The 230,686-nt window shown below is 44.8% G+C and carries 216 protein-coding genes (2 of these 216 only partly in view); 184 read left to right on the forward strand and 32 right to left on the reverse strand.

Annotated elements, in window-relative coordinates; all coding sequences use genetic code 11:
• The 3 genes from F0220_RS11710 to F0220_RS11720 form a co-directional block, all read left to right on the forward strand.
• Positions 1–289: the end of a hypothetical protein gene (locus tag F0220_RS11710; protein ID WP_105598233.1), read on the forward strand. 422 nt of this gene lie to the left of the window's left edge; 289 of the gene's 711 nt are visible here — the last part of the coding sequence; its start codon lies beyond the left edge, outside the window; its stop codon occupies positions 287–289.
• A gap of 99 nt (positions 290–388) precedes the next feature.
• A complete protein-coding gene (locus F0220_RS11715) occupies positions 389–934 on the forward strand; it encodes a hypothetical protein (protein ID WP_053061520.1) in 546 nt (181 codons plus the stop codon).
• Entirely contained in the window at positions 931–1,557 is a 627-nt protein-coding gene (locus F0220_RS11720; RefSeq protein ID WP_091017212.1) for a YdcF family protein, read from the forward strand. The genes F0220_RS11715 and F0220_RS11720 overlap by 4 nt, the downstream gene beginning before the upstream one ends.
• A gap of 185 nt (positions 1,558–1,742) precedes the next feature.
• Here the strand turns inward: F0220_RS11720 and F0220_RS11725 are convergent, their stop codons facing one another.
• Entirely contained in the window at positions 1,743–3,833 is a 2,091-nt protein-coding gene (locus F0220_RS11725; protein WP_149846523.1) for an ABC transporter ATP-binding protein, read from the reverse strand.
• A gap of 12 nt (positions 3,834–3,845) precedes the next feature.
• A complete protein-coding gene (locus tag F0220_RS11730) occupies positions 3,846–5,591 on the reverse strand; it encodes an ABC transporter ATP-binding protein (protein ID WP_105598235.1) in 1,746 nt (581 codons plus the stop codon).
• 486 nt (positions 5,592–6,077) lie between these two features.
• On the opposite strand from F0220_RS11730, the gene F0220_RS11735 reads away from it, so the two are divergent.
• Together F0220_RS11735 and F0220_RS11740 are read left to right on the forward strand one after the other, a co-directional pair.
• Positions 6,078–6,374 carry a HesB/YadR/YfhF family protein gene (locus tag F0220_RS11735; protein WP_036609218.1) on the forward strand — a complete coding sequence of 99 codons (297 nt, stop codon included), beginning with the start codon at positions 6,078–6,080 and terminating at the stop codon, positions 6,372–6,374.
• 76 nt (positions 6,375–6,450) lie between these two features.
• The gene (locus F0220_RS11740; RefSeq protein ID WP_105598236.1) at positions 6,451–6,900 is read left to right on the forward strand and encodes an NUDIX domain-containing protein; all 450 of its coding nucleotides are present in this window, start codon (positions 6,451–6,453) and stop codon (positions 6,898–6,900) included.
• Positions 6,901–6,998: 98 nt separating this feature from the next.
• Here the strand turns inward: F0220_RS11740 and F0220_RS11745 are convergent, their stop codons facing one another.
• The 3 genes from F0220_RS11745 to F0220_RS11755 form a co-directional block, all read right to left on the reverse strand.
• The gene (locus F0220_RS11745; protein ID WP_036609214.1) at positions 6,999–7,511 is read right to left on the reverse strand and encodes a hypothetical protein; all 513 of its coding nucleotides are present in this window, start codon (positions 7,509–7,511) and stop codon (positions 6,999–7,001) included.
• 192 nt (positions 7,512–7,703) lie between these two features.
• Positions 7,704–8,147, reverse strand: a complete 444-nt coding sequence (locus tag F0220_RS11750) for a DUF441 domain-containing protein (protein WP_036609212.1) — start codon at positions 8,145–8,147, stop codon at positions 7,704–7,706.
• 5 nt (positions 8,148–8,152) lie between these two features.
• A complete protein-coding gene (locus tag F0220_RS11755) occupies positions 8,153–9,151 on the reverse strand; it encodes a YpdA family putative bacillithiol disulfide reductase (RefSeq protein WP_076249782.1) in 999 nt (332 codons plus the stop codon).
• A 178-nt stretch (positions 9,152–9,329) separates the two neighbouring features.
• Here F0220_RS11755 and F0220_RS11760 point away from each other — a divergent pair, with 178 nt between their 5' ends.
• The 6 genes from F0220_RS11760 to F0220_RS32470 all read left to right on the forward strand — a co-directional run bounded on the left by F0220_RS11760 (position 9,330) and on the right by F0220_RS32470 (position 14,828).
• Positions 9,330–9,923, forward strand: a complete 594-nt coding sequence (locus tag F0220_RS11760; protein WP_076249781.1) for a DUF2087 domain-containing protein — start codon at positions 9,330–9,332, stop codon at positions 9,921–9,923.
• 447 nt (positions 9,924–10,370) lie between these two features.
• Positions 10,371–11,480 (forward strand): ribosome small subunit-dependent GTPase A, encoded by a 1,110-nt coding sequence (gene rsgA / locus F0220_RS11765; RefSeq protein ID WP_105598461.1) that lies wholly within the window; start codon positions 10,371–10,373, stop codon positions 11,478–11,480.
• 56 nt (positions 11,481–11,536) lie between these two features.
• Complete coding sequence (locus F0220_RS11770) at positions 11,537–11,875, forward strand: L,D-transpeptidase (RefSeq protein WP_091017202.1); 339 nt, start codon at positions 11,537–11,539, stop codon at positions 11,873–11,875.
• A 371-nt stretch (positions 11,876–12,246) separates the two neighbouring features.
• Positions 12,247–12,786: a GNAT family N-acetyltransferase gene (locus F0220_RS11775; protein ID WP_091017200.1), complete on the forward strand. Its 540-nt coding sequence runs from the start codon at positions 12,247–12,249 to the stop codon at positions 12,784–12,786.
• A gap of 169 nt (positions 12,787–12,955) precedes the next feature.
• Entirely contained in the window at positions 12,956–14,431 is a 1,476-nt protein-coding gene (locus F0220_RS11780) for an aldehyde dehydrogenase family protein (RefSeq protein ID WP_105598237.1), read from the forward strand.
• Between the two features lie 244 nt (positions 14,432–14,675).
• Entirely contained in the window at positions 14,676–14,828 is a 153-nt protein-coding gene (locus F0220_RS32470; protein WP_164783094.1) for a hypothetical protein, read from the forward strand.
• A gap of 122 nt (positions 14,829–14,950) precedes the next feature.
• Here the strand turns inward: F0220_RS32470 and F0220_RS32865 are convergent, their stop codons facing one another.
• Complete coding sequence (locus F0220_RS32865) at positions 14,951–15,190, reverse strand: hypothetical protein (protein ID WP_074094612.1); 240 nt, start codon at positions 15,188–15,190, stop codon at positions 14,951–14,953.
• A gap of 422 nt (positions 15,191–15,612) precedes the next feature.
• On the opposite strand from F0220_RS32865, the gene F0220_RS11790 reads away from it, so the two are divergent.
• The 11 genes from F0220_RS11790 to F0220_RS11840 all read left to right on the forward strand — a co-directional run bounded on the left by F0220_RS11790 (position 15,613) and on the right by F0220_RS11840 (position 30,853).
• Positions 15,613–15,933: a hypothetical protein gene (locus tag F0220_RS11790; protein WP_074094613.1), complete on the forward strand. Its 321-nt coding sequence runs from the start codon at positions 15,613–15,615 to the stop codon at positions 15,931–15,933.
• A 54-nt stretch (positions 15,934–15,987) separates the two neighbouring features.
• Complete coding sequence (essC, locus tag F0220_RS11795; RefSeq protein ID WP_091017197.1) at positions 15,988–19,992, forward strand: type VII secretion protein EssC; 4,005 nt, start codon at positions 15,988–15,990, stop codon at positions 19,990–19,992.
• A gap of 16 nt (positions 19,993–20,008) precedes the next feature.
• A complete protein-coding gene (locus F0220_RS11800; protein ID WP_091017195.1) occupies positions 20,009–20,839 on the forward strand; it encodes a hypothetical protein in 831 nt (276 codons plus the stop codon).
• A 6-nt stretch (positions 20,840–20,845) separates the two neighbouring features.
• Positions 20,846–21,394 carry a WXG100 family type VII secretion target gene (locus tag F0220_RS11805; protein ID WP_017689072.1) on the forward strand — a complete coding sequence of 183 codons (549 nt, stop codon included), beginning with the start codon at positions 20,846–20,848 and terminating at the stop codon, positions 21,392–21,394.
• 186 nt (positions 21,395–21,580) lie between these two features.
• Positions 21,581–21,856, forward strand: coding sequence for a WXG100 family type VII secretion target (locus F0220_RS11810; protein WP_017689071.1), 276 nt, complete (start codon positions 21,581–21,583; stop codon positions 21,854–21,856).
• 158 nt (positions 21,857–22,014) lie between these two features.
• Positions 22,015–24,090, forward strand: coding sequence for a protein kinase family protein (locus F0220_RS11815; RefSeq protein ID WP_105598238.1), 2,076 nt, complete (start codon positions 22,015–22,017; stop codon positions 24,088–24,090).
• A gap of 32 nt (positions 24,091–24,122) precedes the next feature.
• On the forward strand, positions 24,123–24,875 hold the full coding sequence (locus F0220_RS11820) for a vWA domain-containing protein (RefSeq protein WP_017689069.1): 753 nt from the start codon (positions 24,123–24,125) through the stop codon (positions 24,873–24,875).
• Positions 24,876–24,885: 10 nt separating this feature from the next.
• A complete protein-coding gene (locus tag F0220_RS11825) occupies positions 24,886–25,728 on the forward strand; it encodes a protein phosphatase 2C domain-containing protein (RefSeq protein WP_091017192.1) in 843 nt (280 codons plus the stop codon).
• Positions 25,729–25,913: 185 nt separating this feature from the next.
• Positions 25,914–26,720, forward strand: a complete 807-nt coding sequence (locus tag F0220_RS11830) for an SDR family oxidoreductase (RefSeq protein WP_091017190.1) — start codon at positions 25,914–25,916, stop codon at positions 26,718–26,720.
• A 153-nt stretch (positions 26,721–26,873) separates the two neighbouring features.
• Positions 26,874–29,393 carry an ATP-dependent helicase HrpB gene (hrpB, locus tag F0220_RS11835; protein WP_149846524.1) on the forward strand — a complete coding sequence of 840 codons (2,520 nt, stop codon included), beginning with the start codon at positions 26,874–26,876 and terminating at the stop codon, positions 29,391–29,393.
• Positions 29,394–30,247: 854 nt separating this feature from the next.
• Positions 30,248–30,853, forward strand: a complete 606-nt coding sequence (locus tag F0220_RS11840; RefSeq protein ID WP_017689064.1) for a general stress protein — start codon at positions 30,248–30,250, stop codon at positions 30,851–30,853.
• 177 nt (positions 30,854–31,030) lie between these two features.
• Here F0220_RS11840 and F0220_RS11845 read toward each other — a convergent pair whose 3' ends face one another.
• Positions 31,031–31,423, reverse strand: a complete 393-nt coding sequence (locus F0220_RS11845; protein WP_223199913.1) for a YidH family protein — start codon at positions 31,421–31,423, stop codon at positions 31,031–31,033.
• Positions 31,424–31,495: 72 nt separating this feature from the next.
• Here F0220_RS11845 and F0220_RS11850 point away from each other — a divergent pair, with 72 nt between their 5' ends.
• The 7 genes from F0220_RS11850 (at position 31,496) to F0220_RS11880 (ending at position 37,786) form a co-directional block, all read left to right on the forward strand.
• Positions 31,496–32,644 carry an acyltransferase gene (locus tag F0220_RS11850; protein ID WP_105598240.1) on the forward strand — a complete coding sequence of 383 codons (1,149 nt, stop codon included), beginning with the start codon at positions 31,496–31,498 and terminating at the stop codon, positions 32,642–32,644.
• A gap of 388 nt (positions 32,645–33,032) precedes the next feature.
• Complete coding sequence (locus F0220_RS11855) at positions 33,033–33,407, forward strand: replication termination protein (RefSeq protein ID WP_036609188.1); 375 nt, start codon at positions 33,033–33,035, stop codon at positions 33,405–33,407.
• A gap of 2 nt (positions 33,408–33,409) precedes the next feature.
• Positions 33,410–34,417, forward strand: coding sequence for a Gfo/Idh/MocA family protein (locus tag F0220_RS11860; RefSeq protein ID WP_076318555.1), 1,008 nt, complete (start codon positions 33,410–33,412; stop codon positions 34,415–34,417).
• Positions 34,418–34,680: 263 nt separating this feature from the next.
• Positions 34,681–35,121: a ribonuclease gene (locus F0220_RS11865; protein WP_105598243.1), complete on the forward strand. Its 441-nt coding sequence runs from the start codon at positions 34,681–34,683 to the stop codon at positions 35,119–35,121.
• A gap of 14 nt (positions 35,122–35,135) precedes the next feature.
• Complete coding sequence (locus F0220_RS11870) at positions 35,136–35,411, forward strand: barstar family protein (RefSeq protein ID WP_149846525.1); 276 nt, start codon at positions 35,136–35,138, stop codon at positions 35,409–35,411.
• Between the two features lie 257 nt (positions 35,412–35,668).
• Positions 35,669–36,958, forward strand: coding sequence for an MFS transporter (locus tag F0220_RS11875; RefSeq protein WP_149846526.1), 1,290 nt, complete (start codon positions 35,669–35,671; stop codon positions 36,956–36,958).
• Positions 36,959–37,093: 135 nt separating this feature from the next.
• Entirely contained in the window at positions 37,094–37,786 is a 693-nt protein-coding gene (locus tag F0220_RS11880) for an ArsR/SmtB family transcription factor (RefSeq protein WP_091017179.1), read from the forward strand.
• A 192-nt stretch (positions 37,787–37,978) separates the two neighbouring features.
• Here the strand turns inward: F0220_RS11880 and F0220_RS11885 are convergent, their stop codons facing one another.
• Positions 37,979–38,545, reverse strand: coding sequence for a TraR/DksA C4-type zinc finger protein (locus tag F0220_RS11885; protein WP_149846527.1), 567 nt, complete (start codon positions 38,543–38,545; stop codon positions 37,979–37,981).
• 199 nt (positions 38,546–38,744) lie between these two features.
• Here F0220_RS11885 and F0220_RS11890 point away from each other — a divergent pair, with 199 nt between their 5' ends.
• The 20 genes from F0220_RS11890 (at position 38,745) to F0220_RS11985 (ending at position 54,248) form a co-directional block, all read left to right on the forward strand.
• Positions 38,745–39,122 (forward strand): DivIVA domain-containing protein, encoded by a 378-nt coding sequence (locus F0220_RS11890; RefSeq protein WP_017689054.1) that lies wholly within the window; start codon positions 38,745–38,747, stop codon positions 39,120–39,122.
• Positions 39,123–39,164: 42 nt separating this feature from the next.
• Complete coding sequence (locus F0220_RS11895) at positions 39,165–39,599, forward strand: Rrf2 family transcriptional regulator (protein ID WP_149846528.1); 435 nt, start codon at positions 39,165–39,167, stop codon at positions 39,597–39,599.
• A gap of 34 nt (positions 39,600–39,633) precedes the next feature.
• Positions 39,634–40,131 carry a metallophosphoesterase family protein gene (locus tag F0220_RS11900; protein WP_149846529.1) on the forward strand — a complete coding sequence of 166 codons (498 nt, stop codon included), beginning with the start codon at positions 39,634–39,636 and terminating at the stop codon, positions 40,129–40,131.
• 255 nt (positions 40,132–40,386) lie between these two features.
• Positions 40,387–41,301: a sugar phosphate isomerase/epimerase family protein gene (locus F0220_RS11905; protein ID WP_149846910.1), complete on the forward strand. Its 915-nt coding sequence runs from the start codon at positions 40,387–40,389 to the stop codon at positions 41,299–41,301.
• Positions 41,298–42,470, forward strand: coding sequence for a Gfo/Idh/MocA family protein (locus F0220_RS11910; protein ID WP_149846530.1), 1,173 nt, complete (start codon positions 41,298–41,300; stop codon positions 42,468–42,470). The genes F0220_RS11905 and F0220_RS11910 overlap by 4 nt, the downstream gene beginning before the upstream one ends.
• A 62-nt stretch (positions 42,471–42,532) precedes the next feature.
• Complete coding sequence (locus tag F0220_RS11915) at positions 42,533–43,630, forward strand: Gfo/Idh/MocA family protein (protein WP_149846531.1); 1,098 nt, start codon at positions 42,533–42,535, stop codon at positions 43,628–43,630.
• Between the two features lie 295 nt (positions 43,631–43,925).
• The gene (locus tag F0220_RS11920; RefSeq protein ID WP_105598251.1) at positions 43,926–44,429 is read left to right on the forward strand and encodes an NUDIX domain-containing protein; all 504 of its coding nucleotides are present in this window, start codon (positions 43,926–43,928) and stop codon (positions 44,427–44,429) included.
• Between the two features lie 301 nt (positions 44,430–44,730).
• Entirely contained in the window at positions 44,731–45,234 is a 504-nt protein-coding gene (locus tag F0220_RS11925; protein ID WP_149846532.1) for a hypothetical protein, read from the forward strand.
• A gap of 4 nt (positions 45,235–45,238) precedes the next feature.
• Positions 45,239–45,688, forward strand: coding sequence for a hypothetical protein (locus tag F0220_RS11930; RefSeq protein ID WP_149846533.1), 450 nt, complete (start codon positions 45,239–45,241; stop codon positions 45,686–45,688).
• A 241-nt stretch (positions 45,689–45,929) separates the two neighbouring features.
• Positions 45,930–46,757, forward strand: coding sequence for a DUF6602 domain-containing protein (locus tag F0220_RS11935; protein WP_149846534.1), 828 nt, complete (start codon positions 45,930–45,932; stop codon positions 46,755–46,757).
• 359 nt (positions 46,758–47,116) lie between these two features.
• Entirely contained in the window at positions 47,117–47,557 is a 441-nt protein-coding gene (locus tag F0220_RS11940) for a hypothetical protein (protein ID WP_149846535.1), read from the forward strand.
• Between the two features lie 557 nt (positions 47,558–48,114).
• On the forward strand, positions 48,115–48,318 hold the full coding sequence (locus tag F0220_RS11945; RefSeq protein ID WP_105598464.1) for a helix-turn-helix domain-containing protein: 204 nt from the start codon (positions 48,115–48,117) through the stop codon (positions 48,316–48,318).
• Positions 48,319–48,505: 187 nt separating this feature from the next.
• Positions 48,506–49,225 carry a ferritin-like domain-containing protein gene (locus F0220_RS11950; RefSeq protein WP_149846536.1) on the forward strand — a complete coding sequence of 240 codons (720 nt, stop codon included), beginning with the start codon at positions 48,506–48,508 and terminating at the stop codon, positions 49,223–49,225.
• 237 nt (positions 49,226–49,462) lie between these two features.
• Positions 49,463–50,107: an HAD hydrolase-like protein gene (locus tag F0220_RS11955; protein WP_149846537.1), complete on the forward strand. Its 645-nt coding sequence runs from the start codon at positions 49,463–49,465 to the stop codon at positions 50,105–50,107.
• Positions 50,108–50,309: 202 nt separating this feature from the next.
• Positions 50,310–50,714: a DUF4259 domain-containing protein gene (locus F0220_RS11960; protein WP_105598256.1), complete on the forward strand. Its 405-nt coding sequence runs from the start codon at positions 50,310–50,312 to the stop codon at positions 50,712–50,714.
• Positions 50,715–50,932: 218 nt separating this feature from the next.
• Complete coding sequence (locus F0220_RS11965) at positions 50,933–51,559, forward strand: Type 1 glutamine amidotransferase-like domain-containing protein (protein WP_149846538.1); 627 nt, start codon at positions 50,933–50,935, stop codon at positions 51,557–51,559.
• Between the two features lie 57 nt (positions 51,560–51,616).
• The gene (locus F0220_RS11970; protein WP_149846539.1) at positions 51,617–52,384 is read left to right on the forward strand and encodes a nucleotidyltransferase; all 768 of its coding nucleotides are present in this window, start codon (positions 51,617–51,619) and stop codon (positions 52,382–52,384) included.
• A gap of 195 nt (positions 52,385–52,579) precedes the next feature.
• Positions 52,580–53,212 carry a hypothetical protein gene (locus F0220_RS11975; protein ID WP_091017144.1) on the forward strand — a complete coding sequence of 211 codons (633 nt, stop codon included), beginning with the start codon at positions 52,580–52,582 and terminating at the stop codon, positions 53,210–53,212.
• Positions 53,213–53,324: 112 nt separating this feature from the next.
• Entirely contained in the window at positions 53,325–53,726 is a 402-nt protein-coding gene (locus tag F0220_RS11980; RefSeq protein ID WP_091017143.1) for a GNAT family N-acetyltransferase, read from the forward strand.
• Between the two features lie 120 nt (positions 53,727–53,846).
• Complete coding sequence (locus F0220_RS11985) at positions 53,847–54,248, forward strand: NUDIX hydrolase (RefSeq protein WP_105598261.1); 402 nt, start codon at positions 53,847–53,849, stop codon at positions 54,246–54,248.
• Between the two features lie 522 nt (positions 54,249–54,770).
• On the opposite strand, the gene F0220_RS11990 is transcribed toward F0220_RS11985, so the two are convergent.
• Positions 54,771–55,847, reverse strand: a complete 1,077-nt coding sequence (locus tag F0220_RS11990; protein ID WP_149846540.1) for an AraC family transcriptional regulator — start codon at positions 55,845–55,847, stop codon at positions 54,771–54,773.
• Positions 55,848–56,306: 459 nt separating this feature from the next.
• Here F0220_RS11990 and F0220_RS11995 point away from each other — a divergent pair, with 459 nt between their 5' ends.
• From F0220_RS11995 to F0220_RS12045, 11 genes are all read left to right on the forward strand, one after another.
• Positions 56,307–57,716, forward strand: coding sequence for an MFS transporter (locus tag F0220_RS11995; RefSeq protein WP_105598262.1), 1,410 nt, complete (start codon positions 56,307–56,309; stop codon positions 57,714–57,716).
• 46 nt (positions 57,717–57,762) lie between these two features.
• Entirely contained in the window at positions 57,763–60,228 is a 2,466-nt protein-coding gene (locus F0220_RS12000; protein WP_149846541.1) for a glycoside hydrolase family 2 TIM barrel-domain containing protein, read from the forward strand.
• Between the two features lie 47 nt (positions 60,229–60,275).
• The gene (locus F0220_RS12005; RefSeq protein ID WP_223199916.1) at positions 60,276–61,112 is read left to right on the forward strand and encodes a GDSL-type esterase/lipase family protein; all 837 of its coding nucleotides are present in this window, start codon (positions 60,276–60,278) and stop codon (positions 61,110–61,112) included.
• A 51-nt stretch (positions 61,113–61,163) separates the two neighbouring features.
• Complete coding sequence (locus tag F0220_RS12010; RefSeq protein ID WP_149846542.1) at positions 61,164–62,684, forward strand: sialate O-acetylesterase; 1,521 nt, start codon at positions 61,164–61,166, stop codon at positions 62,682–62,684.
• Between the two features lie 67 nt (positions 62,685–62,751).
• Complete coding sequence (locus tag F0220_RS12015) at positions 62,752–64,173, forward strand: family 43 glycosylhydrolase (protein ID WP_091017132.1); 1,422 nt, start codon at positions 62,752–62,754, stop codon at positions 64,171–64,173.
• A 20-nt stretch (positions 64,174–64,193) separates the two neighbouring features.
• Positions 64,194–66,782: an alpha-L-rhamnosidase gene (locus F0220_RS12020; protein WP_149846543.1), complete on the forward strand. Its 2,589-nt coding sequence runs from the start codon at positions 64,194–64,196 to the stop codon at positions 66,780–66,782.
• Between the two features lie 274 nt (positions 66,783–67,056).
• Complete coding sequence (locus F0220_RS12025) at positions 67,057–68,658, forward strand: sensor histidine kinase (protein WP_223199917.1); 1,602 nt, start codon at positions 67,057–67,059, stop codon at positions 68,656–68,658.
• Positions 68,651–70,216 (forward strand): response regulator, encoded by a 1,566-nt coding sequence (locus F0220_RS12030; protein ID WP_149846545.1) that lies wholly within the window; start codon positions 68,651–68,653, stop codon positions 70,214–70,216. Before F0220_RS12025 ends, F0220_RS12030 begins: the two co-directional genes overlap by 8 nt.
• A gap of 131 nt (positions 70,217–70,347) precedes the next feature.
• Positions 70,348–71,310, forward strand: coding sequence for an ABC transporter permease (locus F0220_RS12035; RefSeq protein ID WP_223199981.1), 963 nt, complete (start codon positions 70,348–70,350; stop codon positions 71,308–71,310).
• A gap of 10 nt (positions 71,311–71,320) precedes the next feature.
• Positions 71,321–72,214 (forward strand): carbohydrate ABC transporter permease, encoded by an 894-nt coding sequence (locus F0220_RS12040; protein WP_223199982.1) that lies wholly within the window; start codon positions 71,321–71,323, stop codon positions 72,212–72,214.
• Positions 72,215–72,340: 126 nt separating this feature from the next.
• Positions 72,341–73,864, forward strand: a complete 1,524-nt coding sequence (locus tag F0220_RS12045) for an ABC transporter substrate-binding protein (protein ID WP_223199918.1) — start codon at positions 72,341–72,343, stop codon at positions 73,862–73,864.
• Positions 73,865–74,170: 306 nt separating this feature from the next.
• Here the strand turns inward: F0220_RS12045 and F0220_RS12050 are convergent, their stop codons facing one another.
• Entirely contained in the window at positions 74,171–74,773 is a 603-nt protein-coding gene (locus F0220_RS12050; protein ID WP_179198552.1) for a TetR/AcrR family transcriptional regulator, read from the reverse strand.
• A 287-nt stretch (positions 74,774–75,060) separates the two neighbouring features.
• Here F0220_RS12050 and F0220_RS12055 point away from each other — a divergent pair, with 287 nt between their 5' ends.
• The 12 genes from F0220_RS12055 to F0220_RS12105 all read left to right on the forward strand — a co-directional run bounded on the left by F0220_RS12055 (position 75,061) and on the right by F0220_RS12105 (position 83,977).
• Positions 75,061–76,281 (forward strand): cytochrome P450 family protein, encoded by a 1,221-nt coding sequence (locus F0220_RS12055; protein ID WP_181155345.1) that lies wholly within the window; start codon positions 75,061–75,063, stop codon positions 76,279–76,281.
• 396 nt (positions 76,282–76,677) lie between these two features.
• Entirely contained in the window at positions 76,678–77,454 is a 777-nt protein-coding gene (locus tag F0220_RS12060; protein WP_091017741.1) for an SDR family NAD(P)-dependent oxidoreductase, read from the forward strand.
• Positions 77,455–77,702: 248 nt separating this feature from the next.
• Positions 77,703–78,290 (forward strand): helicase, encoded by a 588-nt coding sequence (locus F0220_RS12065; RefSeq protein ID WP_105598271.1) that lies wholly within the window; start codon positions 77,703–77,705, stop codon positions 78,288–78,290.
• A gap of 6 nt (positions 78,291–78,296) precedes the next feature.
• On the forward strand, positions 78,297–78,953 hold the full coding sequence (locus F0220_RS12070) for a hypothetical protein (RefSeq protein ID WP_105598272.1): 657 nt from the start codon (positions 78,297–78,299) through the stop codon (positions 78,951–78,953).
• Positions 78,954–78,983: 30 nt separating this feature from the next.
• Positions 78,984–79,466, forward strand: coding sequence for a DinB family protein (locus tag F0220_RS12075; protein WP_105598273.1), 483 nt, complete (start codon positions 78,984–78,986; stop codon positions 79,464–79,466).
• Between the two features lie 54 nt (positions 79,467–79,520).
• Complete coding sequence (locus F0220_RS12080) at positions 79,521–80,039, forward strand: phosphotransferase-like protein (protein WP_105598274.1); 519 nt, start codon at positions 79,521–79,523, stop codon at positions 80,037–80,039.
• Between the two features lie 79 nt (positions 80,040–80,118).
• Positions 80,119–80,247: a DUF6886 family protein gene (locus F0220_RS33405; RefSeq protein ID WP_374954379.1), complete on the forward strand. Its 129-nt coding sequence runs from the start codon at positions 80,119–80,121 to the stop codon at positions 80,245–80,247.
• A 167-nt stretch (positions 80,248–80,414) separates the two neighbouring features.
• Positions 80,415–80,873 (forward strand): DUF5662 family protein, encoded by a 459-nt coding sequence (locus tag F0220_RS12085; RefSeq protein WP_219845134.1) that lies wholly within the window; start codon positions 80,415–80,417, stop codon positions 80,871–80,873.
• A gap of 203 nt (positions 80,874–81,076) precedes the next feature.
• Positions 81,077–81,811 carry an AAC(3) family N-acetyltransferase gene (locus tag F0220_RS12090; RefSeq protein WP_181155346.1) on the forward strand — a complete coding sequence of 245 codons (735 nt, stop codon included), beginning with the start codon at positions 81,077–81,079 and terminating at the stop codon, positions 81,809–81,811.
• A gap of 35 nt (positions 81,812–81,846) precedes the next feature.
• Complete coding sequence (locus F0220_RS12095; RefSeq protein ID WP_181155347.1) at positions 81,847–82,326, forward strand: DinB family protein; 480 nt, start codon at positions 81,847–81,849, stop codon at positions 82,324–82,326.
• 85 nt (positions 82,327–82,411) lie between these two features.
• The gene (locus F0220_RS12100; RefSeq protein WP_105598277.1) at positions 82,412–83,347 is read left to right on the forward strand and encodes an acetamidase/formamidase family protein; all 936 of its coding nucleotides are present in this window, start codon (positions 82,412–82,414) and stop codon (positions 83,345–83,347) included.
• Between the two features lie 48 nt (positions 83,348–83,395).
• Positions 83,396–83,977 carry an HAD-IA family hydrolase gene (locus tag F0220_RS12105; RefSeq protein ID WP_181155348.1) on the forward strand — a complete coding sequence of 194 codons (582 nt, stop codon included), beginning with the start codon at positions 83,396–83,398 and terminating at the stop codon, positions 83,975–83,977.
• Positions 83,978–83,990: 13 nt separating this feature from the next.
• Here the strand turns inward: F0220_RS12105 and F0220_RS12110 are convergent, their stop codons facing one another.
• Positions 83,991–84,440: a DUF1569 domain-containing protein gene (locus F0220_RS12110; RefSeq protein WP_105598468.1), complete on the reverse strand. Its 450-nt coding sequence runs from the start codon at positions 84,438–84,440 to the stop codon at positions 83,991–83,993.
• 157 nt (positions 84,441–84,597) lie between these two features.
• Here F0220_RS12110 and F0220_RS12115 point away from each other — a divergent pair, with 157 nt between their 5' ends.
• From F0220_RS12115 to F0220_RS12140, 6 genes are all read left to right on the forward strand, one after another.
• Complete coding sequence (locus tag F0220_RS12115; RefSeq protein ID WP_181155349.1) at positions 84,598–85,374, forward strand: class I SAM-dependent methyltransferase; 777 nt, start codon at positions 84,598–84,600, stop codon at positions 85,372–85,374.
• Between the two features lie 44 nt (positions 85,375–85,418).
• Complete coding sequence (locus F0220_RS12120) at positions 85,419–86,243, forward strand: methyltransferase domain-containing protein (RefSeq protein WP_105598280.1); 825 nt, start codon at positions 85,419–85,421, stop codon at positions 86,241–86,243.
• Positions 86,244–86,333: 90 nt separating this feature from the next.
• Positions 86,334–87,266: a hypothetical protein gene (locus F0220_RS12125; protein ID WP_105598281.1), complete on the forward strand. Its 933-nt coding sequence runs from the start codon at positions 86,334–86,336 to the stop codon at positions 87,264–87,266.
• A 186-nt stretch (positions 87,267–87,452) separates the two neighbouring features.
• The gene (locus tag F0220_RS12130) at positions 87,453–87,899 is read left to right on the forward strand and encodes a GNAT family N-acetyltransferase (RefSeq protein ID WP_105598282.1); all 447 of its coding nucleotides are present in this window, start codon (positions 87,453–87,455) and stop codon (positions 87,897–87,899) included.
• 45 nt (positions 87,900–87,944) lie between these two features.
• Positions 87,945–88,265 (forward strand): hypothetical protein, encoded by a 321-nt coding sequence (locus F0220_RS12135; RefSeq protein ID WP_105598283.1) that lies wholly within the window; start codon positions 87,945–87,947, stop codon positions 88,263–88,265.
• Between the two features lie 37 nt (positions 88,266–88,302).
• The gene (locus F0220_RS12140) at positions 88,303–88,827 is read left to right on the forward strand and encodes a GNAT family N-acetyltransferase (RefSeq protein ID WP_105598284.1); all 525 of its coding nucleotides are present in this window, start codon (positions 88,303–88,305) and stop codon (positions 88,825–88,827) included.
• 453 nt (positions 88,828–89,280) lie between these two features.
• Here F0220_RS12140 and F0220_RS12145 read toward each other — a convergent pair whose 3' ends face one another.
• Genes F0220_RS12145 through F0220_RS12155 form a run of 3 tightly spaced genes read right to left on the reverse strand, consistent with a single transcriptional unit; the run spans position 89,281 to position 93,645 of the window.
• Positions 89,281–90,246 carry a sugar ABC transporter substrate-binding protein gene (locus F0220_RS12145; RefSeq protein WP_105598286.1) on the reverse strand — a complete coding sequence of 322 codons (966 nt, stop codon included), beginning with the start codon at positions 90,244–90,246 and terminating at the stop codon, positions 89,281–89,283.
• On the reverse strand, positions 90,239–91,828 hold the full coding sequence (locus F0220_RS12150; RefSeq protein ID WP_223199983.1) for a response regulator: 1,590 nt from the start codon (positions 91,826–91,828) through the stop codon (positions 90,239–90,241). The genes F0220_RS12145 and F0220_RS12150 overlap by 8 nt, the downstream gene beginning before the upstream one ends.
• A gap of 5 nt (positions 91,829–91,833) precedes the next feature.
• On the reverse strand, positions 91,834–93,645 hold the full coding sequence (locus F0220_RS12155; protein ID WP_105598288.1) for a cache domain-containing sensor histidine kinase: 1,812 nt from the start codon (positions 93,643–93,645) through the stop codon (positions 91,834–91,836).
• 244 nt (positions 93,646–93,889) lie between these two features.
• Here F0220_RS12155 and F0220_RS12160 point away from each other — a divergent pair, with 244 nt between their 5' ends.
• The 9 genes from F0220_RS12160 (at position 93,890) to F0220_RS12200 (ending at position 102,740) form a co-directional block, all read left to right on the forward strand.
• Positions 93,890–94,912, forward strand: a complete 1,023-nt coding sequence (locus tag F0220_RS12160) for an ABC transporter substrate-binding protein (RefSeq protein ID WP_105598289.1) — start codon at positions 93,890–93,892, stop codon at positions 94,910–94,912.
• An 85-nt stretch (positions 94,913–94,997) separates the two neighbouring features.
• The gene (locus F0220_RS12165) at positions 94,998–96,509 is read left to right on the forward strand and encodes a sugar ABC transporter ATP-binding protein (protein WP_105598290.1); all 1,512 of its coding nucleotides are present in this window, start codon (positions 94,998–95,000) and stop codon (positions 96,507–96,509) included.
• Positions 96,510–96,513: 4 nt separating this feature from the next.
• Complete coding sequence (locus tag F0220_RS12170; RefSeq protein WP_083657362.1) at positions 96,514–97,557, forward strand: ABC transporter permease; 1,044 nt, start codon at positions 96,514–96,516, stop codon at positions 97,555–97,557.
• Positions 97,547–98,521 carry a galactofuranose ABC transporter, permease protein YjfF gene (yjfF, locus tag F0220_RS12175; RefSeq protein WP_105598291.1) on the forward strand — a complete coding sequence of 325 codons (975 nt, stop codon included), beginning with the start codon at positions 97,547–97,549 and terminating at the stop codon, positions 98,519–98,521. The genes F0220_RS12170 and yjfF overlap by 11 nt, the downstream gene beginning before the upstream one ends.
• 108 nt (positions 98,522–98,629) lie before the next feature.
• On the forward strand, positions 98,630–99,685 hold the full coding sequence (locus F0220_RS12180; protein WP_105598292.1) for an ABC transporter substrate-binding protein: 1,056 nt from the start codon (positions 98,630–98,632) through the stop codon (positions 99,683–99,685).
• A 221-nt stretch (positions 99,686–99,906) separates the two neighbouring features.
• Complete coding sequence (locus tag F0220_RS12185; protein ID WP_105598293.1) at positions 99,907–100,971, forward strand: polysaccharide deacetylase family protein; 1,065 nt, start codon at positions 99,907–99,909, stop codon at positions 100,969–100,971.
• Between the two features lie 199 nt (positions 100,972–101,170).
• Positions 101,171–101,722 carry an AAA family ATPase gene (locus F0220_RS12190; protein WP_223199919.1) on the forward strand — a complete coding sequence of 184 codons (552 nt, stop codon included), beginning with the start codon at positions 101,171–101,173 and terminating at the stop codon, positions 101,720–101,722.
• Positions 101,712–102,197, forward strand: coding sequence for a GNAT family N-acetyltransferase (locus F0220_RS12195; RefSeq protein WP_223199984.1), 486 nt, complete (start codon positions 101,712–101,714; stop codon positions 102,195–102,197). Before F0220_RS12190 ends, F0220_RS12195 begins: the two co-directional genes overlap by 11 nt.
• A gap of 12 nt (positions 102,198–102,209) precedes the next feature.
• Positions 102,210–102,740, forward strand: coding sequence for an AAA family ATPase (locus F0220_RS12200; protein WP_149846546.1), 531 nt, complete (start codon positions 102,210–102,212; stop codon positions 102,738–102,740).
• Positions 102,741–102,832: 92 nt separating this feature from the next.
• On the opposite strand, the gene F0220_RS12205 is transcribed toward F0220_RS12200, so the two are convergent.
• Complete coding sequence (locus tag F0220_RS12205; protein WP_105598297.1) at positions 102,833–103,420, reverse strand: SMI1/KNR4 family protein; 588 nt, start codon at positions 103,418–103,420, stop codon at positions 102,833–102,835.
• A 447-nt stretch (positions 103,421–103,867) separates the two neighbouring features.
• Between F0220_RS12205 and F0220_RS12210 the strand changes: the two genes are divergently transcribed.
• From F0220_RS12210 to F0220_RS12310, 21 genes are all read left to right on the forward strand, one after another.
• Positions 103,868–104,746, forward strand: a complete 879-nt coding sequence (locus tag F0220_RS12210) for a methyltransferase domain-containing protein (protein WP_105598298.1) — start codon at positions 103,868–103,870, stop codon at positions 104,744–104,746.
• Positions 104,747–104,783: 37 nt separating this feature from the next.
• Positions 104,784–105,161: an NIPSNAP family protein gene (locus F0220_RS12215; RefSeq protein WP_091017067.1), complete on the forward strand. Its 378-nt coding sequence runs from the start codon at positions 104,784–104,786 to the stop codon at positions 105,159–105,161.
• Positions 105,162–105,165: 4 nt separating this feature from the next.
• Complete coding sequence (locus F0220_RS12220) at positions 105,166–105,666, forward strand: GNAT family N-acetyltransferase (protein ID WP_223199920.1); 501 nt, start codon at positions 105,166–105,168, stop codon at positions 105,664–105,666.
• Positions 105,667–105,668: 2 nt separating this feature from the next.
• Positions 105,669–106,211: a GNAT family N-acetyltransferase gene (locus F0220_RS12225; RefSeq protein ID WP_105598299.1), complete on the forward strand. Its 543-nt coding sequence runs from the start codon at positions 105,669–105,671 to the stop codon at positions 106,209–106,211.
• Positions 106,208–106,777, forward strand: a complete 570-nt coding sequence (locus F0220_RS12230) for a P-loop NTPase family protein (RefSeq protein WP_105598300.1) — start codon at positions 106,208–106,210, stop codon at positions 106,775–106,777. The genes F0220_RS12225 and F0220_RS12230 overlap by 4 nt, the downstream gene beginning before the upstream one ends.
• Positions 106,771–107,232 (forward strand): GNAT family N-acetyltransferase, encoded by a 462-nt coding sequence (locus F0220_RS12235; RefSeq protein WP_223199921.1) that lies wholly within the window; start codon positions 106,771–106,773, stop codon positions 107,230–107,232. Before F0220_RS12230 ends, F0220_RS12235 begins: the two co-directional genes overlap by 7 nt.
• Positions 107,233–107,387: 155 nt before the next feature.
• Entirely contained in the window at positions 107,388–107,855 is a 468-nt protein-coding gene (locus F0220_RS12240) for an NUDIX domain-containing protein (protein ID WP_105598302.1), read from the forward strand.
• Between the two features lie 379 nt (positions 107,856–108,234).
• Positions 108,235–108,750, forward strand: coding sequence for a GNAT family N-acetyltransferase (locus F0220_RS12245; RefSeq protein WP_317451998.1), 516 nt, complete (start codon positions 108,235–108,237; stop codon positions 108,748–108,750).
• On the forward strand, positions 108,747–109,382 hold the full coding sequence (locus F0220_RS12250; protein WP_149846547.1) for a hypothetical protein: 636 nt from the start codon (positions 108,747–108,749) through the stop codon (positions 109,380–109,382). The genes F0220_RS12245 and F0220_RS12250 overlap by 4 nt, the downstream gene beginning before the upstream one ends.
• Before the next feature lie 50 nt (positions 109,383–109,432).
• The gene (locus F0220_RS12255; protein WP_149846548.1) at positions 109,433–110,461 is read left to right on the forward strand and encodes an alpha/beta fold hydrolase; all 1,029 of its coding nucleotides are present in this window, start codon (positions 109,433–109,435) and stop codon (positions 110,459–110,461) included.
• A 26-nt stretch (positions 110,462–110,487) separates the two neighbouring features.
• Positions 110,488–110,904, forward strand: coding sequence for a hypothetical protein (locus F0220_RS12260; protein ID WP_149846549.1), 417 nt, complete (start codon positions 110,488–110,490; stop codon positions 110,902–110,904).
• A 206-nt stretch (positions 110,905–111,110) separates the two neighbouring features.
• A complete protein-coding gene (locus F0220_RS12265) occupies positions 111,111–112,298 on the forward strand; it encodes a glycoside hydrolase family 5 protein (RefSeq protein WP_149846550.1) in 1,188 nt (395 codons plus the stop codon).
• A gap of 204 nt (positions 112,299–112,502) precedes the next feature.
• The gene (locus F0220_RS12270; protein ID WP_149846551.1) at positions 112,503–113,042 is read left to right on the forward strand and encodes a GNAT family N-acetyltransferase; all 540 of its coding nucleotides are present in this window, start codon (positions 112,503–112,505) and stop codon (positions 113,040–113,042) included.
• Between the two features lie 163 nt (positions 113,043–113,205).
• Positions 113,206–113,481: a hypothetical protein gene (locus F0220_RS12275; RefSeq protein ID WP_149846552.1), complete on the forward strand. Its 276-nt coding sequence runs from the start codon at positions 113,206–113,208 to the stop codon at positions 113,479–113,481.
• 11 nt (positions 113,482–113,492) lie between these two features.
• Entirely contained in the window at positions 113,493–114,293 is an 801-nt protein-coding gene (locus tag F0220_RS12280) for a phosphotransferase (protein WP_317451999.1), read from the forward strand.
• A gap of 235 nt (positions 114,294–114,528) precedes the next feature.
• A complete protein-coding gene (locus F0220_RS12285) occupies positions 114,529–115,410 on the forward strand; it encodes an AraC family transcriptional regulator (RefSeq protein WP_036609061.1) in 882 nt (293 codons plus the stop codon).
• Positions 115,411–115,432: 22 nt separating this feature from the next.
• Positions 115,433–116,704: an ABC transporter substrate-binding protein gene (locus F0220_RS12290; protein ID WP_149846554.1), complete on the forward strand. Its 1,272-nt coding sequence runs from the start codon at positions 115,433–115,435 to the stop codon at positions 116,702–116,704.
• 91 nt (positions 116,705–116,795) lie between these two features.
• A complete protein-coding gene (locus tag F0220_RS12295) occupies positions 116,796–117,701 on the forward strand; it encodes a carbohydrate ABC transporter permease (RefSeq protein ID WP_149846555.1) in 906 nt (301 codons plus the stop codon).
• Positions 117,702–117,706: 5 nt separating this feature from the next.
• Positions 117,707–118,525 (forward strand): carbohydrate ABC transporter permease, encoded by an 819-nt coding sequence (locus F0220_RS12300; RefSeq protein WP_373419856.1) that lies wholly within the window; start codon positions 117,707–117,709, stop codon positions 118,523–118,525.
• A gap of 29 nt (positions 118,526–118,554) precedes the next feature.
• Positions 118,555–121,080, forward strand: coding sequence for a hypothetical protein (locus tag F0220_RS12305; protein ID WP_223199922.1), 2,526 nt, complete (start codon positions 118,555–118,557; stop codon positions 121,078–121,080).
• Positions 121,081–121,121: 41 nt separating this feature from the next.
• A complete protein-coding gene (locus F0220_RS12310; RefSeq protein ID WP_105598310.1) occupies positions 121,122–122,192 on the forward strand; it encodes a beta-galactosidase BglB in 1,071 nt (356 codons plus the stop codon).
• A gap of 52 nt (positions 122,193–122,244) precedes the next feature.
• On the opposite strand, the gene F0220_RS12315 is transcribed toward F0220_RS12310, so the two are convergent.
• Positions 122,245–124,494 (reverse strand): FAD-dependent oxidoreductase, encoded by a 2,250-nt coding sequence (locus tag F0220_RS12315; RefSeq protein WP_149846557.1) that lies wholly within the window; start codon positions 124,492–124,494, stop codon positions 122,245–122,247.
• A 152-nt stretch (positions 124,495–124,646) separates the two neighbouring features.
• Between F0220_RS12315 and F0220_RS12320 the strand changes: the two genes are divergently transcribed.
• The 12 genes from F0220_RS12320 (at position 124,647) to F0220_RS12375 (ending at position 137,551) form a co-directional block, all read left to right on the forward strand.
• Positions 124,647–125,414, forward strand: coding sequence for a helix-turn-helix domain-containing protein (locus F0220_RS12320; protein WP_188310543.1), 768 nt, complete (start codon positions 124,647–124,649; stop codon positions 125,412–125,414).
• 202 nt (positions 125,415–125,616) lie between these two features.
• The gene (locus F0220_RS12325; protein ID WP_149846559.1) at positions 125,617–127,437 is read left to right on the forward strand and encodes a cache domain-containing sensor histidine kinase; all 1,821 of its coding nucleotides are present in this window, start codon (positions 125,617–125,619) and stop codon (positions 127,435–127,437) included.
• A 23-nt stretch (positions 127,438–127,460) separates the two neighbouring features.
• On the forward strand, positions 127,461–128,312 hold the full coding sequence (locus F0220_RS12330; RefSeq protein ID WP_149846560.1) for a response regulator transcription factor: 852 nt from the start codon (positions 127,461–127,463) through the stop codon (positions 128,310–128,312).
• Positions 128,313–128,481: 169 nt separating this feature from the next.
• Positions 128,482–129,798 (forward strand): ABC transporter substrate-binding protein, encoded by a 1,317-nt coding sequence (locus tag F0220_RS12335; protein ID WP_091017027.1) that lies wholly within the window; start codon positions 128,482–128,484, stop codon positions 129,796–129,798.
• 209 nt (positions 129,799–130,007) lie between these two features.
• Positions 130,008–130,889, forward strand: a complete 882-nt coding sequence (locus F0220_RS12340) for a carbohydrate ABC transporter permease (protein WP_105598315.1) — start codon at positions 130,008–130,010, stop codon at positions 130,887–130,889.
• Between the two features lie 17 nt (positions 130,890–130,906).
• On the forward strand, positions 130,907–131,803 hold the full coding sequence (locus F0220_RS12345) for a carbohydrate ABC transporter permease (protein WP_223199923.1): 897 nt from the start codon (positions 130,907–130,909) through the stop codon (positions 131,801–131,803).
• Between the two features lie 187 nt (positions 131,804–131,990).
• A complete protein-coding gene (locus tag F0220_RS12350; RefSeq protein WP_091017021.1) occupies positions 131,991–132,539 on the forward strand; it encodes a glutathione peroxidase in 549 nt (182 codons plus the stop codon).
• A 65-nt stretch (positions 132,540–132,604) separates the two neighbouring features.
• Positions 132,605–133,468: an AraC family transcriptional regulator gene (locus F0220_RS12355; protein ID WP_223199924.1), complete on the forward strand. Its 864-nt coding sequence runs from the start codon at positions 132,605–132,607 to the stop codon at positions 133,466–133,468.
• Positions 133,469–133,605: 137 nt separating this feature from the next.
• Positions 133,606–133,860 (forward strand): hypothetical protein, encoded by a 255-nt coding sequence (locus F0220_RS12360; RefSeq protein WP_091017016.1) that lies wholly within the window; start codon positions 133,606–133,608, stop codon positions 133,858–133,860.
• A 146-nt stretch (positions 133,861–134,006) separates the two neighbouring features.
• A complete protein-coding gene (locus F0220_RS12365) occupies positions 134,007–134,606 on the forward strand; it encodes a nitroreductase family protein (protein WP_036670536.1) in 600 nt (199 codons plus the stop codon).
• Positions 134,607–134,820: 214 nt separating this feature from the next.
• Entirely contained in the window at positions 134,821–136,452 is a 1,632-nt protein-coding gene (locus F0220_RS12370; RefSeq protein ID WP_223199925.1) for an S-layer homology domain-containing protein, read from the forward strand.
• Between the two features lie 181 nt (positions 136,453–136,633).
• Positions 136,634–137,551 (forward strand): NAD(P)/FAD-dependent oxidoreductase, encoded by a 918-nt coding sequence (locus F0220_RS12375; RefSeq protein ID WP_105598316.1) that lies wholly within the window; start codon positions 136,634–136,636, stop codon positions 137,549–137,551.
• A 121-nt stretch (positions 137,552–137,672) separates the two neighbouring features.
• On the opposite strand, the gene F0220_RS12380 is transcribed toward F0220_RS12375, so the two are convergent.
• The gene (locus F0220_RS12380; protein ID WP_091017011.1) at positions 137,673–137,882 is read right to left on the reverse strand and encodes a hypothetical protein; all 210 of its coding nucleotides are present in this window, start codon (positions 137,880–137,882) and stop codon (positions 137,673–137,675) included.
• Between the two features lie 247 nt (positions 137,883–138,129).
• Here F0220_RS12380 and F0220_RS12385 point away from each other — a divergent pair, with 247 nt between their 5' ends.
• The 5 genes from F0220_RS12385 to F0220_RS12405 all read left to right on the forward strand — a co-directional run bounded on the left by F0220_RS12385 (position 138,130) and on the right by F0220_RS12405 (position 141,274).
• The gene (locus tag F0220_RS12385; protein WP_091017009.1) at positions 138,130–138,483 is read left to right on the forward strand and encodes a DUF3243 domain-containing protein; all 354 of its coding nucleotides are present in this window, start codon (positions 138,130–138,132) and stop codon (positions 138,481–138,483) included.
• Positions 138,484–138,776: 293 nt separating this feature from the next.
• Complete coding sequence (locus F0220_RS12390) at positions 138,777–139,343, forward strand: hypothetical protein (protein WP_036609022.1); 567 nt, start codon at positions 138,777–138,779, stop codon at positions 139,341–139,343.
• 157 nt (positions 139,344–139,500) lie between these two features.
• The gene (gene cyoE / locus F0220_RS12395; RefSeq protein ID WP_047842615.1) at positions 139,501–140,358 is read left to right on the forward strand and encodes a heme o synthase; all 858 of its coding nucleotides are present in this window, start codon (positions 139,501–139,503) and stop codon (positions 140,356–140,358) included.
• A gap of 196 nt (positions 140,359–140,554) precedes the next feature.
• Positions 140,555–141,037, forward strand: coding sequence for a tetratricopeptide repeat protein (locus F0220_RS12400; RefSeq protein WP_105598317.1), 483 nt, complete (start codon positions 140,555–140,557; stop codon positions 141,035–141,037).
• Positions 141,038–141,067: 30 nt separating this feature from the next.
• A complete protein-coding gene (locus F0220_RS12405; protein WP_091017005.1) occupies positions 141,068–141,274 on the forward strand; it encodes a hypothetical protein in 207 nt (68 codons plus the stop codon).
• Between the two features lie 37 nt (positions 141,275–141,311).
• Here the strand turns inward: F0220_RS12405 and F0220_RS12410 are convergent, their stop codons facing one another.
• Positions 141,312–142,220 (reverse strand): LysR family transcriptional regulator, encoded by a 909-nt coding sequence (locus F0220_RS12410; protein ID WP_411157705.1) that lies wholly within the window; start codon positions 142,218–142,220, stop codon positions 141,312–141,314.
• A gap of 132 nt (positions 142,221–142,352) precedes the next feature.
• On the opposite strand from F0220_RS12410, the gene F0220_RS12415 reads away from it, so the two are divergent.
• From F0220_RS12415 to F0220_RS12460, 10 genes are all read left to right on the forward strand, one after another.
• Positions 142,353–143,300 (forward strand): DMT family transporter, encoded by a 948-nt coding sequence (locus tag F0220_RS12415; RefSeq protein WP_091017003.1) that lies wholly within the window; start codon positions 142,353–142,355, stop codon positions 143,298–143,300.
• A gap of 189 nt (positions 143,301–143,489) precedes the next feature.
• Positions 143,490–144,521, forward strand: coding sequence for a LacI family DNA-binding transcriptional regulator (locus F0220_RS12420; protein WP_105598318.1), 1,032 nt, complete (start codon positions 143,490–143,492; stop codon positions 144,519–144,521).
• 247 nt (positions 144,522–144,768) lie between these two features.
• A complete protein-coding gene (locus F0220_RS12425) occupies positions 144,769–147,318 on the forward strand; it encodes a beta-mannosidase (protein ID WP_105598319.1) in 2,550 nt (849 codons plus the stop codon).
• Between the two features lie 166 nt (positions 147,319–147,484).
• Entirely contained in the window at positions 147,485–147,946 is a 462-nt protein-coding gene (locus tag F0220_RS12430; protein WP_105598320.1) for a stalk domain-containing protein, read from the forward strand.
• Positions 147,947–148,023: 77 nt separating this feature from the next.
• Positions 148,024–148,728 (forward strand): response regulator transcription factor, encoded by a 705-nt coding sequence (locus F0220_RS12435; RefSeq protein WP_105598321.1) that lies wholly within the window; start codon positions 148,024–148,026, stop codon positions 148,726–148,728.
• Positions 148,725–149,765, forward strand: a complete 1,041-nt coding sequence (locus F0220_RS12440) for a sensor histidine kinase (RefSeq protein ID WP_105598322.1) — start codon at positions 148,725–148,727, stop codon at positions 149,763–149,765. Before F0220_RS12435 ends, F0220_RS12440 begins: the two co-directional genes overlap by 4 nt.
• A gap of 34 nt (positions 149,766–149,799) precedes the next feature.
• Positions 149,800–150,525, forward strand: coding sequence for a cytochrome c biogenesis CcdA family protein (locus tag F0220_RS12445; protein ID WP_223199926.1), 726 nt, complete (start codon positions 149,800–149,802; stop codon positions 150,523–150,525).
• Positions 150,526–150,543: 18 nt separating this feature from the next.
• Positions 150,544–151,125 (forward strand): redoxin family protein, encoded by a 582-nt coding sequence (locus F0220_RS12450; protein ID WP_105598324.1) that lies wholly within the window; start codon positions 150,544–150,546, stop codon positions 151,123–151,125.
• Between the two features lie 16 nt (positions 151,126–151,141).
• Positions 151,142–152,230, forward strand: a complete 1,089-nt coding sequence (gene msrB, locus F0220_RS12455; protein ID WP_105598325.1) for a peptide-methionine (R)-S-oxide reductase MsrB — start codon at positions 151,142–151,144, stop codon at positions 152,228–152,230.
• Positions 152,231–152,465: 235 nt separating this feature from the next.
• Positions 152,466–154,376 carry an AraC family transcriptional regulator gene (locus F0220_RS12460; RefSeq protein WP_105598326.1) on the forward strand — a complete coding sequence of 637 codons (1,911 nt, stop codon included), beginning with the start codon at positions 152,466–152,468 and terminating at the stop codon, positions 154,374–154,376.
• A 134-nt stretch (positions 154,377–154,510) separates the two neighbouring features.
• Here F0220_RS12460 and F0220_RS12465 read toward each other — a convergent pair whose 3' ends face one another.
• A complete protein-coding gene (locus F0220_RS12465; protein WP_105598327.1) occupies positions 154,511–155,182 on the reverse strand; it encodes a hypothetical protein in 672 nt (223 codons plus the stop codon).
• Positions 155,183–155,226: 44 nt separating this feature from the next.
• The gene (locus tag F0220_RS12470) at positions 155,227–155,748 is read right to left on the reverse strand and encodes a zinc metalloprotease (protein WP_105598328.1); all 522 of its coding nucleotides are present in this window, start codon (positions 155,746–155,748) and stop codon (positions 155,227–155,229) included.
• Between the two features lie 228 nt (positions 155,749–155,976).
• Here F0220_RS12470 and F0220_RS12475 point away from each other — a divergent pair, with 228 nt between their 5' ends.
• The 5 genes from F0220_RS12475 to F0220_RS12495 all read left to right on the forward strand — a co-directional run bounded on the left by F0220_RS12475 (position 155,977) and on the right by F0220_RS12495 (position 160,025).
• Positions 155,977–156,654 carry an SOS response-associated peptidase gene (locus F0220_RS12475; protein ID WP_105598329.1) on the forward strand — a complete coding sequence of 226 codons (678 nt, stop codon included), beginning with the start codon at positions 155,977–155,979 and terminating at the stop codon, positions 156,652–156,654.
• Positions 156,655–156,861: 207 nt separating this feature from the next.
• On the forward strand, positions 156,862–157,992 hold the full coding sequence (locus F0220_RS12480) for an NADH-dependent flavin oxidoreductase (protein WP_105598330.1): 1,131 nt from the start codon (positions 156,862–156,864) through the stop codon (positions 157,990–157,992).
• Positions 157,993–158,129: 137 nt separating this feature from the next.
• Positions 158,130–158,897 (forward strand): DeoR/GlpR family DNA-binding transcription regulator, encoded by a 768-nt coding sequence (locus F0220_RS12485; RefSeq protein ID WP_105598331.1) that lies wholly within the window; start codon positions 158,130–158,132, stop codon positions 158,895–158,897.
• A 20-nt stretch (positions 158,898–158,917) separates the two neighbouring features.
• Positions 158,918–159,376 (forward strand): OsmC family protein, encoded by a 459-nt coding sequence (locus tag F0220_RS12490; protein ID WP_149846561.1) that lies wholly within the window; start codon positions 158,918–158,920, stop codon positions 159,374–159,376.
• 58 nt (positions 159,377–159,434) lie between these two features.
• Positions 159,435–160,025 (forward strand): DUF2062 domain-containing protein, encoded by a 591-nt coding sequence (locus F0220_RS12495; protein WP_036670565.1) that lies wholly within the window; start codon positions 159,435–159,437, stop codon positions 160,023–160,025.
• On the opposite strand, the gene F0220_RS12500 is transcribed toward F0220_RS12495, so the two are convergent.
• The gene (locus F0220_RS12500; RefSeq protein WP_105598333.1) at positions 160,003–160,932 is read right to left on the reverse strand and encodes an AEC family transporter; all 930 of its coding nucleotides are present in this window, start codon (positions 160,930–160,932) and stop codon (positions 160,003–160,005) included. The two genes, F0220_RS12495 and F0220_RS12500, sit on opposite strands and share 23 nt — an antisense overlap.
• Before the next feature lie 214 nt (positions 160,933–161,146).
• On the opposite strand from F0220_RS12500, the gene F0220_RS12505 reads away from it, so the two are divergent.
• From F0220_RS12505 to F0220_RS12565, 13 genes are all read left to right on the forward strand, one after another.
• Complete coding sequence (locus F0220_RS12505) at positions 161,147–162,229, forward strand: lactonase family protein (protein WP_105598334.1); 1,083 nt, start codon at positions 161,147–161,149, stop codon at positions 162,227–162,229.
• A gap of 385 nt (positions 162,230–162,614) precedes the next feature.
• Positions 162,615–163,247 carry a 3-hexulose-6-phosphate synthase gene (gene hxlA / locus F0220_RS12510; protein WP_105598335.1) on the forward strand — a complete coding sequence of 211 codons (633 nt, stop codon included), beginning with the start codon at positions 162,615–162,617 and terminating at the stop codon, positions 163,245–163,247.
• A gap of 4 nt (positions 163,248–163,251) precedes the next feature.
• The gene (gene hxlB / locus F0220_RS12515) at positions 163,252–163,815 is read left to right on the forward strand and encodes a 6-phospho-3-hexuloisomerase (RefSeq protein ID WP_105598336.1); all 564 of its coding nucleotides are present in this window, start codon (positions 163,252–163,254) and stop codon (positions 163,813–163,815) included.
• A gap of 267 nt (positions 163,816–164,082) precedes the next feature.
• The gene (locus tag F0220_RS12520; protein WP_062833989.1) at positions 164,083–164,442 is read left to right on the forward strand and encodes a winged helix-turn-helix transcriptional regulator; all 360 of its coding nucleotides are present in this window, start codon (positions 164,083–164,085) and stop codon (positions 164,440–164,442) included.
• 500 nt (positions 164,443–164,942) lie between these two features.
• On the forward strand, positions 164,943–166,745 hold the full coding sequence (pepF, locus tag F0220_RS12525) for an oligoendopeptidase F (protein WP_105598337.1): 1,803 nt from the start codon (positions 164,943–164,945) through the stop codon (positions 166,743–166,745).
• Between the two features lie 136 nt (positions 166,746–166,881).
• Positions 166,882–167,370: a DUF2500 domain-containing protein gene (locus F0220_RS12530; protein ID WP_223199927.1), complete on the forward strand. Its 489-nt coding sequence runs from the start codon at positions 166,882–166,884 to the stop codon at positions 167,368–167,370.
• A gap of 235 nt (positions 167,371–167,605) precedes the next feature.
• A complete protein-coding gene (locus tag F0220_RS12535; RefSeq protein WP_105598338.1) occupies positions 167,606–169,099 on the forward strand; it encodes a rhamnulokinase in 1,494 nt (497 codons plus the stop codon).
• 1 nt (position 169,100) lies between these two features.
• Positions 169,101–169,862: a DeoR/GlpR family DNA-binding transcription regulator gene (locus F0220_RS12540; protein WP_105598339.1), complete on the forward strand. Its 762-nt coding sequence runs from the start codon at positions 169,101–169,103 to the stop codon at positions 169,860–169,862.
• Positions 169,863–170,105: 243 nt separating this feature from the next.
• Complete coding sequence (locus F0220_RS12545) at positions 170,106–170,834, forward strand: (Fe-S)-binding protein (protein ID WP_017688927.1); 729 nt, start codon at positions 170,106–170,108, stop codon at positions 170,832–170,834.
• A complete protein-coding gene (locus F0220_RS12550) occupies positions 170,831–172,351 on the forward strand; it encodes a LutB/LldF family L-lactate oxidation iron-sulfur protein (protein ID WP_091016968.1) in 1,521 nt (506 codons plus the stop codon). The genes F0220_RS12545 and F0220_RS12550 overlap by 4 nt, the downstream gene beginning before the upstream one ends.
• Positions 172,341–173,066 carry a LutC/YkgG family protein gene (locus F0220_RS12555; protein ID WP_105598340.1) on the forward strand — a complete coding sequence of 242 codons (726 nt, stop codon included), beginning with the start codon at positions 172,341–172,343 and terminating at the stop codon, positions 173,064–173,066. Before F0220_RS12550 ends, F0220_RS12555 begins: the two co-directional genes overlap by 11 nt.
• Before the next feature lie 217 nt (positions 173,067–173,283).
• The gene (locus F0220_RS12560; protein WP_105598341.1) at positions 173,284–173,838 is read left to right on the forward strand and encodes a glutathione peroxidase; all 555 of its coding nucleotides are present in this window, start codon (positions 173,284–173,286) and stop codon (positions 173,836–173,838) included.
• A 299-nt stretch (positions 173,839–174,137) separates the two neighbouring features.
• On the forward strand, positions 174,138–177,311 hold the full coding sequence (locus tag F0220_RS12565) for a bifunctional cytochrome P450/NADPH--P450 reductase (RefSeq protein WP_091016963.1): 3,174 nt from the start codon (positions 174,138–174,140) through the stop codon (positions 177,309–177,311).
• A gap of 199 nt (positions 177,312–177,510) precedes the next feature.
• On the opposite strand, the gene F0220_RS12570 is transcribed toward F0220_RS12565, so the two are convergent.
• On the reverse strand, positions 177,511–177,933 hold the full coding sequence (locus F0220_RS12570; protein ID WP_091016962.1) for a hypothetical protein: 423 nt from the start codon (positions 177,931–177,933) through the stop codon (positions 177,511–177,513).
• A 124-nt stretch (positions 177,934–178,057) separates the two neighbouring features.
• Between F0220_RS12570 and F0220_RS12575 the strand changes: the two genes are divergently transcribed.
• Positions 178,058–178,402, forward strand: a complete 345-nt coding sequence (locus F0220_RS12575) for a hypothetical protein (protein ID WP_105598342.1) — start codon at positions 178,058–178,060, stop codon at positions 178,400–178,402.
• A gap of 171 nt (positions 178,403–178,573) precedes the next feature.
• Here the strand turns inward: F0220_RS12575 and F0220_RS12580 are convergent, their stop codons facing one another.
• From F0220_RS12580 to F0220_RS12610, 7 genes are all read right to left on the reverse strand, one after another.
• Positions 178,574–180,229, reverse strand: coding sequence for an MGH1-like glycoside hydrolase domain-containing protein (locus tag F0220_RS12580; RefSeq protein ID WP_105598343.1), 1,656 nt, complete (start codon positions 180,227–180,229; stop codon positions 178,574–178,576).
• A 23-nt stretch (positions 180,230–180,252) separates the two neighbouring features.
• Positions 180,253–181,581, reverse strand: coding sequence for an ABC transporter substrate-binding protein (locus F0220_RS12585; RefSeq protein ID WP_105598344.1), 1,329 nt, complete (start codon positions 181,579–181,581; stop codon positions 180,253–180,255).
• Between the two features lie 39 nt (positions 181,582–181,620).
• Entirely contained in the window at positions 181,621–182,460 is an 840-nt protein-coding gene (locus F0220_RS12590) for a carbohydrate ABC transporter permease (RefSeq protein WP_091017729.1), read from the reverse strand.
• Positions 182,461–182,465: 5 nt separating this feature from the next.
• Complete coding sequence (locus tag F0220_RS12595; protein ID WP_105598345.1) at positions 182,466–183,380, reverse strand: carbohydrate ABC transporter permease; 915 nt, start codon at positions 183,378–183,380, stop codon at positions 182,466–182,468.
• A 116-nt stretch (positions 183,381–183,496) separates the two neighbouring features.
• Complete coding sequence (locus tag F0220_RS12600) at positions 183,497–185,053, reverse strand: response regulator transcription factor (protein WP_105598346.1); 1,557 nt, start codon at positions 185,051–185,053, stop codon at positions 183,497–183,499.
• Positions 185,028–186,845, reverse strand: a complete 1,818-nt coding sequence (locus tag F0220_RS12605; RefSeq protein WP_105598347.1) for a sensor histidine kinase — start codon at positions 186,843–186,845, stop codon at positions 185,028–185,030. The genes F0220_RS12600 and F0220_RS12605 overlap by 26 nt, the downstream gene beginning before the upstream one ends.
• Positions 186,846–186,964: 119 nt before the next feature.
• Positions 186,965–188,254: a Gfo/Idh/MocA family oxidoreductase gene (locus F0220_RS12610; RefSeq protein ID WP_105598348.1), complete on the reverse strand. Its 1,290-nt coding sequence runs from the start codon at positions 188,252–188,254 to the stop codon at positions 186,965–186,967.
• Between the two features lie 127 nt (positions 188,255–188,381).
• Here F0220_RS12610 and F0220_RS12615 point away from each other — a divergent pair, with 127 nt between their 5' ends.
• The 17 genes from F0220_RS12615 to infC all read left to right on the forward strand — a co-directional run bounded on the left by F0220_RS12615 (position 188,382) and on the right by infC (position 206,881).
• Positions 188,382–189,284 carry an AraC family transcriptional regulator gene (locus F0220_RS12615; protein ID WP_105598349.1) on the forward strand — a complete coding sequence of 301 codons (903 nt, stop codon included), beginning with the start codon at positions 188,382–188,384 and terminating at the stop codon, positions 189,282–189,284.
• On the forward strand, positions 189,281–189,727 hold the full coding sequence (locus tag F0220_RS12620; RefSeq protein WP_091016945.1) for a RidA family protein: 447 nt from the start codon (positions 189,281–189,283) through the stop codon (positions 189,725–189,727). Before F0220_RS12615 ends, F0220_RS12620 begins: the two co-directional genes overlap by 4 nt.
• A 6-nt stretch (positions 189,728–189,733) precedes the next feature.
• Positions 189,734–190,324 (forward strand): GNAT family N-acetyltransferase, encoded by a 591-nt coding sequence (locus tag F0220_RS12625; RefSeq protein WP_105598350.1) that lies wholly within the window; start codon positions 189,734–189,736, stop codon positions 190,322–190,324.
• 116 nt (positions 190,325–190,440) lie between these two features.
• On the forward strand, positions 190,441–190,671 hold the full coding sequence (locus F0220_RS12630; protein WP_105598351.1) for a phosphotransferase: 231 nt from the start codon (positions 190,441–190,443) through the stop codon (positions 190,669–190,671).
• Between the two features lie 46 nt (positions 190,672–190,717).
• Positions 190,718–192,940 (forward strand): class I SAM-dependent methyltransferase, encoded by a 2,223-nt coding sequence (locus F0220_RS12635; RefSeq protein ID WP_105598352.1) that lies wholly within the window; start codon positions 190,718–190,720, stop codon positions 192,938–192,940.
• Entirely contained in the window at positions 192,937–193,515 is a 579-nt protein-coding gene (locus F0220_RS12640) for a histidine phosphatase family protein (RefSeq protein ID WP_223199928.1), read from the forward strand. The genes F0220_RS12635 and F0220_RS12640 overlap by 4 nt, the downstream gene beginning before the upstream one ends.
• Positions 193,516–193,573: 58 nt before the next feature.
• Entirely contained in the window at positions 193,574–194,194 is a 621-nt protein-coding gene (locus tag F0220_RS12645; RefSeq protein ID WP_181155353.1) for a 3'-5' exonuclease, read from the forward strand.
• 64 nt (positions 194,195–194,258) lie between these two features.
• Entirely contained in the window at positions 194,259–194,633 is a 375-nt protein-coding gene (locus F0220_RS12650) for a hypothetical protein (RefSeq protein WP_105598354.1), read from the forward strand.
• Positions 194,634–194,812: 179 nt separating this feature from the next.
• Complete coding sequence (locus tag F0220_RS12655) at positions 194,813–195,817, forward strand: ABC transporter substrate-binding protein (protein ID WP_105598355.1); 1,005 nt, start codon at positions 194,813–194,815, stop codon at positions 195,815–195,817.
• Between the two features lie 294 nt (positions 195,818–196,111).
• Complete coding sequence (locus tag F0220_RS12660; protein ID WP_223199929.1) at positions 196,112–197,590, forward strand: AraC family transcriptional regulator; 1,479 nt, start codon at positions 196,112–196,114, stop codon at positions 197,588–197,590.
• A gap of 131 nt (positions 197,591–197,721) precedes the next feature.
• The gene (locus tag F0220_RS12665) at positions 197,722–198,039 is read left to right on the forward strand and encodes a hypothetical protein (protein WP_091016934.1); all 318 of its coding nucleotides are present in this window, start codon (positions 197,722–197,724) and stop codon (positions 198,037–198,039) included.
• A gap of 294 nt (positions 198,040–198,333) precedes the next feature.
• Positions 198,334–200,706: a putative PEP-binding protein gene (locus F0220_RS12670; protein ID WP_181155355.1), complete on the forward strand. Its 2,373-nt coding sequence runs from the start codon at positions 198,334–198,336 to the stop codon at positions 200,704–200,706.
• Between the two features lie 115 nt (positions 200,707–200,821).
• Positions 200,822–202,759 carry an LTA synthase family protein gene (locus tag F0220_RS12675; RefSeq protein ID WP_105598357.1) on the forward strand — a complete coding sequence of 646 codons (1,938 nt, stop codon included), beginning with the start codon at positions 200,822–200,824 and terminating at the stop codon, positions 202,757–202,759.
• A gap of 234 nt (positions 202,760–202,993) precedes the next feature.
• Positions 202,994–204,001, forward strand: a complete 1,008-nt coding sequence (locus F0220_RS12680) for an LLM class flavin-dependent oxidoreductase (RefSeq protein WP_036670607.1) — start codon at positions 202,994–202,996, stop codon at positions 203,999–204,001.
• Positions 204,002–204,100: 99 nt separating this feature from the next.
• Positions 204,101–204,853, forward strand: a complete 753-nt coding sequence (locus F0220_RS12685; protein WP_091016927.1) for a metallophosphoesterase family protein — start codon at positions 204,101–204,103, stop codon at positions 204,851–204,853.
• 483 nt (positions 204,854–205,336) lie between these two features.
• Positions 205,337–206,269, forward strand: a complete 933-nt coding sequence (locus tag F0220_RS12690; RefSeq protein ID WP_091016924.1) for a manganese-dependent inorganic pyrophosphatase — start codon at positions 205,337–205,339, stop codon at positions 206,267–206,269.
• A gap of 120 nt (positions 206,270–206,389) precedes the next feature.
• Positions 206,390–206,881, forward strand: coding sequence for a translation initiation factor IF-3 (gene infC / locus F0220_RS12695; protein ID WP_105598360.1), 492 nt, complete (start codon positions 206,390–206,392; stop codon positions 206,879–206,881).
• Between the two features lie 185 nt (positions 206,882–207,066).
• Here infC and F0220_RS12700 read toward each other — a convergent pair whose 3' ends face one another.
• Entirely contained in the window at positions 207,067–207,891 is an 825-nt protein-coding gene (locus F0220_RS12700) for a protein-glutamine gamma-glutamyltransferase (protein WP_105598361.1), read from the reverse strand.
• Between the two features lie 272 nt (positions 207,892–208,163).
• Between F0220_RS12700 and F0220_RS12705 the strand changes: the two genes are divergently transcribed.
• On the forward strand, positions 208,164–210,911 hold the full coding sequence (locus tag F0220_RS12705) for a PAS domain-containing hybrid sensor histidine kinase/response regulator (protein WP_181155356.1): 2,748 nt from the start codon (positions 208,164–208,166) through the stop codon (positions 210,909–210,911).
• A gap of 49 nt (positions 210,912–210,960) precedes the next feature.
• On the opposite strand, the gene F0220_RS12710 is transcribed toward F0220_RS12705, so the two are convergent.
• Complete coding sequence (locus tag F0220_RS12710) at positions 210,961–211,173, reverse strand: cation:proton antiporter regulatory subunit (RefSeq protein WP_017688899.1); 213 nt, start codon at positions 211,171–211,173, stop codon at positions 210,961–210,963.
• A 118-nt stretch (positions 211,174–211,291) separates the two neighbouring features.
• Positions 211,292–212,047, reverse strand: a complete 756-nt coding sequence (locus tag F0220_RS12715) for a DUF3153 domain-containing protein (RefSeq protein WP_181155358.1) — start codon at positions 212,045–212,047, stop codon at positions 211,292–211,294.
• 606 nt (positions 212,048–212,653) lie between these two features.
• Here F0220_RS12715 and F0220_RS12720 point away from each other — a divergent pair.
• From F0220_RS12720 to treP, 12 genes are all read left to right on the forward strand, one after another.
• Entirely contained in the window at positions 212,654–214,348 is a 1,695-nt protein-coding gene (locus F0220_RS12720; RefSeq protein ID WP_076217123.1) for a M3 family oligoendopeptidase, read from the forward strand.
• A gap of 250 nt (positions 214,349–214,598) precedes the next feature.
• Positions 214,599–215,750, forward strand: a complete 1,152-nt coding sequence (locus tag F0220_RS12725; protein ID WP_105598364.1) for an iron-containing alcohol dehydrogenase — start codon at positions 214,599–214,601, stop codon at positions 215,748–215,750.
• Positions 215,751–216,316: 566 nt separating this feature from the next.
• Positions 216,317–217,486, forward strand: a complete 1,170-nt coding sequence (locus F0220_RS12730) for a glucose-1-phosphate adenylyltransferase (protein WP_091016914.1) — start codon at positions 216,317–216,319, stop codon at positions 217,484–217,486.
• Between the two features lie 26 nt (positions 217,487–217,512).
• On the forward strand, positions 217,513–218,616 hold the full coding sequence (gene glgD / locus F0220_RS12735; RefSeq protein WP_074094772.1) for a glucose-1-phosphate adenylyltransferase subunit GlgD: 1,104 nt from the start codon (positions 217,513–217,515) through the stop codon (positions 218,614–218,616).
• A 358-nt stretch (positions 218,617–218,974) separates the two neighbouring features.
• Positions 218,975–221,407, forward strand: a complete 2,433-nt coding sequence (locus F0220_RS12740) for a glycogen/starch/alpha-glucan phosphorylase (protein ID WP_105598365.1) — start codon at positions 218,975–218,977, stop codon at positions 221,405–221,407.
• A 264-nt stretch (positions 221,408–221,671) separates the two neighbouring features.
• Positions 221,672–222,541 carry an effector binding domain-containing protein gene (locus F0220_RS12745; RefSeq protein WP_091016912.1) on the forward strand — a complete coding sequence of 290 codons (870 nt, stop codon included), beginning with the start codon at positions 221,672–221,674 and terminating at the stop codon, positions 222,539–222,541.
• 41 nt (positions 222,542–222,582) lie between these two features.
• Positions 222,583–223,041 carry a VanZ family protein gene (locus tag F0220_RS12750; protein WP_105598366.1) on the forward strand — a complete coding sequence of 153 codons (459 nt, stop codon included), beginning with the start codon at positions 222,583–222,585 and terminating at the stop codon, positions 223,039–223,041.
• Between the two features lie 309 nt (positions 223,042–223,350).
• Entirely contained in the window at positions 223,351–225,063 is a 1,713-nt protein-coding gene (locus F0220_RS12755) for a glycoside hydrolase family 13 protein (RefSeq protein WP_374954381.1), read from the forward strand.
• Positions 225,064–225,161: 98 nt separating this feature from the next.
• Positions 225,162–225,854 carry a metal-dependent hydrolase gene (locus F0220_RS12760; protein ID WP_105598368.1) on the forward strand — a complete coding sequence of 231 codons (693 nt, stop codon included), beginning with the start codon at positions 225,162–225,164 and terminating at the stop codon, positions 225,852–225,854.
• A gap of 238 nt (positions 225,855–226,092) precedes the next feature.
• Positions 226,093–227,448, forward strand: a complete 1,356-nt coding sequence (dctA, locus tag F0220_RS12765; protein ID WP_105598369.1) for a C4-dicarboxylate transporter DctA — start codon at positions 226,093–226,095, stop codon at positions 227,446–227,448.
• Between the two features lie 374 nt (positions 227,449–227,822).
• Entirely contained in the window at positions 227,823–229,544 is a 1,722-nt protein-coding gene (gene treC / locus F0220_RS12770) for an alpha,alpha-phosphotrehalase (RefSeq protein ID WP_091016903.1), read from the forward strand.
• 28 nt (positions 229,545–229,572) lie between these two features.
• Positions 229,573–230,686 carry the 5' portion of a PTS system trehalose-specific EIIBC component gene (treP, locus tag F0220_RS12775; protein WP_149846562.1) on the forward strand. 905 nt of this gene lie beyond the right edge of the window, so the window shows 1,114 of its 2,019 coding nt (coding positions 1–1,114); it begins with the start codon at positions 229,573–229,575; the stop codon falls past the right edge of the window.

Here is a 230,686-nt window from a genome sequence, read left to right on the forward strand (position 1 = left end):
ATTCTTTCAAAAATCGTACATTCCCTTGCTTAGTCGCAGTATGCCTGCCCTCATTATTGTATTATTACTATCGTTTATCCAAGGTTCCTTAAGCGAACGTTTGCCTGAATCGTTAGAATGGATCGGCCGTATTCTTCCACCAGCCTTTTATCTGGTTCGTGAGATGATGTTATTTGATGAATCCAAGATGAACTCTTTTGTTTCGGTTACGCTGTGGACTGTGATCTATGCATTAGCGTTACTAATCATCCATGTGTGGCTGTCCGGGAGAAGAGATCTGCGGGGTTAGAAGACGCGCTTCCCGATAACTTGAATGTTGCTCTTGGTTTGGTTAGGATAGAGGGACATGGAATGGATAACATCGTACGGTTGAAGGAGGCGCTCGCATATGCAAAATACAGATATCCAGAATGGTGACATGCTGGACAGCGAACACTCCAGGGAATTGTTTGCCTATTACGGATTGGCCGTGTACTACGGGCAGGCGCTTGAACAGCAGCTGGTCAATCTGATTTTATTAATGAAAATGTCTCAGGGCAAGGCTGTGTCTGAAGAAGACCTGGAAGATCTGTACGAACGAAAGATGAGCAGTTCACTGGGGCAGCTCATTCACGAAGTACGTCATCATTTTACATTCTCTGAGGAAGAGACTCGCCAGTTGAATGAATTATGGCAGCAACGTAACCGTATCGTACATCACTACTTCAAGGAACGAATTCACGAGACATTCAGTCCGGAAGGACGCTCACGCATGATTAAGGAATTGGAGGATTTCAAAGACCGTGCACAGGAGTTGGAGATACGTCTTCAGCAGTATACGGGTGCATGGATTGCAGAGCTTGGTCTGGATGCCGAATCCGCAGCAGCTCTGCAAACGCTGGAGCGGATGCATACCGAGAGTATGCAAGCGAGGGCTTTGGAAGAGGATGAATGACAAGCAAACGGATAACCAAACGCTGGATATTAATGACGGTTCTGGCTGTAGTATTCGTTGGAATCCTGTGGACTGTGGTTACGGCAGTACGTATATCAGTATACACGGATGAGGATTCACCCAGGATATCGGATGCAGCGATCATTCTGGGCGCAGCCGTGGTGGGGGATAACCCTTCACCTGTATTTCGCGAACGTATTGAACACGGGATTGAATTATACCGTCAGGGTACAGTTCGTAATCTGCTTTTCACAGGCGGGTCAGGTGATGCTGGAGAACATACGGAAGCTGAAGTGGGTCAGAAGTATGCCATTGCACATGGAGTAGATCCTGCGGATATTCGCATAGAGACCAAATCCAGAATTACCGAGGAGAATCTTCTCAATTCAATTCCAATTGGTGAACAGGCCGGTTATCAAACCTATACGATTGTGAGTGATCCGCTGCATATGAAACGGGCCATGAAGCTGGCTGCCGGGCTGGGTATGGATGCCGTACCATCTCCGACACGAACAACGGCTTATCGAACCTGGCGCAGCAAGTTTCCTTTTCTCGCAAGGGAGACTGTGATGTACATGGGATATACGATCAAGGGATGGATAGACAATCCGCAGCAGCCATGAGGTTGCACGCGGATTGTTTTTTTGTCTGGACGAAATAAACAGTAACCGAACATACCTCCAGATGAAAATACAAAAAAACCGATCTACACCGCAAACCCTAAGGTAGCTGTGTAGATCGATTTTTGTTTTGCTGTCGAGTACATCATTTTTGGTTGATTACTTAAAGAGCTATCTGTTTTACACTGTTATGCATTGCCTCCGGCAAAGGAGGCTGATGTTCGAACAGTCTCGCCTGAGGGATTCTCAAGCGTTGCGACCGCTGCTGCTTGCGCACCTTGCTGAAGCTGATACATCTTATAATAGCGGCCTTTAAGCTCCATCAGTTCATCATGTGCACCCTGCTCAACGATGCGCCCGCGATGCAGAACCAAAATCTGATCTGCTGAACGAATAGTGGAGAGACGGTGAGCAATGATGAAGGTGGTACGTCCTTTTTTGAGGACTTCAAGTGCATTCTGAATGAGTGCTTCCGTTTCCGTATCAATATTGGCAGTCGCTTCATCCAGAATGAGGATGGCCGGATCAAATGCGAGTGCACGAGCGAAGGAGATTAACTGACGCTGACCAGCGGACAATGTGCTTCCTTTTTCAATGACAGGTTCGTCAAAGCCTTGAGGCAAATGAGCCAGTATACGTTCGGCTCCTACATCACGCAGGGCCTGTTCAATTCGTTCACGGGAGATCTTCTCATCGCCAAGACTGACGTTGGAAGCAATGGTGCCTGTGAACAGATACGGGTCCTGCAATACAATCCCCATATGCTCGCGAATCCACTGTTTAGGCAGATCTTTGACGTTCTGACCGTCAATCGTGATCTTGCCTTTTTGCGGATCATAGAACCGGAATAGCAGGTTGATGATTGAGCTTTTACCCGAACCGGTGTGGCCGACCAGAGCGACTGTCTGACCTTGGGATGCTTTGAACGAGATATTGTTAAGCACGTAATCTTTTTTATAGGCAAAGGATACATCATCGAAGACAACATTCCCTTTGTATCTTGGCATGGAGCCATCCGTTACAGCTTCTCCCTTTTCATCCATCAGCTCAAAGACACGCCCAGCAGATACGAGGGAGGAGTCCAGGTTGGCGAGTTGATTCACCATACCGGTGATTGGCTGGAACAAGCGACCCAGAACATCAACGAAGGCATACAGAACACCCAGAGAGATAATACTTGTGCCATCCAGCACACTGGAACCGAAGTACCACAGGACCACCGCAAAGGCGATATTTCGCAATACGTTAACCAGGTTGTGTGAGGTGAAGGCATTCAGGTTGAGCATTTTGTTCTGGTGTTTCATATAGTCATCATTCAGATCTTCGAATTCCTGTTTGGTTTGTTTCTGATGGCGGAATACGCGGATAATGGACATCCCCTGAATGGACTCGTTAATGATTGCATTGATCTCACTCAGTCGGGATCGAATGATCGTGTTGTAACGAGTGGCGAATTTGCGATAGAGCACAATCCATGTAATGAGCATCGGCACAACGAATAATGAGATTAGACCCAGGCGAACATCAAGCAGGAAGAGTGCGACATACACACCTGTAATCGTGATGATTCCTGAGAAAAAGTTCGAAAGAACGGCAACGAACAGATCCTTGACGGCTTCTGTATCGTTTGTGACCCGAGATACAACTTTACCTGCGGGCAGGTTATCAAAAAAGTGCACCGGCAGTCGCTGAATATGGGCATACACATCGTTACGCAGTCTTTGAATAACCTTGTTGGCCGAGGATTGCAGCCAGAAAGTTTTACCAAACTCCATAATGACCGAGATCACGAGGAAGATCATGTAATACACAATTAATTGATAGATGCTGGGCATCTCCGGTTTGTAAAAAGCAAACAGTTCACCAGCGGACAGGGGGGTTGCCGCATATTGGCCTGTTACCTCACCTGCGCGTGTAACCGTGAGGGTTCCATCCGTATATGTGCGGTCCCCGTCAGGTGCATTGACCGGTTCGTTTACAAAATAAAAACTTCTGCCGGCTTGTAATACCCGCACTTCGGAACCTTTATTTTCATCCGGTTCGAACAAACCTTCGCGTTTGTAATTCTTACCGTTGTAAACTGCGGCTTCATCTGAAGCTGTCGTCTCATAGAAAGGCTGCTCAATCGCGAGCAAGTGATTGTCAATCATGGATTTGGCGATGAATGGCCCGGCAAGCTCGGCCGCAACACCAATAGTAAGCATAATTAATGCAGCGATAAATGTTCCTTTGGCTTTCAAGGCGTAATCAAGCAGCCTTTTGCCTGTATTAGACTTCAATGAATTGACCTCCTACGTGGACAGATTGGACTCGACCTGTTGCCGTTCATACTGTTCACGGTACCAGCCGTTCATGGCTAACAATTCCTGGTGAGTGCCTTCTTCCGTAATTTTCCCGTGCTCCAGTACGATGATTCGGTCAGCATGTTCAATAGCAGACAGGCGATGAGTCGAGATCAGCGTGGTTTTGCTCGAGCGTTTGTTGCGTATATTTTCAATAATTTTGGCTTCAGTACGTGCATCGACCGCAGATAAGGCATCATCAAGGATCAGGATATCAGGATTAGCAATAAAGGCACGCGCCAGCGAAACCCGCTGTTTCTGTCCGCCGGACAGAGAGATTCCTTTTTCACCAACGAGTGTATCCAGTCCATCGGACAAGGTTCCCAGATCCCCGTCAAAAGCGGCGGTACGAATGGCTTCCATGATGACTTCATCACTGGCCCCAGGTTTACCAAATTGAATGTTTTGACGAACTGATTTGGAGAACAGAACTTGTTCCTGTGGTACGTACCCGATCCAGCTGTGCAAGTCATCTTTGGCGATATCCTGAATCGGATGACCCGAGATGCTTAATGTGCCCGAACCGGCAGGGTATTCATGAAGCAGTTGTTTGAGCAAAGTAGACTTACCGCTACCCGTACGACCCACAACACCCAATGTTTGACCCCGTCGTAGCGAAAAGCTGATATGACTGAGATTGTCGACAGTTGAACTTGGGTAACGGAATGTAACATCCTGCATCGCAATTTCTTCCGGATTCGTAACGTGGGCAGGTTGCTCCACATCTTGTACGGCAGGTTCTACCGATAAAGTCTCGTTGACCCGATCAAGCGAAGCGCTACCACGTTGCATCAGGTTAATTAATTCGCCGATGGCAAACATGGGCCAGATCATCATCCCCAGGTACATGTTAAACGATACGAGATCCCCCAGGGTAATTTCATTATGAAATACAAGATATATGCCGTAGGCAAGTGCAATCACATAACTGAGTCCAACGAAGAGCCGGATGGTGGGTTCGAATAGGGCATCCATTCTGGCAACAGCCAGGTTTTTGCGATACACATCTTCGGTCACGTCGGCGAACCGTTTCTCGTCCAGACGTTCCTGCACATAAGCACGTACGACACGAATCCCGGCGATGGATTCCAGCACCTGGTCGTTCATATCTCCGAATGCATCCTGTGCCAGGGTGTAACGTTGATGTACAGCTTTACCATAGATCATCATGGCAATGGCGATAAAAGGTAATGGCAGGATTGCCGCCAAGGTCAGTTTCCAACTGACCAGGAAACCCATGGCGAACAATACAGTGGCCAGAAAGGCTGTAGAGTCTGTTAAGGTCAGCATGCCGAAGCCTGCTGTAGTAGCAATGGAACGAAGATCATTGGTGGCCCGAGCCATCAAATCTCCTGTTCTGTTTTTCTCAAAAAAGGGAGGAGTCATCCGTAACAAGTGGTCCATAAAGCGTGAACGAAGCAGCCGCTCCACCAGATTGGCACCACCAAACAGTTTGTGCATCCAAACGTATGTAACCAGATAGATAATGATGACCGTTCCCAGAATAAGCAAGATATAACGCGTAAGTGAGGTGCCGGTAATGGAACCGCGCACAATCTCGTCGATGGCATTACCAAGAAGACGAGGAGGCAGCAGTTCTGCAATGCCCACCAGAATAAGCAAGATGACACCGGTTAGGTATCGTTTGCGTTCCAGCCGGAAGAACCAGGCCAGGTTTTTAAGTACAGAGAACAAGTGTTATCCCTTCCTTTCGATGTCTGAGAAATGCAGATTCCGTTCATGTATGCCGAAATGTACCCACAAAAAAAGACATACCGCACGCAAGCGGTATGTCTTCATATAATCATACGGCAGCATGGCTCAGAGAACAGAGCCGTCACCATATATAAGTTCGATTGTGAGTATACATCACAGAGGTTCTAATGAAAGAACGCCTTGTCATGCCGACTTATGAACGGAATAATGATTTCGGGTGTGCTCCGGTATTTAGTTGTGTGCTGAATTGACCAATCATATGTTTGTTAAACACCGTAATCACCCTTTCTTTTTTTGGAAATAAATACAATGTAGACCTCGTATGTTTGCATCTTAACACCGGTTTTTACAATCTGTCAAACATTTTTCACAATTTATTTTGTCTTTATGTGGTCACTCGGGTTTGTATTCAAGTCCCTGTAGAGATATGATGGAACATATATATACAGAAGGAGCTGACACCAAATGAGTACCATACATGTATCCGATCAAGCTGCTCGCTGGTACAAGGAAGAACTGAATTTGAACGAGGGAGACAGCATTCGATTTTTTGCCCGTTATAGCTCTGGCGGAGGTCTTCACCCTGGATTTTCGCTAGGCATTGCTGTGGAGAAACCAAGACATCCTGCGGATCAAACCGAAGTATCGGGGATTCAATTCTTTATGGAAGATCACGATTATTGGTATCTGAAAGGGCACCAACTGCATGTGGATATCGTTGATGAAGGTCAGGATATCGAATATCGTTACACGGAAGTCTAAACTTTGAAGTATTCTGCTAAGCAATAGATGGATTACAGGTCGCCACCGGCTTCCGAGTAGGAGGAGGGGATAAGCAGTGAATCTGCCAGCACGAGATTTGGCCCAGTATATCGCGAAACGCTCTCATATTGTTGTAAAGGCGGCTGTGTGGGCTGAGAACGAACAAGGTGAATTACTGCTGATTCAGCATGCTGAACACGGTCACTGGCGGTTGCCAGCAGGTGAGATGCGCCCGGGTGAGGCTATTGAAGATGCTGCACATCGGGAGTTATGGGAAGAGACAGGTTGGACTGCTGATACCATGACACTGGAAGGCCTCTATTCGGGGCCAGACCTTCGGTATCTGCATTCAAGCGGAGATGAAGAGTATTATGTCATTGCTCTGTTCCGGACAGTGATCATTCAGGATGACCTTGTGGAGTCGCGTGTAAATAGTGATGCAGGTCTGAAGTTTTTTGCGCTGGAGTCGTTACCACCTCTGAATCAGATTAGCCGAATCCTGTTAGCGCGGGATATTGCAGAATAAAATAAGTGTTGACGCAAAAAAATGACCTTGGCATGCACGATACAGTGGATGCCAAGGTCATTTTTTAAAAAATCCGATTCAGGTGCTCAGAGTATGAATTACACCTGATCCAGTGGTTCATCATCCATCGCAAAATCAAAATCATCAATATCAAATACCTGCACAGGTGATTCAGACTCAATAATACGTGCAATCAGTTCAACCTGATCGGTGAGAATCGGGATACTCAGACGCTGAGATGTCAGCAACAGTTCTGTCTCAATGGGATCGAAATACTCCCCGTACTGTGCCGTATCTATTGCGTTGATAATGGCAATGGATACTTGGTCACCAAATAAAATGGAGGGGCTTTTGGCCCATGGAACAAGTAACGCACGCTCTATTTTTTTCTTATTCAGCGGTTCCTCGAAATAAGAAATCATTTCATTGATTTTGGATTTCACATGCTGATCATCTGCCGGGTTATCCATCATGGGATCAGGACTGGTCTGGAATTCATATAGCTCAAGGATGGTGGTATAAGGAACAATATATTCAACAGGCGCGGGCGGCGCTAGCAATTGACCGTAAATGGCCACCATCACGGCTTCTGTAATAAACTGACGTGACATGGTTCCTTAATCCTCCTGCGCCATTAATAGTTGCAAAGTGAATCTATATTTCATGCAACAGCATAACCACAATGTGGATTATTCTGTTGTAGACTCGTGTACACAATTTGCATGAATAGAAGTATATCACACAACGGTGGGAAATACAGCCAATCTGCATAGCATGTCAGGTTACAACTATCACAACTTGAATCAGGATTTGCCCAGTAGCAATGATAAAATTCCCGCCGCAATCAATGGACCCACAGGTACACCCTTGAATAGGGCAACCCCAAGTACCGTTCCGATTAACAGCCCTGCAACGACAGTTGGCTGTGTACCCATCAACGTAGCGCCACGTCCTCCGAGATATGCCACCAGTAATCCTACGCCAATGGCGAGTAGTGATTTCCAGTGCAGGAAAGACTCACCGATCGTCTGCAGACTCATCTTGCCACTGGCAAGAGGTGCCATCACGCCAATGGTCAGAATGATAATGCCCAGTGTAAGTCCGTATTTTTCAAGCCATGGAAATGCCTGATTCAGGTTCAGGACTCGTAGCAACAACAGAAATACCATCGCTACGGTCACAGGTGTGTTGCTGCTGATAATCCCGAGAGCCGCAAATACGAGCAACAGCAGGGAAGTCATATCCATTGTTTTCATTTCCCTTCAGTCTGTCCACGTTGTTTGCTAACGATATGTTCCGCAATGTAACGTCCATGCCAGCGCCCGGATTCAATAAAGACTTCATTGGCATTACGCCCCGAAGCGATGACTCCGCCCACATATACACCAGGTACGCTGCTTTCCATCGTTTGTGCATCATATAGAGGTTTATCCATATCATCAGACATCTCCACACCTACCGACGTGAGTAGTTGACGATCTGGACGGAAACCGGTCATGGCCAGTACGAAGTCATTATCCAGTTCCCGAGTGGAACCATCCGTGTGTATCAGACGAATCGAATCATCGAGTATTTCATTCACGCGTGATTCCAGGTGGAGTGTGATATGACCTTTTGTCACCATGCTCTCGAATAGCGGGCGTACCCATGGTTTAATATGCTGGGACAGACCACTGCCGCGATAAACCATATCAATATGTGCTCCGACCCGAACCAGTTCCATGGCCGCATCCACGGCTGAGTTGCTTCCGCCAATAATGGCGACACGTGTACGGGTATAAGGGTGGGCTTCCCTGAAGTAGTGGGTTACCTTATCTTTATCTTCTCCAGGGATGCCCAGATAGTTAGGATGGTCAAAATAACCGGTAGCTACAACTACATTGCGTCCAACATGTACGATGGCTTCCCCGCGGCGATTGAGCGTATGTACCTCAAACGTACCATCATCCTTGCGTTTAATTTCACGGGCTTCCTCATAGTTATGAACACGCAGACCAAAATGTTCGGCTACCCTGCGATAATAGGCAAGTGCTTCATAACGAAACGGTTTATCATTAGGTGTGCTGAACGGAACGTTTCCGATCTCAAGCAGCGGGGCTGTGCTGAAAAACTGCATATGGGTTGGATACAGATAAATAGATTGAACGATATTGTATTTCTCAACGATCACAGCGGACAGTCCCAGCCGCTCACATTCAATGGCAGCAGACAGACCGCATGGGCCTCCGCCGATAATAATGACATCTTCCATGTTCTTAATCCTCCTTATTTCAAGCAATATAATCCTACCGTAAATAACGAGCCAATGCCAGTTCAAGCGTGGAGTTTAATTAGACAAGCTTACTTGAAACCAAAGGAGTTGACGTGTTGAGAAGAAAAGACTAATATCAAATTAGATGTATATCTAATTGAAAGCGAGATGAACGATGATGCAGCTGGAGAAAATTGTGGCTTATCATAAAGCGTTGGCTGACCCGACCCGGCTTCGCATGCTGCTGTTATTGGCACAGGGTGAACTGCACGGACAGGCACTTGCCGAGCGGCTGAATCTGTCACAGCCAACCGTGACACATCATGCATCCAAGCTGAGAGAGGCGGCGCTGATTAAGGAACGACGGGAGAAAAATACAGTGTATTTCACACTCAATCCTTCGTTTATCCGCGAGAATGCACAGGCTTCGGTTGATTTTATCTTTAATCGAGAGGAGGTTGCGGATATGAGTGATGTGAATGAAACATTGAAAGCGTCGGTCATGAGAAATTTTTTCTCCAAAGATGGGCGACTGCGTCAGATTCCGGCTCAATACAAGAAAAAACTGATTGTACTTGGTCATCTGGTCGAGCAGCTTGAATTTGGTCGGAAGTATACGGAGAAAGAAATCAATACATTTATAAAGCAATACCATGAAGACTTTGCAACGATTCGGCGAGAATTTATTATGCATCAGTTCATGTATCGGGAAGAGGAGATCTATGAATTGAATCCGAAGGAAATGTGGACACGCTGGGATCAGGTCAAATAGAGTAGCGTTTGGTAAAAAAAATTGGGCTTGACAACTGTAAAGCTCAGTGTGTAACATAATGGATAATTCTACAAGGGAGGCGATTGTTTATGACAAACTTAAATGCAGTATACGTTAATTTGAATATGAACAGCGTCTCCGGAACGGATCAAAGCATATAATTTTGCGTTAGTTGGATAGCAGTATCCATTATAACGTGAAGTATGTCATGCTCAGATGAAGCCACGGGTGACGCACCCGTGGCTTTTTTGTTTGCCAATAAAAGGGTGTTCCTGAATGGTTTATATCGGAGGGTTAAGTATTCTATCCGGTAGATCTGCAAGAAGGGATGATCTCTGATTCGGTTAACTACTTATTGCCACGGGTGTATTTCTACTCGTGGTTTTTTGTTTTGATCTGAACCGGAGATGATTGTTCAATCGGCTTGAACGAAGTAAACAACTTATTTTGGGAGGAATTTTTATTTTAGATAACCATATTGAGAAGTACGGCTGGTCAGCAAAGTGGCAGGAACTGTGGCAAGAGACAGGGATGGAAGAGCAGGAGAAAAAGCCAGCCAGAATTATCGCAGACCATGGACATCTGCAACGTCTGATTACAGAAGAGGGCGAATGCTGGGGAAGAATTTCGGGCCGAATGCGTCATGATAGTCTGGAGAGCAGCTTGGTACCAGCGGTTGGAGATTGGGTGGCGATTACAGGCCAGGCAGGTGAAGAAGCAATTATTCACAATCTGGTGCCACGTCGGAGCAGGGTATCGAGACAGGCGGCAGGTCCGGTGACCAAGGAACAATTAATCGCCGCAAACGTAGATACACTGTTGATCGTGGCTGCACTTAATCATGATTTCAACCTTAGACGACTCGAAAGATACGTGATGATGGCTTGGAATGGTGGCGTAAGGCCAGTCATTGTCTTGAGCAAAAGTGATCTGGGCAACAATGTGGAAGAACAGATCCGAAGTGTAGAAGGGATTGCTCCAGGCGTTGAAGTGCTTGCAATATCTGCAGTGGAGGGTCAAGGCAAATCCTTATTGGAACGATATTTGCAGCCAGGGCTGACTGTTGCGCTGACAGGATCTTCTGGCAGTGGCAAGTCTACGCTGGTGAACTGGATGATGGGTGAGGATGTGCAGCTTACACAATCCGTCCGCGAGGGAGACAGCCGTGGGAGACATACGACAACACACAGGGAGATGTTTGTACTACCCCAGGGAGCCGTATTGATCGATACTCCAGGAATGCGTGAGCTTAATCTCTGGGATGAGGGCAATGATGGGCTGTCGCATGCGTTTGGAGAAATTGAAGAACTTGCGGCCACGTGCAGATTTCTGGATTGCAGCCATACACAGGAAGCTGGATGTGCAGTGAAAGAGGCCATACAGAATGGTTCATTGGATGAAAAAAGATTGAATAATTATCTGAAAATGCAGAAGGAATTGCAATATCAGCAACGCAAGGAAGAAGTGGCATCCAGAAGGCGTACCGCCTCCAGCAAACCGGCCAATAGTCGTAAACCCAAGCACTCCCGTAGTGTGAAAGAGTGGGAGGAAGCCTGAAATCAGGCGGGCATCATCCGGTATCTTGCATAAGATAGGTCAGGAGGGATGTCATTATGCCAGATTACAGGATTATTGTAGATCTGTCTGACCACATGTTATATCTTCTGGATGGCAATCAGGTGATTAAGGGCTATCCCGTGGGCACCGGCAAGATGCTCACACAGACTCCAAACGGGGAGTTCACTATTATTAACAAACAATCCAATCCGGGTGGGCCATTTGGCGTGTTGTGGATGGGGCTGTCTGCTCCCCATTATGGGATACACGGAACCAATGAGCCTTGGTCTATTGGCAAATCCGTCTCCCATGGTTGTATACGCATGTACAACTCGGATGTACTGGATTTGTCTTCCAAGGTATCTGTAGGCACGAGAGTAACGATCCGGCCCTAGGGCCGGATTTTACTTCATGAAAGGTAGTTCAAAAAGTCCGCTTTTGATTACGAATCATGCCTAGCGGCGTGATCAGCATCGAATATGAAATTCAGCCGAAATAAGCGGGAGGCTTACGAAGTATGTTTCCGAAGGAAACATTTTGGTTGCTCACGTAGTTTTCCCTACGCTCCGCTACTCCATTTCTAGCTTCATTCCATCTTCGTGGTACTTAAAACCAGACTTTTTGAACACGTATTATAAGGTTAAGATAGCCAGTTACCAAATAAGTTTTACAGCCAGGACTAAAGTGGGTTAATTTGGAATTAAAGAAAGAAGAACATATAATATGGTAAAGCTGCGGCGGTTACGAGAGAAAGTGAGTGATAGCGATGCTGATCAGGCGGGCGCGTGAAGGGGATGCGCAAGGAATAGCCCATGTACATACAGAGAGTTGGAAAACAACGTATCGGGGAATTGTGCCTGACGATTTTTTGGATCATTTGACTACAGAATCAAGATTGTCTCAGTGGGAGAAGACTATTCGTTCTGGCGAAAAGGATCAGATCCTGGTGGTAGCTGAACAGGATCATGGGAACATTGTCGGATTTGCTTGTGGGGGTAAGGAGCGTAAAGGCAAATTACCTTATGATGGAGAGTTGTACGCTATATATTTGCTTAAGGAAGTGCAACAAACGGGGATAGGTCAGCAACTGGCGACACATGTCGTTCATCATCTGCAGACCCACAATATGAAACGTTTGATCATATGGGCTTTGGAGCGAAATTCAGCTTGTCGCTTCTATGAAAAGATGGGAGGCACTCCAGTCCAAACACAGTCCCTCCGCATTGGTGGTCAAGATCTGATCGAAGTTGGCTACGGATGGGAAGACTTAAGCCTCTTTGGAGAGAAGAGCCTGCCCGACTGTTGAAAGACTTTCAGATGGCGAGAGAATAGTGTGGGTTGTGTTGTTTCCTTAAACTTTAAAAATGGAATAGCTAATTCAGGTCTTCACGTTTGCGTAATTCTGAACAAGGTTAATGATGTATTACACCGTTGTGCAGGTGTGACATTTAATCTTGATCAGGGGGCGTATTCACATGACTTTAATGGACACTGAACATACAACATGGACGAAACAATATATTAATGGCAGCTGGGTAGATGGCTCCGGTGAGAAAACAATGGAGAATATCAATCCTTATTCGGGAGAAGTTATTGCTACATGGCGCTCTTCCAATAAGAAAGACATAGATAAGGCTTATGAGTCAGCTCAGAAAAATTCGATTGAATGGGCGAAGTCATTACCTGCTGCGAAAGAAGAGGTATTGCGTAAAGTTTCATCCCTGATGACGGAGCGGAAAGAGGAGATCATTCAACTGTTGATCACGGAATCCGGGAGTACCCGTATCAAATCGGAGGCGGAGTTTGCAGCGGCTAAACGCATTGTGGACGAAGCAGCATCTTTTCCTTATCGCATGAAGGGTGAGATCATCCCGTCCAATACCCCTGGCAAAGAGAACCGTGTGGTTCGTGAGCCGAAGGGAGTGATTGGTGTTATCGGGCCATGGAACTTCCCTTTGCATCTATGCCTGCGATCTGTAGCTCCAGCAATTGCTCTTGGTAATGGTGTGGTGATTAAACCAGCATCGGATACTCCGATTACGGCAGGGTGGCTTATTGCCGATTTGTTTGAACAGGCTGGTCTGCCTGAGGGCGTGCTGAATGTCGTTGCGGGAAGTGGCAGCGAGATTGGAGATTACTTTGTCGCTCATCCGGTTCCCAAAGTAATTTCATTCACGGGTTCCACAGAAGTTGGACAAGGGATCGGTAAACTGGCGGGTGAACATTTAAAAGAAACGGCACTGGAACTAGGCGGCAACAACGCCATGGTTGTGCTGGAAGATGCGGACATTGAACGTGCTGCCGAAGCGGCGGTCTTTGGTAAGTTTCTGCATCAGGGACAGATCTGCATGGCTCTGAATCGTATCATTGTGCATACCGATATTTACGACCAATTCGTCGAATCATTTGTTGCCAAAACGAAGAATGTCCAGGCAGGTGATCCAGCGGATGCCAAAACACTCGTGGGTCCTCTCATTCGGGAAAAAGAGGTAGAACGATTGCTGGAGCTTGTGAACAAAACCAAGGCTGAAGGCGCACAGTTAATGCTCGGGGGGACCAGTCAAGGCAGCGTGCTGTCTCCTACTGTACTTGCCGATGTTAAACCTGAACAGGATATCGTGCAGCAGGAATTATTTGGCCCAGTAGCAGTGATCATGAAGGCTCATGATGAGCAGGAAGCTGTACGTTTGGCGAATGATACTCCTTATGGACTTAGTGGTTCCGTATTCACCAAAGATCTGAATCGAGGATATCAGGTTGCCCAGCGCATTGAATCGGGTATGGTGCATGTAAATGATCAGTCTGTGAACGATGAAGCGCATGTGATGTTTGGCGGTGAAAAAGCTTCAGGGATTGGACGTTTCGGTGGGGATTGGGCCATTGAAAAGTTTACACGTACTCGTTGGATCAGCATTCAGCACCAATATCGGGAATATCCGGGAGTGAAATAAGTCGAAAAAGAGTGAACCAGCAGGAGCATTTATGAATGATTAGAGTGGGTTACAAAAAAACGACAAATCATGCGAAAGTCCGTCTCCAGCTTGGTGGGACGGGCTTTTTGCACAATTTTACACCTCAGCAAAATACGGCTTAATATAAGAGTGGAAAAGCTGTTTGGGGCTGACGCTATCTGGTTATTTATGGATACACGGAAGAATCGATCCGTAAATCCAATGGCAAAGGGGCTTTAAATTCATGTCCATTGACCGCTTTATTCTGAGGAAACTGAATACCTGTCAGGAAGAACATACACGTGCCAATTTGGTTCGGCTGTTTGTCATTCGTATTCGTAAAGCCGAGATTGCGGAAGAACATGATGCCGCCTATGTCCTGAGCAAACTGCACTGAGTGATGGCTGACAATAATTGCGATCCGATGTTAACGTGTATACAACTCAAAAAAGGAAGCTTGTCTATAACGACAGCTTCCTTTTTCATGTCTTGTAAAAAATGTGTCTTGGTTGACTCCTTTTAATATAAGGATAAAGCAAGGGAGTCGTTTTCACTTCGACTGTGGAGAATGGCTTCTCCATTAACAATCTCAATACTAATTAAAGAATGCAGACATTTTTGAATGGCGCGTTTACCGTTGCTAATTTTATGCTCAAGAGCACTGCTAAGCAATCTTAATGTCTTCTGCATAGGTTGTTTGTTTTCTTGATTAAAATATACAGGGATTGATTTGTTTTGAAAGGTTATTAGGGTTCTCACTTGAAATCACCTCACGGTTGTTATTTCATACAGCTAATATTAAATTCCAATGCTTAAAATTACCTTAAAATCAGCTTATGAAAACATAAAGGTGGGTAATGTTTGAAAAGTGTTCACAATTCAATTGTGAGCGAAGGAATAAAAGTCCTGAAAAACGTAACTTAATTACCATTTAAATGGAACTAAAAACGATAGTTTTCGTATCCTCGCAATATTTAATTGCATAACTGCCACGAAAGTTCTGAGTCGAATGTACGATATTTTAATATATACGTGGGTCATATGTAACAAAATTACAGGTGGTACATTGCAAACAGGGGGTTTATGTAAGAAAATAGGGTTGATATAACGATTCATTCTCTTTTTTTTGATTTAATCTGACATTAGGACAATTTACATATGAGACCATGGGAGGGATTCGGATGATTCTAACCGTGTATTCCGGCCGCGAGGAAGGAGAATGGTTCGACATCGATGTTCCGGACGAATGTACCATTGAACATTTGAAGACATTACTCGGCGTTCGCATTTTTGGACAGGCACCGGGAGACGGCATTCAGTACATCCTTGAAGCCAAGTTTCCGGAAGGTTTGTGGTTCTCTCCGCAGAACGCACAGCAATTAATGGAAACAGGGCTGCGACAAGGCAGTTGCGTACGTGTCCAGCGGGCTTTTTCAACGACTTCGGAAGAAGCGCCTGTATATGGAAGACGTTCATTGTTTCAACAGGACAGCAACGAATAGGGCTTTTGAACGTATACATTCATTATTGAACGAACTAAAGGAGGTCTTCTCTTCGTGAATGTGTTATATCAGCGTTCTCCAAGAATGACACCGGTTCTCAAGGAAGAGAGACTCGAAATACTCAGGCCTCCAACAGAACCGAGCAAACCCACGTTTTCCATGATATCCATTATTGTGCCGATCATGATGACTATGGTCAGCATTGGTTTCTACGTATATATCAATATGACCGGCAAAATGGGCAACAGCAATTATATGATGTTTCAGATGATGACGGTCATGATGATGCTTACTTCTTACACCATTCCATTCTTCGTGTATCTGAGCAACAAGAAATCATATCGCAAAAAATTGGAAGAACGAAAAACAATGTATCTTGCCCAACTGGACAAACACCGGGAAGAACTGAAAGAAGCTCAGGCGGAGCAAGTGAAGAGCCTGTACGAAATTCACGGTGATCCGGGTGTATGTCTTCAAGTGGTGAAGAACCGGAACAGTTCCTTGTGGGAGCGTTCACCAGAGGATGATGATTTCCTTCAGGTGCGCATTGGAACGGGAGAGATTCCATTCCGCATCAAACTTCAGGTTCCGCGGATTGATGGTTACGAGAAGGATGAGCTGATTGAAGCTGCCCATGAACTTGCGGCTGAATTCCAGACGGTACCGGATGCTTCCATTACATTACCTTTGTTCCAATCGAAGGTTATGGGACTGGTCGGCGATCGGGAGGAAGTACTTGCTTCCCTGCGAGTCATCATCTCACAACTGACGGTACGCCATTCCCCGGATGAACTGAAGCTTGCTGCATTCTATGAAGAAAAGGACAGCAAGGAATGGGACTGGCTTCGCTGGATGCCCCATATCTGGGATGAAGACCAAGGACAACGCTATATGGCCGACAGGCACAGCGGTGCGCATCAATTGGCGGACAGCTTGTTTTCCGTGTTGAACCGGCGTCGTAACAATAAGGAAGACCGCTACAAGAAAAGTGTACAAACGCCATGTTACGTTGTGATTCTCTCCGATACGCAATTGATTGAAGAAGAACCGTTACTTCCGCTGCTGTTGGAGTCGGCTCATGACATTGATGTATGCACCATCATACTGGCTAATCGCAAGGAGTCTCTACCGATGCATTGTCAGTTGATTATGGATGCCTCCAAAGGCAAAGGGGTGTATATCAAAAAAACGGAAGATGCGGATGTTATACAACAAATGTACAAGCCTGATGTGATTTCGAAGGAGATGGCAGAGGCGCTTTCCCGTTATATGTCACCGATCCGCTTAAAGCGTTCATCTGCTTCAGATATCCCGCAAGTGCTTCCGTTATTCGATATGCTGAGCACATCACGTGTGGAAGATCTGGATGTGGTGTCCAGGTGGGGACAGACGAGATATCCTGACACGCTGCCCGTACCGATGGGTGTACGAGCTGGCGGTAAAAAAATTGCGATAAACTTGCATGACAAAATTGAACGTCAGGGTCATGGTCCCCATGGTCTGATTGCAGGTACAACCGGTTCAGGTAAAAGTGAAGTCATCCAGTCCATCGTTGCTTCACTCGCTGCTGAATTCCATCCACATGATCTGGCATTCATGCTGATTGACTATAAAGGTGGCGGTATGTCCAATACATTTGTTGATCTGCCTCATGTGGTAGGGACAATCACCAATCTGGATGGAAATCTGATCGAGCGGGCAAATATCTCACTTCGTGCCGAACTGGTCAGAAGGCAAAAAATATTAAATGATGCGGGAAACCTCCAGCATATTGATGAATATTACAAGATTCTGCGTTCCAGACATGAACAGCCACTGCCACATCTGGTCATTATCATTGACGAGTTTGCTCAATTGAAGCGGGACCAGCCGGAGTTTATGGATGAATTGATCAGTATCGCGGCCATTGGCCGGACACTTGGGGTTCATCTAATTCTGGCAACCCAAAAGCCAGCTGGTGTTGTGGACGATAAAATATGGAGTAATTCCCGTTTTAGGATCTGTCTTCGCGTACAGAGTGAGGGAGACAGCAGGGACATGATCAAGATTCCAAATGCTGCCTGGATTACAAAGCCTGGTCGCGGATATTTCCAGGTTGGTAGTGATGAAGTGTTTGAAGAAATGCAATTCGCCTGGAGTGGTGCACCTTATAACCAGCAGGAGGATTCAACAACAGTATTGCCTGTTATGGAAGTGCGCCTGAACGGTAAGCGGGAGCCTCTGTTAACTGGAGAGCGCAGAGCCGTTCTCAAAGGTGAAGATGTTCCGAAACAGCTTCAGGTATTTATTGATTATGTTGCGCAATCTGCAGCTGATGCGGGTATCCGTCGTTTGCCAGGACCATGGTTGCCACCTTTACCAGAGACACTGGAATGGGAAGGTCTTCAGGACTGGCAGGAAGAAGAAAATCGGGATCTGCTGCTTGATGGCGGGGCGAGTGGTCTGAAACCACTGGTTGGTTTGCTGGATGATCTCCCTAATCAGCGCCAACAACCGCTCGCATTGCCTGTGGATCAAGGACATCTGGTCGTGTACGGCATGCCAGGACTGGGCAAAACAACATTTGTTCAGACCTTGCTTATGTCTTTGGCCCGTTCCCATAGAACTGAACCTTGGCATGGTTACATTATCGACATGGGCCGCATGATGAAGGACTTTGCAGCACTACCTCAGATTGGTGGCGTGATGATGGCGGAAGAAGAAGACCGGATCAAACGGTTATTCCGCTATATTCTCAAGCTGTCAGCACAACGCAAAGATATCATCTCGGAGGCGGGGGTTAAAACGATTTCGGCCTACCGCCGGACAGCTCACGCGGCTGTTCCGCAGGTTGTGGTCGTTATCGATGGTTATCTTTCATTCCGCAATGCCTATCCGGAAGAGAATGAACTTCTGGAGACGATCCTGCGTGAAGGCGGAAGTCTGGGTATCACCTTTGTGCTCACCGCCAATCGGGTAACAGATGTATTTGAAAAATTCAGAAGTAATATTCCCAATGCGGTTTCATTTGAGTTATCCGATCCAAGCGATTATTATTATGCCGTGGGAAGACCTTCCAAGGCGCCAAGCCAACTTCCGCCAGGAAGAGGTCTGGTCAAAGGGCAAGTGCCTCCGTTAATGTTCCAGGCGGCATTACCATCTTCAGGGGCAGATGAGGGCAAGCGTTCATCTGAACTGCGCCGTACGATTGCTGAGATTCGCCAAGGCTGGACAGGGGAAGAAGCGCCGCAGATTGCTCCACTTCCGGAAGAGATCAAACTCAAGGATCTACTCATTCGGACAGGATCATATGGTCAGGCGTGGGATACATCGTCTATAACTGTCCCTGTGGGACTGCTTACGGATGATCTGGAACCATTCGAGCTTAATCTGCGTGAAGGTCCGCATTTCATGGTAACGAGTCCGATGGAAGGCGGCAAAACGACATTTTTATTGACATGGATGTTATCACTGGCTTATCATGCTTCTCCGGAAGATGTGCAAATATACACAGTAGATATGCGTTATGGCTCAGGTGGGCTGGGGGAAATCAGCAGTTTGCCCCATGTCCGTGGACATGTATCGCGAGAAGAACAGCTTGCACCTGTCATTCAACAGTTGTACGATGAAGTTCTGAAAAGAGGCGAGATTTCCGGTGGACCGGAACTTGTGCTCGTCATCGATGATGCGGACACCTTGTCCAAGCAGCTAAACGATTTTAATGTAAAAGATCAATTGGGAGCGATTGTTCGTCAAGGAAGGGATCGCGGTGTACATGTGATTCTGTCCGGGGTTCCGGCAGACTTCCCGACCTTCGGTTCTGACTGGGTAACGGATGTGAAGGCTTCCCAGAGCGGAATGCTGTTCGGGACTTTAGACCCTAACGATCTCTCGTTCTTCCGTATACCTTATTCCGAATCTGGAGGTAGTTCAGGTGGGCTGAAGGTACTGCCTCCGGGTCAAGGTTATTATGTAAAACGTAAATATTCCAGGGTTAAAGGTGCAGTTCCATGTGATGACAGCTGGAAAATGACCGATTGGATTTCTGAAATTCGTGACCGATGGCATGTTGTAGTTTGAGGGGAGGTGGCTCATAATGTTGACGGTTCATGATTCTAAGCAAAAGGTAGTCACGTTGCAAACAAAGGAACTTTTTTTCCTGGCTGGTATTCTCGGTTCAGACCGACTGCTTGGTGTAGAAGATCCGTTTCGCGGCTATATGGCTGAGGATATCGCGAGGGAGTGGGAGCGTGTCAAAACCTCCCTTCTTGACAAAGGATATCTGATTCGGGATCAGGATACCGATGAGCTGATCATGACACCGACCGTTTTCTCCAGGGTAGCCATTGCCGGATTGTCCGACAGAGCTTGTTGGATTCGCTACACGATCAACGGCAAGTCGTATGAGAGTTATATACATTGCACGGATGAGCGGGTCGTTGAAGTTTCCCGTGTTGACGACGTACCGGACTCGTTCCGGCTCAGCGATCTGGGAAGTGTTCGTGAAGCCATCGATGTTCTGATAGAGCGGATGAAATGGAGCGGCCATTCTCCTGCGGAGAAACCGGCCCTAATGTGCTCCAAGAAAAAATTTTATGATGTCATGAATGAGCTCGAAAACAGCGGAGTACAGACCGTAGCAGCGGAACTCGAACAGGAGACAAGTGATCCTGAGGGCTCACTTGCACTGGCACGCTGTCTGGTGGGTAAGGAGTCAGACGGGGAGCTCAGGTTGCTTGTATGGAATGAAGACGGGTGGAAGTCGCAGTCGGCAGCCTTTGCTGCAAGTGCGGTATCCAACTGGTTGTTCCGGATGAGCACTGCGGCTTCAGATGATTGGCTTGTTGCAGCACTAACGACTAGAGAACAGTTTCACGAGATGCTGCTGGACTGGCTTAAACAGCCTGCAGGGGAAGAGGAAAGGTGATGGTAAATGCGCATTCGTGTGGAACCGGATGTGCTTCGGGCACTGAGCAAGCAGATTCAGTATGCAGCGGAGCAAATACAGCAAAAGATGACAGTGTTGGATCAGGCGATTCATTCGCTGGAGTGGGAGGTTGAATCCCGCGCAGCGGTGATGAATGAATGGAATCACAGTAAACGACTGGGCGAGGATGCGCTGCGTCGATTAATGGACTTAAGCGTACAGCTGGGACGCAAAGCGTTGTTATTCCAGCAGGCAGACATGGAGTATCGTTCCGTGCTGAGTCATGTGAACACAGCCTATGGTAATGCGGTCAATATGCTGAATGTTCTTCAGAACAATCGTACAGGAGAAATCATGCCTGCACATTCTGCAACTGTAGCTGTAGTATCCGATCCCCTTTCCGCAATGGCGGCCGTATATCGTGTACAGGATGCCGCTCCGCCTGATGGCTCCCCGGCTACACTGGTGCAGGCTATGCAGCCTGAGCCTGTAGCATGGAGATTCACAGATCCTTCCTTTCGGGGAAGAAGAGGGACCGAGCCTGTGGTTTCCTGAACAGGGTGAATGAAAGTAACAGCAGAAAGTGAATCTTTTTTTGTAAATAGGCTGTTAGGAGAAGTTTCAAATGCTAAAAATGGGGTAAATAGGATTAGGTCCTTCGGCTTTTGTCCGATCGATCCTGGTATAGTACAATTTGAACAAGTAAAAAATTAATTGCACAAACCAAGGAGGAATTTACAAATGGCAGGACGTATTTTAGTTACCCCAGAGCAGCTTGATCAGGTTTCCAACCAATTTAAACAAAGCGGTGAGCAAAGTCAGCAAATCGTATCTACATTGACTCAATCCATCACAAGCATGGAAGGACAATGGGAAGGTATGACAAAGCAACGCTTCTTCCAAGAGTTCCAAGAAGCTAGCAAACAAATGCAATCATTCGTTCAAACGCTGAACAGCATCAGCGCTGAACTTACAGCTATTGCTAACAAATTCCGTACAGCTGACCAAGCTCGTTAATCTGCTTTACATAGATCAGGCCGATGTGAAGTCTGATTTCGTCCTGAATTATAGGTGGATAGCAAGCTGAAGATGTACAACTACAGCAAAAACCGGGCGTTGTCACAACACCCGGTTTTTGCTGCAACTATGACACTAGGACAGAGAGAGGGATAAGCATGTCTTTTCAACCAAATCCCGGGGATGAAGTGGTGATTAACGACATTGCCTATACGATTGGGCAACATCCGGCAGCGCCGGGTCTGGCTTATGCCCAAGCCGGAAGGCAGGGGATTGTTTATCAGTTAATACCCCGTAATGGTTCCGTTCATGGGGCCAAAGCACTAAAAGTCTTTTTTCCTAAATTCCGTATTCCGGCTATGGTATATCAGTCTGAGCATATGGAGTCTTATAGTGAACTGCCAGGTTTGCAGGTATGCAAGCGTGATGTGCTCACTCCGGAAAGAAACGGAGCGCTCATTGGAAAACATCCCGATCTGTTATATGCGGTGTTGATGCCATGGGTGCAAGGTCAGACCTGGTTCGATGTGATCAGTGATCAGAGACAGTTGACGGCTGAAGAGAGCTTGAAGCTGGCCAGAGCACTTGCTGGAACAGGTTCGGCTATGGAACAACGTGGACTGGCTCATTGCGATATGTCCGCTCCCAATGTAATGATTCCGTTTTTTTCCGAAGTGGAGAACCTGGGGAAGACGTCTGCGGTAGAACTTGTGGATGTCGAGCAGATGTACGGTTCCAAGATGGATCGTCCGGATGCCCTGCTTGCCGGGTCACCCGGTTATGCAGCCCATCGAACAGTGCACAGCGGTTTGTGGAGTTCATATGCTGACCGATTTGCAGGAGCTGTTATCATTGCTGAAATGTTAAGCTGGTCAGACCCTGTGATTGTAGAGAAGGCGTGGGGCGAAAGTTATTTTGACCAGCATGAAATGCAAACAGTGAGTGAACGGTATTATGCGATGCGGGAGTCCCTTGAGAAGCGTTGGGGTTCCAAACTGTCAGATCTGTTCATTCGAGCTTGGGAAAGTCACGATTTGAGCAGCTGTCCGACGTTTGGTGAGTGGTATGTTGCATTGGCTGCGGTAAACGTGGATCAGGCCAATGCGGCGGTTGCTGCGACATCGGAAGAAGCAGCTACCAATTCGTCCGAAGCTGATGTGAATCTGAAAAAGAGCTCAAAACCAGTAAATGAACCGGTGAATACGCAAGACGGGAACCGTCCCCAAACGCCGCACTCTCCAGATCAGGAAGCGGTTGTGAATCGTCTGTTCCTGCAAGCAAGAGCCCTGGAGGATGAAGATAAACCGGCTGCAGCACTGGAAGTGTACCGCTCTCTTTATCATTTTATTCCTCATAACAGCGCGATGCAGATGGAAGTCGAGGCTGCAATCAAGGAACTGGATGCCAAGCTTAATCCAAAAGAAGACACAGACAAGCCCGTACCTGTGCCATTCTACAGATCCAAAAAGTTCATGATTTCCTCCGCTGTGCTTATTGTATTGCTGGCAGGTGGCGTGCCAACGGTCAAAATACTCGCCGATCAGGCAGAGGTAAAACAGAAAGAACAGCTGGAAGCCACACGACTGGCAGATATCAAAGCTGCGGAAGAGGCGGAAGCAGCAAAGGCAGCTGCGCTCAAACAGCAGGAAGAACAAGAGAAACAAAAGGCCGCAGATGCTGCAAAACTGGACGCAGAGGAAAAGAAAAAGCTCGCTGAAGCCAAGCAGAAGGCAGCTGATGCAAAGAAAAAAGAAGAAGAACGTAAGGCGTTACAGGCCAAATACGACAAACAGGCGAAATATGAGGCCTTTCTGGTGAAGCAGGAGCAGCAGAAGAAAGAAGCTGCTAAGAGAGCACAGCAGGAGAAGTACGATAAACAGGCAAAATATGAAGCTTATCTGGTCTGGAAAAAAGAGAATGATGCCAAGCTTGCAAAACAGGAAGCGGAGCGTAAAGCGGCAGCTGAAGTTAAACGTCAACAGGAGATTGCTCAGAAAGCAGCTCTGAAGAAAAAACGTGCCCAGAATGTGGTCACGCTGATTGCTCATTACAATAAGACGTATAACGCGCAAAAAGGCAGAAAAATTGAAAATGCGGAAGCGTATGCCCGTGATTTCAAAAATCTTTACAATACCGATGCTTCCTATTTCAAAGGTGTCGGCAAAGTGGCCGCTCGAATGAGCGCCATTAACAAATTCCTGAGCAACACTAATTATACGTTGCCCAACTTATAAATAACGTGAACGATGGAGGTGACCCACCCTAGATGAACTACACGATTCAAGCATCACAGCGTACACCTGCACTTATTATATATTTAATTGATATTAGCGCCTCCATGAACATGGTTCTGGAAAATCGTCGACGGATTGACGTCGTCTATGATGCCCTATCTCTCGCGATCCGCCAAATGGTATTTCGCTCTACCAAGGGAAATCGTCTGACACCTCGCTATCGTATAGCCATATTGGCTTACAGCGATGATGTATATGACTTGTTGAACGGAATCAAAGGGATTGACGAGATCGCTGCAGTTGGTTCTTTGCCTGACCTGACTCCGAGACGCTTTTCCGATTCTGCGAAGGCTTTTCTACAGGCGGAAAAGATTCTACAGGCCGAAATTCCGAATATGCAGGATTGTCCTGCGCCACTTGTATGCCACATGACCGATGGGGTAGCCACAGGTGAAGATCCCGAACCTATTGCAAAAAGAATTATGGGTATGAGTGTACCAGACGGCAATGTACTGGTGGAAAATATTTTTATATCCGATCATCTGCTGGAAGGTCCAATTGCTGAACCCAGAAGATGGAAGGGAATCTCTTCGGAAACGAATCTACAGGATGAGCATGGAGAGAAGCTGCGGAATATGTCATCCGTCCTGCCCGAAAGTTATCGGGAAATGCTTGTTGAAGCTGATTATTTGCTTGCACCCGGTGCACTCATGATGCTGCCAGGTACCTGTGCAGAATTGGTATCAATCGGGTTCCAGATGTCCGCTGCTACGCCTGTTAGATAGGAGGGGAATCATGAGAGCGATGCGTTTGGCAACATTGTCTGCTGGAGATAAGGGGGGCCATGCCGAGCAACGGCATGGCAACTTTCGCTATGTTAGTGTACAGACGGGAGAACAGCCACTAACCCGCTATCAGGGTACATTTAAGTGCAGATATGGTTATGGCAGAGCGGCTGAGACGGTACATCAGGGAGATACCGGACAGGACTTTGCTGCGGTACGTATGAAAGGAAATATCTGCAATTTTGTATTGTGTGATGGGGTAGGCATGAGTTACCTGGGCGATTTTGCAGCGCGTTTTCTGGGGAATGCTTTGCTGGATTGGTTGGAAACGACGCAACACCCGACAGAAGAGGGCGTGGAGCGTCTTCTCCATGATCTAACCCTTCCTGCATCTCAGCAGTTGGAGAAATTACAGCCACTGGAAAGTTCCCCTTTGTTGCTGCGTGAAGTGTTGATGGAAAAGCGAAGTCGGGGCAGTCAGGCCATGTATGTGTGTGGACGGATCGAGCTTACGGGAGGTGGCCGCAAAAGCCGTGTATGGTTAGCGTGGCAAGGAGATTCCCGTATTCGCCTTTGGCGTAATGGTCAGGAACAGTCTGAATTATTTCAGACTCACTGCAAGACAAATGAGCGTTGGTCTACACTTGAAGGGCCTGTTGGTGGTAAGCCGCACATCTGCGAGATGAAAGGGTCGGCAGGAGATTCACTGCGACTCCAGTTATATACGGATGGACTGAACGACCTGGATGCCATTCAAGCCTATGTCCCGGATGAACACATTCAGGTACTGCTGGATGCTACACATACCGGCGGACTTGAAGATGATGCCGCTTTCATTGAGCTGGAATGGTGAGTGCGGGATATCAAGTTGTGGATCGATCCTGCTGAAGCTGTGACAGCGGCGAAGATCAACTGTGAAAAAACTTGTTGATGTTGATTTAAAAGACACTCTTTTTGGGTAATCTTGTGAAGAATTGGCTAATGAAAGCTTGAATGTACATTCTTACATAATTGCTAATCAAAGGAGTGGAATGGATAATGACACAACATAACGGTAAGTCACGGTTCCAAGGCAAGGTTGCGATTATTACCGGAGCAGGCTCCGGGATTGGGAAAGCCACTGCGGTCAAGCTGGCTAAAGAGGGTGCACATGTTGCATTGTTTGATCTGGTGAATGATCGGATCTCGGAAACGGAAGCAGAGATTAATGCGCTGCACCCCGGTGCGGCAAGAGCATTTGATGTAGACATTTCTGACCCGGCACGTGTGGAAAAGGCTGTACTGGAAACCGTTGAGTTATTCGGTGGTTTGGATATCGTTTTTGCCAATGCGGGCATTAACGGAGTATCGGCACCCATTGAGGAAATTCAGGTTGAAGATTGGCAACAGATTATTACAACCAACCTGAATGGTACATTTTTCACCGTAAAATATGCTTTGCCTCACGTTAAGAAACGGGGTGGCGGCAGCATTATCATTACAAGTTCGATTAACGGCAATCAACGCTTCTCAAGCTTTGGCATGTCGGCGTACAGCACGTCCAAGGCAGGACAGGTTGCTTTTGCCAAGATGGCTGCGCTTGAACTGGCGAAGTTCAAGATACGTGTGAACGTAATCTGCCCAGGAGCGATTGCGACAAATATCGATCAAAGTACGGTCAAAACGGATGATCTGCAACAGATCATTATTCCGATGGAGTTCCCGGAAGGACAGCAACCACTTGCGGACGGGCCGGGTCAGCCGGAACATGTTGCCGATCTGGTAAGTTTCCTCGCATCGTCCGAATCCAGACATATTACGGGAGCAGAGATCGTCATTGATGGTGCCGAATCATTGCTCAGCTAAGTGAGCATTCTGGATAAATTTCATTTTTACTAAGGCGTGTCTTAGGGTGTGTCTGCGATAGTCGTTCCTCTGGAACGGCTTTTTTTGTTATAATGCTAACATTCGAATAGAGATACTGAAGAGCAGTATGGTACATTCATTAGGAGCGATCATATGCATATAGAGTTACCGATACAAGAGGTTATTCCTGAGTTAAGACAGTTATTTCGGGATCAAGATACAGGTGTGTTAATTGCAGAGCCAGGAGCGGGAAAAACGACTGTTGTACCGCTGGCTTTGCTGGAGGAGCCGTGGGTTGCGGGACGGAAAATCATTATGCTGGAACCTCGAAGGCTGGCTGCGCGTTCGGCTGCATCGAGACTGGCGGCTACACTAGGGGAAAAGGCGGGTCAGACTGTAGGATATCGTGTACGCATGGATACCCGGGTGAGTCAGGCGACGCGTATTGAAGTTGTGACGGAAGGCGTATTGACCCGAATGTTGCAGCAGGATCAGGGACTTGAAGACACGGCGATGATTATATTCGATGAATTCCATGAGCGTCACTTACATGGGGATTTGGGTTTGGCTCTGGCATTGGAATCCCGAGCGATGTTACGTCCAGACTTGAAATTGCTGGTGATGTCGGCGACCCTCGATTCTGTTCCCGTCTGTGCATTGCTTGGCGAAGGTACAAAATCAATTCACTGTCCCGGGCGAACGTTTCCGGTGGAAACACGATATGTATCGAGACCAACAGCCATGCCACTGGAACAATTCACGGCTCAGACGGTGCACAGGGCATTAGCCGAACAGGAGGGGGACGTGCTTGTTTTCCTTCCTGGCGCAAAAGAGATACATCGTACAGAACGGGAGTTATGGAATGGTTCTCTTCCCGAACATGTGAAAGTTCATTCCCTGTATGGCAGTATGCCCGTGGAACAACAGGATGAGGCCATACGCCCGGCAGCTGAGGGCTCGCGCAAGGTGGTCTTGTCCACCTCCATTGCGGAATCCAGTCTCACACTCGCTGGAGTTAAGATTGTGGTGGATGCAGGGCTAAGTCGTGCATCGGCATTTTCGCCGCGCACGGGCATGAGCCGGCTTGTAACCCTGCCGGTGTCCAAGGCGTCAGCCGATCAACGGCGGGGTCGTGCAGGGCGAATTGCCCCGGGGGTGTGTTACCGGCTATGGAGCGAGGAGGTTCATGGGGGGCTGCCTGAGGCAGCTCGCCCGGAGATCACCTCCGCGGATCTTGCGCCGCTGGCGTTGGAGCTTGCCGTCTGGGGTGTCCAGTCCCCAGCAGAGCTGCAATGGCTGGACACCCCGCCTGACGCCGCCTACGGCCAGGCACAGGCGTTGCTGCGCCAGCTGGGCGGCCTGGACGACGCAGGCCGCATCACGCCCTTCGGGCGGCGGATGAACACGCTTGGCGTGCATCCGCGACTGGCCAGCATGCTGCTCCGCGCGGCGGAGCTTGGGCTGGCCAGCTACGCCAGCATGCTGGCGGCACTGCTGCAGGAGCCTGCCGGCCTCCGCAGCAGTGGCAGTGCGAGCGCGGGCACGGACCTCCGCCCGCGCGTAGAGGCGCTGCTGACCGCGGACAGCAGCGGTATGCCGCAAGCGGCAGCGGCTGTCGCAGACGGCGGGGCCGTGCGGCGCATGCTCCAGGAGAGCCGCCAGCTGCGCTCGGCGCTCGGCCCGGCGGCCGATCCGGTAAGGCCGGATGAGGACAGCTGCGGATTGCTGCTGTCCTTCGCCTATCCGGACCGGATCGGGCAACGCCGGGAGGACGGCCGCTATCTGCTGAGCAGCGGCCGCGGCGTACGGCTCGCAGCGACAGAATCGCTGAGCCGTTCAGCGTATCTGGTCGCAGCCGAGGCAGACGACCAGGGCGCAGATGCGCGCATCCTGCTGGCTGCGCCGTTGCAGGAGCAGACATTGTTACAGGCAGGTCAGTACTTGCTTCACAATGAAGTGCAAGTGGCCTGGGATTCCAACACTCGCAGCGTGCGAGCACATAAGAGACTTCGTATTGGAGCCCTTGTGATGAAAGAGAGCAGTATTGCACAGCCACCTGAAGATCAGGTGTTGGAAGCACTATTAACCGGAATTCGAATGGAAGGGCTGGATTGTCTGCCCTGGACAAAAACATCCAGACAACTTGCGGACAGGCTGCGGTTCCTGCATCTCCATGCACCTGAGTGGCCCGACCTGATCGAAGATGATCTGACCGAAGAGTTGGCAGAACATCTTACCCCTTATCTGACAGGCATGCGTTCGGCAGCCGACCTGAAGAGATTGTCGATGCAAGATGTATTACTGGGTGGCCTGAGCTGGACGCAACGACAACAACTGGACGATGAAGCTCCGACGCATATACAGGTGCCCAGTGGTTCGCGTATTCCCGTGGACTACAGTCGTCCAGAGGACCCGGCGCTGGCGGTAAGATTACAGGAGATGTTTGGACAACAGGAGACACCGCGTATAGCGGGTGGGCGAGTCCCGTTGACAATCCACCTATTATCACCGGCTCAGCGACCTGTACAGGTCACACGTGACTTGGCGAATTTCTGGCGAGAGACGTATTTTGACGTCAAAAAAGACCTGAAAGGTCGTTATCCGAAGCACTACTGGCCGGATAATCCACTTGAAGCGGTCGCCACAAATCGGGCCAAACCAAGGGGGAAATGAATGAATGATTTCGTTTTTTCAGATATCAACGATTGGGTTCCCAAAGGGCGCTCTTCATCAGGCTCAGACTCTCCTGAACAACCTTAAGTTTTGTAGCTGACCGAATCATTCTCTGACTTAAAGAATCATCCTCTAACCAGGACGTGTCTCAAAACTCACTAACATGCAACTTTTACTGCCTTTTCGACCCATGTTAGTCACTTTGCCTTTTCGCTCCATGCTGCGTTACTTTCTCCTTGACGTGCTCCGGCACGCCTACCAAAAACATCCGGCATGGAACGAGAATCCAGCAAAATCTGCTTCTATTGAGGTTGAAGTCGCGCCCCAGAGCGTGTCCTCAACCTGCCGAAAGCCGGAGTGTAACTGAACGTGCCGGGGGCTGAACATGGATCAGAATCATGGAGCGGAGCGCTAACGAACTTGTGACGTCTTATTCAGCGACTTAAAAGCGCCCGCAGTAATCTAAGGAATCTGAAACACGCTATATTTGAATAACCAGCCGTTTAAAACGGGTTTTTCAGGTGATTTTGGTTAATAACGTGTCTCATGTTCCTTACAAACTAAAATGAGGACCCGAAGGCTAAATAAGACGTCCTCGGTTCCTTAGAAAATCGCCAGGATCAGGCAACTTGTAATTCAAGATGTTTTGGACGCCCACGTCCTTCAACGTAGAGCATGCCTGACAACGTATTACATGCCTGAGTTGAACGCATACTCTGATGAGGATTAAAAAGGAGTGAACCTCAGCGTTTTTTTACTATCAGCACATACGATATTGACTTGCAAGCGTTTGAAAGAAACGAAGGCGGGTAATAACATAACGAACCACTCAATCAGATGAGGAGGGATTCATTATGCAAAAGAAAATCGTAGGTGTGTTTAATACAGAACGTGAAGCATCGCAGGCTATCGAGGGTCTGAAGGCACAAGGATTCACTTCAGACGAAATCTCCGTTGTTACACAAGATCGGGATGAACTGAAGGCAATTCGGGAAGAGACAGGTACCAAAGCCCCTGAAGGCGTGGCTGCAGGTGCAGCAACAGGTGGTGTACTTGGTGGCGTAGCTGGTCTGCTCGCAGGTATCGGTGCACTGGCTATACCCGGTATAGGACCGATTCTGGCCGCTGGCCCCATTGCAGCAGCATTTACCGGTGCAGCTGTAGGTGCGGGAGCTGGTGGACTGGTGGGTGGACTGGTAGGTCTTGGTATTCCTGAAGAGGACGCTAAACAGTATGAGGAGTATGTACAGAATGGTAAAATCCTGCTGCTCGTAGATTCTACGGATCGGGACTCCGATGTGTACGATGTATTCAGTGGCAACAGCCAGCTTAACCGGGACAGAGCCGAAGCAGCTCATCGCGGAGATGTGCCAGCCGAACGTCCGGATCTGGATATGGAAGAACGCAGATTGGAAGCACAAAACAAGGCAGCGCGATTCGGTAACAATACATTCCTGTAATCTTGCCGCAAATATAATCGATATGAAATAAAACCCAATGACTTAATATCTGTAAAATGGAATGACATATATGATCCACCAGATGGTCATTAGCCGGTTTCCTTAAGGGAAGCCGGCTTTTGTCCCTGTGTTGCATATGGGTGGGTGTCAATAATGTCGGATGGTGTTTTTACCCAGTCAAGCAGGGAATAACAATACATATAACAGTACAGCTAAAGCGAGTCCAATCACCAGTAGCATCCATGTGAGAAACCGAATTAAACCGGTCGATGCCTGAAACGTCTGTTCATTGATTTGTGTACGCTTCCGATGATAGGCTGTTGCCGAATACACAATGATGGATATGCCGCCAATCAGAGAAGTGATACCCGTAATAATCGCCGCAATATGTGCAAGTTGATCATACGCCGACGAATTGAAGCCAAATCCGGCAGCAAGAAAGCCGATGCCCGCCATGGCAATACCGGTGCTTACCCAAGCCAGAAAAGTTCGCTCGTTAGCCAGATGTTGTTGGACATACTTGGAATCGGTAGTGGTTAGGTCTTTGTCTGTTAACGAAATGTGAATCAACCCCGTTCATTAGATATACGGCTTCATTGTACGTTGTTTTTATTGCAAAACCAAGAAAAGGAGTCTGAATGTATGCCTCGCAAAGAACGAATTACAGAAATAGAGAGTTTAAGGGGAATCGCCTTTGCCGCAGTGGTTCTCCAGCATTCCATCGCACATTTCTCTCTGGTCCCGGAAACGAGACTGGAGGATGGGGTGTTACTGGCCATACTGCTGATGCTCTCCAAATTTGCAGTTCCTTTATTCATATTCATAACAGGTATGGTGCTGTTTTATAACACGGGAGACAAGCTGCATTACGGCAAGTTTATGAGAAAAAGAGTAACCGACGTGATCGTGCCTTACCTGATCTGGTCACTTATTTATTTTACACTTGCACCGCGGGGTTGGACCGGATTTGGATGGAATGACATCCCAGACCTGGGTCTGAAGTTGCTTACGGGCAAAACGACTTCACACTTTTGGTACATCATTATGTTGATTCAGTTTTATCTGTTATTTCCGCTCTTTTTGCGAGCCATTCGTTATGTATATAACCGATATGAGGCCAAGGGGCGCTTGATCGCATTACTGATTTCTGGTGTGGTGTATCTTGTACTTGCGGATCAATTAAGAAACATCGCCAAGGTCATGGAATGGCTGAATATCCCGGTGCTGAGAGATGCTTTTACAACGTATGCAGATCGGAATTTCCTCTATTTCTTTATTTATTTTGTGCTTGGTGCCGCAGCGGGGTTATCCGTGCAGCACTGGAATGAATGGATTCATCGATTACGCTGGATATACTGGACAGTGTTTATTGTTCTGGGTCTGCGGTTTACATATCTATTAATGCTGGAGTTTCAGAAGCCGGAAGGAATCAAAATTACGTTTTACACAGTCAGCTTGATCCGCCCTGATATGGCACTCTTTCTGATCGCTTCCATTATGGTCATGTACCAGTTGGCCGGAAAACTTCATAACCTCAGGGCTACACGATTGCTGGGATGGATTGGTGGTGTATCGTATGGCGGTTATCTGATGCATATGTTGATGCTGCGGTATAGCTACATTCCGGATGAGTTGTTCTATGTTGCTATGGGCTTGAACCCTGTCGTTCGAATGACCATCACCTGGTTGCTCGCTCTTACATTATCCTGTGTAGTGACATGGCTTATCTCGCGTGTAAGCTGGGGCAAATGGATTGTGGGAACCGTACCGAAGTCTGTTCGCGATAAATGAATCCATCAACATATGAAAAATTCACAACAGAATCACAGCTTTACAGGATCGTACAGGGTCTATGCCGATATTGGAATTCAGGATTCAGCTATGCAGGAAACAGCATTCAGGACTACAGATGTAACAGCCTTTATAATTCGATCGAACGACTCGCTGGGTTCCTGAAATAAAACAAACTTTCCAATACTATTTAAAATTTCATTACATGAAAAATTCACAACAGAAAACCTTTTTCCGTGCTTCCCCCAGCTTAACGCGTATTCACACGATTTCTTTCTCACCTTCTTTAAAGATGGATAAAAGGCAGACCAAGCGGAGAAAGATGGCAGAACCCGAACATAAGTTTTATAATACTAGATATATAGGTTCTGACAGGAGGGGAATGAACGTGGCTTTTATGATTGCACAGCGGGCATTTATCAAGCTGTATCTGATTACGATGGTTGAACAGCACAGGGGGTATGGTTACGAAATGCTGGAGGCGATGAAGCAGGAATTCAAAGACTACGGTTATGTACCACCCCAGAGCGAGGTATATCGGGCACTGCATGAATTGGTCCAGCAAGGTGTTTTTTATCGCACGAAGAAGCTGAAGGGCAATGATCCGAAGGTCGATTTTCAGGAAATCGTTTTATATCATTTCACGGATGATGGTGCGGAGAAAGCTGAGTTATACAAGAAACAGGTCAAAACGGATCTGGATCGTTGTCTCGGCATGTTACACAAGGCAGAAGAGGACAATTACGGTACGAAAGGAAGATGAGCATGAACAGACAGTTACAGTGGGGAGTACTCGGTACGTCAACCATTGCCAAGAATGCAGTCATTCCGGCGATCCAGCAGTCTGAACGTGGTGAGGTGTTGGCGATTGCCAGCCGTAGCAAGGAAAAAGCGGAAACCCTTGCCGAAGAACTGGGCATTGCCAGATCATATGGCAGTTATGAAGAGCTCATCGCTGATCCGGACATTGAAGCCGTCTATATTCCTTTGCCTAACCATATGCACAAAGAATGGACCATCAAAGCGGCACAGGCTGGCAAACATGTGTTGTGTGAGAAACCAGCTGCCCTGAATGCTGATGAATCGGCAGAAATGATTGAGGTATGTCATCAGCATGGCGTTCTTTTTGCAGAAGCGATTATGTATCGATATCATCCCAAGCACAGACGTGTGCAAGAGATTATAGCTAGTGGAGAGATTGGCATTGTCAGAGCCATCCATGGTAACTTTACCTGTAATACCGCTGATGACAAGGAAAATGTAAGGTTCAAAAGAGAGATGGGCGGCGGATCATTATTTGATCTTGGCGTGTATCCGATCTCGGCAGCCCGGATGTATCTGGGACAGGAACCGGAAGCGGTGACAGTTCACGCTCTATTCTCGGACGAGCATGATGGCGTGGATATGATGGCGTCGGGACTGGTAGAATTTCCGAATTCGGTTGCTTTAACTTTTGACTGTGGCATGTGGGCTTCAGGTCGAGCGGAGATGGAGATTCTCGGGACGGAAGGGCGGATTGAACTGCCAAAAGTGTTTGGCTGGGAAAACAGCGATATTCCACCTCAGATTATTGTACACACGGATTCGGTCAGCCGTGAGGAGCGTGTATCGGTGTCGAATTCCTATGTCCTTCAGGTAGAGACGTTTGCAACGGCTGTGCTTGAAGGAGAGGCCTTACCTTTCAGTCCGGAAAATACCATTCAAAACATGCGCGTTATTGATGCATGCCTGGAATCGGCTCGAACTCGTCAACGTGTGCAACTGATCGATTAGGTCAGCTCAGTTTAAACATACTAGAAAAGTAGACTCCATCTTCAGGGATGAGAGTCTTTTTTATGTCTTAAAATGTTACAATTATAATATTTTACAATTCAAACGTCTTTATTTGATATTTCTACCAAAATGATGTGATATAAATAGTCATGAGATGACTTGTTTACTATAATCTAGCAGAACGTAAAACTAGAAAGTTATAGCTTGCAGTATGCGTATCGTGACAACGTTCATCTACTTTGAGAGATCGGGAGGCCGGATTGATGAAAAAGTTGATATCCACCGCATTACTGGCATTGTTGTTAACGTTTGTTTTCCTCACAGGATCACAGTTCACTCCAGTCGCACAGCAGAAGGCAACTGCTGCAACATGTACCATCATCAATACGTTTACAGGTGTAGCAAACTATTTGAGTGCAAACGGAACGTTGCCATGTAACTTTATTACCAAATCACAGGCAACAGGACTCGGCTGGGTAGCGTCAAAAGGAAACTTGGCTGTAGTGGCTCCTGGGAAAAGCATCGGTGGGGACACATTTGGCAATCGGGAGGGACTTCTGCCTTCGGCAAGCGGACGTACATGGCGCGAAGCGGATATTAACTATACTTCCGGCTTCCGTAATTCGGATCGGATTGTGTACTCCAATGATGGACTTATCTACAAAACGACAGATCACTATGCATCATTTACACGCATGAAATAGAGGAAGGAGCAGCCATGATTACCGTGATTCTGGATGGAGAAGACTTTGCGAGTAGCGCTGAACTTCATCAACAATTAAAGGACAAGCTGAAGCTGCCGGATTTTTATGGCGGTAATCTCGACGCTCTGTGGGATTGCCTGACGGGTACGATTGAACTTCCACTAGAGCTAAAATGGACCAACTACCAAATCAGCGAAGAACGACCGGGGAATGAAGCAGGCTGGGTACGCGATTTGATGTTGGAGGTACAGGCTGAACAGGCTGGATTTCAATTAAGTGTTGAGAAGTAGCAGCAATAAAGGCAGTTCAAATACATTCCATCCCGAGCAGACCACTTGTGGTCTGTTTTTTTGTGTTAAAGGAGGTTGTCCAAAAAGGTTGTTCAAAAAGTCTTTTTGTCGATTACGAATCAACTGAAAGAAGAGCGAGTTTTTTACTTTGCCTACTTAGCGTTAAAATTATTTTCACGGAGGTATTGATTTCTGCACAATTTACGTTAAAATAAAATTAACATGAAAAATATTTTAACGTTGAGGAGAGAAAAAGAATGAATGATAGCTCAGCAGTTGGCAAGCAAGGTATGGGTGAGTTAATACGAATCAGACCGTACATGCAATTTATGCTTAGTAAAGTGGTATCCAGATTTGGTGATTCGATTGACTCGATTGCCTACAGTTGGATGGTATACATTCTAACCGGTTCGAAAGTGTTGATGGGTACGTTGCTGGCGGTGAATTTTTTGCCCAATATCCTTCTGGGTCTGTTCGCCGGGGCTTTGGTTGATCGCATGTCTCCCAAAAAAGTGATTGTGATTACGAATACGGGGCGCGGGTTGTTGGTGGGTATTACAGCTCTGCTGTTTGGATTGGGCCAACTTGAAGTCTGGCATCTGTTTGTCATGACAATTCTGAATTCTTTGCTGGAATGCTTCACTAGTCCTGCGGAAGTATCAAGTGTCCCCCGATTGCTTCCCCCATCGATGCTGCTTTCGGGTAATGCGATGTCCTCTTCCGCAACCAGAGTGGCCGAACTCGCAGGACTTGCAGTGGCTGGTGCCCTTATTGCTACAATAGGCATTGCCTGGACGATCCTGATTGATGCGGGGTTGTTTGCGCTAAGTGCTTTAATTATGAGCCGAGTGGGCTATCCTGAAGGTTCAACATCTGCTAACAATGAAGATAAAACAACAATGGAAATAGATTCTCTTCCTTCCGACAAAAGTAGCATATTCTCCGAAATGGCGGAAGCTTTTCATTTTCTCCGTAAACATGCCTTATTGTTAATTGTCTCCATCCTGTTTGCCTTCGTTAATTTCTGCCTGATGCCGTTTAATGTTCTCCGTACACCCTATGTCATTGAAACGTTGCATGCTGGCGCTGGGGGATTAAGTCTGCTCAGTGGGCTGATGGTGGGAGGCATGTTGCTTAGCGGTGTATGGTTGACACAAAGGGGAGCGAATTATCGTAAAAGTGTGCTGGTCATCAGCGGTATTGTCATGTTGGGTCTCAGTTATGCGATGACGGCACTACCCGCTTATATGACTTCCTTCCAACTGCCGGTTGCAGCGGCCTTTTGTCTACTGATGGGTATGGGGATTCCGCTGGCTACAACACCGCTGGCAACCTATCTTATGGAAGTTACCCCTTCGGAGATGCTGGGCAGAGTGTATGCCCTTCAGAGTATGCTCGTCTTGAGTGTTGCACCACTTGGGAGTCTGGTTTCGGGAGCACTTGCAGATTGGATGACCATGCCTGTTCTTTTTATCGTCTTTGGGATTATGCTTGCCATGTCCGCAGGTATGCTGTTATTTAGCAAAAGCTTTCGGAGTGCGATGTGAAGGATATTTAGAAAGAAACATGATCTGATTTTTTGATAACATGTCATCGCCAGCTTACTTTGACCGAAGTCCTGACGCAGCGGTATAATAGAGATATCGATGGACAACAGGTACCCCGGAAATGAGGATACAGGGATGGCGCACAAGGTTCTTTCAACAATTGAAGAAATTAAAATCTACTCCGATCCTTATCGGATACAGATTATGAATATGTTTAACAAGCAGGGCAGACCATCCACTGTCAAAGAGATCGCCGACCAGATGGGTGAGGTGCCAGCCAAAGTTCACTATCATGTAAAAAAGCTGGAGAAAATTGGTCTGCTGACGATCGTTTCCACACGTGAGATTAATGGGATTATCGCAAAATATTATGAACCATTCACCGGAGAGATCCATCTCCGTCATGAAGATGAAGACAAGGAAAACTCACCATTGAAACAGGTGTTTCGGTCCGAGACGCTCAAATTATTAAATGAGATGTTCGAACAGAGTCGTCAGCGATTCATGCATCAGGCGGAAAACGAAGACCGAATGTTTCTCTCGGACATTACGCTGTACGCCACCCGAGACGAAGTAGAGGAGTTGTATAAAAACATCATAAAACTCTGTGAACCCTATACAACAAAAGAGAATCGACAAGGGGAACATGAGGTCTTTCAGTTATTTTCAGCACTTTCTAAACCTATAGTGAAAATACCTGCTTCCAAGACAGATGCAAAAGAGAAAAAGAAAGCTACGTCTGATAAGGGCAAATCAACTCCGAAAACCTCTCGATCTGTGTCGAAGCGGCAGGGATCTGCATCATCTGGTCGTGAGTCGGAAGAATAAACGGATGGAATACATGGGTTCAGCCTTATCACTGGAAGCCAAGTAACCGCAAACGTGAGAGACTGCTTAGGAGAAAACTAGAAAAAGCCGCCCAATGGCGGCTTTTTAATGCGTGATAAGGAAGGCTAATGGTGGAGCAGCCTATGGAATCCAATTCAATTTTGACGCTTACCGTTTCAGTTCATAACGAAGTTACATGTTCTCATCGTAACCCTTCACATCACGTTTGGCTGCGGTTGCGGGGGAATTAGATGTGCCATATTCTTCGACAGCTTCCCAGGCATCTGCGTTGTCGAACTTGCCGGCCCGCTGCTGTCTTCCTTCCCCAGCACCACTCGGAGGCATGGTCATCACTTCTTCTTCAACGGGCCGATCGTTGCTGATCTCCCGGTTAGGTGTGTCGTCAATACAGTAAGCCGTATAGGGGATAGCTTCAAGTCGATCGAAGGGAATATCTTCGCCGCACGTTACACAGGTTCCATATGTACCTTGCTCCATACGTTCCAATGCGTCGTTCACTTGATTGAATTCGTCTGTTAATGTATCGTCGATCGCCAGATCACGGCTGCGTTCAAATGTTTCCGTACCGGCATCTGCCGGATGATTATCGTAGGAGGACAGCTCACCGGTTGAATCTTTCAGCGACTGGGCCGGAGCACCGTCTTCCATGCTGGATTCAAAATGACGCTGCAAGTTTTCACGTTGCTCCAAAAGGGCATTTTTCAGTATTTGATGTTGATCTTTAGTTAATGTACTCATAAGGACATGCTCCTTTCCCGTTGTGGGGTGTAGTGAGTCTTTACCCGAAATGGATGAAAAGCAATCATTTTCGTGAGGAATAGGGCTGTATCGTTTTATATCTGACGGATTATGTGTTATAAAAAATAGAGAGAGAAAATGCCGTATGTTCTTCACAGGAAATAGAAACACGGCTTGGCTTATAATGGAGGTTGTCAATATGGATGAACATATGAAACGAAGATTGGATAAACAGAGACAATTGTTTAAACAATTGGGAGTGCAGCTAGATGCGTTATCGATACATGAAAAACAATTTAATTATAAACTTCGTGGTTATGATCCGGATGAGGTAGATGCTTATCTTGACCTAGTCATCAAAGATTACGAACGTTTCTATGCCAATATTGCAGATCTGATGGACAAATGGCAAGAACAGCAGTTAACGATCCGAGATCTCAAGTCGTCCGCGAAACCGGTGGAAGATCCAACCAAGATTGATCGCAAACAGCTGGATGATATTGTGAAACAACTGGAATATAGTGTGCGACAGCTCAAGATCAGAGCACGTCCCGAGAAGGATCTGTTCTCTGAATAAAATCAGCATGACTAGGATTATATTAAATAAAGGTGGTTAATCATGAGTACTCATTTTTCGGTCAGTGTGCATTGTTTGTTGTTATTGTCACTCAGCGCGCCTGAACGAATCACGTCTGCACATATTGCAGGTAGTGTGAATACCAACCCTGTCGTCGTCAGACGTATACTGGGCGGGCTGAAAAAGGCAGGATTAGTGAACTCTTCTCCTGGAACAAGAGGTTTCTACCTGGCGAAGCCATCAAGTGAAATCACATTAGACATGATCTATCAGGCTGCGAAGGACGAAGGTCCATTGTTCCCGATTCACGGCAATTGTAACCCGGATTGTGAAGTGGGCTTGCATATAGACAGCTTGCTGACCAATCTGTATCAGGTTGCGGAGTCCAAGGTGGAGCAATTCTTCGCATCCATTACCCTTGAAGATATGGAACGTTCCAGTTCCCAGATGTTAGCTGTCCCATCGCAGTCAGAGTAGATTGTAATAAGACGAAGGAAAGGTGGGTTGTTATATGAAAATTGTAGTCATCTCTGATACGCATTTATCTCGTAAATCACGCAAGTTACCGACTCAGCTCCTTAATGTATTGCCGAGTGCGGATCTCATTCTTCATGCCGGTGACTGGTCGGATTGGAGCGTATACCCATTGCTTAGTGAGTATGCACCAGTTGAAGGGGTAGCTGGTAATACGGACCCGTCCGAAATCGCTGAAAAACTGGGATATTCCCGTATTGTTGAAGTGGAAGGACTTCGTCTGGGTCTTGTACACGGTCATCTGGGATCAAAGGGTACGGAGCAGAATGCAATTCATACCTTTGTAGGCCAGCATGTGGATGCTGTGATTTACGGACACTCACACATCCCGGTGATGCATACCGTCGACAACACGCTGGTATTTAATCCGGGATCACCTACAGATCGGCGTTTCCAGAAACAATACTCATTTGGCATCATGACAATAGATCAGGGGAAACTACAGGCTGAACACGTGTTCTTTGATCGGGATTAGAGAGATATGATTTCATCCTATATATAGTTATGGTACAAGACATCTTTGAACAGAATTGAATTCTGTTCCAGAGATGTCTTTTTTTGATTTTTGATCACATCATTCTCTTGAGAAGTTATCTCTGAATGGGGAATGTGCTCTGTTCGTTATCTGTCATTCATCTGTTGGCGTTTGCCCCTATGGTGACGTTCGCCGGAGTGATACAATGCCTTTACGACATGAAATGAATACGTTTACATAAGGAGATGGATCATGATGAAACTGTCTGTATTCACCGTGGCTACCCCTGATCTGAATGCAGAGGAATTGGCATCGGCTGCGGCAGCAGCGGGGATTGATGGAATAGAGTGGCGTTTCCGCGGAATTCCTGAAGATGCGATATCCGAGGAGCCTTCTTACTGGAGGAATAATCGATGCTCCGTAGATCCGAGCCGCTGGGAAGAACAGGTTCCTGTTTTTCGTGAAGCAGCGCTAGGGCAAGGTAGAAAATCCATCGCACTTGTACCGTATCTGAACTGTGGAGATCTGTCTGCCACCGAGCAGGCGTTTCAGGCTGCAGCTGGGTTAGGAGCATCTATGATGCGTGTGGGTGTTCCTGGATATGATCGCAAGACCAGTTATCCTGAGTTGTATCGTCAAGCCGTTGATTACCTGAGTGAAGTACAAGATCTGGCCAAACAGTACAACGTCAAGGCGACTGTAGAGACGCATCACCTGACAATTGCACCGACGGCATCGCTGGCCTATCGGCTTGTGCAATCGCTCGACCCGCTGCATGTGGGTGTATTGTACGATCCAGGCAATATGGTGCATGAAGGCTATGAGAATCATCGGATGGGGCTTGAGCTGCTAGGTCCGTATCTCGCTCATGTGCATGTGAAAAATGCCGGGTGGTTTGAACCAGAAACGAAAGATTCGCAAAAGGCTAATATGACTGGGAAGAGTAGCGGATTGGCTCTGAATACAGCCTGGAAATGTCAATGGACCCCCCTGACTGAAGGCATGGTCGATTGGGTACAGATGGTGCGGGATCTTCGTGCCGTCGGGTATGAAGGATATTACGGCATTGAGGACTTTAGTGGAGCCTTGGAATCCAAGGCGATGTTACAGCATTTTGCAGACGTTTTTGCCGAAATTGAGCGTCGTGTGGACGAGGAGGAGCAGTCATGAGTATCGTACGAGTAGCGGTGATTGGTATTGGAAATATGGGAGCAGCTCATGCCAGAACATTGGTTGCCGGAGAAGTACCGGGTGCAGAATTGGTCGCCGTATGTGATGTAAGAAGAGAGATGGAGAGCTGGGTTTCGAGTCATCTTCCGGCTACGGTCACCTATTGGCAGGATGCAGAGCAGATGATGGCTTCGGGTACGATTGATGCGGTCATTATTGCAACGCCGCACTACGATCATCCCGAACAGGCGATTCAGGCTTTCCAGCATGGTTTGCATGTCATGATCGAGAAGCCAGCAGGCGTGTATACGAAACAGGTACGCAAGATGAATGAAGCGGCCGTAGCCAGCGGTAAAGTCTTTTCCATGATGTACAACCAGCGGACCAATCCACTCTACATTAAACTGAGAGACTTGATTGCGTCGGGGGAACTGGGAGAGGTACGTCGTACCAACTGGATTATTACGAACTGGTACCGATCCCAGAGTTACTATGATTCCGGCGGCTGGCGGGCAACTTGGGCAGGGGAAGGTGGCGGTGTACTGATTAACCAGGACCCCCATCAATTGGATCTGTGGCAGTGGACCATTGGCATGATGCCGGTGCGAATGCGTGCTTTCTGTTCGTTTGGCAAGTATCGGAATATTGAAGTGGAAGATGATGTAACGGCTTATGTGGAGTATGAAAATGGCGCAACAGGTGTGTTCGTAACCACGACAGGTGAAGCACCAGGTACCAATCGATTCGAGGTTAACGGAGACCGAGGTAAAATCGTGATCGAAGATGGAAAACTTACGTTCTGGCGACTTCGAGAATCTGAGCCGGAATTCAATCAGCGGTTTACCGGAGGTTTTGGAGAGCCAGAATGCTGGAAATGCGAGATTCCAATTACAGGTGTGGAAACGGGGCATCCTGGCCTGATTCGCAACTGGGTTGACTCGATTCGTACAGGCGCACCACTCATTGCTCCTGGTGAAGATGGTATACACGGATTAACATTGTCGAACGCGATGTTGCTGTCCACCTGGACGGATAACTGGGTGGATCTGCCGATCGATGAGGATCTGTTCTACGAGCATTTGCAGGAACGCATTGCTGGTTCAACGACGAAGAAAGACAAGGCATTCAGTGGCAGTCAACCTGCTGATTTGAGTCAGACGTTTAAATGAAGACGATTTGTTATATAAGACGAGTTCATGTAATCATAATTTTATAATAAGGATGGGATGACATGGCTAAAGACGGAATGTTTTATGCACCAAAAAGTGTTACAAAAGAGGTCGTATGTGGTCCCGGTGAATTCACCATTGCTGCTGTTGCGCTGGATCACGGGCATATTTACGGCATGGTTGGAGGATTGTTGGACGCTGGAGCTACCCTCAAGTGGGTATATGATCCGGACCCGGCGAAGGTAGAGGCATTTCAGAAGCAGTTCCCACAGGCTCAAGTCGCTGGATCTGAGGCAGAAGTGCTTGCAGATGATGAGGTGTTATTGGTGGCGAGTGCAGCAATCACTTCAGATCGTGCGCCGCTTGGCATGAGAGTGCTAGCCGCAGGCAAGGACTATTTTACAGACAAAGCCCCATTTACGACGCTGGAGCAATTAAAGCTTGCACGAGAAGAAGTGAAGCGAACAGGCAAAAAGTACATGGTGTATTACAGTGAACGATTACATGTAGAAAGCGCGATCTATGCGGGGCAGCTCATTGAACAAGGAGCAATCGGCAAAGTAGTGCAAGTTATGGGTACAGGCCCGCATCGCCTGAATGCCGGAGGAAGACCCGACTGGTTCTTCAAGCATGAGCAGTATGGCGGTATTCTCTGCGATATCGGAAGTCACCAGATCGAACAATTTCTGACGTTTGCATCATGTACGGACGCTGAGGTAGGGTTCAGTCGTGTGCATAACTTCAATCACCCACAGTTCCCGGAACTGGAAGACTTCGGTGAAGCTTCACTGATTGGTGACAACGGAGCGTCGGGTTACTTCCGAGTGGACTGGTTCACACCGGATGGTCTGGGCACATGGGGGGATGGGCGTACGGTTATTCTCGGAACAGACGGTTATATCGAGTTGCGGAAGTATATCGATGTAGCGAGAGAGCCGGAAGGTGATCAAGTCTATCTGGTAAACCATGAGGGCGAGTTTAGATACAGTGTAAAAGGCAAGGTCGGTTATCCTTTCTTCGGCCAACTCATTCGCGATTGTCTGGATCGTACCGAGACCGCCATGACACAGGAACATGCATTCAAAGCGGCAGAACTCTGCCTGATTGCACAACATAAAGCGATGAGTGATCGCGTGGTGTGGAGTAGTGGAGCGAAGTAAATGTTTTAGGTGAAGGGGAGCACAGGTTGATTACTAAAGGTTATCCGTTAAGTTGAGTGAAGAAAGAGCAGCCCAAATGTTAAACTGGATCCCAAAGGTTAGTCTTTTCTAACAAATGGAGCAGTTCGCACTGGGGCTGCTTTTTTAAGTATGTTCGTGACTTCGCAGATGGATTAATCTGGGTTATATTATATGTAGTTCGGATATTGTTTGAAAAGAGAGGTATTTACGAAGTTCGTAGATGTGATGTTATGAGAAAGTGATGTAGACATTGTATAGAGGGAGATTATTCTAGATGATTCGAAATACAGTAAGAGCATTGATTATTCAGAAAGACAATCTTTTATTAATAAAGAAAAGGAGAGCAAATATAGGTATTTATTATGTACTACCTGGAGGAGCTCAAGAAGAGAACGAAACATTGGAACAGGCGTTAAGTCGCGAGTGTATGGAAGAACTGGGTATTGAAATATCGAGTAGTAGGTTAGTTTGTGTAAGAGAATACATATCGCGCAATCATGAATACTCTTTCATAATGAAGGAAGTTCATTCTATTGATTTTATTTATGAGTGCAACAATCAATTCCTAAATAATGAATTAAGAAGCCTACAAGCTGATGTTGGACAGGTTGGGATTGAATGGTTACCCATTAATGAAATTAAGAGGACAGTGTATAGGCTAGAAGAATCTTTAGAACATTATAAATTTCCTAGAACAACCAATGAATTCTTTAAAGAATATTTTTCGGATCAAGTAATAAAACCATATTCTAGCGTAATATTTGAAAGTAATCCATAGAAGACATCACCATCTCATAACACCATATTCACGCATCGGGCATTCGCCCTCGGTCGCCAAGAGAGATTTCGGGGAAGCTGAATCAGGCGTCAACCCTGCACTGGCTAAGTCCGTCGGACCCGCGCTTACGCGCTTAAGCCAGTGAGGGTTCGTGAATACACAACGTTATACGAAAATTATTATCCAAAAAATACAATTAAAACAAAAGGAGAATTTCATTTGAATAGAGTACTTCCTTCCAAATACTGGGCTTTTAGTTTCGGGAAAATTCCCAACATTACCTTCTTTGCAATCTTTTTACATGGGGTATGAAGATGATGAAACAATTAATGTAGAAGATGGATATGATACCAAAACAGAAAGACTATTTTGGATTCGTCATAAGGATTTAGATAAAATGTTATCTATTGTAGGGGAAAGCAATTTTTTTTCATTTCATCGCGTATTTTTGAGCTATTATGAAGCGCATTTCAAATTAAATTATTTTTGGATTCATCGAATTTTCAATGAAAGTGAACAGACAAGAGAACCTTTGAAAATAGCTGAAATAGAAACCATGTTAGAAACTCAAGATATACAGATTGTTGATTCTGGAGCTTTGAAGTATGCCAACCACATTTTAAACGCAGGAACAAAGATACATGTAAAAGAAAACCATTTCAAAGAATACTTATGGGCAACCCAAATGAATGAACTTCTCCAAGCTTATAACTTATCGAGCTTTGAGAGCGTAACAATCCAAAGTAATGATATATTAAAGAGCTCTTACTTGTTCAAAGGAGCATTAGTAAAAAAAAGAAATTAGCGTAGTGTTATATGAGTGGGCTAATATATATAGTTACACACAAACTGATTTTATTAAAAGAGTAAGTAACATTTTGGAAGTAATAAAAAATGATATTGAACGCAATAAAGAATCATATGATGAAAAAAGCACAAGGCCATGGGTAAATAATTTAGTTTATTTCTTAAGTAAGCAAGTTAATGACAATAATTATTATAAAGGATGTTTTTTTGGTGTGTTTAATGCTTCAGACCTGTTTGGTCCCTACTCCCGTCATGGGAGTGCTGAGATTAAAAGCATTAAAGGAGTGAACAATCAACAGAGTATGGATTGTAAAACTATTATAAATGAGTGGAGAAACAACGGAATATTGCCTAGCGATGAACAGTTCATGAAGCTGTTTAAGTTATGGTACTTTACTACCTCCTACTTAGTAATTAACTGGTTAAGACTACCTCACTTTTCTGCTAAATAATGCGTGTAAGCATGACTTAGTTTATGCAGTTTTGTCACGCTGGAAATTATTAAGATTTTATAATCTAGTAGAGGGCTTTAAGAAGAGATACCATCGTATAACATAATATTCACGCTGCGGACATTCGTCCTTGGTTCGGCGTTCGCCGGACACCCGACATGCGTCGGGTCGTGAATACAAGAACGTTAGGCGAAATTCTTAAAATCAAATATGTTTAAATCATCAAAACACAAACTTGGAGGTGCAAGTAAGAAAAATGCCTAATTACTTAGAATATCAAAAGTCAATTGCCAAGGAATTTAAAGCGCACGAGTTACGTGTTCGGCACCTTATCGACGATGCTAATTGGGCAGAAGAAGGACGATATAAAGAAATCATATTAATGAATTATTTAAAAAGGATTCTTCCCAAAAACCTCTCCGTAGGAACTGGATTCGTAAGGAACAAAAATCGCATAACCAAGCAGATAGATCTCATAATTTATGAGAATAATATACCACCTATTTTTTCAGAGGGAGATTTTATTGTTACAACTCCAGAAAATGTGATAGGTATCATCGAGGTTAAGAGTTCAATAGAACCTTCCAAATTATTAGAAATAGTTGATAAAGCTAACGAGAACGGTCTTATTATTTCTAATGGACGTGACATTTCAATATTTAATGGGGTTTTTGCATATAGCGAAGTTAAAAGAAAAGACCAAGCTTATCAAAGTTACATGAAAAAGTTTTTTGATAATAAAATTGTACAACGTGATCACTTTAATGAAATTTTACCGAAAAATTTAAAAGTTTGTGTTAATAATATTTGCTTAGGAGATAGAAGGTTTATTAAATTGTGGCCGTTTAAAGAAGAATATGATGAGTTCTTTGCAGAATATAGTTTTTATAAATTACCAAGTGGATTAGGTATATCTTATTTTTTATCTAATTTACAAGAGTTTATTTTACGTAGACAACTCGGGAATTATAGTGATCCTTTAGAATCGCATTATAAAGATGTTTATTATCCTCTCCCAGAAGGCAAAGAAGTTCATAAGATGTATTTTGAAAAGTTTAAAGTATTATAAAAATAACTACGAAAATCGCCTAACAATATATTCACGCTGTGGGCATACGCCCTTGATCCGGCATTCGCCGGACACTCGACATGTGTCGAGTCGTGAATACGGGAACGTTATACGCAACCCCTTAAGAATGTTAAACCATGCAACCATTTAATAACAAATAATAAATATAGGTGAAAGAATACATTTACAGCGTAGCAGTTGAAACCAGGATGAACGGAATATTAGAAGGTGTACCATATAACAATAAATTTCTACATCGTTAGTTATGCTCCTTGGTCATTATGAGGAATACCAGAGAAGCGGATTTATAATAAAGTGCAAACTAAAGAATATTTCTTTTATGCGAAAGAGAGGATCAAATGAATTATCATTTTGGTTTTTCATGGAAGGGTCTGCTAATCTTTTTATTGCCAATGATACCAAATATATTTTATTTTTTAATTCCTGCGTCAGATATATCAGGAAACAATGCAAATAGCCATTTGATTTTAGATGTTTTGGAGCACGGAAGTCAGGCGATATTTTTCTTTCTTCTGATATTTGTTGTAAGAGAACAAGCATCTGAAATGCGATGTCCGTATATAATTGGTATGCCAATAATGTTGATTTTTTATTATGGGCTATGGATATTGTATTTTACAGGCAACGCAAACTCGATTATTTTTTTGGGGATGGCCGTTCTCCCGGTAGTATATTTTATATTAGCTGAGATTTGGCTTCAAAATTATCTGGCTATTATACCAACAGTACTTTTTGGTATTGTGCATGTCATTAATACATATTTGTCTATTGCGAATTAAAGGGAGGACAACAATTCTCTTAAATTTTGATTGTGCGTTCAACATGTATTCTATTTCAAGGATTAAGTCCCGAATGGTGAAGGTGTACGAGAGTAAATGAGGGGATCTTTCCTATGCGGAAACGGATTTAATAGAAGCAAATGATAGAACCAAAAGATAAAACACATAAAGACATATTAAATACATAAAACACACCAGACATATAAGGATGTGGAATCGAAGAAGGGGCAGCGTATAACAATGCATTTTTGCTTCGTCGCTGACGCTCCTCGGTCTTCAAGAGGGATTTCGGAGAAGTGGAATCAGGCGACGCATCAACCAGCTAAGTGGCAAAGCTACCCGAACCTCCGGTCCTTAAGCCGTTTGGACGTCAGAAATGCGCAACGCTATACGCAATACACTAGAGTCAAGAAGAAAAACTAAAGAACAATAAAAAGAAGAAACATAATAAAACTTAAATGAAGGTGATAATTATGAAAGAATGGGACTATAGTAAGCCTTGGTTCCATGGCTCGCCATTTAAAGAAAAATTCAATTCAGATACGAAGGAGCACCAGATGATAAGTTATAAACCATTTCAAAAATTATTGATTGACAGGGAGATTAAGAAGCAGGATTTATTGAAAATGACGGGGATTTCATCGGCAACGATGGCAAAGCTCAATACGAATGAGTATGTATCGTTAGAAGTAATTGATAAATTATGTACGGCATTGGGATGCCAGCCTGGAGATCTATTGGAGCATATAGTAGATCAATGATGGTTGATGATTACTCAAAGATGAGATTCCGTCGTATAACATAGTATTCAAGCAGCGGCTCCGTCGGAGCCTTGATCTGCCAGAAGGATTTCAAAGAAGCATTTTAGCAGACACATCCGACTTTGTCGGACGTCATGAATACAACAACGTTATCTGACATAAAACTGTTACATTTTAGGAGCAAATAATGAATATCACTTTCTCGAAATGGGTGCAATATTATCGAAGAAATAATCAAAACCTCAAATATATTCATTGGGATGACAACTATAAATTAACAACTAATGAAAGAGAAATAATCATTAAGTCAATTCAACAGTTTCAATTAGGAGAAAACTCTGAAGGTAAACATCTAATTAAACGTGCGCAAGAATATGTACATCAGACACAAGATCAGGATTACTATGAAGCGCTTATAGAATTCATTAAAGAAGAACAGAGGCACGCTAGAGATCTAGGCAGATTTATGAAGGTACAGGGAATCCCACTCCTTCGTAGACATTGGGTGAACAATGTATTTAGAAGATTACGTCGATATGCGAGTTTAGAACAATCAGTCATTGTTCTATTAACCGCTGAGATCATTGCTAAGTTGTACTATAAAGCTTTGCAAAAATCTACAAAGTCAGAAGTATTAATCGATTTATGTAATCAGATTTTAAGTGATGAGGAGAAACATGTTCAGTTTCAATCCGAAACACTTCATAAATTTGCTCAAAATAGAAACGTCTTCTTTAACAGAATAGTTTATACCCTTCGTAGAATTCTTTTTGAAGGAACGCTAATTATAGTGTGGTATCAACATAAGTCTGTATTTAAAGCTGGGGGATATAAACTCAAAAGTTATTACTATGAATGCCGTCATGAGTTTAACTTAACAAAGAAGATTATAACTAATTCACAGTAGAGGCTTACGTCAGTTAACATTATATCCAAGCTTTGGGTCCTGACGCTCCCTCGGTTAGCCCGAAGGGAATTGGCAGGGAAGTGTAATCAGGCGGACACATCCGCACGGACTAACCGCATCGCGGCCGCCCCTAACGTGGTTTAAGTCGGTGGGCGTCGTGGATACAGTAACGTTATAGGAAATTAGCGTATAAAAATACAAAATAAAATTATTCAAACTCTGAATAGGAGTGAAATCATGCTGGAAGCGGTTATTTTCGATATGGATGGTACACTATTTCAAACAAACAAAATCTTAGAGTTATCGTTAGAAGAAACGTTTTCTATCTTGAGGTCTCGTAATGAATGGTCGAGTGAAACTCCAATTCAAAAATATCGTGAAATTATGGGAGTTCCTCTACCAGTAGTTTGGGAAACGTTATTACCGAACCATTCAAACGAAATCAGACGAGTTGTAGACGAAATCTTCTTGGAGAAGTTAATTGCAAATATTAATTATGGCAACGGTGCGCTTTATCCGCATGTCAAAGAAATTTTTGATTTTTTAAAACAGGAAGGCTGCTTAATTTTTATTGCAAGTAATGGACTAATCGAATACCTCAATGCTATCGTTAACTGTTACAAGTTAAATAATTGGGTCACAGAAACCTTTAGCATCCAGCAAATAGAGACTCAGAATAAGGATGACTTAGTTAGATACATCCTTATGAAATATCACATCAGCAACGCTGCTGTAGTTGGCGACAGGATTTCTGATATCAAAGCAGCAAAAAACAATGGATTGAAGGCTTTCGGTTGTCGATTTGACTTTGCCCAAGAATGGGAGCTTAAACAAGCGGATTATATTATTGATGATTTACTTGAATTGAAAAAATATATTTAACATCATGGGAAGTGGAATAATTTGTGAAGTATTTTCGAATAAGACGCTGACATCATATAACATCATATCAAGCAGCGGCTCCTCACGGAGCCAGGATTTCGGAGAGGAATTTCAACAGACAACCCCTTGGGGGTTCATGAATACGGGAACGTTATGTCCATAAGAGCTTTAAAACATAATGACACTTTTTGGAGGTTAATTGATGGGAGCATGGGGAACTGGAATTTTCGAGAACGATGATGTATTAGATTGGAAGGCAGATTTACTTGATTCTGATGACATCGAATTAATTGAAGAGACGATTGAAGAAGTACTAGAAGAAGATTATATTGAGTCAGATTTAGCTTCCAATGCTTTAGGCGCAATTGAGATCCTTGTAGCATTACAAGGTAATCCTGGGAAAGAAATTTTGAAAAATCAAAGTAATACAGAGGATCTATATGACTGGATCAATAGACATAAAGGAAAAGGAAAAAAACTCATTTCAAAAGCTAAACGAGCAGTTAAGAAAATTAAGAAAGATTCAGAACTAAAAGAGCTATGGGAAGAATCAGAAGAATACCCAATCTGGTTAAATACAATAAATGACTTAGAAAATCGATTGTAAAGAAATGGATAGCTTTTCGAGAAGAGGGAACTTCACATAACAAATATTGAAGTTGCGGTTCCGTAGGAGCCTTGGTCTGCTGGAAGGATTCCGATGAGGCAATTTCGGCAGACAACCCCTTTGGGGTTCATGAATACAGGAACATTAGCAGAAACCAAGGGATGCCTTAATCAAATTATAAAGACTAGATAAACTATTATTTAAGGACGGGGATTTCAATGAGTAGCTTGTTACTAACCTCTTGTGGTTTTTATACTGAAGATATTAAAAATCAATTTTTGGATTTTATTGATGGAGATATTTCTCAATTAAAAGTCTCAATTATTACAACAGCATCCCCTAGAAAAGAAACTAATAGATATGCACAAAGAGCAATGCAAGAGTTTAAGGACATGGGATTTCAACATATCAATTTTGTAGATATTGAATTTGATGACCCGCAAATTCTCTTACATAGAAATGTTATATATATCAATGGTGGAAATCCATTTACATTATTGTATTACGCGAAGAAAAGTGGTGCTGATGAAGTTATTAAAACACTGGCTGCACAGAATGTAATTATAGTTGGTGTTAGTGCTGGAACTTTATTACTGGGCCCGAATATTAACATTGTGGATTTCTTTACTCCACAGATGAACACAATGAATTTAACGGATTTTAAAGCATTAGGTGTAACCGACAAGCTTATTTTTCCTCACTATGATCGAGAGGACATATTTAAAGATAGTACTAATAAAACAATTGAAGAGAGAATAATAGAATTTGAATCCAATGAGAACTGTAAGGTGACAAGGCTTAAAGATGAAGAATATATTTCAATCTTAATAAACCAAGCACATTGAAAGTCGTAAATTCATTGAAAGTAGCTCGAAGAAGTTCTTATTTTAGGAGGAGTCTATATGATATTAGAAAAAGTTATAAATAGAATTGCAATACAAAGTGAATATAAGGATTTGGTTGATAAGTATGTGGATCGTATACTTTACGATTTCAAAGATAAGATTCATAGCATTTATATGTGTGGATCGATTCCCAAAGGAACGGCTCAACCTTTTAAGTCAGATGCAGACTTTACTATTGTATGTGCAAATCCCGAAGATATTGATTACGAAAGATTGTCAATGATTAAAGACAGGCTTTTGGAAGAATATCCATTCGTCACTAAGATGGATACGATCATTTGCTCGATTGATGATGTATTAAGTAGACCGAACGATTGGGGTTTTTGGATTAAGATCATTTGTGTTTGTATACATGGGGAGGATATTGGTGAAAAAGTACCCCCGATCATAATTTCTCCAGAATTCATTTTAGACTTAAATACAGATACCAAGGAGGAAGTAGATCGTGTACATCGTTCACTTTCTAATGTTAGTGATCACGCAATGAAAACTAGATATATTAAAGGTTACTCTAAGAGATTAATTCGTGCATTATACTCTTTGGTTTTAGAAGATACAGGGGTATGGGAAGACGAAATCATTAAGATGAAGAATGCCATATTAAACTATTGCGATATTGACTCCGCTTTAGTTGAGTATCTTTATGCTTGTTACTTGGATAGCGATGTATCTGTTGAAGAGTTTCTGGAAATCGCAGATGAAGTATATAGCTATTTTGAGAATGCCTTAAATATAATGGCTGCTTCAAAAACTTCCTCTGGCTAACAACATTTTTACGATATTGGTCACTCTGAGAGGCGATTTCGTCGTATAACATAACATTCAAGCAGCGGCTCCTCACGGAGCCATGGTATGCTAGACATATTTTTTGGAAACGCTTCATCGAACCCATTCAACTAATGTTGAACGTTATAATTAGAGGAAAATTAGGTAAATAATAGTTAGCGAGAGGAGGATTAAATGCATATAAGAGGAGTAATTCTTGAGGGGTACTCAAATGCCGGGAAGACTTCAGTATTAAAAGCGATTAAACGATATCAATCACAAGAAGAATCCTCAGAACGGAGTGTAGTTATTCTTGGAGAACATTATTCTCAAATTTTGAATAATAAACATGGAGAATATGTGAGTCTAACGCGAGAAGAACACATTGAGTTACTTAAAGAGCGGGTGGAAATGCTAAAGAAACTTAATGATTGGGCAATTCAACTTGGTCCTGCATCTAGAGGATCTAGGGGACTATTTTATGTGCTGGAGAGGTTTCACTTAAATCATAGAGCTGCATTTGCAGATTCGGATTTGGATGAGATAAATAAAATAGAAGAACAGCTTGAGTCTTTAAACGCCAAGTGTATTTTGCTTACAATCTCGCCCGAAGTTGTAGAAGAAAGAATCAAAAGCAGACAACCTGAAGAATGGATCTATAAAACAGAAGAAGAAGTAAGATCGTCGGTAAGTGAATTATTAAAAATCCAAAATGTATTAAGACATCAAGCTCAAATCTCAAGAGTGCCAACACTCGAAATCAATACAGACGGTAAGGATTGGGATGAGTATGTAAGGGTAATCATGGAGGGCAACGACATTGCCTAACCAAATGTTCAAGCATCGTCGCTAGTGCTCTTCGGTCTGGTAGAAGTTATAAGCAGAAGGATGTATCCAGCCAGACGTATCAGATCAAAACAACAAGCATAGGAGCAATATTATGACAATCATTTTCAAAGAAGTAAAAGACATTGATACACAAGCAATTCAAGAACTGTTTCACTCGGTGGAATGGAAATCAGGAGATTTCCCAGAAGATCTTAGACAAGCAATAAACAACTCACATACGGTTATTACAGCATGGGATGATACCAAATTAGTTGGCTTAATAAATGCATTGTCTGACGGCGTGATGACAGTATATTTTCATTACATGTTAGTACACAAAGAATATCAATCATTAGGAATTGGAAAGAGAATGATGGAACAAATGCTTAGTCGATATTCTAATATCAAAACAAAAGTGCTTATATCCTATGATAGTGCAGAAAAGTTCTATGGATTATTTGGATTTAAGCCAGAAGAAGGCACAAAAGCTATGTTTATTTCAGATATGGTGTAGCATTTTGGGAGTTTATCAAAGAAGTTGGGATCATCAGATAACAACACTTTTCAGTTCTAGGCATTTAGCATAGCCATTAGAAGAAGAGTGGTTATATAAACCAACATAGGAGGAATTAGAATGAAATTTATCGTTTCTGCTAGTGTAATCGTTCTCAATGAACATAATGAGATTTTACTCATGAAAGGTCGAAGAGGCTGGGAAATGCCTCAAGGTTGTGTTGAAGAAGGAGAGACTATTAGGCAGGCAGCAGTACGAGAAGTGAAAGAGGAAACAGGAATTGACATCGAATTAATTAAATTTTGTGGTTTGTATCAGAACATAACGCGCGGCGTATGCAACAATATATTTACTGGAAAACCGATTGGTGGAGCTTTAACTACCAGTGATGAAAGTGAAGAGGTGGGCTACTTTACTTTAGAAGAAGCTGGGCAAATGATAACATGGGGGAATTTCTATGACAGAATTCACAATGCATTAGATGAGAAAAGTCATCCTTTTTTGATTGAATTTTCAGAATAAGGGCAATCATTAGATCACAATATATTCACTTATCGGGTTTACTCCCTCTGTCCGAAGACGAGATCTCGATAAATTAGAGAAAATATACTCCACATGACACTCCACAAGCTCTACATTATGGTAGATTCCATCTTAAAAGGTGCTCCTCTCATGGGTTGGTGATGTTCTAAACAAACACCATTCTACCATAGATAGGAGCTCTTTTTATATGATTGTACCTTCGTAACTCAGGTTTAATTGCGCTAGTTTTCTAATTGTGAAAATGGGATCGGCTCAATAGGGGCACTGCTTCTGCTCACCAATGGAGATATAAGGATGAAACAACCTATTATAAGTCTTTGCGTACCTTAAAACTATGAAGATCACCATTTTGATAGCCACCGTTCGAATGAGTTAGTAGAAATGTTAAATGAATGCGCCCTGGTTGAGGATGTACTTATTGATCCACCGACAGCTTTATTTTTCGCGATTAGCTAACTTAGACTCAGACTTGAGTATTGTTTGATATGAGACATGTTGGTATTACAGCTCAACCTTGTGCTGTGCTCGGTACTTCGAGGGTGAAAGACCCAAATGAGACTTGAAGGTGCGGCTAAAATGAGACACATCGGTAAAACCAGTGAAATCTGCAATTTCTTCAAGTTTCAGATTGGATTCATTTAAATACTGAACCGCTTTTTTTAACTTCACAGCCATTAACAGTTTGGAAAAGCTAGTACCTGACACCTGTTGTGTAATTCGGCAGATGTACTGTTTGCTAAGATGCATGTATTCGGCAGCTGAAGCCAGAGTGGCAAATCTGAAATCTTTCCTTACATAACTCATAATTTCATTGAAATGCAGTTCGATATTTGAAAGTGAAGTTGGAGTTTCGATATCCGATTGTTTGTGACGGAATAGAAAGCTGAACAACAACTTCAAATAACACTCCATGATTTGGTTTCGAAATTCATCTCCCCATAAGTATTCACTAAATAAGCGGAGCATGGTTTCACTAACGTCAGAATTATTTCCAGTATGAAAAAGAATATAATTTGTATCATTGTTGTTTTCATCCAATAGAGCCTTATTAAAAAAACTGACCAAGAGAGAATTGTGATGAAATAAGTCAAAAAAAACAGAGTTTATATATTTACGTCGTATCATTACATAAATACATATGCTTCCTTCTTCTATTTTTATCGAATGTTTAATATTAGGGGGCATTACAAACAAGTCTCCCGACGATAATTGGAAAGTTTTATTTAGCAAGTTAAGAACACCAGCACCTTTATATATATATATACATTGGAAGAAATTATTGGAATGCATAAGGTCCAGTGAGAAATTGATATGTTTAACGATAGCCATGTTAAGATCCTCTAAAATAAGCATGTTCTCGTCTAATTCAGTAGAATCAGTAATGTATTTGGGGGTCTCAGAAGAGTACTGTGGCCAATATATACGAATCAGGTTGTTTTGTTTTATATAATTACTGGACAAAAAATTGATATAAGTGGAATATTTATCGGATTGAAAATCTTCTTTAGTGTTTTCTTTGTAAAAATCCTCTAAATTAGTTAATACTTGGAGTATGTGATCCAACTTCTCTACGTTCATAATACACTCTCCTCATAAAATTTTACCTATACTGAAGTCTATGGTATTGCTCCTTAACATTCAACTTTACTTATTACAGTTTCATTATGTTCATGTAAATAGTCGTTGTAATCAATAATCAAACGCTATATTACTCATGACTGACCACACCCATTAACAAAAGCAGTTAAAGCATATTTTAAAACAAATCTGGTTATCCAAGGCTGAGGCTAATGTTGAACTGTTCAAAAATTGGAAGTGCTTTTTGTTTCATAATATACAATGAAAGCGTTAATATTATTCATTTCAGTGATCTTTATATGCTATTACAATTGTATTAATGAATTAAGTATTAATTTTATCATTCAGTTTTGGAAGGGCATACAAAAATGAAGTGATATCAATTTTATCGCAATAGGAACATGGTTTAGCTTAGGTTCCGATTCTTTATAAGAGGTATTCACAAAAGGGGGATATACCATGTTTGCAGAGAGTAAAACAAATGAAGAACATCCTGTCGAATCATCAAGTGAGATTCCATTGCAACTCCGCAAGGGCCAGCTAGTTGGAGATAGTATGGGGGTGGCAGGAGGTGCGATAATCTCTTTAATTTTCTCTTCTTTTGCAATGTATTACCTAACATCTATTGCACAATTAGATGGAATAATGCTAGGAACACTGGTATTGGTAGGATCAATAATTGGTGCTGTGTCGAGTTTCGTTACGGGAATCATGATTGATAAATTTAACTCGAAATATGGGAAGGTAAGACCGTGGGTTCTGGTATCCATACTTCCAATGGCTGGTTCGCTGCTTCTCTTGTTCTCCATTCCGGAGAGTCTTGCAGTATCGACCCAAATGGTATGGGCAGGAATATGTATCATCTTGTTCAACATTGGAACTTCCATGTATAGCTCGGCCTCCGGCTCACTTATCCCGATGGCGACCCGAAACCAGCTCGAAGTTACAAAAATGGGTTCCTCACGGGCGTTAGGCACCATGGGTGGAGCTATGCTTGTCTCCTTGGGCTATGTGCCGCTGGTAGAACTTGTAGGAGGAGATCGAAGAGCTTATTTAATTGTAACCGCCATCATAATCATTCTTGGTTCTTTATTGATCTTCAATCAGTTTCGAACCTCACGTGAGAATGTTAAAACCGTTAACCGCGATGCAAGCGGGATGGAGAAGAAAGTTCCGTTCAAGGATGCTATAGTATCCATTCTTAAAAATAAATATTTTCTCGCTGGATGGCTGATTCTCTTTACTTCAACCACTATGCTTGCAATGAATAATGCGAGTACAGTCTACTACGCTCGGTATATTCTCGGAAACATTAATATGCAAAGTTTACTCTCCTTGGTGAGTATTGTTCCGTCTTTGCTCGTTTTAGCTGCACTTCCCATCCTGGTTAAAAAAATGGGGGTGCGAGTGGTTATTCTAATGGGAACCATATTTGCCATCGCAGGAATGTTAATCCGCCTACTAGACACAAGCAGTATACCACTTGCTTTCATAGGCTTTATTCTCTCTGGAATGGGGGCACTTCCGATGTCTGCACTCGTTACAGCCCTTATCAATAGCACGATCGATTATGGTGAGTGGAAAAGTGGTATTCGGTCACCCGGCATGATGATGAGCTTGGTTGGAATGGCTGCCCTTTTAGCAAGTTCACTTAGTATTTCCAGTATCGGATGGATATTGGGAGCCACTCATTACGACGGATCGGCAGCGCAGCAATCTGAATCGGCCATTCAAGGCATCTTAACGATCAGTATTTATTTACCAACTATTCTGGCATCAATTGCTTTCATATGCGTGCTTTTTTGGAGACTGGAAAAGCAACATCCTCAAATCGTTAGTGAGTTAAGAGCAAGAAATGGCGAGAATTAAGGTTTGTCTGCGATCAAAAATTTCTAGTTAAGAGGTGAGAGAATCGATGATCAGAACTTCGTTTAATGATAATTGGACCGTTGCACCCAAAGCTGGATTTTTCTCTGAGGTTGTAGCTTCAGCGACAACTCCACAAGAGATCACACTTCCGCATGATGCGATGATCTGTAACAAAAAGCTTAAGCCAGAGGACGGCGGAAATGTCGCAATCGGTTTTTTTCCGGAAGGCAGTTACGATTACAAGAAGAAATTCTTCGTTCCGTTGGAGTACAAGGATAAAAGAGTAACCTTCGAATTTGAAGGCGTATACATGAATGCGATGGTGTACATTAACAGTGAATTTGCTGGACAACATCCGAACGGATATACCAATTTTTATGTTAGTGCGGATCGTTTCCTGAAATACGGCGAGGAGAATGAGATCAAGGTCGCTGCTATGAACCTTAAGGATTCTCGCTGGTATTCCGGAGCAGGCATTTACCGTAATACAAAGCTTATTATCGGGAATCTGTTACATCTCGCCTTGGATGGTATCAAGATTGCAACTCCCGAGATCCATAATGACCGTGCCGCAGTAACCGTAGCAACTGTGCTCGAGAACGAAGGACACAACACACAGACTGTTCACGTGCATACAACAATTGTGGATCCCGGCGGAGAGGTAATAGCGAGCGAAGTTTCGCCGATTACGACTTTTGCTGGTGAAAGCGCCATACTCCGGCAACGACTTTACGTAAGAAACCCGAAACTCTGGAGTGTTGATGCTCCCCATTTATATCAATGCAGAACGAGCATCGTGGCAGAGGACGGGGAACAGCTGGACAAGGAGACAACTACCTTTGGCATTCGATCGTTGACGTTGAACCCCGATCAAGGTCTTTGTATTAACGGGGAAACGGTCAAGCTGCGAGGGGCGTGCATTCACCACGACAATGGCGTGATCGGTGCTGCTACGATTGACCGGGCAGAAGAGCGTCGGGTCGAAATTCTTAAGGAAGCAGGCTTCAATGCGTTGCGAAGCTCACATCATCCAATGAGTAAAGCATTGCTTGATGCCTGTGATCGTATAGGCATGCTTGTGGTGGATGAGAGCTTTGATATGTGGACCTCAACGAAGGCTGACCACGACTATGCATTACATTTTCCAGTGTGGTGGGAAAAAGATATTCAGGCAATGGTGGATAAAAATTATAATCATCCAAGTGTCATCATCTATACAATCGGGAATGAAATTCCAGAAACTGGAAGAAGAGTCGATGCGGCATGGGGCCGTAAGATCGTTGACAAGATCCGATCACTTGATAACACGCGTTACATAACAAATGCTATTAATTTTACGGTATCTGTTCTGGATGAGCTTTCGAAATGGATGAAATCCCAGCAATCGGATCAGCTGGAGAAGAGCGAGAGTGGTAACGAAGGCATTAATACGATGATGAATAATTTGGGTGAACAGATGGCTAAGATCGTGGCCAGCGATTTTGCGAAAGATAAAACGGCAGAAGCCTTTGCCTGTATTGATATTGCAGGGTATAACTACGGGGAAGCACGCTACAGCCTAGACATGGAGCTGTTTCCAAATCGCATCATTATAGGTAGCGAGACTAAACCGGAAGAGATAGATAAAAACTGGGAAATGGTCAAGCAACACAGTCAAATTATTGGTGATTTTACTTGGACCGGCTGGGATTATCTGGGGGAATCAGGGATCGGTAGAGTTGTCTATGAACCTGAGGAGTTAGCAACGGGCATCGTAGGAGGTTATCCGTGGTTTACTGCCTGGTGTGGAGACATCGATATTATTGGAAATAGACGGCCGGTATCCTATTATCGAGAAATTGTATTTGGCCTACGTAAAACCCCGTTTATTGCAATTCAGCGTCCGAATCATTATGGAAAACAAATGTTTCCGATGATGTGGAGCTGGAGCGATTCCATATCAAGCTGGTCATGGGACGGGTATGAGAATAAACCGATTAAAGTCGAGGTTTATTCGGATGCCGAACAGGTGGAGCTTCTTGTCAATGGTGTATTAGTAGGCCAATCACCCGCGGGCAAAGAGAATCGGTATAAAGCAGAATTTGAGACTGTCTACGTCCCGGGGGAAGTTGAAGCCATTGCTTATGAAAATGGTCAAGAAATCGGTCGCATGAAGCTCCGTTCGGCTGTCAACGATGTGAGATTAAACGTTGAAGCCGATCGAAACGTGATTTCCGCATCCGATAACGATTTGTCGTTTGTTATGATTACGCTCAAAGATGAGCAGGGAAATTTGTATAATACCGCTGACCGCAAGGTTTCAGTTTCAGTTACAGGTTCGGGTATTTTGCAGGGCTGCGGTAGTGCCAATCCAAAATCGGAAGAAAACTTTTTTGATGGTGCATACACGACTTTTGATGGTAAAGCTCTAGCCGTTATACGCCCGATCGGAGCTGGTTTGATTAAAGTGACCGTTTCAGCAGAAGGTTGTGCATCACAAACTGTGCAAATTAATGCCCTACCCTTGGATTGAATTAGCCAAAGAAGAAAAGGGGAAACAAAATGAGAACACAATTTGAGATGGAAGAAGAGATAAAAAATAAGTTTTTAGAATTCGCTCAAAAAAAAGCACCTGTTAAATCTTTAAAACCAGAGCGATTTATTCATAAAATGCTGAAGAATAAAGGAAATTTAGGGGCGTTTAGCCCCGATGGACTTGACGAAAAAGGTTTGGAGAGAAGAAATCCTATTATTGCCGTTTTGGGAGACAGTGTAACTGCTGGACATTTTGAATGGACTATTGATCCCGCTGAGCTTTTCAAAGGAATAGGAAAAGAAGCGTTAGAAGATATGGAGGATCCGCCAAGATTCGCTGGACCACTAGAAATTACAGACGCCAGAGAAGTGTATCATGAACGGTTTCGCATGAAGCTTATTGATAAGTATGAGGAGACTTCAGTTTCTGTAATTAACGCAGGGATCGCGGGTGACAACATCATCGGAATGGAGCGCAGACTGAGCAGGGATATTATTAATTGCCAACCGGACTTGGTATTGATCAATGGTAGCTTGAACTGGACTGCAGATATATCGTTGCTTTCTGTTTTTGAAGGTTCAGTACGGAGAATAGTTAAGAGAATCCAGGCTGAGACTGAAGCAGATATTATTCTAATGACACCAAATGCAGAAGGACCGAGCCCGTTTAACCCTAATGGCTCGACATTGTCTGAACGAGTAGAAATTATTCGTAAAATAGCAACAGAAGAAGGCGTTTGTTTGTCCGATACCTATGCCGTATGGATGGATTTTCTCAACATGGGATATGACGTAACTAAAATGCTGGCCAATAAAATTAATCACCCGAGTAAAGCGGGTCATGAAGTATATGCGATCGAGTTAATGAAATTATTTAAATAGGAAGCCAATGAACTCTATCCTTAATCAGGCTGGAGAGGAGAGAAGAGAAGGATGATGCTGAAAACAGCAATAATATTTGGCGACAATATGGTGATACAGCGTCAGAAGAAGTTTAAAGTCTGGGGAACCGGTTTACCGGGGAAAGAAATATCCGGCACTTTGAAGGGGAAAAACACACAAATTGTAAAGGGAGTTGTCCAGAAAGATGGTAGCTGGATGCTAACCTTTCCACCATTAGAAGCTGAGAAGAATGTTTTGCTTAGTATAACAGATGGCAGGGATACTTTATCATACCAGAATATTGGTGTCGGAGAAGTGTGGCTGGCTGGTGGGCAATCCAATATGGAGTATTATCTCCAGTTCGATGCAGAGAAAGAGCAAGTTATCAAGGGAGAAATGAATCCGGATATACGCTTTTTTGATTATCCCAAAGTATCATATGAGGGTCAGATTGAAGAACATGATTACTTCAGATTTGGCCTGTGGAGAGGCTGCACCCCAGAGGATTTACTTTATTTTTCTGCAGTTGGTTACTATTTCGCAGCCAATTTACATGAAAAACTTGATATTCCTATCGGTGTAGTGGGCTGTAATTGGGGAGGAACGCCTGCTTGTACCTGGATGGACCCTGATTATTTGAAAGATAATGAAGGAAAAGCTTGGCTTGAATCATATGAAGAAGATATTGCAGGTTTGAATGTTGAGGACTATAAAGCGGATTTCAAGGAAAATCCTATGAATGACCATTCGGACCCATTTCGTGACGAAAGGCTGAACAAAATGATGTTCCCCGGATTCTCCCAAGAGGAGCAGTTGGAACTCATTCAGAGAATGTCGGCAGGCGAGCAGGTGGGAATATCATACTCTAAGCCCGGGCCTTATTGGGAGAAACGACCTGGTGGATTGTATGAATCAATGCTGAAGCAGATTGCGCCGTATGGTATACGAGGTGTTATTTGGTATCAAGGTGAAAGTGATGACGAAAGGGCAGCGTTATATGGCACAGTGTTCAGCAAGTTGATTGAATGTTGGCGTGATCTATGGGCTGACAAGCTCCCGTTTCTGTTTGTACAGTTGGCCCCGTTTGGAGAATGGATGCAAAACTTACCAGAAGTACGCAGGCAGCAAGAGCTTGTATCTCAAACGATTCCAGACACCTGGATGGCCAGTTCATCGGATGCTGGAATGGAGTGGGATATTCATCCAAAGTATAAAAAACCAATTGGTACCCGTTTGGCTCTGCTGGCTAGAGCACACATATATGGCGAAAACATTTTATCGGATCCACCGGAATTTTTAAGTGCAACAAGAATTCCGGGAGGGATCGTAATCAACATCCGGCATGCCAATGGGTTACATGTAAAGGGTGACAAGGTTAATGCCATCTCGCTGACTGAACGTGATGGAACCGTGAGGACTCCAGCAGAGATTTCAGTGATCAATGATCAGTTATGGATTAAGGGAGAATTCCCAGAGCAGATAAAGATTTCCTTTGCAAATCAGGGATATTATGAAGTCAATGTTTACAATAATCAAACTAATCCTATGAAACCGTTTCAAGTTATTGTGTAACTAAACAAGATGAATGAAAGTTTTTGCATAAATTTAGACTTATAACTTTATGGAGGTGCAGATTTACATGGAAAAACAAGTTTATAATCCGTTTTTACCGAGCTATGAATATATTCCGGATGGAGAGCCGCACATATTCGGAGATCGAGTATATCTCTATGGATCTCACGACAAATTTAACGGGACAGATTATTGCATGAATCCGTATGTGTGCTGGTCAGCACCGGTGGACGATTTGAGTAGCTGGAAGTATGAGGGAATCATTTTAGATAAAGGCATGGATCCGTTGGATCCTGAGGGAAACAAATTATATTATGCGCCTGACGTTGCGCAGGGGAAAGATGGAAGATATTATCTCTATTATTCTATTGAGGGTTCGTGTTGCATTTCGGTAGCCGTATGTGATACTCCAGCGGGAAAATACAAATTCCATGGACATGTGCAGGATCAGGACAGGCATGTACTTGGCTCTGCTGAAGGAGATGCCTATCAATTCGATCCAGGTATCTTTGTAGATGATGATGGAAGATGTTACCTCTATTCAGGGGGGAATTCATTATTTGCCGATGAGGATCAGGGACGGAAACGGGTTGGAGCCATGGTTATGGAATTAGAGGATGATATGATGACTGTTAAATCGATGCCGGAAATTATTACCTCCAATAAAGAGAAGGCGTTCGAGGAGAATCAATACTTTGAAGCTCCGTCCGTGCGTAAAGTGAATGGTCTATATTATTTTATATATTCTTCATTTCCAAATGTACACAATCTTTGTTATGCAACCAGTCCATATCCGGACAGAGATTTCACGTATCGGGGCGTAATTATATCTAATGCAGATATATTTACAGACAATAAAGAGAGAAATAAAGCTATGAGTTACTGTGGCAATAATCATGGAAGTTTTATTCAGATCAAGGGTCAATGGTATATTTTCTATCATCGCCACTCGAATCGAGATGGATACAACAGACAAGCCTGTGCGGAAAAAATCTTCTTTCTCGAGGATGGAACCATTCCTCAGGTGGAACTTACATCTTGCGGGTTAAATGATGGGGATTTGGCGGAAGTTGGAACATATGAGGCGCGAATTGCGTGTAATATGGCAAGTAAAGAAGGGGTCCCATTGCTGGTGCTCACCTATGACGAGAACCATCCTTATTTCACGCAAGAAGGAGAAGACAGAGAAGAGAATGGGAATCAGTATATCGCTAATTTCCAAGATGGTGCGACAGCAGGATATAAATATTTTCAGTTCGCTGAGGCAAACAGATTCCGAATTAAAATACGCGGAGAAGCAACCGGGAAAATCCTGGTTACCCACCATTTAGGGGGCGAGGTTTGCGCTTCTGTAATCATAACTCCATCGGAAGAGTGGCAGAATTATGAAACGGCGTTTAGTCCTGAAAAAGGGAGACAACCTGTATTTATTACGTTCCAAGGTACTGGAGTGATTGATATATTGGAATTCGAATTTAAGAAAGTTTGAGCCAGAAGGGAGCTGCTGAAATGCTAAAAGCTATACTGCTGAAAACAGAATATTTAACTAATCCCTTAGGTATTGATATTGTTCGACCTGAATTTGCATGGAATTTAGTGGGAGACAGCAAGAAACAGACTGCTTATGAAATTATAGCAACACATACCAAGGAAGAACTAGACAAAGCATCGTACGTCTGGAGTAGCGGGAAAGTAAGCTCGGCCAGCATGACCCATGTTCCCTATGGAGCGGATGTCCGTAGTAGAGAACGGATCTATTGGAAGGTTCGTGTGTGGGATGAACATGATGTTGCCGGTGAGTGGAGTGAGACAGCTTTTTTTGAAATGGGCTTGCTGGAAAGACAGGATTGGAAAGCAGAATGGATCTGTGGTGACTACGAACCAAAACCGGGAGAACGGTATCCAGTAGATGAGTTTAGTAAAACATTTCAGATTCCGGCATTTGTGAAAGCCAGAATGTATATCACTGCTTGTGGTATTTATGAGACGAGTCTCAATGGAATGAAAGTGGGAGATATGGTTCTGACCCCTGGCGTGACCAGCTATGAAAAGCGAATACAGTATCAGGTCTACGATATTACAAAGCAATTACAGAGCGGTGTGAATAGATGGGACATCTCATTAGGTGACGGCTGGTTTAGAGGGAAACAGGGCGTATTTGGCGCCACCAATGTGTTCGGAACCCAGACCTGTGCTTTAGGGCAGATTGAAATAACGGGAACAGATGGAACAACGACTTATATCGGAACAGATGGAAGCTTCAGATGGTCCAATGACGGACCTGTGCGTTTTAATGATATGAAGGATGGAGAGACGATTGTTGCTGCTCTTTCACCTTCATATAAAGGTCAAGCACGCGTTACAGAATGGGAGACTCTGCTGTGCTGTTCCAATAATGTTCCAGTCAAAGAAAAGGAAACATTTAAACCAACAGTTCTACTTACTCCAGACGGAAGTACGGTCCTCGATTTCGGACAGGTTATTGCCGGATACCCGCAATTTTCAATACAAGGTAAGCAAGGGCACACCGTTGTGTTGACGATGGGAGAAATGCTTGATAGTGAAGGGAACTTTACTTTATCCAATGTGGTACAGGAATATGATTATGCCCCGGATTATTGTGATGATTCCAGATTCCAGACCATCATTTATTCCTGCGGGAGTGAAGCGAGAGAAACCTGGAAGCCTAAATTCTGTATTCAAGGATTCCGGTACGTCAAATTGGATAATTGGCCAGAACCAGTGCAGGCAGATCATTTCACTGCAATCGCTGTATATTCGGACATGGAGCAAACTGGACAATTCAGCTGTTCCTCCCCGTATTTGGAGAAACTCGTGAACAATACGCTGTGGAGTATGAAAGGGAATTTCCTAGATGTGCCTACAGATTGCCCAACAAGAGAACGGGCAGCCTGGACCGGAGATGCCCAATTGTTCTTTCATGCGGGGCGTTACTTTATGGACTTTACAGCCTTTTTCAGAAAATGGATGCAGGATGTTTTTGACGATCAGGCTGCAGATGGAAAAGTATATAATATTGTTCCTCGTGTAGCCCCGCATGGTGAGGGATTTGATTATGTAGAAGGCTCAAGTGGATGGATCGATGCAGGTATTCTGATTCCGTACAGATATTGGAAAACATATGGTGATTTGAAACAATTGGCCAACTGGTATGAACCTATGACTAAACTGGCCGACTTTATGATCAATAGAATGGGAGATACCTCCGATCCCGATCTGGATCAGAAGCTGGAGCCGAGTGAACACCGTCAATATATTGTGACGACCGGTTTTCATTTCGGTGAATGGAATGAGCCTGACCGGGAGGAACTGGTATCAGGGCTTCCGAAATATGAAGAAGCTACCGCCTATTTGGCTTATTCCTTAAACTGCTTGTCTCAAATCTCTGATGCACTGGGTAAGCAGAAAGACGCAAGCAAATACCTTAAGGTATCTGAGCGAGCCAAAGCGGCGTATCAATATTATTTTGTGAAAAACGGAACAATTTCAACAAATAAAATGGCCAAATTGGTAAGGCCATTGGCTCTGGATCTGCTAGATCAAGACATGAGAAAAAATGTTGAGCATGAATTGATCTCATTGGTACGTGAACGGGAGCACCATGTAGGCACTGGATTCCTGTCAACCCCATTCATCCTGAGGGCATTAAGTGATGCGGGATATGTGGATGATGCCTATCAGATGCTGGAGAAGGAAGATTATCCAAGCTGGATTTATCAAATTAAGCAGGGAGCGACAACGATTTGGGAGAACTGGAATGGCGAAGCATCGAGAAACCATTATTCCAATGGCGCTGTCTGTGACTGGATATTTAATACTGTGTGTGGTATCAACCTTGCTGGAGAAAACCAATTCTTGATTTCACCCCAACCAGGTGGAAGCCTGACAGAGGCGTATTTGACGTATCAAAGTATCTATGGAAAGGTATCCTGTTCATGGAGAAAAGAGAGTGCCCATTACGTTTATTGGATTGAGATTCCGGCAGGATGCCAAGCAGAAATTAATATTCAGGGGGTCGAGCCACAGGTTGTCGAAGCTGGAAAACATTGTTTCAAACCATCGGTGCAAGCGTTGTAACGCTCTATACCAATAAGCCCCTGCCTATATAAATAAGAACATTGTCCATATCCAGGATGATGTTCTTTTCTTACTTTGCGATAATCTCTTATGAAAAGGATTGATGAATATAATTCCTCATGGATCGGCCAAACGTAAAATATTTAATTCCATCCGCTTTAAACTAATAGCTGGACTATTTGTAATCATCTTTCCTATGATCATATTTCTGATCTACAACAATCTGTACTCGATCAAGGTTGTGAGGAATCAGGTAGCACAATCCAACAGTAACTTGGTCAACCTCTATATGAATCTAAGCGACGCCATTCTGGATGACATTGACCGATATTTATATAAGGTGATTTCAGAGGATAGTGGGCTACAAAGCCTAGCTAGCCCGGATGAGACCAACCCTGATCTCTATAATATGGGGACGTATCTTCTTTTTCGGCAGTTCATTGAAGACAGTGTGTATTATAAAGGTCTGGATTATTTTTTTGCATTTTCAGCCGTGAATGAAGATTTAGTTTTTGCCCCTAAACCAACGGGACATGCTTATACTTGGAACCAGCCAATCCGTGAAGAAATCGTTCATCTGCTCCAGAGCAAGGACACGCAAGCAAGTCTTCCAAGAGACAAATGGTTTGTGACTAGAATAGCCGGGGCCGACTATCTCTTAAAAATCATAAAAAGTGGTAACGTCTATATTGGAGCTGGAGTCAACGTAAGTGAGGTTATGGGGCCGCTTGATTTATTGAATCTCGGGAGCAAAGGAAAAGCAGTACTTGTTACTGATAATAATAAACCTCTGCAGGATGAAATTTTTTTCAATGAAAATAAAATCAGTCTGATTAATAAAGACACGTCCTCCTATTTAACCGGTGAGGGAGATAAATATTTGGTGACCCATAAACACTCTGCAAAGGGAAATTTTAGACTGGTGGCCGTGATTCCTGATGAAACAATCCTGGAGGGGCTGCCTTATCTTCAGCGAGTGATTTTCTTCATTACAACAGGAACCGGATTAATTCTATTGGCGGCATTATTTTTTATTAGAAAAGTCATTCTATTGCCGATCAATCGCCTCGTATTCGCTATGCGTAAAGCAAAAAAGGGATTATTGGAACAGAGAATTGAACGCGTACCTTCGTCCAGCGAATTTGAACTGATGGATGAAACATTTAACAGCATGGTTTCAGAAATTCAGCAGCTGAAAATTAATGTCTACGCAGAGCAGTTAATTAGTCAAAAGGCTGAACTTAAGCACCTTCAATTGCAGATAAATCCCCATTTTTTTCTGAACAGCTTAAATATTGTATATTATCTTGCACAGGAAAAAAAGTATAACTTAATCCAGGAGTTATCTTTGTCTCTTGTTCGTTATTTTCGATTTATGTTCCGAAGTCAAACCGATTTTGTATTGTTACAGGATGAACTGGATCACACTGAGAATTATTTAAAAATTCAAGAATTTCGTTTCCCAGGAAGCTTGGAATATTCAATTTCGCTTCAGCAGGGATTGGAGGACTGTCTGATTCCACCACTAATGATTCAGACTTTTACGGAAAATACGATTAAACATGCAATAAATACAGACGGAACTACCCAAATCCATATTGTGATTAACAGTGATCATAATGAAGATGGAGATCGAATGATTCACATCCACATTAAGGATACTGGAAAAGGATTCTCTGACGATATACTACACCAACTGCAGCAACAATTAAATCTAACTAACGAAGACGGCGAGCATATCGGCACTTGGAACGTACGACGCAGGCTATTGCTGCTATTTGGTGAGAAAGCACACATTGAGTTTTCAAATAGCGATGGAGCAGTCATTGATATCATGCTGCCTTACTATGAAAAGGAGGATATTAGCGATGTATAGACTCTTAATTGTGGATGATGAAATGTTTATTGCGGACGGCATCAAATCGAGCGTAAGCTGGGAGCGCCTCGGCTTTGCTGATGTACTCGTGGCGTATAACCTGCGGCAGGCTAAAGAAGTATTTGAAACCTACTCCATTGATCTGATGATATGTGATATTGAGATGCCTCAAGGAAGCGGGCTCGAACTGGTTGAATGGGTGAGGGCGTCCTCTACGCAGACGGAGTGTATTTTTTTAACGGCCCATCCGAATTTTGATTATGCTAAAAAAGCCATTCAGCTTGGGAGCTTTGAATATCTGTTAAAGCCCATTCCCAAAGAGGAGCTGAAAGATGCTGTGATTAGAGCGATAGAAAAAATTAGAAAAGATAAAGAAGGGGCGCACTTCAAAAGAGTAACTTTCTGGAAAGATGTGCTCAGTCAAGCGATTCCTTCTATTCCGGAGCAATTAAATAATATGATTCGGAAGCTTGAACTGCCTTATCTGGTTTCCAAGCCTATACTGCCAATACTTATTTGGCTCCAGCACTGGGATAAATCTTTCAACTCTCGGGATATTCAAATATTGAAATATGCTCTGAAAAATGCGCTGGAAGAATCGTTTATTCAAGAAAATCCTTCTGAATTGTTATGGATAAACGATGAAGTGATCTTGGTGATTATACCGAATCTAAATGGGGATCAGGAAGAGTTACAGCGAATAAGAAGAAAAATAAAAATACATTCTGAGTCTTTTGTGAAGGCATGCAATACATACTTCTATTGTCATCCTTCATGCTATATCGGCAATACTGCATTCTTACATGAATTTAGGCCTATGGTTGAAACCTTAATTGCATTTCAAAAGGATTATGTTAATTTTACTGACCGTGCATTATTTTTGGATGATTATAAAATAAAGGACTTACCGATTCCTATGCCACCGTTCAAAATATGGTCGGAGATGTTCAAACGCGGTGATCATAAAAAGCTCATTGAAGAATCCTGGGGATTTCTGGAACGTTGGAGGAAAATTGAGGGCCTTGATGCAAAGTGGATCACTCATTTTTATCAAAGCTTTATGCAAATGATCATGACAGCCTTGGAGCAATTAGGCTTCCGGGCTGATGAGATAACGCAGTTGTCTCCGGCGCGAATTCAAGCTGCTACACGCTCAGTGAAGGATTTGCAAGAGTGGATGTTGGGTGTTTTAGAAGCTGCATATGTTCATATCAAGACAGGACAAGGAGAAAGTGTCGTTGAAAAAACAAAAAAATATATTGCACTTCATATTGAGGAAGAACTATCCCGACAATGTATAGCCGATTATATCGGGCTTAGTCCTGACTATGTTGTGAAGGTTTTTAAAAAGGAAACAGGCGATTCGATCAATGATTATATTCTAAAAGAACGGATTCATATGGCAAAAGAAATGCTGGCTAACACCGATATGACGATTACTAGTATTGCAATGTCTGTTGGATTCTCAAATAATTTCCCTTATTTTTCTACAATATTCAAGAAAAATGTCCTGATGACACCCCAAGAATATCGAAAAAGTTATCGCAAAAAATTGTGAAGAAATGTTATACATGCGATGACGGAATCTTATAAACGGAATGGCTGATATTTAAATTTCCCTTCTGCCTTTGTGGATTAGAATGAACCTATCAATCAATAAAGGTGGTAGTGATCTTGCAAAACGATATCATGCTTCAGGTGGATCAACCCCCGAGCAAAAAGAAAAATTCAAAATTGGTTCTGGAGCTGAAGAAGGTAGTAAAATACCGAGCACTAGTATTAATGGCGTTGCCTGGCTTGCTGTACCTGTTTATCAACAACTATTTGCCTATGTTTGGAGTAGTCATTGCATTTAAGGATTACAACTTTATGAAAGGGATAACAGGTAGTGACTGGGTAGGTTTCAAAAATTTCGAATACCTTTTCAAAACAAAGGATGCGTATATAATCACCAGAAATACCATCTTGTACAATGGAGCATTTATTATTCTGACTACGATTATGGGGATCGGGACAGCGATTATTCTTAATGAAATTAGAAAGCGCTTTCTAACCAAAGTGTATCAGACTCTCATTTTATTGCCTTATTTGATTTCCATGGTTATCGTTTCCTATTTGGGTTTGGCCTTCCTTGATGTCGAGAACGGATTCATAAACAAAAGTATACTTCCTTTTTTGGGTCTGGATACGATCTCTTGGTACAGTGAACCGAAATATTGGCCTTGGATTCTTACCTTCGTGCATCTATGGAAAAGTATAGGCAACTCTTGCATTATCTATTATGCCGCTATCATCGGTATCGATCACGAATATTACGAAGCTGCAAAAATAGATGGGGCAACAAAATGGCATCAAATCAGGAGCATTACAATTCCGGCTATCATGCCATACGTTTCCATTATGACTTTGCTTGCTGTCGGGCGAATTTTTTATTCGGATTTCGGTTTGTTCTATCAAGTACCCCTCAACCAAGGAGCACTGACAACTGTCACAAGCACTATAGATACCTATGTTTTCCGTGCATTAATGAATTTGGGTGATATTGGGATGTCCTCTGCAGCAGGATTATACCAAGCTGTCGTCGGTTTTATTCTCGTCCTGTTATCTAACGCCATAGTAAGCAGAAGAAACAAAGAGAATGCATTATTTTAGAAAGGGGGGATTGTCAGTGCAATCCAGCAAATGGAGTCAAATCATTCTCAACGTAATCATGATCATATTTTCACTAATGTGCTTGCTGCCCTTTTGGTTGTTATTCTCGGCGTCAATAACGGATGACATGGAAATTATCAAAAATGGCTATTCATTTCTACCGAAAGAAATCACATTTTCAGCATATTCTTATATATTCAGCGGATCTCTCGATATTATGCATTCTTATGGTGTTACGTTTCTGGTGACCATTATAGGGACTGTTACGGGATTAACGCTGTCAGCGATGTTGGCTTATCCGCTCTCCCGGGCAGAGATGCCTTTCAAGAATGGACTAGCTTTCTTCGTATTTTTTACCATGCTGTTTAACGGCGGACTTGTTCCCACGTATCTGCTCTACACACAAGTTTTTCATATCAAAAATACGATATGGGCACTAATTATCCCAAGTTTGCTCATGAACGCATTTTACATTATTTTAATGCGGACCTTTTTTGCCACCTCTATTCCCAAAGCGTTAATCGAATCAGCTCAGATTGATGGAGCGAAAGAATGGAGAATCTTCTTTCGAATTGTCCTTCCACTATCAACTCCTGTATTAGGGACGGTCGGGTTATTTTACACATTAACATATTGGAATGATTGGAATAATGGCTTGATCTATATCACGGAGAGTCGGCTCTACAGTTTGCAAAACCTGTTGTATCGTATTCTCCAGGATATACAATTTTTGCAAACGTCCACCCAAATAAACGGCAAAGGTGATGAATTGGCAGCGAACATTCCATTAGCATCCATGCGTATGGCTATAGCTTGTATAGGGGTTGTGCCCTTGTTGGCTGTCTTTCCTTTCTTCCAAAGATTTTTCGTGAAAGGTCTGACCATCGGTTCTGTAAAAGGATAATCCCATTAGAAATGACGGATTTTTGGAAAGGCTATGACGGAAATGAGAAAGATGAATTTGAATTTGCATGCTAACATGTAATTGCGTAGGACAATAATACATCGACATCCATGGGAGGTAATTCAATTGAGTAAAAGAGCTTTCAAAACTTTCCTGCTTTCAATGGTGGCGCTGACCCTCATCGTTACAGCCTGCAGCAATGCTTCTGGAACGAATTCCGGAGAGGCAGCCAGCAACAACAGTGGCACAGCAGGTAGTCTGAAACCGGTAGAATTAGTCATGGCATTTCCCATCGCTATGGATCAAAAGGACATGGGGCTAGTACAAGAGGAGTTCAGCAAGCTCATTAAAGAGAAAATTAACGCAACTGTAAAACTGGTTCCCATAAGCTTTGGAGCCTGGTCTCAGCAAAAAACGTTGATGTTATCCTCCGGGGAACAAGTTGACTTGATGGTTAGTGGTCTTGGAACATACAGCCAGGATGTTGGCAAAGGAATGTATGTTGAACTGGACGACTTACTGGCTAGTCACGGGAAAGGGATTGAGGAAGCATTCAAAACAACGATCGGATTGGATATTCTGGATGGAGCAAGAATCGACGGTAAGCTTTATGGTATGCCAAATATAAAAAATGCAGCACAAGATTCTGTGATTGGTATGCGCAAGGACTTAATCGATAAATACAAAATGGATACATCAAAGATTAAAAATTTGGATGATTTCGATCAAGTCTTCAAAGTCATTAAAGAGAATGAACCGGACATCATACCGATAGCCAAATCCGGAAATTCCATTCTACAGGTGTTAAGTGGCAATGTGTTGGAACTGCTTGGAGATGGGGTAGCCCTCTCAAATGAGCAATCCAGTTTAAAGGTCATCAATCAGTTCGAAAATGAAGAATATATCTCCATGTTAAATACGGTTAGACGATGGTATCTGGCAGGTTACATTGCTAAAAATTCAACGATGAGTACAGAAACAGGAAACAATCTTATGACTGCGGGAAAAGCCTTCTCATATCCTAATTTAGTCGATGCGTGGCTTAACATTGATTCGACATCGAGCGGAAAAGAACTGGTACTAGCGCATCTGAAGCCAACGTTGATTGAAACAGGGGCGATTACTGGGTTTATGTGGAGTATCACCAAAAACTCGGTAGACCAGGAACGGGCAATGATGTTAATGAATTTATTGTACACAGATAAAGACGTTATTAATTTACTGAATTACGGCATTGAAGGAAAACATTACGTAAAAGTATCAGACAACGTTATTGATTTTCCAGAGGGTATTAATCAATCGAATTCAACTTATTTCCCGAATCAAAGATGGATGTTTGGAAACTGGTTCCTTTCCTATCTCATTAAAGGTGAGGATCCGGAGACTTATACCAAAGCAATAGACTATACAAAAAAAGCTACAAGATCCAGAATTCTTGGTTTCAACTTTGATTCAGAGCCCGTTCGAACAGAGATTGCAGCAGTAACTAATGTCATTAATCAGTATTTAGTTCCACTTGAAACTGGTGTGCTTGACCCTGTGACTACAGTGCCATTATTTAATAATCAGTTGAAGGATGCAGGAATTGACAAAATCATTGCTGAGAAACAACGACAGCTTGATATATGGTCAGCAAGCCAAAAACAATAATACAGATAAAACGGCAGAATTGCCGTTTTATCTGTATTATTACCAAGAAAAATTTTATTTAAATAAGCACAACCTGATATATCAGTGTTCCTTTCTGGATTGTTCCACTCCAAAGAGACTTCAACTGTATTACAGTTGAAGTCTCTTTTTCATATCTGAAGAAAATACGTCTATAACATGGGCCCAAACATGATAAAGATTAACTTATGTCATATAAATGCACCTTTTTAGAATGTGAAGTCCCAGTAGAATCTAAAGTTCTACTCCTAGCTACTTCCTGTAGATATTCTGAATTTGATGAGAGGATCAAGGCTTAAGTTGCTCTAAAAAAAGGTTTTTAAGGATGCGGAATTGTTCAGACGGATCGACCTGTGTATGAAACGCATCAATACCGCTAAGCATGGACATTTTTTTAGAGAAATTTCCGAAGACATGAAGCATCGTAATCAAGGTGTCCACGGTATCGTTATCCTTTCGGATAGAACCATCTAGCTCTCCCAGCCCAGAAAGTTTCGAAAAAAGGTTTATAAGCTTGTCATACTGTGCTTTATAGAGGTGAATATCCTCAAGCGGCTCCTTGGAAAGTGCCACGTAACATTCAAATGCTTCAATTAGTTTGGAATTGTTCTGGTGTTTAGCCTCTTGGAAGTTCATAATGTCGAAAATACGCTCCAATTTATCGTAGCAGGTTCCTTGTCCATATACGATTTCTTCGAATGCATTGACTTCAGACTCCACGATTTTTGAAGCAACGGCGACAATTAAATGTTCTTTTTTAGGGAAATATCGAAATATGGTGGCAATACCCAGATTTGCCTCAGTGGCGATTTCCTGCATCGTTGACTTTTCGAAGCCTTGATGGGAAAAAACGGTTTTGGCCGCTTCGATAATACTTAACCGTCTTTTCATTCGCATAGTGCTACGTTCAGCCTCAAGTCTTTGCTGGGGTTGAATGGCGAAAACCTCCTTGTATCTATAACTCTAAATTAGCCTATCAACAGTGTGATTTTTTGTCAATGAAGCTAGTTTATACTTCTGATTTAAGCTTTAAATTTGAAGTTTCACATAAGCCAATCCATAAGAGAAACGTACCTGTTAAAAGGGCAGATTGTAAGGAATTTGAAATTGTCACTTAATAAATGGTAGCATAATAATCGTGACGATATTATCGCTATCAAAAATTAGGAGGCATTCAATTGTTTACAAACGAGAACCAGAGCAATTCCGAGTCCAAGGTCGATTTCTTAGATCATTCCTTTATTCAACAACCCTTTCCAGTTTATGAGAAGTTGCGAGCAGAAGAACCCATTCATCGTTTCTTGATGCCAGAGGGTCATTATGCTTGGATGGTGTCTCGTTATGAGGATGCCGTAAACGTTTTGCAAGATGCTCGCTTTGTTACAAGTCCTCCCGGGCAGAATGGAGAGGAAGAACCTCCACATGTAGAGGTGATCTCTCATAATCTGCTGAGCGTGGGGCCAGAGGATCACCGGCGTCTACGACGCCTAATCCAAAAGGCATTTACCCCTCGAATGATTGAGCGATTGCGGGGAAGGATTGAGGAGATCAGTAACGAGTTGTTGGACAAAATACTCGTTTCAGGCAAAAAGAAAATCGATCTGATTGAGGAGTATGCCTTCCCTTTGCCTATTATCGTTATTTGCGAAATGCTGGGTGTGCCTCTCAAAGATCAGGACAAATTCCAAATGTGGTCCAATATAATTATGGAGAGTGTGAGCAATCCGGATCTAAGTCACGAAAGCGATGAGGCTATGAAAGCTTTCATCGAATACCTGCATGAATTGATAATTGAGCGACGCAAGGATCTCAAGAAAGATCTGATTAGTGATCTCATTAGTGTAGAAGAGGAAGGCGACAAGCTATCGGAACAAGAACTGTATGCGCTCGTTTTTGTCCTCATTATTGCGGGTCATGAAACTACAGTGAATCTAATTGGTAACGGTATGTTAGCTCTTCTGGAGCACCCAGAGCAAAAACGCCTATTGATGGCTAACCCTGACATGATCCAGTCAGCAATGGAAGAAATTTTACGATTTAATGGTCCTGCCGAAGTAAGCAATATCCGTTGGGCAACAGAGGATGTTGAACTGGATGGAAAACAGATCCGTGAAGGCGACATGATGCTGGTTGCCTTGTCATCTGCAAATCGGGATTCGAGTAAATTTGACGAAGCAGATGAGTTTGACATCACACGTAAACTTAATGACCATATCGCATTTGGTAAAGGTGTACACTTTTGTCTAGGTGCGCCCCTTGCCAGACTTGAAGGAGAAATTGCAATTAATGACCTGCTGCGCAGACTTCCTGAAATCAGGTTGGACACGGAGGCTCAATTGCTGGAATGGAGACCAGGTATGATTATTCGAGGGCTTAAGACCTTTCCAATCATATTCTGACTATAGAGAAATGATGAAATCTACCATATAAACCCCTGAACAATCCTTGTGAATTTGCAAATTAAAACACAGAAGTGATAATATTAATATTGTAACGATAGTGAAACTATCAATTGTATTGGTTCACATTATGTTAGGGGGAAGAAGTACATGACGTATAACGAAAATATTAAAATCGGGGAATTATTAAATGATGAAAAAGCAGTTGCTATTCTTGCTAAACATCTACCGGAATTTATTAATGCACCTACCTTTAAGATGGCCTCTAATTTCACATTAAATCAATTGGTTGCCATTCCTCAAGTGGATATTTCTGAAGCTTTATTAAAAGCGTTAAAGAATGATTTGGCTGAACTAACACTTGTGTCCGAAGAAAATGTAAAAACCAAACCTGTAATGTCTTCACAGAAAAATGATTCCCTCGTAGGGAAAGTGATTACGGTTACAGGCGCAGGTAGTGGAATCGGGAGAGCAAGCGCAATTCTTATGGCAGCCAGAGGAGCCCAATTGGTACTAGTCGACTTCAACACTGCAACAGGGCTTGAAACACTGGAGCTTATAAAAGAACAAAATGGTGAAGCCATTTTTGTCCAAGCCGATGTTTCTTCGAACAATGATGTTCAAAACTATATTCAAAAAGCAGTTGAAACTTATGGGAAAATTGACGTAGCGTTCAATAACGCTGGTATTATGCAGCAGTTCCAGCGTTTCCAGGACATTTCCGAGGAAGAATTTACTCAGGTCATTAATGTGAATTTAAAAGGAATATTCCTTGGGATGAAGTACGCCCTTCAAGTGATGGATAAACAAGGATACGGACATGTCATTAATACTGCATCTACCACAGCCATTCGAGCTGAGCACAGTCTAGCTGCATATACTGCGAGCAAACACGGAGTTGCTGGTTTAACTAAGGCAGCCGCGCTTGAATACGTAAGAAAAGGGATTCGTGTAAATGCCATCTGTCCTGGTGGAGTAGCTACAACAATGACGGATGCTGCACCCCAAATGCTCCAAGATGGTGGATATATGCCAGAAGAATTCCCAAATATGAGGATGGGACGATTTGCACAGCCGGAAGAACTCGCTCAACTGGTTGCATTCCTGGCTTCAGATGGATCAAGCTATATGACAGGTTCCATTATACTAGCTGATGGTGGTCTTACCCTGTAAATATTTTAATTCATATAATAAGATGTCTCGGTTCAACTATAAAGTTGCATTGGAGGCATCTTTTTGTTTTCACTTTTACACTTCGCAAATGGAACATTGTGGGTTATATTGGATATGATTTGGTTCTGTGGTAGAGAAATGGAGAGGTGATCAACACATGTATGTAAACGGATTCATAACTAGGTGGGTGACTACATTTGATATATTAATTCAAATAATAGAAGTGAATCTAGATTAGGGGGATGCGGATGTTGATTGAAGATGAGAGCGTATACCCTGACTGTTCAGTTGAAATAAGAATAGTAGACGTTGGCGGTTCAACAAAACTACAGCTTATACAGAAACTGGACCAACACTCTATTTTATTGAATAAATATGGAGAACAGTTGTTAAATGATGAGAGATTTATAGTCTCCAATACAAAGCAAAGCTTGCAAACGGTTGAGTTGACCGTCAGACAACTTGGATTTTCGGATGGTGCTACAACTCTCCAGTTATTTCGAAGAGCAAATGAACTTGGGTTGGATTGTTGTCCGGTTGAGTTAGGACCTTATCTAAGACTGCAATATTTGGATCAGCCCGAGATAGTTTCTACCCATATTTCAGAGGAGAGGAAAGCTCCGTCCGGCTCCATTACTATAGCATCTGAAGCCCTTACAGAGGATATTGATTTTCCAAAAGGTTTTTATCTCAGACGAATAAACGACGAGTTTTGGTTACGAGGATATCTTGCGGACCATCTACATGTATGGAGTCCTCATGATCGCTTTATCTTCTGCAGGGCTCAGCTTCTATTATATGAGGATCAGGAAGATGTTTTGAAAGGAAAGGAGTGAAGATCAATGGATATCAAAAACAAAAGCGGAGATGTGCTTGGGAAAATTCAAATTGAATCCTTACGCAAAGATAGTGCGATTGACCGGATCGTCATTGACTTAAAGCCTGGTGAGGGGAAGGCGATTTATACCGCAGATGCTACAGAGAACCAATTCACGCAACAGACCAATTATGCAGCCATTCCATGGGAAGACGGGTTGGAACAATTGCAGAAATTTTATTCTCCATGGCAGCCGAAATTTCCGATCGATTCTGATATCGATGCCATTCATGTATTTTATGGATTTGATAATCTAACTCCGCAAGAAATCGATGAAATGATTGAAGAAAGTAACAGGTTAGGCAGAAATGTAGTGATACGAGACCTGAAGCCCAATAAGAAGGTTGTGGGCATCAGCATCACGTATAAAGAATACGGTGGTTATAAACTTAACATTTTCGGGACAACAAAAAGCCGGATCGCATTGCCTGATCATGATGGTACTAAGGTTAAACAGGTAGCCTTACGTGGCGTCGAAGCATTTTATATTTTCAATAACGAAACTTCCCAATTGATATGGATCGAAGAGGATGTGCATGGGAAGGCACTGCAATACGAGATCATTGGCAGAAATATGTCAGAAGATCTTGTGATGGAAATTACGAATTCAATGAACGGATAAATTTTATATTATTTTGAGTGAGGTGCTACGATGAGTTACAAAGCTATTCTCATAGACCAATTAAATGCCTGTTATCATGATCAGAGCTGGTTTACACCGCTTCATGATATGTTGACAGACCTCAATGCTGCGGAAGCCGCTTATGTAAAGAATGAGGGAGAGCATTCCATTTGGGCGATCGTCAATCATCTTATTTTCTGGAATGAGAGGTGGCTTGAGAGATATGTTGCCGAACAGGTCGACGGGCTGCATTCAGTGAATAATGAGGATACATTTGACATAGATCCGTCTAACCTGAACGATGTGGAGTGGTGCAAGACACTACATAGACTGAAAACCGTTTTTAGTGATTGGAACAGGGCACTCGAAGATAGCGATGAACATAAACTGACCCGTGAAATTCCTTCTTATTTCAACGCGCCCTGGTGGGGAGTTGTATCGAATCTATGCATTCATAATGCCTATCATATTGGCCAGATCATGCTGCTCAAAAAATCAATGAAACACACGTAATACACGCTGTATTAGGGTTATAAAATTATACTTAAGCAAAGGAAGATGACTTTCATGGAAAAAGGCAAAATTATATTTTTGAACGGTGTAACGAGCTCTGGTAAAACTTCAATTGTAGAGGCGATGCAATCATACGATGATCCGTTTTTCTATGTGGTCGCTAATGATCTTTTTGAAAATACGATCGGTGATAAACATCTTCAGACGGATTACTGGAAGTATCTGAGTGAAGCGATTGTAATGATGTATCATACGGCAAAAGTATTCTCAGACCATGGCAAGCATGTTCTGATCGATGGCATACTGGTTGAAAGAAAAGAGCTCGCGCCGCATTATGAACAAGTCAAACAGATTTTTGAAGGGTATCCACTGGATATCGTTGAGTTATATTGCCCTCTCGACATCTGTCGTCAGCGTAACATTGAGCGTGGTGATCGCAGAGAAGAGCAATCGGATGAGCAACATCAAATTATGGCTTCCGACATTCAGTATAGTTATTCGGTGGATACGAGTGTGCATACACCTGAGGAATGTGCCGAGATGATTATCAATACGCTGTTTAAAAGTGAATAAAGGTTCACTGTATGAATTGAAGAGAATGATTGTCCTCGAATTGTATTGAGGAGAACAATAGAGACCAGTGATGTAAACAATGAGTTGTTTTTTTAATCACACGGATGCAGATATCATTGTAACTGTTGAAAGAGTTTGGTATTCAAGGATCGTACTACAAACGTTATATCGATACCATCTGGATGAAGCGTCCTTTCAATTTTTTTAATAAAACAGCTGGGTATTATATTTCCGATCAGGTGATTATACCAAGCTACATAGAGAAAGTAGTTCACTTGGTAGAAAGGCTTTTGCCAGAGGAGTTAAACTGCGATTTACAACGAATTTATATCCTTTAAGGGAGGCTGTAGGGTTCGAACATAGTAGGTTAGGGGGATGACATTGCTTTCTGCATATTGGAGGTACTTTTTATATGTAACTGAACATAAATTGAATGTTTTAATCGAGTGCTGGCATGAAGGTTTATATGCACAGGGGTTACTTCATGATTTATCCAAGTTTTGTCCTCAAGAATTTATTCCTTATGCAATCAAGTTTTATGCGGGTCGTAAAGATGAAGATACAGAACTAAGATGGAAGAACGCATGGTTACATCACCAGAATCATAATAAACATCATTGGGAGTACTGGATTGTAAACAGAACTACAAAAGAAGCTCTGCCTATGCCACAAAAATATTTTATAGAAATGGTATGTGACTGGAGGTCTTTTTCGAGAAAATGGGGCCGCAGAGTCAAAGATTCCAATTTGGCAGAACGCATGATGAACTCGGAAGATGTTATTCTACATCCAATGACGAGAGAAGCGCTTATGCAGTACTTATTAGAGAGGTGAATAATGATGATCCAAGATGATATGCGCTTTTTGGAATTGGCCATAGAAGAGCGGGCTGCCGTAAAACGAAAAATGCGGAAAGAATGGAATGTTAGACGGGGAATTATCAATACAGTGTGGGATGAAAAGTTCATATGATAACAGGTGGAATTACAAAAAACACTCTGATTAATGATTTAAGACGATTAGGTGTTAAGAAGGGCATGACGATAATCGTTCATTCCTCCTTCAAAGCAACAGGTAAGGTTATAGGCGGCCCGGTAAGTGTTATTTTAGCTCTGGAAGAAGCCGTTGGAACCAATGGAACCATTGTCATGCCCACTCAAACAGAACATCTTTGTGAACCTTCAGAGCATGACGCGAACCTGTCTTCAGAGGCAATTGAGTTCATCAAAGACAATATGCCTATTTATTATCCTGACTTAACACCAACCTCGTATATGGGCATCATTCCCGAGGTGTTTCGGAGGCAAGATGGTGTGTTTCGAAGCTCACATCCGCACATGTCTTTTGCTGCCTGGGGGAAAGAGGCAAAACGGATAACGGAAGATCACAACTTGCATTATGCATTAAATGAGAAATCTCCGTTAGGAAAAATCTATGATTTGAGTGGATACATTCTGTTACTTGGTGCACCTACAAATAGTAACACCTCCCTGCACCTGGCCGAATATAAACAGCAGAATACATTTGTTAAGCCAAAAGTCTGGGGAGTAAAAATGCTGGTGGATGGACTTGAACAATGGACTACATACGATGATATTAACAATGAATCGGATGATTTTGAATTAATTTTTAATGAGTTTAAGATCCAGACTAACGCTGTTACCGAAGGAATGGTAGGGAACGCTGTGAGTTATATGATACCCCAAAGAGAGATGGTTGATTATGCTTTGGGATGGATGAATCGGAACCGAAGAGAACATATAGGGCAGTGAATCATCTCAAAAAGAAAGAAGGGGGAAATGTAATCATGACCAAAGAGATTGAAGATTTGCTTCAAACTTTTGAAGAATGGGCTTTGTTTGTTAAGACGATGAATCATCTTGAAGAGAAGACCTGGAATTCGAGCTTGGAAGAAGGGAAATGGACGATAAAATCAATCGTAAGTCATATCATGTTATGGGACCGATATTTTTACAAGGAAGCGATTGAGAAGATTGCGCTGAAGCAGGAAGTTACGTTGAAACATATCAATTTTGAAGAGTTTAATCGAAAAGCTATTGAGTACGGGAACCGAACAGAGACGTCCGAAATCGTAAATAAGGCTATCACGTACCGCCATAAAATTATGAATGACATTCGAGGGTTATCGGAAGAACAGCTTCATCAGACGTATTTGGACGCCAAGGGGAACGTATTCTATATTCCCCAATACCTTAAAGATTTTATATGGCATGACCAGCATCATATGCAACCGTTGAAGAAATATCTTTCCAACCTTGAAGCGTAAAGGATTGCAGGCAGGGGGCGGAACGTAATACAGCATGTTGCTTGCTTTGAATATAATATGTATCCCAAACCAGGGAGGGATTGTAGTGAGTACTCATACAATTGAATTAACTCAGGCAAATCTGATCGGTTCATTAACCAATGAGGTAACTCCCATATTGAGCGTGAAATCTGGTGACTCCATTCGTTTTCAGACGCTGGATGCGGGCTGGGGAACGGGTGTGAGTTATGAGGAACGCAAGAAACCTTTTGATCGACAAGGTGAAAAAGATGGAGGTCATGCCTTAATCGGTCCGATCTATATCGAAGAGGCGAAGCAAGGACAGACGTTGGAGATTGTTTTCAATGAGATCGTACCCGGGAGATACGGGTTTACTTCTGCTGGCGGATATCCGAACTGGCAGAACCAGAAGTTACATCTAACAGAGGTTGAAGAACTGTCGCTGAATTGGACACTTGATCGTCAAACGATGAATGGAACCTGTGAAATAAAAGGAAAGTCCTTCACTGTATCTCTCTCGCCGTTTATGGGTGTAGTGGGCATGCCGCCAGAGTCACGAGGGATTCATACAACATGGCCGCCTCGCTATTGTGGAGGAAACATCGACTGCAAGGAACTGGTGCAGGGAAGTAAATTATATTTACCTATTCCCGTAGACGGAGGTTATCTCGCAATTGGTGATGGTCATGCACGGCAGGGGGACGGTGAAGTCAGCTGTCAGGCCATTGAATGTCCGATGGAGCTTGTCGATATCACGATCAACGTGATTAATGATATGATTTTAACCAATCCTCGTGCACATACGCCATCCGGCTGGATTACCTTCGGTTTTCATGAAGATCTGAATGAGGCTACGGTTCAAGCATTAGACGGAATGCTCCATCTGATTGGTGAGTTGTACGGACTAGATCGAGTGGAAGCGATTGCACTTGGAAGCGCGGTAATTGACCTGCGTATCACCCAAATTGTGAATGGCGTTAAGGGTGTGCATGCTGTCCTTCCACATGATGCTTTTAAGTAACTTGAGCCCCGTTATACGTCGTATTAGATGAACTTGGGAGTCGATAAAATGAAAGGCAGACCACAGATCGTTTTAGATATCGCAGGGGTTTTGTTAAGTAATATTTCATTGACGTGCTGGAGTGATATGATTCAGGAAACCAACCTATCGGCAGCATCCTTGAAAGTACATTTTACAGGAATCAAGCGACAGCTCTGGACAGGAATAATGCGAGAAGAAGAGTTCTGGCAATCGTTGAATCAGGCTTATCCCGAATTATCAATAAGCCGAGCGAAGGACATCTTAACCAATTCAATTGTTCCCTTACCAGCGGCTCAATACCTTGAGCGATGGAGTGAGTTTGCCGATATCCATCTGCTCAGCAATCATTGTAAGGAGTGGATTGAGCCGAATCTGAACCGTTTAAGCTTATTTACCAAAAGTATAACCATCTCTAATCAAGTGGGTTTATGCAAGCCTGAGATTGAGATATATCAACGGGTCGAGACCTTCCTGGCAGCTGGAGAAGAAGTTCTATTTATAGATGATCAAGAGAAAAATTTACATTCGGCTAAGCTACTTGGTTGGAAGACTTTACTGGCTGACGAAGCAGGAGATTGGGTTAATGAAGTTGAGTCATTGCTAATTTAGACGGTAAATAACCCTAAACTCCAAATTGCTTTAGATGATGATCTAAATGCTTGTATATGCCCTTACCCCATTGCTCGGCTGTTAATTTTCCGAAGAAGGGATGGGGGTGGCGGGAGAATTTTTCTGAAGCACCTTGTTGAAAGATATTAATCTGCTGCTCGAGTTTTTCTTTTTCTGTTATAAACTGTCGATGATCATCAATAATGATTGTCGGGATCGTAGACATATTATGGGGCAAGGGCTTGTCATTATAAAACATTGGTTTTGCGAACCGTCCTATAAGTCTCCCAAGTAATCCTCTAGGTGGAAAAGCATTTCCTAAGGGGATATCATGAAATGCTGAACAGTGAGCCAGCATTTGAGAGACCTGCATCGTGCCCCATTTAGGGATGGAATTTTCACTAAGTTGATCCATGCGCTCTTTAATTTCAGCGGCATTTATCGTATCAAATATACTTTTCACAAGAACACCTCAGTTCTTCAAGATATATAATTTGAACTTGAACTATCATCATTCTATTATTGAAAGGTTTATCCTCTTACTATCAAGAATAATAAAATATGGTAAGATTAGTCAATGTATTATGGGAAAATCACAATTGAAATCGGAGGATGCGAACTTGGAAAATAAGGAAACATTTAATCTCGTAGCAGATGAATATGAACGATATAGACCTGTCTATCCGAGTGAAATGTTTGATGATATTTTTACATATCTGAATCTTAATAAAGAGGATTCCATTCTTGAGATTGGCTGCGGAACGGGACAGGCCACAAGCGGATTGGTGAGCAAGGATTATACAAACATCACCTGTATTGAATTAGGCAGTAACTTGGCACAGTTCACCGCAGACAAATTCAAGTCATATCCATCGATTCAAGTAATCAACACTTCCTTTGAGGAATGGAATAACGAAGAAAAGCGATTTCAATTGATTGTGTCAGGAACGGCCTTTCACTTCATTGATCCGGAAGTAGGTTACAACCGGGCTTGGGAATTGCTAGAGAATACAGGCGGCATTGGACTTTTCTGGACGATTCATGTACCGGTCTATGACCCGCTGCACAATGAAATTCGTTCCCACTACACAGCATTAGCCCCTCATTTGGATGATTCTCAATATCCTTCGCCAGATGAAGTTATCCAGGAGCGTAAAGAAATAACAGAAAAATCCGGCTTGTTCACGGATATTGAGGTTAAGGAGTATAACTGGATACAGACTTGCTCCAGCGAAGAATATGTCGCTTTATTAAATACCAATTCCAAACATCAGCAGCTTTCTATTGATGTTCGGCGTTCACTTCTGGAGAGAGTCAAAGATTCCATTGATGCTGCAGGTGGAACGATAGAGAAACAACATAAGGTTGCTCTTTTTTTAGGGAAGAAAAAGGTCTAAGAATATATGTTTTTATTATTCTACTTAAGAACAGGAGAGAATATATGAGTGATCCGCGTTCAACATACAGTATCCAAACGGCAGTGTTAAGTTTACAAGAGGAATTAGAGAGGTTAAAGATACAGGCGGTAATGGGGTGGTCCAAAGAATTCCGAAATCTGGAGTGGTATGGTTTGAAAAATGGAATGTGTGTATTGGAGGTCGGAAGCGGACCAGGTTACATTACAGAGCAATTATTGAACAGTCTGCCGGACAGCGAGCTTACCTCGCTTGAGATTGATCGTTCACTGCAAACACAAGCCAAAGAACGGCTGAAAGATACTCCTTCCAAGCGATTACAATTTGTAGAGTCTTCCATCTACAAGATGGATCTGCCTGATGATTCTTTTGATTTTGTCGTGGCAAGACTTATCTTTCTTCACTTGAACAATCCTGAAGAAGCCGCAAAAGAGATATTCCGTGTACTGAAACCTGGCGGCCGTCTTGCTATTATTGATGTGGATGACGGCGTTTTTGGAGCAGTGAATCCTGATGTCCCTGCTTTGCATACGGTATTAATGAAAATTTCGGACTATGTGGCACAACACGGCGGTAATCGCTTAATTGGCAGAAGTCTGCCGCGTCTCCTTTCTGAGAGCGGATACATCGATGTTGACATTGATTCTGTCCTTCAACATAGTGATCTGTTAGGCATAGAAGGGTTTAAGCACCAGTTTAATCTTAATCGTTTTGTACATTTTGCTGAAAAAGGTGTGATCAGTTCGGAGGAATTTGCTCAGCTGCAACACGCTTCTGAAGCGATAAATCATTCGCCGGAAGCCTATGCCATGATGAATTTCATTACAGCTTGCGGCACGAAGCCATTGTAAGAACTGTGTACGTTTGAATTAAGTTTTACTTGCTCGGTGCTCGGACACTGTCTATGACAGACTAAGCTTCCTAAGAGACGGAGGATGGGAATGAATATCGCTCAAGCTTTCCAGGAAACTGTAGTGCAAGGAGATCATCAAGGTATGATTGATTTGCTGAAAAAATATGAACAATCCAGCAAGCTATCTGTCAATGAACGAGGTTGGGTCTACTGGAATGTTTCCGATGGTTATGCCTTGTTAAGAGAGCCGGAACTGCTTTATGCCAATCACCGGGCATTCTTCGAATGGGGGAAAGAAAATCTCGCCCCGGAGCAGTTACACTGGATCGTTTCGGATTCGACACAAGCGTTGTCATTATCTCTGGGGAACTACTTTGATAATTGGATGGATTGGTACCAATATGCTTGTGATCATGCCCCGAAGTTGGATACCAACCGAGGTGTTCGATTCGAGAGTCATCGGGCTTTGGGTGGTTCGCTTTGGGTTTTGGAGAGATACAGTGAAATGGAAAGTTTGCTTGAAAATATGAACCAGCTCATACAAGAAGATGAGACATGGTCCAACATTCTTTTTGCCCGGATTACATATAACAAACAGCGTCTGGTCTATCTGTATCATGCCGCGGATTTTGCGGGAGTCGAAGCTCTTGTAAACGAAACGACGGACTGGATTGATGAAATCAATGATAGAGCACTACGGATTTCAAGAAAAGATGAAGTGGTCGGCAGCTGGGAGGATATTAATGTCTCCAGAAATTCGCAGAGAGATATCACAATTGCGTTAAACAATTTGGCCTGTATTTTAACGGATATCGAAAGGTATGAGGAAAGTGTGAATTTGTTTATCCAGATACAGGAACGTGGTCACCACATGAATGCATATGGTTTTTCCAAATGGATATATTCGATCTGGAAGACAAGAGGGACTGAGGCAGTTAAAGATGCATTAGCAGTTAATGCCTCTTATGAAATAGCTGACCTTGTGAAACATACTCCTAAACTATTAGAGATCAAAGGTTAGCATGAGGTGATTTAAGTTGCCAGAGGTTTGCACAAAAACGTGAAAGGAGTGATGTGATATGAGAAACAATACAAATCTGAGTAGAAGAAATAAAGTTGCCAGAGGTGTTCTTGTCTAACGCAGAGGACCCAAGAAGGGTTTCGAGGAATTCCTCTGTGTAATTTTCACTAGGAGGAGTTTCAATCTATGATTCATTTAAAACGTGTGTCGGTGGATAATTGGTATGCATGTACTCAACTGAATGTAACGGAAGAACAGAAAAAAAGTTTTCCCGCGCCGGTTGTATATTGGATTGCTGAATCCAAGGTAGTGACCGATTTTCGACCCATGGCCATCTATGTTGATTCGGATCTGGTTGGTTTTGCTGTGTACTCAGATAAGCCAGATCATGAGGATAACTATTGGCTTCTTGCTCTAATGATAGATACCAAATATCAGGGCAGAGGTTATGGAAGAGAATCGCTTAAGAAGTTGATTGATCTAATGAAAGAATCGCTGAATTGCAAATGCATCATGATTGGACACAGGCCGGAAAATGGTATCGCCGGGAATCTGTATGAATCACTTGGTTTTCAGAGAGTAAGTGAGGGATTGATCGATGGCGAAGTCGTTCGGCTTCTAAGATGCAAGTAGTACCAGAACGCACGCGCTTTGGATTGTAAAGGAGGTAGCTTGTCTTTGAAGCATGTACACATTATTTTCTCATTACTCTTTATCATGTTAGGAATTGTGATTATTACGATCTCGAAAATAATTGAAGAGGTGATTCCCAAGCTAGGGTATGCAGCATTCCAGTCAGCAGCAGCTGGAAGTTATACTCCGAGTGATTATCAAGTGAATTTTGCACTGAATTATTGGATAGGTGCGATATGCATTTTGGGTGGAGTTATCTATTTATTAGCTGGAATGAATTGGATTCAGAACTCCATTCGTGAAATGAATATAAGAAACAAAGCGTTTGATGAAACTCATCATGCCGACACAAGAGAACTGAAATAGACAATGATATGACATAAAAAAGAAAGGACAGATCAATATGATTACATTTCAATACTTTGAACCGGAAGATTTTGATCAACTAATCGAATGGAGTGGAGATGAAGCGTTTCTGCTCCAGTGGGCTGGTCCGCAGTTTCATTATCCACTTTCCAGAGAACAACTAGCAGATTATTTGCATGGTGCGAATGATAAGAACACTTCGAATAAGTTCATTTATAAAGTGCTGGATGAATCAACTCAGGAGATTGTTGGTCATATTGCTCTTGGCGGTATCGATCGATATAATCGTTCAGGACGTATCGGTAAGGTACTTCTTGGTAAGCCATATCAGGGTAAAGGCTATGGAAAGCAAATGATCGATGAGGCACTTCGAATTGGATTTGAAGAGGAGAAGTTACACCGGATCAGTCTGGGTGTGTTTGATTTTAATGTCTCAGCCATCCGATGTTATGAAAAAGCGGGCTTTGTACGAGAAGGACTTATTCGTGATGCGAGAAGACATGAAGATACATTCTGGAATCTTATCGAGATGAGCATATTAGAAAACGAATGGAAGAAATAGCTTCTCAAAAGGGCTCATTATACTTGAGAGGAGGTTTACCCACCCGTCATGCTGAACATACTGAAAAAGCTGACCTTTTGGTTTGTTATTTTCTCGCTAACCGTATGTTTTATTAATCTATCAGGGAACGATGATAAGAATATTCTGATTTATCTAACGAATCCTATAAATCCGTTGCTGAATGACTGGTTGACCAAAATAAATACAAATCCAGAGACGACCTCATTGTTCAGGCCGTTAATATACTTGTTCCATTTGATTTTTTGGGGCGGAATGGGGTTCATCCTCGATCGGCTCATTATGAAGTTTAAACGCAAAGGGTAGATAGGAGCAACTCTCAGAAAAAGGTCATCTTTCTTGAGAAACACTTCGATGAACGGATGTAATAACTACGTGTACGAAAATTTAAAAGGTGCTGTCCTCCTGTCATTTTCATGACAAGAGGACAGCACCTTATTTACTTCCTTCCTGATTGATTACAATGATCCCCGTATCAATAAATTCCTTCACAGGCGCGCCGTCGCTTGCGAGTAACAAGGTCTCCATCATTTTGGCGCCCCAGACTCCTTCATTCTGTGAGATAACGGCAGACAATTGACCGTTGAGCAACCCGTTTTCACTGGTCGGGCTATCACCGAACGCGATTAAATGCCGGTTAAGGCCTTTCGCTTTCCAGATCAGGGTAGAGGCAGAGACGGATACAAAATCGAGGCCAATAATCGCATTGAAGTGAGGGTGAGCTTGAATCATGTTCTCCATATCGGACATGGCTTGATCTTCATTCCCTTGATGATAACGAACCTCCAAGATTTCGATGTCTGTTTCACTGCGGATATAATCAATGAATCCATTAAGCCGCTGTTGCAAACCTTGCATCTCCTCCAAGCCGTTCTCGACAAGAATCATGCCTTGATTATGCAGGAGTCGTGTAGTCGTCATCGCGAACTGCTGGCCAGTGCGATAGTTATCGGCGCCCACATAAGCGATTCGATGACTGGATGGGACATCTGACTCAAATGTAATGACAGGAATACCCGCAGCTTGGGCTGCATCAATAACGGGTGTAAGTGCAGCAGCATCTACAGGAGAAATAGCTATCCCGTCCACATGCTGTTTGATCATATTCTCCATGATACGGATCTGTTGTTCGGTATTGGCTTCATCAGGTGCGTTTACAATTAACGTAATATTGTGTTTCCCTGCATACTCCGTTGCATCCTTCGTGATCATCTCATAGGTTGGATACGTCATTGGATAGATAATACCGAAAGTTTTGCTCGCTGCAGATTTCTCTACAGGTGAAGTCGCAGGAAGTGTTGCAGCCATCTGCTGTGGACGAATGTTTGCCGAACCGAATGAAATGATCATCGGGAACACAAGTATTAGTGTAAGTAAAAGTGCAAATCTGGCTTTATTCATACATTGGCTCTTTTCTCATATCTGATGGTCTGGTCTGCGATGCCTCGGTCCCTTGAGTTCGGTATTCTCTTGGTGTAAAACCTGTTGTTTTCTTGAATATATTAGAAAAATAGTGAGAGTCATTGTAACCAACTTTGTAAGCAACCTCAAAGGTTTTGTTGTTGGTTGTTTTCAGCAGCTCCTTGGCTTTGCCGATTCGAATCTGGGTTAGATACTCCGTTATCGTTTGACCAGTTTCCTGACTGAAAATCTTGCTTAGATGACTTGGACTGATTCTGACGTGTGCAGAAATCATCTTCAACGAGACCTGTTCGTTATTGTATTCACGAGATACATAGGCTTTCACCTGATCAATGACGTCACTGTATTTCCCGGAGCATGCTGCTCTTCTCTGCCATAACAGGTTAAGTAGGGAGCACAGATATTGAGTGCAATCTTCCCAGCACGTAATCTTCCGAATTGTCTGCTGTAAGGAAGTAATGTTCTCATCCGAATGATCACTCATGCGGAACAACTGATTCGCCAGCCGAAACGACTCCAGCGTAAGATCATTCAACAAATAGAAGCCATACGAGGAGGACTTCCAGTCGAAGGACTGTAATGGAGCGGCAAACTCCTGCACAAAATGGTCACGCAGATTGGGGCTGCCGATTTTGAGGAATTCAAGAAAAGAATTCCTGTCGAGAAAAAGAGTCGTGTGCTCATCCGGGTTGATTTCACGTAGAGAAGCTCTGTTCTGAAGGGTGAGCCGGGTAATATATTTATCCTCCTCCGCTTCCAGATACGAGACATGAATTCCTTGCAGACGCTCCTGCTGACTGCCAATGCCCAGAATAATATTACATTTGAACGTATGTTCAAGTTCCATACGAACCCGCCCGCGAAGCTGCTCCAGATATACGGATATGCTGTCATCGGAGTGATACTTGAGCAGAAGCACCAACTCGGTTCGGCTTCGAATATAAGGAAGAAGTTCAACGTGGGGATCACGAGTTTCCTCCAGTATGGGAAGTAGCTTTTTCATCAGGGATTCCGGGTCCCGGGAATCATCTGTTAATCGAACGTCGATAATGACAATGGTATAATACCTGGCCGAGAGAGGAAGTGAGAGTTGTTTGGCTGATTCAATTGCATCGGTTGTACCGATGAGTCCTCCGCACAGATCGGCCAGCAGTTTTTCTTTGGTGATCGTCCGGTTTGTCATGCGTTGATGTTCTTCATCCATTTGTTTGCTGACCTTATGCAGCATTTGGATTAGCTCTGCTGCACTAATGGGCTTTAGACAGTACTCGGTCACCCCAAGTCGGATGGCCTCCTGGGCATAGCTGAATTCATCATGACCACTCATGATAATGATTTTGATATCAGGTTGTTGAGTGCGAACAATGGAGGTCAGTTCCAATCCGTTCATAAATGGCATTTTGATATCTGTAATCAAAATATCCGGAGCCCACTCATGAATTAAAGGTAACGCAAGCTCGCCGTCGGGTGCATCCCCGCAGTAGTGAAAACCTTCCTTTTCCCAATCGATGCAGCTCCGTATATTCTCCCGAATTCCAATTTCGTCATCCACGATCATCACCTTTTTCAACGGTTAACCTCCTTGCTTTTGGGGATACGAATCATAAATGTGCTGCCTTCCATATACGTACTTTCCATTTCAACACCATAAGATGGTCCAAAATATAGTCGAATCCGGTGATGTACATTGAGCAGACCGAATCCGCCTTCCTGCTCGTCATCTTGGGGTGAACGGGAAGCAGCCGGCTTCTCCAGCTCTTCACGTAATTGTGCCAATCGATCCGCAGACATGCCAATTCCGTTATCCTGTACGGTGAGAATGATGCTATTGTCCTCTACATATCCGTGTATGGATATCAGCCCTTGACCGCGTTTGTTCTTGATCCCATGATAGAGCGCGTTTTCAATCAGGGGCTGCAGCGTCATTTTCAAAATGGGATAATCCTGAAGCTCACGATCAACGCTGATCTCGTAGGTGAGAATATCGTGGTACCTCATCTGTTGAATAACCAAGTAACTCCGCGCATGTTCAAGCTCGGTTTGAATGGATACCCAGTCGAATCCTTTGTTCAGACTCAAACGAAAGAACTTCGAGAGGGCTTGCACAAGTTTGATTACATTTTCTTTTTTCTCTGCTTCAGCCATCCATAAAATAGACTCCAACGTGTTATACAGGAAATGAGGGTTGATTTGAGCTTGCAGCGTACGTAGTTCAGCTATTTTCACCTGTTCATTCTCCCGGATGCTCTTTTCGATTAGCATTTTGAGCTTATCCAGCATCACGTTGAAGCTTTTGCCCAGATCAGCAATTTCGTCCGAGCCGTGTGGTGTGACTTTGGCTTCCAAGTAACCGTTTGCAGCTTTACGCATCTTGTTCATCAGAATTTGGATGGGAAGAATCAGTCGATTATTCAGGAAAAAATATAACGATATTGCAAAGAAGGCACTTAACAAAACCGTGATGATGATTAATTGGCGAATGCTATTGGCCTCTGCAATGATTTCCTGATAAGGAGCTACCCCGATCATCTTCCATCCGGTCTGTTTTGAGGTGCTGTATACAACAAACTGGGGCTTGGATCCTGCAGACAGAATAAAGCTGTCGTGCTGTAGATGTAAAGGGACCGATCGGATCTGATCCATCATGGTTATGGATGCCGTGGTGGCATCCGGCCTGAAGAGTGTATTTCCGTGTTGATCACTAATATAGAAAAAACCGGAATCCTTAATGGGGGTATTCGTCAAAAAATCATCAATGAACGAATCATTTAAATCAATTACTATGAACCCGATGACCTCATGTGTAATTCTCTCTTTGACCGTGGTTATAATTGAAAGCGCATTCTGTTTAGAGTAAGCAAACCCATCCAGCCTGTTATATTCGGCATAGGCTGCAGAATGAGGAATGCGCAGAATGGCATCCGGATACTGTATCAGATACTTGAAGTACGGGTTACGCAGCGGATTTCGTTCCAGCTTGAACACGCCTTTTCGTTCACTTATGCCTTTTCCATAAAAATTCACGAACGAGATATTAAGTACCTTGTCATACTTGTAGGTTTCCCGATAAAGATTGTATGTCTGAAGGATGGCTTTGGCTTCCGGGTAGGACTCCGATTGAGAATACAGATATTGAAGCACTTGCGGGTTCTTGCCCAGTTCGAGCAGCCGTTCCGTATCCTCAAACAAGATGTCAATGTTCCTGGCAAGCTGGTCGGCAACCAGCTGTGTCGAGGCCTTGTTATGATTGGATACGACCGTATAAGATTTGTGGTAAGAAATCAATCCAACCACGATCAGTGGTACTGAACTGAGGATGATAAACATGCTGAGTAATTTAAGCCTGAGGCTTGAAGCAATCCATTGAATGAGTTTCAACGTATTCCACTCCATCTGAAGGGATCAAAAATGTATCATTAGTATAACATGATTTTCTAATATGTAAGAGAATCGCTAAATACTACACAATTAAACAAAGAAATTACACTTTTTAAACTCCATTTTTTGAAATTACTAAATTATTACATAAATAAAGTATGAGACTCCATATAAGCTCGGAATGAAAGCGTTTTATAATGTGGTCACACCACAAGGTGAAACGAAAAAAAGGGAGGATCACAATATGCGAACCAAAAAAAAGTGGGGACTTGCCATAACCTTGGCTATGGTGATGCTGGTCAGCACGGCATGTAGCAGTACCAATGGAGGAGCAGGCTCCGATAATGAAACTTCAACGAATGGGAATGGCAGTACACCTGCCAGCGCCAAAACAATTACGCTTGGTTTTTCGCAGGTTGGTGCGGAGAGTGGCTGGCGTTCGGCGAATACCAAGTCGATTCAGGAATCAGCCAAAGAAGCGGGTTATGATTTGAAATTCTCCGATGCGCAGCAGAAGCAGGAAAATCAAATTAAAGCTTTGCGATCCTTCATACAACAGAAGGTGACGGTGATCGCTTTTTCCCCTGTTGTAGAATCCGGTTGGGATACCGTATTGAAGGAAGCGAAGGATGCAGGAATTCCCGTGATTTTGACGGACCGTGCTGTGGATTCCCCGGATAAAACCCTCTACAAAACCTTTATTGGCTCCGACTTTGTAGAAGAAGGACGCAAAGCAGGTCAGTGGCTGAGTGACCAATACAAGGACACACAAGACGAGATCAACATTGTTGAGCTGCAGGGTACAACAGGCTCCGCACCAGCGAATGACCGTCAAGAGGGCTTTATGGAATTGATTGCTTCCAATTCGAAGCTTAAATTGATTGCTTCACAATCGGGTGACTTTACACGTGCCAAAGGCAAAGAAGTCATGCAAGCTTTCCTCAAAGCACATAAAAAAATAGATGTTCTCTATGCACATAATGACGATATGGCACTTGGTGCAATTCAGGCCATTGAAGCGGCAGGATTGAAACCAGGCGTAGATATTACCATTATCTCTGTGGATGCCGTGAAGGATGGGATGCAGGCTGCTGCTGATGGCAAAATCAACTTTATCGTTGAATGTAATCCGTTGTTAGGACCTCAATTAATGGAAGCGGTTCAATCAGTAGTAGACGGGAAAGACATCGAACCCCGAATCGTTACGGATGAGACGACCTTCACATCGGAGCAAGCCAAAGAAGCATTGCCAACACGCGAATATTAAAAGCAGATTCGTATAACACCGAAAAGTCATTTTTCGACTAGGCTGTCGCTAAATGACTTTTTTCCATAACAAAGGAGAGGGTTATATGGCCGAGCAAGCACCCATTTTGCAAATGACAGGCATCACCAAACAATTTCCCGGGGTTAAAGCGCTGTCCAGCGTCAGCTTTCGCTTGTTTTCGGGCGAGATTCATGCCTTGATGGGTGAGAACGGAGCGGGGAAGTCGACGCTTATTAAAGTTTTGACCGGCGTTTATTCCATTGATGAAGGAACGGTAAGCATGGATAACCGGGATCTTTCGATCTCCGGTCCGCTTGAAGCGCAAAAGGCGGGAATCAGTACCGTTTACCAAGAGGTCAATCTCTGTCCCAACTTAACGGTTGCTGAGAATATTTTCATCGGGCGTGAGCCGATGCGATTTGGCAAAATCAATTGGAAGCAAATGAACAAAGATGCGGAGAACATTCTGCGAGACAGATTACATCTGTCCATCGACGTTAAGGCTCCTTTACAGACCTACTCAGTCGCGATGCAACAACTGATTGCAATTGCAAGAGCACTCAGCATCTCGGCAAAAGTGCTCATATTGGATGAACCCACATCCAGTCTGGACAAAAACGAGGTTCAGCAACTGTTTCGTATTATGCACAAATTAAAGAGTGAAGGTCTCGCAATTCTTTTTGTTACTCATTTTCTTGATCAGGTATACGAAATGTCGGATCGTCTAACGGTGCTCCGTAACGGGGAATTGGAAGGAGAGTACATAGCCGCAGAACTTCCACGCATGGAACTGGTGCTCAAGATGATCGGCAAGGAGCTCGAGGTGCTTGAGGAGCTTCCGAAGGAAGCGGATGCTGCCCAGGCGGAGTCGGGAGAACTGTTAATTACCGCTAAGGCACTTGGACGCAAAGGAGCAATTGAGCCTTTTGATCTGGACATTCGCAAGGGAGAAGTCGTGGGCTTGGCTGGGTTATTGGGGTCTGGTCGTACCGAGATCGCTCGCCTTTTCTTTGGTGCAGATCGTTCAGATGTAGGCAAGCTGCTCGTTGTAGATACAGGAAGTACGGTCAAGTCGCCGCGTCATGCAATTGATCAGAATATTGCCTTTTGCTCCGAGAACCGTAAAACCGAAGGCATAATCGATGATTTGACCATTCGGGAGAACATTATTCTGGCTTTACAAGCGACACGAGGTTGGTCCAAACCAATCTCACGCAAGAAACAGGATGAGATCGCCGAAAAGTACATCAACCTGTTAAATATCCATCCGAAAAACCCGGAGCATTTAATTAAAAATCTGAGTGGCGGTAATCAGCAAAAGGTGTTGCTTGCACGGTGGCTGCTGATGAACCCCGATCTGTTGATTCTTGATGAACCTACGCGTGGAATTGATATCGGTGCAAAGACTGAGATACAGAAGCTGGTGCTCTCTCTGTCGAAGCAGGGCATGGCCGTGCTGTTCATTTCGTCCGAGCTGGAAGAAGTGATTCGTGTCAGCCACCGAATTGCCGTAATCCGGGACCGCAAAAAAGTGAAAGAACTTAGCGGGGATCAGATCCATCAACAGCAAATCATGAAAGCAATGGCAGGAGGTTAAAGAGATGGCGGGCAAGATGCGTAAACATCATTTGTTTTGGCCGTTATGTATGCTTGGTTTACTTTTAATCTTTAATTTGCTGTACTCTCCGGATTTCTTCTCCCTCGTCATGCGTGAAGGGAATCTGTATGGCAGCTTGATTGATATTCTCAATTTTGGAGCGCCTTTAATTCTGGTATCAATCGGCATGACACTGGTGATTGCGACCGGAGGTATCGACTTGTCCGTGGGCTCCATTGTAGCGATCTCCGGTGCCGTGGCTTGTATGAGCATCAGCAGAGGAGTGGATCAGAGTTCGCTTTGGCTTGTGTTGGGTGCACTTGGATTATCTATAGGTCTCTCACTGATCTTGGGTATATGGAACGGAGCGCTGGTTTCGGTTGCCCGAATCCAGCCCATTATTGCAACGCTTATCCTGATGGTAGCCGGACGTGGGATTGCGCAATTAATTACGAGTGGACAGATTATTACGGTATCCAACGCGAACTACGCCTATATCGGGGCAGGTTCGCTTGCAGCATTACCTTTTTCCATCTTCATCGTATTAACTGTGCTGCTTGTTGCCTCATTGCTGACGAGAAAAACGGCACTGGGACTGTTTATTGAATCGGTCGGAAGCAACGCAAACGCGAGCCAACTGGCAGGTATTCGTTCAAAAACGGTTATTCTCACGGTATATGTCTTCTGTGGTCTGTGTGCCGGCATTGCCGGGCTTATTCTCAGCTCGAATGTATCCAGTGCGGATGGAAATAACGCAGGTCTGTGGTATGAACTTGATGCCATTCTTGCGGTAGTCATCGGGGGTACTTCGCTCAATGGTGGTCGTTTCTATCTAATGGGTACCGTCGTTGGAGCACTCATTATCCAAACCTTAACAACGACGATCTATATGATTGGAGTCCCGCCAGAAGTTACGCTGGTTGTCAAAGCCTTTGTTGTACTGGCCGTATGTTTGATTCAATCCGATTCATTCCGCAATTCCATGGTGATCCGTTGGAAAAAACGGAAGTTTCCAGCCGAACAGGGGGTTAACCGCCATGTTTCTTAATCGTAAGTATCTCCCGGTCCTTGTCACCTTCGGTTTGCTGGCCGTGATGTTTGCTATAGGCTCTTTCCGGTATACAGGGTTCTTTTCCACACAGGTATTGCTTAATCTTCTCATTGATAACGCATTTCTGATTATCACGGCGATTGGCATGACTTTTGTGATTGTATCGGGAGGAATCGACCTGTCGGTTGGTTCTGTCATTGCGCTGACGACCATCATTAGCGCAAGTCTGGTCGAGAAGCAAGGGTGGTCGCCTGCGATCGTTATACCGATGGTGCTTGTCATGGGTGCGCTCTTTGGCACAGTCATGGGGGCGATCATCCACTATTTTAAAATTCAGCCTTTCATCGTGACACTGGCAGGCATGTTTTTGGCGCGGGGGCTGTGTTATGTCATTAGTCTCGACACCATTACCATTACAAATTCATTTTACACACAGGTTGCGCAGGCGAAAATTTCCCTGCCAGGGGGCAGCTTTGTCTCCATTAATGTCATTATTGCTCTGGTCATTGTACTGCTCGCGATCTACCTGGCACATTACACTCGGTTCGGGCGCAACGTTTACGCCATCGGCGGAAGCGAGCAATCCGCGCTGCTTATGGGACTGCCGGTTGCACGTACCAAAATCCTGGTGTACACGTTCAGCGGTTTGTGCTCCGCGCTTGCCGGTGTTGTCTTCACCTTTTACATGTTATCCGGTTATGGATTACACGCCATGGGTCTTGAACTCGATACCATCGCCGCTGTTGTAATAGGAGGCACCTTGTTAACAGGTGGTGTGGGGTATGTGGCGGGAACCTTTATTGGTGTATTGATCCAGGGGGCTATCCAAACTATAATTAGCTTCGAAGGCACGCTAAGCTCATGGTGGACCAAGATTGTGATTGGCCTAATGTTGTTTGTTTTTATTTTATTCCAACGACTGCTTAGCGGGCGGCGAGTATCCTCGAAATCACTGCATTAAGTGGATCGAATGAAATGAAATTGCACACAAATACCGACACAATTATATAACTAGATGTGCTCTGCATCGGTGGCAGCAGAGACTAACATGGAGATGGGAGATGCGTGAATGAGAAGACATGTGATCGGGTTGTATTTGTTCATACTGCTACTGCTGCTTGTCGGTTGTACAACACCTGAGTCTGAATCTGTGTCTCCTCCCATCTCGTCTAACAACTTGGAAACTCTCCCATCTGTTGAGGAATGGATGGAATCAGCGGTAGCAAGGGATACCTCTACGAAACCGATTGTCTTGGGTTTTTCACAACTGGGTAGAGAGAGTGCCTGGCGTCTGGCAAACTCCACGTCTATCCGGAATGCTGCGGCAGAATCGGGAATCTCCCTTGTAATAAAAAATGCAGAACAGTCTCAGACGAAACAGTTCGAGGCTGTTCGGTCGTTCATCAGGCAAAAGGTGGATGTCATTGCCATTGCACCGGTCGTGGAATCGGGCTGGGATGGTATTCTTCAGGAGGCCAGGGATGCAGGTATACCTGTGATCATCGTAGACCGGTCAGTTGATGTCAAAGACACTTCACTTTTTGTGACAACGATTGGATCGGACTTTTATGAGGAAGGTGTGAAGGCCGGGAAGTACATTCAGGATCGGATGCGAAATCATCCGGGTTTGATACGGATTGCCGAACTGCAAGGCACGAGTGGTTCTACACCCTCTATCCAGCGTGGCGAGGGCTTTAGAAGCATTTTCGACACCAGAGCAGATATCATCTTCTCACAAAGTGCTCCTGCCGATTTTACGGAGGACAATGGCAAACAAGTGATGAAAGAATTCCTTCAGGTCCCGGAAGATGAACGGCCGCAGGTTCTTTTTGCCCATAATGATGAAATGGCTTTTGGCGCCATACAAGCGATTGAAGAAGCTGGGCTGAAGCCGGGAGAGGACATTATCATTGTTTCGGTGGACGGCTCCCGCAAAGCACTTGAAATTCTAGCCAGTGGGAAAATCAACGCTGTGGTGGAATGTAACCCGCTGCTTGGTCCTCAGCTTATGCAGGCTACAAAAGAAATTATTGCAGGGCGTACACTCCCGAAGCGCATGGCACCCCCGGAGGACATTTTTACACAGGAGAGTGCTAGACGGGAGATGTACAACAGGCGATTCTAGAATATGCGAAAAAATAGAACATTTTGGATAAAATTCAATTTACTTTAAATAAACTTATCGTTTATACTGAACTCACCTTGAACTAAAGTTCTTTTCTATGAGAAAAGACGTAGCGGTTTGCATACTTTTGAAAGCGCTTTTTTTTCGAGGGGTGAAAGTTCGATAAAGAGAGGGAGTGTAAAAGGTATTATGCTGTCAATATATTATGAGGAGGTAATTTTATGTTCAAAGTAAAGCTGGCAAAGGTGGTAATATCTCTCGCACTTTTCGGTACCTTGTTTTCTATTCCAGGGGTGCCCAATGCTCGTGCTGCAGATGCAAGTTGTCCGAATGGTTATGTAGGTCTGACGTTTGATGATGGCCCATCTGGAAATACAACAAACATGCTTAACGCGTTGAAGCAGGCGGGCTTACGGGCAACGATGTTCAATGTTGGACAAAATGCACAAAATAATAAATCTCTGGTTACTGCACAGGTGGCAGCTGGGATGTGGATTGGCAATCATTCCTATACACATCCAAACATGACTACATTAAACAGTTCTCAGATGTCGTCAGAGATTACTCGGACACAGCAGACGATCCAGTCCATTACCGGAAGTTCACCTAAACTGTTCAGACCTCCTTACGGTGCGACAAATGCGACTTTGAAATCCGTTGTAAGCCAAAACGGCCTGAAGGAAGTGCTGTGGAACGTAGATTCCCAAGACTGGAATGGTGCCAGCGCAGCCCAGATCGTGACAGCTGTGAACACGATGAAAAGTGGTGACGTCATTCTAATGCATGATCAGTACCAGACGACACTTCAAGCCATTCCACAGATTGCACAAAATCTGAAGAATCGTGGCCTTTGCTCCGGCATGATTTCACCGACGACAGGTCGGGCAGTCGCTCCTGATGGCGGCACCACCAATCCCCCAGGTACGTCAACAAAAGTAGAAGCCGAGAATATGACCAAAGGTGGACAATACACCGGCAATATCAGTTCTCCTTTCAATGGCGTGGTCCTTTATGCCAACAATGATTTGGTTAAATACACTCAGAATTTTGCAACGAGCACTCATAATTTCTCGCTTCGTGGAGCTTCAAACAATGCCAACATGGCTAGAGTGGATTTGAAGATTGGCGGACAGACCAAGGGGACCTTTTACTTTGGCGGGAGTTCACCAGCGGTCTATACCCTGAATAATATCAGCCATGGAACGGGAAATCAGGTCATTGAGTTGGTTGTAACAGCCGATGACGGGACATGGGATATGTACATCGATTACTTGGAAATACATTAACAAGCTTAAGGCTGATTGAAAAATAATGCACTATGATGAACTCCCGTTGGGTTGACCCAATGGGAGTTCATCATGTTTTTGGCCATTTTGTAACAAAAAGTGGAAGGAAAACATTTATAATGGATGAAATTGTATGTGAAGAATCTGGTTTCTATTGAAAAATTTCATTGAATAGAAGTGGAGTGATCAAATGATCATCATGATTAACGGAGCGTTTGGTTCGGGAAAAACTTCAGCAGCAGAAGCACTCCAACCTTTGATTGCAAACAGTATGATCTACGATCCTGAAGAAATAGGTTATATGCTGAGAAAACTTCTTCCGGAGAATTGTAGAGAGGAAAGGGAACGTACGGATGATTTTCAAGATATCGATCTGTGGAAAATTCTGACCGTAAAAACGGCTAAAGAAGTAAAGCAGAAATACAACAAACACTTAATTGTCCCCATGACCATCTATAAAGAGGAAAACTTTAATTACATTTATAACGGGTTAAAAGAGATCGATCAGGACATTCATCATTTTTGCCTTACGGCTACAGAAGAGACGATTTATCATCGTTTGGCTAAACGCGGAGATGAATATGGAGGCTGGCAGTATCAACAAGCACCAAAGTGTGTTGAAGCTTTCAAGGATGAACAATTTCAAACTCACATTATTACCGATCATCTGGAGACACGTGAAATCATCGAAATTATTTTGAAGAAAATGAACAGAAGAGGATGGAACCTAATTGACGACTGTGACTTTTGAAGAGGTAACCGAACAGCACCTCCCTGAAATTAGAAAGATTTATAACTATTATGTAATGAATACAACGATTTCGTTTCATACGGAGGAATTAGATCTTGATCAGATTAAATCCTCTGTGATGAACAAGGATACACGGTATAAAACTTACGTAATTCTTGAAAACAATCAAATGATGGGCTATGTTCTGATCACCCAGTATAAGAGTAAACAGGCATATGACATTTGCGGTGAGGTCACCATATATTTAAAGCCCGATATTTTGGGAAAAGGCTTGGGGAAACAAGCACTACGTTTTATTGAGAAGATTGCAAAAGAACAAGGATTCCATACCTTAATTGCGACGATTTGCATGGAGAATACAAGAAGTAAAACATTATTTGAGAGAAATGGTTACGAACAATGTGCTCTGTTTAAAGAGATTGGATATAAATTTGATAGAAAGCTGGATATTGGAAGTTTCCAAAAGATATTGTAAGGAGAATACGAAATGAGTAAAAACCTATATATTATATCTGGCCCCCCTGGAGTAGGGAAATCTACAACTTCCAAGCTGCTAGTTCAGACTTTAGATAAAAGTGCCTACATTTCTGGAGATGCGGTTAGTCACTTTCCGGTCAAAGGGCGAGGTAAACCCTGGCTTGATAAGGATACAAACGACTTAACTTGGAAAAATATATCTAGTCTGGTGAAAAACTTATTGGATTATAAATACGATGTAGTACTGGATTATGTGGCCTTTCCGGAAGATATTGATGGATTACTGACAGAATTGGCAGACTATCATGTTCGCATAATCTATGTTGTATTGATGGTTGATCGTCAAACCATTATTCGTAGAGACCGTCTACGAGCAGAAGAATATCAAATGAAAGAAAGAAGTATACTTCTGCTGGACGAGTTTGAAGATCATCCGGATCTGAGAGTAGATAACAAGCTGTATACTAATCATTTTACAGAAGAACAATTACCTGAAATAGTGAGTGAAATTATAAATAATGAAAAATATCGATTGAAATAATCCGTACCTCGTCACTTTGTATGATAGATTGTAACAGAGACAGCGAAAAAGCTGTCTCTTTATTCATCTCAACAAGTTTATGTGCAACTTTATTACTCTTCTTCGTTTAGAAAAACAAAACCACTGTCAACAAGCCCTTGTAAATACTCGTCAAAGCTGTTTGCAATCACTACGTATTCGTCAGGGTCGTGCAAAAAGCGAATGATTTGACCACGTACACCTCCATCAGTAGGATTAAAATCAATATAAAGTCTGGATGTTCCACCATTGTTCATACAGTCTGAAAAATGAATATATTTCCCTGGAAGAAGTCCCTCAGGATTGATCTTAGAGTCAACGGCATCCTCTTCATCTTCGTATTCTAAAAGATAAGAGACGTCTTCTTCATTTTTTGAACTTTCGAGCATTTGTTGGGTAGACAGTAAGTAATATGGATATCTACCTTCTTCAACATCTGAGCCAAGAATACAAACCGTAATTTCTTTTTCTCCGTACTTCCTCCAATATGTACCATCAATATTTTCAAGTAAAACGATGAGTGATTCTGGACAATTTGGATATTTTGATCTTAATGTAGTTATATCTTCTTTTGTAGCACCGCTCGCTGTTTTCAGTTCCTCAAGTTCTTCTGGTGATAATGCTGCTCTTAATCCATTTAAAAATTTGTTTACCAAATCCATTATGTTGACCTCCCAATCATAAAATATAAAGCAAATATACGCAGATAAAATAAATTTACTGCGTTGGTGTGAAAAATATATCCCCTACAATATGTCCTGTATACTAAGATCAGTTTATCATTTTTCTCTAGTTTATTGGCAACTACAAGTATTAACTATCGGTCTGGTGATAAAGGCGCGTGGGGTTAGCTGCTAAGGTTGGATAGACCCTCCCATATTTTCGTAGTACAATTATGTAAGTAATTGGAATGCTTAGTTTTATAGTAACGATATAGAGGAGCGGAATACATTGTCATTACATATGCTGCACGGCAATTTTAATACATATGATAGGCATTTTATGAGGGTTCTGCTCAATAGCTCTTCAACCAAGATTTGAGTGAAAATCTCCTATAATATTTGAATGTTTATGAATACGATTACATCTTATGAAGGAGGGATTTCACCTTGTCTGAGTATTATTGGGATGACCAGATTGAATATCTGAGAAATACGCGATGGCTTTATTATAACGATGATTATCTTGAGTTTCTGGTTCAACGTGTATGGAATATTGAAAATTCAGTAGATATTATCGACTATGGGTGTGGATATGGCTATCTCGGCTTGAAACTGCTTCCTTTATTACCCGAGGGATCAACCTATACCGGATTAGACAGAGGTAAGGAATTAATTACGCAGGTCAAAGAGATTTTCTCAAAGTCCTCTTATCAAACGACTTTTATAGTAGATGACATTGAAACAGTGCAAGTGAAACGTCAATACGATATTGCGATAAGTCATGCCTTCTTATTACATACAACAGAGCCGATCACCATTCTTCAGAAGATGATTGAAAGTCTAGTAGATGAGGGTAGAATGATATGTTTTGAACCTCATTGGATCGCTAATATGTCAAATTATGAATTACATGGACTTGAACAATCCAAGATTGTTCAGCTTGGTGTTCTCCAAAAATTGTTCGAGGAGGATACCAAACGGAATGGTAAAGACGGAAATATCGGTATGAAGATTCCAATCCTGCTTAGCCAACTTGGCTTGAGAAATGTAGAATGCCGGGTGAGTGACAAGGTTAACTTCTTAGATCAACACATGGCAGATTCGGATAAGGAAAAGCTTTTTCATGCATTAAAAGAAGAAGGACTGGGACAAGAACCGAATGACAGACATGAAGGAGTTACTCATTTGATGGAAAGAGGACTGAATTCAGAAGAAGCGAATAGAGAATATGAAGCAGAGAGTGTATTTGCTAGGAAGTTTAATGAAAACTCATGGTTAACTTACGCTCCAAACATGAAAATTACATCGGGAATTGTGACGAGATAAGTGTATTGTTTCTAATACTCATAAGGAGGTACAGAGGATGATATATAGGAGAAAAACCTATGTTATTGCGACTTCTTTTGTAGAAGAGTTTAATGCTCTATTTAATGATGTTTTGCTGCCATCCCAGTTGAAATACGGATCAAGACTTATTGGAAGATGGCATACACCAATCGATGATGAAACCAGTGAAATTTTTGCGATGTGGGAATACGACACCCTTGAACAATACGAAGAGATTGAGAAAAATATAAAATCAGATACAGAACACGTAGAGCGAGTTCAAGCGCGGTTTGATCAGATCGGAAGACATCGGTATAAAGAAGTATTTCGAGAAGAAATTAGGCAAGCATTTTTCACATCAACAGTAGATCGCGAACAAACGATTTTGAAGAGAAATATAAGAAAAAGGAGATGAAAGTATGATAGAGACAGAACGACTTATATTTCGGAAATATACTAAAAATGATTTTGATTTACTTTTTGAGATGACACGTGAGCCAAATATGATGAAATTTATAAGACACGGAGGACCTTGGACGAAGGAAGAAACCATGCAAAGCCTGGAAAAGTTCATCAACTGGAATAAAGACGATAAAGGGCTGTTTCTCGCATTTAATAAAGAGGATAACAAGTTAATTGGAACCTCTGGACTGATTCCTCAAATCATTGAAGGCAATGATGAGCATGAAGTTGGTTACTGGGTTATTGAGCAATATTGGGGAATGGGTTACGGATATGAACAAGCAAAAGCGTGGAAAGAATATGGCATGGATTACTTGAAGCAGAAAAGATTAATATCTCTAATTCAACATGGCAATGTGGGTTCTATGAAAGTCGCGCAAAGGAATGGCATGAAACATGAGAAGGACGTGGATATAATAGGGAAAAATGTAGCAGTATACTCGATTGAGGTGAAGTGAATATGACTCCATTTCCTGAACTAGAAACCAAAAGATTGCTGTTAAGAGAGATTAAACAGAGTGATTCCCAAGACATATTTCAAATTTTTTCTTCAGATGAAGTTACAAGATTCTACGATGTAGAAACTTTTACGAATACAAAACAAGCAGAAGAACTTATACAAAGGTGGAAAGAACGATTCGAAAATGGTCAGGTGATCCGCTGGGGAATTGCTTTGAAATCGGATAACAGAATTATTGGAACATGCGGATTTCATGGTTGGATGAAACAACATTATAAAGCTGTGATGGGATATGAGTTAACACCGGAGTTCTGGCGGCAGGGTTACATTACCGAGGTAACTCGGAAAATTGTTGAATATGGATTTAAGAACCTTGAATTAAACAGAATTGAAGCATTTGTAGAGCCAGAGAACGCGGGATCAAGGAAGTTGCTTGAGAAAATTGGGTTCAGTGAAGAAGGCATATTGAAAGAACATTTTATTTGGAAAAATCGATTTGTTGATAATGTCATCTATGCATTTTTGAAGAAAGAATATGTATGAGAATACGAATTATTGGATCTTGCGGTAGTGGGAAATCAACATTAGCCAAAGAATTGTCGGATAACTACGGTATTCCGTCCTATGAATTGGACAATCTCATATGGGACAGAAGCGCCGAAAATCTGAGATATCCTGAAAGTTTTAGGGATGAATCCTTCCAATCTATTGTCAGTTCAGAAGCTTGGATCATAGAAGGAGTGCAGTGCAAAGATTGGACCATAAAGTCCATCCAGGAAGCAGATTTGATTTTTGTATTAAATCCAAATGTGTTCATTAGAGATTATCGGATTATAAAGAGGTTTGTATTGTCCAGAACGGGATTGCAACCGTGGAATTACAAGCAGTCATTCAAGGACTTATGCAAGATGATTGTGAAGTGGAACCATCAATATAATATAGGTGCAGCCATAGATGTGATTAACGAAAATAACAAGACAGCAATGATCACTAAGAATAAAAAACAAGTGATACAGTTGATTGAACATCAATTGGAAGCGGGTGTAAGTGAGAGTGAAAAGAACGTTAGAATTAATCAAGGATTGTCGAAAGAGGAGGTGCGGTGTTGAATATAAAAATACTACCAGTCTCACGAGAGAATTGGGAAGAGGCGCTGAAGATCTCTTTGTATGAACACCAAGCGTCATTAGTTCCATCTGTTATTGAGGGAATCGCTTACGCCTATATAAAACCGTGGGATGAAGCATTTGATCCTTACGTACTTGAGATCGATGGGAAGATATTTGGTTTCTTTTATCTGAGTTATACGCCAGATAGTACAGATAATTACTGGATTGGTGGTTTTCAAATCGATAAATCCTATCAAGGTAAAGGAATGGGAAAACTCGCTTTAAGAGCCATTCTAGATTACATTACGAAACTGCATCCGTTGTGCAAGGTTATTTCATTAACGGTTGAACGGGATAACGAAATAGCACAGAATTTGTATAAGAGCATGTCTTTCATTAGTGAGAACAGAACCAATTTAGATGATGAAGTGATCTACAGGTTGGCAATGAAATGAAAGACTCAACATTTCAGAGGGCAGTATATCTTTGTTAACCAAGATCGAGGATTGGTTGCGGTATTCACAACGATTATATCCGATAATAGCTTGTTACCACTTCAGTGGTTTAACAATTATATATTGAAGGAATAGTTGTTTATGGGAGAGATAACATGAGCCAATGGTTTGATCTAGATGAACTTGATCCAGCGTTAATCAAATTTGCAGTGATAATCGCTAAATATAACCATAAATTCATCATTATCAAAAATAGGAAAAGAGGAGGTTGGGAAATCCCAGGAGGCAACAAAGAAATAGGGGAAACACTTTTACACACGGCAAGTCGAGAACTTTATGAAGAGACAGGGGCAGTACGCTTCGAATTAATACCTTATGGTGTATATGAATGGAATGGGAGCTTTGGTATGGTTTCTTATGCTGAGGTTAAATTGCTGGAGAGCTTACCGGAGTCTGAAATTGATGAAATAAAGCTTGTGGATGTATTACCTGAAGGGATGAACTTCGGAGATATGTTTTATCGTTTCTCAGACAGATGGGATGGACTTGAGAACTATGAGCTTAAGAAATACACCATTGAAATAAATCATTTGAATGAGTTACCAGTAATTAAAATAAGCTAGTTTTAGTTGGAGGAACTCTATTTTGAAACTAAAGGAGATGAAAAGAATTAGTGAATAAGAATAAGGGACTCATCATGTCACTATTACTTTTATTGCTTTTAATTTTGTTATGGGATTCCTTTCGAACTTCAATTTTTGAAGCAGTTACTGTTCAAAAGATTAGTGAAAATGAAATGACTGTAATTAATTTTAATAATCTTGAAAGAACAATAGCCGTTCCAATGGATATGTCTAAACTAATTGAAGAGAACAAGGAATACACTATTTTGTACGATAAAAGGGTCTTTGATAAATACAGACTTCGATCAATAAAGCCATAGGATTTTAGAAATAACTTAGGAAAGAATGGATGGAAACGACCATGATAACGTATAGAACGTTGACCCTTGATGATGTGAATCAGCTGCAGGAAATAGATCGCTCGGAACATATTGATCTCATCTATGAAATGAGAGAGAACCGATTGGTTGAGCTTGAACAAAATCATGAGTGCTCAAACTGGGATGAGATGCTTTTGAAAGAGATTCAAAATCGATATGTCTATGAATTAGAACAAGGTGGCATGGCATATGGCGCGTTTGCTGACGATCAATTAATCGGATTTGGTGTGCTGGCACATCAACTTAGAGGAAGAGAACAAAATCAATTACAAGTTGACTTGATGTATGTCTCACGCGGGTACAGAAGACAAGGTATTGGAAAACGTATTTTAAACCAATTAGGTGAAGAGGCTAAGAAACTTGGCGCACAGTATCTGTATATTTCCTCCACAGAGACGAGATCGGCAGTATCCTTTTACAGAAGCCAGGGCAGCCAGATTACTAGTGAGATTGATCATGAACTTTATGACAAAGAGCCGAAAGATATACACATGATAAAGGAGCTGGGCACATGACAACGGTTGGGATACTCGGAACCATTCATAATCCAGAACTCAGAGAGCGATATCATTGTTCCCTTTCCCTTTACAAGGATGTGATTACTGAGTTTAAACCAGATCTCATTTGTGGTGAAATTCATCCGCAGAGTTGGTTGAGGTATCTGAAGGACAAACATGATAGAGGATACTGGGGAGAACCAGCCAGTGAGTATTGGGAATTGGTCTTCCCTTTATGCGAGGAGCATAACATCCCATTTGTCCCTATAGATTGGTTTGAATTGGATGTGTGGAATGCTTTTGATCCATTCAATGGTTATTCGGGCGTGGAACGCCAAGAACTTGAACAACAGGATGATCATTGGTTTGCGGAGCAAATGGAGACGTATCAGTTTGGCGAGATTCCTTTTAATTCAAAGGAGTTCGATCGTGTAACCAGACAAAAGTATGAATGGTTGCATCAGGTAAACGCGAAGGCACAGAACTTTCGATGGGTGGTCCGTAATCAGATTATGATTCAAAGAGTCAAAAATACAATTGAAGCTCATCCAGGAAAACGAATCCTCTGTATCGTAGGAGCCGATCACAATTACATCTTCCAAGAAGAGCTGATGATAGAACCCGTTGAATTGTTGTATCCGTTACGATAGAGGAACCGTTGGTAGAATTACAAATGAAACTTATATTTAAGGAGCATTACATGCGCAAAAAAATACGTAAAACACTCAAATACAGCATACTTAGTATTATTTTAATAGTTATAGTAGCTCTGATATTTCCCACATGGACACCGAAAATTAAAGGTGAAAACAGCATTAGCATGTTAGAGCAGGTCGAAATTAACGGTACAGGGCATGAAGTCATGATCAGAGGTGTTGATCGGACTAACCCTATCCTGATTTTTGTGCATGGTGGGCCGGGATGCTCGGAGATTCCATACGTAAGGAAGTATCAGAAAGAGCTTGAGCAATACTTCACGGTGGTGCATTATGATCAACGTGGGAGTGGGAAGTCCTATCACTTTTTTGAGGATTACTCAAATCTAACAACAGATGTATTAGTAGATGATTTGTTAGCGTTAAGGGGTTATGTATCTAAAGAGTTAGGTCAAGAGAAGGTTATATTAATCGGTCATTCATTTGGTACATACATCGGGATGAAAGCTGCGGCTAAAGCACCCACTCGGTTTCACGCTTATATAGGCATTGGACAGATGGCTAATACACTTCAGAGCGAACGGGAAAGTTTGGAGTACACGTACGAGCAAGCGAAACAAGCTGGTAATGCAGAGGACGTAAAAAAACTAGAGCTAATTCGCAGCTCGATCGAGCAAGGAAAGGACCTTACGCCTAGAATTTTGTTGCAAAAGTACGGTGGTGCAGCCAGGCTCATCCATGAGAATAGAGATTATATTTCAGGATTCCTTTTAAATCCCGAATACAATGGGCTGGATATGATTCGCTTTTATACAGGGATGTTCAGTTCACAAGACATCTTACTGAAGGAAGCATTTGATCAAAATTTACCTGATATTGTTGATCATCTGGAGATTCCTACCTATTTTGTAACGGGTAAATATGATTATATGACCACTGCGAATGCAGCACGTGATTATTTTGACGTATTGGATGCACCGATCAAAGACTTCATTGTTTTCAACGAGTCGGCGCATTACCCACAGTTTGAAGAGAAAGAAAAATTCGTAAAGTGGTTAAATGAGCTATTTTAATATGCATGGAGAGGAGCAAGATCATATTGTTAAATGATTTCATTGAGCTTGAAGAAGAGAGTGATGAGAGTTACCGGTGTTACACTCTGCAAAATACAGTGCAAATATTTGAACATTGCATACAGGATGAGGATTTAAATGACGTCCGAATATATGTTTCCACTAATACACCGTTAGTTACAATTGATGATAAAATAGAAGATTACATTAAGTGGTTTTCAACTTGTGAGACTGTCTTTCGAGAATATTATGAGAATGAACTTCAGGAAAAAGTACATCAGAATTGGTTTAATGAGATTGAAGTCTATCGTGTAGATATCACATTTAACAGTATAGCCGACTACGGCGCAACAATATCTTGCGGAGATAATATCCTGCGCGATCACATCATGATTATTGATTTTGATAGAGAACAAATCCAAGCAATCCACTTAAACGGCTAGATGGAGTATTTTGTAATAAACAGTCAGAAAAAACGCAAATAATATCGCTTTATTTTCCATATATGTGTTATTATGTTGGTGCCAGACGAAATTTTCATTTGTTTGATCGATAGGAAAGGAGGCGCGAATTCTCGAATCATTCAATCTGAATCAATAGATTAACTGCACTGCTTGTTAAAAATAATAGAATAAGCGGAGGTATGGTTATGTTCAAAAAATGGAAGAAATTCAGCATCAGCAGCTTGGCGCTTGTGTTAGTGGCTGCCGTGGCTTTTACCGGATGGAGCCCTAAAGCATCAGCAGCAGACGCTTCGCAAGTGGTGGCTGAGATGGGTGCAGGTTGGAATCTGGGCAATCAGCTGGAAGCAGCGGTAAATGGCACACCGAGTGAGACAGCTTGGGGCAATCCTACGGTGACTCCGGCGCTGATCCAAAAAGTGAAAGCTGCGGGCTTCAAGTCTATTCGTATTCCCATCTCCTATTTGAATAACATTGGAAGCGCTCCCAATTATACAATTAATGCGGCATGGTTGAATCGAATTCAGCAAGTTGTGGATTATGCGTACAATGAAGGTATGTATGTCATCATCAATATTCATGGTGATGGGTATAATTCCGTACAGGGTGGATGGCTGCTTGTGAATGGTGGCAATCAGACTGCCATTAAGGAAAAATATAAGAAAGTGTGGCAGCAGATTGCCACCAAGTTTAGCAACTACAATGATCGCCTTATTTTCGAATCCATGAACGAAGTTTTTGATGGCAACTATGGCAATCCGAACTCGGCGTATTACGCCAACCTGAATGCTTACAATCAGATCTTTGTGGATACGGTTCGTCAAACTGGAGGTAACAACAATGCCAGATGGTTGCTGATTCCAGGTTGGAATACCAATATTGACTTCACCGTTGGTAATTATGGATTCGTGCTCCCAACGGATAATTTCCGATCCTCAGCAATTCCTAGTTCGCAGAAGAGAATCATGATCTCGGCACACTATTACTCTCCGTGGGATTTTGCAGGTGAGGAAAACGGTAATATCACGCAGTGGGGTGCAACAGCAACGAATCCTGCCAAAAGGTCTACTTGGGGACAAGAGGATTACCTGGAATCGCAGTTCAAGTCCATGTACGATAAATTTGTGACTCAAGGCTATCCTGTAGTGATTGGTGAATTCGGTTCGATTGATAAAACGTCGTACGATTCCAGCAACAATGTGTATCGCGCCGCTTACGCCAAAGCAGTTACAGCAAAAGCCAAGAAATACAAAATGGTTCCTGTTTATTGGGATAACGGGCATAACGGTCAACATGGATTCGCATTGTTTAACCGTTCGAACAATACCGTGACTCAGCAAAGTATCATTAATGCGATCATGCAAGGTATGCAATAGTTTACTGTCTATCTGTATCCGTGTAAACGGCGTGTTCCTTCAAAAGGGACATGCCGTTTTTTATGCTACCCGGAGATAAATTTAAACAACATTTACCAATGCATTTTACATAAGCGACATACAGAATTCATTAAATCCCACAATAGCTTTTATATACTTAATTTGCTTGATATAGCGAACTAAAAGGACTAGGTGGTAGACAGAATGTTAAAAAAACGTGATTTGCAGGAATGCCATTCACTGTACAGCTTAATGATGGACCCCGCAGTTTTTCCCTACGTTCGTTATGCATGCCAATCGTATGAGGAATATCTATTCCTGACCAAACAATTGATGGCTGAAGAAGAACAAAAAACGGTGATTTCCCGAACGATTTTGAATGAAACAGGGCAGCCTATTGGAACCATTGATCTATATCATATTGAGCATCAAACCGGTTTTTTAGCCACTTGGATCGGATCACCGTTTTTTGGAAATGGGTATAGCCAAAGAGCCAAATCAGCCTTTTTTGTTGAATTGTTTCTGGAACATGGGATTGAAACGGTATTTATGAAGATACGCAAGCAGAATATAAGATCCAGAAAAGCGGTACAAAAACTGCCTTATGTGAAGTTAGCCAATGATGTGTATCCAGATGTATATCAACGGATTAATATGAATGAACAGATGTATGATCTGTATTATGTTGGACGGTCAGCCTTTTTCCAAAATAGTATGGATCTGCACCAAGTGGTAGCTACGTAACTTATTCAGAGAGCGTCAATAGCGGCGTCAGTGATGACGCCGCTATTTGATATGATATAGGAACGGACTGTTAATATAACATGCAGGAATATAGACTAGAGAATCGAAAGACATTAAGTAGATAACCTCATAAAAAGTGGACGGTTAATCAAGGAGGCATGAAATGAATAATATTAACAAGATTTTGGGTGTAGTCCTCATGCTTGGCAGTGTGTTTATTTCAACGATGGAGAGAATTTCAACACGAGTCTCTGTCGCTATAGTAGAAGCAGGATACGCTTCAGGAGGGACCAGCGTACCCCAGTTTGCTCAGATGAACGAGCATTCAACAGGTTTACTCGTATACTTCATGTTCTTCGTTGGATTCATACTATTGGTCTCGGGATTCCCAGGGAGTTATAAGAAAAATCGTAATCATGGGCATAACAAGGAAGTTTAGCTTGAGGAGGGATGAAAGTGGCCAAGCAGGAGGAAGTGTTATCGGGAGGTAATGTGAATCAGGTTGTCCGAATAGGTGAGACGGTTCGCAGGCATGCGAAACCAAATCCATATGTGATTGAATTGCTTTTACATCTCGAAAAAGTTGGTTATGATCACGCCCCTCGATTTCTGGGAATAGATGAACAGGGGCGAGAAACGCTCTCTTACCTCGAAGGCATCGTTCCAGGCAATGACTACCCTGATCTAGAAGAATATATGTGGTCAGACGAATCTTTGATTGAAGTCGCGAAACTGTTGAGAAGTTACCATGATGCGACGGTTGGATTTACAACAACATCAGTATCAACGAACAGATATCCAGGCATAACTGAAGATGAAGTTGTATGTCATAACGATTTTGCGCCGTATAATGTGGTGTACAAGGATGGCCGTCCTCAAGGCATTATTGATTTTGATATGGCGGGTCCGGGTCCGCGAATGTGGGATATCGCCTATGTCTTGTATACATCCATTCCACTTGCAGATTTCTCACCAGAGATGGACGGAAAGGGTGTAATGCCATACGCCAGCCAGGCGCACGGAACTGTTCGAAAAGAACGGATTGCCTTATTCATGTCTACGTACGGGCTGAGTGTTCCAGCAGATTTGAAGGATTGGGTCATATCCCGTATCCGTTTCATGTGTAAAACACTGACTGATCGTGCGGCTGATGGAGATGTCGCTTTTATGAAGATGGTCGAAGGGGGTCATCTGGCCCACTATGAGAAAGAAGTCATTTTTCTTGAAAACCATTGGGATGAATGGGTTTGAAAGGTAATGCTAATGGACCGCATGATAGCCTACGGGCTGGACAGCGGTTTTTTTGTTTCCAGCTTCGAATCCCTATGAATTCCATTCTAATCATTTTCAACAATTGTGATCAACAATACAGCAATATAGTTCAGATTAGATCGAAATAACTGTGATACAATTCATTGTAAAGCGCTATCATTGTAAATTATTAAACTATATTGCTTTTTATATTCTGGGAAGGGAGATCTTACTGATGCTAACCATACACACCCCGACGAATATTGCTTTGCAGGAAAATGAAGTTTATGTGCGATCAGAAGCAGATAATTTTCAGGATGAATGGCCTGTTCATACGCATAATGGGTATGAGATACATTATTTTATTCAAGGAGATGCAACCTTTTTAATCGGTGACCGAATATATAAGCCGTTGCCTGGAGATATGTTTATATTCAGAGGCGGTGTGCCCCACCGAATCAATCCTTCAAGAGAAATGGTGTACAAGCGAAGTTTTGTCAATTTCACGGAATTATTGCTTTTGGACATGCTTGCTGTCAGTCAGTTAGAGAATCTGATGTCCATATTCCGTCATCCCAATGGGTTATTGGTGCATTGGCCTCCGGAGGAGCGTGAGTATATCACAGCTATTTTTAAGGGAATCAAGGAGGAGATGGGGGCAGGAAATACAGGGTACAAAACAATGGTCAAATTGAGTCTTACCCAATTGCTACTGCGGATTTACCGGAAAACAACCAGTGAGCAATCCGCCAATCCTATCTTATGTTCTTCCCAGAAGCAGACAAGCGTAAGTCGGGTTCTTCATTATTTAAACCAGAATTATACGGAGAATGTTTCATTGGATGAACTGTCCAAAACACTCCATTTGAATAAATACTACATTTGTCATTCTTTCAAAGAGACGACGGGATATACCATAAGCAACTATGTTATACGGAAAAGAGTTGCAGAGGCCAAAAAATTGTTGCTGTCTACGGATGCACCGATTTTGTCCATATCTGAGACGTTAGGTTTTAACACACCTGTATATTTTAGCAGGGCCTTTAAACAATATGTGGGTGTATCACCACAGTTATTCCGTAAAAGTGAATTGCTCAACGAAGCCAAAATTCATTAGAACCTTCCAAGGAGATGTTGATATGACAAGAAGAACAACGTTTAAGCTCATCACTAGCATGGTATTGGTCATGTTACTCATCGTATTAACTGCTTGCGGAAATTCAGGTACCAATGCTAATCCAAAACAAACAACCCTGGATTTCCTGTGGTTCTCTGACGGAAAAGAAGGAGAAGTCATCAAGGAAATCATTAAAGATTATGAGCAGACCAATACCAAGGTTAAAATCAACCTGATTGAAGTTGGCTTCAAGGATATCCAAACCAAATTAAAAACCATGTTATCCGGTGGAAAGCCACCTGCCCTGAGCCGGGTCACGGATACCGGATCATTTGCTAATCAGGCGGTTGATCTAACACCTTACGTGGACAATGCGGACCAATTCGAGGATCAATTTATTGACTCACTTAAACCATATTATGTTATTAATGACAAGCTGGTAGCGGCGCCTATGGATGTTACAGCGAATGGGCTTATTTATAACAAAACCTTATTTGATAAAGCTGGCGTCAAAGTACCGACCTCTCCTGACCAAGTATGGACGTGGGATGAATACACAGCTGCGTTAAAAGAGGTTATGGACAAAGGCGGAGCACGTTATGGCATGGTATGGGATGTCACACCGCATAGATGGTCCACTCTTTTGTATCAGAATGGCGGAAGCATCTTAACAGAGGATGGCACTGCGGCAGCGATTAACAATGAAGCCGGAATCCGTAGCATGGAGCAATTCAAGCAGCTTCATCAAGAAGGGATCATGCCCGAATCCGTATGGCTCGGAGGGGAAAATCCGAACAACCTGTTCCGTTCCGGGACGGTGGCTACCCACTGGGCTGGTAACTGGATGATCAGCAATTACAAGGATATCACCGATTTTGAATGGGGAGTCACCTACATGCCAAAAGGAACACAACGTTCTTCCGTACCAGGCGGGAAGTTTCTGATGGCTTTCAAAGGCAGCGGATATGAGCAGGAGGCGGCAGAATTTATTGAATACTTAACGTCCAAAGAAGTGAATTCAAAATATAATCAGGAGTCATTGTTTATGAGTCCACGGAAGGACAGCGCTGTCCTGAATTATGAATTTGGCAAGGAGATGTTTGAAATCTTCGCTGATGAACTGAAGAACAGTTCGCCTCTTGCAGCTAATGACTGGTCCAGACAGACCATTATATCCAAAATTACAACGGACCTGAAAAATAATATTGTTGAGGTTCTATCCGATAAGGCAACTCCGCAGGAGGCGCTGGATCGAACAGCCAAACTGATTAACGAGGCTATTGGCAGTCAATAAACGTAATGCCATGTGGTTCATTCGTATTCGGGGGCTTAGCGATTCCTGTGAAGCCTCCCTTTCGAATAACGCATAAGGAAGGGGCAAGCAGATGAGTGAAGGACAACGATTAAACAGGAATACGCTGGCAAAACAGAACAGGAAGCTCGTTATTGCTCCTTATCTGTTTATATTACCCAATCTCCTGATCTTTGGAACTTTTATCGTATTTCCCTCTTTATTGGGCCTCTATTATTCCTTCCATGTCTATGATGGATTGAACCCAATGAAGTTCAACGGACTGGCTAATTACATCAAAATTATAGGAGATCGGGAATTTTGGTCGACCATCGGACGAACGGGGATTTATGCAGCAATTGTTGTCCCACTAATATATGCAGCAGCGCTCGGCATTGCTTTGCTGCTTGCGCGCGAGATTAGAATGCGCGGTTTCTTCAGGGCCGTATTTTACTGGCCGACCATGATTTCTTACATTATCGTAGGCTTGACCTGGAAGTGGATTTTCGGAGATTCATTTGGCATTTTGAATCATCTGCTAACCGTGGTTGGTGTGGAACCTGTCGGCTTTTTAACCTCTTCCTTTTGGGCAAATACGGCTGTAATCATCGCGACAGTATGGTCACGTGCAGGCTTTTTCATGGTCATTTTTATCGCGGGTTTGCAGGCTATACCTACGGATTATTATGAGGCTGCCCGCTTGGACGGGGCTACGGGAATGAAGGTGTTTCGCTATATCACGCTCCCGCTTTTGAAGCCCACAAGCTTGCTTGTTGTTATGCTGACTCTGATTGACGCGTTCAAAGCATTTCCACTTATGTTTGCGCTTACAGGTGGTGGGCCGGGCAAAGATACCACCTATATTGTTCAATATATTTATGAGATTGGCTTTAACAGACAGGAGCTCGGTCTGGCCAGTGCCATGTCGGTGATGCTGTTTATCCTTATTGGTGGATTCTCGGCTCTGCAATTCCGTCTATCGAAAGGAGGGGCTACATAATGGTAATGAAGCCTATGGTCAAAGTTGTCATCTACAGTATGTTAACTGTTGCTGCAGTGGTGTGGCTCCTGCCTGTCCTGTGGGTCGTGATTTCTTCTCTGAAAACGAATAGCGATCTATACAGCTTCCCTCCCAAGTTGTGGCCGCAGCCCGTCACCTTTGAGCATTTCAAGGCGGCATTCAGCAAAGGTGATTTTGGCTTATATTTTATGAATAGTACGATCGTAACGGTGTCCTCAACGCTGCTGCTGTTATTGATTAATTCCATGGCAGGCTTTGCACTCGCGAAGTACCGCTTCCGCGGAAGCTCGATCATATTAATTGCTTTTATCTCAACACTTATGATTCCGATTGAGGTAATCATGATTCCTATATTCAAGGTGCTGAGCGCGCTGGGGATGTATAATAGCCTGCTCGCGATTATTATCCCGCCAGCAGCAACCCCGACAGGTGTGTTCCTTATGCGCCAGTATTTGTTGAGCGTACCGGACGAGCTGTTGGAAGCTGCCCGAATGGATGGAGCGGGCGAATGGAAAATTTACTGGAGCATTATTCTTCCGATAGCGAAGCCGATTCTTGCGGTGCTCGCAATCTTCTCCTTCATGTGGAGATGGGATGATTTTGTATGGCCGTTAATTGCGATTAGTGACCCATCGAAATATACGATCCAGCTTGCGCTTTCTAATTTTATTGGTGAATACAACGTGGATTGGGGAAGTTTGCTTGCGATGTCCGTCATCACGATGCTTCCGGTACTGATTGTTTTTATGGTTTTCCAGCGATATTTTGTCAGCGGGATGATTACTTCAGGAATGAAAGGATGAGTTGAATGTCAGATACCACCCGGAGTGGGATGGAAACCTTGAATTATAAACCTATGAAATTAGGTCACAATCAGGTCATTAATCATTGGATGATCAGCGGCATATATACGAAGCCTGTTGCCTTTGTTCCAACAACGATGGAGGGAGATATTAATGATTGGCTAATCGATGGTTTTGCCATTCATGAGAATCCATGCAGAAAGGAATTTGTAGAACATAGGAGAACGCAGCCTGTGAACCGATTTTTTGATCAATGGAGCGAGTTTCCTAGCCCGGGAGACGACTTCGTTGGAGAAGAGAACGGAATGCCTTGGGCACTGTATTCTCCATGGAATAATCCACGGGTGGAGCAATCAGGATTTTGGTTTGTACCGACACATCTGCGCAGTTACGCGGCGACAAGACTGATTTCTCCGACTGCTCATACCGCCTCTTTGCGGATTAAGACCTATGGCAGTCTGACGTTGTGGGTGAATGGGGAAATGGTAACGGACTTTGCACCACTCACGCGTAACAAGGAGCAGGAAATCGTTATTAAAGCTGAACTTGTAGCCGGAATCAATGAGATCTATGCCTGTTGGGAGGATCTGGCTGAGCGGGATACGATGTATGCTTTTGCGGTGGAATACCTGGGAGACGAGGAATTGGTGATTTCCCTGCCTATTTCTCCTCATTTGGCGGAGTCTGTAAAATCCGCAGAGGAAGCCCTCGAACAGGCTTATTTTCCTTCGGATCTCTTCAGAGGTGAGCAGATTAAGCTTAAGCTGCCGCTTCCCTTACCGGACATCGTTAGAGAGGTTGATATTCAGTATGGCAATTTTTTTGATGGTACCGAAAATAAGACGATACACATAGCAGAAAAGGAAACGGACTTGGTCTTGGCACATACGAATCAACTCGGTCATCATTACGTATACTTCACACTGTCTATTTTAGTTTCAAATATTGTACTAACCAAGAAGTTTGGCTGCCAATCCTATGATACCAGCTATGATGAGGTTGCTCAGCAAGCTGCGGATATTGAAGCCCGCAAATCCCTGGCTCTGCAATGCATTGCCGAGAAGGGCAGTCCCAATATTCATAAGGCCATTGCTATGCTCAAAACAGGAGGTAATCTGCAAGAAGCGGAGAACATTTTGCTTGAGGGTGTGGAAGGGATTGAGCAACGGAAGGATTGCAGTGACTTCTATCTGGTGGGACTGTTCCGTCTTTGGAGAGATGAGCGAAATAGCGGTCTGTTCAGTGAATCGTTCTGGGATCGGGTAAAAGCAAGCATTCTGGGCTATCGATATTGGATTGATGAACCTGGCGATGATGTGATGTGGTTCTTCAGTGAGAACCATGCCTTGTTGTTCCATACCAATGAACTGTTAGCCGGACAGCTGTTTGGGGATGAAACGTTCAGCAACAGTGGTGAATCTGGTGAAGTACACCGTCAAAAAGCAGAGCAGAGGCTTGCATTATGGTTTGAGCGCTTTTTGGATGAAGGATTGGCAGAATGGAACTCAAGTGCATACATTCCGATTGATGCGGTTGGGCTATTGCATATCTATGAATTTGCCCATAATGAACAGCTCAGACAGCAAGCCAAAAAGGCAATGGACCTGTTATTCTATTATATTACTGTTCAGATGCATCAAGGAGTCTTGTCCACAACGTTTGGGCGCAGCTATGAGAAGGAACTGCTGGGTGGTTATGCAGCGGGCACCACTTCAATGTGCTGGATCGCTTATGGCGTTGGCAATGTAAACAATTATTCAATCAGCAATGTTGCCTTGAGTTTATCGGATTACAGTCCTCCAGCAGCATATCAGGAGCATCTGTTGCTCGGGGACAATCAGCAATTGGTGTTCACCAATCAGCAGGGCAAGGGAGGTTACGCCAAGCTCTATCATTGCCGGACAAAGGAATATTCCTTATCCTCAATCATTCGCTTCCGCCCAGGCAAGCCAGGTTATCAGGAGCATGTCCAGCATTTATCTCTGTCACCTGAGGCGCTGATCTGGGTGAATCATCCGGCAGAAATATACAAGCATGGGGATGGTCGACCTTGCTTCTGGGCTGGGAATGGGATATTGCCCGATGTTGTTCAGCATGAGGGGATTGCTTTGATGATGTTTGATATTCCTGCGGATCACAACTCTGACTGGACACATGCTTATTTTCCTACTCACTCCTTCACGGAATGGGTAAGGCATGAGAACTGGCATTTTGCCCGTTTGGATAAGGGTTATGCAGCTATATATGCAGCTAACGGGACGAGTATGGAGAGCAACGGGGTGACAAGAGAGCGTGAACTTATTTCCCCTGGCTTGCGTAACGCCTGGATTTTAAGAGCAGGAAGCGAGCAGCAATTCGGGTCATTTGACGCTTTTATCAACCAAGTTCGTTCTGCAAGCCCGCAATTCGACAGTCAAGCTTTAACTCTCACTCTAACAGACCCGGTATATGGTCCAATTCAATGGGGAATGAACAAGCCTTTTCTTATTAAAGAAGAGGAAATTATACACGAAGGTTATGGAGTGAAGGGACAACTGAAGTTACTGGACATGTAGCGCTGAATCGTGTGCAACAAACCAAGGGAGTGATAACCAACATGCTGAATCAAATGGTGCTGCAGGAGAGTATAAGCAAGGTATCCCAAGCGATGGAGTCTATGAAAAACACAAGCATCAATGAACAGTTTCCCATCGGACTAATCGACATACATCTATGGGAATGGCCGCAAGGTGTCGGTCTGTATGGCTTACTTCAGCTCCATGAGGCAACGAAAGATCCTAAAGTGCTGGAATTTCTCGAATCATGGTACAATGCAAGGCTGATGGAAGGATTACCGGAAAAAAATGTGAACACCTGTGCTCCGCTCCTTACTTTGATCTCACTATGCGAGCTGACCGGAAACAAAGAGTACGAACAGGTTTGTGAGGAGTGGAGCAGTTGGATCATGGATGGACTGCTGCGAACCGGAGATGGTGCGTTTCAACATATGATCACGGGAGATGCCAATGATGGTCAAATTCTGATTGATACCCTGTTTATGACGGTGCTATTTTTGGCCAAGGCAGGGGTATACTTCAAGAAACCCGACATGGTGGAAGAAGCCAAACGACAGTTTCTTGTGCATATCAAATATCTATATAACAAGAAAACCGGATTGTTCTATCATGGCTGGGATTTCAATGAAAATCATAATTATGGTGCTGTTCATTGGGGAAGAGGCAATGCATGGTATACGGCGGGAGTTATGGATTTCCTGAATATCATTCCGATCGAAGACGGGCTGAAAGCCTATCTATTGGATACAGCAACCGCTCAAGTCAGAGCACTGAGCAAGCTTCAGGGTGAGGATGGCATGTGGCACACTGTGCTGGATGATCCAACCTCTTACAAAGAAACCTCGGCAACAGCAGCGATTGGATACGGCATTCTCAAGGGAATTCGGTATGGATACCTGGATGAATCCTATCGCCAGAATGGCTTGAGTGCGCTTGAAGCGGTGTTGAAACATATTGATGATCACGGAGTTGTACAGCAGGTGTCCTATGGTACACCTGTGGGGCAGGATGCTCAGTTTTATAAAGATATAGCGATCAGTCCGATGGGCTATGGACAAGCACTTACGTTGTTTATTCTGATTGAGGGCTTGCGGGTTCCAACCGCCGAATAGAATAAGGCGGACTTGTACGGAGGATACAGTTTCCTGTATCCTCCTTTTTGTTTTAGTAAGCTCGAATCTCGATTAATTCGGCATATCTGCTGCCATTTGTGGCATCAATTATAATTCTCAGAGCCTTAGCTGACACACGGACATCCAGGCGATGAACGACTTTTCTTCTGCGGTTTTCAGTAACGTTGATAATGTCGATCCACTCGCCAGACGGAGCCAATACCTCGACTCGATAATCACGCACCAGCTCAGGCATCACGCGGAATGTTGTGTGATGGTGATGCAAATTAACCAGATCCTCGTTCACATCATCATTAAACGTCAAGTGCAGTTCAGCCAAGGTTTGTGGCTCTTCCCATATCAGTTGTACCCATTGAGGCTTGCCAGACTGCATCGGCTGCGACATCCACTGCTGCGGCCCACCGTAAGGGCGATGATAACCGTTGATCGTGTTGTCCGATGAATAGGCCGAAGTCTCAGAGAGGGTACGACAGCAGAATGGCTGACGCGCCAACCCCTGCATGGACCATAATACGACAGGCTGATCCGTGGCATGATCCTCCAGATTTTTGGACACGTGGTTTTCTTCTGTTTTGAAGAAGATCAGCACCCCGCTGTGTGCTTCTGTCGAATGGTAGAGTGAGACGGCTTTATTGGAGCGGATGATCATAAAAGCATTCTGTGGTTCTTCCGGTCGCCATTCGAGCGGCAGCTTCACCCACTGCGCAGTTCCTGTTGTAACGTTAACAGTCGCCGTAACTTGTAACGAATGCGGGACGTAGTTCTCCTTACGCCCCGTATCCCACAGCTCTACCGTCAGCGCGGTATCGCTGGATGCATCAAGCAGCAGCTCCAGGCCGCTGAGCACTGGATGCACAGGCAGCAGAAGGGCAACATCCGTACCCAGCGGGTACGTCTCGCCAGGCTGCTCAAGGGCGATGCCCGTCAGCGTGCTGGAGGCTGTAACCTTGGCACGCCGGGCCAGATCCAGCTCATCGTGGCTGCGCACCCCGATGATGGAAGCGTCCTGCCGCAGCAACGTCTGCTGCAGGACCGCCAGATGCCTCGCGTGCAGCTCGCGCGGCGACACTCCCATGGCCGCGCAGAGCGCCGCGCCCGTACCCGCGGCTTCGCCGATGACCGCGCATGTGGCCATGACGCGGGTTGTGCCGAAGGCGACATGTGATGCACTGATGTCGCGCCCGGCCATGAGCATATTCCGCACATTTGCGGAATACAGCGAGCGGAACGGCACGTGATATATGCCATCGGCATGCATATGCTTCGAGCCGCTCGCTTCGGCATACATGCCCTGCGGGGGATGCAGGTCAATGGACCAGCCGCCAAAGGCAACGGCATCCGGGAACTCCCGCTGGCTGATAATATCGTTCTGGGTGAGCACATAGTCACCCGTGAAGCGGCGGTACTCCCTTTTGCCAGGCAGAGAACCAATCCACTCCAGCGTCATATGGTCGGCATCAAACTTACCGGAATTCTTGATATAGTCCCAGATCCCGTAGATCACGGACCACAGTTCATCACGGATCAGCTCATTGTCATGAACGGTGTCATGTTCACCGCCCCATTCAATCCACCAATAATGACAACCGGAATCCCCGCTGCGAATGACCCGGCGAATCGGAATGCTGGTCTGTGTAATATCCTTGGCAAAAGAAGGGGGGATATAACGGACAGGCGCACCCGTATCCTTGGTATAGAAGAGGAGCGTACTGCCCAGCGTGATCTGATCAGCCACCTCTGGTGCCCACTCTTCGCCATATTCGCTGCGGGCTTCCCGGCCGAGTGCAAACTTGGCACCAGCCAGAAAGCCAACCAGTCCATCGCCCGTACAGTCCAGATAGATCTGACTTTCGAATCGGATTTTGCGCTCAGAACCCATCATCCACCCGGTAACAGAGGTGATCATGCGTTCATCTCCATCCCCAGTGGCCTCGACTTCATGTACATCCGTGTTCAGGTACAGTCTGATGTTGGATTCAGCTCGAACGGCTTCCAGAATGATCAAGTCCCAGAGATAAGGATTGCCCTCTGGATTACGATACTGATTCTCTACAAACAGTTCCCCCATGATGCCCGTCTCGCGGGCATAGCGGTTAATTCCGTGGGCGGTAGCGCCGCAGACCCATACGCGTACTTCACTGCTGGAATTGCCGCCGAGCACAGGACGATTCTGCACCAGCGCGACCTGTTGGCCCAGCCGGGCAGCAGATATGGCAGCGCATACGCCAGCAAGCCCGCCCCCGATGACGGTGATATCCGGTTTAACAAGTTCGTGCTTCATATGAACACCTCTCTCATTGAATATGGATGAGCCTAAGCTTAGATTTCATATTTCATATCTATAATTTCATATTAGTTCTATATATTTACTTTTTAAATACACTATATTATCATCGAGCATATACTTTATTTCACAACAAAGGCAGGTGTGTCATGGACCTCCTTAATCACATCTACTGGAAGAAGAAAACTGAATTTGCTCTGGCAGAAGATATCTACGACGCTTGGGTGGTCTTTGCCGTTGAAGAGGGCGTATACCGTTACGAGATTGATGGGCAGACCGGAGAAGCGGGTTTTGCTGATCTGGTGTTGTGTCCACCACACGTTGCTTTTCACAGAGAGACGGTAACCCCGCTGACATTTCACTATATGTTGTTCCGTTGTAACTACGCAGAGGATGAGAGTCTCCTGCCGCCAATCGGAAAATCTCTCATTAATGATACAAAACGTCTGGCTTCAACATATGCCTACCTGCGCCAGGCCAGCGAGGACAACGATGAAGCTACAACAGGATGGAAAACCCATTTGATGTTGGATTTGTGGCGGCTGTATCAATGGGAGCGCAGACAGAGCGGGCTAATGGAAACCAAGTTCACGGAGGATGCCCTCATGGCTGAAGCGGCGGTATTGTTGGAGGAGTGGGCAGGAGAGGCGGTCAGTCTCCGAATGTTGGCCCAACATTTGGCTTTGAGTCCAGTCCAGCTCACCCGAAGGTTCCGGGAAGCCTTTCAAGAGACACCATCCGATTATCTGAAAGCGATTCGTCTCAAAAAGGCAAAGGCCTTGCTGGCAGATAGCCGTCTGACCCTCACGCAGATCGCTGAGAGATGTGGATATGAGAACGGATTTTATCTGAGCCGTGTATTTTCGTCCACTATAGGAATCAGTCCCTCGGAGTATCGGCGAAGACATCAAGTATGAGGTTATCGGTCTCGTCCATCTAGCCTTCCATCCATCCATTCATTCACTCATTCTTGCTTTCACCAATAGAACATATCTGTGTAGTTCACATGAATGCAGGCAACGAATATCACAAATCCATGCAAATCATTCGACTCCGGCTGTAAATGGCAGGCAGGTGCTATAATGGGGTCATTAATTGTAGGGGAGCGAGCACTAAGGAATGAAGAAGCCAAATTGGAAAAGTTGGTTGCCGCAGCGGCTCAGATACCGCCTGTTCGGTGCATTTGTGGTGTTGATTCTTTTGCCGTTCAGTGCATTGAATGTCTACAATTATCAGCAGATTGAATCCCTGGTCGAGCAGAAAATCAGTGAGCAGAGCCATGAGCAACTAGTCCAGATGTACCGCTCTTTGGAGGACCAGATGAGCATTGCCTTCAAAACGCTCATTTTTCTGGAACAGGATTCCGCGGTAAGAAGTGTGCTAACCTCCCCGGACAGTCGTACGCCGCTTGAGAACAAGTCGCTGGTAGAAGAAAAGTTCAAAATGATCAACAACAGTTTCTTCCTATATAACCCTTCGGTGTACTTTACCTTGCTGGATTTTCATGATAGCGTTTACACTTCGTATTTGCCCAAAAAAGCACTGACTTATGGCCCCTATCTGGAACAATTCCGCGAACGTTTGGGGGAAATAACCATTCCAAAAGGCGGTACGGATACACACTCGCTTCAACCGGAAGAACTTTTCTACCGCTGGGATGCACGGGATTCTAACCCTGTGCTCCGAGAGTTATCCTCCAGCCCATATCTGTTGTCGCTGTATGCTTACATGAAAGATAGCGGCGGCAAGCGATACGGGCTGGCACGAATTAGCATTGATTATTCCTACTGGTTCCAGACCATGCTGAAGGATTCCCAGACTAACCAGGAGTATTACCTTATTACAGGTAGTGGAGAGACCATCGCCAGTTCATCCAAAACATCGGTGCTTTCCCCGGAGGTTACGCGTGAAATAGCTCTTCATCCGGCACAGGCTTATCTGACTGATCCAGCCTCGGATACGCTGATTAACTACGTGTACATTGAATCACTGGACTGGTATATGGTGAATCGCATTCCGCTGTCCATTCTGTTTACAGAGATATCCGAGCTTAAACAACGTTACTTTCTGACCTTTTTTGGCTTCACAGGAGCATTTGTAGTGATGGCTTTTATGATCTCGGCAACGTTCACGCGCCCCTTGTCGCACTTACAGAATAAGATGAGGGAGGTTGTCCGCAAAAACCTCAAGATTCGTATTCCCGAAGGCCGCAGCCGTGGGGAAGTACTGGAACTGACACGTACGTTCAATACGATGCTGGATGATGCCAATCAGATGATCAACAGACTCAAGGCGGAGGAACGCCAGAAGGAAGCGGTACATTTTCATATGCTCCTCGCCCAGATGAATCCGCACTTTCTCCTGAATACATTGAATACAATGAAATGGAGCGCGATCCGCAGCGGGAATGAAGAGATCTCCGAGATGTGTGTTTCCTTGGGCAAATTACTGGAGGTTAGCCTGAATTCACAGGTCGAATTGGTATACCTGAAGGACGAGATTGAGTTGGTTCAAGCCTACCTTCATATTCAGCGGATTCGTTACCGCGATAGCTTTGAGGTGACTTGTGAATTTGACGATAAACTGGAATATGCGCTGGTGCCCAAGCTGAGCTTGCAGCCACTGGTGGAGAATGCCATTCACCACGGTGTCGGGCCACTGGAACATCTTGGTCAGATCCGCATCGGAATTTATAGGCAAGACACCGGAAAGCTGATGCTGGAGGTGGCAGACAACGGAATTGGAATGGAGGAATCCCGGCGTTTGCAAATGACCCGCACACGTCCGGGGATCGGCCTGTCTAACCTTAAGGAACGATTGCGGTTATTGTTCAAAGGCCAAAGTGAACTTGAAGTGATTGATACCAAGCCGGGGACATTAGTGAGGTTCAGCATTCCTTTTTTATTGTCGACGCCTTACGTACAGAAGCGATCAGACTAGCGCACTGGAGAGGGGAATCTGGCATGTGGAAAGTATTACTTGTGGAAGATGAGGTATTTGTACGTGAGTCGGTGAGAGAGATTATTTCCTGGGAAGAGCTGGGCTTCACGGTCATCGGGGAATCCGGTAATGGGACCGAAGCGCTGGCGATGATTATACAGGATACACCGGATCTGGTACTGACCGATATTGTCATGCCAGGTATGGATGGTCTGGAATTACTCAAACAGACCCGTCAGGCCGGGTTAAAAACCAAGTTTGTCATGCTCACCTGTATGGGGGAGTTCGAATATGTACGCCGGGCAATGGAATACGGGGCTTCCAATTATATTCTGAAGCTGTCGATGAGTGTGAATTCACTGCGTGATACACTCCGTAAAGTAAGTGCAGAACTGGGAGCTTCGACTGAAGCCCGGACAGAGACAGATCATCATCAAGTGCCACCTTCCACACCGGTTCTCACATCAACGCCTGTTTCGCCTGATTCTCTTACGGTCTCTTCTGCGCCCCCGTCTGATACGGATCTTCCATTTACACCTGTTCGTGAGCCGATTGTGAAACATCCGGAGATTAGCAAAATAATTCATTATATCGGGCAGCATTACGACCAGGACATTACCGTCAAATCCATGTCACGATATGTGATGATGGGTGAGAATTATGTGAGTGCTTTGTTCAAAAAGAAAACCGGCCATACCCTGATTCACTACTTGCACGGGGTACGGATGGAGAAAGCGGCTGAATACTTGCGTGAGACGGATCTTCCTGTACAGGAGATTGGTTACCGGGTAGGATTCGGAAGCGATAATTATTTTATCAAAATATTCAAGCGTTGGACCGGTTGCACGCCCAGCCAGTATCGTCATCGTTCGTGACTCAAAGGATGAGTAGAAGGAATATGTGTACCGAGTGCTCAGGCAAGCACAAGTAAATCCGTATTTTTGTTCAATCCGAATCATGGATATGTATCTTATGAACCCAGCAAGGTCCCTGCTACGATGTAACGGAAGGTATCACTTCAATTCAGGGAGGTCATGGGACCAGATGAGAATCAAAAAAGGATTAACGGGATTAATCGTAGGTGCGCTGATGCTGGGCTTGCTTGCCGGCTGTGTTGGTAAAAATGAGACGAACGGTGGGGATAACGGAGGTGGAGCGGCAGGGGGAAAAGTGAAGCTCACCATGTGGGGCGCGGTGCCGCCCGAGAATGGTCCACAGGAAGTCGTGGATACCTGGAATGCGGAGCATCCTGATATTCAGGTGGAATATGTGCGGTTTGTGAATGATGATGATGGCAACCTGAAGCTGGATACGGCGCTGTCCACCGGGCAGAACGTTGATTTATATGTCAATTACACTCTCACAAATCTGGATAAACGCATCAAGGGTGGGACAGCACTGGATCTGGGTGAGTTCACTGATTACAACATTGATGAGAAAATGGGTGAAGATGCGGCTTCCTGGAAAGTGGACGGAAAATATTACGGGATGCCAACCAAGAAAAACGCTGCCTTTTTCGCACTAAATATGAAAGCGCTTGATCAGGCCGGACTGAGTGTTCCAAAAGCCTGGACTTGGGATGAAGCCCGTGAATATGCACTTAAGCTGAAGGCTTCTGGCTTCAAGTACGGATTGGTGCAGCATACCGCTTCCTATGTAGACCCGCTCGATTCCGTTCTGGTGAAGAACGGTTATGTTAAGGCAGACGGCACTTCCAACCTCGATGATCCACTTGTTACCAAATGGCTGGAGACATTGAACGGAATGATGAAGGAGGATGCAACCACCCCTCCGCTCGGAGAGCAGCTGACTTCCAAAATGCCAGTGGAAAACATGTTCCTTGGCGGTGAGTCTGCCATGATTAACATCGGCGAATGGCTGATCCGTACATCAAACAATATGACCGAGTTCCCGCGGGATTGGAAAATCGCCTTTGCCCCTGTACCGAGACTGGCTGCACAAGAAGCAGATATGGTGAAGAGTGGAGGACTTGGTGACTTTATTGCGATCAATTCCAAGTCAAAAAATAAAGAAGCCGCATGGGAGTTCCTGAAATGGTACGCCGATGGGGGAATGATGCCGATGGCTGCGGGTGGACGGTTGCCTTCCTCGAATGCGGTTGATCAACAGACTGCCATTGATCATCTGCTGGGCGATTATGCCGATTCTTATGATAAGGAGTCACTGGAATTTGTGTTGTATGGTGACGAGACACCTACGTTTGTCCGCAGCATTGCGCAGGAAGTGGTTGATCTTCGTGCACAGGAGTATGAAAAGTTCTTCCTCGGTAACCAGACTGCCGAAGTTACGGTACAGAACATGGTCAAACGTCATAATGACTGGCTGAAGCAGAATCAATAGAATGCATAAGCAATATGTCCAAAGGCCGTCCCCAAGGGGGCGGTTTTTTGTATATAAGTAATAGAACAATTCCATGTTGTTATCCTCGCGTAAGGGACTGACAAAATACATAGTTCTGTGATATCAGGTACAGGGTTATGTTCCTTAAATACGGGAGGACATCTTGTTATGCTTAATTCCAGAACAGATGTTAAGGAGTGGGGGAGCATATGCATAAATCCTGGATGAAACGGCAGAGCAGGCTCGGGTATTTGTTTATTGGGCCCAATATGATTGGTGTGCTGTTGTTTTTTATTATACCGGCTGTCTATTCATTCTATCTCATGTTCACCGATTACAAATTCATGAGCCCTGAGACACATTTTGTGGGGCTGGACAATATCCGCCGAATGTTGAATGATGATCTGTTTGGCGTGGCGCTGCGAAATACATTTGTATTTCTGTTAGCGGTTCCGGTATCGATGGGGTTGGCTTTTATCGTGGCGGTGGCGCTGAACAAGTCGGTGTACTGGCAAAAAACGCTGCGTGCTCTCTATTTCATGCCCTATATCACCAGCGGTGTTGCCATCGCCTTTGTCTGGATGCTGCTGTTCCAGCCAACGTCGGGGCCAATTAATGGTTTCTTGCGCGGAATCGGTATTGCGAACCCACCCGGATGGTTATCAACAACCGAGTGGTCCATGTATGCGATCGATATCATCTGGATTTGGTTCATGCTGGGGTACAACATGATTATTTATTTAGCAGCTCTGCAGGAGATCCCGGAGGAATTAGTTGAGGCCGCTAAGATTGATGGAGCCCGCCCTTGGCAGACCATTCGTCAAGTGATTTGGCCGCTTGTGAGCCCAACGACCTTTTTGCTGCTGATTACAGGACTGATTATGACGATCAAAAACTTTGGTATTATTCAGGCGATTACTCAGGGTGGGCCGGGAAACAGTACAACGGTGTTGTCGCTGTTTATCTACCAGAATGCCTTCCGATATTACGAGATGGGATATGCTGCTGCCATTAGCTGGGCGCTCTTTGCCATCATCATGGTCTTCACAGTAATGCAGTGGCTCGGACAGAAACGTTGGGTTCACTATTAAGGAGGGAAGGGATCGGTATGGAGAAACCAATTGCCACGAACGCGAAGCCCACAGCTCCGCATGTACCTAAAGGTAAAGTCCGCATGGAGTCCTTGACCCAGATTCGAAAAATCATACTGACAATTCTGATGTCCGGGTTTGCTTTGCTGATGATTATGCCGTTTATCTGGATGATTAGCACGTCGTTCAAATCTCCTGCGGACGTATTCACCTATCCCATCCAATGGATACCCTCCAGCCTGAACTGGGAGCATCACATTAAGGTCTGGAGCGGAGCGGATACCTTTGCCACCTATTATCTGAACTCGTTGAAAATATCACTAATTAGCACGATCGGAGCTGTGTTTCTCTCGGCGTTTGCAGCTTATGGCTTCGCAAGGATTCAATTCAAAGGACGGGAGACACTGTTCCTCATCTATCTCTCGATGATGATGGTGCCTCCGCAGGTGCTCTTTGTGCCCAAGTTCCTCATGTTCGAATGGGTCGGCATCTATAATACGCATTGGGCCTTGATTCTGCCCGGAATGTTCACGATCTTTGGGGTGTTTATGCTGCGGCAATTCTTCCTGTCGGTGCCATCAGAGATTTCGGAAGCGGCGTTCATCGACGGTGCCGGTCACCTGCGCATATTTTTCAGGCTGATTCTACCCTTGGCGAAGCCAGCGCTGGCTACACTTGCGATCATTGATTTCTCCTGGCACTGGAATGACTATGAGAATGCGCTTGTGTTCCTCATCGACAAAGACCTGTATACCGTGCCGCTCGGACTGCAGAACTTTATTCTGGAGAACAATGTGGATTACAACGGCATGATGGCCGCTGCCACGGCAGGCATTATTCCGATGATCATCGTTTTCCTCGTGGGTCAGCATTATATTATCCAGGGCGTGGCCGGAAGTGCCGTGAAGGGCTGAAGCTGCTGTCACTGTGATCCCATAAAATAACCCTTTTGCTGAACGAAGAAATCTTCGCGGCAGAAGGGTTTTCTGTTGAAAGGGAGAATAACGATCTTTCCGCAATACAATAGTTCAAACTTCGTATATAATATAAAATCATATGATGCTGTATGACTACATAACTATCGCGAGGTGCACTAGACTTATGCCAACCATCTACGACTTTACCGTAACCAGAACCAGTGGAGAGCGTTTCCCACTCTATCAATATGAAGGAAAACCTGTGCTCATCGTAAACACGGCAAGTAAATGTAAATATACGCACCAGTTTGATGACATGCAGAAGCTGTATGACCAGTACAAGGATCAAGGACTTCAGATTATTGGTTTCCCATGCAACCAGTTTGCAGAGCAAGAGCCTGGAAGCAGTTCGGAAGCAGAATCCTTCTGCCAGATTAACTATGGTGTGAAATTTCCGATGTTCTCCAAATTGGACGTGAATGGAGAAGGGGCGCACCCTCTCTACGACTTTTTGAAAAAATCAGGGCCTTTTGCTGGCTTTGATGAAACCGATATACAGGCCAAACTATTGAAATTGATGGTGTCCGATAAAGCACCAGAATGGTTACATGGAGATGCAATCAAATGGAATTTCACGAAATTCCTGATTGATGCAGAGGGTCGTGTGGTCAGACGCTTCGAACCTATCGATTCCATCGATGAGATTCAAGAGAGTATTAAACAGCTTCTATAATTTCACTTTGATATCTCATACAGGGGTATGACACGAATCGTTTCCCTCTTCCGAACAGGAGGTGCATGAATGTGCCGAGCATGATGCAATTTAGTGCTTCACTGGAGTATAGTTACCGATCCACCAGCACGTTTAACCCAGGCAAGTCAGATGGATTCCATTCACATCCACATTATGAGATTTATTATTTTCATGACGGAGAATGTACCTATATCATAGGAGATCGGGTATATAACCTGGAGCCGGGTGATCTGGTGTTAATGCATGGCTTGACCCTTCACCGACCACATCCGAAGCCAGGCAGTGCTTACGAGCGAAGCACACTGCATTTTGATCCGTCTGCCATTCGCAGCAGCCTGCATCCGGACCGTATGGTTGAGGTCCTGAGACCATTTGAAGAACTCAGAAACTGTCGGGTCAATCTGAAGGGAGATAATCGCTCTGAATTTGAAGCTCTATTGCATGATCTTCATCGTCTGTCTCAAAGTCAGAGCAATTTCAGGCAAGAGCGAATGAATGTCAGACTGTGTGATCTGTTGTATTTTGTAGCAGAGATCTGCCAGGGTGATGTCCAGGAACAACTTCCCTCATCGGAGAGGGAGCGGCATGTCCAACACATTATTCGTTATGTGGATACGCATTATATGAAGGACATTGGTCTGGATGATCTGGCACTGGAATTACATCTATCCAAACCGTATCTGGCAGGCATGTTTAAGGAAATGACAGGTTTGACAATATTCAAATACCTGTATGACCGTCGCATCAATCAGGCGAAGCTTTTGTTTCAGTTCCAGCCTGAGATCACCGTGACAGAAGCAAGTCGATTGTCCGGTTTCAAACGCCTTTCGCATTTTAGTCGGATGTTCAAACAAAGTGTGGGATGTTCGCCTGATCTGTACCGTACCCAATTGCATCGCCAATCATAGAAGTCGTCTTTGAGCTGACCAGCTTGTCTGGTTGGCTTTTTTTTATTGATTTTCGTTTGAGGAATGCATCCCACTGTGTTTAGAGGACACGCAGAACAGGTAAAGAAAGGTAATGAACCCAGAGGAGGCGAATATGAATGAAACAGCGCACACCGGATCAGAATAACAGCGATACCCAACAGGAACAATCCCGTGACAATCCTGAACAATATAAGACAGAGCACGAAAGTCTGCTTGACCGACATGAAGAAGAACAGACTGTAGATCCAATTCCGATGGAAGATCTGAATATGGAAGCTCAGGAAGAGAAGAATAAAGATCAGACAAAAAGCAACTCGTCTACGGAAGAGAAATACCGGGCGGATTATCGCAAAAAGACGGGCGAAGGATAATTCCAATTGCTGTGTTGGGCAAACTTGTTGAAATATTTTCGGTGAATGTATATTTAGTGAAAATAAATTAGTTTGTTGACTAATGTAGGTTACTATATTATAGTTACTATGTTGGCAGTTGAAAAAAATTTGGGAGGCGAATAAGAATGACAACTTTTTTTGATGCGTTGAAAAACAGAAGATCTTATTATGGAATCAGCAAGGAATCTACAATTTCGGATGCTAAAATCCAGGAAATCGTAGAAGAAGCGGTGAAATATACACCAACTTCCTTTAACTCACAAACATCCCGTGCCGTTGTATTGCTCGGTGAACAACATGATAAATTGTGGAATCACACAGAAGAAATTTTGCGTGAAGTAGTAGGCAATGAAGAAGCTTTCAAATCCACAGCAGAAAAAATGACTGGATTCCGCAGCGGATATGGTACGGTTCTCTTCTTCGAAGATAACAATGCGATCGCACAGCTTCAACAAAATTTTGCAGCTTATGCAGATAACTTCCCAATCTGGGCTAACCAATCCAACGGTATGTTGCAACTGGTAATCTGGACTGCTCTGGAACAAGAAGGTCTGGGTGCATCTTTGCAGCACTACAACCCGTTGATTGACGAGAAAGTGAAGCAAGAATGGAACATTCCTGAGAACTGGAGATTGATCGCTCAAATGCCATTTGGTAAACCAACGGCAGCACCGGGTGAGAAAGAATTCCAACCAATTGAAGAGCGCGTAAAAGTACACAAATAAATCAATTTCATAATACCTTTAGCTGCTTCAATCAAGGCTAGATATAGATCAAAACGTTTCAATTTGTCTATATCTAGTTACATAAATTCATTTTAATGAGTTATGAAATTGATTTAAGTAAGCTTCGCATTCCCAACATTTAACCACATACGGCCTCGCTTCAATTTGATACGATGATAGTTGATCGTAATCCAATGAAGCGAGGCTTTTTAATGTGAATAATAGATTAAAAGACATAACGAACCAACGGATATGGAAAATGGCTTTATGCGGGTTATTAACCCTTGGATCGGTGGCTGGATACGGCTCTACTGTTCAGGCTGCAACCGTGCAGCAACAGTTTCAGGATACACGCACCAGTTATGCGAAGGATGCCATTACACATCTGGTGAACAAAGGCATTGCTGCCGGTACGTCAGAGACTACGTTTGAACCGAAGAAAGCTGTTACTCGTGCAGAATTTGCGACGTTTGCGGTGAGATTACTAGGTTTAAAGCCCGTTAAAAATAATATAAATCCCTATCAGGATATAAACATGAATGCTTGGTATTACGGCAACGTTGCTGCCATGACGAATCTTTTTATTCTGGAGGGTAAGGGTCAGGGAACGTTCCAGCCTAATGCCTCCATTACGCGCGAAGAAGCGGCTGCCCTTCTTGTTCGAATGTTGAAACAACAACCCGTAGAGACCTCGCTCTTATCTTCAACGTATTTTGACGCAGCGGATATCTCGGACTGGGCACGTCCATATGTTCAGACGGTATATCAACTTGGACTAATGCGGGGAAGTGGAGGCGTGTTCCGACCACATGACCAGGTAACGCGAGAAGAAGCAGCCGTAATGCTCGATGCCATTTTACAAAAGAAAACATGGTCTGAGCAGTTACAACGTGGGGATGAACTTGGCGTTCAGTTGGGCTGGCAATATAACTCCACTACAGCTGAATTCAAGAAACAAGTGGAACAGTCTGAAGTGAATACACTCGTCCCACGCTGGTTTTTCCTGAACAGCAGTATGAAAGTAACGGATCACGCAGACCCGGCATTGATCTCCTGGGCATCCGCCACCGGCAGGCAGCTATGGCCATTACTTGGGAATCGTTCCGATTCGGCACTTACGCATCAGATGTTATCCAGCTCAGCCAACCGAGCGGCAGTGATCTCACAGGTAGCCGCTTATGTCAAAACCTATAAACTGGACGGCATTAATGTGGACTTTGAGAATGTTGATCCGGCGGATCGTGAAGGGCTGACGGCATTTGTCACCTCTTTGACGGCTACGTTGCACGCACTCGGTGCTGTGGTGTCCGTGGACGTTTCGCCAGACCTGGGTACTGATTGGACGGATGCATTTGATTATGCCAAACTGGGCGCTGTATCGGATTATATGGTGCTGATGGGATACGAGGAACACTGGAGCGGTGATCCGAAAGCAGGATCAGTGGCTTCTCTTCCATGGGTGGAAAAGGCTTTGGATACCATGCTCTCCGAGGTGGTACGTGCTAAAACAATTTTGGCCCTTCCGCTGTATACACGAGACTGGTCTTCAGTGAATCCAGCAACCAGCTCTTGGGACATTACATTGGCAGACCAGGGAATGCGTGCGCATGCTACGGGATCTGTAAGACGATGGGATGCAAGTCTGGTTCAATATATTATCGGGTACAACAGTAATGGTAAGCCAAGATATATATGGGCAGAGGATAGTCGTTCGTTATCAGCCAAAGTGTTAATGAGTGAGCAACGGCAAATCGCTGGACTGGCTTACTGGTATATGGGCGGCGAAACAGCCGATGTATGGAACGCCATTTCGAATGCTTCGCGATTTGAATCGTATAACTTCTAAGCAATCATGAATCTTATAGACCCAAACTCATCGTGATTCCGGCGGATGGTTTGGGTCTGTTTGTTTTGGTATAAGATAAGCAATATGAGGAATCGTTTAAGCTTGGCTGAACGGTTTAATGTATAGAAGGACAAACAATTTAATTAAATTAGATAAATGGAAGTTCAGGAGGAGAAGGAGCATGCGAGAGGTTGATTGCATAATTGTAGGTGGAGGGCTCGCAGGGCTTCAGGCAGCCATTCAGCTTGGACGTTATTCAGCTCATCAGGTGTTGGTAATCGACGCGGGAGAAGGCAGATCGACGTTGTGCCGGACTTATCATAATATCCTCGGTTTCCCCGATGGGGTATCCGGTGAAGAGCTTAGAGAACGAGGCAGGATGCAGGCAGAGCGGACCGGTGTATCTTTTGAGAAAGACCGTATTGTTAAAGCAGAACGTCATGGAGAGAAGATCCAATTGTTCGGTACTTCAGGAACTGAATATAGGAGCAAAACCGTGTTATTGGCAACGGGGCTCACGGATAGAGTTCCGGACATTCCGGGACTAACCCCTACGCTGGGTCGAACAGTGTATGTCTGCCCTGATTGCGATGGTTATGAGATTCAGGATCAACGTACGGTACTATTGGGATCTGGCGAACCAGGTGCCAATATGGCGATGATATTAATTCAGCGTACGAATGATCTGTTATATATCAATCATGAGCAGGCTCCCATATCTGCAGAGCTGCATCGCAGCATGAAAGAGGCGGGAGTTCGTTATCTGGAAGCGGCTGTCCAGGAAGTACAACAGATTGAGGATGGCCATATCACCGGTGTTCTGACCGAGGATGGACAGATCTTTGAGTCGGAGCGTGGATTTATCGCATTTGGAGGCAATCGTGTACACTATGAACTGGCGGAGCAGCTGGGAGCTGTAATCGCAGATAATAAACATGTGGAAGCTGATCCGCGCAGCTTGCAGGCAGCGACGAATGTGTGGATTGCCGGGGATCTGGGCCTGCACGCAGAACAAGCAACCGTTGCGATGGGTGAAGGTTCCATTGCCGCGATCTGGATTCATAAGGCGTTACAGCAGATGACAAAGGATTCACGTTGAACCTCACCTTCAAATATGAGGTTGATTATTTAATTGTTCATTACCAAAAAGTCCTCCCAAGCCATATATGTGGCAGGAGGACTTTTTGAGCTATCTTTTGCTAGGGAGAAAAGGAGTACGCTTATTTGTCTGATGAATCCGTTGACTTGGAAGATGACGTCTTGTCCTTCGAGTCATGGGAGAAGTCTTTGCGAATGTTGTCCACGATATCGCCAACCACGCCTTCAATCATATCGGTTGGTCCGGGATTATTTTTGTCTGGATGGATAACGGTATTCACTCCTGGTTCAAGTTCATCATTTTTCTTCTCATGTTTGGTTTTATCACGCATGGGATATCCCTCCTGGTTCAATATTGTATAAGGTGTTCATTAACATATCCAAACACCGTTACGTATATGTAAACGATTAACCGCTGTAGTTCTTTTGAAACGTGTACTTGCTCATATATAGAAGATATATACAGAATTGAACGTACTGATTAAACTTCTGCAATACGTTTATATTATAGATAACCAATGAGTATTAAGTTTAAAGCTTAATAACAATAAACAAACTATTATACAGGAGGTTATTCAAATGAATGAAGAAAATCATGTAATCCATAAAGATGGTCAGGTTTCAACGGACAAGGTGGACAATGCAATCGAAAAGATTGCACCGGAAGAGAGAGAACAGATTTTACAAAACTTTGATGCATTCAAAGAATACTTGGGTAAACGAATTGCGATGGGCGAGTCTATCGGATTAAGTGAAGAACAGATGGCTAAAATTGCCCAGAAAGTAGCTGACCATCTGGCTGCGAACGAAGAGCCTCGTAACCGTGAAGAAAAACTGCTTCAGGAGCTGTGGAATGTCGGCAAGGAAGATGAACGTCACATGCTGGCTCATATGCTCGTTCGTTTGGCACAAGACTCCACAACCAATCATTAAAATTAACATGTATGCATAAGCATAATATTCATGAACAAACATAAGAATCTTATGCTAGTCAATAACCTCTGAATGGCGATGCCTTCAGGGGTTATTGCCGTTTACGGAGACTACAGACACGAGTGATGACGCACATTGTAACTATTTTTAATCTGGCTGATACTTTTATAATCCCTGTTCCAAGTATGATAGGAAAAGAAAGAACGTTGGAATCGATAGTTCACATGAGCGTTTGAGAAGCAAGACTTCCGGTTAAGGAATAGTAACGTTCATATTAAGGAGAGATGTTACCTATGAAGAACGCGACAAAACAATGGAAACTAGGAATGATCGGTGCAGTTGTTGCTTTACTTGGTATGATTGTGCTGACTACATATTTACTTACCCCTGCGAATGCTCAAGGTAGTACGGATGCTCAACAACCTTCTGCGAAAGAAGCTCAAGTTGCAAACTCCGAGATGTTTACAGCCTATGTTGAAGGTATGCATATAGAAGACGGCAAATTGTTTATGACAGTGGACAAGATTGGCTGGTATCAGGGTGAAGAAGCCGATGCTATTTTTGCACAGCGCAATCCGGAAGCAGGTATAGACGGTGCTCCAGATGGTTACTATATTGTCAACGATAGTAAAGAGCAGGAACAAGTTGAGGTTAGTGCCAATGCTGAAGTATTGATGCAGTTGTATGATCGGGATGGTACGATGCAGGGCGCAGACATTCAGTGGAATGAACCTGTGACATTATCCAAGTTCGAATCGTTATATGAGAATACCCGTATTCTTGATCTGTCCGTATTCCCGTATCATCTGACGGTGCAGGACGGAAAAGTTACTAAAATTGTGCAACAATACATCCCATAAAATAAGATGAAATTCATCATTCAAGCATTCCTCCTGTTCATTGGAACGGTGAGGGATGCTTTTTGGTTATGACAAATTCATGAAAGCGATTGTAATTAATGGTAGGTACATGTATCATTATTGGAATGGCGTTTTTACATAGTTCAGGAGGAGCCTCATGCTTAAAGACATGATTGCATTAACTAAGCCCGGACTTCTAAGGTTAAATGTGTTTGCGGTGGCGGTAGGATTCTGGGTAGCTTCAAAATGGGATATCAACTGGTTATCTCTGCTCATGGTCGTGATTGGATCAACTTTGGTTATTGCTTCAGCTTGTGTTATCAACAATTATTGGGATCGTGAATTGGACCAAAAGATGGAGCGCACCAAAAAAAGGATGGATTACATTAACCATCTGAAGCCAGGGTTTGTACTTGGCTATGGCATTATCCTTGGTGTTGTGGGACTAGCAGTACTGTATCTCCTGGTGAATCCGTTATCAGGCTGGATGGCACTGCTTGGATGGTTCGCTTACATCGTGATTTACACGATGTGGTTGAAACGCAGTTCAACGTGGAGCACGTCGCTCGGTGGAATTGCAGGAGCGATGCCGCCTGTCATCGGTTATACGTCTGTAACCAATGAGATTGATGCAGGTGCCTGGTTGCTGTTTGCACTATTATTCTTGTGGCAACCACCACACTTCTGGTCATTGGGTATTCGCCGGGTAGAGGAGTATCGTGCTGCGGGCTTCCCGTTATTGCCAGTGGTTAAAGGGGTGAAACGCACCAAGTTTCAGATGATTCCTTATGTTTTTCTGCTGCTTCCTGCTGTATTTCTGTTGTATTATTACGACTACGTAGGTCTGGTATTTCTGATTGTATCTCTGGTCGGTGGACTGATCTGGTTTGTGCATACACTTAGCGGACTGAAGACACAGGATGATGAGAAGTGGGCAAAAGTGAACTTTCTGATCTCGGTGAACTATCTCATGCTCGTATTTATTGTCATGGTAGCGAATACGGTATGGTCTTAATTAGACGATGAACAGATCATTTTCAGAGAGATTTCAGCTTAAGCGAGTTGGCTGCATCGAATGAAAAAGCACACTAGGGAATAGCGTTTGGACAACCTTGAGTTGTTACAACATATTCTCCGGTGTGCTTTTTTGGTATAATCAAACAATTAAATAATATATGTGGGAATTATAATGCAAGATGGGAAGTGACAGCATGAGTAATTTGGAACAGGCCGTACAATGGAGACAAGGAGGTAAGGTGCAGGAAGCGATTGAACTACTGCAAGAGATTACAGTCCAGGAACCCGAGAATGCGAATGTCTGGTATCAGCTGGCTTGGGCGCATGATTCGCTTGGGTTAGAGCGAGAAGCTGTTCCGCATTATGAGAAGGCACTGAGTCTTGGACTTTCTGATGAGGACAGGGCAGGTGCAATACTTGGACTAGGCAGTACATATCGAACGCTTGGACAGTATGAGCAGGCAAAGGCTTGGTTTGAAACGGGCATGAAAGAATTCCCGGCGTACCGGGAATTTGAGGTTTTCTATGCCATGGTGCTCTATAATCTGGGTGAACATGCAGAAGCGATGCAAAGACTGCTCGTACAACTCGCGGACACATCGAGTGATAAGAGAATAAACGACTATAACCGAGCAATCCGTTACTACGCAGATCAGCTGGATCGGGTGTGGGAATAGATCGAATACACAGAAAAGGGAGATGGATGAATGAACTCCAATCAAGATCTGAAACAGGTGAATGAAAGGTTGGATCAAATTGAGAAAAAGCTGGATAACCTGGGAGGTAGCCAGCAGAACAAACGCTCACCTGGCGTACGCTTCCTGATTGGTTTTGGCATCACGATTGCGGTTATATTTATACTGCTGCTGACTCTTGGTGTTATACAATTTGTGAGTAACGCGAGTAACGGATAGAAAAAGTTGATGACGACAGGTAATGAGTTCTCCAAAGTTACATAGCCGGGCCGAGCCACTGTTGCACCTCTTCAATGAAACGCCGCGTAGCTGGCGATAGATTAACCAAAGACGGGCAGGCCATGCCAATCGTACGATAAGGATCTCCAGTTAGTGGCACGAGCGCGAGCGAATCAGTATGATTTTGAAGTACCATTTCCGGCAGCAAACTGATTCCGAGACCATTCCGGACCATCGCCATGATAGCTTGATCTTCGGCTACTTCATAGACGACATTAAGCTTGGCTGCATGCTGCCGGATCAGTCGTTCGATCTCGTTATCTCCGCCCCATTTGGGCAGAATAAAGGGTTGCTCCAGCAGAATATCAAATAAAACAGACTCCTCTGAGGCGAGAGGATGATCCAGAGGCAGGATGCACATCATCCTGTCTTTTTGTAATGGAATCGTCTCAAAAGGTGATGAATCGCCGAGGGACAGAAATCCGAGATCGATGGCGCCTCCAGCCAGCCAGCCCTCAATCTCAGCATAATCGCCTTCCCACAGCTTGATCTCAATTCCCGGGTGACGCAGGCGAAATTGTTTCAGGATGCCCGGCAACCATTGTGTGGAGACACTGGCGAACGTACCAATACGCACGGTACCAATCTCTGCGCCGCGAATGAGGGAGATTTCCTGGTTCATCAGTTCCGTCCAGCGCAGAATCTCACGTGTGTATCCCAGAATGCGTTCCCCTTCAGCAGTAACCCGCACACCGGAGCGGCCGCGATGGAGCAGGGAGAAACCACATTCTGTCTCAAGACTTGCGATGGCATGGCTGACTGCGGATTGGGTGATGTTTAATGCTTCAGCTGCTTTGGTGAGACTGCCATATTCCACAACGGTATTCAATATTTCGTATTTGATCAGTGACATGAATGGCTCCGTTCCTTCCCATTTTAAAAACATGAGTTTATTTCATATAATACATTATAAATATTCATTTTTATAATGCAAAGAGATCGTTTATACTTGCCAAGGCGAGTTAGTTTGACGCACGATCACACAGCTCAGAATACATAGAATGAAGGTTGAAGCAAGATGAATGGTGTACAGGTTAATCAAGGTCAGGCAACAAGAAGAGCGGACATCCAGATGCTGCTCGCAACGGTCATATGGGGATCATCCTATCTGTTTATGAAATCGGGCCTAGAGTCCATGCAAGAATTGAATCTGGTCGCATTTCGTTTTGGAATTGCCTTTATTGCGGCAGGACTTCTTTTTCATCGGCGGTTGTTTAAGATGGATCGAAGAACACTTGTGGCAGGAGCGATTATGGGGACAGCTTTATTTGCTGCATTTGTATTTATCACCTATGGTGTACAACGAACAACGACATCCCAAGCGGGATTCTTGATAAGTTTGGCCGTTATATTTGTACCGATCCTGACGACCATCCAGCATCGTCGTATGCCGGACAAACGATTGACGCTCAGTATCCTGGTTGCAGTTACCGGGCTTGGCTTGCTGACGCTTCAACATGAGCTTAGTCTGCACACGGGAGATATTCTATGCATCCTAGCAGCACTTGTGTATGCCATCTATATAATGATTGCTGGCAAGTTCACACCGAAGCATGATCCACTAACATTGGGAACAGTTCAATTGGGTGTTGCGGCGATGTGGGGAATTGCAGCTACATTTATGCTGGAAACGCCACGTATGCCCGATACGGCTGAATCCTGGGCAGCCATTCTTGGCTTAGGTGTTTTGTGTAGCGGCTTGGGGTACATTCTGCAGACACTCGCGCAGCGTCATGCTTCTCCTACAAGAACAAGTCTGATTTTTTCACTCGAACCACTGTTTGCAGCAGCATTTGCATTTACCTTTCAAGGGGAATCGCTAACGTTGCAAGGGTATACGGGAGCAGCTTTGATGTTGGTTGGTGTTCTCATCACAGAGATCAAACTTCCACAGCCTATCTTCTGGCGCAGAAAACGCCCGGTTTTACAGCCGGAACTGGGCGATCGCGGAGCACCAGGCGTATAATTGGCGGACAAAGGGTCCTTTCGTCATCTTCTATGGAAGGTGGGGAGAGGGCCTTTTTTGGTTATGTTGCACACCTTGTGAAACAGATAAACAACTACCTAACAACAAAAGAATAACATAACCTTGTTTTGTTGATTTTTGTTTTTTATGCTACACTGAATGGAAAATTAGGAAAAACGGGTGAGTAGGATGGCCAAAAGAGTAACGATGCAGCAAATTGCGGATGCTGCGGGGGTGTCCAAATTCGCAGTCTCCCGTGCGCTGACGGGCAAGCCTGGTGTGAGTGAGCATACACGCGAGATGATTGTCAGAACGGCGGGGCAGCTTGGGTATTTCAGAACTGAGCCTAAGCGTTATCCGGGGGAGACACTGATATCAACGGAGATTAAGCCAGAAGCGGAGCGACAAGGTACCATATTGATTTTGTTTCCCAACATTCGTTCTCAGAATCGAGCTTCCTTATACTGGGGGCCTGTGTTTGATGGCATTTCTGAGAGGTTGAATGAGAAGGGTATGGATATTTTAACGCTGACAGAACCCTCTTCAGATCGGATGTTCTCGGTACTTAATCCCGAAGCAATCAGCGGAGTCATTACCGTGGGCACCATCTCGACATCGGTATTGCTGGAGATTTACAGACTGCGTATTCCGCTTGTCATGGTGGACCATGAAGACCCTGCCATATACGCAGACTCGGTTTTTACGGACAATATGAAATGTATGAAAGAACTCGTTCTCATGCTCGTTGGAAAAGGGTACAGAAGGTTCCAGTTTGCCGGGCAACTGCCCGATGCGGCAAGTTTCAGAGAACGCTGGCTTGGATATCGTACGGTGCTGGAAGAGAAACAGTTGGAGGGGGAACAGCAAGAAGGCTTGCTGGAACCAGAGTATGATCAGATCCGGAGATCCATTGCTGAAATGGAGCTGGAGGATATCCCTGAAGTTATCGTGTGTGCAAATGACCATACAGCTGTCATTGTCATTCAGGCACTCCAAAGTCGAGGCATTCAGGTGCCCGAACGTTGTGCCGTAACCGGATTTGACAATACGCAGACGGATGAACCCATTCTTGCCTCGGTACATATTAACAAAGAGAATCTGGGAACGAGAGCAGTAGATCAGCTGTTGTGGCGGATCAAACATCTCGATGAACCTTATGAACGCAAGCTGATCTATTCGGAATTAATCATTCGTGAGGAGTATAACGCCAGTAAAGAGTAATGGGATATGAACTTACGGGCTTATTTTAACAATGATCATACGGGTAAATGAAATCAGGTGAAAGACATGGAGAGGTTAGAGCTTCATGTCTTTTTGTTATGCAGAAACTATTTAATAAATTAAATTACAAAACAGATTGACTATAAGAAGCATATCGTGTTAATTTTGTTTTGTAAGTTATTTGGTTTTATAATAACAAAACCTAACAAAATAATGTTTACCAACTCTAACAACAATGGAGGCTGTCATGAGCACAATACAATCACATGTTTTTCAGAATTGGACGTTCAAGGCTTGCGAAGATCAAGAGTGGATGCCGGCTCAGGTGCCCGGCTGTGTGCATACAGATTTGCTGAAGCTGGGCAAGATTCCAGATCCTTTTTATGGAACAAACGAGAAGGAAGTACAATGGATTGATAAGATAGATTGGGAATATCAGACGGAATTTGACGTTGCCGAAGGGTTGTTCTCTCAGGAACATCTGGAACTGGTGTTTGATGGTCTGGATACATATGCGGATGTGTATGTGAATGAGGTGCATGTGTTATCAGCAGATAATATGTTCCGAGTATGGAGGGCAGATGTAAAGGCTGTATTGAAGGGGAACGGCAACATTCTCCGAATACGTTTTCGGTCTCCGATTCAGGAAGATCTGCCGAAGCTGGAGAAGCTCGGATATGCATTACCTGCATCCAATGATCAGTCCGATGTTGGCGGACTTGGCGACAAGAGAGTAAGTATTTTTGCACGTAAAGCCCCGTATCACTACGGTTGGGACTGGGGTCCGCGTTTTGTAACCAGTGGGATCTGGCGTGAAGCACGTCTTGAAGGTTGGACACAGGTACGAATCAATGATGTGTATATCCAGCAAAATGAAGTAAGCGCTACCTCAGCTTCATTAACTGCTGTTGTGGAAGTTGAGACATCACAAGCGGTAGATACGATTATTCGTATCGGCGCAGATGGACAGAGATGGGAAAGATCCGTATCGCTACAACCCGGAACTCAGACTGTGGAGATTCCAATCTCCATGGATGAACCGAAACTGTGGTGGAGCCGTGGGCTTGGTGATCCGCATATGTACACCTTCCTTACCGAAGTGCTTCAAGGTGAGCGAGCTGTGGCTGAATCTACAGTGAAGACTGGGCTTCGTTCCATTCGGCTGGTACGTGACAAAGATGAAGCAGGAGCATCCTTTTATTTTGAACTAAATGGTGTTGCGGTCTTTGCCAAAGGGGCCAACCACATTCCAAATGATAGCTTCATCACTGAAATTACTCATGAACGTTATCGTCATGAGATCGTATCCGCAGCCGAGTCCAATATGAATATGTTGCGTGTGTGGGGTGGCGGAATCTATGAGCAGGATGTGTTCTACGAACTGTGTGATGAATACGGAATTCTGGTATGGCAAGACTTCATGTTTGCATGCAGCATGTATCCAGGAGATGAAGCGTTCCTGAACAGTGTGAGACATGAGGCGATTGATAATGTGAAACGTCTGCGCAACCATCCAAGTATTGCACTCTGGTGTGGGAACAACGAGATTGATTCGGCTTGGGCTCACTATGTTGAGAATGGTGGATGGGGTTGGAAAAAAGAATTTACTGCCGACCAGCGTGAGAGCATCTGGGCCGATTACGAAGCCATCTTCCATGATCTGCTGCCAGAAGTGGTTGAAGCGTATGCTCCAGGTGTGGATTACTGGCCTTCCTCACCACTTGTATCCCTGACAGGAGATGAGAAGCAGCATGCGCACCCGTCCACAGCCGAAGGGGATATCCACTACTGGGGCGTGTGGCACAATGTAGAACCTTTCGAAAACTATAACGTGCATGTGGGTCGTTTCATGAGTGAATACGGATTCCAGTCTTTCCCGGAGTACAAGTCAGTACGCACTTACGCGGAAGAAGAAGATCTGGCTCTGGAATCGGAAGTCATGCTCGCTCATCAGAAGAATGGGGCAGGTAATCGTCTGATCAAACAGTACATGGATATGTACATGCATGAATCGAAGGACTTCCCATCGTTCCTGTATATGAGCCAGGTGCTTCAGGCGGAAGCGATGAAGACAGCCATTGAAGCGCACCGTCGCCGCAAACCATTCTGCATGGGCACACTTTACTGGCAAATGAATGACTGCTGGCCGGTGGCTTCATGGGCAGGAATGGACTACCTTGGTCGTTGGAAAGCATTGCAATATTATGCGAAACGCAGCTTCAGCGATGTGTTGGTATCGGTAGATGGAACAAAAGAAGATACAACAGATATATATATCATCTCGGATCAATTACAACCTGTAAAAGGACAGTTACAGATTCGTTTGCTCGGGTTCGATGGAACGGTTCATCGTGATGAAACACATGACGTGATCTTGGCACCTAATACAGGTGATCAAGTGCTGTCATTACGTAACGTGGAGTGGCTTGAAGGTCATGATACAGCTAACACGCTGCTGCGCCTGGATCTGAAACAGGAAGGTGCGGCGAATATCGTACAGGAACACTATTTTGTACCGTCCAAAGACCTTGCTCTGCAGCCTGCAAACATCAATGTAAGCGGAGGAGCGGATGAGAACGGCGTTCATCTGGTACTGGAAAGTGATGTGCTTGCTAAACAGGTATGGCTATCTTCGGATGTGGAGGGTGTCTTCTCAGATAACTTCTTCGACTTGATTCCTGGCATTCCGGTGAAGGTGCAGTTCACTTCCAGAGAGGGATTGCAGTCTAATGATGTGATATCAAATCCGGGACCGATCGAGGTTCGATCCATGATTGATTTTATTCGTTTGACCTAGAAGAAACGGTTGGAGTCTCTCGTAAGAGAGATTTCAACCGTTTTTTTATTGAAACCGGACTCCATTTATATATCGTAATGGTTTCGTAATACTTCGCTTAGAGAATCGTAAGCTGTCTTGCTTATTGTAATCCATGTAAGTAATAAACGAATGGAGAGTGATAAGAATGATGAAAACGAATAAGAGCAAAAAAGTGATGGTAGCAGCGGTATTGATAATGTCTATGGCCTTTTCTGGATTGGCAAGTGCTGCAGATATGAAAACAATTAAAAAAGATGGCATGGAGCTTGTTCAATTGAGACAGGCGGCGAAAATGTATGATTACAGCATTATGTGGGACAGCAAGGACAGATCTGTAACTTTGATGTATATGGGCAAAATGGACGACAAGATGATGAAAGACGACAACATGATGGAAGACGAAATGAAGATGAAAGATGACAAAATGATGGAAGAAACGATGATGCCTGCGGGAAAAACGATTAAATTGTGGATTGGATCGAAAAAAATCATGGTAGACGGTATGCAAGTTAACTTGAAATCGATGCCTGTCATCCATGAAGGGAATTCGTATGCGGCTGAGTCTGTAATTAAACAGTACATGATGCCAGCCATGGGAATGAAGTAATTTAAGGGCTAAGCATCGCCATCACCATATGATATGATTGGCTCAAATGTATTTTCTGGAATATGGGGTGGGTTCGTTTGAATGAATGTGTACTTGTTGCTGATGATGATACAAATATTACGGACGTTTGTCGCAGGTATCTGGAACGGGAAGGTTATCTTGTTGTGACGGCCAAGGACGGTTTGGAGGCTATTGAGCTGTGGCACAGCCAAACGCCAAACTTGATTGTGCTCGACCTGATGATGCCGCATAAGAATGGCTGGGAAGTTTGCAACGAGATTCGGCAAACTGAGGATGTGCCCATTGTAATGCTGACGGCCCGTGGTGAGGAACAGGACCGTCTGATGGGACTGACGATGGGGGCGGATGATTATCTGACCAAACCATTCAGTCCAAGAGAACTTGTCTTACGTGTGAAGGCAATCCTGCGGAGAATGCGAATTGCGCAGGCATCACCTGTTACAACATCTGAATATACGATCAATTATGAAGGGCTTACCATTGATTTTACCAAGCGTGAAGTGCACATCAGCGGGCAGGCCATTGAATTGACCGTTACAGAGTTTGAGATGTTGTATTTGCTGGCAAGTCACCCGGGCCAGGTGTTCTCCCGTAACCAGATGTTAAGCAAGATTTGGGATTTTAGCTATGAGGGAGATACAACAACGGTGACTGTACATGTTCGGAGATTACGAGAGAAGATCGAACAGAATCCTTCTGATCCAAAATATATTAAAACAGTTTGGGGTATAGGCTACAAGTTTGCGGGTGGCAGTTCATGAAACTTCGCACATACTTGGTGTTGTCCAGTCTCACAGGCATTGGCGTATTATTAATTTGTTTGTTCATCAGTTATTCCAAAATGCTGCTTACGATCGAACAATTGTATTGGTTATCGGCTATAACGGCAGGGGTAGGCTTACTTTCATTTATTCTTCAATATTTGCTGACCAAGCCATTAGAGAAATCAATTGCGCGAATTACACAGCAGACGATCCGAATTGCCGAAGGGGATTTCCATACGGAAGTCCCTCTCATCGGTACGCAGGAATTTAAGCTCCTGGCACAGCAATTTAATGAAATGAGTTCCAAGCTGAAGGAAAGCTTTGATCATCTGCATCACTCAGAAACCGCGAGACGAGAGTTGATCGCCAATGTTTCCCATGATTTACGGACTCCCTTGGCATCCATTCAGTCATTCGTCGAAGCGTTGGAGGATGATGTCATTAAGGATAAAGAAACCTTTCAGCGTTACCTGAACACGATACGACTTGAGACGAAGCGTTTGGGAGGGCTTATTCAAGATTTGTTCGAATTATCCAGCCTGGAAGCGCAAGGGGAGGTATTTGTGCCTCAGCCTTGTCACGTCGATGAGTTGCTGCTCAGTACGTTGGAGAGTTTTTCGTTTCATCTCGCCGAGAAAACGCTGAACGTTGAAATCGATTTGCCCGATAAATTACCAGCCGCGGTCATGATGCCTGCACAAATGAAGCGGGTCCTTTCCAATTTGCTGCAAAATGCCATTCAATACTCTCCTATTGAAGGAAAAATTATTCTGGCTGCCGAAGAGAAGGGGCCGTTTATACGAATTTCAGTTACAGATGAAGGGGAAGGCATTGAAGCGGAGGAAACTTCGCGTATATTTGAACGTTTTTATCGAATTGACAAATCACGTAGTAAGAGCAATGGGGGGGCCGGGCTTGGCCTTGCTATCGCTCAATCGATTGTGGAACTCCATGGTGGCGAGATTGGGGTTCAGAGTACAAAAGGAGAAGGAAGCTGCTTCTGGTTCACGCTTCCGATCTACGTCAGTCGTTAACCTTGGTTAATCAAACGTAGTATTTATTCAGGTGGTGAATGACTTGACCAGTGATTTGGTTTTTCTTTTCGGCGTTTTTGGTGCAGGATTGTTATCGTTTTTTGCGCCATGTATTCTGCCGCTGATCCCGGTATATGTGTCTTATCTATCCGGAAGTATGGTCAACGGTACGAATCAGCAGCAGCCTGACACCAACTCGGTTCGGTTGAGGTCCACACTTGTTTTGCGGACATTTTTATTTGTTCTTGGGTTGTCCCTGGTATTTGTTTTACTCGGTTTTGGTTCCGGCATCGTTGGTAATTTGATCTCAAGTCCTGTGTTTATTGCCATCTGCGGAGCCATCGTGGTGCTTTTTGGGATTTATCAAACCGGGTTGATCCGACTATCCTGGCTGGAACGGGAGAGAAAGCTGTCAAACGATCAAGCCAAACGGGGAGGGTATGTCGGAGCGTTCCTGTTGGGTCTGACGTTTAGTTTTGGCTGGACGCCTTGTATCGGGCCTGTTCTGGCTGCCATTCTTGGTATCGCCGCAGGAGAAGGCTCTCCACTGTATGGCGGGTTTCTCATGTTCCTGTATACCCTTGGATTAGCGATTCCTTTCCTGATTCTGTCCGTTTTTTCGGAATATGTTATGAAGCGGATACGTGGTTTATACAGATATATGGGTGTCATCAAAATAACTTCCGGCTGTATTCTTATTGTCATGGGACTACTGTTAATGACAGACCGACTAAACAACTTGGTGACCTGGTTTCAATAATCATTGGAGGAATTTGGTATGAAGACGGCACGGAAATGGATGTTATCTGTAATCGTATTTGCTGGAGTCCTGTTGATCTTGAGCGCATGTGGATCACAGCAAACTGAATCAAAACAAACGGGGTCATCATCAACCCTGGCATCAACATCCGATATGAGTTCGTCAATCATGATGAACAAGGGAGAGACGGCTCCTGAATTTTCATTGCTTGATCTGAAAGGAAACACGGTTGGACTTTCTGATGTTCAAGGCAAGAAAGTGTATGTGAAATACTGGGCTTCCTGGTGCTCCATCTGCCTTGCGGGTTTGGAAGACCTGAATAATCTGGCTGGTCAAAACAATGATTTTCAAGTCATTACGATTGTGACGCCAGACTACAAAGGAGAGAAATCCTCCCAAGCGTTTACCGAATGGTTTGACCAACAGCCATATGATAACATAACTGTTCTTTTGGATGAGAAAGGTGTATGGGCCAAGAAATTTGGCGTAAGAGCATATCCTAGTTCCTTTTATATTGGCTCTGATGGTATTTTAGCGAAATCGCAGCCAGGGCATGCATCTAATGAACAGATCATGGAATCATTACAAGAGATTTTGTGAGAAGGGAGGAAGTGTCATGAAAAGGACGCTGCTCGGCTTGTTCCTCCTTGTTATAGCGATCGTTGTGTCTGCTTGTGGAAACAGGGCTGAGAGCCATTCATCTTCATCTTCGATATCCACTCAACCTGTCAAGGCATCGAGTGTCTCCGAGGAAAACCTGAGTAACCTGTACTTGGCAGGAGGCTGTTTCTGGGGTGTGGAGGCATATATGGCTCGTATTCCAGGGGTTCAGGATGTGACTTCCGGTTATGCCAACGGTGAAGGAGAGAATCCAACCTATGAGGATGTTATTCGCGGAGACCAGGGGTTTGCGGAGACTGTTCATGTAAAATATGATCCGCAGCAAGTATCTTTGCAGAAATTGCTGGAATCTTATTTTCGAGTAATTGATCCTACCAGCTTGAATAAGCAGGGCAATGATCGTGGCGTTCAGTATCGGACTGGAATATATTATACGTTGCCTGAAGATGCCAAAATCATCGAGCAAGCTGTAGAGGCAGAGCAAGAAAAATATGACCAACCCATTGTAACGGAAGTAATGCCTCTGCAGAGTTATTATTTGGCGGAGGAGTACCATCAGGATTATTTGGAAAAAAATCCGAACGGATATTGTCACATTGATATGACTGTCCTGGATGACCTGGAGATTGGGATTGATCCCGCTCAATATCCACGTCCAACAGATGAACAATTAAAGGAACGATTAACAGACGAACAGTATGCAGTTGCGGTAAACAATGATACGGAGCATGCGTTCAGTAACGAATACTGGGATAATGAGGAGCCCGGTCTGTATGTTGATATTGCAACGGGAGAGCCATTGTTCACCAGCCGGGATAAGTACGATTCTGGTTGTGGGTGGCCGAGTTTTACAAAACCGATTGTACCAGAGGTTGTTACCTATACAACGGATACGAGCTTTAGTATGGAGCGCACGGAGGTACGAAGCCGGGCAGGAGATATCCACCTTGGGCATGTGTTCGATGATGGTCCCGAAGATCGTGGCGGCAAACGTTACTGTATTAATAGTTCATCGATCCGGTTTATTCCCTTAGACAAGATGGAGGAAGAACGTTATGGGTATTTACTGTCTTTTGTCGAGTAGAGAAGGGTAGCTGACTTTATCAAAATATAATAACGCCATAATTTAGAACGGTTGAGATCTCTCTATGAGGGATTTCGACCGTTTTTTATTCTGAGGCATCTAACAAAAACGGAGGTAGGCTTCTAAGATGGTTCCATCATTGTTATAATTGATAATCATTATCAATTATGGGTAGGCTTCTGGTCACAATGCCAAGGTATTGTGTGTGTTTGATCGCTTAGGAGAGGGAGTTTATATGGGAATTCAGAATGACATCAAGCTGTGGGATCAGGTACAGGTTCGCGTGCTTGATGTGCGTCTTATATCACTCGCAACACACGAGTTCATACGCAATTATGTGTTACCAACCAGCGCATTTGTGTATGTTCAAGGCAGAGGCCAGGTCTGGCTGGATGAAGAGGTATGGACTACAAACCAGTTCTTGCTGCTGCATGGGGGAAAAGGAAGACGTCTGACACTTGAAGCGACAGGGGCTTTGGAGGTACATCTGATTTTGTACAAATCAACCTTGCCCTCCAACGTGCTTGTGGAGTACCGAATGATGTTGAACCAGCGTAATCCGTTTGAAGAGTCCTGGGCGACAGTGCCGGATCATACACTTGAGCTACGTGAGCTTGTGCGGAATATACATGAATGCTGGTCAGGGCAGGAGCGAGTGAGCAAAATTCAGGTCAAAGTGTATTTCTTTCAACTGGTACAGCTTGTCTTGTTACAGCGGAGTCGCATGTTTAACGAAGTTCAACAGCCTTCGCTTACCGATCAGGTTTTGCGATATATCAAAGCTCATTACCGGGAATCGATCTCACTTGATTTGCTTGCCCAGTCCTTGAGTTACAGTCCGCAATATTTATCACGCAAATTCAAGGAACAGACGGGATGTACACCGACAGAATATGTGATTCGGTTACGAATGGCTGAGGCAAGGAGTCTGCTTGCGTCCACAGAAGCTTCATTACAGGAGATTGCTGCGTATGTGGGTTATATGGACCCGTTTTATTTCAATCGTATATTCAAAAAAGAGACCGGTATCACACCGGGACAATATCGGTTGAAGCACCAGGAAAACTCGAAATCAGTTTCAGAAAGTACATTAAATGCAACAAATGAATCCATTGTAACAGGAGGGGATGAACGTTATCCTTTAATTGATGATGATAATCATTATCAATATAAGGGAGATGAGGAAATCAACATGTTTAACCATTTTAAATCAGCGATCATGTCGCTTGCACTTGTACTCACATTGAGTGCTTGTGGAACAGCCCAGCAGGGGGCAGAAACATCCGAAGTTGCGGCTGAACCCGAACAACCGGCAGTAGTGGAAACCCAAATGGTAAATACGACCTTTGGCGAGGTAGAGATTCCTGCACATCCGGAGCGTGTTGCTGCTATTGATTATCTGGGAACGGTGCTTGCTCTTGGTGTCAAACCGATTGGTGGAGGACAATTTCTGATGAACAGCCCTTATCTGGAAGGCCACTTGGATGGTCTTGAGACCATAGGGGACTCCGTTGAACAATTGATGGAGCTGGAACCTGATCTTATTATTACATTGAATCCGGACAAGGCGGCTTATGAGAAATATAGCAAGATTGCTCCGACCGTTTCGATCGCATCCATCACATTCCCGACACTTAAGGATGAAGTGAACTATTTCGGTAAAGTCCTTGGCAAAGGAGCGGAAGCAGAGAAGTGGCTGGCTGATTTTGATGAGGAGATTGCTAAAATTAAGCAGGAAGTGCAGAGCGTTGTTCCAGCTGATACTACATTCTCCGTTATGCAGGAATATGATCGCCAAGTCTTCATTTTTGGCAATCAGTCGGGCCGGGGAGGACGTAACATCTACGAATTGCTTGGATTGCAAGCACCAAAGAACATTCCATCCGAGTTGATGCAGGGCGCTTATCATGAATTCTCCATAGAACTGCTCTCCAAATATGCCGGAGATTACATTGTGCTGACCAGCAAGTCTCAGTTGAAAGACCTTCAGGCAGATCCGATCTGGGGTTCATTACCTGCTATCAAAAATGGAAAAGTATACATATGGACGGAAGAACAATCCTGGTTCCGTGACCCTATCGCCTTGTTGAAACAGACACAGGATCTGGCTGAATGGATTATTGAACTTAATACACCGTCTAAGTAAGAAACTCCAAAAAAACCGTGCTTCCCAGTTTGCTGAGCAGCACGGTTTTCATATTTCTATGTAGGACTGAAAAGTAGAAGGGGATTAGCTGCCTGTAGGCAGATGAAGTAACAGTGTGATTACCGTATAAGAGATTATTCGCTCTTTTGTTCGTTTTGAATTTCTTGCAGATCCTCCAGCTGGAGTGTAAGGTCATTCTCGGGGTTTGCACTCACAATGACTTCTGACTGTGATTGTTGCTGACCTGGCTGATTCGACTTGGCGGCAGGTTTGATCACGTAGAGACTTTGAACGGAGTTGAGCAGGCTGGCAGGGGTGTCTTCATACGTTTCCAGGAAGAGTACATAGTCTTTGGTAGGAATCAGCTTGAGGTTGTCATCATTAAAAATCTCGGTGTTGCCAAGTTGTCCGCCAAGTTGCTTCACTTCAAGTTTTTCCCCGGCAGTGTAACCGCCCTTATAGGATTCAGCGACCTGAATCGTGTGGATCGTATAGATTTTGTCAAAAGAAGATGGATCTCCGCCCGGATCGGACGCGGGGTTTAACTCGTTTTCATTGGCAGCACCGGTAACTTGTACGATATCGTTTAAAGCTTCCACACGAGTCTCAACAACACTGCCTTTCACAATGGCATTTGCTCTCTCGGACAGGTCGCCAATGCTGGCATAACTCGGGTAATCTTCAGAAGCAATAATGGTCATGGGTGCATCGGATGGGGACGCGGTAGGTGTAACAGAAGAACATCCAACAGCAGATAAAATGAAAATGGAAGAGAGAAGCAGCGTTAATACTCGATTTTTGTTCATGGATAGGAATCCTCCTTGGATTTTTGGGATAAGTTCGTAACGGATTAGTATTTGGATTTTACGTTATTGATATCAAAGGTTTGAGGTTGGGTCATGGAATTGCGGTTACGGGAGTAAGACATAATGGAAGGACTGCTTGTTGTCGGGTTGTCACCGAGCCAGATGGAGTGTCCGAGTTCGTGGACAAATACGCTTTGAATGAAGTTGGATAAGTTGGTTGCGTCAGGGGTGATGGTGGATGCATTGAGTTCGATGCGGAAGCTTACGACTTGACTGCCGGATACGGAGGCGTAGTTGACACCATATGCTGTATTATTGAAGTTTCCTGCGGTGATGGTGTTTGGGGAGTTACTTGTTTTGGTGAATTTAACTTTGGCACCTGCATTGTTCCAGTTGGTAAGGGAAGCGTCCATGGGAGTCTGCCATGCGGAGGCGTAATTATACGTACGAATGGGGATGGTGGTGCTGGGATAACCGTAGGTTAGAAAGGTTGCCGCATAGATGGTACTGCCAAACATCGCAATCGCTGAGAACAACATGATGCTCATCAAAAACTTCCTTTTCATACTTAAAACCTCCAATAAATGTATTTTATTCTCTATCATAGTAACAAGGAATAGTTGAGTTGAAATGAGTCCGAGGTCGTTGTTTTTGTCGTGAAAAACATGAAATATATCTTGATCAGACCATAATGGTGTCAAAATAAGTCATTTTCTGTTCGATATGCATGCATAATTTCCCTGAAATAACAAACAATACGTTCAACTTCTCACAGGGAAAGGTAGTGCTAGAGCATGTGCAACCGTTTTTCATTGGCAGCCGATTTGGACGATGTCAGAGATCATTTCAAGATTCAGCGAGTGATGTATTATTATAAAAACCGATACAATATCAGCCCAACCCAGCATACGCCAATTATTTTGCATCAGGATGGTGAGCGTGTATTGGATGAGTTCCGGTGGGGGTTCATTCCATTCTGGGGTCGTGATGCCGTTAACGCGAATCTCATGACGGTACATGAGAATCCTTCCTATTACAAACTGGTAGAGACCAAGCGTTGCGTCATTCCTTGCAATGGATTATATTACTGGCGGCAAGAAGGCAAGAAAAGTTATGCGGTTCGTGTTGTCATGCCAGATCGCGGTCTGTTCGGCATAGCTGGGTTATACGAAGTATGGAGAGATACACGGAAAGAGCCGCTTCGTACCTGCACGATGCTTATGACAGGCGCGAACATGGTTACACGCGAGTTTGGCAGTAAAATGCCGGCGATCCTCTCCGAAGAAGAGATCAACACTTGGCTTGACCCGGCCAATACACGGGTGACTCAATTGTTACCGCTATTGAAATCGTATAACAGAACAGAGATGAATCTGTATCCAGTCACCCCAATGGTCGCCAACGATGAACACGACTGTTACGAGTGCGTAGAAGAGATGGATCAGAAGCTGGCTTACGTTCGGAGTTTCTGAATATCCTTTGGATAGAGTGAAGGACTTTGGATAGAATGAAGAAGATTAAGGGGCTGAGAGTCTGGAGACACTCTGCTCTTTTTTTTTCCTTTCTGAAAATGAAAAGTTGCAATTGCAAAGAAACGTAACTATAATCATTACAGTAAGAGAACGCACATATTCATATATCTATTAAAAGAGATATTTATAATCAGGAGGGAACCACGAATGAATCCAAAGTTTAACCAGATGTTTGAACAAGTTTCACTGCCGACTGGTATTACACTGAAAAACCGTATCGTGCTCGCTCCCATGACTCATATGTCCTCGAATGCGGATGGTACGATATCCGACGCTGAACTTGCTTATTATGCACGTCGCACCGGTGGTGCTGGCATGTCAATTACGGCTGTAGGGCATGTAACAGAGACGGGCATTGGTTTCCCGGCTCAATTTGGTGTTTATGACGACCGCTTCATTCCTGGTCTGAAAAAACTGGCTGACACTATGAAACAACAAGGCTCCGTAGCTGTATTGCAAATTTTCCATGCGGGCCGTTTGACGCCTGAACAAGCTGTACCTGCGGGTCAAGTGGTTGCTCCTAGTGCGGTTGCAAGTGAGCGTCCGGGATCTCCTGAACCAAGAGAATTGACGGATGCCGAGATTACTTCCATTATCAAAGACTTTGGTGAAGCGACACGTCGTGCAATTGAAGCTGGCTTTGATGGTGTTGAGATTCACGGTGCTAATGGTTATCTGATCCAGCAATTCTTCTCCCCGCATTCCAACCGACGTGAAGATCGTTGGGGCGGAAGTGTAGAGAAACGTCTGACATTCCCACTTGCTGTTGTGGATGAGATTCAGAAAGTGGTTGCCGAACATACCAAACTGCCGTTCATCATTGGTTACCGTTTCTCCCCGGAAGAGCCGGAAACACCGGGACTCACGATGGAAGATACGTATGCACTGGTGGATGCGCTTAAAGATAAAAACCTGGATTACCTGCACGTTTCCTTGAACGAATTCTGGTCCAAGCCAAGACGTGGCGAAGCAGATACACGTTCAAGAATGGAATTCATCCTGGATCGTGTGAACGGTAAATTGCCTGTGATTGGCGTAGGTTCAATTCATACGGCTGATCAGGCCGCTGAGGCGCTCCAAACGGGAGTACCACTACTTGCCATTGGACGTGAGCTGATTATTGAACCGGATTGGGTTGAGAAGATCGAGAGCGGACGGGAAGAAGACATTGAAACGATTCTGACCAAATCCGATCAGGAGCGTCTGGTTATCCCTGACGGGTTGTGGAATGCAATCGTCCACACACCGGGATGGTTCCCTATGGCAGAAGATAAATAATATACACTTCAGAACTGGAATGGAGGGGGCGAAAGCTCCCTCTTTTTGCACATGGTCCAAATTCTCCTTGTCATCGCTCTGTGGTATGATGGATGAACAGGATCAACTGGATAATCAACGGTTTGGAGTGAAGAAATATGCTCGTAGCTGAACGGTATGAGAAAATAGTGGAATGGGTGGATACGCAAGGCAGCATGCGTGTAACCGAACTTAGTGAGCGCTGCGGGGTGACGGAAGAGACGATACGTCGTGATCTGGACAAGCTCGAACAGGCGGGCAGGCTCAGAAGGTCCCATGGCGGGGCGGTCAGCGTAAAATACAAGGAAGAGTTACAGTCGGAGATTCCGTATCCGGAACGTGCTGTAGCCCATGCAGAAGAGAAGCGCAGAATTGCAAGCGAAGCGGTGAAAATGGTGGAACCCGGCGACCGGATTGCTCTGGATGCAAGTACAACTGCGTGGTATATGGCGGCAGGATTGCCGAACATTCCATTGACCGTATTAACCAATTCGATAAAAGTGGCCGCAGAGCTGAGTAACAAGGAGCAGATTCGTGTGATTGCCACAGGTGGGCAATTAGCTTCGAAGTCACTTTCTTTTGTAGGACCTCTCGCGGAACGTTCGTTGGATGCGTATCATGTCGATAAAGTGTTTTTGTCTTGCAAAGGGGTGCATCTGACCAAAGGCATCAGTGAGTCAAATGAATTACAGGCCTTGGTGAAGCAGAAAATGATCCAGATTGCGGATGAAGTCATATTACTTGCAGATTCCAGCAAATTTAATATACAGGCATTTACCAGAGTCGCTGAGATGAGCAGTGTGGCAAAAGTGATTACAGATCAGGGTGTAGATGAAGAGCAAGTTAGCGCATTGATTGAGCAGAATATTACGTGTATACGTGTGTAAATAAGAAAGGAATGAATGTCATGAAACATCCTTTTCATCTGAAAGCGGTATGGAATGGTGGGCGTAACAGTGAGGGAACAATCGATGCAGGTGGATTAAAAACGATCATATCGATTCCGAAGGATATGGGCGGACCCGGTACGGGAACTAACCCGGACGAGATGCTGCTGGGTGCAGCCTCCACCTGTTACCTGATCACACTGGCAGCGATGCTGGAGCGTTCGGATATTACGCCGGATGAATTGACGCTTGAATCGGAAGCAACGGTAGATGTTACGAATAACGTATTTACGTACGAACGGATCGTACATAGACCCCGGATTGTACTCAGCCAAGATGCTTCAGAGGCGGATCTGACCAAGGCTGAGCGCCTGGCGCATAAGGCTGAATCATCCTGTATGATCTCCCGAGCGGTGGCAGGTAATGTCCAGATGGAGACACAACCGGTCATTGTTACTACAGGAGCTAACGCGGTGTGATATACTGAAGAATAGACGATTCAAGTTGTCATTTGTGTAAAATAAGGAGTAATTCGGTATGAACACACAGAAGCGCAAGACTAACCGCTGGGTACGTTTAACACGTGCTATGAAGCTGAATTTTCTCAAATTGTTACGTGCTCCCGGAGGTGCCCATAAAGTATCTACCGGATTTGCCATAGGGTTCGGACTGGAACTGATCGTGATCTCGACCGCTTCCCTGATATATCTCGTATTTTATCCAATTGTGCGATTGTCTGGGGGTTCGGTGCCAGCAGCGATTGTTGGTAATGTGATCGGGAAACTTACGTTTTTACCTATTATCCTGATGCCACTCGCGAAACAAATTGGCTCATGGATATTGCCTGCTCACAGCATGGGACAGGGACCGGTACATGAGAGTGCATTCATGGAGCTGTTTCGGGGGAACTGGTCGGCCGTGAGTGAATTGTTGCTTGGTGGACTGGATATTCTGGCGGGTATGTCCGTGTTTGGTGTCATTTTAGGTGTGATATCGTACTTTGTCGTGAAATTTTTCTACGTCAGAGCGCTCAACCGGCGTTATGAACGCCGGCTGGAGAAACGCCGACAAGCGGATATCGCTTCGGTATCACCTCCGGTGTTAATCAGGAAGCCATCACAATCATAATGGGCAGCATGAACATGGATGCAGCAGTTGTCCACAGAATGCAGCGCGATACAAACTGCGGTGAAGCATTGAACTGTTCAGCCAAAATAACGGCGTTCACTGCGGTGGGCATGGATGCGAGGATCAGCAGCACACTGAACAACGTACCTTCGACCTGAAGAGCGGTCAGAATCAGCCAGGAGAGGATTGGCGCAGCTGCGAGACGCACCACAAGTCCGGTCCAGAAGGCTCGGCGTACATTGGGCAACCAAGGCACCGTTGCCCCTTTGGGTCTGAGCATCTGTGCTCCCAGAATGGCGAGAACGACAGGAGAGTAACCCATAGCCAGCATGGCAATCCCTCCATCCAGTGCTTCAGGCAGGCTCAGATTGGACGCACGCAGCGCAATGGCGATGCCAGCAGCATAGATGGATGGCATGCGGAAAACGGACAGAATCGCATTTTTTACGGTGAATTCGGATCTCGCGGCAAAAAAGATACCTACCGTATTAACAATAATCATCTGTCCAATAACGTAGACAGAAGCCTTGTCCAGTCCAAGCTGACCAAAGGCAAGCAGTACAAGCGGGAGCCCGTAATTCACGCAGTTCGTAAACGTGGAGACGAGGGTGAGACCCGCTTTTTCGCTTGCACCCAGACGGAAAATCCGGCTTAACAGCTCGGCGAGTGCCCACAGGGCAATCAGATTAATAATAGAGAACCAGAACGTGCTGGTGACGTCCGTCCAGGTAATCTCGGCATGCAGCAATGTATTGAAGATGAGCGCAGGGCTCAAAATATAAAGGGAAAAGGTCGAGAGCGACCGGGTATCCCAATTTTTGAAGCGTTTTAACAGAATACCTCCAATCACGGGAAGTGAGATCGGCAGGAACACATGGTATAACGTGAGTAAAAATGAGTGAAGCAATGCAATTCAGTCCCTTCTGGATGAAAAACTGATCTTATCATAGCAGAAGATGCATCTCATATGAATGGATATCAGTATGATGATGTGTAGTAATCGCCTTGTTTAACTAAGGATTTCCCTGCTGGGCAACGACAGCGGATTGCTATTTTGATATGGCAGATTTATTATAGAAGAGGTGCAACAAGATTACATACACATAGAGGAGGAAACTGTAATGAGTGAATCAAAACGCTTGCTCGTACTTGCTGGCTCTTACGCTGAAGCGGAAAATGAGGGCATTTATGCATATGAATTGAATGAGGATACAGGCAGCTTGTCCAAGCTTGACGGCATCGCGGGCGTGAAAAACCCAACGTTTGTCAACGTGGATACTGAGGGTAACAAACTGTATGCGATTGGTGAAACAGCGTCAGCTGAAGGCAACAAAATGTCTGAAGCGGTAGCTCTGAGCATTGATCCTTCTACAGGAAAATTATCGTTGCTGAACCGGAATAACTCCATTTCAGCTCCGCCATGTCACATCCAGCGTGACCCTTCCGGCAAATACTTGATTCTCTCCAGCTACCACGGTGGTCTGGTAGGTCTGCAAGCCTTGACGGATAACGGTGAAGTTGGAGCGCTTCTGGACGAGAAGAAACATGAAGGACAAGGTGCGCATCCTGAACGTCAGGACAAGCCACATGTTCACTCCGCATTCTTCAGCCCGGATGGTAAATACATGATGGTACAGGATCTGGGCGCGGATAACATTGCGATCTATTCCATCGATGCAGACAAAAATGAACTTGTGCTGCACAGTGAAACCAAAACACATCCGGGAGCAGGCCCACGTCACTTGGCGTTCCATCCGAATGGTCAATTCGCTTATGTGATCAACGAAGTGGATTCTTCCATTACTTCGTTCCAATATGATGCAGCAGCGGGTACGTTGACTGAATTGTCTACAGTATCCACTCTGCCTGATGGATATGATGGCAAAGAGAATACAACAGCGGAAATCACAGTTTCCAATGATGGACGTTATGTATATGGTTCTAACCGTGGACATGACAGCATCGTTGTATTTGCAGTAGATGCAGACAAAGGTCACCTGACACTGGTTGAGCATGTATCTGCTGAAGGTGAGCATCCACGTCATTTTGCTCTGACACCTAACGGCAAATTGCTGATCGCAGCTAACCGTGATACGAACAACCTCGTGACATTCACGGTGGATCAGGAGAGCGGACGTCTGAAATACACAGGTCACAGCACAGGTGTATCCAAGCCGGTATGCGTGAAACCAGTATATCTGTAAAATGATAAATTTCTAAACCAGCCCTGGCTGGATTGAAAATGATAACGATGATAAAGATAAAGACTCTGCCAGGTGGCGGGGTCTTTTCTATTGAATATCTTATTGGATGATTAGGCTGCTGCTCTGCTGTAAGCGGGTGGATTGGAATAGAGGATTAATTCTATATTTGATTCACCTAACAACGAAAAATTATCAATAGTATCGCCCAAGTAACTACCCCACTTCAAAGTGCGTACTTCCTGAATGGATAGTCAGGGTCTACAATGAGTGAGTAGCCAAAACAAACACTGCATGCATCTGAACAGACAAATTGGTGCAGGCTAAATATCTGATTATTATTTTTACAGGAACGAATCATACTTGAACAACAAAGGAGAAATAAATGATGAAATTGCAATTGGCACTTGACTTGGTAAATATCCCTGAAGGTATCGCACTGGTTAAAGAGGTTGAACAATATATTGATATCGTTGAGATTGGTACACCAATCGTTATTAATGAAGGTTTGCACGCGGTAAAAGCGATGAAAGAAGCATTCCCTAATCTGCAAGTTCTTGCAGACCTTAAAATCATGGACGCTGGTGGTTATGAAATCATGAAAGCTGCTGAAGCTGGTGCGGATCTGATCACTGTGCTTGGGGCAACCAATGACAGTACGATCAAAGGTGCAGTAGCAGAAGCGAAGAAACAAAACAAACAAGTTCTTGTGGACATGATCAATGTGCCTAACCTTGAACAACGTGCTCGTGAAATTGATGCGCTTGGCGTAGATTACATCTGTGTACACACAGGTTATGACCTGCAAGCTGAAGGACAAAGCCCGTTCGATGATCTGCAAACGATCAAAGCAGCTGTGAAAAATGCTAAAACTGCTGTTGCTGGTGGAATCAAGCTGGAAACATTGCCAGAAGTAATCAAAGCACAACCGGATCTGGTTATTGTAGGCGGCGGTATCACAGGACAAGCAGACAAAGCGGCAGTTGCAGCTGAAATGCAACGTCTCGTTAAACAAGGGTAAGCAGATGGGCAAAACACAGTACGCAGCTGACATCTTGAAGGAGCTGGAACGTACGTTAAGCCAGATCGATGATGCTGAAATGCAAGCGATGGCTGAACACATTCTGGCTGCGGAACAGATTTTTGTAGCAGGAGCAGGCCGGTCAGGACTTATGGGAAAGGCTTTTGCCATGAGACTGATGCAGATGGGGCTTCGTGTATATGTGGTGGGCGAGACCGTTACACCCGGGATCAGCTCGAAGGATTTCCTCTTGCTGTGCTCTGGCTCAGGAGAGACAGGCAGTCTCGCAGCGATGGCTAAGAAGGCTAGTCAAGCAGGAGCACCTGTCGGCCTGATTACGATCAAGCCAGAGTCCACGATTGGTCAATTGGCAACTACGGTAGTGCGCCTTCCGGCTTCAGCCAAAGAGGACACAGCGACTTCCGGAGCGGAAGTAACCATCCAGCCAATGGGCTCGCTGTTTGAACAGGGACTGTTAATCGGCATGGATGCTCTCATCCTTACGATGATGGAAATGAAGGGTATGACCGGAGCGGATATGTTTGGCCGCCACGCGAACCTGGAATAGTGAATAGATGAAAGACCGGAATCCTTTGATCATGAAGGGTTCTGGTCTTTTCTGCGATACATAATCATTCATCTGTATAGATTTTATCCGTGATTTTCAGTTAAACTTTGCATCCCGTGCAGGCTGTAGTAGAATTAATAGATAGCTGTATCGAATGAATGTACTTATTACATCATGCATGGAGCGGAAAGCTTCCCTGGTGTGAAGTGTCCCCGTGATATGTGTAATATACGCGATATAAGATTGAAGATGAGGGGGCTCGGAGCAATGGCAGCCGAAGTCAAGGAACGGATTAATTTGAAAGAAATCAACTGTGAGAAGGAATTGACCCTTGCGGTGATTGGTGGCAAATGGAAACTGATTATTTTGTGGCATTTGGGTCTGGAAGGCACCAAACGTTTCAGTGAGCTGAAACGCCTAATCCCTCATATTACCCAGAAGATGCTGACCAACCAGCTTCGTGAGCTGGAGGAAGACAAGCTGATTGAGCGCAAGGTGTATGCAGAGGTCCCTCCTCGGGTGGAATATACGTTGACAGATCACGGCCAGAGCCTGATGCCTGTGCTGCACGCAATGTATAACTGGGGTAAAAATTACGGTGAAAATGTAATCTGGAAAGAAAGCTAAATAGTAAGATTTACAATGAACCGCCGGAAAATGGATACTTCCATAACCAGCGGTTTTTTAGTTACTTTTAAACCATGGTCACATGAGCAAAAGTTTATACGAAACGCAGAGGACAGAAATAGCTAGAAGAAGCGGAGCTAAAAGCTTTCTGAAAGAAAGCTACATCGGAAGCATACACCTCGCCTTTTTTCCAGATGCCCCTTTTATATAGATTGAACTAAACATTCACACGAGAACGTAGAGGACAGAAAGAACCTGAAGAAGCGGAGCGTTCGCCTTTATCACCGGATTTTCACCTTTATAAAATTGAATCAAAAAATTAGGGGATAACAGCGATCGGAAGGTTGTTCTGTCATCGGAGTGGTAAGTGTGAATATTCTTTAGTCCAATCTATATTCTCCTGAACCAAAAGTCTCATTATTTGCAAATGTCATGTATACATAAACCGATTATGATACGATGAGAGATATTGGAAAATGCAAGGAGGATGACAACTAAAGATGGAAAAAATACGTACACGTGCTGAGGTAGATCAGGAAACCACATGGGATCTGAAAGACTTGTTTGTAACCGATGTAGAGTGGGAGCAAGAGCTTCGATCACTTCCTGAGGCTGCTGCCCAGATTGAAACATTCAAAGGACGTCTGGGCGAAGGCGCTGAACAATTGCTGGCTTGTCTGGATGCGCGTGAAGCTTTGCAGGAGCGTATCGGCAAGACGGCTTCTTATGCCCGCTTGAAGCAGTCAGAGGACAGCACCAATCCGGACAATATCGAGAATTCAGCTAAAGCAGGAGATATCCTATCGAATCTGTCGTCGTCCTTGTCTTTTGTTAATTCGGAGATCGTTGATCTGCCGGAGGGAACCGTTGAACGTTACCTTGAAGAACTTCCGGGATTGCAGCCGTATGCGCGGAGTTTGGAGCGTTTAATTGGAGAAAAAGCACATCGGCTTACGCCAGAGACCGAGAAGGTACTGGCTTCACTAGGAGAGGTACTGGATTCACCATACCGTATCTATCTGCGCGGTAAACTGGCAGACATGACGTTTGACGATGCTCTTGATGGAGAAGACAATAATCGGCCACTGTCCTGGTCATTCTATGAGAATAATTATGAGATGTCGTCCGATACCAAGCTTCGTCGTTCTGCTTATGTTGCATTCAGCTCGACTTTAAATGATTACAAAAATACGTTTGCAGAAGGTTATGCAACCGAAGTGAAGAAGCAAGTTGTGTTATCCAGGCTGCGTGGTTACGACGATGTTACAGATATGCTTCTCAGCCCACAACAAGTGAGCAAAGAGATGTACAATAATATTCTGGATATTATCCAGCAGGAACTCGCACCTCATATGCGCAGACTGGCGGCTCTCAAGAAACGTGAGCTGGGTCTGGACAAGCTGATGTTCTGTGATCTGAAGGCCCCGCTTGATCCAGAATTTAGTCCCGCCATTACATATGATGAGGCGTGCACACTCATCCGAGAAGCACTTGATGTGCTTGGGCCAGAGTATGGCGAGATCGTAGAGCGCGCATTCAGTGAACGCTGGGTGGATTACGCAGATAATGCAGGCAAATCCACAGGGGCATTTTGTTCCTCTATATATGGTTCACACTCCTATATCTTGATCTCATGGGCGAACAATATGCGCGGAGCATTTACACTTGCCCATGAAGTGGGACATGCAGGCCACTTTATGCTTGCGGGACGTTACCAACGGCTCACGAATACAAGACCATCGCTTTATTTCATTGAGGCACCATCGACCATGAATGAAATGCTGCTGGCAGATCATCTATTGAAGCGTTCCGATAATCCGAGAATGCGTCGTTGGGTCATTTTGCAACTGTTGAATACGTATTACCATAACTTCGTTACGCATCTACTGGAAGGTGAATTGCAGCGCAGGGTATATGCACTCGCAACTAATGATGAGCCGATTACGGCGAAGACGTTAAGTCAGCTCAAAGGGAACATCCTCTCTGAATTCTGGGGACCTGATCTGGTGATTGATGAAGGGGCCAAGCTCACGTGGATGAGACAACCTCATTATTATATGGGTCTATATCCATATACCTATGCGGCAGGTTTGACCGCTTCCACAGCGGCAGCACAGCAGATTCGGGAAGAAGGACAGCCGGCGGTAGATCGCTGGCTTGAAGCACTCAAAGCCGGTGGAAGTCTCACGCCGCAGGAGTTAATGAAGCTTGCAGGTGTCGATATGTCCGGACCCGAGCCGATTCGCTCTGCGGTTGCTTATGTCGGCAGTCTGGTCGACGAACTTGAACGTCTGTATTCCTGATCTGGTTCATATAGTATATGGACAAGGCAGAACGGGTTGTCTGCATGCACCGCCTTCCTTGCGTGGGGGCGGTGCATCTTATTTTGCAAGGGGAAAGGAACGATGATGAATGGCGTTAACGAGCGTGTCCTCATCGATGGGCCAATTAAGCGTGGACGGCTTTGGTGTGTTTGACGACATGAGTGGAGTACCGGGTTTTGAAGGCAATCAGGGTGGTTTTTTTTCGGGATTGAATGAGTTTGGTGCCATGGGTGCGTTTGTTTCCATTTTTATTGGTGCCGTATTTCTTATTGTTGCGGGTGTGATTGTATATGCCATCATCTCAGGGGTACGCACATGGTCATCGAATAACGCAGCGGCCTTGTTAACCCTGCACTCAACGGTGGTGGCCAAACGAACGGAAGTATCAGGTGGCAGCGGGGATAGCAGTGCGACTACCCGGTATTATGTTACATTTGAATTCGACAATGGGGAGCGCGCTGAACTAATTGTTGGCGGAAACCATTATGGCATGATGGTGGAAAATGATCGAGGGATGCTGACGTATCAAGGGACACGTTTCAAGCATTTTGAGAGAGATGTACAGCCCCAGTCGGGAGTAAACAATGGTCAATTTTATACGTAAAACAAGAACTGCGGCTCCTCCCAAGTGGGAGAGAGTCGTTTTTAGTATACCCAAAAGAAAGAAAAACCGAAGGGTATTCAAACGCTTACAATGGTGATATACTCGTAAAATAAAGTAAAACAGTATTAAACAAAAACAAACAAACAATAAATACAGCATAAAGTACAGGATTACGGACTGAAATAAGAGATGCCGTTTGGAAAATAGGATGGGTTCGAAAGGTTGGTGAAGCGCGGTGAGTGTGCTGGCTTATGATTTGGGCGCTGGGAGCGGGAGAGCGCTATTAGGACATCTGAATGATCGAGGGATCGAAACGAGCGAAATTCATCGGTTCAAGAATGAACCAGTGAAGGTTGGCGAGCGGATGCACTGGGATATTCTGCGTTTGCATCATGAATTGTTGCAAGGGCTTACTCTTGTGAAACAGCAGGGGGAACAGCCGGAGAGCCTGGGGATCGATTCCTGGGGCGTTGATTTTGGTCTGCTTGGCAGTAATGGTGAGCTTCTGGGTAACCCGTATCATTACCGTGATACACAGTTTAACGGCATGATGGATCAGGTACGCCGAGAACTGAGCTCCCAGCGAATCTTTGAACGTACAGGGATTCAGTTTCTTAGCTTTAATACCCTGTATCAGTTGGCAACCCTTCAACGTAGCGGTTCTCCGCTTCTTCATGAAGCAGAGCGGTTTCTCATGATTCCGGATCTGCTTCGATATTTTCTGACGGGAGAAGCCGTGAATGAGTTCACCAATGCAACGACAACACAAATATATAATCCATCGGAGGGTCAATGGGACGGTGAGTTGCTGAAGCATATTCGCATTTCGGAGAAACTCTTTGGTGAAGTGGTGATGCCAGGCACCCGTGTTGGACAATTGCGCAGTAGCATCTGTAACGACCTTGGCCTTTCTCCTATACCTGTGATCGCCGTTGCGGAGCATGATACGGGTTCAGCCGTTGTGGCTGTTCCTGCAACGGAACGTTCATTTGCTTACTTGAGCTGTGGAACCTGGTCCCTGATGGGTACGGAGATAGATCATCCTGCGGTAAGTAGCCAGAGTCTGGCTTTGAACTTCACGAATGAAGGCGGGGCGGGTGGAACATTCCGTCTGCTGAAGAACATTATGGGCTTATGGATTTTGCAGGAAAGCATGCGAGAGTGGGACCGCCAAGGGCAGGGAATTAGCTATGATGCGTTATTGGCAAAGGCTGAACAGGCACCTCCATTTGCCAGTTTGTTTGATCCGGATGATGAACTGTTTATGCCAGCAGGAGATATGACGGCGCGTATACGTCAGTATTGCCGTGATACAGGGCAAGTGGTGCCAGAAGATCAGGGGGCTATTGCCCGGGCAATTCTGGAAAGTCTTGCATTGAAGTATAGAAGAGTCCTGGGATGGACGGAACAATTGTCGGGGCAGACGTTCAACGGATTGCATATGGTCGGAGGAGGTATCCAGAACCGCCTGTTATGTCAGTGGACTGCAAATTCCATTGGCAAGCCGGTATGGGCAGGTCCGGCAGAGGGAAGTGCCATCGGGAATATGGCCGTGCAATGGATGGCGAGTGGAGCTTTTAAAGATATCTGGGAGGCCCGTAAGGCCATTCGAGATTCATTTCCGGTAACTACGTATGAGCCGCAAGACAGGTCAATCTGGGAAGATGCTTACGGCAGATTTCTGCGTGTGACGGCTTCATCTAATTCACAAGCGGGGAGTGAGGTGTAACATGCTGGCAGCCGAGCGGTATGACCGAATTGTGGAGATGGTGAATGTAAAGGGCAGTATGCGTGTATCCGAGCTTAGTGAGCGCTGCCGGGTGACGGAGGAAACCATCCGGCGTGACCTGGATCGGCTGGAACAGGCAGGACGACTACGCCGATCTCACGGTGGTGCAGTGAGTGTGAAGGAAGATCAACCGGAGATCCCTTACCGGATCAGGGAGACAACCCATGCGGAAGAGAAAAAGCGGATTGCACAAGCGGCTCTGGCGATGATTAATCCGGGTGATCGCATTCTGTTGGATGCGAGCACAACGGCAGGTTATATGGCAGCGAACATGCCGGATTTCCCGCTGACGGTTTTAACCAACTCGATTCAAATCGCCACTGAACTCAGCAGCCGTGACAAGGTTGAGGTCATCTCAACAGGGGGCCAGTTGGCATCTCGCTCGTTGTCTTTTGTTGGGCCGCTCGCGGAGCGTTCTCTGGAAACGTATCACGTGGATAAAATGTTCATGTCGTGCAAAGGTGTACATCTCGAAGGTGGCGGAATCAGTGAATCCAATGAACTCCAGGCAAGGCTGAAGCAGAAGATGGTTGGCATATCCGATCAGGTCATCTTACTTGCCGATGCCAGTAAATTTGGTGTCCGTGCTTTTGCCCGAGTATCCGGGTTAAATGCAGTCCATACGATCGTTACCGATCAGCCATTGGAGGCTGAACAGACAGAACGTTTGAGCGGATACGACATAGGGATTATTACAGTTTAAGCTTTTAGAATTTACTAATATAAAATGAACTAAACATTTACACCAAACGGAGAGGACAGAAATAACTTGAAGAAGCGAAGCGTGGCCTTTATCCCCGGATTTTACCCTTTAAAAAGTAAATTTAAAAATCTGGGGATAACAGCGATCGGAAGGTTATTCTGTCATCGGAGTGTTCATTGTAAATATTCTTATTCAATATTTTTAGTCAATCATCTACTAATCAGTTAATAGGAGCGTGTAATTATGAAGGTCTCCTTATTCATTACCTGCCTCAGCGATGCCATCTATCCCCGAGTGGGGGAGGCCATGGTCAGATTGCTCGCCGCTCATGGCGTTCGGTTGGATTTTCCACCGGTTCAGACCTGCTGCGGTCAGCCTTCCTACAATAGCGGGTACTGGGATGAGACTCGGGTAGCGGCCAAGACAATTCTTGAAGCATTTGACGACAGTGATTTTGTGGTATGTCCTTCGGGATCGTGTACGTATATGATTCATCATTATCCCGAGCTGTTCGCGGATGAACCGGTGTGGCTGGAGAAGGCGAAACGATTGGAAGCCAAGGCCTATGAATTCACTCAATTCCTCGTTCAGGTACTCGGGATAACCGATCTGGGCGCACATTTTCCGCACAAAGTAACCTATCATCCATCCTGTCATGGCAGCCGTCTGCTGGGTGTAAAGGATGAACCGATGGCATTGCTATCCCAAGTAAAGGGACTGGAATTGGTTCCACTGCCGTTTGCTGAGGATTGCTGCGGGTTTGGGGGTACGTTTGCCATTAAAATGTCCGATATTTCGGGAGCGATGGTGACGGAGAAAGTTGATCATGTCAAAGAGACCCAAGCCGAAGTGCTGGTTGGTCTGGACATGGCCTGTCTGATGAATATCGCAGGTAATCTGCGTTATCGGAATGAACCGGTGCGTGTGATGCATCTGGCGGAACTACTGTATGAGGGGGTGCGAACAGGATGAGCCAACCGGGAGTTATGGATACGACGGTCAAAGAACGTGCCGGACTGGCCTTGAATGATGATTTTCTGCGTAAGGCGGTCAAATTCACAACAGAACGATTGCGTAACGGGAAGAAGTCGGCCTCAGAAGAACATGGAAACTGGGATGAATGGCGGGAACGTGGACGTCAGATTCGTCTGCATACGATTGCGCATCTGGATTATTATCTGAATGAATTTGTGAATAACGCCCGTGCGAACGGGGTCCATATTCATTTTGCAGATACATCGGTAGAAGCAGCGGCGATTGCACTCGATATTGCGGCTCACAAACAGGCGTCTACAGTGGTAAAGTCCAAATCGATGGTGTCGGAGGAAGTACATCTGAATCATGTGCTGGAGTCGGCGGGCATTGAAGCTATCGAGACCGACCTGGGTGAATACATCATACAGTTGGCAGGCGAAGCCCCATCTCATATTGTCATTCCAGCCATCCATAAGAACCGCTATCAGATTGCAGAGTTGTTATCGAAGGAAGCGGGTGAAATTCTGGAGCCGGACACAACGGTACTTGCCGGATTTGTTCGCAAAAAGCTGCGCGAGAAATTCCTTGAAGCAGATATCGGCATGACCGGCTGCAATTTTGCGATTGCAGAGACAGGTTCCATGGTTTTGTTCGAAAATGAAGGCAATGCCCGTATGGTATCCACTGTTCCAAAAACGCAGATTACACTGATGGGTATGGAGCGGATCATCCCGTCGTGGACGGATCTGGAGGTCATGGCAACCTTGTTGCCGCGTTCTGCAACAGGTCAGAAACTGACAATGTACATGTCAGGCATCACAGGTCCGCGTCGTACAGCGGATGCCGATGGACCAGATGAAATGCACATTATTATCGTGGACAACGGTCGATCCTTACAGCTCGGTGATCCTGAATTCCAGGAGTTGCTGAATTGTATTCGCTGTGGTGCTTGTCTGAATGCTTGCCCGGTATATCGTCATATTGGAGGTCATGCCTACGGCGGAACCTATAGTGGTCCGATTGGCGCGGTACTGACACCTGCACTCAATGGCAACATTGATGAATGGAACGATATTGCGGGTGCATCGAGTCTGTGCGGAGCCTGTTATGAAGCATGTCCAGTTAAAATTCCATTGCATGATATGCTCGTTTATCTACGCAGGCGTAAAGTGGAAGATGGCCATGGAAACAAAATGGAAAGCATGGGCATGAAGGGATTTGCTGCCGTTGTATCCAATTCCAAACGTTTCAGTGCGGCCATACGTCTGGGACAGATCGGGCAGAAGGCAGTTGTGCGCAACAACGGCATTTCTCTCAAGCTGGGTCCACTCAAAGGCTGGAACAATTATCGGGTTGCGCCAAGTCTCGCCAAGAAATCCTTCCGGCAACAATGGAACAAGCTGGATCAGGAACTGAACGAGGAGCAACAAGCCATGGATTCTTCCGTTCGCAGCCGTATGGAGCAGATTATTCGTGAACGAGAAGAAGGGGAGGGGAAGAAGCATGGTCACTGAACATCAGCAATGGCTTGCACAATTGGAGAAGAAGTCCATTGAGAAACAGGAGCAGTTTATGAATGACATTGCTTCGAAATTGAGAAGACCAAGGCAACGCCAAGCGCCGACCCAACCCTTTCGGGGAGCACCCGACTTTTGGACTGAATTGGAATGGGATGAAGAGAAGCGTATTCAAGCATTTACGGATAACTTTGTAAGTGTAGGCGCCCACATTGCCCGGGTTCAGAACATGGAAGAAGTGTCTCAATTTATTGCTAACAAATCTCATGAACTGAGTGCCAAATACATCATTCGTCAGAATGAAAAGGCATTACAGGATCTCGGATTGGAAGAGCAGCTTCCCGATGTGCAGATCTCAGTCTGGAATAGTCAAGCCGATGAGAACTGGAAGGTTCGTGCAGCTGAGGCTGATATCGGTGTGGTCATGGCGGATTATGCAACAGCATACACAGGCTCGGTTACTGTACTTTCTTCACCGGAAAAAGGTCGCTCGGTTAGTCTGTTGCCTACGGTACTCATCATCATTATTCCAGTAGACCGACTGTACACCAGACTGGGGGAGACGCTGGATCGATTTGACGAAGCGGGAAGAGAGAATCTTCCGGCAGGTATCCACTTTATTTCAGGGCCAAGCCGATCTTCCGATATTGAAAATGATTTAACCATTGGGGTACACGGACCAGGCATTGTATATGGTTTAATTATGGGTTAACGGTGTGCTGAGTGTGATGGCACATTATGATTTTGATAACTGTCCAAGATGCAGTATTTGACTGCTGAGGGCAGTTTTTTTATTTGGTCTATTATAGTTAAAAACTATTAAAATTATATTAATTATATATTTCACCTATTAATAGGGTGGGTGTATAATTCTTCTCAAAGAGAGAATTGATGTGAGATACAAAAGTGAAAGAGGAGGATGAATACAGATGAGTATATTTTCTTACCAAGTTCCGTTTATGGAGGGACACAACGGTGATTTTGCTGCTTTTAAAGGGAAGGTTCTGCTTATTGTGAATACAGCAAGTCGGTGCAGCTACTCCCGGCAATTCAGTGAACTTCAGCAGATGTATGAGAAATATGGTGATCAGGGGCTGGAGATTCTGGCGTTTCCATGCAACCAGTTTAACGAGAAAGAACCTGGCAGTAGCGTTGAGATTGCCGAGTATTGCAGGAGTCAGTTTCAGATCTCCTTTCCGATCCTCGAGAAGGTTGAGGTCGTTGGGCAATTCATGCATCCTTTGTTCCGTTATCTGATTGAAGAAGCGCCATTTCAAGGTTATGATCTGGACACGAAAGAAGGACAGTGGATGGACACCTTTGTGAAGGAGAAGCATCCAGAATTGTACCAAGGAGACGGGATCAAATGGAATTTCACCAAATTCCTGGTTGACCGCAGCGGGAACGTCCATGGCCGTTATGAAACGACAGTTGCTCCATTAGAGATGGAGTCGGCTATTCAGATTCTGTTAAAGAAATCATAAGTATATCTTAATCCCTGTCCTGAGGTCCTATGACTTTGGGACTGTTGAAGATTAGAACTGGAAATGTTAGGGTAAAAGAAGATAACGAAGTCCTCCATTTTTTTTATTCAAAAATGACCAATATACCATTTCAGTCAGTTGGTTCTTTGTTGGCTTTATCGTTATCTGGATGAAATGTGAAAAAGTGCAAAAAATAACTTGAATCTGTTGATCTGAAGAGTAAGTGTAATCGCGTCTGTAAATCAAGTCATTATTTTGTAGTTGTAGAACTCTTAACTTGGAAAGAAGGAGTGAGTGTCATGCCACCAATTTCAGTGCCTCAACCAAAAACATTTGGCCCACTGGGCAATTTGCCGCAATTGAACTTTGAAGAGCCGGTGCAGTCCCTGGTGAAACTGGCTGAAGAATATGGACCGATCTTTCGTATGGAGTACCCCGGGCGAAGTGAATTGTATATTTCCGGTCACAAACTGGTCGCCGAGGTAACGGATGAATCCAAATTCGACAAACGTGTGTGGGCACCCCTTGCGAAGGTTCGTGCTTTTGCAGGAGATGGGCTATTTACGAGTTGGACCGAGGAGCCGAATTGGAAAAAAGCCCATAACGTACTGCTGCCAAGTTTCAGTCAACGTGCCATGCAGGGATATCACAACAAAATGATTGATCTGGCTGTGCAGCTGGTTCAGAAATGGTCACGATTGAACCCGGATGAGACGGTTAACGTTCCGGATGATATGACACGTCTTACGCTCGACACGATTGGACTCTGTGGGTTCAACTATCGGTTTAATAGCTTCTACCGGGAAGAACCACATCCATTCATTACGAGTATGGTCCGTGCATTGGATGAATCCATGAGTTCATTGCAGCGACTGCGTCTGCAAGACAAGCTGATGATCACCAAAAAGAAACAGTTTGAACAGGATATCCGTTCCATGTTCTCTTTGGTGGATCACATTATTGCCGAGCGTAAAGAGAAACCGCAGGAAGGCGCAGATGATCTGTTGTCCCACATGCTCAGCGGCAAGGACCCGGAGACAGGAGAAACGCTGGATGATGAGAATATCCGTTATCAGATTATTACATTCCTGATTGCTGGACATGAGACCACAAGTGGACTGTTATCCTTCGCCGTTTATTATCTGATGAAGAATCCGGATACGCTGGCTAAAGCTCAAGCTGAGGTGGATCAGATTCTGAAAGATCCGGTTCCCACGTACAACCAGGTTCGCAATCTGAAGTACGTTCGTATGGTTTTGAATGAAGCCTTGCGGTTGTGGCCGACGGCCCCGGCATTTTCTCTGTATGCAAAAGAGGACACGGTACTTGCGGGTCAATATCCTTTGCAAAAAGGAGACAGCGTCAGTGTACTTATTCCCAAGCTGCATCGTGACCGCGAAGCCTGGGGAGACGATGTAGAGGAATTCCGCCCGGAACGGTTCGAAGATCCGAGCAAAGTGCCGCATGATGCCTATAAACCTTTTGGTAACGGTCAACGGGCCTGCATTGGTCAGCAGTTTGCACTTCAGGAAGCAACGCTGGTACTGGGGATGGTGTTGAAGCATTTTGACTTCATCGATCATTCCGATTATCAGTTAAAGGTGAAAGAAACGCTGACGCTCAAACCGGATAACTTCACCATTCGTGTACGTGCGCGTGGGGGGCAGCCAGTCATGGCCGTTCCGGGTGTAGCGGTCGAAGAACCAAAGCCGGTTGCCAAAAGAACAGAGCCGGATGCGGCCAATGCCCATCACACACCAATGCTTGTTCTGTACGGTTCCAATCTGGGTACAGCCGAAGGCATTGCACGTGAAATTGCCGATACCGCCAGATACCAGGGTTTCCGCAGTGAGGTCGCTGCGCTGGATGATCGTGTTGGCAAACTGCCAAAGGAGGGTGCCGTCATTATTGTCAGTGCATCCTATAACGGTCAGCCGCCAAGTAATGCCAAGATGTTTGTCGAGTGGATTGAACACGCCGATGCCAATGAATTCAAAGGTGTGCGTTTCGCCGTACTTGGATGCGGTGACCACAACTGGGCCAGCACCTATCAGCGTATTCCGCGTTTAATCGATGAACAGTTATCTTCCAGAGGAGCAGAGCGGTTATCACCGCTGGGTGAGTCAGATGCCAGTGGAGATTTCGAGAAACAGGTGGGGGATTGGACAGAGCAATTATGGCCGGATCTCGCACGAACGATGGGACTGAAACTGAACACAAGCTCCAATAGCGAACGCAGTTCACTATCTGTACAGTTTGTCAGTGGGCTCGCCGTAACACCGCTTGCGGATACGTATGATGCTCATGTGGCAGAAGTGCTCGAGAACAGGGAGCTTCACGACGCGGGCAGTGAACGCAGCACACGTCACCTGGAGATCAAATTGCCTGAAGGCATAACCTACAAGGAAGGGGATCACCTGGGCATTCTGCCGCAGAATCCACCGGAACTTGTGGAACGTGTACTTCGTCGATACGGGTTTACCGGAACGGAGCATCTCGTTCTGGATGCATCCGGTCGGAGTGCCGCACATCTACCATTGCATCAACCGGTTAACCTGTATGATCTGCTCAGTCATAGCGTCGAGCTTCAGGAGGCGGCAACTCGTGCGCAGTTGAGAGAAATGGCAGCATACACCGTATGTCCACCGCATAAGAAGGAACTTGAAGCGCTGCTTGATGAATCTGTGTATATGGATGAAGTGCGGAATAAACGGATCTCCATGCTGGATTATCTGGTGAAATATGAGGCATGTGAACTGCCGTTTGAGCGTTTCCTTGAATTACTGCCTTCATTAAAAGCCAGATATTATTCGATCTCCAGTTCACCGCGTGTGCAACCCGATCAAGCGAGTATTACGGTCAGTGTTGTGCGTGCCCCGGCATGGAGTGGACAGGGAGAATACAGAGGTATTGCGTCCAACTATCTGGCTAACCTGAAGTCGGGTGACGAGATCGTGATGTTCACGCGGACACCGGAATCCGGGTTCCAACTGCCGGAGGATACACAGGTTCCCGTCATCATGGTAGGCCCGGGTACAGGGGTTGCTCCATTCCGAGGTTTCTTGCAGGCAAGGCATGTATTGAAGGAACAAGGTCAAGAGGTTGGCGAAGCCCATCTGTACTTTGGATGCCGGAATCCCGAGCATGATTATCTGTACAAAAATGAATTGGAAGCAGCCCAGCAAGAAGGGCTTGTGAAGCTTCATACGGCCTTCTCCCGTGTAGACGGGGAGGAGAAATGTTATGTACAGCATCTGATGAGAGACGATGCTCAGCATCTGATTCCTTTGTTTGAAGAGGGTGCGCATCTGTATATCTGCGGTGATGGCAGCAAGATGGCACCTGATGTGGAAGCTACACTCCAGCAGGCATACGCTGATATTCATGGCAAGTCCGCGAAGGAAGCAGAAGATTGGCTCAATCAGCTTCAGCAGGAAGGTCGTTATGCCAAGGATGTATGGACAGGAATCTGATGTACACATGTGAAGGGTCAGCTTGATCCTTAACTGGCTGAGCGGTGAGATACAGAAGCAGTTCTGTTCTCACCGCTTTTTGACATAAAATGATTCTTCAGCAGATGAGTGGTTGCATGGGTTATAATTATATATTGGAAGGGAGCACCCGTATGCAGACATTTGGGAACCATTGTATGGCTTGCGAAAAGAACCAGCTTTACTTCCGCCTGCAAGGCCGTTTCAGGTTTTTTCTTCCGGTGGTTGGCCGATAGATCGACTCGATGCTGGAAAGAGGAAATAAAATACGGGAAGGGACTCTGCCTTTTCCCTGAAGTTCAAGATAATCCAGTCCCACGCCCACCAGTCTGATATTGTTAAATGCATTCCTGGAAGGGAAAGTCGTGCGGATTCCCACTCGGACGCCTCGCCGTGTTCGAGGAATATCGAATACCCGAATGGAATTCAGACTAAGTGGAATGAATAACTGACGGTTTACTTTGATAAACTGCCTTGGATAGACACGACGAATACGTCCCGGTTCCAGCCCGGATAGTGGAGTATTCAGTTCTGCAAGGTGCCCCTGGAGTTGTGCCAGGCGCTGCTGAAGTGTTTTTCCAGTATGGAGATGCTGCCAGCTCATAAGTATTCCTCCGTTCGCCATTTGTACCTAGTATATGAAGGAACGGGGTAGGAAGGTGTACGTTTGATAGCCCATGTTCGTTACGGCTAACGGGGTTTCATTTTATAATAGAGGAGTGATTCAAATGATCGTAGAGATGTATAAAGACCTCATTCAGGATGAGCGTGGCAATTATTATCTGGCAGTACAGATGGATGGCAATGAGCTTACACTCGTTAATGCATTCGTCGAAGCGGCATTCACACCTGAACTGATCTACAATGAAGAGTTCCGTGCCAAGCATAAGGAGATGGAAGGCGGGTTTGTAGGCAAAATTGCGATGGACCTGCTAAGGCACGATGTGGTCATGGGGATGAAGCAAATCGACCGAAAACTGTTGAACCTGTCAGAAGTTGAGCAGCAGTTCACGGTAAATTATATTGATACGATTGAATTTTATCGTCATCCGGCGTGGCAACGGAAGATGTAAGGTAAACTCATCTCCTCTGTAACCAGAGCGAGAATGATTTCCGCAGTGGTAGTCAATTTCTATCTTGTGTCCTTATGAATAAGAAATAAAGAAATGTAAACGCGCAAAAGGGAAAAGCGCAAGTGCAGGGGCAGTAAACCTCCGCAACTTGCGCTTTTTGCATACAAACCATTAACGATACGTAGGATAGATGATGCCAATATCGCGCTCGGTTTTCAAATTTCCATCAGCATAACGCTGCATTTCATTGCCTTTGATCTGAATCGGAATGCGCTTTCCTTGATAGTAAAGCTCTCCCTCGACGGTGCGGACGCTCATTCCAATAACGCCTTCCAGATGTCCACTATGATCCGTCACCAGTCGAATCCCTGACGGGCCATCCAGATGAACCTTGCCTTCCAGATATACCGTCATGCGATCAGGGGTGTTGACCAATTCATATCCTACTCCGTTGACTTTTCGGCTATAAGCCGTGTTGCCAGATACGACCTCGCCATGATCCATATCGATAGGGAGTAGACCGGTAAACCAGAGCTGATTCGATCCAACAGGCATAATTCCGCATAAACGCTCCACATAATCGAGAAGACAAAGGATAGTAGGTGAGTATGTCTCGGTAAAACCTTGTTCGCCGGTCCATGGGCTGAGTACCTGACCAAAACGCTTATCTTTGGATAGAGCGGACAAGATAGGCTGCATTACCCAGGTTAGCTCCACATATCGATGATGATACTCAAATGCGTGTGGTGCCCGAATCAGACTCAGAAAATTGGATGCCCCTCCCCAGCTGTTATAGGAGGAAAAGGGATCAAATCTGGGGTCATCCATTGAAATTGATGTAAATGGGTATTTTGCGAAAAACTTGCTTGTATTCAACAAGTACCGACGCAGTAGATTATCGAACAATTCACGGTTGCCCACCTCGCAGGCCATCACGCGGAGCAGCACATCGGATTGCACTCTGACGAATTCGTCATTGCGATCCCGATCATAGAAGAACATATCCTGTTCGTCGTAACAATAACGGAAGAGACGTTCCAGGGTGGACTCGGCTTTGGCTTTCCAATCCGTTCCCGACTCCCCCAACTCCTCAGCCATGCGGGACAGATACATGCGCTGACAATAGATATTGGCAGTCAGATCTGGTGCCAGAAAAGGCAGAATCGGAGAATCCGGGTGGTAGGCAGAAGCATCATTCATATAAGGTGTATCCGGAACATGCCAGAATCGGGGGGATAAGTCATGTCCAGTGTCAAACGTACTGAAGGCCTCTACACAGCCGCTTCCTCGGGTATTACGGTTGCGGGCAATCCACTCATCGTAACGAACCATAGCCTTATACATGGTGTTCAGGAAAGGCGACTGCTTGCCATGATTGTCATGAAGCTGATAGTGGTTCCATACACTGCGTGCCAGTGGAGTGACCAATTGGATTTGCCGGAAAGAGGGCCCGTTTGCCGTAAGTTTATACGGAAGCAATCCATCATCTCTTTGCTGCTCGGCTAATGCGAGGTACGTTGTTTCGGACACGGAAGGAAGCAGGCGAGACAGCAGCTCCGCATTGATGGTACCTGTACTCTCTAACCAACATCCCAGATAGATGCCACCTTCTTGTAAAATGGGATCGCTGTCTCCCATGGGCAGGATGCAAGCAAGCAATTTTTCCACTGCTGCATAATACGTAGCTTCCATTCGTCCGCCCGATGCTGCAAACCGGACACCCGACGCATGCCATTCCTGTAATAATTGCTGATCTTCCGGTTTAACAGGCTGAACTTGATCCATGATCGACATGTTGCGCAGACGATTCAGTATCTCTTCTGTCATATGTTCCTCCTCTCAGCTTCTGCTTATTGATTGGACTCAAAGATGCGAACGGTCCCGTTATAGAAGTCGGAGACAGCCTTCTCCACACTTTTTCGTCCAAATCCAATCTCCTGATTCGTCGTCTGAGCTAACTTGGAGAACTCTGCAAATCCCGGCGGGTTGTAGCTTACGTCAAAAGGTTCAGTCTTCGTAGCTTCAGAGACAAGATTTGTATAGTTATAGACAATCTCCTCCACAGGGCCTGCACCTTCCTGAAGAAGAGTACGATTGGCTTCCGTAACGGGCACGCCGCGGTCATTACCGAGGATTTTAGCTGCTTCCGGATCATGAATCCAGAAGTCCATTAACATTGCCACTTCCTTCGGATGTTTGGTATTTGCGTAACCTGATAATCCCTGACTCGACTCAAATACAACACCCGTTCCCTTAGGACCTCGTGGTACAGGGAAAAGAACCAAAGGGTCTTCCGTCAAGCTCTGGAATGCAGCGAGCTGGTTGGATGGCAGTAGAGTCATGGCTGCTTTGCCTGTGATTAACAGGGATTTACTGGTATCATCATGCGGGTTGGAAACCTGCAATTCCGGTGTGACTACACCGCCGGATGCCGAAGTCTTCTCCCAATACTGGAACCATTCCAGAATGTCTTCCTTGGCGAATCCAAGTGTACCGTTTTTCATGTCATACAGTTGTTTACCCCGTTGTTTTAGAAAAATATCCATCCCGTCGACGGTGAAATTATAGGTTCCATAGAAGCCGTCCCCGAGTTTGTCGGATAACTCCTTGCTGATGGCGGCATAGTCCGCCCAGTCCCAATCGGAAGCTGGCAAAGGCACGCCGGCTTTCTCAAAGAGTGCCTTGTTAACAATAATTCCTCTTGCGTTGGCACCGGCAGAAATATGTTGCAGCTTCCCGTCGAGACGTCCGTATTCGATCATAGTTTCATCCATACCATCCAGATTCAGTTCGTTGCCAACATATGGGTCTAGGTTAAGGAGGACATCTTTTTTGGCATAATCAACGACATTTCCACCGAGGAAAAAGATATCCGGTGCTGTGCCTGATGCCAACTGGGTATTCAGCTTGTCGAAATATCCAGAGGAGGGTGCAAATTCACCTGAAATTTTAATTTCCGGGTGTTTTGCCTGAAAGATCTTGAGGGCTTCATTCGTAATATCTGCCCGTTTCTGGTCACCCCACCACATGATGCGAAGTTCGACCTGCCCGCCTTCGGTAGTTCCATTATCATTACCATTGCCTGCATTATTAGTAGCACCTGTATGGTCTGTTCCAGAGCAAGCTGTTACGAATAACAAAAGTGAAGTGATTATACCAATCATGAAACGTTTGAACATGGTGAATCCCCCTGACTATGGATAATGAGAAACGTGTTGTTACTTCAGACCTGTTGTTGCAATGCCTTCAAGGAAATATCGCTGAAACAGTAAAAAGATGATGGTCACGGGAAGCAGTGACAGGGTAGACATGGCGAGCAATGCGCCCCAATCGGATTGTCCTGAGGGGTCAAAGAGAGACCGGATGCCCAGCTGCACGGTGAACAGATCAATTTTGCTCAGATAGATCATCTGGCTGAAAAAGTCATCCCAGCTCCACAGGAAGGTGAAGATGGCTGTTGTAATCAGTGCCGGAACGAGCAGAGGCACTACGATTCTGAAAAAAATCTGTGATTGCCCGCAACCGTCAATGGTTGCACTCTCGTCCAGTTCCCGCGGTATACCGCGTATGAATTGAACCATGAGCAAGATGAAGAAAGAATCCTGCGCGAGCCACTTGGGCAGAATCAATGGGAAATACGTATTAATCCATTGAAGCTCATTATAGAGAATGTACTGGGGCACCAGAGTAACATGGTAAGGCAACATAATCGTGATCAACATCATGCTGAACCACAGGCCTTTGAATCTGAACTTCAATCTGGAGAAAGCAAAGGCTGCAAGGGAACAGGAGATCACATTACCCAGCACACTCATGACCGAGATCAGAACGGAGTTGCCGAAGAAACGGCCAAAGGAGATGCCCTGCAGACCTTTCCAGCCATTAATATAGTGCTCCAGCGTGAAGCTGGTTGGGAAAAGACTGCCACTGGTGAAAATGAGATGGTTCGGTTTAAACGAACTGAGAATTAACCATAGCACAGGATATAACATCAGCAGACCGAAAAGTATAATTGCGGCATGCCTCCCGGCCTGAACTAATTGTCGTTTGATTGGCATATGCATTACCTCCCCTCCTGATTATCCCCGTAGAACACCCAAAATCGGGATGTAACAAAAACGATTGCGGTGAATACTCCGATAATGACCAACATGATCCAAGCCAGAGCCGAAGCATAACCCATATCAAAGAACGAGAAACCTTTCAGATACAGATACAAGGTATAGAACATTGTTGCGTCAAGTGGGCCTCCGCGACCATCCCCGATCACGTAAGCGGGTGTAAACGCCTGGAATGAATTGATCATGCTCATGATCAGGTTAAAAAAGATAACGGGGGAGAGCATGGGCAGGGTGATTCCAAAAAATTGACGTATCTTTCCCGCTCCATCGACATCGGAAGCTTCATACAAGTCTGCCGGGATCTGTTTCAGACCCGCAAGAAAGATAACCATGGCAGACCCAAATTGCCACACGGATAGGGTGATGATGGTATAAACCACATAATCCGGATGTGCAATCCAGGACGGACCAGAGATGCCAAACCAGCTTAGAAACTGGTTGACCAGTCCGTTCCCCTCAAAAAGTTGCCGCCAGACGATTGCAATCGCGACGCTGCCGCCCAAGAGGGAAGGGATGTAATATACAGTCCGGTAGATGCCGAGGGCTCGAATACCTTTGTTCAGCGCCATCGCTACCAGTAGAGCAAAGGCAAGCCTTAGTGGGACAGATAAAAAAACATAATAAAATGTCAGCCCCAAGGACCTGCGAAAAGTATCGTCCTCGGTAAAAATGTGAACATAGTTGCTAAGTCCGGTCCAAGTCGGTGATGACAGCAGATTGAATTTGGTCATGGATAAGTATAGGGACGCAATCATCGGTCCCAGTGTCAGACAGAAGAGTCCGATCAGCCAGGGCAGAAGAAACAAGTAGGCTGTGGTATTCTGCTGACCGTATAAGGGCTTGGTCTTTTTTTCCATCATGTGCCTCCCTTCTGAATCGATAAAATTCAAGGTTACTCACTGTGAATCCGCTTACAACATGCGGCGTTCTCTGGGTAACCACATCATACCGGGGAAGGGGAGAAGCTTGAATCTTATTTCTTCGGATCATGGTTATCGATTTTTTCGGAATGCTGCAACCGATAGTCTGAAGGACTCATGTTGAACATTCTTTTGAATTTCGAACTGAAATAACTTGGCGAACTGAAACCTGTCAGTTCAGTAATATCCCATACCGTTAATTGAGTATCCTTCAGCAGTTGCAAGGCATGTTTCATCCGAACACCCGTCACATATTGAACAAAAGAGGTACCTGCCCCTTCCTTAAACAATTCGGAGAAATAGGTAGGGTAATAGTTGAATCGTTCAGCAAGTAACGTCAACGTGAGCTCCTGCATATAGTTCTCTTCGATATATCGCTTGGCTAACTCTATAACCGTCCCATCCCCATTTTCCGAAGGAAGTTGTCGACCCAGTAAGTCTTGAGCCCATTGCATTAATAAGCGTTCTGCTTGATCTGGCGTCTTAAGCCACAGTATCCATTCCGGGGCCATAGGATAATCCATCAACAGTGAAATTTGAAAAATACTTCGTGTCATTCGGGAGGGAGAGAGCTGGAATGCCTCGTGAATCTCCTTGTGGATGATGCTGCGGAAGGAGTCCAGTTCCCCACGAATGAGGCAGCGATGCAGCGTACGTGTCGTTTCCTCAGGCAGTAATGGACTATAGTCTGTTCCTGCCTGAGGGTTCAGCCCGCTGCCAGCCCGTTCAGCTGAATTCCAAGCCAGAAGGGAATGGATATAACCTTCTTTCCAGTGCTCAAGTCCAGATACAGATCGTCCAATCCCAACCCTAATATTCATGGAAAAAACGGATGCCGTAAGTTCCGCGAGCTGCTGGATGAATTCGTGTTGAACACCGTCTGGTGTCATGAAATGCATGATCCCTGCGTGTGCCGAATCATGAAATACCTGGACATTGTCTGAATCAGACTGGGCGATTTCATAACATACCATCTCAAAAGGAAGATGCATCTGCTCGTGTAAGCGATCTTCTCGAAGATCCTGCTTGTCCGAGTGACTTATACTGGCGGTGATGAAACAGACCTTCTGATCCTGCCATGATTCGAGATGGAACAATCTCAGCCGTTCTGGCATGGAGGAAGGCGGTAGGCGATTGCCTTTGACGAGATCAAGAAGGAAACGTTCTTTCATTTCCCGGTAATACTGAGAGAGTCGCCATTGCAACAATTCGGAATCGCCTCGCACTTTACGTTGTTCATCCAGATCCGCTTTGATTTTGCCTAAAGTGGCTTTTAGTTCATCCCGGGTTACAGGCTTCAGTAAATAATCCATCACCTGGCTACGGACACCTGCTCTGGCATATTGAAAATCTTCATAACCCGTGATAATGATAATCTGAATGGAAGGGTTATAACTGCGACAGACATCCAATAATCGGACGCCATTCATGACAGGCATATTCATATCGGTAATCAACAAGTCAAAATGTTCAGATTGTAAAAGTTCATCCGCTTCGATTCCGTTAGCGGCTTCTCCTGTTATGGCAAAGCCCATGCCATGCCAATCGACTTTCAATTTCAACCCTTCGCGAACTTCAATCTCGTCATCTGCGATTAATACGTTGTACATCATATTCCTCCTGTACGGGTAGAGTCAGTTCAATACATGCGCCACTGCTCTCATCGTTCATCATATGAACCGTGAATAAGGCACCATAATGCAGGCGGCAACGAGCAATCACATTGCCAAGTCCAATATGCCAGCCTTTATTAAGCAATATGGATTCCAATGAGGGGGAAGTATCAGGGTGATTCATTTTATGGATTATCTCTGCTGGAATACCCGGTCCGTTGTCTGAAACGCGGATTTGCAGACGATCATACAGCCGGTTGATCCGTATTTGTACCTGAGCTGTTGTCTGATGCTTGAAGCTGTATTTCACTGCATTTTCAATAAGTGGCTGAAGAATAAACTTGATGATGACCATGGAGTTCAGTGAGCCTTCCTTTGTTATCGAAATGTCGAGCTTATGACCGAAACGGGTCTGCAAAATGGAGATATAACGCTGCACATAATCCAGCTCTTCCATTAGGGGAACAAGATCGTCATTGGTGTTAATGGAAAAGCGCATCATTTTACCCAAATCCTCAATGACCTGAACCGTATCATCCGTTCTACGCTGAATGGCAAGACTGCTTACCAGCTCCAAGGTATTAAACATAAAATGCGGATTAATCTGTATGAGAAGTGCTTTATACTCTGCTTGCTGGCGAAGCAGCTTCAGCTCGAATTCATTCTGGATATGCTGCCGCAGCTGACTGATCATATAACGGAAGGTAAAGATGACATAACTGATCTCGCTCTTTACATTTTTATCTGGAGGCAGAATTGAATCCGCTTGGTCAAAAGCACCTCGTTGAACCTGTCTCATGGCCAGCACCAGTCTGGTCAAAGGTTTGGTTACACCGTGGGATAACCAGGCAGCCGCCAAGAGGGAGACCAGAATCAGGACAATTGTCACCACCACAATCGTGCTTTGGAGCTTATGGAGAGAGAGATACATTTCCTTTTCAGGTGCCAGACCTGCCAACATCCAGCCGGTACGTCCCAGTTTCTTGAAAACAAGGATGTCTCGCTGTCCTTCATGGTTGGTGAGGTATGCCACACCGGATTTGAGCGGGCTGTTTCGAAACCGATCGATCTCTGCGGTAGCTACAACACCTAACGCGTTTACCTGCTGTGAGAGAATAGGATTTCCTTGCTCTCCCAGTAGAAAAATAGTGCTATTCTCCGCAAGATGTATGCGACGGAGCGGTTCCAGAAAATAGGATTCACTGACATTCACCTTCATGACACTCTGCGCTGTAGCATGATGAAAGGTGCCAATGGGCATCAGCAGACTGACCACCGGGTTACCATGATCTCTGACACGTTCATGTTGATCGGTGTGTGCAGGTAACCAGCGTTCCCCCAACGTGTAGAAATTCGTATACCAGGATTCTTGTACAAAGGCAGGGTCATATGTCACCTGATTCTCGCTGCCAATTCGCAGTCCATTCCGTCGATAGATGGATACATCCGAGATACTGGTGTAACTGTTGGTTGCCTGAGTGAGGAAGCGGCTCATCGCGAGGTTGGCCAGCATCTTTTCTCCTTCCGGAAGGTTAGGATCACTGATCGCGTTATCCCAGTTCTTGCCCATATCACTGTTGAAAACAAGTGAGGCGACATCATAGATCTGCATCTGCACCATGTCTACGTATGAACCGTATTCCTCCATTTTCTCAAGAGCAGAGGATTCGATGTAAGAGCGAATGACCGTGCGAGATTCCTTGAAGAGCAGGTAGGAGAGTGTACCAAAAGCGAGGACAAACAGGACAACGATAAAGGCAATCAGGCGGTTTTTTAAAGAGAAGAACATGGATTTCCTCCTTCTAGCGAGTCAACTTGTGTGCAGGTTAATTATAAAAATATAAAAAAGACTGCGTAATATGCGCAGCCTTAAAATGAAATTAATAATGTAGTGAAGACCTGGGAGACTTAGAACCGAACCAGATTATTGACGTTGACAGGCAAGCCTGTGGCAATGGCACGATTGGCCGCAATCCCAGTCAGAATGGATCTGGCACCGTCCACGTGATTAGCAGCACGATGGAACGGATCTTCTACAGGCTCTCCAAACAGATCATTCAGCAGAACCGGGTCACCTCCGCCATGTCCACCTGCTTTTTCTTCCACTTCAACCTCATATGGCGCACCGAACATCGGAAGGACCCGCAACGTTTTACCGATCAGAGCACCTTCTTTACTTTTGTCACCTAATGAATTGACATAGGATTGTTCCACAATGTTCATCTCAATCCGGCCTTTGGTGCCGTTAATGGCAATACGGTAACCTTCCCATGGCTGATAGGCAACGAGGGAGTACGTCAGAATGGCTTTGCTCCGATACTTCACAAGAACACCCATTGTATCCTCAATGTTGATACCATCCCCAAATACACTCTGATCCCGCTGATAACCATCTTCTGATTCGGCATCCAGATACATGGACTTCATATGTGCGTCTGAATCCAAATGCAGTGCAAAAGGATCTTCCTTCGCGATCGGGTTGCCAGTTGCTCGATTGTAGAACTGCGTTACACCACGTTCTTCTGCGTTTTCTCTGCCGTAAAACATCAGATCACCGAATGCAAACACGGTCTCCGGTTGCGAGCCGATCCAGAAATTCACCAAATCGAAGTGATGGGTGGATTTGTGAACGAGCAGTCCTCCGCTGTTACGCTTGTCCCGATGCCAACGGCGGAAATAATCTGCCCCGTGGCGGGTATTCAGCAGCCATTCAAAGTGAACGGACGTGACTTTTCCGATGGTATCATTCAGAATAAGTTCCCGAATCTTCGTATGGTGCGGCGCATAACGGTAGTTAAAGGTAACTCTGACGTTCTGGCCAGTGCGCTTGACTGCATCCAGAATGTCCTGGCATTTCTCCTCATCGATCGTCATTGGTTTCTCGGTGACAACGTCACAACCCAGTTCCATCGCGCGAATGATGTACTTGTGATGGGTACGGTCAACGCTGGTTACGATGACATAGTCAGGCTTCTCGTTCTCAATCATCTGATCAAACTGATCCGCAGGATAGGTGGGTACCTCTGGATAATCGTACTTTTCCTTCAGCAGTTGATTCGCGTAATTCATGCGGACTTGATTTATATCACAAAAGCCGACAAGCTCGGAAGTATCCCTGTAATCCCGGGTTAATGCACCATAAAAGAATTCCGCACGGCCGCCGGTTCCGACTAATACATAACGTTTCTTGCTACTCATGTCTATCGCCTCCTTGAATATAGCTTTAGACTATAACAAGGGAGTACTTCTTTCGCCGCATTTTATGCGTAACCGCTTTCAAATGCCGCATATTTTGCTATAATTTATGGAAAGGAGAGAGGCCGACATGACAGAACCTTTCAGTGCAGATTTTCATGATCCCACGGATTTACTACATATTGAATATGATCGTCGCATTGGATATTTCTCGATGACGGATGACCACCTGCATGATCATTATGAGTTGTATTACCTGTTGTCTGGCGAGCGTATCTATTTCATCAAGGATCGGACCTATCGGGTAAAGGCTGGTGACCTGGTGTTTGTTGACCGCAATACGGTTCATAAAACATTGGAGAGCGGCATGCCCGACCATGAGCGGATGGTGCTGTATTTGAAGCCTGAGCTTTTTGCAGCCATGGCTATTTCAACGGAGTTAGTCGAAGCTTTGAAGGAGCCCTTCTGCTGGGAGATTCCTATTATAAGGTTTCCTTCACAGGTCACGGAGGTATTGGAGCGGATGGTGAGCGAAATGGTGGATGAAATGCTTCGTCCCCAGCCGGGAAGTAACCTGTTGCTTCGTCACCGGGCTATTGAATTGTTGCTGCAAGCCTATCGTAATCAGCACCTGGGCAGGTTATGCTCCGATGATCGTGAGCCGGTGCTTCATCCCAAGACACAGGCCGTCGTGCGTTACCTGAATGAGAACTATCAGAAGCCACTGACATTACCGGAGGTGGCGGGTATGTTTCGCATTAGTCCGCATTATCTGAGTCGATTGTTCAAACAAACAACGGGGTTTACCTTCAGTGATTATCTGAATCTGTTACGGGTGAAGGAAGCACAGCGTTTACTGCGAGAAAGTGAGGAATCCATTACGGATATTGCATGGCTTGCCGGATTCAGTAACTTCTCTCATTTTGGCAAAATGTTCAAGCGTACTGTTCAGGTAGCACCAAGAGTCTACAGGCAGGAATATAAGGAGTCAGGTTCCGTTAGAACCCTAAAAGAAGGAGAGAATATACGATGATTGAAACGAGATTGAATGAACTGGGGATCATTTTGCCACAGGCCAGCGCCCCCGCAGCAAAATATGCGAATGCCGTTATTGTCAATGGCATCATGTATGTATCCGGTAAAGGACCAGATATCCCCGAACGTGGCAAACTGGGATCAGACTTTACAACAGAACAGGGATATGATTTTGCCCGGAATGCCGGACTGGAGGTGCTCGCTGTCGTTCGAGATGTGCTGGGTTCACTGGATCGGGTGAAGAGAGTAGTTAAAGTACAGGGCTTTATTAATGCGTCCGCTTCGTATCAGGAGCATCATAAAGTGCTGAATGGATTCTCGGATCTGATGATGGAGGTATTCGGGGAACAAGGCGTGCACGCCCGTTCAGTATTCGGTGCAGTGTCCGTGAGGGACAACTTGCCCCTGATCATTGATTCCATATTTCAGGTGGAGGAATAGGTAACCATGACAGAGTCGTCTTCATTTAATCCGATGATGTTAACGATCCCCGAGAGCTTTCATACGGAACGTCTCACGATTCGTGCACCGCAGTGGGGGGATGGCCAGGCTGTGAATGAAGCGGTCCGTGAGAGTGCGGAACAGCTGCGGTTATGGTTGCCTTTTGCCGAGAAGATCCCTTCATTGGAAGAGTCTGAAGTGACGGTTCGCAAAGCAAGGCTGCGATATCTGGAGCGTACCGACATGATGTTACATTTGCGTGATAGGCATACGGATGAATTCGTAGGCAGCAGCGGGTTACATCGCATCGACTGGAATGCACGCTGTTTTGAGGTCGGTTACTGGATTCGAACATCGCGAGCTGGTGAGGGTCTGATGACAGAAGCGGTGAAAGGGATAGAGCAATTTGCCATTACTCATCTGGAGGCAAACCGGCTGGAGATCCGCTGTGATGCCCGCAATGTGCCAAGTGCCAAAGTAGCGGAACGAGCGGGTTATACACTGGAAGGTATACTGCGCAAGATGCGGCGGGACAGTACAGGTACGCTGGTTGATTGTATGGTTTTCTCCAAAGTCAGAGGCAGTGAGTTCGAGTAAAGGGAGGGTAGATATGGAGCGAATTGGTCAGGGAAGAACTGCGGTAATCTATGTGTATTCGAACGAGCACATTATGAAGTTATATCGAATGGATTTTCCACTCGAAGCAGTCTAGAATGAATACAACATTGCCTGATCAACAGCAGATCTATCATGGCGATTTTCCCCCCGATAATGTTATGCTCAAGGAGGCCCGCGACTCGTACTGGGTTATCGATTGGATGACTGGCATGGCGGGAGATCCCGCGGGTGATGTGTCTCAAAGCTGGGTAATATTAATGAGCGACACATTGTCGGAAGATACAGAGTCAGTTATACAATCGTTCAACTTCTATAAACGAATCTAACTATATTATATAAAAAGGTAGAGAAAGAGAGAGAGGGGACTAATTCATGCTGCATTCATTAAAGGCCATACAATCATACAAGTCAGGTAACACGCCGGAAGCCCAGCAGCAATGGCTGCAACTGCTGGCAGCAGCAGAGAAGCCCCATATTAACCTCGAGCGCATTCATTCCATTGCCGAACTTGAGGGAACAAATCCGGTGCTGGAATACACCGAGCGTACACTTCACGTACTGGAAAAGCTTCAGGTTTCTTTTTGGGTGAGAGAAATACTGGAGGACGTATTAATCTGGTCAGAGACGGCGAAGGCCGGATCACGGGAGCAGCGGCGGGTATGGCAAAAGCAGGGCGTTAACTTGTTTGTACACAATGTGGGGTCGGCTCAGTTATATGATCTATTCGCAGGCGCAGAGCACCTGGATAATGACATCGGTAAGACCAAGGAGACGAGTATAAATCAACCTGGTTCTCCGGGCGATTCCTTAAGTAAGAATGCGGATATAAGCGAGCATGATACGCTGAGTACACCCACTCCAAGGCATGAGATTATACGTACTCTAATTGCTACGCATGGACTTATTGGTCAATACATACGCGGAGAGATTCCATTTGCCGAGAATGCTTCGCTCCACGCCTTAATCGTCAAAGGATGGCTTAGTACAGATGAACTGCACACCATACTGATGGCATTAAATGAGTGCATTATTGCAGGTGTTGATCCAGCGTTATGGAATCAGGTTCAGGCTGAGGTGCAGCGCATTATAGGCTGGATTATCGTTGGACCGGATCATGAAGACTGGAGCGTGAAGGAACGGTTATCCCGCTTAAGAAGTTCATCCATTCGGCAGGGAGAAGCTATGGATACGGCTTACGCCAAGCTCCAAACGGAACTGGATGTGGAACAGGCGCTGGCTCCGCTGGCTCATCGCACATTATGGTATGTGGAGTCGGCCATGCAGAATTTTTCGTTGCAGGAGATGGTGAAAGTGTTCCTGTTGACGCTTCGCAGCGAGAGTATGAATCCCACATCCATGGAGAGCCGATCTGAAATCGTTCGCCATATCAGCTTCGAACCATTAATGAATACGATGTATTACGATTACAAGGGCGTCAAGAAGCTCAATATTTACAAGAAACGAATGATTGAAAAATATTTGGAACAGTATTCGTGGGAACAGATTACGGCAGGGGAGCAGATCGTCTATCCCCATCTAACCCATCGCATTGAGCCTCATGCGGATCTGCCGGATACACTGTTTGTGACCTTTGAATTTTCTCCCGCAGCCGAGAAGCTGATTGCATTCTGTATTGAAGCGGAAAAGTCACCGTTATATGAGAAGGCTGTGTTGCTGTTATTTGACCTGTTCGGATTACGCCGGGATGCCTATGACCGGTTCCACAACGAAGAAACGTATTTGTCCGATATGAACAGCTCCGGTGATTACAAAAAAGTACTGCTCGACTACATCGTTGGTAAACGGGTACTTGATATTGGCCCAGGTGGAGGAATTCTACTGGATCTGATTGAGCAGGAAAAACCGGAAGTGGAGCCGATTGGTATCGATATCTCAGCCAATGTCATTGAAGCGCTGGAGCGCAAAAAACAGCGTGAAGGACATCGCTGGCAAGTCATGAAGGGCGATGCCCTGCAACTGGAGCAATATGTGCAGCCAGGCACAGTGGATACGGTTATTTTCTCATCCATTCTGCATGAGTTATATTCATATATTGAACTGGACGGTCGAAGATTTAATTCCGATACGGTTGTGGCAGCGCTGAGAAGTTCATTCCGTGTACTGTCACCTGGAGGAAGAATTCTGATTAGGGATGGTATCATGAGTGAACCGGAGGCACAGAAGCGCCGTATTCGTTTCCTGGAAGCGGATGGGATACGCTGGCTGGAGCGATATGCAGAGGATTTTCAAGGGCGTGCAATTCAATATGAGCGGATCTCAGACAACGAAGTAGAGATGCCGATCAACGATGCGATGGAATTTCTCTATACCTATACGTGGGGGGAAGAGGCATACGTGCATGAAATTCAGGAGCAGTTCGGTATTTTTACACCGACCGACTATAAGAACTGTATTCTAGAAGCGCTAGGCGAACAAGCCGAGATGATCATCTTCGAACATTTCCTTCAGGACGGTTATACGGAAGCACTTGGAGAACGAATGATCTTCATGAAGGAAGATGGCTCTCCTGCGCCTTTGCCAGACAGTACCTGCCTGATTGTCATTGAGAAGAAGAAAGGATTAGCGGTTGGATGATGAGTGAGGCCAGTACGTTTTTGTATTTTGTCAGACATGCGGAGTCTCGATATGTTGAAGGACAGGAACGCGAGCGTGGACTGACAGAACAAGGTCATCAAGATGCGGGAACGGTTGCCAGTCTGCTGCAAGGGGAGCAGATTCAACTGTTCTATTCCAGCCCTTACAGGCGTGCAGTGGATACAATTCAGATTCTGGCAGATCGGTCAGGTGGAATTGTGGTGACAGAGGAGGATCTGCGTGAACGCCAGTTATCAAGTTCGGATGTGAAGCATGATAATTTTCGTGAAGCCAAGCAGCAGTTGTACCGTGATCCTACGTATGCGTATTCAGGTGGGGAGTCTGGTGAACAGGCTCGCTCAAGGGCAGTAGCGGTAATCGAGAAAATTTTGGATAAACATGCGGGTCACAAGGTAGTCATCGGAACCCATGGAGATGTAATGACGCTTATTTTTCAACATTATGATGCTTCCTACGGTTACGATTTCTGGGAGAAGACTACGATGCCGGATATCTATAAGTTGCAGTTTGACGGAATGCACAAGTTGGTCCAGGTCACCCGATTGTGGGAGTGACAGGTTAATATATGAGAAATGCATTACCAGAATGATAGTGGGGAGGAGTGGTTGGCGGATGAAAATTACGCTTTTGCCTGATACATACTTTGTTGAAAATCTAAGCGTATCTTCATTACAGGATAGAATGTACTGCATATTTGATCTCGAAGGAACGGGAATTAATCCTGTGGTGGAGAGTGTGACACAATTTGGTGCGATGCATTACCAAAGAGGTCAACAATGTAATACAACATTTTCTTCACTTGCACGTGCGGACAAACCTATACCAGAAGCTGTGGCGAAATTAACAGGCATTTCGAATGAGGATATGGTAGAGGCTCCGTCGTTCGTAGAAGCATTTCAGGAATTTCAGAAATTTATTGGTGATAACGTTCTTGTGACACAAGCCGGATATGAATATGACCTGCCCATCTTGAAGCGGCATTGTGATGAGTATGGTCTCCCGATGTTGACTAACCCGGTATTGGATACAAAAGCAATGTTCACTTACATTCATCCTGAGATTACCGAGGTCGTCTCTACGGATTTTCTGATTCGGTATTACGATCTGAATACAGATGGAATTCACAGGCACAATGCTTTGGCAGATTGTGGTGTGATTGCTCGTATCTTTGAAAGTATCCTTAGCGAATATGAGGAACTTCAATTGGATCATTTTACAGCCGATCCTAATTGAATGATGAAGCGTTTTGTTATACCTGAGATGTATCTGACATGATGATGAACTGGAGGGGAGATCAATGAGCAGAACGGATGTGGAGAAGCTACTCTTGGGTCTTAACGAGGGACGGATTCTGACCCAGCAGACATTCGAAGGATTGGATGTGGAAGTTTACCTGGATGAAAGGGATGCCTCTGCATTTGCTGACGAGTGGATGCAAGCTTTTGAACGGTGGGCTCATGATACTGCGGTGGCTGAAGTAGAGGTGCTGCGCGCATGCAGGGAACAGGCGTTCAAACAGACCTTGGCTCTCACCGGCGAACCTGAGTTAGCGGGGTATGTGAGTGATGATATTGGTTTAATTGGTGCTGCACTGTTACAGGGTACGGCGAATGATTCCTTTGTGGATCAACTGTTGGAAAGTTATCGACAAGGTAGGTTGCCCCTGCGTTAAGCGGGGGGAGGACCAACAAGGGTGTTTTCGTTTGTATAAAAAAACAGCATCAAATGTACATTGTGGGTCGGATGAGGCATAAGGTACAATTCACCTAAGCAATCGATGAGAATGATAATCATTATATGTGGAATATTCTCACGGTTACATCAACAGATCACATAGGGGTGAAGGGTAACATGGTAGGTTTAGTTAAAGGTTTCAAAGGGTGGACGATTACATTACTGCTCATGGGTCTGGTTATTTCAGGGTGTAGTACAAATACCGCTACGAATGCGGAACAGACTCCTGCAACTGAAACTGAAAGTGCAGCTTCTGGAGAAAATACTTCTGGAAACGAGACAGAGCCTGCGACACGGGTTGTACAGGATGAATTTGGAGATGTGACGATTCCGGTTCAACCACAGCGGATTGCTGGAATATATGTGGAAGATTATCTGAAGGCGCTCGATATTACACCTGTAGTGCAGTGGTATAATCCGATGTGGGGTGTACAGGATTATTTAGGACTGGATGTTCCGAAATTTGATACTACGGGGAGTATTGAAGCTTTGTTGGAGTATGATCCGGATCTCATCATTGTAGATGGTGGGGTAGATATGGAGAAATATGAGATGTACTCCAAGGTGGCACCGACGTATCGTCTGCCTGAGAGCGTACTGCAGGATTCGAACCAAATTCTAAAAACCATTGCCGATGTTGTAGGTAAGCCGGACAAGGGTGAAGAAGTTGCTGCGGCATTTGAGGCCAAGATTGCAGATGCGAAGGCGAAGTTGCAGGAAGCGGTTGGAGACGAGAGTGTCGCAGTTGTCCGGCTGAATGTTAACGATGACACACTGGCGTTGTTCGGTGTGAAAAATCGATTTACCGGATTTATTTATTCCGAGCTTGGCCTAACACCTCATCCTCTGGTTAACAAGATGGAAGAATACCAGGAAATTCTGTCTGAAGAGGCCGTGCCGCAACTTGATGCAGATCATCTTATTGTGTTCCCTTCCAATGGAGAATGGTCATCTCCCGAGAACAAGGAAGCCTTGAAGGTACTTGACAGCAAATTGTGGAAATCTCTTCCGGCCGTTAAGAACAATCAAGTGTACATCATGGAAAGATCACAATGGCAATCAGGTGCGATTACAGCAAATTCCATGAAAATTGATGATCTCTTGGAAAAAATGACTCCATAAGAATAATCCCATAAGAAAGAAAGTTCTTCAGTCAGGGTTGAAGAGCTTTCTTTTTTCGTATACACTATTTTAAATGATAATAATTCTCAGTTAAGGACGATGAACATGTGCCACACCATAATACAACTGATCCCCAAGCCTTGGCTATGCTCACTTCAGCATATGGAATACGTAGATCACCATCAATCTCATATCGATAAACGTTTGTTATACAGGATGTCGTCCTCCCACTCTATATTTGTTGTAACGTCTGGGAAAGGTTCAATAGTTTGCTCAGATCAGGAATCTCATCATTTGCAAAAAGGAATGATTATGTTTGTTCCTGCTGGAACATCCATTAAGGTAGAAGGCTCTCCTTGGACAGAAAGTGAATTGCAGTATTATAAGCTTGATCTGATGATGGCTGGGTTGAAAGAAGAGACTTCGAACGCTTTGTCTAGTAGAAACATGGAGGAGCAGCAGGAACTTCCCCAAAGTCCAGATTCTCCGACATTATTACCGCTTATTCAACTCAGCTACAGTCCGTGGAGTTCCTGTCTGGAAGCCTTGGAACAAATACTACGTCAACAGGTCACTGGCGATTGGCTGGAGCAATGGGAGGTACAGCTTCGTTTCCAGGAGTGGTTCCGAGCCTTGTTTCGCCAGAGTGTCCCCGAAACAGATGCACCAGATGACCGTGCCCGTCTTCAAAGTTCAATTCGTTATATTGGCGACCACTATGATCAGACGATAACCGTAGATGAGCTCGCAGCAGATATTGGTCTAACAAGAGCCAGCTACACTCGGCAATTCAAAAAAATCACGGGCAAGCTCCCGCTTGAATATGTAAATGCGGTTCGGCTGGAGCGCTCGAAGCAACTATTGCAGCTGACGGATGATCGCATCCATGAAATTGCACAGAATGTGGGATTTAGCAGCGAGTATTATTTTGGCCGCCGATTTAAGCAATATGCTGGTATTTCACCTGGGTTATACCGCCGTCATCACCGTCAAGAGGTTCGTGTCTTTGCTCCGTATCTGGAGGACTTTGTGTTGGCTCTTGGCGTAAAACCTGTACTGCAATGCTCCCATCATTCTTGGGGGAGACAGCATTATTTGGGATTGGATGATGTACCCGAATTCGATGTAAGCGAGCAGGATGCTCAATTTAATGTGGGCAATATACCGGACTTTATCATGCTGAACAAGGGATATGATCGATGGAATCTGGACCGTTTCGAGCAGGTAGCACCTACATTTTACGTAGATCATCTGGGAGAGGACTGGCGCTCCATTTTAAGATCGACAGCCGATGTGTTAGGGAAGGTGAATCGGGTTCAAGATGTGATTGGTGCGTATGAGGACAAGGCAATGGAAGCTAAGAGTCGGTTAGCACGTTATATGCGTGGTCAGACGGTAGCTTTTTTGCGTATATCTGCTTCTGATATTACTCTCTATGGGGACCAGCAGGGTTACGTTGGCCCTGTAATTTATCAGGATCTTGGATTGATTCCGCATTCCCGTGTGCAGCAATGGACAAGACACGAGCGGAGGATTTCCATTGGATTGGAGCAGTTAAGTCAACTTGATACGGATCACTTGTTAATTACATTTGACACTGGAAATTCTGCAAAACCTGGAGATGAGCGCGAACTGCTTGACAGGGACGAATGGAAACGCCTGCCTGCGGTGAAGAGTGGCAATGTGTATGAGGTGGATTTCATGTCGTGGATGAACTACGGTGTGATCTCTCATGGGAAGAAGATTGAGGATATACTGCGGTTTATGGCTTGAGGGATGGGAGCTAAAACTACAAACAAGCTGCTTTCAATAATTAAATTAAACTCTAAGCAAAATCAAAAAATGGTCCACTAATCTGATTTACTGTATGATATAGGAAAAATGAACTGGAGAATAGACATCCTATGAAGAAAAAAATCTGGGCCTCACTTTTAGTAATAGCTGTTATTGGGATGGCCCCTGTTACAGCAATATCAACGACTACGGTCGCCGAATCGCATGAAATTTCGGGTGAAGATCTTCCTGAAAGCTTACGATATGATTCTAATCATCCAGATGTAATTTATGTGAAGGATTGTGGGGTCTTCGAGAAAGTTGATTCGAGTTTAATAGATTACAGTGAAGAAGAAGTTGTGGTAGATGATATACAAAAGGTAACAGATAAAACGAATGTAATTGTTGCTTATGAAGCGATTTACGTCAAAAAAGGTGAATGGGAATAAAACATTTGACGTTTGAAGTAAGTGAATACTAAAAAATATGAAGTTCCATCAGCATAGCTGAAGGGGCTTCTTTTTGTTCAATTTGATAAATGAGTGAATGCAATTGCCAGAATCAGCTTAGATTCATCTCATTTTAGTGTAGCGTTTACAAAAAAACAGGATAACGAGCACAAAATGCAAAAGCGGATGTCCTTGACTGAACGATTGTGACATACCATTAGAATGAAGGCTGATCTGTAACGCAGGGATTGAAGTCTTCAAGCATAGCCATGAATGGCGGATGGGAGAGCTGTAATGACAAAACGGGTAATTCTGTTGGAAGAAGGTACGGCAGAGATGAAGGGGCTAATGGGCAGTATAGGGGCTGATCTTGCAGAACTTATCCATGCAGGGTGGTCTGTCCCAGCCGGATTTGTGGTCACAACGGAATGCTGTCGCGAGTTCTGTACCCGTCTTGGACATCTTTCCGGTGAAGGAGAGGAAGAGATTATTAACGCGATCCGGCATCTGGAACAGCAAACCGGGAAGTTCTTCGGACATTCGGAGAATCCGCTATTACTCGCGGTACGTACGGACCAGGATCGAGCCTCAGCAACTGCGACACAATCACTGCTCAATGTTGGTCTGAATGATGTTACTGTAGAAGGACTCGCACGTCAAACCGGTGATCGGTTGTATGCACTCCAATGTTATTCAGATTACTTAGAGGAATATGGACAGCTGGTATATGCAATTCCGTCTGAATTTTTCACAGAAATATCGAGTCATGTCAAGGGTCGGGATGAAACGGAACTTGAATTAACCATTACCGAATTTAAATATTTAATTGAAGCGAAGGGGCGTAACCCTTTTCCTCAAGATGTTCAAATTCAATTCAAAGAAGCAGTACGTGCGGTATATCATCCACAGTGTGTTGAAGCATCCAGATCTCAGAAAGAGATCGTGCGTAAATCATATTACATCGCTTCGGAGCAAAGCGCTCCTGTTCTTATACAGACGATGATACATGGAAAATGTGGAGAATCAAGCGGGACCGGAACAATATATACGTGTAACCCACTTACAGGAGAAAAGGGAATTACAGGACAATATGTCCCTACCGGGAACGCGAGCCAAACAGATCACGGCTTGGAGCGTTTAAGGAAAGACCAACCTGAGCTGTACACAAGTTTGCTGGAGATAGGTAGCCAGTTGGAGACGCATAAGGGAGAAGTGCAGGAAATCACCTTTGTGATTGAATCCGGCGCGTTGTATGTTGTGCAGACCCAGCCCGCCCGATTATCCTCAACAGCCACGCTGAGGAGTACTGTGGATTTTGTCCATGAAGGACTCATCACCAAGGAGGATGCACTTCTTCGTATCCAACCTGGGCATATCATGGAAGTGTTGAAGCGACACTACACAGATTCTAACAGAGAAGTGAGCAATGGACATCTGCCCATACAGATCCAGCCAGTAACTAATGATGAATGTCCAGCTTATAACAACTCAGATTCACTTTTATCAGCAGATCTGCAACTACTGCTCAATTGGGCTGATGAAGTGAAAGAGTTGAAGGTACTGGCCAATGTAGATCATCCACAGGATGCCATGACATCAAGGCTACTAGGGGCTGAGGGAATAGGTCTGTGCCGGACGGAGAACATGCTGTTATCACCTGCGCGGTTACCATTTGTACAAAAAATGATCTTGGCAGACAGTGAATCTGAACGCAGGCGTGGTTTGGAGCGTCTGTTGCCGATGCAGCAGTCTGATTTTGAACAGATATTCGAAGCGATGGATGGATACCCGGTAACGATACGTTTGCTCGATTCGCCGTTGCATGAACTGCTACCGGATCTGGGAGTGTTGGAGAAACGGCGCGAGTGGTTACAAGCAGAGGAGTGGCAGGAGCAAAAAGACCATCAGAATGAGCTGGAGGAACTGGAGCGCGTAATTCGCAGAGTCAGTGAATTGCATGAACATAATCCGACATTGGGGCAACAGGCTTGTCGGCTGAGTACGGTGTTCCCGGAGATTGTTGATATGCAGCTGGAAGCGATTTTCCGCGCAGCTGTGATAGGCATCCGACAAGGATGGTGGGTACGTCCCGAGATTATGATCCCGCAGATCGGTCATGTGCATGAACTTCAGGTGATGAGAGATCTGGTGGATCATGTAGCGGACCAGGTGCTTGGTGAGGAGAAGCGGCATTGTCACTATAGAGTGGGGGCGATGATCGAAGCTCCGAGAGCGGCGCTGACGGCGACTCACATTGCTCGCCAGGCTGACTTTTTCTCGTTTGGCACGGATGAGCTGACAGAGATGACATTTGGATATAGTCGCCATGAAGCTGAGAAGCGGCTCCTTCTCCTTCAGCGTGATACGGACTCTCGTATGGTAACGAATAATCCATTTCATGTGTTGGACATTGAGGGAGTCGGCCAACTGGTGGAGATGGCGGTAGTCCAAGGTCGAATTCGAAAACCTCATCTGAAAACAGGGATCTGTGGAGAAAATGTTGTGGACCTGGAGTCAATTACGTTCTGCCACCGTATTGGACTGGATTACGTAAGCTGTTTGCCTGAACAGATCCCTTATGCACGAATTGCTGCTGCACAAGCAGCCATTAAGGCACAGAGAGAGGGAGCAGACACACAGAACACGGATATTTCTACAATTGCGTAACGCTCACCCTGTCCTACACGGAACTTCCATGGAATAGCAACCAGAAAACTGTTATACTGAAATATGCGTTTTGTAAAATGAACGTAAAATTTCAGGGTAAGGGTTGAAAGCGACCATGTATAATTCCAAAAATGAACGAACTTCATCACGGACCTTATTCGCCGTGTTATTCATTGTAATGCTGCTGAAGCTGTCACTGCTGCGATATTTCTTTTTTCAGGGTCTGTCCGGCATCGGTCTGTTAACTGACGCATTAGGCGTACTAACTGTGGTATGCCTGCTGGATCTGATCGTGCCCAAAGGCTGGAAGCGAGCAGTATACGGAGGATTTAATATTCTGTTTTCTCTGGTGCTGTTCGCGGCTACGTTGTATAACGTCCATTTTAGTTCGGTACCAACCTATACCGCGCTAAGTGAGCTGGGGCAAGTTGCCCAAGTAAGGGGAAGTATCGGACCACTGGTACGACCGGAGCACTTTCTGTTTTTTGCAGACATCGTACTGGCATTGCCAATATGGTTGATTATGCGCAGACGTGCTGGCGGGCGCAACCACACCAGTTACCGCGATAGCGGTTTGACGTTTGGTAGAATTCGCAGACGTTACTGGGGCAAACTCGGCGTTGCGCTTACCGCTGCATTCTGCATCGTGCTGTCAGGCAGTTTTATTGTCAAAGGTGAAACGATTGATAACGAATTAGTTCGTGCTGAGAATCTCGGTTTCCTGAACTATCAAGTATCGTCGGCCATTCTGACGAGCAAAGAGAATGAGGCCATTGCGAATGGAAACATTAACGAAACCATTGCCAAGATCAATGAGCTGGTTAGCCGGTATCCGTATCAGGATAAACCAAGTGACGGCACAGCCGTGAAAGCCAAATATTTTGGTCAGGCCAAAGGTAGTAATCTGATTGTACTGCAACTGGAGTCCTTTCAGAATTTCCCGATTAATGCTTCCTTAGACGGTCAGGAGTTAACACCGGTACTGAATGATCTGGCCAAAGAAAGCTATTATTTCTCTCATTTTTTCCAACAGATTGGACAGGGAAACACATCAGACGCTGAATTCATGTCGAACACGTCTATCTATCCAACCGGAGTTGTTCCCATGTCAGCAGGGTATAGTGACCGTGAACTGCCGAGTCTTCCCAAGTTATTAGGAAAAGAGGGATATGAGTCCGAGACGTACCACGTCAATGACGTCACCTTCTGGAACCGGAACAAGATGTATCCGGCACTCGGATTCACTCGTTACTTCGACAAGCCCAGCTTCAAAAACGACAGATTCAATGACTTTGGGCCATCGGATGAAGAGTTGTACCGTGTAGGTATGGAAAAAATGACTTCGCATCAGGCTGCGAATCAGCCGTTCTATGCTCAGTTCATAACGGCATCGAGCCACTCGCCGTTTACGGTTCCCGCTGATCGTGCACGGATCACGATTCCAGCGACCATCACGAACAAACTGCTTCACGATTATCTGCAAGCAATCAACTATACGGACTATGCCATCGGTCAACTCATTAATGAGTTGAAGGCGAACGGATTATGGGATAACACTACTTTAGTGCTCTACGGAGACCACTTTGGTCTGCCAGCTGACGAAGAGATTACACAGCAGATTCAGGCCAATCTGGGCGTCCCTTATGACGGTAAAGTAAGTCGATTCAACATTCCGTTAATGATTCATACGCCGAAACAGACCAAAGGGCAAGTGATTGAGCAGCCAGGCGGTCAGTTGGATATGTTGCCAACGATTATGAACTTGATGGGTGTTTCGCTTCAGGATGAGAAATTCACTGCCTTCGGACATGATTTGCTCAACATGGACCACAATGCCTTCGGTATCCGGTATTACTTGCCGACAGGTTCATTTGTCAACGATGATATTATGTTTATCCCGGGTGCGGGCTTTGACGATGGAACGGCCTACTCCCTAAAAACATATGAACCGGTAACGGATTTGGAACCGTATCGTTCCGATTATGAACATGTGCTCAGCCTGATGAAACTGTCTGACGAGTATGTGAAGTTGTTACCGAAACGTGCACCATAAATCAATTTTTCTGCAATAGGTCAGATCAAAAACGTCACCAGTTCAAAAGCTGGTGGCGTTTTTTGCATGTTTCTTGCACAAGTGTGGTAATAAAGAGAATAACTAAAGTTTGAAACTGTAATAATTAATGTTACAATGGAATGAGCAAGAATGAAGTGAGCAAAAGCGCGTAATATTCGCAGATCTCATATTCACAGTTCTTATGAACCTAACAGACGAGAGGATTGAATATATATGAAACTGAGTGTACTCGAACACGGACATATCAATGAAGGACGAAGTGTACAGGATACGTTGCAGGAAACGGTGAAACTCGCACAACATGCGGATCAATTGGGGTACTCCCGTTTCTGGATGTCGGAGCATCACGGTAGTGGTGCACTGTCTTTCTCCAGTCCTGAAGTTATGATTGCACATGTGGCTGCACATACGGATCGAATTCGCGTAGGTTCCGGTGGCGTTATGCTACCTCACTATAGTGCCTATAAGGTTGCAGAGAATTTCCGTCTGCTGGAAGCTCTGCATCCGGGACGGATTGACCTTGGGATTGGCAGAGCACCGGGAGGCATGCCAATTGCCAGCAGAGCACTGAATGAAGGCAAATCATCGAATGTACAATTTTTTCCGCAACAGATCGCGGATCTGGGCGGATACTTCCACGAGCAGTTGCCTGAGGATCATCGGTTTGCATCTCTGGTAGCCGGACCATCGGTTCCCACGGTACCAGAAGTGTGGTTGCTGGGTTCAAGCTCCGAAGGTGCGAGAATTGCTGCTGCGCAAGGGACGTCCTATGCGTTTGCCCAATTCTTCGGTACACCAGGCGGCGAAGAAGCAATGAAGCATTACCGCAGACATTTCAAGCCGTCCATCCTGAATGACAAACCACATTCAATGATTGCTGTCTCGGCATTCTGCGCGGAGACAGAGGAAGAAGCGGCTGAACTTGCGCGCAGCAATGAACTTTTCTTCTTACGCCTTGGACGAGGTCTTGAACAAAGTTCCTTCCCATCTCTGGAGACGGTGAACAACTATCCATACACAGCGATGGAGATGGAACAGATCCGTCAACGTCGTTCTTTTTCCATCGTGGGAACACCGGATCAGGTGAAAGACAAAATTACCGCAATGGCTGAACGCCATGAAGCGGATGAAGTCATTATTGCATCAGCGGTTCATTCGTTTGAAGCACGTCTGCGCTCATTCGGCTTGATTGCTGAAGCCTTTGGACTCAAGCAGGACTAATGGTAAGCAAGCGGGAATAACTACTCTAAACAGACTGGAATCTTGCTCATGCAAGGTTCCGGTTATACTCTTGCGTGATCAGGGAGAGGAGAGATTCACATGCGCAGATGTGTCATTAGTGATATTCATGGCTGTTACGATGAATTTAATGCATTGCTTAAGCTCGCAGATTATAATCCGCAGCAGGATGAATTGATTTTACTCGGTGATTATGTGGATCGCGGTCCAAGCAGCAAACAGGTCATCGAACAGATTATGCAGCTTCAGCAACAGCACCATATTATGGTGATCAAAGGCAATCACGATGCCATGATGGTGAAGGCGCTTACCCAGGATGTTGAGCAATATGATCAACACTGGATTCGTAATGGCGGACTACAGACGATGGCAAGTTATCTGGATCTGGAGCTTACTTATGATGAACAACAGATCGATTGGGAAGCTTATGCTGAAGCCAAAAAGTGGATACGTACACACTATGAACACCATCTTCGTTTTCTGGAACAGCTTCCGCTGGTGTACGAAATTCCGGGTTATATTTTTGTGCATGCCGGGATCAACCCGGATATCGAGGATTGGAGAAGCCAGTCCGAGCGGGACTTTATTTGGATTCGTGAATCATTCTATTCCAGACCAACGACGATTAGAGAGACGGTCGTATTTGGACACACCCCCGTGAAGCATTTGCATGATGAGACAGGCATTTGGTTTGACCCGAGCGGAGACAAAATTGGCATTGATGGTGGTTGTGCCTACGGAGCCCAATTGAACCTGCTGGAGATTAGCGAAGACGGCAGTCTACAGACCTTTTTTGTACGGCAAGGGCAGAGCGCTGAAGAGCCTGAGATGTAATATTTTCGTTGGACATCAGATTTCGTATGCTAATTTATAAGGTTGTACGATGGAATAAATAGGATACATATCATATCGACTTGAGGGGAATGAACCAAGTTTAGCTATTTTTCCAAAATGACTTGCCTGAGAATAATTTGCAATTAATTCGCTGTAAAGGGATTGGAATTTAGCCTTATTAGCGCTATAATCAGTAGGGTGTGATTAAAATATGACATATATTTTCTATATAAGTTCAACTAAAATTTTTACACGAGAACGGAGAGGACAGAAAAAAGCTGGAGAAGCGGAGCGTTCGCCTGAAAGCTTTCTGAAAGAAAGCTGCATCGGAAGCGTATGCTTATCACTGGATTTTCGCTTTAACAAGGGAATCAAAAAATCTGGGGACAACAGCGATCGGAAGGTTATTCTGTCATCGGAGTGGCAAGTGTAAACATCTTTGGTTAAACTTATATAAATCAGAATTGACGGAGGGCTATGAATATGGAAAAAGCGTTAATCTTCGGTCACAAAAATCCCGACACGGATACGATCTGTTCGGCAATCGCCTATGCGGATCTCAAAACAAAATTGGGTCAGGACGTTGAAGCTGTTCGTCTCGGCGAAGTCAATGGTGAAACCCAGTTTGCACTGGATCAATTCAAAATTGCTGCACCACGTCTGATTAAAACCGCTGCAAATGAAGTAAACAAAGTTATTCTGGTTGACCACAACGAGCGTCAGCAAAGTGTAAGCGATATTGAGGAAGTAACTGTTGTTGAAGTTATCGACCATCACCGTATTGCTAACTTTGAGACAAGCGGACCTCTGTATTTCCGTGCAGAGCCTGTAGGTTGTACAGCAACCATTTTGAATAAAATGTACAAAGAAAATGGCATCGAAGTGAGTGCGCCGATTGCTGGCTTGATGTTGTCTGCCATTATCTCCGATTCCCTGTTGTTCAAATCCCCGACTTGCACAGAGCAGGACATAGCCGCTGCGCGTGAACTGGCTGCCATTGCTGGTGTAGATGCAGACAGCTATGGTCTCGACATGCTGAAAGCCGGCGCGGATCTGAGCCAAAAAACAATTGCTGAACTGATTTCTCTGGATGCCAAAGAATTCGTAATGGGTCAATCCAAAGTGGAAATTGCACAGGTTAACGCTGTAGATGTGAATGATGTTCTCGTGAAGCAACCTGAGCTTGAAGCAGCCATTGAAGCAATCATTTCCAGCAAAGGTCTCGACCTGTTTGTATTTGTCGTAACAGACATTCTGAACAACGATTCCGTAGCTCTGGCATATGGTACATCCACTAAAGCTGTGGAGAAAGCCTACAATGTGACGCTGTCTAATAGCAGAGCGCTCTTGAAAGGCGTAGTATCACGCAAATCACAAATCGTACCAGTTCTGACGGAAGCATTCAACACACTGTAAATCAAACCGATTGGCGTATTTGTACGCTGATATGTATTACAAATAAGTAGCAACACCATCCTAGCCTGCTCTGATCCGTAAATGGTCAGGACAGGCTTTTGATGTAGAGGAGGAAGAATCATGATCAAAAATGAAAAGATCAAAGCAGCCGAAGTGCAGCTGACCGGCCTGAATGGTGAAGATCTGGGTGTCATGTCCACGCAGGAAGCACTTCTACTTGCGAAGCAGCATAAGGTAGATCTGGTGTGCTTGTCCTTAATGACAAGTCCACCGCCATGCAAGCTGATTGGAGCTGGAGCGGCCAAAGCGGAAGCGCAGCAGGCGAAGAAAAAAGCGAGTAAATCCCCCGATAAACGTAAAGTAAAGGAAATTCGCTTGAACCTTGCGATGGAGGATCATGACCGGGATACGAAGCAATCTCAAGCGGAGCGCATTCTGAAGAAGGGTGATTCGGTAAAACTCGTCATCCAGGTGCATGGAGCCAAAGAAGGAGTTGCAGGCAAGGAGTGGGCTGAACAACTGAGCAAATCGCTAGCTGAATTCGGTAGCAAAACGACAGGTGTTCAGGTAAGTGGTAAACAGGTTGTTGTGCAACTGGACCCTAATGTGTAAACTGCTTGGAGCGATCCTCGATGTAGCACAAAGGTAAGGAATGTCGATACAGTAATGATCTTTTAGATGTAAAGAAAGCCCAATGAGGTAGCAGGCTAACTGCTGCTGTATTGGGCTTGTTTGTCATCACTTGGATTGAGGTGTCGTTCACAATTTAATGCAAAAGCCATTTCTGTTCCAGTAGCTCAGCTGCGTAAATAACGGCTGCCACCAAGTCGTACATATAACTGCCCAGGTAATACAGGCGTAGAACCAGCGGCCATATTATTCTGGCTGTTTTTGGCGAATCGGGATAAATAAAAGAAGTCCGGATAGATCACCATATCCATTAAATAGGCGGAGACCCGGCTACCTGGAACGCGGAACTGATTCAGGGTACGTATAATTTCTTCGCCGCGTGCAATACCAATGCCATGACCATAATACCAGTTCTCACGCAACATAAACGTATTCTCTCCCTGCCACTCGGGGGTTTCCGGAGAAACATCCGGATTTTTGAAATACAGCACATCTCCTGGCAGGGCGGTTTCACTACCGTTTTTTTCGGTTAATCGCAGGTCACTGTCATAATGCCAGTCAAAGAGTAACAGATTTCGAAACAGGGAATTAAAGGCGTCTTCGCGAATGCTTCCCAGCACGCCACCATACAGCACAATAACGGTAGCTGTTGCACATTCAAAGGCATATAAGTGTCCATTCCTCCAGATATCCCGGATACCGTCGGCGGGGGTCACGTTTGATCTTAGCTCGAACCCACCTTCCGCATTACGATTCCAGAAGGCAGGATTACATCTGGATTTTTCAAAGGATGCAAAACTCACACCGCTTCGATCCAATCCTTCCGCTGCATCCACGAGAGAGCCCCTCAAGTCCCACTCAAAACGAAGATGATCCATGGATTGGTACACATACCTTGTAGGACGATCCTGTAGTTGCTGTAACCAATACCATTCAAAATCAGACCATTCCGAGCGGTTCAGCAGGGCGGGTTGATTTGCGACAATGATCATGATCCATAACCTCCGTTCCTATTCGAATATTCAACATTGTATAATCGGGAGAGCACGGGTATTGTGTAGTATATGACGTGATGTGTTCGAATTGGTATGTACATCATGAAAGTTGTCAGCATCCAAAATTAAAAATGTCGATTCATGCAGGAATTTTGTCCGATCTCGTTTATCAATCATGGCATTTGGGGTAGTACTCTATAGATGAAGTTATGTTCAGGTCGATCTATTCATACGGAATACATTCAGATTCTTATAAAGGAGGACATGTAATGTCGAAATCCATTACAGAGAGCCGATCTCTGTTCGAACAATTGTATACGCACGCACCAATCGGCATTGCTGTCGCATCGCATGTAAATGGACGGTGGTTGCAGCTTAATCCTGCATTTTGCGAGATGCTTGCATACAGTGAAGATGAACTGCTCGATACTTCAGTTGTACATATGATCTACGAAGAAGATCTGCACATGGAGGAATTCCGCAGCAAATTCTGGGAAATGACCCATAAAACAAGTGAGATGTACGAGACGGAGGTTCGCCTGAAACGCAAGGGCGGTTCGTTATTATGGGCAACCATTAGAGCTTGCATCGTACGGGATGAAACGAGTGGTGAACCTTTGTATCTGCTCGTACAAGCTGCTGATATTACGAAACAAAAAGATGCAGAGGAAATCCTCATTGTGCAACGTAAGCAATTGGAAGAGAGCAGTCGCATCTCTCGCCTGCTCGCGGAGTCTTCACTGGACTTGATTGCAATACATGATGCCGATTCCAGTCGTACATTTAAATATGTATCGAATGCATGTAAAAACATGTTGGGCTATGAGCCAGAAGAAATTATAGGTAAGCCGGGAACATTTGTTATCTATCCGGAGGATGTGCCTTTGGTTGAAGCGTACGTAGAAGAGCAGAGAAAGGGGCTGGCTCCCAAACGGATCAGTTATCGCCTGTTACATAAGGATGGATCTACGGTATGGGCAGATACAATTACACACTATGTATATGACAGTGCAGGTGAATTGATGGAGATCGTCGCCGTAACACGGGATATCACAGCCAGCCAGCAACAACAGTTAAGCATGCAGGAGTACAGATCGTTATTTGACTGTAATCCCCTAGGTGTGGCTTCTCTTGATCTGGAAGGGAATTTGCTGAAAGCCAATATGGGTCAGGAACAGTTGACAGGACACACCAAGGAGGAGTTGCTCAGTCGGCCTTTTGATCACCTCATTGATCCTGTGGATCTGGAGAAGACTCGATATCATTTTGAGGAAACGGTGAAGGGCACTGCACAGAGCTACGAGATAGGCTTGATCCACAAAAATGGACAGCGAATTGAAACCAATGTGATTAATGTTCCTATTATACTTGAGGAAAAAGTTGTAGGAGTCTATGGGATTACCAGTGACATTACAGAGTCCAAACGTTATGTCGAAGAAATCGAAAATCTTAGTTATGAACGGGCATTGATTTTGAATGGCATGTCTGAGGGTGTTATTGGACTGGACCTGGAAGGGAATCTGAACTTTGCCAATCCGGCCGCTGCGGAGATCATGAACTTCTGTCCAAGTGAAATGAACGGCAAACCTCTTGAACAGATGATGATCCAGATGCAGAGCGAAGGTATCCCTTACCCATCCAAGGATACACCCATTCTACAGGCTGTTCGTGAGGGACGAGGTCTGCCGCGTACCGAATCCGTTTTTTGGAGGCAGGATGGGTCAAGTTTCCTGGCGGAGTTCCAGTTGAAGCCGATTATTGATCAGGGTAGAACCCGCGGAGCAGTGATGGTTTTCCGTGATATGACATCTGTTAAGGACATCATACGTGCCAAAGAAGCAGCAGAGGATGCAGACCGAGCAAAGTCCGAATTTCTCGCCATCATGAGTCATGAGCTTCGTACGCCATTAAACGGCATCATGGGCATGGCCCATCTGTTAATGGAAACCGAGCTGGATGATGAACAGAAAGGTTTTGCGGAAATCATGATTGATAGCGGCGAATCCCTGTTGTACATTTTGAACGAAATTTTGGATTTCAGCAAAATCGAAGCAGGCAAAATGGATCTTGAGCGCGCACCTGTAGATATTAAGACGATGTTGGGTGGGGTGATCGAGCTGTTTGCACTGAAGGCCTCAGAGAAAAATATTGAACTCTATTGTGAAGTGTCGGATCACATTCCTGAACGCATTCGAGGGGATGAGACACGAATCCGGCAGATTTTGATTAATCTGGTGGGTAACGCTGTTAAATTCACAGAGCAGGGCCGTATTAAGGTGAGCGTAGGTGCTGATTACTCAGATGAGCATGGTCAGGATAACCTGATGTTGACCTTTAAGGTGAGAGATACGGGGATCGGCATTCCAATAGAAAAGCAGCATCAATTGTTCCAATCCTTCTCACAGCTTGATCCGGCCATCAATCGTAAGTTTGGCGGGACAGGTCTAGGCCTTGCGATCAGCAAAAAACTGGTGGAGTTAATGGGCGGAGCGATTGGCGTACAGAGTGAGATCGGTGAGGGGGCAGAATTCCAGTTCACCCTCGTAGTGGAGCGGTGGTTAGAGGAAAGTATTGACCCGATTGAAATCACCACGAATGAGGAATTGCAATTGGATCGGGCTAGTCTTGCCCATGACATCAAAATTTTGATTGCTGAGGATCAAGCGGTCAACAGTCATCTGTTGGAGGAGATGCTGCGCAAGTTTGGCGGAGTCTGTGATATCGTTGAGAATGGTGCACAGGCCGTCGATTCATTGAACCAGGTTCAATATGACCTGGTGTTTATGGATATTCAAATGCCAGTTATGGATGGGATTGAAGCTACCTGCCACATCAGACAGAGCCACCCAGACATACCGGTTATTGCAGCGATTACAGCTTTTGCAGGCGCTGGTGACCGTGAGGAGTGTCTGAAATGCGGGATGCAGGACTTTATCAGCAAACCGTTTCATTCCACGGAGATTAGCCGCGTACTGAATACATGGGTTCCATATATTCACTCTCAAAGGGTAACGTAACAGAAAAATAACCTGTGCCTTGAATTCAAGGTACAGGTTATTCTGTCATTTACGACCAGCCTCCGATTAAACCGGAGAGAGTCACACATTCGTCATCTTCCAAATCTGCAATCAGAGTGAGTTCTTCGTTGTCTTGTGGATCAACGGAGAATAATTCACGGCGTCCGTCCTCATGCACAATAATGACTAACTGATGGCCGCCCTTTGTATCAAACTGGTACTTAACTCCGATACCAGGTAGTGGGCATTCGCGGATATTCATGAAACCTGTCACCTCTTTAGCTTTGCTTAATAAAAAATTAACCGTTCACACAGTACGGATGTATTCTACTATCCATAACACCGTTTGGCAAGTCACAAATAAAATTGGTGTGAAGGAATTAATTTTTTCCGTGATGTGATCTTGCACTATGGCGCTGTCTGGCCCGTCTGCGACGAACAAAAAACCAAATGAGCAGAGCAACGATTAATAATAGGCCAATGACTGCAATGATGATGATGTTCCGGATATTGGGAACCTGTACAGTCAGATCCAGTTTATTCATCTGGAGGGGGGAAACGTGCCAAATAAGCGTTTTTCCGCCATCCTCCACCTGATCTGCATTGGAATCGGCTGCCTTGATGGGCAAAGACAACTTAAAGTCAAAGTTAACATCCTTTAACAAGAGGTTTTTAAGAAAGCTAGGCACCTTGTTCATTTGATTTTTGATCTCACCATCGGGCATGGACTCCATGAGATCGGCTTCTGCTGTAATGTGCATCTTGGAAGTGAAGAAGCCGGGTGAAGTTGATTGTTCAACTTTGATCCCTTGTGGTAACTCGGATGTATCAAAGCGGGTCGTATTGTTTTTTTCAAAATGAGTGGTCGCTGTGAGTTGCTTCTGATCGCCCTGTTCCGAAACCTCTGCCTGGAAGTTATTTCGATTCAATGCATCTGCGATCAGAGGCATGAGATTGTCTTGTCCAATTTTTCCAAGAGCGGAGTTCTTTACATTGAGATTGAGATCCAGATCCGTTGATCCATCCATATTCACCGTTAGATGGGCTTCTCCATCAGCACAGGCGGATAAAATCGATAACATAAGGGCTAATAAAACAGTAAGAAATAGCTGACGTAAGGGGATGCGAGTTGACATGTCTTTCAACCTTTCTGCGTAAAAATCCAAATTCCATTTCATAGAAGTATAGTATACACCGTAAGCACGGCGGATGAAACTTTGAACCGTGCAGTGAGGTACGTATGATTTAGTGTGATCGGGGAAATAATCCATTTATTAAAATTAAAGATTTCGTATTTTTGTCAATGTTCGGTCAATTCAAACGGCGCTTCACCGTGTACACTAGTAGTAGTGTGATGAATATACGGAAGCAGGGAGGTTACATTCATGACATATATCATTATTATGGCTGTTATTATGGTCGTGGGCATGGTCGGAATGGGCTGGTTCTATCAGATTATGGATAAAGACCAAAGCTAGTATTGTTTAATTGTGAAAAGAAGAGAGACAACCTATAAGCTGGCTTCGCTAACGCGAGGCGGGCTTATTTGTGTGGGGAAAAATTTTGAGGCACTGACCTTACATTAGCACGTAATATATGTAACCATTCAAGTTGTACAATTTGACCGATGGACAAATATTTTTCGTAAAGATGGGATTTTTTAGCCGCTCTTTTGTATAATAGGGGGTAGTTTAACTCGGGATACTCTCGAGATTCTGCCAAACAGGAAAGGGTGTACATAAATGAAATTTAGTGAGTATACGTATACACGTCCGAATCTGGAACACATCAAGACATCTTTCCGTGAGCTGTTGAGCGGTTTTGAAGCTGCGGCAACGGTTGAAGAACAGAGTGGGTTCATGGATCAGATTAACGCGCTGCGCAGTGATTTTGAGACACAAGCCCAATTGGTCTACATCCGTCATTCCATTGATACCAATGATGAGTTTTACAAGGCGGAGAACGAATTTCTGGACGAGAATGCACCCATTGTGCAGGAATATATTACGGATTTTTACCGTGCACTGGTTAACTCCAAATTCCGCAATGAATTGGAACAAAAATGGGGTTCACAGCTGTTCCAGCTGGCGGATCTTTCACTGAAAACATTCAGCCCGGAGATTATTGAAGAACTCCAGAAGGAGAACAAACTTTCCACAGAATACAATCAGTTGATTGCATCGGCCAAAATTCCGTTCGAAGGTGAAGAGCGCACGTTGCCACAGTTGCATCCATTTGAACTGTCCACGGATCGCTCCATGCGGGAGCGTGCTTCGGAAGCCAGATACACTTTCATGGCTGAACATGAAGCTGAATTCGATCGCATTTACGATGAACTGGTTAAAGTACGTACACAGATCGCGAAGAAACTGGGTTATCCAAGCTATGTCGAACTCGGCTATGATCGCATGAACCGTACGGATTACAACGCAGAGATGGTTGCCAACTTCCGTGCGCAAGTTCGTGATTATATCGTACCTGTGGCGACCAAGCTCAGAGAGCGTCAGCGTAATCGGATCGATGTGGATACGTTGTATTATTACGATCAGGGCTTCAGCTTCAAGACGGGTAACCCGACACCTAAAGGTGACGCGGACTGGATTATCGATAATGGTAAAAAAATGTACGCTGAATTATCACCAGAGACAGATGCATTTTTCCAGATGATGACCGAAAACGAGCTTATGGATCTGGTAAGCAAAAAAGGTAAGCAGGGCGGCGGATATTGTACGTTCCTGAACGATTACAAAGTGCCGTTTATCTTCTCCAACTTCAACGGTACCTCCGGTGATATTGATGTGTTGACACATGAAGCAGGTCATGCTTTCCAGGTGTATGAGAGCCGTGATTTTGCAGTGCCTGAATACAACTGGCCGACATATGAATCGGCTGAAATTCATTCCATGAGTATGGAGTTCTTCACATGGCCGTGGATGCAGTTGTTCTTCAAAGAAGATACGGACAAGTACAAGTTTGATCACCTGTCTTCTGGTCTATTGTTCATTCCGTATGGTGTAGCTGTGGATGAATTCCAGCATTTTGTGTATGCGAACCCGGATGCAACTCCAACGGAGCGCAAGCAGGCTTGGCGCAACATTGAGAAGACCTATCTGCCACACATCAATTACAAAGATAATGCGTATTTGGAGCAAGGTGGTTTCTGGCATAAACAGGGTCATATTTTCTCATCGCCATTCTATTACATTGACTATACGTTAGCACAAATCTGTGCATTCCAGTTCTGGAAACGCAGCAATGAGGACATGAAGTCCGCATGGGCCGACTATCTGACATTGTGCAAAGCGGGAGGAAGCCTGTCCTTCACCGGATTGGTTGAATTGGCTGGATTGAACTCTCCATTCGAGGATGGTTGTGTATCCTCCGTAATTGGCGATATTGAGGCATGGCTTGACGGTGTGAACGATAAGGCGCTGTAAGCTTTCGTAAGGATAAGGATGTTTCAATGAAAGTACCTTCGTAAGGTATAAGTAGTGGATAAAGCTTTAAAATTGATAGGCAAGACGGCTTGGATACCTTCGGGTGTCTGGGTCGTCTTTTTCATTACGGGTAAAAATCAACCTCCAGTGTAACATTTATCGGATTCATTGTGATTTATTTCACTATATCTGAAAACGGATTCAGTTACAATGGAGATAGTAAATCAGGGGTTACAGGAGGCTGGTTCAGATGGCAACACATGCATATTATGTTCCGCCCGTGAACTTGATGGGTAGAGGCTGTTTACAGGAAGCCGGTCAGATGATTGAACAGATGGGTATCCGCAAAGCGTTGGTCGTAAGTGATCGTCAATTGATTGCTTCAGGCGTTGCAGAGCAGGTACTGTCTATATTAAGAAAATCAGGGTTAGACTATGTCGTATATGATGAGGTTCAGCCTAATCCAACATGTCAGAATGTACATGACGGACTTCGAGTATTCCAGGATCATGGCTGTGACGCCATTATATCGATAGGCGGAGGTTCACCGCAGGATGCTGCCAAAGGCATTGGCATTGTAGCTACCAACGGTGGGCATATCCGTGAATATGAAGGATTGCATCAATCGAAACATAAGTCCGTGCCACTTGTGGCTGTTAACACAACGGCTGGCACATCGAGTGAGGTGACAATAAACTACGTGATTACAGATGAGGAACGTAAAGTGAAGATGGTGATGGTGGACCGTAATAGTCTGGTCTCCCTGTCGGTTAATGATCCGGAGTTAATGCTTAGCAAGCCAGCAAGTCTCACAGCGGCCACGGGAATGGATGCCTTGACTCATGCCGTGGAAGCGATGGTGACGCCTGGAGGGTTCACTGTGACAAGCGCAACAGCTGCTGCAGCTGTTGAACTGATCTTTGAATACTTGCCAAGAGCCGTGAGAGACGGCAGTGATCTGGAAGCGCGGGAACATATGACCTATGCGTGTTTCCTTGGCGGGATTGCTTTTAATAATGCGGGTCTGGGTTATGTTCATGCGATGGCGCATCAACTGGGTGGCGTATATGATCTGCCGCACGGTGTGTGTAACGCAATGTTACTCCCCTATGTGGAAGAGTTAAACGCCAAGCATGTACCCGGCAAATTCCGTCATATTGCTAAGGCAATTGGTATGGATGTGAAAGGCAGAAGCGATGAGGAATGTTCAGATTACGTCATTGAGGCCATACGTCAGCTATCAAAAGAAGTCGGGATCCCTGAGAAACTGTCTGAACTGGGTGTAAAAGATCCCGATGTGGAACTGCTTGCCGATAACGCGATGAAAGATGCATGTGCACCCGGCAATCCCTATCAACCGTCCAAGGATGAAGTGATGGAGCTGTTCCGCAAAATTATTTAGACTGATTCAGAAACGGATACACTAAAGTACAATCCTGTTGAAACTAGAGGATCATGGACCAAGCAGGGTCAGAATAACAGACAAAATGAGCCGGGATTGAAAGTCGGCTTTTTTGTCATGTGAACTCGTTCTTTTTACTTATTTTTTCCACTTAATGATTGCACAATAACTAAAGGATTTTGATTCCCTTTTATCGAATACAATATGAATAACAGCGGCACGAGAAAGGGTAATTTCACCCGCAACTTGATGTCGATGTTTTCCAGCAAGATTCCCCAGTCCGTTTCGTGTTTAATGTTAAATAGGAGTAGTCTATTACATTGTTCACGAGCTACACCTTAAGTTCTGCATCTAACATTCACCTCTGTAAGACAGTCAAGCAATTCTACACCGGCATCATCTCTTTTTCAGGCTTTACAATCCAAGAAGTTCAACTGCAACAAGATTCACCGGTTACACATCTGTACAGCATGCTCCTAATCAAGACAACAGTGTCCACACAACAGAATATCGATTATGGGCTCTGAAATGAATCAGAACGAATGCACGTGGAGGAGGCTGTAATGATGGCGAAAAAAGAAGTTGTAGCGATGCTACTTGCCGGAGGGCAAGGTAAGAGGTTAAAAGGATTAACGAAATCACTGGCTAAGCCAGCAGTATATTTTGGCGGTACGTACCGGATTATTGATTTTCCGCTAAGTAACTGCTCTAACTCGGGTATTGATACAGTGGGCGTATTAACTCAATATGAACCACTTGTCCTGCACTCCTATATTGGTATCGGCAGTGACTGGGATCTGGACCGTAAAAATGGCGGAGTATACGTACTTCCTCCCCATGAACGTGAAGACGGAAGCAGTTGGTACCGTGGAACAGCAGATGCCATCTTCCGTAACCTGAACTTTATTGAACAATTCGATCCTGAGCATGTGCTCATTCTGTCAGGGGATCATATCTATAAGATGGACTACGAAAAAATGCTCAAGTATCACAAAGATAAAGATGCGGATTGCACCATATCGGTCATTGATGTCTCATTGGAAGAAGCCAGCCGATTCGGGGTGCTGAACACCAACGATGACTATAGCATCTATGAATTTGAAGAAAAACCTCCTGAGCCCAAGAGCACACTGGCTTCCATGGGTATCTATCTCTTCAAGTGGGATGTACTGAAACGTTTCCTGATCCAGGATGAACAACAGGCATCCACCTCCTATGATTTTGGTAAAGATATTATTCCTTTGTTGCTTGAAAACGAAAAATCCTTATATGCATATCCATTTGAAGGTTATTGGAAAGACGTTGGTACCATTCGCAGTCTGTGGGAATCCAATATGGACCTGTTGGACGAAGACACACCATTTAATCTGAATGATCCGGACTGGCGTATTTTCACACGTAATCCGAACCAACCTGCACAATATATCTCACCTTCGGGCAAGGTACGGAATTGTATTATTAGTGAAGGCACAGTAGTGCATGGTGAGGTCAACCATTCTGTTCTGTTCTACGGAATTGAAGTTGGTGAGAACAGTGCTGTCATCGATTCGGTGATCATGCCAAGAGTGAAAATCGGGCAAAATGTACGCATTTATCGAGCTATTATCGCAGAAGGATTGGTTATTCCCGATGGAACACAGATTTCGCCTGCACCGGAAGATGAGAGTGATATATTGCTCGTGGATCAGGAAGAACTGGAACGTCAGCTTCGCCAAGGAATAACCAGCAAGGCCTAATTGAAGTCAAAAGGACGGTGCATGCGATGAAACAATTGATTGGAGTTATTAACCTTGACCATGAACTTGAGGAATTGAAGGAATTGACGTACTTTCGCTGCGGAGCCGCGGTGCCTTATGCCGGGCGTTACCGTCTGATCGATTTTGTACTATCCAATATGATGAATGCAGGAATCGAGAGTATTGGTGTGTTTGTCCGTCGCAAGTATCGCTCTCTGATGGACCATCTTGGTGACGGTAAGCCTTGGGATTTGGATCGCAAGCATGGGGGCATGTTTATTTTGCCACCAGACTGGAATGATCCAACAGATACATCACAAGGTGATTTGCAGCATTTCCATAACAATTTGGACTTTTTCCACAGAGGGGCAGGGCAATATGTTGTGCATGCGGGCAGTCGCCATGTAACCAAAGCAGACCTCCAGGATGTCTACAGGTATCACATCAGTAAAGGAGCTGACGTTACACTGGTCTGCAAAAAGGTAGATCAGCTGCTTCCTGAGCATGACGCCTGTGTCAAAGTTGATCATGACGGTGACGGTAACGTGGTGGACATTCACCAAAGCGCTAATCACCCGAATATATATACAGAAATTTTCATCATGGAAAAAGAATTGTTCTTGCGCCAGGTGCAGCGTTGTATTGATCATGGCGAGAGCCATTTCTTCCGGGATGTGATTCAAAAAAATCCGGATGGATTGAATATCGCTGCCTATGCATATGATGGCTATCACGCAGTCATCAATTCCATTGACAGTTATTATCGTAACAGTATGGATCTGCTGAACACAGGGCAATATGAACAACTGTTCAAGGAAGATCCGATCCAGACCAAAATTAAATACGAAGCGCCTGCCAAATACCTGGATACCGCCGATGTTAAACATTCACTTCTCGCGAATGGCTGCATTGTGGGTGGAGAGGTGGAGGACAGCATTCTGTTCCGTGGTGTACAGGTGGCCAAAGGTGCCAAAATCAAAGGTTCCATCATCATGCAGAAATGTTACATTGGTGAGGGGACGGTCCTTGAGAATGTCATTCTCGATAAAGACGTGAGGCTGACCGGAGGACAGACGCTGATCGGTGACCCGTCGAATCCATACATTTTAGCGAAAAGTACTATTATCTAATGCCCACACGTAACCGATATCTTCTATAAATATATATAAAATAAAAATCCTGTAGGATGGATTTAAGGTTCATACACTTTCTAAGCATCGGGCCACTGCTAGAGCTCCCTCATACGTGCAAACGTAGTGGAGGAGACGAAATCGATTCTGAAGAAGCGAAGCGTTCGCCTTTATCCCCGGATTTCCCCTTTTAAAAAAGGAATCAAAAAAATCTGGGGATAACAGCGATCATAAGAACGATTCGTCACCGGAACGGGCTTTTAGCCGAAAGTGTAGCACTTAAAGGTTTGGCACTCATGTGCAACTGAGTGTATGAACTGCCACCATCCTGCAGGATTTCCCCGGGAGGAACCTACTTTTGTTTGACAACAAAGAAACGTTCAAGAGTATATTTACACGGAATCTGGTCAGCAAATTGGGCAAACCGATTGAAGAAGCAACACAGGAAGACGTGTACCACGTACTGGGAAGCATGATCCGTGAATATGCAGGCCAGGATTGGGCAGCGTCGAATCAGGGGTTCAAGCAGCGCCAGGATAAACAGGTCTATTACTTCTCGCTGGAATTCCTGATTGGACGTCTGCTCGGGAACAATCTGCTGAATGTGAATGAATTGGAATTGGTGCGTGACAGTTTAGCTGAGCTGGGCTTCTCCTTGGAAGAGATAGAAGAACAGGAGGCGGATGCAGGACTCGGTAATGGAGGTCTGGGACGACTTGCTGCCTGTTTCCTGGATTCACTTGCATCACTCCGATATGCAGGACATGGTTGCGGGATTCGTTATAAATACGGTTTGTTTGAGCAAAAAATCATCAATGGTAATCAGGTAGAGTTACCCGACAATTGGCTGGATAAGGGCAATGAATGGGAAGTCCGCCGTCCAGACAAAAAGGTGGAAGTACAGTTCTGGGGCCGGGTAGAAGCTCATGAGCAGGATGGAGAATATCAGTTTGTTACAAAAGATGCCGAATCGGTTGTCGCCATTCCCTATGACGTGCCTGTCATCGGTTATGGTGAAACCCATGTGAACACATTGCGTCTATGGAGTGCCGAGCCAAAGCGCGAGACTTCACTCGATACCCCTTCGAACTATTACGGCTATCTGGATTATAGCCGTTCGGTTGAATCGATCTCGGAGTTTTTATATCCAGATGATTCCCAGTACGAAGGAAAGTTGCTGCGCTTGAAGCAGCAATACTTCATGTGCTCAGCAGGTGTACAGAGCGCCTTGCGTACGTTCAACAAGCTGGAGCTACCATATGATCGTTTGCCAGATAAAGTGGCCTTCCACATTAATGACACGCATCCAACCTTGGTTATACCAGAACTGATGCGCATTCTGATTGATGTGAAGGGGTATGGCTGGGATGAAGCATGGGATATTACAACCCGTACTGTATCGTATACCAATCATACAACGCTTAGTGAGGCGCTTGAGAAGTGGCCTGTATCCATGATCAGCAGGCTGCTGCCACGAATCTACATGATTATTGAAGAGATCAATAAACGCTTCTGTGGCATGCTGCTGGACCGGTATCCGGGAGATCAGGATCGCATAGGGCATTTGGCTATTGTTGCAAACGATCAGGTACGGATGGCGCATCTGGCGATTGTAGGCAGTCATAGCGTGAATGGTGTTGCTGCTTTGCACACCGAGATTTTGAAAGAGCGCGAGATGGCTCCGTTCTATGCACTGTATCCAGAGCGTTTCAATAATAAAACCAATGGTATCACCCATCGCCGCTGGTTGATGCATGCCAATCCAAAACTGTCGGATCTGATTACGGATACAATCGGTAACGATTGGATAACAGAGCCGGGCAAGCTGGACCTGTTGGCTGGCTTTGCGGATAATACATCATTTCAGGAGCAGTTCCGTTTGATTAAGCGGGATAACAAGGAGCGGCTTGCTGCGTATATTCTGGATCATACCGGGACAGCAGTGAATCCGGATTCCATCTTTGATGTACAGGTGAAGAGGCTGCACGGGTACAAACGTCAACTGTTGAACATTCTGCATGTTATGCATCTGTATAACCGGCTTAAGAATGATGCTTCGTTTGATATGGTGCCACGTACGTTCATCTTTGGTGCCAAGGCAGCGCCGAGTTATTATTTTGCCAAGAAAATTATTAAGCTGATCAACACCGTGGCTGACACAGTGAATCGGGATGCGGCCGTAAATGACCGCTTGAAGGTATTTTTCCTCGAAAATTATTCCGTCTCTCTCGCAGAGAAGATCATTCCCGCTGCGGATGTTAGTGAACAGATCTCAACCGCAGGCAAGGAAGCTTCCGGTACGGGCAACATGAAGTTTATGATGAACGGTGCTTTAACGATTGGCACGATGGATGGAGCCAACGTGGAGATGGCGGAGCAGGTTGGGGAAGAAAATATGTTCATCTACGGTCTGCGTGCAGACGAAGTGCTTGAGTATTATCGTTCGGGCAGCTATCGTCCGAATGAGATTGTGCAGCACGATGAACGCATTCGCGAGGTCGTGGAGCAATTAGTGCATCCAGGTGCATTCTGTTATCGTGATGGGGAGTTCTGGGATATTTATGACTCCTTGCTGGCCCATGGTGACGAATATTTTGTATTGCGTGATTTTGCTGCTTATGCTGACGCGCATGCTGCGATTGACCAGGCGTATCGGGATATTCCGGGCTGGACCCGGAAAGCGATATTAAACACGGCTCATTCCGGCATATTCTCAAGTGATCGTACCATTAGTGAGTATGCGACAGATATCTGGGGTATTCACCCCGTGTCCGGGAACTGGAAAGGGTAAGAATAGATTGTTAAACAAACAAGTCCCCTTGTTCACAAGAGCCATCTCTGCTGGTAAATCAACCAGCGTAGAGAGCATCTCCTTGTAGAACAAGGGGATTTTGGCATACAGTGTTTCATAGTATCATTCAACTTGAAGAGAACCGCAACTCGCGTATCTTTCATCATACAAGTTCGCACACAAAATCAAAAAAAAGATCTGGATCTCAGTCATACTACATAAGAAGTCGTTTGATATTTTGAATTAGATAGGGGAGCCGTCACTATGGATCATTACACACAAATTCAGCTTGCTATTGAGTATTTGGAGCAGCATTTGCAAGATGATTTTAATATCAGAGAGACGTCCGCTGCTGCGAACTTTTCGGCGTTTCATTTTCAGCGTTTATTCCAGGCGATCACCGGATTTACGGTACTTGAATATGTGCGCAGACGAAGATTAACGGAAGCTGCAGGGATGCTGCGGGGCACATCGGAAGGCATATTGGACATTGCGATGAGCTTTGGCTATCAATCCCAGGAGGCCTTCACCCGTGCATTTTCAACCTACTTTGGAATGACACCCGCGAAGCTGCGTAAGCTGGAAGCGGAGCAGTTGTCTCTTTTGAAGATGCAACAGAGCATTGATTTTAATGATTATCGAACTTCACTTGGTGGAACATTCCACATGAACACACCCCGTCTGGTCACATTGGCACCGAACTGGATCATCGGCTATGAATATAAGACCAACCTGAATGACAATCAGCATTATGCTGAAATACCCGGATTTTATCACGATTTTGGCATGGAACAAAAATTCATGGCAATCCCGGAGAGGACACGCCCTGATATGGCTTATGGTGTGGCCTGTCATTTTGAAGAGGATGGAGCATTTTCTTTTATTGTGGGTGAAGAAAGCAGTGGAGCATCCCAGGTACTTGAACCCGGTTTTACTTCGATTGAAATTCCGGGCGGCTTGTATGCAGAGTTCACCGTGGAAGGCTCCGGGCAGGATATTCGGAAAATGATCTATGGCAGTTGGTTGCCTCAGTCGAACTATGAACGTAGGGAAGGGCCGGACTTTGAAGTGACGGATGTCTGGAAATCGACCCCTGAACAACTGGACATGAAGATCTATATCCCGTTAAAATAGACCTTACCGCTTCGCGGAAATCAAGGTCGGAGGACGGATGGATGAGCGAAAAGTCGTGGCTCCACTCCAAGTGGATGCTGACCATTGTTGCTTGCATGGCAGCGCTCTATATACTGATTATGGGCATTTTACTGTTTGTCAGTGGACGAACACCTAGCATGTATTATCAATATAATCTCGTACCCTTCGAGACGATTCGTCCACTTCTTATGGAGAGGGAGAGGTACAATACAGATACCTGGGTCAAAAATTTGTTTGGAAATATCGTATTGTTCATTCCGCTGGGCATCTGGATCCCATGGTTGTTTCGGAGGTGCCGCACATTCCTGACATTTACATCTACAGTTGTTTTGCTTCTGCTGGGGGTCGAGGTCACACAATTGATTACACGTGTAGGTTCGTTTGATGTGGATGACATTATTCTGAACATGATCGGTGCCTGGATAGGTTACGCCGGATATAAGTTAGTCTTATGTTCACAAAAAAGGACTCGGAATTGAACCGCAGATCGCGGTCCATGACCGGGTCTTTTTTGCATAAGAACCCTTTCTAATGTTTACAAGGGAATCATTTCGGATAAAACATATTAACGGCTTAATATAGTGAACAGAGATTATATATAAATTGAACTAAACATTTACACGAAACGGAGAGGACAGAAATAACCTGAAGAAGCAATCAGCGTTCGCCTTTATACCCGGATTTTCCCCTTATAAGGGGAATTCATAAAATCTGGGGATAACAGCGGTCGGAAGGTTATTCTGTCATCGGAGTATCCAGTATAAATATGCTTTAGTTCAATTTATATATTGGATAAAGATGAGAGCGAGGTGGGCGATATCGTTTGGTGGAAAGAGAGTGTGGTATACCAGATTTACCCGAGCAGCTTTAAAGATTCGGACGGGGATGGATATGGCGACTTGCAGGGAATCTATGAGAAGCTCGATTATTTGGAGAATTTGGGCGTAGATGTGATTTGGCTCTGTCCCATTTATGATTCACCAGGACATGATAACGGATATGATATCCGGGATTACTACGGCATTTTACGCAAGTATGGCACGATGGAGGATTTTGATCGATTATTGGCAGAGGCCCACAAGCGTGGTCTCAAGATCATGATGGACCTGGTGCTGAATCATACGTCGGATGAACATGCGTGGTTTGCTGAATCGCGTTCATCAAAGATGAATCCGAAACGGGATTATTATATTTGGCGTTCAGGCAAAAATGGGCAGGTGCCGAATAATTGGGAGTCCTATTTTGGGGGTTCGGTGTGGAAGCATGATCCCGAGACAAATGAATATTATCTACATCTGTATTCGGAACAGCAACCCGATCTCAACTGGAACAATGCACAGATGGCAGAAGAGATGTATGAGATGGTGCATTGGTGGCTGGAAAAAGGGGTAGACGGATTCCGTTTCGATGCAGTAGCGCATATTGCCAAGGCAGAGGGTCTGCCAAGTGCACACAATCCGGATAATCTGCCGGTAGTTCCAGCGTATCAGCTCTTTTCCAACTTGGAACAGGTACATTCCATCCTGAAGAAACTGAATAACATGATCCTGAAACCTTACGGGCCCATGACGGTTGGCGAGACTTCGGGACTTGGGCCTGAACAGGCCTTGGCTTATGTCGGGACGGATCGTGACGAGCTTAATATGGTATTCCAGTTTGAGCATATGTTCATCGATGCCAAATCTTCCGGAATCGGTAAGTGGAACTATAAGGAATGGAAATTGACCGATCTCAAAGAAATCATGAGCCGGTGGCAAACGGTTTTGCATGGTAGAGGTTGGAACGCCAATTATATGGGTAACCATGATCAGCCACGCCCGGTTTCCCGTTTTGGTGATGATGGTAAATATCGGGTGCGTTCTGCTCAGATGCTGGCGACGTGGATGCTTACACTTGAAGGAACACCCTACATCTATCAGGGAGAAGAGATCGGCATGACCAATGTCGCTTTCCCGGATATCGAGCAATATCGGGATATTGAGACGAAAAATTATTATAATCATTACATTGGTCAAGGTAAGTCGAAGCATGAAGTCATGCAGGCGATTTGGTTGAAGAGTCGCGATAATGCCCGCACGCCGATGCAATGGGATGATACGGAACACGCTGGATTTACCCAAGGTCAGCCTTGGATACAGGTGAATGATAATTATCCCGAGATTAATGTAGCTGATGCAGAAAGTGATCCGCAATCCATTTTGCATTATTACAGGAAGCTGATTGCGCTTCGCAAACAACATAAAGTGCTTATCTATGGCGCGTATGAACTACTGCTGCCGGATGATCCGGATATCTATGCCTATACACGAACGCTGGATGATGAGCAGATGTTGGTCATTCTGAATTTCCGTGGGCATGAGCCTGAGATGCACTGGCCGGAAGGCTGGAATTCCGAGCATGTCAAGCTGATCATCAGCAATGTAAGCAGACGATATTCTACCGATGAAGGTGCGATTCAGCTTCAGCCGTATGAAGCAAGAGTATATCGTAAGCAGCGGTGAGACGGAGGCTAGCATGATTTTGCGTTGGTGATGAGGTATGATTTATAATAAATAGTGGTTTTCAAAATAATCAAAACATATGTCGGGAGGAATCCAAGTTGTTGAATATTACGTTCCACGGTCACTCCAGTGTACAGCTGAGCACAGAAGAAAAGTCTCTGATCATTGATCCCTTCCTGCGTGGCAACGAGCTTGCCGTCACGAAGCCTGAAGATATTAAGACCGATGTTGTGTTGCTGACACATGCACATATGGATCACATCCTCGATGCTGAGCCTATTGCCAAAGCGAATAACGCCAAAGTTGTCGCTATTGTGGAATTGGCTACATATATGTCTTGGAAGGGTCTGGATACACTTGGCATGAACATGGGCGGAACGGTAGATCTTGATTTCGCTCAAGCCAAAATGATTCAGGCGTTCCATACTTCCGGGATTGTGCTCGAAGAAGAACAACGGATCATGTATGCAGGGTTGCCTGCTGGATATATCATTACTATTGGTGGTAAAACGATTTTGCATGCCGGAGACACAAGTCTCTTCGGGGATATGAAAATGATCGGTGATCGTCATGATATCGATGTTGCCTTCTTGCCGATTGGTGGACATTTCACCATGGGACCTGAGGATGCGCTGCAAGCGGCCGAATGGTTTAATGCCAAACTGACCATTCCGGTTCATTATGATACATTCCCGGTGATTCGTCAGGATGCGGAACACTTCGTGCAACAACTGGCTGCAAGAGGGTTGGAAGGACGTGTGCTGGCCCCGGGAGAATCTATTACCCTATGATGCACATTTAACCCCTGTTCAATAAAAAATGGATTTAGGGATAAAGACGAATATCACGTCAAGATAACTGACGTGATATTCGTCTTTTTTCGGTTCCAGGTTCAATTTTCACCGATAGAGTTGGTACAAATGACAAAAACATTGAAATTCCATTGTTGAACTCTCGTTTAGAATGATATAAAAAGTTACACGGAAACCAAACGGAAATCCGAATTGACCGCAAACAGGGGGAGCGTTCATGTCATTTATGAAATCATTATTTTTTCAAATTATTGTAGCGGTAATCATCGGGATTGGCGTTGGCATTCTGTGGCCGGATCTGGGTAGCTTGCTGCAACCGCTCGGAACAGGTTTCATCAAATTGATTAAGATGATCATCGCACCACTGATTTTCATGGTGATTGTAACAGGCATTGCCAAGATCGGTGATCTGAAGTCGGTAGGTCGCATCGGGCTGAAAGCTATCGTGTGGTTCGAGATTGCAACTACAGTGGCGCTGGTACTTGGACTGGGAACAGCCAATCTGCTTCGCCCCGGTGCCGGAATGAACGTGGACCCTTCAACCATAGACGCAAGCGGCATTGAAGCAAAAACCAATGGTTCCGAGTTACCGCATACGGTAGACTTTATCATGAATATTATTCCGACAAGTATTGTAGATGCCTTTGCACAAAATGCACTACTGCAAGTATTGCTCGTGGCATGCCTGTTCGGGGTTGCACTGGCAGCAACCGAGAGTAAGGCAAAAGAGAATGTACTGACGCTGATTGAGAACCTGCTCGGAATTGTGTTCCGCATCATTGGTTATATCATGAAACTAGCACCGATTGGTGCATTTGGAGCCATGGCCTATACGGTTGGTGCCTATGGGGCTTCCACATTATCATCCTTTGGTCTGCTAATTCTGGCCTGTTATGGCGCAGCACTGCTGTTTCTGGTCATGCTGGCATTGGCTGCCTGGTGGATTACCGGGCTAAATTTCCTGCAATTTGTGAAATATACCCGTTCTGAAGTGATGCTGGCGATTGGAACCGGATCATCGGAAGTGGTGATGCCACGCATGATGGACAAACTAACCAAGGCGGGATGCGATCGTGCGGTTGTGGGTCTTGTGGTGCCGACGGGGTACTCGTTCAATCTGGATGGCGCTTCAATCTATTTATCATTGGCAACGGTATTTGTTGCTCAAGCCGTAGGGATTGAATTGACCTTGATGCAGCAGATTACGATTCTGCTGGTGCTAATGTTAAGCTCCAAAGGCATGGCAGGAGTACCTGGCTCCGCATTCTTGGCCCTGTCTGCAACGGCAGTGGCTGTCAATGCTTTTCCGGTAGCAGCGGTTGCTCTACTGCTTGGTGCAGATCGATTCATGGATACAATGCGTGTATTCACCAACCTGATGGGCAACTGTGTCGCAGCATTTGTGGTGGCAAAATGGGAAGGTCTGCTGGATCAGAAGCGAATGCGTGCCGTACTCTCTGGTGAGATCAGTGTTGCTGAACTGGAAAGGGAAGAGCAAGCTGCACTATCTTTATTGAAGTTGAATATGCAGGAAAAACAAGGGAAAGCCGTAGTTTCACCGGAGATGTCGTAAGAGGCGTGGCTCCGCTGTGGTGATTAAGTCAAGACAACAACTTTATAATAACAATCCATTACAACAGTAAAAAACAGTAGAATACATTTAAAAAGTTCAACCAAGTTCAACCAAGTTAGACCGTCTGTTGCCCGCACCAATGGTGGGAAGAACAGACGGTTTCTTGTTGTCTCAATACAGATATCATTGGGTTCACGAACGCTGGTTCCAAAATAAATGTTACAGAGGAAAGATTTATGGGGAATGTGTAGAAGAGGCGAAGAATATACATATTATAGTTTCAACTTGTATATACATGTTTACTTATGTAATATAGATATGAAGTTAGCCGAGAACATCACATAAGAGCATTACAATTTATTGGAGGCGTTAACATGAGTTCTAATAACACAACTCCGTCATCTTGGTGGAAGACATCAACGGTGTATCAGGTATATCCGAAGAGTTTTAATGATACAACTGGATCGGGTACTGGAGATATTCGTGGATTAACCGAGAAGCTTGATTATTTGCAGCATCTGGGTATCGATATTGTGTGGTTGCAGCCGGTATATGTATCCCCGCAGCATGATAATGGATATGACGTAGCGGACTATTACCGGATTAATCCGGATTATGGGACGATGGAGGATTTTGACGAACTGTTGAAAGGTCTGAAGGCTCGTGATATGAAACTCATGATTGATATCGTGGTGAATCACTCCTCGACCGATCATGAGTGGTTCCAACAATCCCGTTCTTCCAAGGATAATCCGTATCGGGATTATTATATTTGGAAAGATCCTGCCCCGGATGGTGGTGTGCCGAACAACTGGCAATCCAAGTTCGGTGGACCTGCTTGGCAGTTCGATGAACAGACGGGACAATATTTCCTGACTTTATTTGATAAAACGCAGGCAGATCTGAATTGGGAGAATGAAGAAGTACGCAAAGCTGTACGGGATATGATCAAGTTCTGGGCCGAAAAAGGTGTGGATGGTTTCCGTATGGACGTGATTAACCTGATCTCCAAAGATCAGCGTTTCCCTGATGATGATGGCAGCGTGTCACCGGGTGATGGACGCAAATACTACACGGATGGACCGCGTGTGCATGAGTACATCACCGAGATGTACGATGAAGTATTCGGGCCTTACAACATGGTGACGGTAGGGGAAATGTCTTCCACAACACTGGAACATTGTATCCAATATTCGAACCCGGCTTCCCGGGAGTTTTCAATGACGTTTAACTTCCATCACCTGAAAGTGGATTATCCGAATGGTCAGAAGTGGGAACTGATGCCGTATGATTTTGAAGCGATGAAACAGCTCTTCAGTGAGTGGCAGACAGGCATGCAGGCCGGTGGAGGCTGGAACGCGCTGTTCCTGAATAACCATGATCAGCCACGAGCACTGTCCCGATTTGCTGATGATGGTGACTATCGTGCCGAGAGTGCCAAGATGCTTGCAACAACGATACACGGAATGCAAGGTACACCTTATGTCTACCAGGGAGAGGAGATCGGCATGCCGAATCCGGTCTGGAATGACGTTAGCGAGTTCCGTGATATCGAATCGACGAACATGTACCGCCTGCTTCAGGAAGAACGAGGCAAATCCGCTGAAGAAGCATTCCAAATCGTGAAGGAGCGTTCCCGGGACAACTCCCGCACACCGATGCAGTGGAATGGAAGTAAGAACGCCGGATTTACTACCGGAACACCTTGGCTGAAGGTGGATGAGCGGTATCCTTCGATTCACGTGGAACAGCAGCTGGCTGATCCAGATTCGATCTACTACCACTACCGCAAATTGATTGCCCTGCGTAAACAGTTTAACGTGCTGATCGACGGTCTGTATGAACGATTGGACGATGCACACCCGGATGTATTCGCGTACGCACGGACCAATGGAAGTGAAACCCTGATTGTTGTATCCAACTTCAGTAAACGAGACGTTACGTTCTCGCTGCCGGAAGCGGTCTGGAATGATCACATTGCAGGCAAATCAGCTGAATTACTCATTGGTAATACAGAGGCGGACCCTGCGCTGACGCAGGAAATCTCTCTCAGTCCGTATGCATCCTATATGTGGCTTGTGCCACAACAGGACTAATCACATTTTATAAATAGGAAGTGACACTATGGCAATTGATAAAAAACAGGTTGAGGAGATCGTCCGGGCAGTCGGTGGCAAAGAGAATATTGAAGCTGCTACACACTGTGTTACACGACTCCGGTTTGCCCTGTATGATGAGAGTAAAGTGGATACTGAAAGTCTGGATCAGAATGATCTGGTTAAAGGACAGTTCTCTTCCCAGGGACAATTCCAGGTCGTTATTGGACCTGGTCTGGTGGATAAGGTCTATGATGAGATGATTCAGATTACCGGGGGAGATCGTTCTTCCAAGGATGATGTGAAAGCGGTCGCTGGTAAAAAGCAAAATCCAATTCAGCGAGCGATTAAAACACTCTCGGATATTTTCATTCCAATCTTGCCAGCAATCATTACGGCAGGACTTTTGCTCGGGATTAACAATATTCTGACAGGTCCAGGCATTTTCTTTGAAGGAAAATCACTGGTGGATGTTTATCCAGCCTGGAAGGATCTTGCGTCCATTATTAATACGATCGCAAGTACAGCTTTCACGTTCCTGCCGGCTCTAATCGGTTGGGCAGCTGTAAAAAGGTTCGGCGGCAGTCCGCTGCTCGGGATCGTGCTTGGTCTCATTCTGGTACATCCCGATCTGCTGAGTGCATATGGTTATGCTGATGCCGTAAATGAAGGTACAGTGCCAACATGGAATTTGTTTGGTTGGGAGATTGAGAAGATCGGTTATCAAGGGCAGGTTCTGCCGGTACTGGTATCGGCCTATCTGCTTGCGAAGATGGAAATTTTCCTGAATAAAAGGGTACATGATTCAATTAAACTGCTGGTCGTTGCACCAGTCACGTTGCTGATTACCGGATTCCTTGCATTTACGATTATTGGACCGGTTACATTTGCTATTGCAAATGCAATCACTTCAGGCCTGATCTATGTATACGATTCCTACGCGGCGCTGGGTGGTCTGATCTACGGTGGTCTATACGCTTTGCTCGTTATCACCGGTATGCATCACACGTTCCTCGCGGTGGATGTTCAGCTCATTGGTAGTCAGGGCGGTACGTTCCTGTGGCCGATGCTGGCATTGTCCAACATCGCACAGGGTTCGGCGGCACTTGCGATGATGCTTGTCCTGCGTGAGAAGAAAATGA

This window comes from Paenibacillus sp. 37, from assembly GCF_008386395.1.
GTDB classification, from domain to species: domain Bacteria; phylum Bacillota; class Bacilli; order Paenibacillales; family Paenibacillaceae; genus Paenibacillus; species Paenibacillus amylolyticus_B.

What these genes read in the sequence shown, in the direction of transcription:
- F0220_RS11715 (WP_053061520.1), top strand. Translation starts at nt 389, where the DNA reads ATGCAAAATACAGATATCCAGAATGGTGACATGCTGGACAGCGAACAC.
- F0220_RS11720 (WP_091017212.1), top strand. Translation starts at nt 931, where the DNA reads ATGACAAGCAAACGGATAACCAAACGCTGGATATTAATGACGGTTCTG.
- F0220_RS11735 (WP_036609218.1), top strand. Translation starts at nt 6,078, where the DNA reads ATGAGTACCATACATGTATCCGATCAAGCTGCTCGCTGGTACAAGGAA.
- F0220_RS11745 (WP_036609214.1), bottom strand. Translation starts at nt 7,511, where the DNA reads ATGTCACGTCAGTTTATTACAGAAGCCGTGATGGTGGCCATTTACGGT.
- F0220_RS11750 (WP_036609212.1), bottom strand. Translation starts at nt 8,147, where the DNA reads ATGGATATGACTTCCCTGCTGTTGCTCGTATTTGCGGCTCTCGGGATT.
- F0220_RS11755 (WP_076249782.1), bottom strand. Translation starts at nt 9,151, where the DNA reads ATGGAAGATGTCATTATTATCGGCGGAGGCCCATGCGGTCTGTCTGCT.
- F0220_RS11760 (WP_076249781.1), top strand. Translation starts at nt 9,330, where the DNA reads ATGCAGCTGGAGAAAATTGTGGCTTATCATAAAGCGTTGGCTGACCCG.
- F0220_RS11770 (WP_091017202.1), top strand. Translation starts at nt 11,537, where the DNA reads ATGCCAGATTACAGGATTATTGTAGATCTGTCTGACCACATGTTATAT.
- F0220_RS11775 (WP_091017200.1), top strand. Translation starts at nt 12,247, where the DNA reads ATGCTGATCAGGCGGGCGCGTGAAGGGGATGCGCAAGGAATAGCCCAT.
- F0220_RS11780 (WP_105598237.1), top strand. Translation starts at nt 12,956, where the DNA reads ATGACTTTAATGGACACTGAACATACAACATGGACGAAACAATATATT.
- F0220_RS32470 (WP_164783094.1), top strand. Translation starts at nt 14,676, where the DNA reads ATGTCCATTGACCGCTTTATTCTGAGGAAACTGAATACCTGTCAGGAA.
- F0220_RS11790 (WP_074094613.1), top strand. Translation starts at nt 15,613, where the DNA reads ATGATTCTAACCGTGTATTCCGGCCGCGAGGAAGGAGAATGGTTCGAC.
- F0220_RS11800 (WP_091017195.1), top strand. Translation starts at nt 20,009, where the DNA reads ATGTTGACGGTTCATGATTCTAAGCAAAAGGTAGTCACGTTGCAAACA.
- F0220_RS11805 (WP_017689072.1), top strand. Translation starts at nt 20,846, where the DNA reads ATGCGCATTCGTGTGGAACCGGATGTGCTTCGGGCACTGAGCAAGCAG.
- F0220_RS11810 (WP_017689071.1), top strand. Translation starts at nt 21,581, where the DNA reads ATGGCAGGACGTATTTTAGTTACCCCAGAGCAGCTTGATCAGGTTTCC.
- F0220_RS11815 (WP_105598238.1), top strand. Translation starts at nt 22,015, where the DNA reads ATGTCTTTTCAACCAAATCCCGGGGATGAAGTGGTGATTAACGACATT.
- F0220_RS11820 (WP_017689069.1), top strand. Translation starts at nt 24,123, where the DNA reads ATGAACTACACGATTCAAGCATCACAGCGTACACCTGCACTTATTATA.
- F0220_RS11825 (WP_091017192.1), top strand. Translation starts at nt 24,886, where the DNA reads ATGAGAGCGATGCGTTTGGCAACATTGTCTGCTGGAGATAAGGGGGGC.
- F0220_RS11830 (WP_091017190.1), top strand. Translation starts at nt 25,914, where the DNA reads ATGACACAACATAACGGTAAGTCACGGTTCCAAGGCAAGGTTGCGATT.
- hrpB (WP_149846524.1), top strand. Translation starts at nt 26,874, where the DNA reads ATGCATATAGAGTTACCGATACAAGAGGTTATTCCTGAGTTAAGACAG.
- F0220_RS11840 (WP_017689064.1), top strand. Translation starts at nt 30,248, where the DNA reads ATGCAAAAGAAAATCGTAGGTGTGTTTAATACAGAACGTGAAGCATCG.
- F0220_RS11850 (WP_105598240.1), top strand. Translation starts at nt 31,496, where the DNA reads ATGCCTCGCAAAGAACGAATTACAGAAATAGAGAGTTTAAGGGGAATC.
- F0220_RS11860 (WP_076318555.1), top strand. Translation starts at nt 33,410, where the DNA reads ATGAACAGACAGTTACAGTGGGGAGTACTCGGTACGTCAACCATTGCC.
- F0220_RS11865 (WP_105598243.1), top strand. Translation starts at nt 34,681, where the DNA reads ATGAAAAAGTTGATATCCACCGCATTACTGGCATTGTTGTTAACGTTT.
- F0220_RS11870 (WP_149846525.1), top strand. Translation starts at nt 35,136, where the DNA reads ATGATTACCGTGATTCTGGATGGAGAAGACTTTGCGAGTAGCGCTGAA.
- F0220_RS11875 (WP_149846526.1), top strand. Translation starts at nt 35,669, where the DNA reads ATGAATGATAGCTCAGCAGTTGGCAAGCAAGGTATGGGTGAGTTAATA.
- F0220_RS11880 (WP_091017179.1), top strand. Translation starts at nt 37,094, where the DNA reads ATGGCGCACAAGGTTCTTTCAACAATTGAAGAAATTAAAATCTACTCC.
- F0220_RS11885 (WP_149846527.1), bottom strand. Translation starts at nt 38,545, where the DNA reads ATGAGTACATTAACTAAAGATCAACATCAAATACTGAAAAATGCCCTT.
- F0220_RS11890 (WP_017689054.1), top strand. Translation starts at nt 38,745, where the DNA reads ATGGATGAACATATGAAACGAAGATTGGATAAACAGAGACAATTGTTT.
- F0220_RS11895 (WP_149846528.1), top strand. Translation starts at nt 39,165, where the DNA reads ATGAGTACTCATTTTTCGGTCAGTGTGCATTGTTTGTTGTTATTGTCA.
- F0220_RS11900 (WP_149846529.1), top strand. Translation starts at nt 39,634, where the DNA reads ATGAAAATTGTAGTCATCTCTGATACGCATTTATCTCGTAAATCACGC.
- F0220_RS11905 (WP_149846910.1), top strand. Translation starts at nt 40,387, where the DNA reads ATGAAACTGTCTGTATTCACCGTGGCTACCCCTGATCTGAATGCAGAG.
- F0220_RS11910 (WP_149846530.1), top strand. Translation starts at nt 41,298, where the DNA reads ATGAGTATCGTACGAGTAGCGGTGATTGGTATTGGAAATATGGGAGCA.
- F0220_RS11915 (WP_149846531.1), top strand. Translation starts at nt 42,533, where the DNA reads ATGGCTAAAGACGGAATGTTTTATGCACCAAAAAGTGTTACAAAAGAG.
- F0220_RS11920 (WP_105598251.1), top strand. Translation starts at nt 43,926, where the DNA reads ATGATTCGAAATACAGTAAGAGCATTGATTATTCAGAAAGACAATCTT.
- F0220_RS11925 (WP_149846532.1), top strand. Translation starts at nt 44,731, where the DNA reads ATGGGGTATGAAGATGATGAAACAATTAATGTAGAAGATGGATATGAT.
- F0220_RS11940 (WP_149846535.1), top strand. Translation starts at nt 47,117, where the DNA reads ATGAATTATCATTTTGGTTTTTCATGGAAGGGTCTGCTAATCTTTTTA.
- F0220_RS11945 (WP_105598464.1), top strand. Translation starts at nt 48,115, where the DNA reads ATGATAAGTTATAAACCATTTCAAAAATTATTGATTGACAGGGAGATT.
- F0220_RS11950 (WP_149846536.1), top strand. Translation starts at nt 48,506, where the DNA reads ATGAATATCACTTTCTCGAAATGGGTGCAATATTATCGAAGAAATAAT.
- F0220_RS11955 (WP_149846537.1), top strand. Translation starts at nt 49,463, where the DNA reads ATGCTGGAAGCGGTTATTTTCGATATGGATGGTACACTATTTCAAACA.
- F0220_RS11960 (WP_105598256.1), top strand. Translation starts at nt 50,310, where the DNA reads ATGGGAGCATGGGGAACTGGAATTTTCGAGAACGATGATGTATTAGAT.
- F0220_RS11965 (WP_149846538.1), top strand. Translation starts at nt 50,933, where the DNA reads ATGAGTAGCTTGTTACTAACCTCTTGTGGTTTTTATACTGAAGATATT.
- F0220_RS11970 (WP_149846539.1), top strand. Translation starts at nt 51,617, where the DNA reads ATGATATTAGAAAAAGTTATAAATAGAATTGCAATACAAAGTGAATAT.
- F0220_RS11975 (WP_091017144.1), top strand. Translation starts at nt 52,580, where the DNA reads ATGCATATAAGAGGAGTAATTCTTGAGGGGTACTCAAATGCCGGGAAG.
- F0220_RS11980 (WP_091017143.1), top strand. Translation starts at nt 53,325, where the DNA reads ATGACAATCATTTTCAAAGAAGTAAAAGACATTGATACACAAGCAATT.
- F0220_RS11985 (WP_105598261.1), top strand. Translation starts at nt 53,847, where the DNA reads ATGAAATTTATCGTTTCTGCTAGTGTAATCGTTCTCAATGAACATAAT.
- F0220_RS11990 (WP_149846540.1), bottom strand. Translation starts at nt 55,847, where the DNA reads ATGAACGTAGAGAAGTTGGATCACATACTCCAAGTATTAACTAATTTA.
- F0220_RS11995 (WP_105598262.1), top strand. Translation starts at nt 56,307, where the DNA reads ATGTTTGCAGAGAGTAAAACAAATGAAGAACATCCTGTCGAATCATCA.
- F0220_RS12000 (WP_149846541.1), top strand. Translation starts at nt 57,763, where the DNA reads ATGATCAGAACTTCGTTTAATGATAATTGGACCGTTGCACCCAAAGCT.
- F0220_RS12005 (WP_223199916.1), top strand. Translation starts at nt 60,276, where the DNA reads ATGGAAGAAGAGATAAAAAATAAGTTTTTAGAATTCGCTCAAAAAAAA.
- F0220_RS12010 (WP_149846542.1), top strand. Translation starts at nt 61,164, where the DNA reads ATGATGCTGAAAACAGCAATAATATTTGGCGACAATATGGTGATACAG.
- F0220_RS12015 (WP_091017132.1), top strand. Translation starts at nt 62,752, where the DNA reads ATGGAAAAACAAGTTTATAATCCGTTTTTACCGAGCTATGAATATATT.
- F0220_RS12020 (WP_149846543.1), top strand. Translation starts at nt 64,194, where the DNA reads ATGCTAAAAGCTATACTGCTGAAAACAGAATATTTAACTAATCCCTTA.
- F0220_RS12030 (WP_149846545.1), top strand. Translation starts at nt 68,651, where the DNA reads ATGTATAGACTCTTAATTGTGGATGATGAAATGTTTATTGCGGACGGC.
- F0220_RS12035 (WP_223199981.1), top strand. Translation starts at nt 70,348, where the DNA reads ATGCTTCAGGTGGATCAACCCCCGAGCAAAAAGAAAAATTCAAAATTG.
- F0220_RS12050 (WP_179198552.1), bottom strand. Translation starts at nt 74,773, where the DNA reads ATGAAAAGACGGTTAAGTATTATCGAAGCGGCCAAAACCGTTTTTTCC.
- F0220_RS12060 (WP_091017741.1), top strand. Translation starts at nt 76,678, where the DNA reads ATGTCTTCACAGAAAAATGATTCCCTCGTAGGGAAAGTGATTACGGTT.
- F0220_RS12065 (WP_105598271.1), top strand. Translation starts at nt 77,703, where the DNA reads ATGTTGATTGAAGATGAGAGCGTATACCCTGACTGTTCAGTTGAAATA.
- F0220_RS12070 (WP_105598272.1), top strand. Translation starts at nt 78,297, where the DNA reads ATGGATATCAAAAACAAAAGCGGAGATGTGCTTGGGAAAATTCAAATT.
- F0220_RS12075 (WP_105598273.1), top strand. Translation starts at nt 78,984, where the DNA reads ATGAGTTACAAAGCTATTCTCATAGACCAATTAAATGCCTGTTATCAT.
- F0220_RS12080 (WP_105598274.1), top strand. Translation starts at nt 79,521, where the DNA reads ATGGAAAAAGGCAAAATTATATTTTTGAACGGTGTAACGAGCTCTGGT.
- F0220_RS33405 (WP_374954379.1), top strand. Translation starts at nt 80,119, where the DNA reads ATGAGTTGTTTTTTTAATCACACGGATGCAGATATCATTGTAACTGTT.
- F0220_RS12085 (WP_219845134.1), top strand. Translation starts at nt 80,415, where the DNA reads ATGACATTGCTTTCTGCATATTGGAGGTACTTTTTATATGTAACTGAA.
- F0220_RS12090 (WP_181155346.1), top strand. Translation starts at nt 81,077, where the DNA reads ATGACGATAATCGTTCATTCCTCCTTCAAAGCAACAGGTAAGGTTATA.
- F0220_RS12095 (WP_181155347.1), top strand. Translation starts at nt 81,847, where the DNA reads ATGACCAAAGAGATTGAAGATTTGCTTCAAACTTTTGAAGAATGGGCT.
- F0220_RS12105 (WP_181155348.1), top strand. Translation starts at nt 83,396, where the DNA reads ATGAAAGGCAGACCACAGATCGTTTTAGATATCGCAGGGGTTTTGTTA.
- F0220_RS12120 (WP_105598280.1), top strand. Translation starts at nt 85,419, where the DNA reads ATGAGTGATCCGCGTTCAACATACAGTATCCAAACGGCAGTGTTAAGT.
- F0220_RS12125 (WP_105598281.1), top strand. Translation starts at nt 86,334, where the DNA reads ATGAATATCGCTCAAGCTTTCCAGGAAACTGTAGTGCAAGGAGATCAT.
- F0220_RS12130 (WP_105598282.1), top strand. Translation starts at nt 87,453, where the DNA reads ATGATTCATTTAAAACGTGTGTCGGTGGATAATTGGTATGCATGTACT.
- F0220_RS12140 (WP_105598284.1), top strand. Translation starts at nt 88,303, where the DNA reads ATGATTACATTTCAATACTTTGAACCGGAAGATTTTGATCAACTAATC.
- F0220_RS12145 (WP_105598286.1), bottom strand. Translation starts at nt 90,246, where the DNA reads ATGAATAAAGCCAGATTTGCACTTTTACTTACACTAATACTTGTGTTC.
- F0220_RS12160 (WP_105598289.1), top strand. Translation starts at nt 93,890, where the DNA reads ATGCGAACCAAAAAAAAGTGGGGACTTGCCATAACCTTGGCTATGGTG.
- F0220_RS12165 (WP_105598290.1), top strand. Translation starts at nt 94,998, where the DNA reads ATGGCCGAGCAAGCACCCATTTTGCAAATGACAGGCATCACCAAACAA.
- F0220_RS12170 (WP_083657362.1), top strand. Translation starts at nt 96,514, where the DNA reads ATGGCGGGCAAGATGCGTAAACATCATTTGTTTTGGCCGTTATGTATG.
- yjfF (WP_105598291.1), top strand. Translation starts at nt 97,547, where the DNA reads ATGTTTCTTAATCGTAAGTATCTCCCGGTCCTTGTCACCTTCGGTTTG.
- F0220_RS12180 (WP_105598292.1), top strand. Translation starts at nt 98,630, where the DNA reads ATGAGAAGACATGTGATCGGGTTGTATTTGTTCATACTGCTACTGCTG.
- F0220_RS12185 (WP_105598293.1), top strand. Translation starts at nt 99,907, where the DNA reads ATGTTCAAAGTAAAGCTGGCAAAGGTGGTAATATCTCTCGCACTTTTC.
- F0220_RS12190 (WP_223199919.1), top strand. Translation starts at nt 101,171, where the DNA reads ATGATTAACGGAGCGTTTGGTTCGGGAAAAACTTCAGCAGCAGAAGCA.
- F0220_RS12200 (WP_149846546.1), top strand. Translation starts at nt 102,210, where the DNA reads ATGAGTAAAAACCTATATATTATATCTGGCCCCCCTGGAGTAGGGAAA.
- F0220_RS12205 (WP_105598297.1), bottom strand. Translation starts at nt 103,420, where the DNA reads ATGGATTTGGTAAACAAATTTTTAAATGGATTAAGAGCAGCATTATCA.
- F0220_RS12215 (WP_091017067.1), top strand. Translation starts at nt 104,784, where the DNA reads ATGATATATAGGAGAAAAACCTATGTTATTGCGACTTCTTTTGTAGAA.
- F0220_RS12220 (WP_223199920.1), top strand. Translation starts at nt 105,166, where the DNA reads ATGATAGAGACAGAACGACTTATATTTCGGAAATATACTAAAAATGAT.
- F0220_RS12225 (WP_105598299.1), top strand. Translation starts at nt 105,669, where the DNA reads ATGACTCCATTTCCTGAACTAGAAACCAAAAGATTGCTGTTAAGAGAG.
- F0220_RS12230 (WP_105598300.1), top strand. Translation starts at nt 106,208, where the DNA reads ATGAGAATACGAATTATTGGATCTTGCGGTAGTGGGAAATCAACATTA.
- F0220_RS12240 (WP_105598302.1), top strand. Translation starts at nt 107,388, where the DNA reads ATGAGCCAATGGTTTGATCTAGATGAACTTGATCCAGCGTTAATCAAA.
- F0220_RS12250 (WP_149846547.1), top strand. Translation starts at nt 108,747, where the DNA reads ATGACAACGGTTGGGATACTCGGAACCATTCATAATCCAGAACTCAGA.
- F0220_RS12255 (WP_149846548.1), top strand. Translation starts at nt 109,433, where the DNA reads ATGCGCAAAAAAATACGTAAAACACTCAAATACAGCATACTTAGTATT.
- F0220_RS12265 (WP_149846550.1), top strand. Translation starts at nt 111,111, where the DNA reads ATGTTCAAAAAATGGAAGAAATTCAGCATCAGCAGCTTGGCGCTTGTG.
- F0220_RS12270 (WP_149846551.1), top strand. Translation starts at nt 112,503, where the DNA reads ATGTTAAAAAAACGTGATTTGCAGGAATGCCATTCACTGTACAGCTTA.
- F0220_RS12275 (WP_149846552.1), top strand. Translation starts at nt 113,206, where the DNA reads ATGAATAATATTAACAAGATTTTGGGTGTAGTCCTCATGCTTGGCAGT.
- F0220_RS12280 (WP_317451999.1), top strand. Translation starts at nt 113,493, where the DNA reads ATGAAAGTGGCCAAGCAGGAGGAAGTGTTATCGGGAGGTAATGTGAAT.
- F0220_RS12285 (WP_036609061.1), top strand. Translation starts at nt 114,529, where the DNA reads ATGCTAACCATACACACCCCGACGAATATTGCTTTGCAGGAAAATGAA.
- F0220_RS12290 (WP_149846554.1), top strand. Translation starts at nt 115,433, where the DNA reads ATGACAAGAAGAACAACGTTTAAGCTCATCACTAGCATGGTATTGGTC.
- F0220_RS12295 (WP_149846555.1), top strand. Translation starts at nt 116,796, where the DNA reads ATGAGTGAAGGACAACGATTAAACAGGAATACGCTGGCAAAACAGAAC.
- F0220_RS12300 (WP_373419856.1), top strand. Translation starts at nt 117,707, where the DNA reads ATGAAGCCTATGGTCAAAGTTGTCATCTACAGTATGTTAACTGTTGCT.
- F0220_RS12305 (WP_223199922.1), top strand. Translation starts at nt 118,555, where the DNA reads ATGGAAACCTTGAATTATAAACCTATGAAATTAGGTCACAATCAGGTC.
- F0220_RS12310 (WP_105598310.1), top strand. Translation starts at nt 121,122, where the DNA reads ATGCTGAATCAAATGGTGCTGCAGGAGAGTATAAGCAAGGTATCCCAA.
- F0220_RS12315 (WP_149846557.1), bottom strand. Translation starts at nt 124,494, where the DNA reads ATGAAGCACGAACTTGTTAAACCGGATATCACCGTCATCGGGGGCGGG.
- F0220_RS12320 (WP_188310543.1), top strand. Translation starts at nt 124,647, where the DNA reads ATGGACCTCCTTAATCACATCTACTGGAAGAAGAAAACTGAATTTGCT.
- F0220_RS12325 (WP_149846559.1), top strand. Translation starts at nt 125,617, where the DNA reads ATGAAGAAGCCAAATTGGAAAAGTTGGTTGCCGCAGCGGCTCAGATAC.
- F0220_RS12330 (WP_149846560.1), top strand. Translation starts at nt 127,461, where the DNA reads ATGTGGAAAGTATTACTTGTGGAAGATGAGGTATTTGTACGTGAGTCG.
- F0220_RS12335 (WP_091017027.1), top strand. Translation starts at nt 128,482, where the DNA reads ATGAGAATCAAAAAAGGATTAACGGGATTAATCGTAGGTGCGCTGATG.
- F0220_RS12340 (WP_105598315.1), top strand. Translation starts at nt 130,008, where the DNA reads ATGCATAAATCCTGGATGAAACGGCAGAGCAGGCTCGGGTATTTGTTT.
- F0220_RS12345 (WP_223199923.1), top strand. Translation starts at nt 130,907, where the DNA reads ATGGAGAAACCAATTGCCACGAACGCGAAGCCCACAGCTCCGCATGTA.
- F0220_RS12350 (WP_091017021.1), top strand. Translation starts at nt 131,991, where the DNA reads ATGCCAACCATCTACGACTTTACCGTAACCAGAACCAGTGGAGAGCGT.
- F0220_RS12355 (WP_223199924.1), top strand. Translation starts at nt 132,605, where the DNA reads ATGAATGTGCCGAGCATGATGCAATTTAGTGCTTCACTGGAGTATAGT.
- F0220_RS12360 (WP_091017016.1), top strand. Translation starts at nt 133,606, where the DNA reads ATGAAACAGCGCACACCGGATCAGAATAACAGCGATACCCAACAGGAA.
- F0220_RS12365 (WP_036670536.1), top strand. Translation starts at nt 134,007, where the DNA reads ATGACAACTTTTTTTGATGCGTTGAAAAACAGAAGATCTTATTATGGA.
- F0220_RS12375 (WP_105598316.1), top strand. Translation starts at nt 136,634, where the DNA reads ATGCGAGAGGTTGATTGCATAATTGTAGGTGGAGGGCTCGCAGGGCTT.
- F0220_RS12380 (WP_091017011.1), bottom strand. Translation starts at nt 137,882, where the DNA reads ATGCGTGATAAAACCAAACATGAGAAGAAAAATGATGAACTTGAACCA.
- F0220_RS12385 (WP_091017009.1), top strand. Translation starts at nt 138,130, where the DNA reads ATGAATGAAGAAAATCATGTAATCCATAAAGATGGTCAGGTTTCAACG.
- F0220_RS12390 (WP_036609022.1), top strand. Translation starts at nt 138,777, where the DNA reads ATGAAGAACGCGACAAAACAATGGAAACTAGGAATGATCGGTGCAGTT.
- cyoE (WP_047842615.1), top strand. Translation starts at nt 139,501, where the DNA reads ATGCTTAAAGACATGATTGCATTAACTAAGCCCGGACTTCTAAGGTTA.
- F0220_RS12400 (WP_105598317.1), top strand. Translation starts at nt 140,555, where the DNA reads ATGAGTAATTTGGAACAGGCCGTACAATGGAGACAAGGAGGTAAGGTG.
- F0220_RS12405 (WP_091017005.1), top strand. Translation starts at nt 141,068, where the DNA reads ATGAACTCCAATCAAGATCTGAAACAGGTGAATGAAAGGTTGGATCAA.
- F0220_RS12410 (WP_411157705.1), bottom strand. Translation starts at nt 142,220, where the DNA reads ATGTTTTTAAAATGGGAAGGAACGGAGCCATTCATGTCACTGATCAAA.
- F0220_RS12415 (WP_091017003.1), top strand. Translation starts at nt 142,353, where the DNA reads ATGAATGGTGTACAGGTTAATCAAGGTCAGGCAACAAGAAGAGCGGAC.
- F0220_RS12420 (WP_105598318.1), top strand. Translation starts at nt 143,490, where the DNA reads ATGGCCAAAAGAGTAACGATGCAGCAAATTGCGGATGCTGCGGGGGTG.
- F0220_RS12425 (WP_105598319.1), top strand. Translation starts at nt 144,769, where the DNA reads ATGAGCACAATACAATCACATGTTTTTCAGAATTGGACGTTCAAGGCT.
- F0220_RS12430 (WP_105598320.1), top strand. Translation starts at nt 147,485, where the DNA reads ATGATGAAAACGAATAAGAGCAAAAAAGTGATGGTAGCAGCGGTATTG.
- F0220_RS12440 (WP_105598322.1), top strand. Translation starts at nt 148,725, where the DNA reads ATGAAACTTCGCACATACTTGGTGTTGTCCAGTCTCACAGGCATTGGC.
- F0220_RS12450 (WP_105598324.1), top strand. Translation starts at nt 150,544, where the DNA reads ATGAAGACGGCACGGAAATGGATGTTATCTGTAATCGTATTTGCTGGA.
- msrB (WP_105598325.1), top strand. Translation starts at nt 151,142, where the DNA reads ATGAAAAGGACGCTGCTCGGCTTGTTCCTCCTTGTTATAGCGATCGTT.
- F0220_RS12460 (WP_105598326.1), top strand. Translation starts at nt 152,466, where the DNA reads ATGGGAATTCAGAATGACATCAAGCTGTGGGATCAGGTACAGGTTCGC.
- F0220_RS12465 (WP_105598327.1), bottom strand. Translation starts at nt 155,182, where the DNA reads ATGAACAAAAATCGAGTATTAACGCTGCTTCTCTCTTCCATTTTCATT.
- F0220_RS12470 (WP_105598328.1), bottom strand. Translation starts at nt 155,748, where the DNA reads ATGAAAAGGAAGTTTTTGATGAGCATCATGTTGTTCTCAGCGATTGCG.
- F0220_RS12475 (WP_105598329.1), top strand. Translation starts at nt 155,977, where the DNA reads ATGTGCAACCGTTTTTCATTGGCAGCCGATTTGGACGATGTCAGAGAT.
- F0220_RS12480 (WP_105598330.1), top strand. Translation starts at nt 156,862, where the DNA reads ATGAATCCAAAGTTTAACCAGATGTTTGAACAAGTTTCACTGCCGACT.
- F0220_RS12485 (WP_105598331.1), top strand. Translation starts at nt 158,130, where the DNA reads ATGCTCGTAGCTGAACGGTATGAGAAAATAGTGGAATGGGTGGATACG.
- F0220_RS12490 (WP_149846561.1), top strand. Translation starts at nt 158,918, where the DNA reads ATGAAACATCCTTTTCATCTGAAAGCGGTATGGAATGGTGGGCGTAAC.
- F0220_RS12495 (WP_036670565.1), top strand. Translation starts at nt 159,435, where the DNA reads ATGAACACACAGAAGCGCAAGACTAACCGCTGGGTACGTTTAACACGT.
- F0220_RS12505 (WP_105598334.1), top strand. Translation starts at nt 161,147, where the DNA reads ATGAGTGAATCAAAACGCTTGCTCGTACTTGCTGGCTCTTACGCTGAA.
- hxlA (WP_105598335.1), top strand. Translation starts at nt 162,615, where the DNA reads ATGAAATTGCAATTGGCACTTGACTTGGTAAATATCCCTGAAGGTATC.
- hxlB (WP_105598336.1), top strand. Translation starts at nt 163,252, where the DNA reads ATGGGCAAAACACAGTACGCAGCTGACATCTTGAAGGAGCTGGAACGT.
- F0220_RS12520 (WP_062833989.1), top strand. Translation starts at nt 164,083, where the DNA reads ATGGCAGCCGAAGTCAAGGAACGGATTAATTTGAAAGAAATCAACTGT.
- pepF (WP_105598337.1), top strand. Translation starts at nt 164,943, where the DNA reads ATGGAAAAAATACGTACACGTGCTGAGGTAGATCAGGAAACCACATGG.
- F0220_RS12530 (WP_223199927.1), top strand. Translation starts at nt 166,882, where the DNA reads ATGGGCCAATTAAGCGTGGACGGCTTTGGTGTGTTTGACGACATGAGT.
- F0220_RS12540 (WP_105598339.1), top strand. Translation starts at nt 169,101, where the DNA reads ATGCTGGCAGCCGAGCGGTATGACCGAATTGTGGAGATGGTGAATGTA.
- F0220_RS12545 (WP_017688927.1), top strand. Translation starts at nt 170,106, where the DNA reads ATGAAGGTCTCCTTATTCATTACCTGCCTCAGCGATGCCATCTATCCC.
- F0220_RS12550 (WP_091016968.1), top strand. Translation starts at nt 170,831, where the DNA reads ATGAGCCAACCGGGAGTTATGGATACGACGGTCAAAGAACGTGCCGGA.
- F0220_RS12555 (WP_105598340.1), top strand. Translation starts at nt 172,341, where the DNA reads ATGGTCACTGAACATCAGCAATGGCTTGCACAATTGGAGAAGAAGTCC.
- F0220_RS12560 (WP_105598341.1), top strand. Translation starts at nt 173,284, where the DNA reads ATGAGTATATTTTCTTACCAAGTTCCGTTTATGGAGGGACACAACGGT.
- F0220_RS12565 (WP_091016963.1), top strand. Translation starts at nt 174,138, where the DNA reads ATGCCACCAATTTCAGTGCCTCAACCAAAAACATTTGGCCCACTGGGC.
- F0220_RS12570 (WP_091016962.1), bottom strand. Translation starts at nt 177,933, where the DNA reads ATGAGCTGGCAGCATCTCCATACTGGAAAAACACTTCAGCAGCGCCTG.
- F0220_RS12575 (WP_105598342.1), top strand. Translation starts at nt 178,058, where the DNA reads ATGATCGTAGAGATGTATAAAGACCTCATTCAGGATGAGCGTGGCAAT.
- F0220_RS12580 (WP_105598343.1), bottom strand. Translation starts at nt 180,229, where the DNA reads ATGACAGAAGAGATACTGAATCGTCTGCGCAACATGTCGATCATGGAT.
- F0220_RS12585 (WP_105598344.1), bottom strand. Translation starts at nt 181,581, where the DNA reads ATGTTCAAACGTTTCATGATTGGTATAATCACTTCACTTTTGTTATTC.
- F0220_RS12590 (WP_091017729.1), bottom strand. Translation starts at nt 182,460, where the DNA reads ATGCCAATCAAACGACAATTAGTTCAGGCCGGGAGGCATGCCGCAATT.
- F0220_RS12595 (WP_105598345.1), bottom strand. Translation starts at nt 183,380, where the DNA reads ATGGAAAAAAAGACCAAGCCCTTATACGGTCAGCAGAATACCACAGCC.
- F0220_RS12600 (WP_105598346.1), bottom strand. Translation starts at nt 185,053, where the DNA reads ATGTACAACGTATTAATCGCAGATGACGAGATTGAAGTTCGCGAAGGG.
- F0220_RS12605 (WP_105598347.1), bottom strand. Translation starts at nt 186,845, where the DNA reads ATGTTCTTCTCTTTAAAAAACCGCCTGATTGCCTTTATCGTTGTCCTG.
- F0220_RS12610 (WP_105598348.1), bottom strand. Translation starts at nt 188,254, where the DNA reads ATGAGTAGCAAGAAACGTTATGTATTAGTCGGAACCGGCGGCCGTGCG.
- F0220_RS12615 (WP_105598349.1), top strand. Translation starts at nt 188,382, where the DNA reads ATGACAGAACCTTTCAGTGCAGATTTTCATGATCCCACGGATTTACTA.
- F0220_RS12620 (WP_091016945.1), top strand. Translation starts at nt 189,281, where the DNA reads ATGATTGAAACGAGATTGAATGAACTGGGGATCATTTTGCCACAGGCC.
- F0220_RS12625 (WP_105598350.1), top strand. Translation starts at nt 189,734, where the DNA reads ATGACAGAGTCGTCTTCATTTAATCCGATGATGTTAACGATCCCCGAG.
- F0220_RS12630 (WP_105598351.1), top strand. Translation starts at nt 190,441, where the DNA reads ATGAATACAACATTGCCTGATCAACAGCAGATCTATCATGGCGATTTT.
- F0220_RS12635 (WP_105598352.1), top strand. Translation starts at nt 190,718, where the DNA reads ATGCTGCATTCATTAAAGGCCATACAATCATACAAGTCAGGTAACACG.
- F0220_RS12640 (WP_223199928.1), top strand. Translation starts at nt 192,937, where the DNA reads ATGATGAGTGAGGCCAGTACGTTTTTGTATTTTGTCAGACATGCGGAG.
- F0220_RS12645 (WP_181155353.1), top strand. Translation starts at nt 193,574, where the DNA reads ATGAAAATTACGCTTTTGCCTGATACATACTTTGTTGAAAATCTAAGC.
- F0220_RS12650 (WP_105598354.1), top strand. Translation starts at nt 194,259, where the DNA reads ATGAGCAGAACGGATGTGGAGAAGCTACTCTTGGGTCTTAACGAGGGA.
- F0220_RS12655 (WP_105598355.1), top strand. Translation starts at nt 194,813, where the DNA reads ATGGTAGGTTTAGTTAAAGGTTTCAAAGGGTGGACGATTACATTACTG.
- F0220_RS12665 (WP_091016934.1), top strand. Translation starts at nt 197,722, where the DNA reads ATGAAGAAAAAAATCTGGGCCTCACTTTTAGTAATAGCTGTTATTGGG.
- F0220_RS12670 (WP_181155355.1), top strand. Translation starts at nt 198,334, where the DNA reads ATGACAAAACGGGTAATTCTGTTGGAAGAAGGTACGGCAGAGATGAAG.
- F0220_RS12675 (WP_105598357.1), top strand. Translation starts at nt 200,822, where the DNA reads ATGTATAATTCCAAAAATGAACGAACTTCATCACGGACCTTATTCGCC.
- F0220_RS12680 (WP_036670607.1), top strand. Translation starts at nt 202,994, where the DNA reads ATGAAACTGAGTGTACTCGAACACGGACATATCAATGAAGGACGAAGT.
- F0220_RS12685 (WP_091016927.1), top strand. Translation starts at nt 204,101, where the DNA reads ATGCGCAGATGTGTCATTAGTGATATTCATGGCTGTTACGATGAATTT.
- F0220_RS12690 (WP_091016924.1), top strand. Translation starts at nt 205,337, where the DNA reads ATGGAAAAAGCGTTAATCTTCGGTCACAAAAATCCCGACACGGATACG.
- infC (WP_105598360.1), top strand. Translation starts at nt 206,390, where the DNA reads ATGATCAAAAATGAAAAGATCAAAGCAGCCGAAGTGCAGCTGACCGGC.
- F0220_RS12700 (WP_105598361.1), bottom strand. Translation starts at nt 207,891, where the DNA reads ATGATCATTGTCGCAAATCAACCCGCCCTGCTGAACCGCTCGGAATGG.
- F0220_RS12705 (WP_181155356.1), top strand. Translation starts at nt 208,164, where the DNA reads ATGTCGAAATCCATTACAGAGAGCCGATCTCTGTTCGAACAATTGTAT.
- F0220_RS12710 (WP_017688899.1), bottom strand. Translation starts at nt 211,173, where the DNA reads ATGAATATCCGCGAATGCCCACTACCTGGTATCGGAGTTAAGTACCAG.
- F0220_RS12715 (WP_181155358.1), bottom strand. Translation starts at nt 212,047, where the DNA reads ATGTCAACTCGCATCCCCTTACGTCAGCTATTTCTTACTGTTTTATTA.
- F0220_RS12720 (WP_076217123.1), top strand. Translation starts at nt 212,654, where the DNA reads ATGAAATTTAGTGAGTATACGTATACACGTCCGAATCTGGAACACATC.
- F0220_RS12725 (WP_105598364.1), top strand. Translation starts at nt 214,599, where the DNA reads ATGGCAACACATGCATATTATGTTCCGCCCGTGAACTTGATGGGTAGA.
- F0220_RS12730 (WP_091016914.1), top strand. Translation starts at nt 216,317, where the DNA reads ATGGCGAAAAAAGAAGTTGTAGCGATGCTACTTGCCGGAGGGCAAGGT.
- glgD (WP_074094772.1), top strand. Translation starts at nt 217,513, where the DNA reads ATGAAACAATTGATTGGAGTTATTAACCTTGACCATGAACTTGAGGAA.
- F0220_RS12745 (WP_091016912.1), top strand. Translation starts at nt 221,672, where the DNA reads ATGGATCATTACACACAAATTCAGCTTGCTATTGAGTATTTGGAGCAG.
- F0220_RS12750 (WP_105598366.1), top strand. Translation starts at nt 222,583, where the DNA reads ATGAGCGAAAAGTCGTGGCTCCACTCCAAGTGGATGCTGACCATTGTT.
- dctA (WP_105598369.1), top strand. Translation starts at nt 226,093, where the DNA reads ATGTCATTTATGAAATCATTATTTTTTCAAATTATTGTAGCGGTAATC.
- treC (WP_091016903.1), top strand. Translation starts at nt 227,823, where the DNA reads ATGAGTTCTAATAACACAACTCCGTCATCTTGGTGGAAGACATCAACG.